We start from the raw sequence: 224717 nt of genomic DNA, 5'->3' as shown, positions 1-224717 counted from the left end.
TCAGAATCAACGAGCGGTTCGACGCGAACTGCAGCGTCGGCTTTGCATCCGAAGATTTTTTCGAATGGATGCAGGTTCGCGAGCAACCCTAATTACCCTATCCAATACCGTACGGCTCGAGGACCTCAGCTTTTCACGACAGCGGACCGTACTGAGCTTTCCAAGCCTTCAGGCCGGAGTGATTGCCACCTTTCGTTTCGATGACTTCACCGTTTCCAGGGGGAACGTGTCGCTTACCCTCAACCTATGAACTACTGAAGGCCATCTGAATCCATCTGGTTTCTGTCGGAAATCTCCACCAAGAACCTGATACACCTAGGGGCAACCTGGGGGCATATCTGAAACTTATCTGCCTGAAAACACAGCGCTAGAGCCCAGTCAAAATGTTTTTGGGGGCCCGGATAGTCGCTAGGCGCCGCTATTCATGCCGTCCGCAATCTGGAAAGTCGGCTCAGGGTTCGGCTGTTGAGTCGGACAAACAGGACGGTGTCGCCGACCGACGCAGGGGCCGCTTTTGCCAAGCGACCGGAGCAATCCGAAAGCAGGTCCGTCCAGTCCAGCTACTGCATCAGGAAACACTAACTACTCAATGGCACCTTGCTCTTGTGAGTATTCGCCTGAAAAGGATTCGAAGCCGTGGCTCGAGCGCTGCGTTTGATGATCAGGCTAAACAGTGCATTCTTGCCGCGCTCCTGCTTGAGCAGAAACTGGGCGTGGCCAAAGAATGTGAGGTTTTCCCGCGCTCGTGAGCACGCCACATTCAAACGTTGACGGTCGAGCAGGAAGCGGATGCCCCCCTGAGTACGAACAGTTGAATACAACACGATATCCGCTTCGCTTCCCTGGAAACTGTCCACCGTATCGATCTTTACCTCAAACACGTCGTCGATAAGCGGCAAGCTTTTTCTAAGCGCTGCGAAATCTTTATTGATTACGCGTTTCTGGGCTCCATAGGGTGTGATGATTGCCACGGATTTAGTCGTTACGCTATGGGTGCCTTCCGCTCGGCGCGATGCCAGTTTATGCGCCGACGCTTTCAGGAAATCGACTATCGCTTTGGACTCCGCCTCATTGAACAGGCTGGTGCCTTCGTTTTCTTCCTTGCCATGAGGGACGTCCACCCAGCGCATGCAGTGTTCTGCGTCGAGAAAATCCTTACGTTCGTGCACCTTCCCGTTGTGCAGCCCCCTCACGTCATTGGCGGTGTAGAACAGGTCCGCTACCAGATCGCCGATGGGTTCGACCATGCGAAACTGTTCCACAAGTCTGCCGGAACAGGCCGCTGGCAGGTTTTCATAAAGCTGCTCGAAAAAGCTGGTCTTGAGAAATGTTTCCTCAAGAAACGGCAAGACCGTCTTTGCCTCGGCCTCTTGCAAGGCGCGGCCGATGCTCGGGGGGAGCTGGAAATGATCCCCGATAATGATTGCTTTACGGCTGCGCATAAGTGGAATCAAGAGTTCGGGAACCGTTGCCCTGCCTCCTTCGTCGACGATGCAGATGTCGAATGCAAGTCGATCCATACCGTAACGTCGCGATGACAATCCTACGCAGGTAGCACCGATCAGGCCGTGATCCTGGACAACGAGCTCAGCCAGTTCATCATCGAACTGTGAACGTCCCCGGTCTGAAGGATGATAGATACGGTCCATCCAGGTTTCGATCCAATCGGCTTTTTCGGGGTTCTCGAGGCTCGCCAGACTGTAGTCCTGCTGACGCTCGCGCAGGTACTCCATCAAAACGTTTTCGGTCATGCGCGGCCGAACTTCCACTTGCACCTTTTCTACATCGTTGCCAATGCGCAATACGTTGGAGCTGAAACCCGGGAACTGTTCAAGGAAGCGATCGAGAGCGTTATCCACCGCAGTATTCTGTTGCGAAACTACCAGAATCCTGGAGTCTGGTCTGGCGCAGAACAACTGGTGCAACAACTCGACGATGCAGGTGGTCTTGCCTGTACCCGGAGGCCCTTGTATCAGATACAAATTGGATTCGACGAGCGCCGCCTCGATCACCTTTTTTGCGGCCTTCGCTTTGTCAGCCCCCTGCCAATTGGGGTCCCGCCAGTTCAGGCCACTATTGACCCGTTCATTCCAGAATGGGTCGGGTTGTGGAACATAGCGGGCAGGCATCAGCAGAATTTGCTGCAGGTTTCGATTAATCAGGCGCCCACCCAGGAACCCCTGAAGCGCGATCTTCTGCCGCCCCAGATTTGCCAGCTCGCCCCGGTTGGGAAAGCGTATTCTGTGTTGCGACGGCTGCACATCGACGTAACCGCTATCGGAGCCTGGGCGCTTCATCCCTTTATGGAAGATTTCGTAACGTTTCGCAGCTCGGGCCTCTGGCACCCCATGCAACTCGGCGACCTGCAACCAGCGCTCTTCACCATCGGCACTCAGGCACAGCTGCTCCACGAACAACCGCGGCGTACTACGAGCCTTTTCAATCAATTTCTGCAGGCCATCGACCAGATTCGAACTGCTGGAACACTCCAGCGTTCGCTCTTCCACTTCAGTGACATCACTCAAGTTAAATACAGCATGCCCTGTTTCAGCCAACAGATAATCTGTAACTGCATTCCAACGCTCGAAGAACTGTCCAGCCTGCTTGCGTGCCTGACTGTCGCCGGCGAAAAATGACTGCTGACGACAAAAGGTCACGAAGGCTTCGAACTGCAGGACGTCGCAGAAGACGCTGTCCTTGAATCTCACGTCAATCAACCGCACCGGGCAAGGCAAAGCGTCCAGCTCAACGCTATCGAAACCGGTGCGCGTCACATTCACAATGTGCAACTGAGAGTCCTTGAAGCTGGCTTTGGCCTCGATCAGCCATGCCCCAAGTTGCAGGGAGACGATGAGTTCGCCATCAATCTCGACCGAGCCCCGCAACTGCCACTGTGCACTGCCACTTTCGCGTTCCAGCCCCTCAAGATCATACACAGCGCGGTCCGCGTGGATAAACACCGGTGCTGCACTCTGTTCGCCGTAGCGAAGCGACTCCGGGTGCTGAGTGACCGTCACTTGGCCTTTGCTCAGCAGTAAGTCGTAGTAATGAACGTACACTTCAATACGATCACCACGCGGGTAATTCTTTCCGGGGAAGCTCGACTCGCTGCGTGGCAAGAATGCGACGACACCGCCGTTTGCGGACTGCTGCTTGTCGACAGAACAGAAACCTGGATAACAACGCACGAGGTAGCCGTCGCCATATTGTGGCGATGTCTGCGCTCTTTCAATGAAAGCCGTGCATGGCACACTTTCCAGTATGTGTTCCGCGTGCAATGCCCCCCGAAAAACGCAGGCTTTGAAGAAATTCGGCCGCTTGACGTTACCTGACATCTGCACCGGCACCGCATCCTGATCGGGGTACTGCATCATCAGTGCGCGCTGTTGCGTATCGGTCCAAACGTCGGCCTGCTTCTCCGCACGCAGTTCGAGCTTTTGCCCGTAGGCGTTGAATGCATTATCAATCTCTGAGACCGATGCCAGAACGACCTTGCCGCCGTAAAACCAGTCGTCAGGTAACCGGGATTGTGGCTGTGCCATGTTCATCAGTTCAGTGAACTGTTGCTTTTGAGCGAGTTTGTCTAATGTCTGCAGATACCATTCGCAGTATGCGAAAAAACCTGCCAGGCGGTTCTGCGTATCTTGCAGGCGCCCATTGAGCAGGCGCAGTGCGTTGCGTCTGTAGGGACTGATTGATACGTCCGACAGATCGTTGGCCAGCCGTTGCGCCAGAATGTCGAACTCCTGGGCCGTGCCTTGCAGGCGCGCCCGAAACTTTTTGCAATAATCCTGGTTCTCGGCCTTGTACCGCAGCGCAGCACTTTCGTGGGCCCGAGCTTGCTCCATGGCGTTTGCCCAGCTGGTAGCCTGAAAATCACTTCGCGTCCGGGCATTGCGCTGCTTCAGTTCTTCATGGAGCTCACGTTCTTCATCGGTTTCACGATCCAGAAACCAGGCAACGGCACTCGCACCCAGAACGAACAACCCCGCAGCAACAAATTGGTACATAGGTCGTAGATCTCAAGGCTTGAGCGGAATGAGCGCCCGGTAGCTGTGCGCCAGTTGGTCCAGGGAGGCTGGCTCTTCAAGAATTTTGTCGAGAACACGCTCCCGTTCACGGTCGAGCGTCATCATCTGTTCATGCTCCATCTGGAGCCTGGCCATTGCCTGATCGTGCTCGTTGGCGTCTTTCTGCCGCAGGCGGTCAGTTTCAGACATCTTTTGTACGGCGTTCCAGGCCACCTGCTTGGTCTTCTCTTCGGCAGCGCTGACGCGCGCCTTGCTAGCTTCAATGGAAGCTTTGGTTACCGAGGTCTGCTTGCCCCAATCGGCGAGCTTGCCGGTCACAGAAATGGCGGCTTTGGCGATATCGGCCACTTGGTCGAGTTTTTTCATTGTGACCTTCTCGCTATCGCCTGCCTTTTCGGCAGTGTTCGTCTTTTGCGGTTTTGCCTTTTTCATGATGGGTCCTCACTCGTCCAACAGCGAAAGCGCTGCACTGAGCTGCGCATCAACCAACAGATAATAGGTGCGCTCCAGCTTCAACAATGGCACGCAATTGGGTGTCACCGCCAAACGCTCCCGAGACACGTGATCACCCAGACGCTTGATATGCCGTCCCAGGTTCTCCAGGTTCGTCACTCCGATGTGCAGCGTTACGTCACGAGCCTCCAAATGGTTGCGCAACGCGTTCATTTGCGCACTGAACTTCAGGTCACGCTCCTTGGCCTGTAAGCGAAATTGCTTCTCAAGTTCCTTGAACTCACGGCGAAGAGCTTCACCTTCGGCCTCCAGTGCCTGTGTTTTGCTTTTGGCTTGACGATAATCAGCGTAAGCCCCCAAAGCATCCAGAAATGCCAGCCCCGCCTCGACGAAAATCAACGGACTGGCGGCTTTACCCGTACGCGCCATCGTATACAGGGTGCGGCTGACGCCACTGGTACGTTTGACCCGTTCCGTGGTTTTGTCGTCCCAGTCAAACAAGGTCGCGAACACATCGACAGTAATCACGCTAATTCCGCCGCTTCTTCGGTCATGAGGTTGTGGGACAGGGTGAACGCGTCAGGGGTGCGCTGTAGATGACGGGCCAACTGCACCTCATCCATTGAGCACAAGAGTTGCAGGATTCTGGCGTCGGTTTCTACGCAGAGGCCAGGCGCAACGGTCAACGAATCAAGTTCACTTGGCAGGCCGTCACCAAGACACATGGGCAGCCTGGCATGTCTGGCGTCCTCGCTCTCCACAACGGCAGCCGTGGTGAAATGGCTCAAGGTGCCCGAACTGACCAATTCAAGCCGCTGAACACGCGTGGACGGTAGCTCGACCGTCCACGGGAAATTCGCTATTGGCTTGAACACATGAGCAATTTCGACCACGGGCAAGGTCAGCGACGGCAGTGCATCCGACTTGCCATGATGATTGGACGTCTTCAGGCGCAATTGCAGTTCCCCGGCCGCGTACTCGATCGGCACCTGCAGCCCGGCTTGCTCACCCTCATCCATGCCCAGCTCGAACGCCCAGTGTTCAAGCTCGCTCGTTATCAACTCGCAATCGGCTCCCCAGCAATACTCGAGCAACTGCTTCAGACCGTCTTGCTCCAACAGCCCTCTGAGGCGATTGGCATCATCAAAAAGCCTTGAGCGCCCTGCCCGACCTGTCCGACGAGGCACATTAGTGACAACGGTCGATGGGGCGTCATTCGCAGGTAATGTCTGTGGGTTTGTCGTACCGTCGTCGAACATCACAAAGTGCGCCGCGTGACGCGAAAGGGTGAAAGCGTCCAGCCAGACCGTGAGGCTGAAATCCTCAAGCAAGTGCTCCACTTGCACGATAGAGGTGCCCCGCGCCGTCAGCCACAGCAACGGGCCATTTTCACCCTCTTCTATTTGCACATACCGGTGGGCCTGCAGGTATGCCAGCTGATTAAGCAGCACGCTCTCGCTAAGCGCCGTTACCTCTATCAGTGCGGCGAGCGACAGCTCCTGTTCGATGGCTCTGAGCAAAAAACGCGATACACCGCCCATGCTGTCCAGCAGCCGGTGTGAGAGCGTCAGGCTGTACCGATCAAATGGCAGCAGAAAGGTTACGGGTTTGTCGATTTGAATCAAGGTCACAGTCCATTGAAGTACAGATTCTCCAAAAGCCCGAGGGCTCGACACGGGCGGGTGCCAGGTTATTGCTTGAAACAAGCCATTCCTGAAGCCGTGGACATTAGGTATGCCCCAATGACGCGTGACAGCCTTCGCGGACCATCACAGACTTTTCGATAGTGGCCCCATGCTATATCGTGCACCCTGTGTTTGGCGATGATCTGTGGCGGTTTTTTTCGCCGTGTCAGGGAAGATGAGCAATGCAAAGATTTTTACGCAACAAAGTACCTCCCTCCATTTTCCGCGAAGAGCAATTCAGGAAGTCCAGAGAGCAACTGCTGGATTTCTTCAGTCTGGACACTCAGGAGCGCTCTCAAACCCGTGTGCCCATGGAAGACCTGGAACTGAATCTGAACCAGGTCAGCCCTGTATATGATGCGCTGGGACAAATGTTTCGATGGAAATGCGCATTTTGCGAAAGCAAGGATCATCCACTTCCCTACCGATTCCGACCAACGTCGTCTGCAACCTCTACGATGGGAGGGATTGACTCGCATCTCTACTATGTCTGGCTCGCCAATGCCTGGGAAAATATCTATCCCATCTGTCTGAAGTGTATTCCGCGTCAGCCTTCGTTCTTTCCGGTCAAGGGCAAACGTGCTCCGATTCCGAACCTTGAGCAATTGCGCCAGTATGCCGATGACAATCTCGGTTCATGGCGCTTCTCCACATACCGCGAGACAGCCGTTTTGCTTGATCCGTGCGTTGATCAGCGTTTTGAAAAGCACTTTTTCCCCTCCGTTAATGGCGAGCTGCTGCCACTGTCTGAAGAGGGCGATATCACAATCGCCAATTTTCGCCTGGACCGTCCAGAATTGAATGAACTGCGGGAAGCCAGACTTCGGCAGTACCGTGAAGAACTATTGGCGTCTGGTGAACACCTGCCGCGATTACGCCAGGCTACCTTTCAGACCTATTTTGACTTTGCCGAACTTGAGTTCGGTGGCCTGTGGTACCTGCAATGCCGGCGAATTGCGCTGTACTTGTCACAAAGAGCTGGCCTGACAATGCCTACCGGCCGCTCCGGGGTGGCAAAGACACTGAAAACCCTGCTTTCAGTCGGGGACTATCAGCAGACGCGTGAACAATTGCAGGGGTGGATTAAAGAAACTGACTTCGGCCGTAAAACCTTGAACATACCGCCAACGGACTATGGCGTTCTGGGCACTGAGCCAGACCAGCAGAAGACACCTGTGCCGCTGGTTTACCCGTCCTTGCGTTCCATCGAACTTCAGCATTTCAAGGCAATCGAGCACCTCGAATTGAATCTCGGCACACTCAGCGCCGAATCGCAGTTGAGCAATGAAACTCTACAGCCAGCACTGCTGATACTGGGTGAAAACGCCACCGGAAAAAGTTCGATTCTCGAAGCGATTGCGCTTGCTCTGAGCCATCCAGATACACCTGCCACCTTGAACCTGACACCTGCCTCCTTTGTACTTTCTCCAGCCCAACTGGGCTCGGATGACGTGGCCTCTAAAACCCCGGCACAGGTACGTTTGAGTTTCGACGAGGGGCAAGCCAAAGTCTTGAGGATTGATGACAACGTCTTTCGACCAGATGGACCGGATGATGTACCGCCAGTGTTCGCTTATGGCGCCTTTCGCCAATACCAGAAAAGATCTCCTCCGGCTCATGAAGCCGATCATGCGATCATCAACCTGTTCGAAACGGATCGCCTACTGGCCAATCCGGAGCACTGGCTGCTCGGGCTGGAAGGCGAAGACTTCAATGACGTAGCCCGTGCATTGAAAATCATCATGTCTGTGGACGGCGACATAAAAGTCATCGAAAAAGCGCCCGACGGTAAATCTTGCCTGATCGTGACGGTCCCCGCCGGTGTAGTGACTAGGACACCGCTCAATGATTTGTCCTCAGGCTACAGAACCATCCTGGCAATGGTATGCGACATCATGCAACGGCTCATGGACCGTCGCGTCCATCCCCGTTTTCAAGGACTTGAGCATGCCCAGGCTGTGGTGTTAATCGACGAAGTCGAAGCGCACCTGCACCCGCGCTGGAAAATTCAGATCATGCATGTGTTGCGCAAGGCCTTGCCCAAGGTCACGTTCATCGCCACCAGCCATGACCCCCTATGTCTGCGCGGCATGCAGAAAGGAGAAGTCGTGGTCGTTCAACGTCGGTCCAAGGCTGGCGGGGCAAAGACTCAGTACGCCACGTGCATTGAGCAATTGAGTGATCTACCGGACTCCTCCCGGTTGACGATCGAGCAGTTGCTAACGTCCGATTTTTTCAATTTGATGTCAACTGACCAGCCGGAAATGGAGAAGCAATTGGCCAGCGTGGCCGATCTATTGAGCAAGCGCAAAAACAGAGAAGTGTTGACCGCCCAAGAACAGCGGGTCATGGCCTATTTCGAAGATGAGGTCAACGACGCGCTTCCCGTTGGCACCAGTGAGGCCCAGCGTGTCGTTCAGGAGGCTGTCGCCGAATTTCTTCAGCGGCGAAAGAAGGAGCCTTCCAGTGAGTGGGAAACGATACGTGTGGAAACCAAGACCAAAATACTGAATATCCTCAAGGACTTTTGAACCGTGCGCTTCGTTGACCGATCCCTCGTGAAAAAGCCCCTGGCGATGTTGCCGAGAAAGACCACAGTCAGTGCCGCGGATCAGGAACTCACTGATTTAACCGCCTATTTCAAAGAAAAAACGGCTGCACTTGAGACCTTGGCGCGCGCCAGAGCCACGCTGGCGGCCGATGATCCGGTTGTGATTGAAGCCGCAAAGGCAGTGGACTCCTTGAAAAAACCCCTTTTCAAGACCTATCGCAAAAACTCGGTCAAAACCCAGTTGTTAGCGCTGTTTCATGGCAAGTGCGCGTATTGCGAAACGTTCTACCCTGCCGTGGCCCCGGTTGACGTAGAGCATTACAGGCCGAAGGGGGGCGTAAATGATACTGACCATACGGGGTATTGGTGGCTGGCGATGGATTGGGAAAACCTGCTTCCCAGCTGCATCCATTGCAACCGACTGAACGAACACATCACACCGGTGCTCTCAACCCAATTGGTTGAACTGCGCAGTGACCACTTAGGCTTCAGCAAGCAACGCAGGGTCACTACAGGTAAAGGCAACCATTTTCCAATCCTGGGGCCGCGCGCGACACAGGACTCGAGGGACTGTTCAACGGAATACGCGTTGTTACTCAATCCCTGCCGGGATGATCCACAAGAGCATTTAGCCTTCCATGTCGACTGCGAAAAGCTCATTGGGTTGGTGTTACCAAAACCACACGATGGCGCGGGGCTACCTGAAGTTATTCCAACCCAAGATCTACTCCCGGAATTCAAAGCTGAAATTGATAAGGCGCTTGAAGACAAGCTCAGTCTTCGTGGCGCGGTATCGATCCATACCTACGGGCTGAACCGTTTGGGATTGGTCCAGGATCGCACGCGAGTACTGCGCCAACTCGCCTTTATGGAGGAGTCAGTAAAGGATCTTTGCGCGATGATTCTGAAACTCGAAGTGTGCAGGAATGCTCCGTGCGCGGATGAAAACAAGCGCATCATAAAACGAATGGAAGCATTGATAGACCGTACGGTGCGACATATGAAAGAGATGGCCAAGCCTCAAGCACCCTACTCGACGATGGTTCGCGAATATCTGGCTGGTTTCGAGAAGCGCCTCGTCTGATCAAAGCTTACCCGGCAGGCCGTCCATACGCTTTCAACGCAGGTGTTCGATCCTTGCTGGCAACGCAACACAGCTTTGTCATCTATCAAATTGATAGCACTCTAACTAAAAGTGCATTCTAGGCTCTGAATCGCCCCTGGTTTCGTAGAAACCTCCAAGACCAGCAAACCAATTACGCGGATGCAAATATTGGGTCGAACACGGCCGATCGGAGTTGCTGCTCTCGAGCGAGAGCGGATTAGCGTGTCCTTGATGAGCCCTGCAACCTACCTCCAGATCCAATGAGGAGTTACACCGAAAGCCAGTCACTGCCATACTGGAGTCCGTGAGAAATCGCCGCTCGCGAGCGCTCTCGCACCCTGTGTAACTGGGGGCAAAACTGGGGGCATCATTAGTTTTTTATGATCTGAAACTACCGTTCTAGAACCAAGTCAAAATGTTCTTTGGCGACCCTGACAGTCTTTAGGGTTCGCCTGACAGGCTGTCCGGCCGATCAACCCCACCTCCATGCTCACGTCCTTTCAGTGCATGTGGCCAAAGTACGACACCACACTCCACCGAGTTCGCGCTGCGCACTGGACCATTGCCCATGAGCATTTGGCAGTCACAGCGCCACGGCGTCGGGCATGGCGATACGGGTGCGCCGCTCATTCAGGGCAAATACCGTCATCGCCAGCGCCGCAATCGCGCCGGGGATGGCGAAGGCCATGAAATTCAGTTGCAGAGGCAGTTCGATCGCCATCAGCGCGCCGCCTAACAGCGGGCCGACAATCGCGCCATTGCGACCGATGCCGGACGCCCAGCCCAGGCCTGTGGCGCGAATCGACAAGCCGTAGAGCTGCGCAGCCCCCGCGTACAGCAGGATCTGCGTACCAATGGTGGTGGCACCCGCGACGAAGATCAGCAGGTACAGGACCGGCATCGGGCTGTTGATGCCCAGCAGGCTGATCGAAACCATGGCGGCGGCGAAGAAGCAGATCACAACTTTCACCAGGTTCAGGCGGTCGCCCAGACGGCCGCCGAGCAGCGCCCCGGCCATGCCGCCCAGGTTCAGCGCGATCAGGAACGACAGGCTCGATCCCAGGCTGTAACCGGCGCCGGCCATCAGCTTGGGCAGCCACGAACTCAATGCATAGACCATCAGCAGGCAACAGAAAAACGCGACCCAGATCATCGCCGTACGCACCGCCAGGCCATGGCGGAACAGCTCCACCACCGAGGCGCCTTTACCTTTGCTGTCGGCGATCACCAGCGCATCTTCGACCTCGATCCTGGTACCTGGCGACAACCGATTAAGCAGCGCGCGAGCCTTGTCTTGTTGGCCCTGGCGGATCAGGAAGCCGATGGATTCAGGCAGCCAGTAAACAATCAGTGGCAACAGCAGCAGCGGAATCACCGCCACAAAAAACATCGACTGCCAACCATAGGCCGGCAGCATGAAAATCCCAACGCTGGCGGCGAGCATGCCGCCCAGGGAATAGCCGCTGAACATGAAGGCCATCAGGGTGCTGCGGAATTTCTTCGGCGCGTATTCGTTGATCAGCGCCGCCGCATTGGGCATCAACCCGCCGCAGCCGAGCCCGGCGATAAAACGGCAAATACCGAACTCGGTTGGGCTGCTGGCAAAGCCATTGGCCACGGTGGCCAGACTGAACAGGGTGAAACAGAACACGATGCCTTTCTTGCGCCCGAAACGGTCCGCCAGGGTGCCGAAAATCAGCGCACCGAACATCATGCCGAACAGCGCATAGCTGCCCAGGGCGCCAGCCTGTAGCGGCGTCAGCCCCCACTCGCGCATGATTGACGGCAGGACCACGCCGTAAATAAACAAGTCATAGCCGTCAAAGATCAACAGCAAGGCACACAGGCTCACGATCAACCAGTGGAAGCGGTTGAATGGGGCATTATCGATAATCGAATGGACATCATGGCTACGCATGGCAGTGCTCTCTTTGTTGTTGTTGTGAGTCAGTGTCAGCAGATGGAAAAAGCCTTAGCCGAGGTCGCCGCCGCCCACCGGCAAGGTCACGCCGGTGATGTAGGAGGCCTCGTCGCAGGCCAGGAACAGAATCGCGCCAGCTTGTTCGTCGATGCTGCCGTAGCGTTTCATCGGGCTGCTGTCGAGGGTCTGGTCGACGATCTGCTGGTACCACACGCGCTCCTGCTCGCTCTGCGGCTGGCTGTTGCGCGGGATGCGCCGTGGCGGTGCCTCGGTCCCGCCGGGCGCGGTGGCGTTGACCCGAATCCCGCTGCCGGCAGTCTCCAGGGCCAGGCAGGCCGTCAAGGCATTCACGCCGCCCTTGGCCGCGCCATACGGCACACGATTGACCCCACGCGTAGCCACGGAAGACACGTTGACGATGGCGCCTTCGCCCTGCTCCAGCATGTAGGGCAGCACGCAATGGCAGCACCACAACGTAGGGAACAGCGAGCGGCGCACTTCGGCCTCGATTTCGGCCTCGGCGTAATGCTCGAAAGGCTTGGCCCAGATGGTCCCGCCGACGTTATTGACCAGCACGTCGATGCGACCGAAACGGGCCGTGGCGGCGGCCATCACCCGCGCGCACTCGCTGTATTGTTCCAGGTCGGCGGTCAGCAGCAGCGCTCGCTCATGCTGCAATTCATGCACAAGCTCGGAGCGATCCACCGCGACCAGCCAGGCGCCCTCCTCCAGCAAGCGCTCGGCGACACGCCGACCGATCCCTTGGGCAGCGCCGGTGACCAGCGCGACCTTGTTGTTAAACCGTTGAGTCATCGGGCAGTCCTCAGGCGGCATCGCACGTGGCGACCGCGTTAGGGGTGAATTTCTCGTAATGGAAGCTGGCCGGTGTCACGCCCTGCTGCTTGAAGTGCTCGCGCACCGCATCGACCATCGGCGGCGGGCCGCACAGGTACACGTCGACATCGCCGCCATTGAGGGCTTCGTCAGCCATGTGCTGAGTCACATAGCCCTGGCGCGGGTGAGTGGTGTGCGGATCAGCCACGCAGGTCACCAGGTTGAAGTTGGGCAAACGCGCGGTAAAAGCCTGCAACGCCTCGACCATCACCAGATCCTGATCCCGCGTTACGCCGTAGATCAACCGGATCGGGCGGGTTTCCTGGCGCTGCGCGAGCACTTCAAGCATCGACAGGAACGGCGCCAGGCCGGTACCACCGGCCAGTAACAGCAGCGGCCGCACCACCTCACGCAGGTAGAAACTCCCCAGCGGGCCGGTGATCGCCACGCTGTCGCCCGGCTGAGCGCGCTCGAGCCAGCTGCTCATCAACCCGCCGGGCACGTGCTTGATCAGGAAGCTGGCGCGCGTGTCGCCCGGGCGACTGCTGAAGGAGTAAGCGCGTGTCTGCCCACTGTCGGGCACGCTGATATTCACGTACTGGCCGGGCAGGAATACCGGCGCCTGGTCCAGCTCGAAACTCGCCTCCAGCGCGGCATCGGCATGTCGCGTGATGCCGGCCAGCGTCGCGGTAAAGTGCGTAGTGCCGGTCTTGCAGGCGCTGGACGGCACCGGCACGGCGATCACGCAGTCGGACTGCGGCACCATCTGGCAGGTCAGTACCTGGCGCGCCTGCGCTTCGTCGGCGCTCAGGGCGTCGTCGATATAATCGTCACCCAAGTCGTAGGCGCCGGTTTCACAGCGGCATTTGCAGGTGCCGCATACACCGTCCGAGCAGTCCATGGGCAGGTTGATGCGTTGGCGGAAGGCGGCATCGAGCACCTTTTCCCCCACCTTGCAGTCGATGAAGCGGGTCACCCCATCCTCGAAGTTCAGGGCGATGGCATACGTCATGGCGGTGTCCTCAGATGTGGTAGATGTCGATGACCTGGTGGATGTAGTCGTTTTTCAGCACCACCTTCTTGCGCGTGATCAGCGGCTGCTCGGCACGGATGTCGAGGCGATAGAAGGAGGTACCGAAATAACTGTCGGTGGTTTTGTAGCGGTGGCTGAGGGTGTGCCAGTTGAAGCGCAGGTCCACCTGCACGCCGTCGTCGGCCAGCACTTCGAGGTTGCACAGCATGTGCACGGTGCGCGGCTCGGGCGTGCTGGCGCTGGAGCGCTCGGTCTTGATGCGGAAGATACGGTCTTCCAGGCCGTCACGATTGGGGTAGTAGATCAGCGAGATTTCGCGCTGCGGGTCTTCGGTGAGGGTGTCGTGATCGTCCCAGGCGGGCATCCAGAACTCGGCCTTGGGCGAATAGCAGGCCAGCCAGTCATCCCATTGTCGGTCGTCGAGCAGGCGCGCTTCACGGTAGAGAAAATCCAGCAGGTGGTCACGGGCAAGGCTCATGGCTGCACCTCGCGGTCGCTGGCAATCAGCCCTTGCTGTTCGCGCTCGATCGCACGTTGCAGGCTTTGGGCCCAGTGCGCATGCTGGCGCACAAACAAGCCCTCGTCCTCGGTCTTGACCCCGCTGAGCTGCGGTTGCATGCCCATGGCCAAGGCATTTTCGTCCGCGCCTTCGACCCACTGCCTGGCGCCACGGCTCAAGTCATTCCACAGGGTGCTCGCGCCCTGGTAACCGGTCTGGCAGGCGCGGAATTCCTCGAGGTCATCCGGGGTGCCCATGCCGCTGACGTTGAAGAAGTCTTCGTACTGGCGAATCCGCGTGGCGCGCTCCTGGGCGTTTTCGCCGATGGGCGCCATGCAATAGATTGTCACTTCGGTTTTATCCACGGCGAGGGGGCGCACCACGCGGATCTGGGTCGAGAACTGGTCCATCAGGTACACATTGGGGTAGAGGCAGAGGTTGCGGGTCTGGTCGACGATAAAGTCGGCGCGCGCCTGGCCCAGGCGTTCGGCCAAGGCCTCGCGGTGAGCGTGCACCGGGCGCACTTCGGGGTTGAGCAGGCGCGTCCACAGCAGGATATGCCCGTGGTCGAAGGCGTAGACGCCGCCCAGGCTTTTCGACCAGCCATTGGCGTCGACGGTGCGCGTGCCTTCGGCTTCGTAGTTGCGCCGGCCCATGGTCGCCGAGTAGTTCCAGTGCACGGAGCTGACGTGGTAACCGTCGGCGCCATTTTCGATTTGCAGCTTCCAGTTGCCGTCATAGACATAGGATGAGCTGCCGCGCAGCACCTCCAGGCCCAAAGGAGCCTGGTCGACCATCTGGTCGATGATGACGCGGGTTTCGCCCAGGTAGTCGCTGAGTTCCGGCACCGCATCGCTGAGGCTGCCGAACAGGAAACCGCGGTAGTTTTCAAAGCGCGCCAGGCGCTTGAGGTCATGGGAGCCGTCGCAGTCGAAGCTGTCAGGATAGGCGCCGGTCTTCGCGTCCTTTACCTTGAGCAGCTTGCCGGCGTTGCTGAACGTCCAGCCATGGAAGGGGCAAGTGAATGAGCCCTTATTGCCTTGTTTGCGCCGGCACAGCATGGCGCCGCGATGCGCGCAGGCGTTGACCAGGCCATGCAGCGCGCCGTGTTTGTCACGGGTGATGACCACCGGCTGGCGGCCGATCCAGGTGGTGAAGTAATCGTTGATCTCCGGCACCTGGCTTTCATGGGCCAGGTAGATCCAGCCGCCTTCGAAGATGTGTTTCATCTCCAGGGCAAACAGGTCGGGGTCGGTAAAGATGTCGCGGCGGCAGCGGAACACCCCAGTGGCGGGATCTTCCTGTACAGACTCGCGCAATTGGCAGGCGAGTCGGTCGAGTGTACTGATCATGGGGCGGGCCCTCCGTTGTTCTTGTATCAGGCACCCTCACCGTACGTGTTCGCCCTGCGCGTCAATATCCGCTGCCTGCACATCGCTATCCGCCAGGCGCACGTCGCTTAACGATGGCGTTTCCAGGTCTGCGACGGCAGTTCGCCGAAACGTTTGCGATAGGCCTCGGAAAACCGCCCCAGGTGCATGAAGCCATGGTCCAAAGCCACCTCGGTCACGCTGCGCGTGCTGCTCAGTTGCAAGCGTGCATGCACCCGTTCGAGCTTGCAGCGGCGTACATAGTCGCGCGGTGACAGCCCCACCTGGCGCGCAAACAGGCTGTACAGCGAACGTTCGCTGACGTTGGCCACGGCCATCAACTGCTCGACGCTGATGTCATCGCCCAGGTGTTGCTGGATAAATTCGCGCACCGCTTCAAACCCACCGCCGTGGGCAGCCTGGGGGATCACCCGCAACACGTTGCTGCCCAGCAATGCCAGGAGCTTGTTGGCCAAGATGCGTTCGTACAGGCCCTGCATGTGGGGCTCGGCAGCGTTTTCTGCCTCATGACAGATCAGCCCGAGCAACGGCAGGAAGCCGCCCATTTCACTGAGCGCGTGGCGGGCCGTCGCGAAGCGGATACCCACCTGCGGCAGGCTCCAGTGCTGCTCCAGGCAGGCGTTTTCCAGCAGGCGCACCGGCAGTTTGATGATGAATTTCTCGCAGTCGGCGGAATAGGTCAGGTCTACCGGGTCGTCCGGGTTGATCAGCAGGATTTCCCCCGGCCCGAACACGTCATTCTCGCCACGGGAGCTGGAGCGGCAATGCCCGCTCAACAGGATCTGCAGGTGATAGATGGTCTCCAGCGCCACCGATGTGACCCGCACCGGTGCGCCGTAGCTGATGCGGCACAGGTCAAGGCTGGCGAAGGTGCGATGGCTGATACTCGCCCGGGGCCGGCCCTTGGGAGGCAGGCGAATGCAGTGGCTGCCCACGTGCTGGTTGACGTAGTCCGACACCGCGTAGGCATCGGCGCCCTGGAAAATCTGGCTGCGCTCACTCAATAGCACGGTCATGGTTGCGGCTCTTTTATAGTTATTGGGCTCAGGCTGACGCCTGGGTAGGGGGGCGTCCAATATGGATAAAGTCTGAAGGGATACCCTGGAGGTATTGTCGGGCGTTCTGCGCCAGGCTTTCAGCGCTGCGTCGGGGCGCGCAGGGCTTGAGGTGAGAATGTTGGCCTAAAACTTTGAAACAATACGCTTGGCCGGATTGGACGGGGACCTAGCGATACCCCCGCGCCTGAACATCGAACAACTCGGCATAGCGCCCACCCGCCACCATCAGCTGTTGATGGCTGCCCTCCTCCAGGATTCGCCCGCCGTCCAGCACGATGATGTGGTCGGCATTGCGCACGCTGGAGAATCGATGGGAAATCAACAACGTCATGCGGCCCTTGGCGTGCTCGCGAAAGTGCTCGAACACCGCCGCCTCGGCGCCGGCGTCCAGCGCAGCCGTCGGCTCGTCAAGAATCAGCAGATCCGCCTCCTGGCGCATATACGCGCGTGACAAGGCGACTTTCTGCCATTGCCCACCCGACAACTCCTGGCCACCAAGCCAGCGCCCTAACTGTGTGCCGTAGGCCCTGCTCAGGCGCTCGATGAATTCGGCGGCCACCCCCTGGGTGGCCGCCGTGCGCCAGCGCGCCTCATCATTCAGCGCATCGACGTCACCCACTCCAAGGTTCTCGCCGACGGTCATCTGGTAGCGGATGTAATCCTGGAAAATCACCCCAATGCGCTGGCGCAGTGTCTGTTCATCCCAGTCTTGCAAGTCGCTGCCATCCAGCAGAATGCGCCCCTCGTGCGGGGTATACAGGCGCGTGAGCAGTTTGATCAGGCTGGTTTTGCCCGAGCCATTCTCGCCCACCAGGGCCAGGCTTTGCCCAGGCGCCAAATGCAGGTTGATGTCAGTCAATGCCTGCCGCTCAGCGCCGGGGTAACTGAACCCTACGTGCTCGCAGCGCAGACCGTCGCCGGGACGCGCGCCCTGGGTAAGGCGGCCACTCGGCACGACCACAGGGGTTAGCAGGTACTCATAAAGGTCCGACAGAAACAGACTGTCGTCATACAGGCCGGCAATCGCGCTGAGGCTGGCGGTGATCGCGCTTTGCCCCTGCTTGAACAGCACGATGTACATGGTCATCTGTCCCAGGGTGGTCTGGCCGCGCACGGTGTCCAGCACCACCCAGGCGTAAGCCACATAAAACGCCGCGGTGCCCAGCAGTCCCAGGGCAAAGCCCCAGGCATCCCGACGGACCGTCAACTGGCGGTCCTCGGTGTACAAGCGCCGGGCGTTGTCGCGGTAGCGCTTGAGGAACAGCGGCGCCAGGCCGAACAGCTTGACCTCTTTGGCATGGGTCTCGTGGGACAGCAGCGATTCCAAGTAATTCTGCTGACGGGTCTCGGGCGCGCGCCGGTGGAACAGGCGAAACGCATTGCCCGAGAAATGCGTCTCGGCGAAGAACACCGGTAAGGCGCCGACCGCCAGAATCACCAGCGCCCACGGCGAAAAGTGCACTAACAGCACGGCAAAGCTGATCAGCGCGATCAGGTTCTGCACGAGCCCCAGGCCCTTGGTGACCAGGCTCAGCGGCCGTGTCGACGCGCCCTGACGCACGCGCACCAGCTTGTCGTGGAACTCGGCGTCTTCAAATTGCAGGAGTGAGAGGGTCTGGGCTTTCTCCAGAATCATCAGGTTGACCTTCACCCCCAACTGCACCCGCAGCAACGATTGCTGCATTGACAGCGCGCGCTGAGCGGCGGCCAGCAGCGCCAACACGCCCGCCTCGGCCAGCACGTACTGCATCACTGGCCACACGGGCGCCTGGCTGCCGGCTGCATGAATCTGCATCGCGTGCACCACGCCATCGACAATACGCTGGCCGATCCAGGCAGCCAGCGCAGGTAATAGACCGGCAACGATGGTGGCCAGCAGCAGGCCTATGAATAAGGGACGCGACGTCCCCCACACCAGCTTCAGTGCCCTGCGCGCCTGGATGGAAAACGCGCTCAATCGATTGAACAGCACCATGAATGGCATGGACTCCGTGTGGGGGCTGGGGTGAGATGGGCGGATTATGACAGGCGATGACGTTGCGCACATCCAACGGCGAGGCGACAGGGGCAAGTGGTGGAGCAAGGGGCAACCACGGCAGATTCTCGGCGCGCCGCAGCATGACTACACCCGCGCCTTGATCGCCGCCGCGCCGGCGCTCGCCAAGCGCCGCCAGCCACTTGCAACGGGACATGGGCATCGCCTACGTGCTGGTGTTGCGCAATGGCCGGGGGATCGAACTGAATCGCCCCTCATTTCGTAGATATTGAAAATCCACACCAGGCCGTAATCGCGGTTGCTCTGGAAGGAACTCCTCCCCCCATTCACAATTTTTGACTGACTCTGAACGTCACCCAAACCAGCTTGGTTTTCTGTCAGCAATCGTCATTCGCTATCGCTCACACACCCGGTACGGGTGGGGGCAAAAATAGGGGCATAACTTATTTTTTCTGCCTGAAACTACCTTTCCAGAGGTGAGTAAAAATCTTTTTTTGGCGATTCGGACAGTCTCCAGGCTCCCTCTGGCACGCTGTTCATCTGATCATTTCCGCCTTGGCCTGCCGTTCAATACTCAATGATATCCATGGCGGCAGTTTCCCCGCGATGCACCTGCGGCGCTGCCAAACACAAGGTATTGCGCCCCAGGCCCTTGGCTTCATACAGAGCGGCATCTGCCCGCGCAAGCAGGCTGGCCGTGGTGTCATCCGGGTTTGGCACCACGCAGCAGACTCCGATACTGATGCGCGCCGAGATGGTTGCCTCGCCAAACCGAGCCGGTGAATCAGCGACCGATGCGCGCAATTCGTCCAGAACCTTCACCGCGTCTTCGGGGCTGGTGCGGGGAAGTAACACCAGGAATTCCTCACCCCCATAACGACCAATACTGTCGGACTCACGAATTCGCTGGGTGAGATGATTGACGCAATGGCAAATCACCTCATCGCCCGCCAGGTGTCCATACACATCATTGATCTGCTTGAAATGGTCGATGTCGACCATCGCCACGGCCAGGTAGGCAGCGTCTCGGCGCGCGCGCTCCAACTCTTTGGAAAACTGTTCCAGCACGGCTCTGCGATTGAGAATACCGGTCAGCACGTCGCGTAACGCCAGGCGCTGGAATAACGACTCGCTGCGTTCTTTGGCCAGCAGCACCAGTCCGAGGGAGATCATCATCGCGGTGAACGTGCCGATACTGACGGAGATGGTTTGCTTGAGGTTGCTGACGTCATAGCGCATCTCGGCGGCTCCCCCGCCGATGATGGCGACCACCCGCATGCCAAGGCCGATCAGGCTGATACTTGATCCGATGATCAACAACATGCGCGCGCGCCCCTGAGCGGGTATGTAGCGGCGCGTCCAATAGATGATCAAGGCGCATTGCACCATCAACACCAGCGTGGCGGCGAGCATGCGCGGTTCCAAGGTGTCGATCAGGCTTGCCATCAAGGCAAGCATCAAGGCAGCAGGCGCAAATATCCGCCACCAGGAGACGCGCAACTCAACGATCCGAAAGATGCTGGCCCCATAAAAAGCCAGCGCCACCGCCAGCAATGTGTTGGCTGCCCCATAGGTCAACCACAACGGGGCGTGGCCGAACAAGGTGTATCCAATGTAAGCCAGGGCATGTGCCGCCAAACCAAAACCAATGGTCAGCAAACCGTCGCGCTGGTTGAACTGGCCGACCAATATCAGACAAAACGCCATGATCGTCGCCACTAAGGCGACGCAGGCAAAAAGCGTGGGGGTATGGGCAATCATGACGTCTCACCAGGCGCTGTCAGGAGCAGCTCTGGTGCAGTTTAGTTGAGTAGGCTGTCAGTTTGTCGGCCATCTGCGGCATTGTCTTCGCGCCTGTCAGGGCAGCGCTCAGATACTCAAGAGCTCGGCTACGGGCAGTCGATTGGTAGTCTTCATTTCTCGCAGGGACAGGTTCGAGCGAATACTCGAAACGCCAGGAAGCTTCCTGAGTACTTTTTCGACAAAGCGGCTGTAGCTGTCCAAGTCCCGTGCAACCACCTCAAGTAGAAAGTCCGCCTCGCCTGTTGTGTTATGGCAACTCAAAACCTGAGGTGCCGCCTGAATAATCTTTTCAAACGTTGCCGTGGCTTCTTCGCTGTGATCGGTGCAAGAGATCTGGACAAACGCCTTCAGGCCCAGCCCTAGTTTCTTTCGATTGAGAATGGCTTGGTATCCCTCGATAACCCCGCACTCTTCAAGCCGGCGTTGCTTGCGCCAGCAGGACGCTTCGCTGAGGGACAACTGCTCAGCCAGCTTGACGTTCGACAGCTTGCCGTCGCGCTGCAAACGTTCCGATATTGCAATGTCCGCCTTATCAAGCTGCTCAAGCATGAAATAACTCCTCAAATTAAGACTTAAAAATGAAGGTTAATTTCAATTTCCGGGTGACGTCAATTGCAACTTGAAGGGTAATTTCAAGGGGTTCATCCATAATGGAAATGCCTGGATCGTGACACCTCAACGTCACATCGCCCATCCAAACATAGGTCATTTGAATGAAAGCAGTCGTCTACGAAGCCTTTTCCAAGCCGCCGCGCCTGATGAACGTGGCAGACCCGTCCCCGGAACGTCATGGTGTGGTTATCCAGGTGCTTGGCACAGGGGTATGTCGCAGCGACTGGCATGGTTGGAAAGGTCATGACCCCGACATTGAGCTGCCCCATGTACCGGGTCATGAGCTGGCGGGCATCGTGGCCGAGGTGGGCAACGACGTCACGCAATGGAAGGTCGGCGACCGTGTGACCGTGCCGTTCGTGGGCGGGTGTGGTGCCTGCGCCGAGTGCAATAGCGGCAATCAGCAGGTATGCCACACGCAGTTCCAGCCAGGCTTTACTCATTGGGGTTCTTTTGCCGAATACGTCGGTATCCATCAGGCCGATCTGAACCTGGTCGCGTTGCCTGAGAGCATGGATTTCGCTACCGCTACAAGTCTGGGTTGTCGGTTCGCCACCTCGTTCCGCGCAGTCGTTGACCAAGGAAAAGTCAGCGCCGGTCAATGGGTCGCGGTTCACGGTTGCGGAGGCGTAGGCCTGTCTGCCGTGATGATCGCCCAAGCCATTGGCGCGAACGTGATCGCCATCGATATTTCCCAGGACAAACTCGACCTGGCACGCGCGCTCGGCGCTGTCGCCACGATCAATGCCCAGTGCGTGGCGGACGTCGCCGAAGCCGTGCTGGAAATTACTCAGGGCGGTGCCCACGTATCGCTGGACGCATTGGGCCACCCAACCACCTGCTTCAACTCCATCAACAACCTGCGCCGTCGCGGCAAGCACGTTCAGGTGGGGCTGATGCTCGCTGATCACGCCACGCCGGCAATCCCCATGAGCAAGGTCATCGCCCACGAACTTGAGATCTACGGGAGCCACGGCATGCAAGCGCACCGCTATGACGCCATGATCGAGATGATCACCTCCGGCAAGCTGGCGCCTGAAAAACTCGTGGGCAAGACCATCAGCCTGGAGCAGTCGATCGACGCATTGATCCATATGGACCGGTTTGAGACGGCGGGCGTCACCGTCATCACCGAGTTTTAATGCATGGCGCCACGTTGAGCCGCGCTGAATTCACTAAAAATCCAGCGTTCACATGGGTGATCGCGCCCGCTGAAAACACGCGGACACCCTCCCCCTTACTGACTCAGCGATAGACCGGAAAACGACGGCACAGCGCGACCACGTGTTCGCGCACACGCTGCCCGACCTTGTCGCTGTCGCCGTTTTCCAGTGCGTCCAGCACGTCGCACAACCAGCCAGCCACTTGCTTGCAAGTCTCCACGTCAAACCCGCGGGTGGTCACCGCCGGGGTGCCGATGCGAAGGCCGGAGGTCACAAACGGTGAGCGCGGGTCATTGGGCACCGCGTTTTTGTTGGTAGTGATGTAGGCACGGCTCAGCGCAGCGTCGGCGTCCTTGCCGGTGTAGGGTTTGTCGGACAGGTCGATCAGCATCATGTGGTTGTCGGTGCCGCCCGACACGATTTTGTACCCGCGCTGTTGCAACACTCCGGCCATGGCCCTGGCGTTGATCACCACGCGGGTCTGGTAGACGCTGAACTCCGGCGTAAGCGCCTCCTTGAATGCCACGGCCTTGGCCGCGATCTGGTGCATCAGCGGGCCGCCCTGCACGCCGGGAAACACCGCGGAGTCGAGCTTTTTGTAGAAGGCTTCATCCTGACCTTTGGACAAAATCAAACCGCCCCGTGGCCCGCGCAGGGTTTTGTGCGTGGTGCTGGTGACCACATGCGCATGGGGAAGTGGGTCCGGGTATTCGCCCGCAGCGACCAGCCCGGCGACATGGGCCATATCGACCCAGAAAATCGCCCCGACCTTGTCGGCAATGCTGCGCATGCGTGCCCAATCCTTGTAGCGCGAATACGCGGAAAAACCACCGATCAACATTTTGGGGCGCGCTTGCAGCGCGATTCGCTCCATCTCGTCATAGTCGAGAAAGCCGGTTTCCGGGTTCAGTCCGTAAGGCACGATGGTGTAGTGACGCCCCGAGAAATTGGCGGGGTTGCCGTGGGTTAAATGACCGCCCTGGGCCAGGTTCATGCCCATCACCGTATCGCCGGGGTTGATCAGTGCGAGGAAGACGGCCGCGTTGGCCTGGGCGCCCGCATGGGGTTGCACGTTGGCGTAGTCGCAGTTGAACAGGGCCTTGACCCGCTTGATGGCCAGCCGCTCGGCGACGTCGACGTAATCGCAGCCGCTGTAATAGCGCTTGCCGGGGTAGCCTTCGGCGTACTTGTTGGTGAGCACCGAGCTCTGGGTTTTCATCACCAGCGGGCTGGCATAGTTTTCCGAGGCTATCAGCTCGATATGGTCTTCCTGACGATGTTCTTCGTTCTGAATGGATTCATACAGCTCAGGGTCGAAAGCGTTCAGGGTCAGCGTCGAGTCGTACATGTGCAAAGTGTCCTTGGTCAAGAATTCAAACGGTCGGTGACAGCAGGCGCGTGGTGCGCACGGCGATGTCTTCGATCTGTGCGTCATTGCAGGTCAGCGGCGGCATCAGGCGCACGGTGGTGCCCCGTCTGACGGTGATCAGCAGACGTTGTCGCAACCGTTTCGGCCTGTGGGGCCGCCGTCTTTTCACGGCGCGGCAACTGCCCATTGAGCACGACGTAGGCTGCCAGGCCGATGACCAGGCCCCAGAACGCGCCGCCGATGCCCAGCACGGTGATATTGGCCGCGCAGGCCAGAAAGGTGATCAGCGACGCTTCCCGGGATTTCACGTCCGCCATGGCATTGGCCAGGCTCGCGCCGAGTGTGCCCAACAGCGCCAGCCCGGCCAGGGTGGTGATGAAGGTCGCCGGGAAGGCCATGAACACCGCGGCCAGGGTCACGCCGAAGATCCCCACCAGGATGTAGAAGATGCCCGCGGCCACGCCTGCGACCCAGCGCTTGGACGGGTCTTCGGAGGCTTCCTTGCCCGTGCAGATGGCGGCCGTGATGGCGGCGATGTTGAAGGCATGGGAACCGAACGGCGCCATCAGCAGAGAACCTAGCCCGGTCACGCTGAGGATCGGGTTGGCACTGGTGTTGAAGCCGTCACTGCGCAGCACCAGCATGCCCGGCATGTACTGCCCCGTGAGGGTGATCAGAAAAAGCGGCAGCGCGACGCTCAACAACGCATTGACCGAGAACTCGGGGCGTGTGAACACCGGAGTCGCGAACTCCAGCGCCAATCCCGTGAAGTCCACGCGCTCCTGCATCAGCAAAAAGCCAAGCCCCAACACCAGAATGCCGACCACCGCGTAGCGCGCACTCAAGCGCTTGAACAGAATGTAGGCGCCGATCAACACGCCGACCAATAGCGGGTCGACGCTCATGCTGGCGAACGCACCGATGCCAAACTGCAGCAGGATGCCGCCCAACAAGCCCGCTGCCACACCTGGCGGGATCAGCCGCACGGCTTTCTCAAAGTAACCGGACACGCCCAACAGCACGAACGCTGCCGCCGAAATCATGTAGGCGCCGATGGCCTCGGCGTAGGGCGTGGTCCCCAGGGCGACGATCAAAAACGCCGCCGCAGGCGTCGACCAGGCGGTGATGATCGGCTCGCGGCTCACCCAACTGAGAAACAGCCCGGTCACCCCTACCCCGATCGACACAGACCAAACCCACGACGCCGTCAACTCAGGGCTGAGCCCGGCGACCTTGGCGGCCTGAAACACCAGGATGAACGTGCCGCCGTAATTGACGATCACTGAAATCAACCCGGCAACCACCGGGTGCAGCAGGTCCCGCAGATGAACGGACGAGGGGGATTGAGTAGATGACATAGGTCTTGGCTCCTTGCTGGACGATGTATCCATCCGGTCGCTGTTAAGCGGTCATTTATAGCGTTTGAATGGCAGGTTTAACCCCTGCGCCTTAGCGCAACCGACCAGACCACTTGGCGTGCTCGGTCAAGCATGCTCTCGCGCAAACGCGCTCATGAACCCCCATAACGCCTCGAACGCCGGCACTGAAACGGCGTTGAAACCGTGGGATGGCGAGGGCCAGAGTCTACGGATAAACTGGCCTGCCACTACCTGCCATTTCATGGAATGAGAGCAGACCACATGGCAAAGACCTTCGAGCTTGAAACCCTGAAGATGCGCCTCAACGACGCCGAGTTTCAGCTGCTGGATCTGCACCAGCGGATCCAACGTGCATTACGTGCGCTGATCCTCGACGGCGCCCTCGGCCCCGGCTTGAAACTGCCCGCCACGCGGGTGCTGTCCAAGTCATTGGGGTGCGCCCGCGACACCGTTGAGAACGCCTATGTGCAGCTGCATCGGGACGGGTTTATCGTGCGCCGCGAAGGCGCCGGCAGTTACGTCTGCGACACGGTGGGCGTCGAATTGCGCGGTGCAGGCCGCCGACGCCTCAAGGCTCAGGAAACCAGGAGCAGCGTCGCCGCACCGGGCGCCGAACTCAGCCAGCGCGGGCGGATGATCTTCGACACCGGCGGCGTGCGCGATCAGCAAGTCATCAAGGCATTCGCCACCGGCCTGCCGGAAACCCGCAGCTTCCCGACGGATGTGTGGGAGCGTTTGCAGCGCCAGGTCATGAAGGACTATCGCGCCAGCGTGCTGCTGCATGGCGACCCACAAGGCGCCGAGCCCCTGCGCAAAGCAATTGCCACCTACCTGAACCTCGAACGCGGCGCCAAATGCTCACCCGACCAGGTGCTGGTGTTGAGCAGCACACGTCAGGCGTTGTACCTGTGCGCGCAATTGCTGGTGGACGCTGGCAAGCCGATCCTGCTGGAAAACCCCGGCTATTACGGCGCCCGCAAGGCTTTCCAAATTGCCGAAACCAAGGTGATGCCCATTGATGTCGATGAACACGGCATCCGCACCGACCTGCTTTATGCCGACCGCAGCGGCGCCAACTGTGTGTATGTCACGCCCTCTCACCAGTACCCCACCGGCGCGACCTTGCCCCTGGAGCGGCGACTTGAGTTGATCAATTGGGCGGCGCAAAAAGGCAAGTGGATCATCGAGGATGACTACGACAGCGAGTTCCATTACGACGGGCAACCCACGGCCTGCGTGCAGGGCCTGGACAAGTATCAGCGCACGCTCTACATCGGCACCTTCAGCAAGACCCTCTACCCCGGCCTGCGCATGGGGTACATGGTGCTGCCCTCTCAGCTGGTGAAGCCCTTTGCCTATGCCCGCAGCATGATGGACGGCCACACACCGCAAACACTGCAACTGACCCTAGCGCGTTTTATGGAAGACGGTCATTACAACGCCCATGTGCGGGCCATGCGCAAGCTGTATGCCGGACGCCGCTCGATCATGCACGACGCGATCGGCAAGTACCTGAGCACCGTGGTCACCGCCGAATTGCCGCCGGGCGGGTTGCAGATCCCCTGCCTGCTGAAAGCCGGATGGTCCGAGGAGAAAACCATCCGCCAGGCGGCTACTGCCGGCGTGCAACTGTCCGGCCTCAGCGGCTTGTACGCGGGCGAACCGAAGCAACAAGGCTGGCTGCTGGGCTACTCCTCCCTGACCGCGCATGAAATAGAAGCCGCCATGTTGCGCCTGGCCAGCGCCCTGAAAATCTAATGGCCCAGCGCGCAGTTCAGCAGCAGTTGCCGGGCTTGTGCGGCCATCCGCGCGCGCCGGGGCAAGCACCTCGGATGATCAGGCATGGACGTTCCTGTCGGGCGATCTGCTCGACCTGATCCAGTCGACCCTGTGCGTCACCGGATGCACGCCATAGTTGAGGGCTTGGACAAGTTGAACGCAGCGCCATGGGACAAATGCCCTCCTGACTTGAGGTCCAGGCCCAGGATCTTTTCCCCCGGTTCCAGCAAAAACAAAACCAGCATATTCCCCCGCCAACCATTAAAAAAAGCAGCCCTTTGGCACCGATAACATCGTTTCTCGGGGGCACCGCTTATCCCTATATTGATCCGCACTATCTGTGTGAACGACTCAACGTTCACCCCTCAGTGCGAGTAGTCTCAATGAACAAAAAACCTGACAGCGCAGGGCTTGATAATGCGGGCGCCGGGACACGGGCGGTCTGGGGTGGAGAGCAAGTCAGGCATCCCTATAACGCCACGCAGGCGCCTATTGTGCTCAGTGCGGCGTATGGTTACGACGATATCGACGTCTGGTACGACGTCGCCATGGGTAAAGCCCCGGGCTTTATCTATAGCCGCATGAGCAACCCGACGGTCGAGACCCTCGAAGCCAAGATTGGTGAGTTGGAGAAAGCCGAATCCGCAGTCGCATTCAGCAGTGGCATGGCGGCTATCAGCAGTGTGCTTTATACCTTCCTGGCCCAGGGTGACCGCGTGGTGTCGACCAAGGACAGTTACGGCGGCACCAACAAGATTTTCGAGGAGTTCCTGCCGCGCACGGGGGTGGAGGTGACCTTGTGCGAGACGTTCGATCACGAGGCGATCGAACGGGAAATCGCCAGAGGCTGTCAGGTGGTGTACCTGGAAACGCCGACCAATCCGTCCCTGAAGATCCTTGATATCCAACGCCTGGTTGCGGCGGCCAAACGCGTGGGCGCGCTAGTGGTAGCCGACAACACGTTTGCCACACCACTCAATCAGAACCCCTTGGCCCTGGGGGTCGATGTGGTCATTCACAGCGCGACCAAATTCCTCAGTGGTCATGGTGACGTATTGGGCGGCCTGGTCTGCGGCAGTGAAGCCCTGATGGCCAAGGTTCGGCATTACCGTGAAATCAACGGTGCCACCCTTGATCCATTCTCGGCATACATGATCATTCGCGGCATGAAAACCCTGGTGCTGCGCATGCGTCAGCAGCAACACAGCGCCCGTGCCCTGGCAGAATTTCTCTGCACAGAGCCGCTGGTGGCTTCGGTCAATTATCCCGGCCTGGCCGACCACCCGAACCACGCGGTGGCGTGTGCGCAGATGGGCGGTTTTGGCGCCATTGTCAGCTTCGTACTTGTTGGCGGCATGGACTCGGTCAAGCTGCTGCTGCCACGCCTGCGATTTGCCCACTGTGCGGGCAATCTCGGTGCGGTGGAAACCATTTACGGCCCTGCGCGCACCACCAGTCATGTGGAAAACACGCTGGAGGAGCGCCAGGCGCTGGGCATCTCGGAAGGATTAGTGCGGGTTTCGGTGGGTATCGAAGACACCGACGATCTGCTCGACGATTTAAAGCAGGCGTTCGCATTTGTCAGGGGTTTGCGCGATGAAAAAAGTCAGCAGCCCGCCTTCAGCGAGGGCGTGAACTGACCTTTCAAACCTCACGACAGGGCCGTCTGTGAGGCGTTTCATGAAGAGGAATAATAATAAAACTGTGTGGCGACGCTTCTATCTGCCCTCACTACTTTCATGAGAACAACCATGTCCATAACAGAAGAAAAAACCAACACGCGTGCCGGCTTCAAACAGGAAATGCAGACGCGCCACATTGTCATGCTGGCCTTGGGTGGCGTGATTGGCACCGGACTCTTTCTAACCTCCGGCTATACCGTTAACCAGGCAGGCCCGCTGGGTGCGGTGATCGCCTACATCATCGGCGCACTCATGGTGTACATGGTGATGATGTGCCTCGGCGAGCTCGCAGTGCAGATGCCGGAAACCGGCTCGTTCAGCACGTACGCGACCCGTTTTCTCGGCCCAGGCACCGGCTACACCGTGGCCTGGCTGTATTGGCTGACGTGGACGGTGGCCATTGGTTCGGAGTTCACCGCCGCCGGCATCCTGATGACGCGCTGGTTTCCTGACACGCCCGTGTGGATCTGGAGTGCATTGTTTGCCGGGGCGGTATTTTTTACCAACGTGGTCTCGGTCCGTTTGTTCGCCGAGACTGAGTTCTGGCTGTCCCTGATCAAGGTGGTGACGGTCGTGGTGTTCCTGATCATCGGCGGCGGCGCCATTCTCGGCCTGCTCAATATCGATCAGGCCCACAGTATCGGCCTCGGTAACTTCACACGCGAAGGCTTGTTCCCCACCGGTTTCATGTCGATTGCCATGACCTTGCTGGCGGTGTCGTTCGCGTTTTCAGGCACCGAACTGATCGGTATCGCCGCCGGTGAAACCAAGGACCCGCAACGCAATGTGCCACGGGCTATCCGCACCACCGTGCTGCGCCTGGCTATCTTTTTCGTCGGGACCATTTTCGTGCTGGCGACGTTGCTGCCGCGTGAGCAGGCCGGTCTGGTCGAAAGCCCCTTCGTCACCGTGTTCACCTACATCGGTATCCCCTACTCCGCCGACATCATGAACTTCGTGATCATCACCGCGCTGTTGTCGGCGGCCAACTCCGGGCTGTACGCCGCCTCACGGATGCTCTGGACCCTGAGCGACCAAGGGCACCTGCCCAAGCAGTTCTCCCACTTGACCCGCATGGGCACCCCATTGAACGCCATCGTACTGAGCATGGTCGGTGGCGGCGCATCCCTGCTCAGCAGCGTGTTTGCCGCCGACACGGTGTACCTGGCGCTGGTGTCGATTTCCGGGTTGGCGGTGGTGGTGGTGTGGATGAGCATCGCCGCGAGTCAAATTGCATTCCGCCGTCAGTTCGTGGCCAATGGCGGCGACGTGCGCGACCTCAAATTCAGGGTCCGGGGTTACCCGTGGGTGCCTTTGGGCGCACTGGTGTGCTGCAGCCTTGCTTGTGTGGGGATCGCGTTCGACCCGGAACAGCGCGTCGCGTTGTACTTCGGTTTGCCCTTCATCGCCTGGTGCTACTTCGTGTATTACATTACCCGTAACAGCCGCGAACGACGCTTGTCGCTCGCCACCACGGTTCAGCCGTCCCCCTAGACGGTGTGGGCAAGCGTGCTGAGTACCGCGTCAATAAGGTCCAGACCATGAAGCAAAAGCCGCTCCCTCCGTTGAACTGGCTGCGCGCGTTCGAGGTGTCCGCCCGGAGCCTGAACTTTACTCACGCCGCCGACGAACTGTGCCTGACCCAGGGCGCGGTCAGCCAGCAGATCCGCCAACTGGAAAGTCATCTGGGCGTGGCGCTGTTCAAGCGCCTGCCCCGGGGACTGGGGCTGACCGAAGAAGGCCAGGCCTATCTGCCGGTGGTGCAGGATGCGATTACACGGCTGGCGGTGGGCACGAACGAGATTTTTGGCCAGCACAAACGGCGGCCGATCAAGGTGCGTGGCAGCCTGGCGTTTTTCGTCCACTGGCTGGCGCCCAAGCTGGTGGACTTTCGTCAGGCTCACCCCCACCTCGATATCCGCTACATCAGCAATATCTGGATCAAGGAACTGGATGGCGAAGACGATATGGAAATTCGCTGGGGCCATGGTCAATGGCCTGGCCTCGTGTCTCAGCGGCTGACCTGGGACACCTTGTTCCCGGTCTGCTCACCCGCCCTGATGGCGCGATCACCGCTGACGGTGGCGAGCGACGTTGCGCGGCATACGTTGTTGCATGTGCTGGGTTACGAAGAGGGTTGGGGATACTGGCTGAAGATGGTCGGCGCGGACGACGTCGATTCGTCCCGTGGCATGCAGTTCGACACATTGATCTCGACGTTGCGCATGGCCGAACTTGGACAAGGGATTGCGCTGGCACGCTCCTCAATGGTTGACGAGATGCTCAAGGACGGGCGTTTGATCGAGCCCTTCGACCAGCGCATCGAAGCCAGCGAGTCGTTCTACCTGGTACGCGGCTCCGGGGCAGACCAGCACCCCGACGCCATGATGTTTTCTACCTGGCTGGTCGAGCAGGCCCATCGCTACAAATAAATGGCCGGAGCCAAACCATGCACTACATAAGCACTCGAAGTTCGACCGTGCAGGCCGACTTTGAAAAGGTCGTGTTGTCCGGCCTGGCCGACGACGGCGGACTGTTCGTACCCACCGACCTGCCGCTGTTCGAGCCTCAGGATATCGCCAACTGGTCAACCTTGCCCTACGACGAACTGGCGTATCGGATCATACGTCCGTTTGTTGGCGGGACCATCCCCGAAGCGGACCTCAAGCGCCTGCTCAAAGAAGCCAGCAGTCAGTTCAAGCACCGTGCGGTGGCGCCGCTGCATCAGGTCGATCGCAACGAATGGGTGCTTGAGCTGTTCCACGGTCCGACCCGCTCCTCGAAGGATTTCGCCGCGCAGTTGCAGGCGCAACTGGTGCAGTACTTTCTGCATAAGCACCCGCGACGCGCAGTGGTGCTCGGCGCCACCAACGGAGACACCGGACTCGCGGCGATCGAGGCGTTCAAACACAGTAACGACACCCACGTGGTGCTGCTATACCCGGAGTCCGCGGTCGCGCAGCATCAACTGCACGAGTTGCAGGGGGTTGCGCATCCCAATGTGCATACGTTCGCAGTCGCCGGTAGCTTTGACGACTGCCAGCAGCTCGCGAACCGCTTGTTCAGGCATTGGCCCAACCCGCGCCATGAGGCGATCAGCTTCAATTCCAGCAACTGGGTCAACGTGCTGGCGCAGCTCGTGTTTTATTTCTACGCCGTGCTGCAATTGGGCGCAGGTCAACGATCTGTCGGCTTCAGCGTGCCGGCGGCGAGTTTCGCCGAAGTCTACGCAGGCTACATCGCGCAAAAAATGGGCCTGCCGATTACCCAAATCATCGTCGCGACCAACAAAAATGACGCCCTGCATCAGTTGTTCCTCAAGAACCATTACAGCCGCCAGCGCGCTGACAAGACCCTGTCACCGGCCATGGACTTGTCGATTTTCTCCAACCTGGAACGTTTTCTCTGGGAGTTGTATGGACACGACGCTGCGGCAGTCAGTGCGCTGATGGCTGAATTCGAAGCCAGCGGCGAGATGACCATCGCCAACGACTGCTGGTTGCAGGCCCGGATGATCATCGACTCCTATGCGGTCAGCGATGAAGAAACCCTGGCCGAAATCGCCTCGCTCTACCGTGACACGGGCTACCTGATTGACCCCCACACGGCCACCGGAGTACTCGCCGCAAGGCTTTATCGGCGCAGCCTGGTCGCGCCAATGGTCACCCTCGGGGAAACTTCACCGGCCAAATCCGCTGCGCTGCTCAACGAACTGGGCATCACTGTGCCGGGGCAACACTGCCAGGCGACAGCGCACTTACACGCCCAGCGTTACCGGATAACGCCCGACGACGCCGGCCTCCTTTATCAACTGCTCGATACGCTGTGAACGACGGGAGGCAGGGGGCCACATGAAGCGCATTCTGGATCCGCTCGATGAGCGCATCATCGCCGAGTTGCGGCTCAATGCCCGGGCCGCCCACGCTGAGCTGGCGGCCAAGGTCAACCTGTCCCGCAACGCCGTGCGCCAACGGATCGAACGGCTGGAGCGTGACGGTGCAATTCTGGGCTATACGGTACTGACCGGCGACGGGCGCCAAGCCTCATCCCAGATCAACGCAGTGATTTTCGTCTATCGCTATGACCGCATGCGCGGCGAGGATGTCTTGCAGGCCCTGCGGGCAATTCCTGAAGTGATCCAGTGCGACGTCATGAGCGGCGAATTCGACCTGATGCTGCGCGTCGGCGCATCGAGCCCGCAGCGGGTGCATCAGGTCTGGACTCAAATCTCGGCCCTGGAGGGGGTGGAAAATACCGTGACGTCATTCGTTCTATCCTCCGTTGTCTAAACCGGTTTCGCGGTAAAAAAAAGCCAACGATCGTTGGCTTTTTTTGTTCCCCACGCAGCACCTACCCCTTGGTCAAAACGCCCATGAAATAGAGCAAATTGGCATATTTCACTGCCATGGTCGCGCCCCTAATCTTATGCCAGACCACTCATCACACAGATCAAGGGCATAAAAAAATGACTGAATATAAAATTGCGCTGGTGGGCTTCGGTGGCGTCAACCGAGCGTTGGCCCAGTTGATTGCCGAACGCAACGAAGACTGGAAAAACGCACTGGGTTTTACCCTGAAAATCGTCGGTGTCACCGACCTCTTCCTCGGCTCACTGATCAACCGCCAAGGGCTGGATGCCGCCTCACTGGCCGCGCTGCCGGTGACCAAGGGCGCCCTGGCAAACCTACCGGGGGGCGACGCGGTCGCGCGCACTGAAGCCGTGATCAAAGACTCCGGCGCAGACATCATTGCCGAAGCGACCTTCACCAACCCGGTGGACGGCGAACCTGCGACCACGTTCTGTCGCTGGGCCCTGGAAAACGGCCAGCACGTGGTGACCACCAACAAAGGACCGATTGCCCTGCACGGCGCGGCGTTGAAGGCCCTGGCTCAGCGCAACCACGTGGCGTTTGAATACGAAGGCTCGGTGATGAGTGGCACGCCTGTGATCCGCCTGGCCAGGCAATTGCTGGCCGGCAGCAGCATCAACAGCTTCGAAGGCATTCTCAACGGCACCTCCAATTTCGTCCTGACCCGCATGGAAAATGGCCTGGGCTTTACCGAAGCCGTCGAGCAGGCGCAGGCCCTGGGGTACGCCGAAGCCGACCCGACGGCGGATGTCGAAGGCCATGATGTACGTCTCAAGGTGGTGATCCTGGCCAACGAGCTGCTGGATGCATCACTCACCGTCAGCGATGTGCGCTGCAACGGTATCAGCGCCCTCACCCTTGAGGACATCGATCAGGCCCGCCAGAACAATGCACGCTGGAAACTCATTGGCGCCGCCACACGGCATGCCGATGGCTCGGTCAGTGCCAGCGTCGAACCGCGCCTGTTGGGCAACGATCATCCGCTCTCCAGCATCGGCGGCGCCACGAATGCAGTGTCGTTCAGCAGCGACCTGATTGGCACGGTGACGGTTTCGGGACCGGGTGCCGGTCGTACAGAAACAGCCTTTGCGCTGCTGTCGGACATCATCAGCCTTCATCAATCCGCTGCACAGGGTCGGGAGTAAGCCATGAACGTATCGAATTTGGCCCGTACGGTTGGGGCAGCACAAATACAGGTGCTCAATCCCTTTGACGGTGCGCTTGTCGGCACCGTAGCCGACGTGTGTGCGTCCCAGGTTCCGCACTTGCTGGAACAGGGTCGCCAGGGCGTTCGGGCCAGTGCGGGCTTGCCGCGTTATCGCAGGGCACAGATTCTCGAACAGACGGCCTTGAACATCGAACGCGATGCACCGGCATTTGCCCGACTGATCGTCGACGAAGCCGGCAAGACCCTCAAGCAGGCGCAAAAAGAGGTCAAGCGCTGCGTCAACACCCTCAAGCTGTCGGCCGAAGAAGCCCGGCGCAATGCCGGCGAGGTGATCCCTTTTGATGCCTATGAAGGTTCAGAATCGCGCCAGGGTTGGTTCTCCCGCGAGCCCCTTGGCTTGATCGTCGCCATCACGCCATACAACGATCCCTTGAACCTGGTGGCGCACAAGCTCGGCCCAGCCATCGCCGGCGGCAACGCGGTGATTCTCAAACCGTCGCAATTGGCGCCGTTGTCAGCCATGAAACTGGTGGCGTACCTGATCGACGCTGGCTTGCCCGAATCGGTGGTCACGGTTGCCACCGGTGGTGCCGAACTGGGCAAAGCCCTGGTCGCGGCGCGTGACGTGCGCATGATTTCCTTCACCGGAGGCTTTGTCACCGGTGAGCAGATCTCCCGCACCGCAGGCTTGAAGAAACTGGCAATGGACTTGGGCGGCAATGCGCCCGTAATCGTCATGGACGACTGCGACCTTGAGGCCGCAGTGGCGTGTTGCGTGTCCGGCGCCTTCTGGGCGGCAGGACAAAATTGCATCGGCACTCAGCGACTGCTGGTTCATGGGTCCGTTTATGCCGCGTTCCGCGAACGTTTTGTCAGCCAGGCCCAGGCCCTGTTGGTCGGCGACCCGTTGCTTGCCAGCACCGATATCGGCCCGATGATTACCCGGCAAGCGGCGCAGAATGCCGAGCGCGTGGTAGCCGACGCGTTGGCCCAAGGCGCAACCTTGCTGTGCGGGCACACACGACAGGATTCGTGTTACGCCGCCACCGTATTGGAAAACGTCGATCACGCCAGCGCACTCTGGCGCAACGAGGTCTTTGCGCCCGTGGTGGTATTGCAACGGGTTGAGTCCTTCGATGAGGCCATCGCGCTGGCCAACGAGCCTGACTACAGCCTGCACGCCGGTATCTTTACGAGCGACCTGGCGACGGCCTTGAGCGCCGCCCGCAGGATTGAGGCGGGAGGTGTGATGATCAACGACTCGTCCGACTATCGCTTTGATGCAATGCCCTTTGGCGGTTCCAAATACGGCAGCCTCGGCCGTGAGGGCGTGCGTTTCGCCTACGAGGAGATGACCCAACCCAAGGTGGTGTGCCTGAATATCCGGGCTTGATCGATCCAAGGTAGTCAGCAGTGGGAGCGGCTGCCTCCCATTGCCAACCGTCCCAGGCACTCACCGCTGACAGGCATTGATCGGCGGCACTCGCCGACGCCAGGGTTGCGCACGCTCCAACTGCGCAGCAAGGGCGAACAGCGTACTTTCCTCGCCAAAACGGCCCGCGAAGTGGGCGCCCATCGGCAGGCCGACGGCGCTCCAGTACAGCGGCACCGACATCGCCGGTTGCCCGCTGGCGTTGAACAACGCGGTAAACGGTGAGTAGCTGTGAAACTGCTCAATCAGTTCATCCAGGCTCAAGCGGTCGTCCTGCACATCCAGCTCGCCAATCGGTGCCGGCTCACGGGCCAGGGTCGGCGTGAGGATCAGGTCGTATTCCTGCATGAACATCGCCAACTGCCGGCCCAAGCCATGAATCCATTCCACCGCGCCCGCGTAATGTGCCCCGCTGACATCGCCCTTGCTGCGCAAAATGATCCGGGTGCGCGCCTCAAGCTCCTCGGGCTGCACCGCAAAGCCGCGCATCTGTCCCAGCACGTCGAGATAGTGACGGGTACTGGCGCCAATGATGGTGAAGACCTGATCGAGAAATTCCGGCAGTGACACCGGCAACTTCACCGGCTCAACCCGATGGCCCAGGGATTGGCACAATCTGGCGGCCTCCTGCACCGATGCCAACGCTTCGCTGGACGTCGGCCAAGGCCCGAGTTGCTCCACCAGTGCGATGCGCAGCGGCCTAGGGTCGCGCTGTAACGCCGAAACATAGGGCTGCACCTGCACCGGTGCGGCATAGGGTGCGCCGAGGTCGATCCCGGCCGTTGCATCCAACAAGGCGGCGCTGTCACGTACCGACAAGGTGATCCCATGGGGCGTGCCCATGCCGGCCCAGCCTTCGCCGACCATCGGCCCTGATGGCAACAACCCGCGACTGGGCTTGAGGCCAAACACCCCGCAGCAGGACGCCGGCACGCGCAAGGAGCCGCCGCCGTCGTTGCCATGGGCAAACGGGACGACACGCGCCGCCACCAAGGCGGCCGCGCCACCGCTGGAGCCGCCCGCACTGTGGCCGGTGTTCCAGGGGTTGCGTGTGGCGCCAAAGCGCGTGGACTCGGTGGAGTACGACGTGCCGAATTCGGGCGAGGTACTGGTGCCGGCAATCACGCAACCGGCACGGCGCAAACGGGTCACCAGTTCGGCTTCAAAATCTGCGCGAAACCCTCCCAGTGCCTGGGAACCGTTGGTCATCGCCGCGCCGTTGACCGGCGAAAACAAGTCTTTGATCAAAGTCGGTACGCCCGCGAATACGCCGTGGCCGGGCTGCACGGTGCGTGCAGCTTCACGGGCCGATGTGTACAGCCGTTCGGCCACGGCATTGAGCTGCGGCTCGACCCACTCAATCCGGTCAATCACCGCTTCAAGCAACTCGCCGGGGTGCACTTCGCCACGGCGGACCCACTCGGCCAGGCCGGTGGCATCCTCGCTGTCCAACAAATTCTGGATGTTCATGTTTATCTCCTTTTAGTTACGAATGACTTGACCGGAAGGCACCCGGAGCCCCTTTACGTCGGGCGTGCAGGCCTGCCAGCGCCCAGATCGCCGCCGAGGCAAAGCTGGCCAGCGCCAGCCACTGGATGGAGGTGCGCAGGTCACCGGCGTAGACACTGAGCAGCGCCACCACCAGCGGGCTGACAAATTGGCCGAAATACAGGCAAGCCGTGAACCCGCCCAGGCCGCGCCCGCGCGTCCGGGCACTCAGGGCATTCATCACCGGCGCCATCACGTTGGGCACCAGCAGCCCGGCGCCCAGGCCGTGAATCAGCACCGCCACCAGCACCGCGATGTAGCTTTGCCCGCGCATCAGCAGCCACAGCCCCAACCCCAGCAGAGCCAGCAACAGCGCGTTGCAACCGACGATGCCGAAGCGTCGACGCAGCAATGGCCAGGCCAGCGAACCGCCCAGGGTCGCGAGCAAACCCAAGCCCGCCGACAGCCCGATCAGCGTGCTAGAGGTCACTCCCAGGCCGACCAGCAGAATCGGGGCCTGGATCGGCACGATAAAACTCAGGACCATCCCGCTGAGAATCAGCAGATAACCCAGTACCAACGGCACCACGGCTACCCTGCCCGGCTCGGGTTCGTCGAGGGACTCCGGGCGGGTAGCCGGTTCCCACAGCACCTTCATCATCAGCGGCACCAACAGCAATGGCAGCAGGTACAGCAGGAACGGCAGGCGCCAGGAATGCTCGCCCAGCGCGCCGCCCACCACAAAGAACAGCGAGCCCACCAGGCCGATGGTTACTACCTGCCGATTGATGTAGCGCAGCCGTTCCTCACCGTGCCAATAGTCGGCAATCAAGGTGGCGCAACAGATCATCACGGCGGCTTCGGCGCAGCCGAACAACAGGCGCACGCCCACGATGGCCTGCAAGTTATCCAGCAGTGCCGGCAAGGCGCCGAGCACGGCGTATAACAAGGTCGCGATGACCAGCAACGCCTTGCGCCCGACCCGGTCGGCCAACCAGCCGGCCAACGGCGCGCACAGTGCAATCGCCAGCGCCGGCCCGGTGACCGCCAAGGGCACCAGCAAGTCGGCGCGCGGCTCCAGCGGACCAAACGTGGCGCCAAGCTTGGGCAGGATCGGCGCAACCATGACCGCGCCCATGATCGTCAGGCTGCTGCCGAGCATCAGCACCAACCCTTCACGACGACCGCTGGCTTGCCGGGGTGGTGCGTACTCAGAACGTGATGGATTCATGGCCAGCCCCTTAAAAGCTTTGAGAAATGCGCAGCGCCACGGTGTAACCCTCGGCACGGTTGCGCGCGTCGGTTTCCTTGTAGGCATGCAGCCAGACCGGTGGCAGGCCCGGCTTGAAGTAACTCACCGCCGGCCCCACTGCCAGCACCCGTGCCCGGTTGCCCGACTGCAACCCTGGCGCATCGTCATCGCTGAACTGGCGGTAGTAATAACCGCCCAGGCCCAACGTCCACGGGCCGATGTGCTGGCCCACGGCAAACTCGTGGCGGTACTCGACACCGTTTTTGTAATCGGTTGCGGGGTTGCGGGTGTTGACGTCGACTTCAAAGCTTGAGGAAACCTCGAAGCCACTGTCGGTGAGGTAGGTGGCGTTGACGATCGGCGAGAACGTCCAGTGATTGAGACCGGGGGAAACCAGACGGTTCTTGTCGTAGTCACCGGTAGGCGCCTGGATCTGCAATTGGGTGTTGATGAACAGATTCGGCGATGGGTTCCATTGCAGGATCACCGGCAGGAATTGCACATCGGCCAGTCGAAACGGATCAGCCTCCAGGCTCAGCGGCCCAATGGGGGTCGGCACCTTGACGGAAGCGTCCATCTTGAAAAACGGCACCACCACGCCAAACCCATAGTGGGCGCCGAGTACAGTGTGATCAGTCATGCGCATATAGGCGACGCCAATCGACAAGACGTCCAACGAGAAGTGGTTGTCGATCGAACGGCCGCTGCGGTCCTTCTGCACATTGGCCGAGTAGAACGCCGTACGCAGCCCGATGGTGCCGAACGGCGTGGCCGGTGGCATCATCCCCGCGCCGAAGTCATACACGCCGACCGCCGTGGTCGGCGCGCCGTTCTCGGTTGCCTGGACGCCGGCGCAGCAACCGAGCAGCCCCAGGGTGAACAACGTCTTGCGTGCAGCGCTTGCGTTATTGTTATTGCTCATCGAATGCCCCTCCCAGCAAGTGGTGTGGGTCATCCTAGGCAGCAGCGCCGTGGGCGGGTTATCCGTTTTCAGCAGAGTTGCGTACGGCGCAGGGTCTGTGAAGGGGTTTCACCAAACAGGGTGCGATAGTCACCGGAGAAGCGGCTCAAATGCCAGAACCCCCAGCGTGCCGCGACGTCCTGTACGTTCAGGGATTGGGTGCTCATTCGCAGTTCACGACGCACTGCATTGAGGCGCAACGCACGCAAATACGCCACCGGATTGATCCCCAGGGTTTCCTGGAAACAATATTGGAGTTTGCGCCGGCTGGCGCCGATGTGGTTACACAGGTCGAGGATCGACAACGGCTCGTCGAGGTGACTCAGCGCGTATTCCCGTGCGCGGTCGACCATCCTTTTGCGCGCGGTGGGGTTGAGCGGTGGCGCGTGATCCGGCGCAATCAGCTCAAGCACGTGCAGCATCACCGAATCCCGCAGGCCACGGCGGATCGAATCGTGGCCAAGCAACGCATCCCGCGCTTGCTCGGAGCCGGACAGTGCCTCGAACAGCGCCGCGAGTTCAGCCTGCACAGACGAGTCACCCAAGCGGTAACACTTGGGAAGATCGGTAATTCGAAAGTGGCTGCCCTGACGCTCCAGCACATGCTCAAGGACGTACTCGTCAATGGCCACACTGAGCAAATCCAGGTGTTGGGGAGTGTGCAACTCAGGAAGATGCTCACCGTGGGCGACCAACAGGCTTGGCTCATGGATCGGATGCCCCGAGCAATACACCGGGCCATCGGCACTCAAGGGGATGCTGAAGGTGATCGCGCCTTTCCACGCCATGCCACTTTTGATCATGGCCTGATTAGAGCGGTCGCGGGCCAATTGCATCCAGTCCGACCGGAACGCCACCAACTCCCCTTCAAAGGCCCCCGCAGACACTTGATCGTAGCGAACCTGCCAGCCGTGCATATTGCGAGCGTGCTCGTCGATATCGCGGGTCAGAAAACGTTGGAGCGCTGGCGCCCCTCGGGCAACCACCGCGGCCTCAGGCATCAGCACATTATTGTTGTTCATTGACCCAACCTTTTTCAGTTGCAAGGCTTACCGGTCAGGTACAAGGCAAGTTCCATTCCGAACTCAGGTGATGCGGCACATTTGTGCCGAAAACGGATAGCGATCGGTGCTGCGCGGGGCGAACACATTCACTTATTAACTAAATTTAGCCCATCAAGGCTTTATGTTTTTCAGCTCGTTGAGCAAACCCAGCAGTTGCTCCATTTTTTCCGCGCCAAACTGTTCCTCGATTTTCTGGTAGTTGCTTTCCATGCCTTCACTCATGGAAACGAAGCACTGCTGGCCGCGTTCGGTGAGGGCGACGAACACGCGGCGCTGATCCTGGCTGGACTTCTGCCGACGCACCAGGCCGTCACGCTCCAGGCGACTCAGCACGCCAGTCATGCTCGGTTTGAGAATGCATGCCTGCTGGGCGAGTTGATGGCTTTCAAGTTCCCCCTGCTGGCGCAGTATGCGAATGACGCGCCACTGTTGTTCAGTCAGTTCGTGCTGGTTCAGGGCGGGTCGGAAAAAAGCCATTGCGGCTTCACGGGCTTGCAGCAAGGTCAGGGTCAGCGAAGGTCGGGGGTTGGCCATATCGGCACCACTTGAGGGGGCGAGTCGGCAGCTTAGTGTCGCCGGCCTGTCCGTGCAAGCCGCGCGCAAGCCTGTGAAAAGTGCAATCGGTTCCGTGTAAAAGCCATTCTGTCACACCGCTGCGCTGGTCATGCTGATCCGTACAAGATCAACAAGATCAAGGCGCAGTTCCCCATGCCTGTCTCAACGCAGCCCCAATTGTCGCTGGCGGTACTCCCCCGGAGTGAGCTGTGCGTAGCGCTGGAAAAACCGACTGAAGTAGGCCGGGTCCTTGAAGCCGAGCTGGTAGCAGATCTCGTTGGCGGAGCTGCCCGTGAACATCAGCAGCCGCTTGGCCTCCTGCATGAGCCGCTCCAGGATCAGGCGCTTGGACGGCAGGTCGGCGATGCGCCGGCACACATCGTTGAGTCGCGCCTCGGTCACCCCGATGCCTTGCGCATACCGGGACAAGGGCCAGTGTTGCTGGTAGTGCGCTTCGATCAGCTCGTTGAAACGGTGGAAAATCCTCAAGTCTTCGTGCCGCGCAGGCGTGGCTTTCAGCGAGTGGGAGCACAGCCGCAGCAGGCTGATCATGATCAAGCGCGTCAGGCTGTCCAGGGCCGCACTGTGCCCTGGGCGCTGGGCCTCGACCTCTGCACTGAGTTCCTCGAACAGAAAATCCAATCGACGGACCTCATTCGCGTCATGCAGGCCCAACTGCGCCAGCGCCACGCACGCGGCCGGGAGTTGCGCGCCCGCCGGCGCCAGGCTGGGATCAGCATCGATCAGTTGCCAGACCAGTTGCTGGCGCACCGTCAACACATGCCCGTCACTGTCGGCCTCGGTCACAAAGGAGTGCGGCACCGTGGGCGGCGTGAGAAAGAACATCGGCCCCGACTCGACGTATTGCTGGTCGTCCAGATACACCCGCACCGTACCGCTTTTCACGTAGTGAACCTGGAAGAACCGGTCGTGCCGGTGGATCGGCATATTGCGCCCGAAGAAACCCGCGAGGTTGGCCAGCCGGTCGTAGTGGACCTGCGCGTCGCTGTAGCGCTGGTCGTACACCTGGCCAATGTTGATGTTGGGAATGGGTTGTCGGTCGGTCATCGCACGCTACTCATTTTTATTCTGATTGCCGGGGTGCTGCCACGCTCATCCTGCACCGATTTGGGCAGCGCAACCACCGCGAGAACAGTCTGCCACGCTTGACGATAGTTAACATCTTAATTATAACTGTTAACACATTAACAATATTCAGAGCCTCCCCATGGCTCTGCCAGGAGAAAGCATGAGCCATGCCTTGCATGACGTCGCGACCGGCACTCTTTTTGGTGTGGCGCTCAACTACCAAGGGCTGCTGAAACAGCGCCTCGCCGAATTCGAGCAGCCGCCATATCAGAAGCCGCCGGTCAAACCGGTGCTGTTTATCAAGACGCCCAATACGCGCAATCAGCACGGTGCAGCGGTGGTGCATCCAGGCCAGGGCGAGCGCCTGCAACCCGGCCCAGCCCTGGGCGTGGTGATGGGCAAGAGCGCCAGCCGCGTCAGCCAGGGCGACGCACTCGATTACGTCGCCGGATTCACCATCGTTAATGAATTCAGCCTGCCGGAAGACAGCTACTACCGCCCCGCCGTCAAAGCCAAATGCCGGGATGGCTTCTGTTCCGTCGGGCCCGAATTGATCCCTACCGCCCAAGTCACAGACCCGCACAGCCTGGCGATCACGCTGTACGTCAACGGCGAGATTCGCCAGCAAAACACCACGGCTAACTTCGTGCGCAACATTCCTTTGCTCATCGCCGAAATCAGCGAGTTCATGACCCTGCACGCTGGCGATGTGTTGATCACTGGCACTCCGGAAGGTCGCGTGGATGTGCTGCCGGGTGACACCGTCGAAGTCGAAATCAGTGGTTTGGGCCGCCTCGTTAACCACGTCGTGGCCGAGTAACAGGAGCTTCCATGAAACACGCCCGTATCCAGTTTGAAGGCGAAGTGCACCTCGCCCATGTCGAAGACCACAACGCCGTGCGCCTGGCCGATGGCCGCCTGCTGGCCGAACATCAAGTGCAATGGCTGCCACCGGCCACAGGCAGCATGTTTGCCCTGGGCCTGAACTATGCCGATCACGCCGCCGAGCTGGCGTTCAAGCCGCCGACCGAGCCGCTGGCCTTCATTAAGTCTCCAGGCACTTACACCGGTCACAACCAAGTGACATGGCGCCCGGACAACGTCGCCTACATGCACTACGAGTGCGAGCTGGTGGCCGTCATTGGCAAGCCCGCGCGCAACGTCAAGCGCGAAGACGCCCTGGACTACGTGGCGGGCTACACGGTGTGCAACGACTACGCGATTCGCGACTACCTGGAAAACTACTACCGCCCCAACCTGCGGGTGAAAAACCGCGACGCCACCACGCCTGTCGGCCCGTGGATCGTCGATGTGGCCGATGTGCCAGACCCAAGCAACCTGACCCTTCGCACGTGGATCAACGGTGAACTGCGCCAGGAAGGCAGTACCAGAGACATGATTTTCGACATCCCCTACCTGATCGAATACCTGTCCAGCTTCATGACCTTGCAGCCCGGCGACATGATCGCCACCGGCACGCCGGAAGGCCTGGCCGACGTGGTGCCCGGTGATGAAGTGATCGTGGAAGTCGAAGGCGTCGGCCGCCTGGTCAATCGAATTGTCAGCGAAGCGGCGTTCTTCAACGCCCGTAAAGAGGCTTGAGCAGCATGATCAAACATTGGATCAACGGCCGTGAGGTCGAAAGTAAAGACGTGTTCGTCAACTACAACCCAGCCACCGGTGAAGCCATCGGCGAAGTCGCCAGCGGCGGTGCCGAGGAAGTCGCGCAAGCTGTGGCCGCCGCCAAGGAAGCCTTTCCCAAATGGGCTGGCACACCGGCCAAAGAGCGTGCGCGCTTGATGCGCAAGCTGGGCGAACTGATTGAACAGAACGTGCCGCACCTGGCCGAACTGGAAACCCTCGACACCGGCCTGCCGATTCACCAGACCAAAAACGTGCTGATCCCCCGCGCCTCGCACAACTTCGATTTCTTCGCCGAAGTCTGCACACGCATGGACGGGCACAGCTACCCGGTCGATGACCAGATGCTCAATTACACCCTGTACCAGCCAGTGGGTGTATGCGCGCTGGTCTCGCCGTGGAACGTGCCGTTCATGACGGCTACCTGGAAGACCGCGCCGTGCCTGGCGCTGGGTAATACTGCCGTGCTGAAAATGTCTGAATTGTCGCCATTGACCGCTAACGAACTGGGGCGCCTGGCCGTCGAAGCCGGCATCCCCAACGGCGTCTTGAACGTGATCCAAGGCTATGGCGCAACGGCGGGTGATGCGTTGGTGCGTCACCCGGACGTGCGCGCGATTTCCTTCACCGGCGGCACCGCCACCGGCAAGAAAATCATGCAGACCGCCGGCCTGAAAAAGTACTCCATGGAACTGGGCGGCAAGTCGCCGGTGCTGATCTTTGAAGATGCCGACCTGGAACGCGCCCTCGATGCCGCCCTGTTCACGATCTTCTCCCTCAATGGCGAGCGCTGCACCGCCGGCAGCCGCATCTTTATCCAGGAAAGCGTCTATCCGCAGTTTGTCGCCGAGTTTGCTGCGCGCGCCAAACGCCTGATCGTCGGCGACCCGCAAGACCCGAAAACCCAGGTCGGCTCGATGATCACCCAGGCCCACTACGACAAGGTCACCGGCTACATCAAGATCGGCCTCGAAGAGGGCGCCACCCTCCTCGCCGGCGGCCTCGAACGTCCGGCCAACTTGCCGGCGCACTTGAGCAAAGGCCAGTTCATCCAACCGACGGTGTTCGCTGACGTGAACAACAACATGCGTATTGCCCAGGAAGAAATCTTCGGCCCGGTGGTGTGCCTCATTCCCTTCAAGGACGAAGCCGAAGCCCTCAAACTGGCCAACGAAACCGACTATGGCCTGGCGTCGTACATCTGGACCCAGGACATCGGCAAGGCGCATCGTCTGGCCTATGGCATCGAAGCCGGGATGGTGTTCATCAACAGCCAGAACGTGCGCGACCTGCGTCAGCCGTTCGGCGGCGTGAAGGGCTCCGGCACCGGCCGTGAAGGCGGCCAGTACAGCTTCGAAGTGTTCGCCGAGATCAAGAATGTATGCATCTCGATGGGCAGCCATCACATTCCACGCTGGGGCGTTTGAGTCACACCAGCCCCCTAAGACAACAACAATAATTTCAGGAGAATCATCATGGGCGAAGTCGTCCTGGCGGCGAAAATCTGCCACGTTCCCTCGATGTATTTATCGGAGCTGCCCGGCAAGCACCATGGCTGCCGTGAAGCAGCGATTGCCGGTCACAAAGAGATCGGCCGCCGCGCCCGCGAACTGGGCGCCGACACCGCCGTAGTGTTTGACGTGCACTGGCTGGTCAACAGCGCCTATCACGTCAACAGCGGTGAGCACTTCAAGGGCACCTACACCAGTAACGAGCTGCCGCACTTCATCAAGAACATGGACTACGAATACCCAGGCTGCCCGGAACTTGGCGAGTTGATCGCCGCCGAGGCCAATGCGGCCGACGTGCGTACCCTGGCCCACAACATCCCCAGCCTGGAGCTGGAATACGGCACCCTGGTACCGATGCGCTACATGCACATGGGCGTACCGGACGCGCAGAAATTCAATGTGGTATCGATTGCCGCCTGGTGTGCCTGGCATCGCCTGCAAGACAGCTTCACGTTCGGCGCCGCCGTGCGCCGGGCCATCGAGAAGAGCGACCGCAAAGTCGTGGTGCTGGCTTCCGGCTCACTGTCGCACCGGTTCTCCGACGACCGTAATGCCGAAGCCAATATCCATAACTGGACGCGCGAGTTCGACAAACAGGTCGATCTGCATGTGGTGGAGCTCTGGCGCCAAGGCCGCTGGAAAGAGTTCTGCGCGATGCTTCCGGACTACGCCGAACACTGCTTCGGCGAAGGCAAGATGCACGACACCGCGATGCTTCTCGGGTTGCTCGGCGGGCCGGATTACGACAAGCCCGCCGAAATCATCACCGCCCCGTTCGGCAGCTCCGGCACCGGGCAGATCAACGCCATTTTCCCCGTTTGACCGTATGGCCGCACGGTGTCCCCGCGCGGTCTGAAGGAGCCGTCCATGCCCCACTTCATCGCTGAATACACCGACAACATCGAGCAGCAGGCGGACTTGCCTGGCCTGTTTGAAAAAGTCCATGCCACCCTGGGCGACAGCGGTGTGTTCCCGCTGGGCGGCATCCGCAGCCGAGGCGTGCGCCTGGATACCTGGCGCATGGCCGACGGCAAGCACGACTACGCCTTCGTGCACATGACGCTCAAGGTCGGCCATGGCCGCGACCTGGCGACCCGTCAGCAAGTCGCCGAACACCTCTTCGAGGTGATCACCGCGCACTTTGCCGAGCTTCAGGCCCAACGCCTGCTGGCCCTGTCGTTTGAAATGATCGAGCTGCACGAGCAGCTCAACTTCAAGCAGAACAACGTGCACGCCTTCCTCAAGGCCCAGCTGGGCTAGCACGCCCTGCCCGTTCACTCCATCGGCCTTCTCAGACAAAAAGTATAAAACCATGAGCACAGCCAATCTCGCCGACAGCCTCGGCAGCGTCACCCGCGACCGCACCCACAGCACCATCACCTGGCGGCTGATGCCGCTGTTGTTGATCTGCTACCTCTTTGCCCACCTCGACCGCATCAACATCGGCTTCGCCAAGATGCAAATGAGCGCCGACCTGAATTTCAGCGACACGGTCTACGGCTTCGGCGCCGGTCTGTTCTTTGTCGCTTACGCGCTGTTCGGCGTACCGAGCAACATGGCCCTGGACCGTGTGGGTCCCAGGCGCTGGATCGCCACGTTGATGGTGGTGTGGGGCGCGCTGTCGACCTGCATGTTCATGGTCGACAGCGCCACGGGCTTCTATGTGCTGCGCTTTTTGCTCGGAGTGGCCGAGGCGGGTTTCTTCCCAGGCATCCTGGTCTTCCTCAACCGTTGGTACCCGGCTGGTCGGCGTGCGCAAGTCACCGCCTTGTTTGCGATTGCGGTGCCCATGGCCGGGGTGATTGGAGGGCCACTGTCGGGCGGCATTCTTGAGCACTTCCATGACCTGGGCAGCCTGCGCGGCTGGCAGTGGATGTTTGTCATCGAGGGCGCGCCGGTCATCCTGCTCGGGCTGGTGGTGCTCAAGTGCCTGCCGGACAGTTTCGAGACCGTTACCTGGCTGACGCCCGCGCAGAAGCAACAACTGCGCGAACAACTGACGAAGGAAGAACAGCGCAAATCGATCACCTCGTTCTCCGCGATTCTGCGTAACCCGCAAGTCTGGCTGTTGGTGGCGGTGTATTTCGCGGTGATGCTGGCGGTCAACACCCTGGCGTTCTGGATGCCAACACTGATCCACGGCGCCGGGGTCGGCAGCGACGGCAAGGTCGGACTGCTCAGTGCAGTGCCGTATCTGGCGGGTTGCTTTTTCATGATCGGCTGCGGGCGTTCGTCGGATCGCCAGCGTGAACGCCGCTGGCACCTGTGCGTGCCGTTGCTGATGGCGGCCGCCGGTATTGCCATCGTCGGGCTCGCTCCGGCCAACCCGACCCTGGTGCTGAGCGGCCTGATCCTCGCCGGCATGGGCGCCAGCGCGGCATTGCCGATGTTCTGGCAGTTACCTCCGGCGTTTCTCTCCAACACCACTCAGGCCGCCGGCATCGCCTTGATCAGTTCCTTCGGCAGCATCGCGTCTTTCTTTGCGCCCTATCTGATTGGCTGGATGCGCGACACCACCCACAGCGCCAGCCTGGCCCTTTACTCCCTGGCGCTGCTTATTGCACTCGGTGGCCTGCTGGTGCTGCGCACCCAGGCCGCCATCGTCAACCCTCACTGAGAGACCTTTGTCATGCTTGATCAACAGCTCATCCAGCAAGCCGCCGCCCGTCTTGACCAGGCCGAAAGGTCACGGGAACAGGTGCGCCAGTTTTCCCTGGAGCACCCGACGATCACGATCGAAGACGCCTACGCCATCCAGCGCGCCTGGGTCGCCCAAAAGATCAAGGACGGGCGCAAGCTGGTCGGCCACAAGATCGGCCTGACCTCCCGCGCCATGCAAGTGTCGTCCAACATCACCGAGCCGGATTACGGCGCGCTGCTCGATGACATGTTCTTCGATGAAGGCACCGACATCCCCTTCGAGCGCTTTATCGTGCCGAGGGTCGAGGTGGAGTTGGCGTTCATCCTGGGCAAACCGCTTAAAGGCCCGAATGTGACGGTGTTCGATGTGCTGGACGCCACCGAGTGGGTGATCCCGGCGCTGGAGATCATCGATGCGCGTATCCAACAGGTCGACCCGCACACCAACGCCACCCGCAAGGTGTTTGACACCATCTCCGACAATGCCGCCAACGCGGGCGTGGTCATGGGCGGACGCGCCGTGCGCCCCACTGAAATCGACCTGCGCAAAGTGCCGGCAGTGCTCTACCGCAATGGTGTGATCGAAGAATCCGGCGTATCGGCCGCCGTGCTCAATCACCCGGCCAAGGGCGTGGCCTGGCTCGCCAATAAACTCGCCGCGTATGACGTGACCCTGCAACCTGGGCAAATCATCCTCGGCGGTTCCTTCACCCGGCCGGTGGCGGCCAACCCTGGCGATACCTTTCATGTCGACTACGACATGCTTGGCTCGATTGCCTGCCGCTTCGTTTAACAGGAGATCGCTCGATGGACATGCCTATCAACACCTTCAAGCAACGCCTGCACAGCGGTGAGGCCCAGATCGGCCTGTGGTTGGGTTTATCCGATGCCTATTGCGCAGAACTGGCCGCCAACGCCGGGTTTGACTGGCTGCTGATCGACGGCGAACACGCGCCCAACGACCTGCGCGGCATGCTCGGCCAGCTCCAGGCCGTGGCGCCCTACCCCAGCCACCCGGTGATCCGCCCGGTCATCGGTGACACCGCGCTGATCAAACAAGTGCTCGATATCGGCGTACAAACCTTGCTGGTGCCCATGGTGGAAAGCGCAGCGCAGGCACGGGAACTGGTCAAGGCGATCCACTACCCGCCCAACGGCGTGCGCGGCGTCGGCAGCGCGCTGGCACGGGCATCGCGCTGGAACAGCATCCCCGATTACCTCGACAAAGCCGACGAGCAGATGTGCTTGCTGGTGCAGATCGAAAGCCGTGAAGGCCTGGCCAACCTGGATGCGATTGCGGCGGTAGAGGGCGTGGATGGTGTGTTTATCGGCCCGGCGGACCTGAGCGCCTCGATGGGTTTTCGCGGCAACCCCGGCCATCCTGACGTGCAGGCGGCGATTGAACACGCCATCGCCCGTATCCGCAGCGCCGGCAAGGCCGCCGGCATCCTCAGCGCCGACCAGGCCTTGGCGCGGCGTTACATCGAACTGGGCGCGGCGTTCGTCGCAGTGGGCGTCGACACCACCGTGCTGATGCGCGGATTGCAAAGCCTCGCGGCGGCCTTCAAAGATGCACCGGCGCCCACAAGCACTGCCGGTGCTATCTACTGATGCTGTGGTATTCGCGTTTGCTTTGGCTTTGCCGTCAAACACGCTGTCCGAACGCAGGATTGAATCCGTGGGCTAACCCGGCAGGACGCCGGGTTAGCCCTATCAACGCTTGAGCGTCTTCAGCTCATTGAGCAACGCCAGCAACGTCTGCAACTTCTCCTCACCAAAGCCCGCCTGCAAGCGCTGATAATTCGCCTCCATGCACTGACTCATCGAGGCAAAACACGCCTGACCTTTGTCGGCCAACCGCACCAGCACACGCCGCTGGTCCTGCTGCGCCTTGCGCCGTTCAACCATGCCAGCGGCCTCCATACGAACCAGCACACCGGTCATGCTCGGTTTGAGGATGCACGCAAGCTCCGCCAGACGATTAATCTCCAGCTCATCGTGCTGGCTCAGGATGCGAATGACCCGCCATTGCTGCTCGGTCAAACCGTGTTGGTTAAGCGAAGGACGAAAAAACCCCATGGCGGCTTCACGCGCTTGGAGCAAAGTAAGGGTCAGGGATTGGCGCGGTTTGGGCATGGGTGCAGGCGTCGCAATTAGTTAACAGATTAACAACATTCTAGCACCCGCGACTGATCACCGTGTGCCGCTTTACCGCCTGGCCGGCTCCAGGGTGGACAGTGGCAGCCAGGGTCAAGACCGACGGCACACAGAATCAAGACACCTACCGCTCGGAAGGCAGTTAATACACCCCAACAGGCACAGAGCTTCTTGTCGGCTCTGCAGTGAGTTCCCCTTCACTTTTCCAGGCTGCGCCATGATCAATATCGAAACGCCGACCTACTACTCGGCAACCAAAAAATACAACCTCAGTTTCCCAACCCTCGAACAGGACGTGGAAGCGGATGTGGTAGTGATTGGCGGCGGTTTCTCCGGCATCAACACCGCGCTGGAACTCGCTGAAAAAGGCATCACCAACATTGTGGTGCTCGAAGCGCGCTACCTGGGCTTTGGTGGCACGGGTCGCAACGGCGGGCAGATCATGGCGGGGATCGGCCATGACTTGGAGAAGATCAAGCAACAAGTGGGCGACGAAGGCCTGCGCCAGATTTTTGAAATCAGCGAACTGGGCGCCGGGATCATCAAGGACCGCATCGCCAAATATTCGATTGACGCCGACTTCTGCCACGGCTACGGCTATATGGGCTTCAACGCCCGCCAGGAAAAAACCCTGCGCGCCTGGGAGAAAGACTTCAAGTCGATCAATACCAAAGACGAAATCCGCTTTATGGCAGGGTCCGAGGTCAAGCAGATCATCGGGTCCGACGCCTATACCAGCGCGCTGCTGCACATGGGCGGCGGCCACGTGCATTCGCTCAACCTGCTGCTGGGCGAAGCCAAGGCACTGGCCGGCCATGGCGTGCGCATCTTCGAACACAGCCCGGCCCTGGACGTCAGTTATGGCGAGCGCATCACCGTGCGCACCGGCCGCGGCTCGGTCAAGGCGTCCAAGTTGCTGTGGGCCTGCGACAGTTTCCTCAACAAGCTCGAACCCGAACTGCACAAGACGACCGTTAACACCTACGCCTTTCAGTTGATGACCGAACCGTTGTCGGACGAGATGATCCATCGCATCAGCCCGATACGCGGCGCCTACAGCGATATTCGGCCGGTGATCGACTACTACCGCGTCACCAATGAAAACCGCCTGCTGTTCGGTGCCGCCACGCCGTTTGTCGAGCACATCCCGCAGGACCTCAAGGCCTGGAACCGCAACCTGATGCTGAAGATTTTCCCGTACCTCAAGGACGTGAAGATCGACCTGGCGTGGGGCGGGCCGATGGCGACCGGGGCCAACCTGTTTCCGCAGATCGGCACCCTCAATGGTCGCCCCAACGCCTTCTATGTGCAGGGTTACGCCGGCTTTGGCGTCACGCCCAGCCACATCATCTGCAAGGTCCTGGCCGAAGGCATGAGCGAGGGTTCATCGCGCTATGACCTGATCAGCTCGGTCAAGCATGCGCAGATCCTGGGCAAGGACCATATCCGCCCACTGCTGCTGACCGCCGGTAAAAGCCTTCATCAACTGTCGGGTTACTTCAACGGTCGCCGTTGATGCCCACCGTTTCATTCTCAGGAGAACTGCCATGCCCGTTACGACGCTCAAGAAAGACATCCAATTATCGGAACTCGATGCCTGGGGCACCGTCGCCGACCTTGGTTCCGAGATCCTCGAAGGTGAAGTCAACGCCTTCGGCAAAATGACCTTTGGCGCACCGACCGACCCGGTCTGCAGTGCCTATTTCGGCACCACCCAAGGCAAGTTCCGCATGGTCTATCCGTTTGCCGAACAGGCCACCGTGGTCACCGGCGAAGTGGTATTGACCGATGAAAGCACCGGCCAGAGCAGCCGTTACAAAGCCGGCGACAGCTGGTTCGTGACCAAGGGCACGCCGGTGCTGTGGGAGATTGTGAGCGAGAGCTTTGTGAAGCACTATTTCGCGGTTGTTTGATGGTTCTGCCTGCCGGCTTCGGTCGGCAGCATTTTCTCCGGCGCAGGTGACCGACCATGCACGCCATCCCCGCTCAGGAAGTCGCCGGCCATTGCCTGCAGGCTTTCACCCAGCTCGTCCCCGCCAGCCAGGCCGCGTTTTATTGTGTCGACCGCCAACTCCAAGCCCGCGATTTCCAACTGCAAGGCATGAGTGGCGAGATGCACCGCGACTACCTGGACAACTACCGGCAATTCGACCCGTTGCAGCCGCGCAATTGCCTGTCCACCGGGCTGGCCGTGGTGCCGCTGGGTTTGGCCATGGCCCGCCAACCCCAGCGTGACAGCCGCCGCTATCGCGACTTCCTGCAGCGCTACGGTGTAATCGATGTGGTGGAGATCGTTGCCCATCGCGCCGACCAACCCCAGGCGGCCATCTCGTTACTGCGCACTGCCGAACAAGGCGCCTTCACCCCCGACCAATTGGCGCAGCTCACTGCCTTGCAGGCCCTGCTGCAAATGGCAGTGGCCAATATGCAGCCCTGTGAGGATGCATTCGCCGCCTTCACGCCCAAGGAGCGCCAGATCGCGTGGTTATTGCGTCAAGGCGCGAGCAACAAGCAACTGGCCCTGGAACTGGACGTGGGCCTGCCCACCATCAAGACCCACCTGATCCACCTGTTCCGCAAGGCGGGCGTGAGCAGCCGCACCGAACTGGTGGCGGCGCTGTTTCTGTAGCGGGCTCAACCCTTCGGTTGATAGGCGCGCGCCCTGCTCCACCTCATGCTCCGGGTTGTCCATTCAACCCACCGGAGCCATGCAATGACCACCCCATCCGACTGGATCACCGTAGGCGCCCTCGCCGACGGTTTCGCCCCCGCAGCGTTCATCCTGCCCAACCTCGCCGACCTCAACGGCAAAACCTTCACCCTGCACTTTGCCAACGGCTGGCAGATCGAGCATCGCTTTGAAGCCGACGCGCTGCACTGGCACGCCGCCGACGGCCACTCCAGCGGTTCGGCCGCGTACCGCGCTACATCGGTGCGACCGGGGCTGTACCTGGTCGATTTCATCAAACACGAAGCCGGCCAGGCGTGGTCGATCAGCCTGGTGCTGGACACCGCCACGTCGTCGTTCACCGCCGTGATCGGCCGAATGCCGCGCCGCGAGCACACCGAAGAAGGCCTCTACAGCCGCGCCCTGGCCGGCAAAGCGTTGACCTCGGTTGAGGTGGATTTCCTGCACGGCAGCCTGGACCAACCCTGGCAACCCGGCCATTGCCCCCACGCGCCGACCCAGGAGCTGATCGGCTTGCGCAACCTGTACCGCTACAGCCCGAGCGAAGTCTACGAGCACATCTACCTGAACGATCAGTTCTACGCCTGGCAATGCATCAAGGGCGTGGAGCAAGGCCTGTGCGATACCGACCGCTGCCACTACTACAAGATCGCCGACCAGTTGTACCTGTTTGTCTGGCGCGAAAAGATCATCCCGACCTTGGGCCTGGTATTGATCGACCTGCAACAGCACCGCAGCGACGGCAAGATCTTCGGTTATGCCGACGCGTCCTTTGCTGAGCTGTCGAACTTTCCGGTCAGTTCCTACTGCCAGGTACTCAACCGCACGGAGTATCCCGATGCCTGATCCACGCACCGTCGTCATCACGGGCGCCGGCACCGGCATCGGCGCCGCCTGCGCCAGGCTGTACGCCGCCGAAGGGGCCAATCTGGTCCTGATCGGCCGGCGTCGCGAGCCGTTGGAGCAGGTGGCGGCCCAAACTGGCGGCCTGATCCTGGTCGGCGATGCGGCCTGCCCGGACACCTGGGAAGGCTTTATCGCGCAGATTCGCGCGCGCCATGGCCGCCTTGATGTATTGCTGGCGTGTGCCGGTGGGCATGGCGTGGGCAGTGCCAGCCAAACCAGCCCGGCCAGTTGGGAAGCCGCGTTGCGCAGTAACCTGGACAGCGCGTTTTACAGCGCCCGGGCTTGCCTGCCGCTGCTGATCGAAAGCGCCGGCAATATCGTGCTGCTCGGCTCCATCGCCTCCCTGGCCGCCGGGCCTGAAGTCTGCGGCTACACCACCGCCAAGCATGCGCTGCTCGGGCTTAACCGCTCGCTGGCACGGGACTACGGGCCGCGTGGGGTGCGGGTAAACGCGGTGTGCCCCGGCTGGGTTACCACGCCGATGGCCGATCAGGAAATGCAGCCGTTGATGGAGGCTTACGGCGACACGTTGCAGCAAGCCTATGTCCGCGTATGCGCCGACGTACCGTTGCGCCGCCCCGCCAGCGCCGACGAAATCGCCAAGGTGTGCCGCTTCCTCGCCAGCCCTGACGCCTCAATCATCACCGGCGCAAGCGTGGTCGCCGACGGCGGTTCGAGCATCGTGGATGTGCCGACGCTGGCCTATGCCCATATGGAGAACGCCCATGCCTGAAGATTTAAATTTCAGCGGCAAAACCGTGCTGGTCACCGGCGGCGCCCAAGGCATCGGCCAGGCCATTGTCGAGGCGTTTGCCTGGCGCGGCGCGCGCGTGATGATCGCCGACCTGCGCCTGGCGCAAGCCCAAGCGCTGGCCGAAGCGCTGCGCGTGCGAGGCTGTCAGGTCGAAGCCATGGAACTTGATCTGGCTGACGCCGCTGCCGTGTTCGACGGTATCAAGGCCATAGACCTGGACTGGGGCCGCCTGGATGTCCTGGTGCACAACGCTGGGTATTTCCCGCTGACACCCTTCGCGCAGATCACCCCCGCCGTCCTGGAACGCACCCTGGCGGTCAACCTCTGCGCATTGTTCTGGCTGACCCAGGCCGCCTTGCCCATGTTTCAGCGCCAGGGCGGTGGCTGTGTGTTGGTCACGTCATCGGTCACCGGGCCACGGGTTGCCTATCCGGGCCTCAGTCACTACGCGGCGTCCAAAGCCGGGGTCAACGGTTTTATCCGCAACGCAGCGCTGGAGTTGGCCTGCGACGGAGTGCGGGTCAATGGCGTCGAGCCAGGGATGATCGCCACGCCGGCCATGGGCAATCTGGGCGACGAACAAGTCAACGCCGACATCGCCAGCCGCGTTCCTCTGGGACGACTCGGCGCCCCGGAAGATATTGCCGCAGCCATGTTGTTTCTGGCGTCTGACCTGGCCGCCTACATCACTGGCCAGACCCTCGTGGTGGATGGCGGATCGACGTTACCTGAGGTGAAATAGCCTCTGGGCATCTGTAAACCGAATCAACTGCGGGAGGGGCTTGCCCCCTCCCACAGGTTGATCTAGCGCTCGGCCCTTTCGAGCATCGACAGTGAGTCACCGAACACCCGCGACAACGCCGCTAGGCGTTTGACATACCCCTGAGCCGTCGAATAAATCAACTCCACATGCAAGCTGTCGACAATCCCCAGATAGGCATCACAAAACACCTCAAGCGCCTCGGGCTCTACCCGGCTGTACCGACTGCGCGCTGCATGCTGAAAACCCTCGCGTATGCAGGCCAGATACCCCTCGAATCCCGCCGTGATCACACTGCGAATCCGCGCCGGCGGAAAGTACGCCGTACGCAACAGAAAGCGCAGATGCGCAGAGCCTTCATAGCGGCCGATCAAGCGCTCAAGGTGCAAATAACCCGGCATCCCCGTGTACCCGGCCTCGTCCTGAAAGCACCCAGCGATAGAGTGATGTTCATGATCCAGGGCAATCTGGAAGACCGTCTGAAACAGCGCATCCTTGCTCACAAAGTGCGCATACAACGACGCCTTGCGCATACCCGCCCCCACCGCGATATCGTTCAGCGACGAGGCGTCATACCCATGATCGGCAAAGTGTTCGACCGCCACCGCACAAATGTTACTGGCCGACAGGCTGAGCGCTTTCATTGATCGATGGACAACCTACGCCGCACCGACCGCTTGCTGCAGATGGGTCGAACGAAAGTCCTTGGGCGACAGCTCGAATTGCTTCTTGAACGAGCGACTAAAGTGAGCCGAATCGGTGAACCCCCACTTATAGGCAATCGAGGTAATCGACTCACTCTTGAGGAACGGGTTGGTCAGGTCATCCGCGCTACGCTTTAGCCGCGCCCGCTGGATGTAGCGGCAGACGCTGTCGTCCTGTTCTTCAAACAGGCGGTATAAGTGTCGCACCGAGATGTTCAGCCGATTGGCCAGGCCCACGGGGCTCAGGCCCGGTTGGGTCAGGGACTCATCAATGACTTTCTGCACATAGCTGCGCAGGTTGCTGCCGTGCAACGAGGCGGTGCTGTCACCTTGGGTGTCATGCGCGTCAAACGCCGAGCCCAGCAAGGAGACAAAGGCCGCCTGCAGTGCCTGCGCCTCTTCCTCTGAATCCTGGCCTTCCAGCCCTTCCCTGCACAGTTGGTCCATCAACACATGGAGCATCCGCCCACAGGCTTTACTCGACGAGATCTTGCCGAAGGTTTTCGAGGCGTTGCCCAGCTGTTTGCAGACTGCGTTGCGCGAAAGAGACAGGGATGCATGTTCAATCAGGCCGAAGGGGCTGATTTCGATTGAACCGGTGGAATCCATCAGCAGCATGTCACCGGGGGCCAACTGGATGACCTCGTCGTTCTGGGTGATCTGGCAATAGCCGCTGCGCTGGCTGACGAGGAAGCAATGCTGGTCAATGTCGTGATCGGCGTTGGGCCGTGGGCGCTTGATCAGGCCGGCATTGGTCCGCAGGGAGGCCAGTGAGAGGCAACCACGGGAGAGCGTGGATACTTCGCCGATGAACAGCGAACGGTTGAAGGCCAGTTCAGTGTCGAAATGGCCACAGGCCGCTCGCAAATCCTGAGTCCAGGTGTCCAATCCAGTGTGCGCAGATTGATAGGTGCTCATGGCAACTCCACAGTGGCTTCTTGTTTTTGTTGACCAATAGTTAACATGTTATCTATATAGGCGCAACAAGTACGTAGTACCGACTGTGGAAGCAGTATTGATGCCAAGTCGCCAAAAATCAGAGCGCGCCCAGCACCCGGTGTAACCCCGCCAGAACATCGAACAAAGCCCCTCGCTGCGCGCCGCTCAAGGCGATGTAGCGACGAAACGCTGGCATGCGGTTGACCACTTCGCTGCCGCCCATATGTTCAAGCCGAACGTGCCACTGCTGGCCGTCCAGTGCGATGCACAGGCGCTTGAAGTCGAGCGCCATCAACGCTTGATGCAGGGCTTTATCCTGCGTCAACGCAGCCTCAAGCCTGGGCAGCAAGTTCGGCGTACCAGCGCGTTGCCGACATGCCAGCCCCGTGCGCCGAATCGACCCGCGGTGGTGCAGCTCGAAGCGTGCATTGCCCTGCTCTGAGGCGGGCACGTTGACCATGAATTCAGTCATGACCAAGTGCATCAGCAATTGCGATTCGGTGCGCTCGCCAACCGCCACCTGCACGTCGCTATCGCCCAGGCCGAATACTGCGCTTGTCGGCCCCGTGGAGGTAAAACTCGCCAGGGCAAGGTTGCGTCGCAGGTACTCAAGCGTGACGCCGGGACGATAACCGGCCGGGGCACGTTTGGCACTGAACAGCTCAGACAGCTTTTGCAGCATGCTCGATATACCCAGGGTGAGGGTTGCCAGGCTCATGGGAAAACTCCTTGGCCAGCACGTCTTCTACCGACGCGGGCTTGAATGGATTGACCTTCTGCACCACCAGTGTCCAGAACAGCGCATAGCTCGCGGTGATCCCGAGCATCACGCCAAACGGCACATAGATGTCGGCGGGGTTCATGCCCGGTGGGGTGATGAACCACATGCCCAGCAAGATGCCGACGCTGGACAGGATCTGCGGCAACGGGAAAAACGGCGAGCGATAGGCCCGTGGCAGATCAGGGCGACGAATCCGCAGGATCACCACCGACAGCGTCACCAGCAGGTAGGAGAAACTCCACGCACACACCGCCGCCAGCACCAGGTGCATGATGTTATCGGTGTTGCCACCCAGCCACAGGGCATACAGGCACGGGATCAGCATCGCCACGAGGATGCACAGCAGCGGCGTCTTGAAGCGCGGGTGCAAGTAGGTGAACACCTTGGGCAACGCACCGTCCACCGCCATGCCATAGAGAATTCGCGGTACACCGGCCATCAACGTGTTGATGGTGGCGGCGCCCGCGAACAGAAAACCGATCCCCAGCCACAGCGGGCCTACCTGGCCCATGACCTGCTCGGCAAACTTGGGAATCGCCATCGGCGTGTCGAGCAGGTGCACGCCCGACGCGGCGTCCAGCAGCACGTTTTCGACCTGGCGCTTCATCGCCGCGCCATAGATAAACATGCAGGTTGCCACGCTCAGCAATCCAAGAATCATCGCCTTGGGCATGACCTTGGCCGAGTTGCGAAGGTCCGGGGCCAACGGTGTAACGAACTCGCAACCGACGAACATGAACATGGCCATGCCCACCAGCGACAGAATGGTGATCAGGTCGGTACCCACCAGCGACACACCAAACCACCCCTCCAACTGCACCGCCGGTGCGGCGATCAGGCCCATCACGCCAAACACCATCAACGTGGTCCACATGCCGAAGGTCAGGATGATCTCGGCCCGGCCAAAGGCACTGACGCCGAAAGCATTGAGAATGCCGAACACCACCACGAACCCGACCCCCAGCAACCAGGAGCCGCCGGCCGACTCCGCCAGGGTATTGAGGTGCTCGAAGTTCACCAGGGCCATGACCCCGGACAGAATGGTCTCGGCCGTGCCCGCGAACACGTGCACGATCAGGTACGCCGACAAAGTGCCGGTGATCGCGAAGAATCGACCCATGCCGCAATTGATGTAGTCGTAGACCGAACCGGTGGTCGGCAGGATCGAAGCCGCCTCGGCAAAGGTAGTCGCCTGGGCCAGCATCATCACCACTGCGATCAGCATGGCCACCGCAAAGGCGCTGCCGCCGATCCCGAAACCCATGGTCGCGGTAAGAATCACCGGGCTGGCCATGATCAGGCCAATGGTGCTGGCCAGCGCGGTTGGAAAGCCGACGCTGCCTCGTTTCAAATGCTGCGTGAGCCGGTCATTGATCGACATGGTGCGGATCCTCGAAAGCGGATTTCTTAGTGGATGCATCGAGCCCTACAGGGAGCCGGCGATAACGCCCTCCCCAACCAGTCCCTGATCAAAACGGCATCGAGCGAAATCACTGTGCGCCCATGACCTATCGAGCGTCTTGCCCATGTCTGCCGTCGCTTTTGTTGCTGCCTGCCACGGGCCAAGTAAACAGATAACTCAAATTGATCAGGTGTAACACCCATAAAATGTGGGAGGGGGCTTGCCCCCGATAGCGGTGGATCAGCCATCACATCAGTGACTGACACACTGTCATCGGGGGCAAGCCCCCTCCCACATTTGACCGACTGCGTCTGCCCGCTCGGTGAACGGCTCACCACCTATAGCGCCAGCCCTGCAACATTTCAGATCGGCTTACACTCACCCGCCCATCAGCATTGGCTGATCAACTGCTTAAGTACGGCCTTGAACGTTTCGACCTGGGCTTGGCTGAACTCGGCAAACACCTTTTCCTGCTGCTCCCGTGCAATCGCCCACAGATCTTCGGTTTGCTCGACACCGGCAGCGGTCAGATGCACGCCCTGCTCATCATCATCCACCAACCCCTTGCGCTTGAGGTTGGCCACCGCGTCATCGATCTCCCGCACCGGCATCGCGACTTCCCGCAGCAGGTCGCCGGGGCTCAGGCGGGCGTCGTTCTCCAGCACCATCAACATCCGCGCCTCGTTGGTGCGCAGGCCGGTGGACAGCTGTCGGGGTTGGTAGCTGGATTGATAGGCGCGCACCGCCTGGGTCATCAAGTAGTAGAGGTTGTGGCGCAGGCGCCCTTGGAAATGGCTGCTCGGCGGCTGGCTTTCGTCACGCTTGGTCATGCGGGTATGGGGCAAGACCATGGAATAGGCACCCTGATGGTAGAGCAGCGGCGCACGGCCAAAATCGTCGAAGGCCACCACCTTGCCGATCATGATCCAGTGATCGCCGCCGTCCACTTGTTGGTAGTTCTCGCAGTGAAAGCGCGCCGCACAATCGGCAAACACTGGCGCGCCACCCTCTCCCGGTTCGTATTCGATCTCAGCGAAGCGATCGTCCTTGGGCCGCGCAAAATTGTTCGACAGGTCGATCTGGTCCGCCGCCAGCACGTTGACGGCGAAATGGCTGGCCTGCTCGAACACCTCATGGCTGTTGGAGCGTTTGTCGATGCTCCACAGCACCAGCGGTGGGTCAAGGGACACCGAATTGAAGCTGTTGGCGGTAACGCCCACCTTGCGCCCGGAGGCGTCAGCGGCGGTGACCACGGTGACGCCCGTGGCGAAGTTGCCCAGGGCGCGGCGAAAGGCCCGTGGATCGAAGGTCGATTCAGACATGCAAGACTCCCGGACTGCGGCATGCGCAGCCCCTATTGTTGTTTTCAAAAACGGGTTCAGATCATGCTCGGATCGGGCTCCAGGCCCATCAGCTCACGCCCGAGGATCTGCGCACAGACGTCGTAGTCGGTGTAGGCATGGGCGCCGGTCATGTGCGAATCGCGGAACAGGCGCTGCATCTCGTTATGTTCAAACCAGGCATTGCCGCCAGCGGCTTCGAACAGGCGGTCCACCGCCTGGATGCACATCTTGGTGGCGTAGGCTTGGTTGGTGCGCCAGAACGCCAGGGTTTCGCGGCTTGGGTAGCGTTGCTGCTCACTGTGCTCGGCGTGTTCGGCCCAGGTCTTTTCCAGGAACGCTCGCGCGGCGCCCACCTGGTGCGTCGACTCGGCCAGCCGCATCAGCGCCGGGGTGGCGGCACCGACTGCGACACCGGTGTAGGCGCGTACTCGCGTTTTGGTCTTCTCGCGGAACACTTCCAGCATCCGCTCGGCGACGCCCAGGCTCACGGTGGAAAAACCGCTGGCGAAATAGGGTCGATACGGCGAGTAGAACACCTTGCTGTCAGGGTACAAGCCGAAGCCTGCGGACTTGCCTTCCATCATGTCCTTGGCCTTCTGGATGCGGTGCTCCGGCACCCTGGCCTTGTCGATGATCAAGGTCTTGGTGCCGCTGCCTTTCATGCCCGCCGCAAACCAGTCATCGCGGATCTGATAGTCACTGCGCGGCAGCACCGCAAAGCAGTAATCCTGAGTGCCCTCGGCATTGGGCCGACGGAACCCGACAATCGCCCATTCGGCGTGATCGCAGCCGCTGCTCCAACCCATCTCACCGCTGAACAGCACGCCACCCTCGACCTCTTCGGTGCGACCGAACGGCGCGATACTGCTGCTGGCCGTGGCATTCGGGTCCAAACCCCAGACTTCCTGCTGCAACTGGGCAGAAAACAGTGCCAGTTGATGGCTGTGCGTACACAGCAGGCTCATGGCCCAGGCCGTGCTGGCGCAGGCTCCGGCGAGCAACGCGATGCAGTCGGCAAACTGTGGCAGCGACAACTCCATGCCACCGAACGCCTTGGGCTGGAACGCACGGTGCAGGCCGATGCCTTTGAGCAGCGCAATATTCTCGGCGGGCACCTTGCGATCCTGCTCGGCCTGAAAGGCATTGGCGGCAATGGTCGGCAAGACGGACTTGAGGTCTTCGAGGAGCGGGTTTGGCTTTTTCATGGATGGCCCTGCTTATTATTGGATGTCCGGGCAACCCCAAAAAGCGAGGCGTTGCGCCGGATGCAGGGCCAGTATGGAGCGCAGTTTGCCGGCCGAACATGCACCTTCCAGAGTCAAGATTGTACTTTTCAAAGGCTTAGAATGATCCGTCGCGCACAGGCGTTGGCAGCCACAGACATGCCACTCGGCAGCCAGAGTCAAGCCCGTTCCGGCCACTGCAATTAACCTCGGGCTTTTCAATGTCTGCCACCAGGAAAAACCCATGAGCGATATTCCACTGCTGCCCCAGGTTGAAGCCTTCCTCCGTCGAAACCATACGTTGTTCATCGATGGTGGCTACGTCGAGAGCCATTCGAGCCAGCGGTTGGAGGTGATCAACCCGGCGACCGGCCAGGTCATCGCCGATGTCGCCGACGCCGACCCGGCCGACATCGACGCAGCCGTGGCGTCGGCGAGCCAAGGCTTCAAGCAGTGGTCGCAGGTCGCACCGGCGGTGCGCGGCAATGTACTGCTCAAGCTGGCCGACCTGCTGGAGCAACACCGCGAAGAACTGGCACAGATCGAAACCTGCCAGTCGGGGAAGATCATCCAGATTTCCCGTGCTTTCGAAGTCGACCAAGCCGCGCATTTTTTGCGTTATTACGCTGGATGGGCCACCAAGATCAGCGGCCAGACCATCACCCCGTCGCTGCCCTCCTTTGCCGGCGAGCGCTACACCGCGTTCACCCTGCGCGAGCCGGTCGGGGTGGTGGTCGGCATCGTGCCGTGGAACTTCTCGACCATGATCGCCATCTGGAAACTCGCCTCGGCGCTGGTGACCGGTTGCAGCATCATCATCAAGCCAAGCGAGTTCACGCCGCTGACCATCCTGCGCATCGCCGAGCTGGCGATTGACGCAGGCCTTCCCGCCGGTGCGCTGAACGTATTGACCGGTGGCGGCAGCGTAGGCAAAGGCCTGATCGAACACCCCGGCACCGACAAGGTGTCGTTCACCGGCTCCGTACCGACCGGGATTGCGGTGGGCCAGAGTGCCATGGGCGCCGGACTGACCCGGGCCACCCTTGAGCTGGGCGGGAAAAACTCGGCCGGGTTCCTGCGCGATGTGGACCTGGACAAGGCCGTCAACGGCATCATCGAAGCGGGCTTTTTGCACTCCGGGCAAATCTGCGCCGCCGCCGAACGCTTCTTTGTGCACCGTTCGCAGATCGAAGCAGTCATGGGCAAACTGGCCCAGCGCCTGAGCGCGCTGAACATCGGCTCGCCCCTGGATGAGCGCACCGAATTCGGCCCGGTCACCAACCGCCAGCACCAACTCAAACTCGGCGAGTTCTTCGCCAAAGCCCGCGCCGAAAACAACAGCATCATTCACGGGGGCAACCTGATCGACCGTCCTGGCTGTTACGTCGAACCGACGATCATCCTCGCCAACAGCGTCAACGACACCCTGCTCAACGAAGAGACCTTCGGCCCCATTGCCACGTTCTTGCCGTACGACAGCGAAGAAGAACTGCTGGCCTTGATGAACAACACACCCTACGGCTTGAGCGCCAGCCTCTGGACCAACGACTTGGGCAAGGCCCTGCGCATGGTGCCCGCCATCGAGGCCGGCACGGTGTGGGTGAACATGCACACGATGCTCGACCCGGCGGTGCCGTTTGGCGGCAACAAATCCTCGGGGATAGGTCGGGAGTTCGGCAGTGCGTTCATCGATGACTACACCGAGCTGAAGTCAGTGATGATTCGTTACTGAAAACTCTTTATTGGATCCACTGGATCATATCGACCGATAATCGCCCAACAAAATATCAATACAAGATTGACTCTCCATCCTACGGCCCATTTAATGGATCCATTAAATAAAAATAATCCGTTGCCTGGAGAGTCATCATGTACCCCAAGAACACGTGGTATGTCGCCTGCACCCCCGATGAAATCGCTCACAAGCCCCTGGGTCGTCAGATCTGCGGCGAAAAAATGGTGTTTTATCGTGGCCAGGAAGGCGCCGTGGTGGCGGTCGAGGACTTCTGCCCCCATCGCGGTGCGCCGCTGTCGCTGGGTTATGTCGAGAACGGCAACCTGGTCTGCGGCTACCACGGCCTTGTCATGGGCGGCGACGGCAAGACCGTGGAAATGCCCGGTCAGCGGGTACGCGGCTTTCCGTGCAACAAAACCTTTGCCGCGGTTGAACGCTACGGCTTCATTTGGGTGTGGCCCGGCGATCAGGCCCAGGCCGACCCGGCGCTGATCCACCACTTGGAATGGGCCGTGAGTGACCAATGGGCCTATGGCGGCGGGCTGTTTGACATCCAGTGCGACTACCGCCTGATGATCGACAACCTGATGGACCTGACCCACGAAACCTACGTGCACGCCTCCAGCATCGGCCAGAAGGAAATCGACGAAGCGCCGCCCGTGACCACGGTAGACGGCGATGAGGTCGTCACTGCCCGGCACATGGAAAACATCATGGCCCCGCCGTTCTGGCGCATGGCCCTGCGTGGCAACAACCTGGCCGACGATGTGCCGGTAGACCGCTGGCAGATCTGCCGCTTCACCCCGCCCAGCCATGTGCTGATCGAAGTCGGCGTGGCCCACGCCGGCAAGGGTGGCTATCACGCCGCCCCCGAGCATAAAGCTGCGAGCATTGTGGTCGACTTCATCACCCCGCAAACCGAGACCTCGATCTGGTACTTCTGGGGCATGGCGCGCAACTTCAATCCCCACGATGAGGCACTGACCGCAAGCATTCGCGAGGGCCAGGGCAAGATTTTCAGCGAAGACCTGGAAATGCTCGAACGCCAGCAACAGAACCTGCTGGCCCATCCGCAGCGCAACCTGCTCAAGTTGAATATCGACGCGGGGGGCGTGCAGTCACGCAAGATCCTGGAGCGACTGATTGCCAAGGAACGCGCCCTCGAACCGCAACTGATCGCCACCGCCACCGCCTGAACAGCACGACAACTTTGCGAGGACTGAACATGATCGATGTGGTGGTGGTATCCCGTAACAACGAAGCCCAGGACATTTGCAGCTATGAACTGGCCAGTGTCGATGGCCAGCCGCTGCCGGCCTTCAGTGCCGGCGCGCATATTGACGTGCACCTGCCCGATGGGGTGATCCGGCAATATTCCCTGTGCAATCACCCCGAAGAACGTCATCGCTACCTGATCGGCGTGCTCAAGGACCCGACCTCCCGGGGTGGCTCGCGCAGCTTGCACGAGCAGGTTCACGAGGGCGCACACCTGACCATCAGCGAACCCCGCAACCTATTTCCCTTAGTCCACGACGCGCGTCGCAGCCTGCTGTTTGCCGGTGGCATCGGCATCACTCCGATCCTGTGCATGGCCGAACGCCTGGCCCATGCGGGGGCCGACTTCGAACTGCATTACTGCGCCCGCGCCAGCGAGCGTGCGGCGTTTGTGCAGCGACTCAAGGCGTCGCCGTTTGCCGAGCGAGTGTTCCTGCATTTCGATGAGCAGCCGCACACGGCCTTGAATGCTGCCGAGGTGCTGGCGGCGCCCGCAGGCGACGTACACCTGTATGTCTGCGGCCCTGGCGGGTTCATGCAGCATGTACTCGACAGCGCACGCGCACAGGGCTGGCAGGAAGACAGCCTGCACCGCGAATACTTTAGCGCGGCACCGGTGGACAGCAGCCTCGACGGCGGCTTTTCGGTGAAGCTCGGCAGCAGCGGCCAGGTCTTCGAAATTCCCGCCGATAAGACCGTGGTCCAGGTCCTGGAAAGCCACGGTATCGAGATTGCGGTGTCCTGCGAGCAGGGGATTTGCGGCACCTGCCTGACCCGCGTGCTGGAAGGCATACCGGAGCACCGCGATCTGTTTCTCACCGAGCAGGAGCAGGCGCTGAATGATCAGTTCACGCCCTGCTGTTCGCGGGCGAAAACGCCCTTGCTGGTACTCGATATCTAACCGGGTTACGACGCGGGCAGGATCACCTTCATGCGCGCGTCGGCGGTGGCTGAACTGAAAATCTCGGCATAGCGCAGGGTCGCGTTGGCATGCTCGCGCATGATGGCTTCGGCCCGTGCGCCCTGGCGATTGACCAGGGCGTCGAAGACCGAGTGATGCTGCATGTGGGCATAGTTGAAGCGTCGGTACTCGCGGGCCATGTCCTCGCGATCCACCGCCAGCGCGGTCACCGAGGCGAACGGCAAGTGATCATTGCGCGCCAGGGCGTCGGCGATCGCCGGGTTGTGGCTGCCTTCGACGATGACCTGGTGAAAGCGCATGTTCAGGTCGTGATAGACCTCAAGGTCATCCTCGGTCACGTAGCCCTTTTCGAACAGTTGATCGCCCTCGACCAGGCAGCGCTCCAGCGCGGCGCGGGCCTCGTTGGATAACCCAAGCTCCGCGGTTTGACGCGCGGCCAGGCCTTCGAGCACGCCGCGCACTTCAACCGCGCCGGCAATGTCGCTGGGGCTGACCGAACGCACCTGATAGCCGCGCCCGCCAAACGGCACCAGCAGTCCTTCTTGTTCGAGGGTACGAAAGGCCATGCGCACGGGCATGCGCGACACGCCGAACAACTGCGCCGTGGGAATTTCCATCAGCCGCTCGCCCGCCGCCAACTCCCCGCTGGCAATCATCTTGCGCAGTGCAACCAGCACCAATTGACCGGGCTTACTCATCCAGGCAACTTCCAGAAAACGTGGGTCGCCATAGTACCGCAAGCCTCTGCCGCCGTCAGACGAATGCCAGTGCCGCCCGCGCCCCGTCTATCGCGCCCAAGTGCTGGGCCAGCCTTGATGGCAGGTAATCAAAAAAGAACCCCGCGCTTTGCAGCTTGGCGGCGCGCAACGGATCCCCTTCGGGCAATGCCCTGGACACCCGTGCCGCCCGCGCCCAGGCAAAGGCCAGCAGCGCAACGCCACACAGCTGGAGGAAATCCGGCGCAGCGCGATACGGGTATTCGCTGTCTTCCAGGGAGCGTTCACGGATGGCACTCACCACCGTGTCCAAGGTATCGCATAGGCTGCCAAGTGCCCGGGAGAAGGCCGCGCATTCGACGAACTCGCTGCCCTGCCCGGCCTCTGCACGCAACTCGCCCAGCAGCAGGCCGAACACCCGACCGTCATCCCCAAGCACCTTGCGCAGCAACAGGTCATTGGCCTGGATCTCATTGCTGCCCTCGTAGATCATCGCGATGCGACTGTCGCGCAGGGTTTGCTCGATGGCGAACTCGGCGACGTAACCGTAACCGCCGAAGACCTGCAAGGCATTGCTGGCCTGGCGGAAGCCCTGTTCAGTGAAAAACGCCTTGATGATAGGGGTCAGCAACGGCGCCAATGGGTCGTCCCGATCCAGCAGGTGCGCCGCCCAGTAACCGATAGCGCGCATGCCCTCGCTGGTGGTGCGCAGCTCCAGCAATACACGCCGCATGGCCGGGTGATAGCAGATCGGATCGGCCGCCTGGGCCGCCACTTCTTCAGGCCTGATCGGTGCGCGCATCTGCACACGTTCGGCGGCGTATTGGCGGGCGTTCTGCCACGCCGCCTCGGCATGCCCCAGGCCTTGCAGGCCCACGTGCAGGCGCGCCGAATTCATCATCACAAACATCGCCGCCAGGCCGCGATTGGCCTCGCCGATCAGCCAGGCCTGGGCAGCTTCGAACGTCAGCGAACAGGTGGCGCTGCCCTTGATGCCCATCTTGTGCTCAAGGCCGTCACAGCGCACGCCATTGACGTGGCCGTCGTCCAATCGCTTGGGCACCAGAAACAGGGAAATACCGCGACTGCCGGGCGGCGCATCGGGCAGGCGCGCCAGCACCAGGTGCAGGATGTTGGCCGTGAGGTCGTGCTCGCCACCGGAGATAAACAGCTTGCTGCCGCTCAGGCGATAACTGCCATCCGCCTGGGGTTCGGCGCGACAGCGCAGCAAGCCGACGTCGCTGCCGGCCTGGGGCTCGGTCAGGCACATGGTGGGCAAGGCCTGGCCGCTGACGATTTCAGGCAAGTAGCGCGCCTGCAACCACTGCTCGGCGTGGGTCTTGAGGCACAGGTAGGCGCCATGGGCGATGCCGGTGTACATGGCCCAGGCGTGGTTGCTGGCGTAGAGCATTTCTTGCAACGCCGCGTCGAGCAATTGCGGCAAGCCCTGCCCGCCCAATGCCTCGGCGCACGCAAGCCCTGGCCAGCCACCGTCCACATAGGCCTGGTAAGCCTCGACAAAACCATCCGGGGTGCTGACCTGCCCCGCCTGCCAACGGCAGCCCTGACGATCACCTTGACTGTTCAGCGGCGCCAGCACGCCCTGACTGAAGCGTGCAGCCTCCTCCAGCACCTGCATCGCCAGGGACAGGTCCAAGGCCTGCCATGCAGAGGGCGCCTGCAGCCAATGCTCCAGGACAAATTGCATATCGCGCAGGGGCGCCTCATAGCTCCACATCGGGACACCTCATCATCGAATAAAACGTGTGTGTTCAAGCGCGCCAGTCAGGGTTCTCGATCAGCAGCGCCATGCCCTGCCCGCCGCCCACGCACGCAGCGGCAATGCCGTAGCGCAGGTTGTGCTGACGCAGTTGCCGGGCCAGGCTCATGACCAGGCGCAGACCGCTGGCAGCCAAAGGATGCCCCAGCGCAAGGGAGCCGCCCTGGACGTTGAGCCGAGTGCTGTCCAGCTCCAGCTCCTGGGCCACAGCGAGTACCTGGGCCGACTGCGCTTCGTTGATCTCGAAACGGCCGATATCGCTCAGGTTCAACCCGCTGCGGTGCAGCAACAGACGAATCGCCGGTGCCGGGCCGATGCCCATGAATCCGGGGGCCACACCGACCACCGCGCTGGCCACCAACCGGGCCAGGGCCGGGCGCGTGCAGTCTGAGGCGCGTCCCACCAACGCGGCCGCCGCACCATCGACCACCGCACAACTATTACCGGCGGTCTGCACCCCATCCGCATGCACGGCGCGCAAACGCGCGAGTGCCTCAAGGTCAGTGGGCCGTGGGTGACTGTCCTCGGTCACCGCAGCGGCGCGACGTGCCAGGGTGAGGCGTCGGGGTTGATAACCGTCAAGTTCGAACACCTGGTTATCGACGCTGACGATCTCTTGCGCCCAGGCCCCCTCACGCTGCGCCTGCAACGCACGCTGATGACTGTCACAGGCATACCGGTCCACCGCCTCGCGGCTCAGGCCATAACGGCGCGCCAGGTTATCGGCGGTGGCGATCATGTCCAGGCCGGGAGCCGGGTCGTACAGTGCCTCCCACAGAAAATCCTTGAATTGCACCTCGCCTCCCAGGCGAAACCCGCCCCGGTGGGTGTAAGCAGCAATCGGATTGCGCGACATGGATTCAGCCGCCACGCACAGGGCCAGTTGCACCTCGTCGCGCAGTTGTTCAGCGGCCTGACGCAACAGCTCGAAACCGGTTGCGCAGATGCGCTGCACCCCCAGCGCCGGGACCGATTGCGCCACACCGCTGTACAACCCGATGTGCCGTGGCAGCAAGTAGGCATCGAAGCTGGCCTGGGCCATGGAACCCGCCAACACGCTGTCCACCGCCTGCGGATCGATATCCGCCCGGGCCAGCACTTCACGGCCGACCTTGATCCCCAGGTCGATGGGCGAGACCTGGGACAGCGCACCACCGAGGTCGACCCACGGCGTGCGCACCGCCTCGAAAATCGCCGCGTCGGCAAACGCCGAATACTGCCCTGCGCCGCTCAAGGCTTGGGCTCGGCGCGCAGGATGGTGGGGTCTTCACCGCGATACAACGCCTCGACCTTGGCCGCGCGCCACTGCAGTACCGCCCGCTGGTTGATCGAACCTTTATCGGTGATTTCCCCACGGTCGATGGACGCGGGTTCGTCGAGCACGGCAATCCATTCCAGGCGACTGGCATTACCGGTGGCGTCGCGATTAAGGCGTTGCAACCAATCGCCGAACCATTGGCGCACCGGCTCGCTGGCCAATACCTGGGCGTCGCTGGCGTCGGCGCTCAAACCCGCCAAACGGCGGCATTCGTAGGCTCTGGGGAACACCAGCGCCCCCAGGCATTCGCGGTCCGGCGCGGCAATGACCAGGTCTTGCACGTAGGGCGAGCCTTCCAGTACCGCGCGATTGCGCAACGGGCCAACGCTGACAAACACCCCGGAAGACAGCTTGAAGTCTTCGGCAATGCGCCCGTCGAACATCAGCCCCAATTGCGGCTGGTGGGGATCGGCGAGTTTGATCGCGTCTCCGGAACAGTAGAAACCCTGGTCATCGAACACCTCGGCGGTTTGCTCGGGCGCGCGCCAGTAACCCGGCATGATGTGCGGCCCGCGAAAGCGCCCTTCGAACTTGCCATCCACCGGCACCAGTCGCACTTCGCATCCCGGCGCGGGCAAGCCGATATAACCGGCCATGGACAACGGCCCAGTGGTGAACGTGCAGGACGGCGCGGCTTCGGTCATGCCCAGCCCGGCCATCATGCGGATGCGTTCACCGCAATGCAGCTCGGCCACGCGGTCGAGGCGATCCCAGATGCTCTGTGACAGGCCCGCAGCGGCAAAGAAGAACAGTGTCATCCGCGCAAAAAAGCGCTCGCGCAACTCGGCATCCTGCTCCAGGGCGCTGACCAGTTCTTCCCAGCCCTTGGGGACAGTCAGGTAGGCCGTCGGCGAAATTTCCTTGAGGTTGCGCAGGGTCTCGGCAAAGCCCTGAACCGTGGGTTTGCCGTCGTCGAGGTAAAAAGTGCCGCCGTTATAGAGCACGATGCCGACGTTGTGGCTGCCGCCAAAGGTGTGATTCCACGGTAGCCAGTCCACCAGCACCGGCGGTTCCTCGCCGAACACCGGAAAGGTCTGCAACAGCATTTGCTGGTTGGCGCAGAGCATGCGTTGAGTGGTGATCACCGCCTTGGGCAGTTTGGTCGAGCCCGAAGTGAAGAGGAACTTGGCAATGCTGTCCGGGCCCGTGGCGTCAAACGCCGCTTCAGCCTCGGCGCCACTCGGCGTTTTAAGCAGGCTGTCGAAGCTCACCCGAGTGCGCCCAGGCACTTCACCGCGCACACTGATCAACGGCGTTTCGGCGGGCAACACCGCCTCGATTGCGCGCTGGTAGACGGCCGCATCGCTGACGAACACCAGCCCCGGTTGCAGCAGGCCACACACATGCCGCAGCTTGGCGAAATCCTGGGACAGCAGCGAATACGCGGGCGATACCGGGCAATACGGAATACCGGCATACATGGCGCCCAGCGCCACCTGCAAATGCTCGATATCGTTGCCCGACAACAATGCCAGTGGCTTGTCCGCCGACAGTCCGTAACTCAACAGGCCTTGGGCAATAGAGCGCACGCTGTCGAGCATCTCCCTGTAGCTCACGCGGCGCCAGTCACCACCGCCCTGGCGTGCGGCGATAAACGTCTGCTCGGGGCGCACCCGGGCCCAATGCACAAGGCGATCGAGCAAGCGCGCAGGCAACTCGGCCAACGGCTCCAGGGAACGCATATGCAGCACGCCCTGCTCTTCGGTGACCTGCACCGGTGCGTGGCCGATGGACACTTCGCGGTATCGCGACGCGGACTGGGGTTGCGGTCTGAATTCGGAACTCACAAGGACGTCCTCCATCAAGGCGAATCAACGCCGCCTTGTTATTGTTATGTCGCAGCGCCTGCTCAGATCGGGTAGTGCCGTGGCCCGTTCTGCAAGGTCACCCAGCGCAGTTGCGTGAAGTGTTCAATGGAGGCCTTGCCGCCAAAACTGCCGTAGCCGCTGGACTTGACCCCACCGAAGGGCATCTGCGCTTCGTCGTGCACGGTCGGGCCGTTGATATGGCAAATGCCCGATTCGACCCGCTGTGCCAGGGCCAGGGCACGGCCAGTGTCACGGCTGAAAATCGCCGCCGACAGGCCGAACTCCGAATCGTTGGCCAGGCGCAGCAAGGCTTCATCGCCGTCACCGCGCAACAGCACCGCCACCGGACCGAAGGACTCTTCGCGGTACAAACGCATGTCTTCGGTAACGCCATCGATCAGCGTCGGTTGCAGGATGCTGCCGTCCAGTTGCCCTCCGGCCACCAGCCGCGCGCCTTTGCCCAGCGCATCGTCGATCAGGGCCTTTATGCGCGTACCGGCGCTGGCGTCCACCAGGGAACCCAGTACCGAGTCCGCCGCCGTGGGATCACCGGCGCGCAGGGTCGCGACCTTGGCCGCCAGCTTGGCGACAAAGGCATCGGCGACCTTGGCGTCGACAATCAGGCGCTCGGTGGACATGCAGATCTGCCCCTGGTTGAAGTAAGCGCCAAAGGCTGCTGCCGATACGGCGGCGTCCAGGTCGGCGTCGTCCAGCACCAGCAACGGCGCCTTGCCGCCCAGTTCCAGCAAGGCCGGCTTGAGGTGACGGGCCGAGAGTTCACCGACGATCCGCCCGACATGGGTTGAGCCGGTGAAGTTGACCCGACGCACCGCCGGGTTGGCGATCAGCCGTTCGACAATTGCCGCCGCATCCGCCGGGGCGTTGCTGATGACGTTGACCACGCCATCGCCCAGGCCGGCGTCCTGCAGCACCTGGCCAATCAGGCGGTGCACTGCCGGGCTCAGTTCCGAGGCTTTGAGCACTACGGTATTGCCGCAGGCGAGCGGCATGGCAATGGCGCGGGTAGCGAGGATCACCGGAGCATTCCACGGCGCGATGCCCAGCACCACGCCGCAGGGCTGACGCAGGGCCATGGCGAAGCTGCCAGGCACATCGGAAGGGATCACGTCGCCGGTGATCTGGGTAGTCATCGAAGCCGCTTCGCGCAGGATATTGGCCGCCAGGCGCACGTTAAAGCCATACCAGTTGGCCATGGCGCCGGTCTCGCCGGCGGCCGCGATAAATTCGTCGCTGCGCGCCTGCAACTGCTCGGCAGCCTTGAGCAGCCGGGTACGGCGTTCGTTGGGCGCCAGCGCCGCCCACGCGGGGAACGCAGTTTGGGCAGCGGCCACGGCGGCGTCAGCATCTTCCAGAGTGGCAGCGGCGACCCGCGAGACCACTTCACCGGTCACCGGGTTGCGACGCTCAAAGGTTCGACCGTCGCGCGCGGGGCACGACTGGCCGCCGATCAACAGGGGCACGTCCAGCATGGTGATTCCTCTTTATTGTCTTTATCGGGAATACGTTCAAGCAGGGTAAAACGGTGCGGCCCGCAGGCCGCATCCTTCAGCGTTTATACGCCTGCAGACCAGGCTTGATGCTCTTGTCGTCGAGGAATTGCTTCATGCCCTGCTCGCGACCGCCTTCGGTGTCGAGCAGGCGCGATTGGTCGAGCTTGGCGTAAAGGTAATCCTCGTTCTGCTCCCACGTCAGCTCGCGGCAACGCTTGAAGCCATGCTTGGCGGCACGCAGCACCACCGGGTTTTTCTCCAGCAGGTTGCGCGCCAGGTCAATGGTGACTTCACGCAGTTGCGCCAGCGGCACGCTTTCGTTAACCAGGCCCATTTCAGCGGCTTTCTGCCCGCCGAAGGTCTTGCCGGTCATGATGTAGTACAGCGATTGGCGATGGCCCACGGTGTCGGCCATGGCCTTGCTGACCAGGTTTCCAGGCGGGATGCCCCAGTTGATTTCCGAGAGGCCGAAGGTGGCTTCGTCGGCGCAGATCGCCAAGTCGCACGCTACCAGAGGGCTGAAGCCGCCGCCGAAGCACCAGCCGTTGACCATGGCGATGGTCGGCTTGGCGTACATGCGCAGCAGTTTCCATTGCCATTGGGAGGCTTCACGGCGGATTTTTTCCTGGAGGATTTCCGGGCCGGCGTCCACTTCGCGGAAGTATTCCTTGAGGTCCATGCCGGCGGTCCAGGCCTCACCGGCTCCGGTCAGCACCAGCACACCGGCGGCGGGATCCTGTTCCAGGGTTTCCAGCACGTCGATCATTTCCCGGTTCAGGGTCGGGCTCATGGCGTTGCGCTTTTCGGGGCGATTGAGAATGACCCACGCGATGCCTTCCTCAATCTCAACCTTGACGGTGGTCCAGCGGCCTTCGTAATTGCTCATGGCGGTGTGCTCTTGTTCTGGGTTTGAAGATGATTCGAAATTAAACCGCAAATATAGTTATGTCAATTAACTATTAATCCGAATAACCAATATTTAACGACTGTGAAAAACCGTCGTAGCCACAGCGCGCCAACCCCGGCAAACTAGATAGCCTTGTTAACCGCTACCTTCTGAGGATTGCACTGCTAATGGCCAAGCCTTCCAACATCGCCACCAGCCAGGCCCTGCCCGACCATGACGAGGTACAGCCGCCGCTGGATTCAGCCCTGGACGATCTGATCGGTTATGCCATGCGCCGCGCCCAGCTCAAGCTGTTCCAGAACCTGATCGGCCGACTGTCCGACCACGACCTGCGCCCCGCACAGTTCTCGGCCCTGGCGATCATCGAGCAAAACCCCGGCCTGATGCAGGCCGACCTCGCCCGCGCCCTGGCCATCGAACCGCCCCAGGTCGTGCCGTTGCTGAACAAGCTGGAAAGCCGCGCCCTCGCCGTGCGCGTGCGCTGCAAACCCGACAAGCGCTCTTATGGGATTTTCCTGAGCAAACCGGGCGAAATCCTGCTCAAGTCCCTCAAGGACATTGCCGCGCAGAGCGACCTGGACGCCACCGCAGCCCTGGACGTCGAGGAACGTGCAGAGCTGCTGCGTTTGCTCAAGAAGGTGTATCAGGACTGATCCCGCGATCTACCACAGCGCCACGGTGTAGAGCACCAGGAAGCGGGTCTGGTTTTCATCGCGAAAGGCCGCGCCGCCTGGGAAGTCGTTGCGGTAGATCGACTTGCGTGCCATCAGCCCGACGTTCTTCAGCGGGCCGCTTTGGATCACGTAACCCAACTCCATCTGGAACTCGCGCTCCTTGCGGTCCTCGGCATTGAACGCCGCCAACTCGATGTTATCGCCGCGCACATAACGCAGCCGGCCCTTCAGGCCCGGCATGCCGGATGCGGCAAAGTCATAGTCGTAAATGGCCTGCCAGGTGCGCTCCTTGGCGTTGAGAAAATCCGAACTCATGGTCAGTTCGCTCATGCCCATCAGCTCCGTGCCGGAGATATAGGGCGTGGCAGTGTCGCCGCTGGAATGCATGTAACCCAGGCTGACGCGGTGCCCACCCAGGCGGTAGGCAAACAGCGCCGAGAGGTTACGGTTATCCACGTCCCCAGCCTTGGCACTGCCGTCCTCGCGGCTGAAGAAACTGCGCAGGTCGCTGGTGAATACCCCATCGCCCACCGGCAGGTTGTGCAGCAACGCCAGGGTGTCCTGCTGGTAAAGGTCCGCCACTTGGGAGTGATAGACGCGCAGGCTGAGGTCTTTATTGACTTGGTAATCCCCGCCGACATACGCCAGGTGTGAGGTGGTCGCCGTCGCATTGAACCGCCGGTTGGGTGATGCGATGGTCATGGCCTGGTAGTCAGTGGAATCACGCTTGTTGATACGGTCGATATAGCCCGTGTTCAGGGTCAGCCCGTCGATGTCCTTGGAGCTCAAGGTGGTGCCGCGAAAGGTCTGGGGCAGCAGGCGGGACGGGCTGGCGAAGGCGAATGGCAGGAAGATTGACACGTCACCGGCCTTCACCGTGGTTTGTGCAAACCGCAATTTGGCGGTGGGCGCCAGGCGTGAGTATTCATCGGCGGCACGCTTGTCGCTGGCCGACACCGGCAATAGCTCGGTGCCGCTGCGGTCCGGCGACGAGTCGAGTTTGACCCCCATCAGCCCACGCACATCCAGGCCAAAGCCTACGACGCCAGGGGTGTACCCAGACTCCAGGTTGAGCATGAACGCCTGGGCCCATTCTCGCGCGGCGGTCTTGGCGCCGTCGTCCTTGTAGTCACGGTCCAGGTAGTAATTGCGCAGCGTCAGGGTGCCGTGGCTGTCGTCGATGAACCCCGCCGCCCACAGTGGAGTGGGCAGGATGCTGAACATCAGCAGTGCACTGATCAGGCGTGGAGTGCTGTTCGACACACAGCAGGCCGCCGCGACGGCGTCCGTGGGGAGTTTTGGCATGTTCGATGTCCATTTTTTGTTGTTGTTTTTGGGGGTGGCACAGGCGTGGCCCAGTGGGCTTCGCGGACAGAGAATGGAAACAGCTGGAGCCCTTCGTCAACCGCCACTGACCGATAATCGAACATTAATAAACCTATCTATTTTCATATTTTCGACTGACGTTAATCTCAAACACCTGCGTTAGACGGCTTGCGTCATGATTTTAGACTGGGGCCCGGCACCCTTCTTTTTATAGTTATATTTGTTATCTTAATTTCCAGCAGCCGGTCAGGCTCGCCACCACAACAAAAACAACAACGAGGTTTGCCCATGAACAGTTCATCGCGTCGTTCGACGCTGACGATCGCTTTGTGTTTTATCGTTGCGCTGATCGAGGGTTTCGATCTACAGGCGGCCGGCACCACCGCTGCCGGGCTGCGCAACAGTTTTGCCCTTGACCCGAAAATGCTCGGCTGGGTATTCAGCGTCGGGATCATCGGCCTGCTGCCGGGAGCGTTTTTTGGCGGATGGATCGCCGACCGTATCGGCCGCAAGAAAATCCTGGTGATCGCAGTGCTGCTGTTTGGGCTGTTCTCCTTGAGCACGGCATTTGTACAGAGCTATTCAAGCCTGTTGCTGGTGCGTTTTCTCACCGGCCTGGGCCTGGGCGCCGCGTTGCCCAACCTGATTGCGCTGTGTGCCGAAGCGGTGAGCGAGCGCAATCGCGGCACCGCCATCAGTGTCATGTACTGCGGTGTACCGCTGGGGGGTGCATTGGCCGCCGTGGTGGCGATGTTTTCCAGTGAACACTGGCAGACCACCTTTATCATCGGCGGCCTGGCGCCGCTGCTGGCCGTGCCATTGATGATCCTGCTGCTGCCCGAATCCAACGTCTTTCGCCAACAGGTCGACCACACGCCAGGTGCCCGCCCATCCACGGGCCAGGCGCTGTTCGGCGAGGGTCGCGCCCGCACCACCCTGGCGCTGTGGCTCAGTTACTTCTTCACGCTGACCGTGATGTACATGTTGCTTAACTGGCTGCCTTCATTGTTGCTGGAACAAGGTTTCAGCAAACCCCAGGCGGGCATGGTGCAGATGCTCTTTAATATCGGCGGCGCCCTCGGTTCACTGCTCGGTGGCGTGCTGCTGGACCGTTGCAACGCGCTCAAAGTGGTGCTGTTTGTGTACGCCGGGTTGCTGGCGGCGCTGGCCGGTGTCGGCCTGTCGGTGGGCATCGTGCCCATGGCCGTCGCGGGTTTCGCTGCCGGGTTGTTCGTGATGGCTGCGCAATTGGTGCTGTATGCCAGCGCCCCGCCCTCCTACCCCACGGCAGTGCGCGCCACCGGCGTGGGTGCGGCCGTGGCCATCGGCCGTCTGGGCTCGGTGGCCGGGCCGCTGGCGGCCGGGCAACTCCTTGCGGCAGGCGCCGGTACCGCCGGCGTGCTGCTGGCGACCTCTCCCGGCGTGGTGATCGCCGCACTGACCATCATCAGCGTGATGGTGCGTGCGGCGCCACTGAACCTGCCCGGCACCTCCACGTCTAGAACTGGTGCAGCCAGTTAAGCACCAGCTTATTGCCCTGGGTGCGGTTCTGCGCCTCCTGCTCAAAGTACGCGTTCACCGACAGGACATTCTCCTTGTTGAACGCGTACACCAGGCCCGGGCCAATGGCCCAGACCTTTTCCCGCCGACCGCTCACCGCATGCCCCTCTACCTCGGTGTCGGTGATCTGCTTCAACCAATAGCCATTCAAGCCCACGCTCAACTGCTGGTCGATTGCGTATTGCAACGTCAGGTTGGCATGCAGCGCCTGCCCCGCCTGGGTGTCGGAGACATCGCCAAAACTGGCCGATGGTTGGTCATTCTTGCCATTCCACAGGTACATGAAGCGCCCGCTCGCCGACCACTTCGGGTTGAACCAGTAGGTCGCCGCGTAATACGGGTTGAATGACCAGAAGTTGCTGCCAGGGTTGATCGAGCGCTTGCGATCGTAGGCACCTACCGGGATCGCCACATCGACTTCGACCCGCTGGGTCAACAGCGGGCTGCCATCGGCGCGGTTCAGGGTCGGCAGTTGCAGGAAGGGGCCGACGACCACGTCGCCAAAGCCTGCCCGCGAACTCAGTGCCGCGTTATTCAAACCATCGTCCACATCCACATGGGCCAGGGACGTGTTGATCACGGTGAATCCGGGCATCGCACCATTGGCCAGGGGTTGGCCGACGTAGATGATCTGCGTGGTCGGCGCCACCACTTCCACGTCCTGCTTGGGCAGCGCCAGCTTGTTGCCGTTGGCGTCATTGAAGCGGCTGGCGCGCGAGTACGTCAGGTATTCCTCCAGGTACCAACCGGGTCCGGCAGGCGCTGGCGAGCCATCGTAGAAACTGGTGCTGCCCAGGTTGAGTCCGGGCAGGTCGTAAGCGTGTGCAGTGGATGACAGTGCGACAAATGTTGAGGCCGCAACGGTCCGCAAGATTGGCTTGAGCATCTTGTATGTCCTGTATTTTTGTTGTTGTTCAAGACCCCCGGCGCGGTGGATCCGCCCCGGGGTTTAACGCGGTTGCAGCGCCTACACGTAGGTGGCCGCCAACCCGCCGTCCACCGGCAGATTGACCCCATTGATCCATCGCGCAGCGTCCGAACAGAGGAAGGCAATCACCGACGCCACCTCATCGGCCAGGGCGGGACGCGTCATGCGCTGGCTATCCTGGGCCACCCGTTCCGGGCCGAGCATGCTGACGAAATCCCCCAGAATCGGGGTGAACACCGGCCCCGGCGCGACGCAGTTGATGCGTACCGAATGATCGCGAAACCACCCTTGGGATTGCTGCAGGCTCCAGACAATCAGCGCCTCTTTGAAATACTGATAACAGGTGCCCTGGTCCACCGGATTGGCGGCCAGCCACTGCTGCCCGGCCCTGAAACTTTCGGTCGCCGCCAGCGCTTTGTGCAGCGCCAACCGCTGCGGCCACTGCGCACCGAGTACCGAAGCGACATTGACGATGCTGCCGCCCGCTGGCATGCGCGGCAGCAGCGCTTGAGTCAGATGGCGCAGGCCCAGGTAATTGACCTCGGCCACCGTTTGCATCGGCGCCGTACCGGGCACGCCGGCAATGTTGCACAGGGCATCGACCTGCTGCGGCAGGCGCGCCACCAGCGCATCGATGCTGGTGGGATCGCTCAAGTCGGCATGGAAAAAGCCATCAAGCGTCAACTGCGGTTCATGGCGATCGACGCCGATCACCGTGGCGCCCTGGAAGCGCGCCAATCGCGCGACTTCCGCACCTATGCCCGACGCCACGCCGGTCACGATCAAGGTTTTACGGTACAGGTTCATGGTCAAGCCCTCTTATTGTTGTATAGGCATGCGCGAGCCGGGGCTCAGAAGGGATAGGTCGGCGGCGTGTTTTTTACGGTGACCCATTGCCACTGTGTGTACTCGTCCCAGTCGGCCGGCCCACCCACACTGCCGCCATTGCCCGAGGCGCCGCGCCCGCCGAAGGGGTTGATGCATTCGTCCGCCACGGTCTGGTCGTTGATGTGCAGCAGGCCGCAATCAAGTCGTTCGCCAATGGCCATGGCGCGCCCCACCGAGGGTGAAATGATCGCCGCCGAAAGCCCGTACTCGGTGCGGTTGGCCAATTCGATGGCCTCCTCGTCCGTGGCAAAACTGACCACCGTGGCCACTGGGCCGAACACTTCGTCCTCAAAGGCGCGCATGCCCGGACGTACGCCACTGAGCACGGTGGGCTGGTAGAACAACCGGTCGTATTCGCCGCCCGCTTCCAACCGCGCGCCGGCTTGCAGGCTGTCGCTGACTATCTCGTGCACGCGCTGCAATTGGCGTTGATTGATCAATGGGCCGAGCGCGGCCTCACCCCGGGCGGCGTTGCCCACGGTGAGCGCCCGGGCCTTTTCCACCAACTTGCGCGTCAGGCTGGCGGCGATGGATTCATGGACCAGAATCAACCCGGTCGCCATACAGATTTGCCCTTGATGCAGCCAGGCGCCCCAGGCGGCATTGCTTGCGGCCAGGTCGAGGTTGGCGTCTTCGAGAATAATCAACGGGTTCTTGCCGCCCAGTTCCAGCGCGACTTTTTTCAGGTGCCGACCGGCCACCTCGGCGACTTTGCGCCCCGCCGCCGTGGAGCCCGTAAACGCGATCATCCGCACATTGGGGTCGCGGCACAGCGCCTCACCGGCCGCCGCGTCGCCGGGCAACACGTGCAGCAGGCCCTTGGGCAAGCCTGCTTCTTCGAAGAGTCGGGCAATGAGAAAACCACCGCTGACCGGCGTCTGCGGGTCAGGCTTGAGCACCACCGCATTGCCCGCCGCCAATGCCGGCGCCACCGAGCGCAGTGACAGTATCAGCGGGAAATTGAACGGTGAAATTACCCCAACCACGCCATGGGGCTGGCGCCGAGCATAGGACAATCGCCCCGCCGCACTGGGCAGCACCACTCCGTGGGGTTGAGACAACAAGCCCGCCGCCTGATGCAGCAGCACAATCGCCTCGCGCACTTCGTGTTCGCCCTTGAACAACGCGCCCCCGGTTTCCCGCGCGACGTACAGCGCCAGTTCGGCGAAAGACTGCTCGGCGACGTCGGCCGCCTTGCGAAACACCTCGGCGCGCTCCCGTGGACCGAGTGCGGCCCACGCCGGTTGGGCCAGGGCCGCGCTGCGACTGGCCAGGGCGACATCGGCCGGGCTGGCCATGGCGCAGCGCAGCAGCGGCTCGCCGGTGGCGGGTTCGATCACGGGGCTCACGGATCCCGAAGCGGGTATCCAATCGCCGTTAAACAGGCATTCGGACTCAAGGGCCCGCTGTAACAGGTGGGTGGTTTCAGACACTGACATGGCAACTCCCGGTTCTTGTAATTGTCATCGCCTGCACAAGTGCAAACGCCGCATTTGGCCTTGAGCAAAGGCTGTGCCGCTTGCACGTGCTGACGCAGACATAAACCGCCGAGGGCTCTGGACCGGGGCCTGACACGTGCCGCCCATTGACCACTCGCCCATCGGCCGCAAAAACCAGGGGCCTGGCACTTGTTCAATTGATAAGGTTATGTTTAGTAACTATCTGAGCAGTTACTCATATCGTTCATTCGCTTTGCAGGGGCATAACAATGACTAACCCCCACAGCGCGCCAGCCACCGCGCCCTATCATCCGCGCGGCGACAGTCGCCACCTCAGCGACAGCAGCTCGCCGACGCCTGCGGAACTGACCGACTGCCTGTTTTTCTCTCCCGAAGACGGGCGGATCTGGCTCAACGACCAACGCATGCTGCTGCTGCACAGTTCCTCGTTCGGCGCCCTGCGCAGGGAAGTCATCGAGCGTCTGGGGCTGGAGCAGGCGCGCGGTCTGTTCACCCGTACCGGCTATGCCTCCGGAGCGCGGGATGCCCGGCTGATCCGCGAGCGCTGGCCAAACGCTGATGCCGCTGCGGTGTTTCGTGCCGGGACGCACCTGCACACCCTGGAAGGCATGACCAAGGTCGAGCCGCTGCATTTCAAGTTCGACGCCGACTCGGGCTTTTATGAAGGCGAGTTTCTCTGGCACCACTCCTGCGAGGCCGATGAGCATGTGGGCGCCTACGGCATCGGCCAGGACCCTGTGTGCTGGACGGAGACCGGCTACGCCATCGGTTTTGTCAGTGGCCTGTTCGGGCAACTGGTGATCTTTCGCGAAGTAGAGTGCCGAGGCATGGGCCACAGCAGTTGCCGGGTGATCGGCAAGACCGCTGAACAATGGGGTGATGTTGAGCAGGACTTGCGCTACCTGAACGTGTCCTCGACCGTCACCCACACCGCCGACGCCTGTGAGCGCCACAGCCCGGTAGACCGCCTTGCCAGCACCAGCGCGCCCCGACCTTTGGTGGGCGCCAGTGCGGCGTTCAACGCAGCAATGCAGGCCCTGCAACGCGTCGCGCAGACGCCCGCCACCGTGCTGATCAGCGGGGAGTCCGGCGTGGGCAAGGAAATGTTTGCGCGCCAGTTACATCAACTCAGCCGTCGCCACGACAGCCCGTTTGTGGCGCTCAATTGCGCGGCCATCCCGGACAACCTGATCGAGGCTGAACTCTTCGGGGTTGAACGTGGCGCGTACACCGGCGCCACCCACTCACGGCCCGGGCGTTTTGAACGGGCCCAGGGCGGCACGTTGTTTCTGGATGAAATCACCAGCCTCAGCCTGGCCGGGCAAAGCAAACTGCTGCGGGCGTTGCAGGAGCGCGAGATCGAACGCGTCGGAGGCATACGCGGCATCACGGTGGATGTGCGGGTAGTGGCCGCCACCAATATCGATCTGCGCAAAGCGGTGGCTGACGGCACCTTTCGCGAAGACCTGTTCTACCGGCTGAATGTCTACCCCATCGCCCTGCCGCCGTTGCGTGAACGCCGCGATGATATCCCGCTGTTGATCAACGCGTTCCTCACCCGCTTCTGCCAGGAGTACGCCCGTACACCCGTGGGCCTGACCATGCGCGCCCTTAAAGTCCTGCTGCGCTACGACTTCGCAGGGAACGTGCGCGAACTGCAAAACCTGATCGAACGCGGCCTGATCGCCAGCGACGAAGGCCAGGCCATCGACTTGGTGCACCTGTTTCGCAACGAGCCACTGCCGGCGGATCCGTACGGCCTGGACGACCATGGCAGCCTGTCAAACACCGCACCTTTGCAGCGACCAGCACTGCTGGACACTCTTGGGCAGTTGGACCAGGGGTTTTCCATCGAGGGCCTTGAATCACGCCTGATCACCGAAGCGCTGCAACAGAACGCCGGCAACCTCGCCGCCGCCGCCAGACTCGTGGGGCTTAGCCGTGCTCAGTTTGCCTATCGGTTGAAGAAGCACCAGCGGCAACAGCCTTGAAGGGATTGCCTGAAAATGAGTGCTTTAAATGTTTTATCCAATTAAGTATTTTGCACGGATACCGAGCCCCCTTTGAATCGTGACCAGGAGCACCCGTGACCGGACTGCGTGAACGTCAGAAAGCCGAACGCCGACAAGCCATCAGCAAGGCGGCCATCGAACTGTTTGAGCGCCAGGGTTTCCAGAACACCACCATCGAACAGATCGCCAGCCAGGCTGGCGTATCGGCGCCCACGGTGTTCAAGTACTTCGGCAACAAACAGGAAATCATCCTGGAAATCCTGCACCACGCCGATCAACGCGCGATCACCGACACTCGCCGCCTGATCCAGGAAATCGAAGATCCGGTTGACGCGCTGTGCCACCTTGAGCGGCTGCTGACCGGCTACGCCCTGGAAGTCATGCACCCCAGCCTGTGGCGTGAATTGCTGCCACTGATCCTGTTCGGCGGCACCAACGAACTCCCCGCCGGCTATCGCGCGATGAACGACGCGCTCAGGGCTGAGATCAGCCAACTGCTGCGCGAGCTGCAACTGGCCGGCAAGCTACGCCCGCAACTGGACGTGGAAATGGCTGCGTTTTTACTGAACGATTACTCACACCTGCAACTGTTCAGACTGGTGAATCAGGAACACCCGGATATAGAAGCGCACTCCACGCAGGTCAGACGTATTACGGAGCTGGTGTTTTATGGCATGCAGGCCTGACTGAGGGGTTGCCCCATGAGTATGGTTATCTGCACGATTCTTACAGGCTGACGCCTCACTCTGTGGTGAGCGGGCTTGTCCCGCGCTGGGGTGCGCAACGGCCTTAGAGCCGGCCGGATTTTTGTCTGATGTCCTCGGGTAACCTTGTGGGAGGGGGCTTGCTCCCTCCCACAGTTTGATCTCCATAGATCAGACAGATAGGTCTCAGTCTGCTTTTGCTCTGCTTTTGCTCTGCTTTTGCTCTGCTTTTGCTCTGCTTTTGCTCTGCTTTTGCCCTGCTTTTGCCCTGCTTTTGCCCTGCTTTTGCTCTGCTTTTGCTCTGCTTTTGATCCGGCCCTTACATCCTCTTCGCTGACGAAGTCAGCGGTCTTTTGATCTGCGCTTTTGATCTTGATCTTGGGCGCCCCATCAAACACGCTGGCCGAACGCAGGCTTGAATCCGTGGGTAACCCGGCAGGACGCCGGGTTAGCCGCGCTGGGCCATGGATGGCCCATCGCGGCGGCCCACGGATTCAAGCCGGAGTGAGGGCACACCGAGCCTAGGCGAGGTGCCGAGTGTTGGGGCGAAGCGTTTTTGGTTACTTTTTGCGCTCTTCAAAAAGTGACCCGCTGTAAAAGCGGAACCCATAGCCGCCGTTACCCAAATAACGGATATGTACACCGACAAACCGCCATCGCGCTCGAACTCGGTACCCCCGGACAGAGCCCGCACATCACTGGACCAAACGCCCTCAGTAAAACCGATAACACCGAACCACCACCTGATCAGCACTGGGGTAATGCACCAACCCAATAAAACTCGCACGCCCAAGCCAATCCAACCGCCCCTTCGGCACCTGAAACACCGGCGTGCAGGTACACCGATACTCCGTCTCGGGAATCGGCCACTGCCCCTCACGCTCCAACTGACGCCCATACTCCGTCATGTTCAGAACCCCCCGATTACGCAGATTAATCAGCTCTCCCTGATCAGTCCTGAGGCTATAGCGAGCGTCCAGTTGACCCAGCCCATCCGGGCGCAGCACAAACAAATCCTCGCCGCCCGCCAGCACCTGACCGCGAATACCTACCCCCTCGAAATCACCCCCCACAATCGGGTAGTTGCAGCGCAAACCGTCAACACTGTCGCCCAGCATCACCCCACGCCCTATGGCCACGCGCAACGTCAGCACGCGCTGCAAATTAGGCGCAACGTCCATCAAGTCCAAATGCTCACTCATGGCACAACTCCAAACCCGGCGCGCATGCACCGGGTCGCAGGGGATCAGCGGTTGGTCTTGATGTTGGTCCAGGTGCGCGTACGGATTCGCTCGATCGCAGGCGGAATCGGCTCCAGGGCAAACAACGTCTTACGCACTTGCTCCGGCACATACATGTTGGGGTTGTCGCGGATATTGGCGTCTACCAGTGCAGTGGCGTCCTTGTTCGGGTTGGGGTAGCCGATCTTGTTGCTGATGCGGGCAATCACTTCCGGACGCAGGATGTAATTGATGAACGCATGGGCCTCGGCCACGTCGGGGGCATTGGCCGGGATCATCATCACGTCCGACCACATCGGCGCGCCTTCCTTGGGCAAGGCCATCTCGACCTTGACGCCCTTGCCGGCGGCATCCGCCAATTGCTTGGCCAGCGCGACGCCACCGGACCAGCCCACGCCGACGCAGATATCACCGTTGGCCAGGTCCATGCCGTAGCGCGATGAGTTGAAATAGGTGATGTAGGGACGGATTTTCATCATCGCCGCCTGGGCCTGCGCATAGTCCTCGCGCTTCTGGCTGTTGGGGTCCAGGCCCTTGTAGTGCAAGGCGATGGGCACGATTTCGTTGCCTGCGTCGAGGAAACCCACGCCGCAAGTGGCGAGTTTGGCGAGGTTTTCTTCCTTGAAGATGATGTCCCAGGTGTCAATCTTTACGTCGGGCCCCAGGGCCTTGCGCACCTTATCGACGTTGTAGCCGATCAGCGTGGTGCCCCACAGGTAAGGTGCGGCGTAGCGATTGCCAGTGTCACCCACTGCTTCCAGGGACTGCATGAATTGCGGGTCCAGGTGCTCCCAGTTCGGCAACTGCTTGCGGTCCAGGGGCTGGACGGCACCGGCGGTGATCAGGTGCCCCAGGTTGGCAGTGCCGGGGAAGACCACGTCGTACCCGGAGTTGCCCGTCAGCAGCTTGGACTCCATGGTTTCGGCGCTGTCGAACACGTCATAAATCGGGCGAATACCGGTTTCTTCCTGGAAGCTCTTGAGCACTTCCGGCGGCAGGTATTCGATCCAGTTGTAGATCCGTACGGTCCGTTCTTCCGCCAGGCAAAAGCCACTGATCAGAAGGGAGGCGACAGTGCCCAGCAAGGTGTGACGCAAAAACCTGTTCATGATTAAACACTCCAGCGCGGCCACGATGGCTCGCGGCACTTAGTAGCGATAGGTGAAATACAATTCCAGCGCGCTGAACCTCTGGTCATCGCCAAAGACTTGCTTGGCAGCGGCCAGTGGCTTGACCCAGTTGTAGGACAGCGATGTATAGAACGACGGCGTGGGCGTCCAGTCGAGGAAAACCACGCTCTCATCGGCAAAACGCCGGTCACTGACCGCCGCGCCCAGGTAGTTCTTCTCGTCCAGCCAGAACTGATAGTGAATCGTGCCGAGGGTCACGGTGTCGCTGAGGTGGGTCTTGAGCGAGAACTGCTGGACCTTTTCGTTGCTGTTGAACAGCAGGTAGTTACCGACCACGTCGCCGATAAGCCACGTGCTCCAGTCGACAAAGCCTTTGCTCAGCGGGTCCCAGGCTTTCTGGCGGTTGTCGGTGAGGTTGTCGTCACCGGAAAAACTCGCGTAGCGGTAGCCGATGATCGGTGTCAGCGGCAGCGTGCTGAAGGCATAGTCGGCCTGGCCATACCAAGCGTTGGCATCGTAGTCGGCACCCTCGCCGCTGCCGCGCTCAATGGCGTATTCGGCGTTCAGCGTCAGTGCCTGCACACCGGGCACCTTGGCGTTGAGCGCCCTGATGTTGTAGACCTGCATTCCGTCACGAAGACGCGGGAATGTGCTGCCTCTGGGCCCCAGGGCATGGACCTTCATGGCCATCGCCCCCAGGGTCACCTGGTCATCGACGTTGTAATCGAGGTTGACGCCAGTCATGCGGAAGTCGCCCAAATCGTCATCGGTGCGCAAGGTGAATGCCTGGGATTTGAGTGCGCCATGGTTCCAGGCCAGGACCGCCGAATCCTTGAACGCGGTTCGAGGGCCCAGCCAGTAGGCGGCGTCCTTGTACTGGTCGAGGTTGCCGTCCATGACGATGAACCCGGTGCCGATCATGTAGTTCTGGCGGCCTGCGGTGAAGGTCCACTCGCCGGCCCGAAAACCAGCGTAGAGCTCTTCAAACGCGGCTTTACCGTCGGAACTGCGGGTGAAGCCGCCCGCATCGCCATCGCCGAACGTGCTGGCAGCCACCAGGGAGCCGCCCGCCAGCAGGCTGAAATCGGGCTGCAGCGCGTAGTCGAGTTTGACGCCGGGCTTGATGTAGAGCTCTTGCCAGTTGATGTTCGCGCCGCCGTTTTTACCGCTGCGTGCATCAACCTGGCCACTGCCAAAGTTAACGCCACGGGTAAACAGCGTCCCACCACCCGCCGTGAAGTTGACTTCGCCCTTGAGATTGCCGTCCTCAAAGGTGTAGCCCGCCAACGCGACGTGGGTGGTCAGGGGTAAGCCGACCGCTAAGAGCGCTCGTGAGAAACGCTTGGTGAAAACCATAAGAAGCTCCTGTGGAATTATTGTTGTTACAGGGCAGTCAATGGCGACGCAGCGCGCCGCCAACACCTGGCCGGGGCCAGGTGAATAGAACGCAAGACTCTTATTGTTGGGCGTGTGTCAGGGATTCAGGTGGGCCGCAATGGCACGCAGCATCCGCACGCTGTCGGCATCGAACGGACCGACCGCTTCCGTCAGGGACGATTGCTTGACGATCACCACGCCGGACGGCTTGTCGATGAACAGGTACTGGCCGTGAATTCCGCCGGCCATCAGTGCCTGGCTGTGATCGTTGAACACGTACCACTGGCTGCGATAGGACGCACCCGGCGTCCAGCTGGAAAACTCGTCATTTTGCGCGTAGATCGCCGGATCGGAACCGGCAGCGATCCGGGAGACGGTCGCAGGGGACAGCAGTTCAAGCCCTTCGTGGCGTCCATTGTTGGCCAGCAGCCGACCGAAACGCGCCATGTCCCTCAAGGTGGCGCTGAAGCCTGCGCCCGCCACATTGCGTCCCCAGGCGTCGGCCATGAAGTAGCCGTCACGGTCACAACCCAGACGCTCCCAAATCGTCTCCAGCATCTGACTGCAAGCCTTGCCCGACGCACGTTCCATAACCCATGCCAAGGCTTCGGTGGTCGCGGTCACATAATGGAAAAATCCGCCATGGCTGCCGCGTTTCTTGAGAGATGGCAAGTACTGGTACAGGGATGCGAATTGCGCGTAAGCCGCCGGAGCCGGTTGAAAGCCGCAGGCATAACCGTACTGCGAACTCTCTGAGTTGGGATCGTCGTAGACCTCGCTGTAGTCGATGCCCACCGCCATGTCGAACAACTGGCGCACCGTGGCATCGCCAAACGCACTGCCGGCCAACTCGGGGACGTAATACGCAGCGAGCAACTCAGGTCTGAGCACGCCCTCGGTGACCAGTTGCTCACCCAACGTCCCAATCAACGACTTGGTCACCGAGAACATGATGTGTCGATCACCGGCGCGCTGTCCGTTGAAGTAACGCTCGAACAACACCGTATCGCCCTGCATCACCAGGAAGCCGTCGGTCTGGCTGGCCACAAGGTGATCGATAACGCTGATGCTCAGCCCGCATTCGCTGTTGAAATACAGCGAATCCAAGGCTGTCGGGGCAACCTTGAGCGGGCTGGCAGGTGCTGCGCCCGCCTGCACGTCGATGGTGGGACGCAGTCGTGCGAGGTTGCGAAACCCCCATTGACTGAAGGGCGAACGCATCCAGTTGTCCCACGTAACGCGGCGTTCGGGCTCTGACGGGAAGCCCTGCATGAGTAAAGGTGCGAGGCGAGGCTTGGACAACGCCTCGTCAGTCTGGACATACAGGCTGGCCAATGACGGCGTGATTTTCTGACCCATGGTGTAACCCTGGAAATGACTCTGCATGCGAGCAGATGCGAAGCAATAATTAACCGGCAAATATTCTTTAGTCAATAAAAGATTTAACCGATCAAAAGCTTTCCAGACCAGGGGCCGCCGATCACCTTGCCGTCAGTAGAAGTACGCCACGCGAAACTGCAGCGAATTATCGATCTTCACGCCCTCGCGCACCGAGGTGTCATGCATGAGCTGCCCCATCACCTGCACTTGCTTGCCCAGCATCGTGGCGACAGTGAAACCGAGCGTGCCGTTACTGCGGCTGGTGGCGAGGGTTTCATGGTCAAGCGTCTGGCGCGCGCCCCAGTTATGTCGATACGAAATCGCGGCGTAAGTATCCGGGGTGAAGTTGTAGCGTAAATGGTTGTGCAACTGGAATAGCGGCGCTTTTTCGGCGTCGGTGGCGCGCTGCTTGTCGTAGAACTCCGTTTCGGCGATCACGTCCCAGGTGATTTTATCGGTGAGTCCCTTGATGTAGCCGACTTGAAAGTCCAAGGCCCAGCGGTTATCGCTCAACGCAAAACCCTGGTTTTTATCGCTGCCGGTGGGTGCCGTGACGAACACTGACCAGCCCAGGTGTTCATTTCTGGCAAGGTCTGCGATGGTCCATACCGTTCCACCGAAGGTGATATCCCCCAGCCCAGAGTTTTTGCTGTCGGTGGCGCCGATCTTCTGATAACCGAAGGGGATCACAATCTGTGGATCCCAGGTCAAGCCTGTGTTGAAGAACTCGGTGAAGTGGATCAATCGCAACACGCCGACAGTCAGGTCGAGGTCGAGGTTGTCGGCGACTTTCTTGCCGCCGGAATACACCTTGTCCCCTCGCGGATTCTGCTGGTACAGCACCACCACATCGGTGCCTTGGGGCAGCGCGGTGTAGTCGCCGGGGTCGGGTTTGACATCGGCCTGGGCCAAGGGCGCCAGACTGGCAAACAATGCGCTGAACGTCAGAGTGCTAAGTATTTTCATGGCGGGTCCCGTTATTTTTATTGGAGGCAGAGCTTCGCCATGACGACTCCGTGGGGAGTCGCCAGGCTTAGGTGAAACGGATTGGAATCAGTGCGCGGTGGTGTGTCCGCCAGCCTTGAGATCGGCTTGCAGATCCTGGGTACGCTTGACGAGGTATTGACGGATCAATTCCATGTCTTCGCGCTGAAGAATGTCGGAAAAATTCGGCATCCCTCCATTGATCAGCGCCCCGCTGAGAAAGGCGGGAAACGCCGCGTGCTTGTTGTCATCCAGGTACCGCAGGTCTGGCACCACACCGCCGCTGATAGCATTGAGGCCATGGCAACCGGCACACAATCCATTGAACAGCCCGCGCGCCTGGGTCAGTTGCTCGGGGGTTGCAGTGAGTGCCTGATGGGTCGTCGGCATGACGGGTGCAGCTTTCGGCGCAGGCAGTTCCCCGTGCGCGCCCAGTTTGAAAGCGATCACCCGCGACTCTGCTCGCACCTTGCCTTTGTTGGTCAATGGGCCGGTCAGCAAAGGAATGATGCCGCCCCACCCCACAGAGAACGCCACATATTGCTCGCCATTGACGGTGTAGGTGACGGGCCCGGCCATTACTCCTGAATTGGCTCGATGCTCCCATAGCGGCTTGCCGGTGTCGGCGCGGTAGGCGACGACGCGCCCATCGGCGGTGCCCTGGAACACCAGGTTACCCGCCGTGGCCAACGTGCCGCCGTTGCCGGCGCTGATGTACGGTTGCTTCCAGGCGGCTTTCTGTTTTACCGGGTCCCAGGCGATCAGTTCGCCGCTCCAGGCGTCGCGGATTTTATTCAGGATTTTCGGGTCCTCAGGCAGGTCCGGCACATCCAGGCCGAAGTTCACCACGGACTTGTTCGATAAGAACATCGGCGCCTTGGCCGCTTTCAGTTCGGCCAGGGTGTATTGGGCCGGGATGTAGACGTAACCGGTCTTGGGGCTGAACGACATCGGGTGCCAGTTGTGCCCGCCGAGGAAACTCGGCTGCACTACTTTCGGCTCCTTGGAATAGTCGGCCGCGCCGGTGAGGATCGGACGCCCGGTTTTCAGGTCGATACCGCTGGCCCAGTTGACCGGGACGAAATTCTTCGCCGAGAGCAATTGCCCGTTGGTGCGATCGAGGACATAGAAAAACCCGTTCTTCGGCGCCTGCATGATCACTTTGCGCAGGCTGCCGCCGATCTTGATATCGGCCAGGATCATGTGTTGGGTCGCCGTGAAGTCCCACTGGTCCTGCGGCGTGATCTGGTAGTGCCACACGTATTCGCCGGTGTCTGGGCGCAGTGCCAGAATCGACGACACGTACAGGTTGTCACCTTTGCCATTGGTGCGGAACTGGTAGTTCCAGGGTGAGCCATTGCCGGTGCCCACATAGAGAAGATCAAGCTGCGCATCGTAGGCCATGGAGTCCCAGACCGTGCCGCCACCGCCCCACTTCACCCAGCCGTCGCCGTCCCAGGTTTTCATGGCCTTGGCCATGGCGGGGTTTTCCGCTGGCAGCTTGGGGTCACCCGGCACCGTATAGAAGCGCCACACCTGTTTACCGGTGTCGGCATCGTAGGCCGTAACGTAACCGCGCACGCCGAACTCGGCGCCGCCATTGCCGATCAGCACCTTGCCCTTGACGATGCGGGGCGCGCCGGTAATCGAATAGCTTTTTGTGCGATCGATAATGGTATCGACGCTCCACACCGGCTGACCATTAGCCGCATCCAGGGCGATCAAGCGTCCATCGAAACTGCCCACATAGACTTTACCCTGCCACACCGCAACGCCCCGGTTGACCGGCCCACAACACCCCTGGCTAAGGTTTTCGGCGGGCACTTTCGGGTCGTATTTCCACAGCAACTCACCGGTGGCGGCATTGATGGCATACACGATGCTGAAGGCGCCGGTGGTGTACATCACACCATCGACCACCAGCGGCGTGGCCTCGGTGCCGCTGTCGATATCCAGCTTGGTCGTCCACGCCAAGCCCAGCTGTGCGACATTGCCGGCATTGACGCTGTCCAGTGGGCTGTAACGCTGCTCGTCATAGGTGCGACCGTGGCTCATCCAATTGCCGGGCTCCTGGTCGGCCGTGATGATTCGCTGGCCATCGACCTGCGCCGGGCCCGCCCACACAACAGAGCAGAACGTAGCCATCAGTAAGGGAATGCCTGGCAACAGGCTGCGTGATCTCATTATTATTTTTCTCCAGCGATAAGCGGCTCGGTGTCACCCCCAGCCCAGGCAAGCTTATTAGAGGACTTGGCGCGCTGCGCGACTTGACTGACGCTGCCAAAGCGCTTGGCATTCTCTGCCAGGCGCGCACTTACGTAGCGTGCTGGCGAAAATCCCGAGGGGCGTGCTGAAAATGACGCTTGAACGCGCGGCTGAAATGCGCGGCGTCGACAAAACCCCATTTAAAGGCGATCTGAGTGATGGATTCATGGCGCAGATCCTGGCAGCGCAGATCCTGGGCCACCCGCTCCAGGCGGCGCTGCTGAATGTAGCGAGAGATGCTTTCGTGGCGCTGCTCGAACAACCGATAGAGCTGGCGGACAGAGACGTTCAACTGCCGCGCCAGATAGTCAGGGCCTAATTCAGCCTCTTGCAGGGAAGACTCAACCAGGCGGGTGGCCAAGCCATACAGATCATCATGACCCACGCAGGCAAAGGCGGGCTGCCCGTCGGTGCGTTCATCCAGGCCAGCGACAGCCAACCGGATTAATGCATGTTCCAGCGCGGGCCCATCGCTCCTGCCGCCGGAGTCACGGCTCAACGCAACGTCACTCAACGAACGCACCAGAGCGCGAATCATGTGAGTGGCGACACTGTTGCGCGCGAGCTTGCCAAACAGCGGTTGCGGGCCAAGCTGATGGCTGACTTCCTGGCGTGACAGGTGAATCGAGATATTCTGCACCAGCCCTCGCGGCTCTATGTCGAAGGCCTGGGCCGAGTCCACCAGGGCGATGTCTTCAGGCCCTAACTCAATCACCTGATTTTGCCCGCGGATGCGCTGGTGGCCGCTGCTCTGAAGAATGAGAAAACAGTGACGATCGTCATCGCCGTCACCCGAGGTGCGATGGCGGCTGATCAATCCTGCATTGGTGCGGATATGGGCCAACTCCAGGCCGCACACATCCTGAGCGTGGACGCTGCCGATAAACAGCGTGTGCTGTTCGGACAGGGCTGTGCTGAAATTACCGCACACCGCACGCAAGTCGCGGTTCCAGTTGGCGAACGCCTCACGAGTGCTCAACAAGGCAGGCATATCCTCGCTCCCACAGGTTATTTATAGTTATACCGTTAACATATTATCTATTTTTTCCGGGTGCAAGCAGGCTGGGTTTGATGTGGGTGAGCAACCGGCCGTTCCAAGACCGTCGCTCTATTGCTTTTGACCTCAAATCACCCGTCACACACACTGCCCGGGTACTAAAATCAAGGCTCAAACAGGAGTGGTGGTTATGCGCAATTTTTCAATTCAACGCCTCGACCATGTGGTTCTGCGGGTGCAGGACATCGAGCGCAGCCTGGCTTTCTATACCTCGGTGCTGGGATGTGAGGTCAAAAAGCGCCGGGAAGACCTGGGCCTGATTCACCTGAGCGCTGGGGCATCCATGATCGACTTGGTGGACGTGAATGGCTCCATCGGACGCCAAGGCGGGAAGCCGGCGGGCAAGCAAGGGCACAACGTCGATCACGTTTGCCTGCGGGTCGAGCCGTTCGATGAACAGGCCATTCTCGGCCACTTGGCTGACGCGGGTATATCCGCTGAAAAAGCCGAGATGCGCTATGGCGCAGAGGGCACAGGCTGGTCGCTCTATTTCCATGACCCGGACGGTAATCAAATCGAGTTGAAGGGCCCGGCTGTGCAGCCTTGATGCACGCTCGGCCCCGCCGCCCCCGTGACACAACATCATAAAAATAGATGATCTTAAAAAATCACATAATGACAATATCTAATAATTAGCTTATTCCAAAAAAGACTTTCCCTCGGGTTTTTTATAGGAATATCTTCACTTCACAGACCGACCCCATACCTGGCGGAGGACGTACCCCCGACCACCAGGAGCCTGCTATCAGGCTAAATGGACCGATCTCGACATGCCAGACCTCACCTCCCCGCTGCCCCTCAAGAACTTTCACCTGTCACTGCTGACCAGTTCCCTGCTGCTCGCCACTGCGCCCTCCTTCGCCGAAGCCGCGACGGAAGATGCCCAACTCGGCACCGTCACCGTGATCTCCACCGGCCTGCGTGGCCAGGAGCGCACCGTGGCCGACAGCCCGGCGCCGATCGATGTGATCAACAGCGAGCAACTGCTCAAGACCGGTCGCGCCGAATTGTCCGAAGCGATTGCCAAATTGCTGCCGTCGTTCAACTTCGGCACCAATATCGCCGGCTACAACTCGGTGACTCGCCCACTGAGTAACCGCAGCCTCGGCCCGGCCTACACGCTGGTGCTGGTCAACGGCAAACGTCGCCACAACGGCGCCACCGGTCAGCGCGGGTCCATCGACAACAGCGGCGCGAATGCGGTGGATATCGACCTGATCCCGGTCAGCTCGGTGGACCATATTGAAGTGCTCAAAGACAGCGCTGCCGCCCAGTACGGTTCCGATGCGGTGGCCGGGGTGATCAACATCATCCTCAAGACCGGCAACAGCGGCGGGCACCTGGAAACCAGTTACGGCCAGTTATTCTCCGGCCAGGGCGAAACCATCAAGGTGGCCGGCGACCAGGGTTTCAAGCTGGGCGACGGCGGCTTTTTCCACCTCTCCGCCGATGCACGCAAACGCGGCGAAGCCTCCTGGAACGACAAGGCCGACGGCAGCGTGAGGGCCTTCAACGATCCGGCCAAGGAAGCCGCCTGGGACCGTGTGGCAATCAAGAACGGCGACCCGGACCTCAAGGCCTTCAACCTCGCCTACAACGCCGAACTGCCCCTGGAAGACCTGACCCTCTACTCGTTCTCCACCTACGGCGAGCGTGATGCCGAGGCGGCCAACTACTTCCGCCTGCCCACCGGCCGCGCCGCCGTGCCCGAGGTGTTCCCGGACGGTTACTACCCCTTGAACAACATCAAGGACCGCGACTACCAGCTACTGTTCGGCGGCAAGGGCCAAGCGGCCGAGTGGAACTGGGACCTGAGCACCACCTACGGGCGCAACAATGTCCACCACTCCAGCGACCTCAACATCAACCCGTCCCTGGGCACCGCCTCACCGACCAAATTCGACAACCTGGCCACCTTCCGCTTTGAGCAGTGGGTCAACAACCTGGACTTCACTCGCCGCTACGACAGTTTGTTTAATCTGACTTCGCCGGTGCAGGTGTCGGCCGGCCTGGAACATCGCTGGGAACACTTCAGCACGTTCGCCGGCGACCCCGAGGCTTATATCACCGGGACGTACCCGGCGGCATCGGGCGCTCAGGCGGCGGTGACGATTCGCCCGGAAGATGAAGTCAGCCTGATCCGCAACAACTACGCCGGCTACCTGGATTTAGGCTTTGACCTGACCGAGCGCTGGTTTCTCGACGTCGCCGGGCGTGTCGAACATTACGACGACGACTCAGGCAACACCTTCGGCCTGAAAGTTAACTCGCGCTACGAACTCACCGACAGCGTGGCCGTGCGCGGCACCGTCGGCACCGGTTTCCGTGCGCCATCCCTGACCCAGATCGGCTACACCGTGGCCGACAACCGAGTCGCCGTAGATGTGAACGGCAACGTGGTGCCTGCCGTCACCCGCCTGACCCCGTCGGGCAGCAACCTGGCCAAAGCCTTGGGTGGCGATGACCTCAAGCCGGAGAAATCACGCAACCTAGGGCTGGGCTTGACCTGGCAACCGGCACCGCGCACCAGCATCACCGCTGACGCGTACCTGATCGACATCGACGACCGTATCGCCTTGACCAGCAACATCTACGACCAAGGCAATGGCGTGATCAACGGCATCCTCACCGCCCAAGGCGTGCCCTCCGGCACTTGGGTCAACTACTACACCAACGCTTTCGATACCCGCACCCGTGGCCTGGACGTGGTCGCCGACCACACCACGCCGCTGGATGCCTGGGGTGATGTGCGCTGGAGCCTGGGTTTCAACTGGAACAAAACCACTATCGAAGGCAACCGCGATACCCCGAGTGCGCTGGCCAACTCCGGCGTCACCCTGGTAGGCCGCGACCGCGAAGGCGACCTGACCGAAGCATCGCCCAAGACCAAATGGATCCTGGGCGCCAACTGGAAGGTCGAGGACCTGGCAGTGAACCTGCAAACCAGCCGCTACGGCGCGGTCAAGACCTTGGCGGTCAACCCCACGGGCGACCGCAGCTTCGGCGCCAAATGGATCACCGACCTCGACGTCAGCTACACCTTCGTCGACCAGATCACCGTGAGCATCGGCGGCACCAACATCTTCGACGTGCGCCCAGACCGGCACGCCGTCTACAGCAACCTGGGCCTGGCGCCCTACGGCAACCCGCCGTTCTACCCCGGCGGCGGCTACTGGTACACCAAGCTGGCCTACGACTTCTAAGCCAATCGCCATACGAGGGCATCCCATTGAACACCTCCAACTTGATGAGCCGTCTATTGGCCCCGTGCGCCCTGGCGCTTAGCCTGGCCGCCTGCTCGCCTTCGGGCAGTGACGCCCAGGCCGGCAAGACCCTGAACATCGCCTTTTTTGGCGACAACACCACCCTGGTCAGCGTCGACCCGTTCCAGGTCTATTGGCTGGAACACCGCGTGCTGCTGCGCAATGTCGCGGAGTCCCTTACCGACCAAGACCCGGAGACCGGCAAGATCATTCCCTGGCTGGCCAAAAGCTGGGAAGTCAGTGACGACGCGCTCACCTATACCTTCCACTTGCGCGACAACGTCACCTTCAGCAACGGCGAGCGCTTCAATGCGGTGGCGGTCAAAACCGCCTTCGACAGCAACAAGGCGTTAGCCACCGAGTTGCCGGCCACCTTTGGCGCCACCTACCTGGCGGGGTTCGACCACGCCGAAGTGGTGGATGACCTGACCGTCAAACTGGTACTGGCCAAGCCCAACGCCGGCTTCCTGCAAGCCACGTCCACCACCAACCTGTCGATCCTCGCGCCGGCCTCTTACACACTCAGCGCCAAAGAGCGCTCGTTGGGCAAGATCATCGGCACCGGGCCGTTCGTGCTGGCCAGCTACACCCCGGAAGTCGGCGCGCACCTGACCAAGCGCAAGGGTTACGCCTGGGCTTCGGCGAATATGAAGAACCAGGGCGAAGCGCACCTCGATGCGGTGGACATCAGCTACATCCCCGAGGAAAGCGTGCGCAACGGCCTGTTCCTGCAAGGCAAAGCCGACATCCTGTGGCCGCGCAACCCGTTCTCCGAGGTGGACCTGAAGCTGTTCCAGTCCAAGGGCGCCACCATCCAGAGCCGTTCGCTGCCGGGGCCGGCCCTGAACCTGTATCCCAACACCCGTGATGGGCGTGCACTGAGCGACAAGCAAGTCCGCCTGGCCCTGCAAAAGGCCATCGACCGCAAGAGCTACGCCAGCACCGTCTACAACGCCGAATTTCCGGTGGTGGACGGCATCTACGACGTCACCACGCCTTATTTCAAGAGCCAGGGTGCCAAGTTGGCCTACGACCCGGCAGGCGCGGAGCAGCTGCTGGACCAGGCCGGCTGGGCCAAGGGCGCGGACGGCTACCGCCAGAAAAACGGCAAGCGCCTGAGCCTGAGCTACAACATCACCCCATCCGAAACCGCCGGTGACGTGCTGCTCCAGGACCAACTGCGCAAGGTCGGTATCGAGGTCAAACTCAACGTGGTCACCCGTGCCGAATGGGTCGCCAACAACTCGGCCGGCAACTATGACCTGACCAGCACCTACATGACCCGCGCCGACCCGATCATCCTGCAAACCATCCTCGACCCACGCACCGCCAACAGCTCGACCCTGGCCACCAACCTCTACGAACCGACGGTGCTGAACGCTGCCAAAGGCCTGTTCGATGCAGGCATCACCGCCACCCAAAGCCAACAACGCGCAGCGGCCTACGGCAACCTGCAAGACCTGCTGGTGGATGAAGGCTCGGCGTTCCCGGTGTATGAGCGCGTGTGGCAGGCCGCAACGTCGGCCAAGGTGAAAAACTTCCGCTGGACCGCCGAAGGTTTTGCGCTGCTGGGTGATATCGAGGTCGCCGCGCCATGAGTCGTTACCTGATTGGCCGGGTCGGCCAGGCGCTGCTGGTGCTTTGGGGGGCCTACAGCATCACCTACTTCATCCTCTATCTGCTGCCCGGCGACACCTTGTCGATCATGCTCAGTGCGTCCGGCATGGAAGCCGACGCGCTGTCGGTGGAAGACCTGGCCAAGGCGCGGGCCTATTACGGATTGGATAAAGGTCTGTTTGAGCAATACATCGACCTGCTGCTGGGCGCGCTGCGCGGTGACTTTGGGCAGTCATTGTCACTCAACCGCCCGGTGGCCGAGTTGCTCGCCGAGCGCCTGCCACAGACGCTGTCCCTGGCGGGGCTGGCGATTGTGCTGTCGCTGCTCGGCGGCATTGGCTTGGCGTACCTCACCGCGTATATCCGTTGGCAACCCCTGAAAAAAGCACTGGCGCGCCTGCCGTCCCTGGGCTTCTCGGTGCCGGTGTTCTGGATGGGTTTGTTGCTGATCCAGGTGTTTGCGTTTGGCCTGGGTTGGTTTCCCGCGACCGGCACTCGAGGCTTCGAAAGCTTGGTGTTACCGGCGATCACCCTGGCGATCCCAAGTGCAGCGGTGTACGCCCAAGTGCTGCAACGCAGCTTCCAGGGCGTGTGGAAAGAGGCCTATATCGTCACCGCCTACGCCAAGGGCCTGAGCCGGGGCCAGGTGCAGGCACGCCATGGGTTCAGGAATGCCGCGCTGCCCATCCTCACCCTGATCGGCCTACAGGTGGGCAATACCGTGTCCGGCGCGGTGCTGGTGGAAACCATCTTCGCCCGTTCCGGCATCGGCCGTCTGGCCCAGGAAGCCGTACTGCGCCAGGACATTCCGGTGGTGTTGGCCATCGTTGCAGTGTCGGCGGCAGCCTTCGTCCTCGTGAACCTGCTGGTGGACTTGCTGTACCCCTGGCTCGACCCGCGCATTTCCCACACGCCAAAGGTGTCCTAGACCATGACGACGCTCACCCAGAAACGCGTGCGCAGCGAAACCCTCTGGCACCGCCGCAGCCACTTGCAACGCGCCACGTCCACCCTGCTGCCCTTGCTGCGCCGGCCGGGGTTCAGCCTGGCCGTGGCAGTGTTGGTGTTCTCGCTGGTCGCCGCCCTGGCGCCGCACCTGCTGAGCAGCTTCGACCCCTACGCCACCGCGCCGCTCGCCAAACTCACGGCGCCCAACTTGACCCATTGGTTCGGCACCGATGAACTGGGCCGTGACCTGTTTACCCGCGTGGTCTACGGCGCGCGCCTGTCGGTGCTGGCGGCCTCGCTGGCGGTGGGGATCGCGCTGGTAGGCGGACTCGGGCTGGGCATTTTGTCCGGGTTTGCCGGTGGCCGTATCGATGCGGTGATCATGCGCGTGGTCGATGTACTGCTGGCTCTGCCTGGACTGCTGCTGGCCCTGGCGATCGTCACGGCTATTGGTTTCGGCACCGTACCGGTGGCCATCGCGGTGGGCATCGGCATTATTCCGGGCTTTGCCCGTACAACCCGCGCCGAAGTACTGCGGGTGAAAACCCTGCCCTATGTCGAAGCCGCACGGCTGGGCGGTGCCAGTTGGGGCCGCACGTTGTTGCGGCACATTCTGCCCAACGCCTGGGGCCCGGTAGCGGTACTGGCAACGTTGGACTTCGGCGCAGCCATCCTCGCCACCGCAGGCTTGAGTTTTCTCGGTTTCGGCGCCGCACCACCGGCGGCGGAATGGGGCACCTTGATCGCCAACGGCCGGCACTTTCTGATCACCGCACCTTGGGTGTCGTTGCTGCCCGGCCTGTTCCTGGTGGCCGTGGTGTTCAGCCTCAACCATATCGCCCGCACCTTCGAGGAGATCCAGCGATGAGCCCGTTTTTGGTCGATGTACGCCAACTCAGTGTCGATTACCGCTCCAGCGGTCAGGTCAATCCAGCGGTGCGTTCGCTGTCGTTTTCCCTCGCCCAAGGCGAAACCGTGGCGATTGTCGGCGAGTCCGGCTCGGGCAAGTCCACCCTGGCCAACGCCATCCTTGGCCTGCTGCCAGACAACGCGCAAATCAGCGCCGGTCAACTGTGGGTGGATGGCAATAACTTGACCCACGCCAGCGAACGCCAGAAACGCAACCTGCGCGGCCGCACCATTGGCCTGGTGCCCCAGGACCCGATGGTCAGCCTCAACCCTACCCTGCGCGTCGGCCAACAGATCGCCGAGGCGTTGATCCTGGCCAAGGGCAAGCGCTACCCCGGCGTCGATGCGGATATTGTCGAGTTGCTGCAACAGGTGGGGATCGACAAACCGGTGCTGCGCGCCCGCCAATATCCCCATGAACTCTCCGGTGGCATGCGCCAGCGCGTGCTGATCGCCATCGCCCTGGCCGGTAATCCGCGCCTGATCATTGCCGACGAGCCCACCAGCGCGCTCGACGTCACCGTGCAGCGCAAGATCCTCGATCACCTGCAACGGCTGGTCAGGGAGCGCGGCATTTCGCTATTGATCATCACCCATGACCTCGGCGTGGCCACCGACCGCGCCGACCGCATTCTGGTGATGCAGCACGGCGAGGTGGTCGAACAAGGCCCGCCCCAGCAGATCCTTTCCCGCCCCAGCCACGACTACACCCGCGCACTGATTGCCGCCGCGCCTGCCTTCGCCAAGCGCCGCGATCCGTTGATCAATCTCGATCTGGGGCGCCAGCCGATCCTCAGCCTGCACAACGTCGGCAAGACGTTTGCCCTACCCAAGGTCAAGGGCGAAGCCTCGACCTTCCTGGCCCTGGAAGGTCTCAACCTTGAGGTGTACCCCGGCCAGACCCTGGCCATCGTCGGCGAGTCCGGTTCGGGCAAGAGCACCGCGCTGCGCATCGCCCTCGGGCTGGAGAAGCCGAGCCAGGGCCGGGTCTGGTTCGAACAACAGGACGTTACAGACCTCAGCTGGCGCGACTTCCGCCCGTTGCGCCAACGCCTGCAACTGGTGCAGCAGAATCCCTTCGCTGCGCTGGACCCACGCTTCACCGTGTTCGACAGCATCGTGGAGCCGCTGGTGTCGTTTGGCTTGCTCAAGGGTGCCGCCCTGGAACAGGCGGCGCGGGAGCTGATCAGCCGCGTGCACCTGCCGGTGAGCTTTCTGGACCGTCTGCCCCGTGAACTGTCCGGCGGCCAGTGCCAACGCGTCGCCATCGCCCGCGCCCTGGCGTTGAAACCCGACCTGCTGTTGCTGGATGAACCGGTCAGCGCCCTGGACGTGTCGGTGCAGGCACGCATTCTTGACCTGCTGCAAGAGCTGCAACGGGAGATGGGCATTGCGTATGTGCTGGTGTCCCACGACTTGTCAGTGGTGGCCAACTTCGCCCATGAGGTGCTGGTGCTGCGCAATGGTCGCGTGGTTGAACAAGGCTCGGTGGCGCAAATCTTCAACCAGCCGGCCACCGAGTACACCCGCGAACTGATTGCGGCCATCCCTGGCCGGCAAGTCGCGGCAAGCGCCGCCTGAGGTTTACTGCGCCGAGCAATCACGCGCCACGATGCCCTTTTCCTGGGCATACGCGGCGGACTTGGCTTCGATCAACGGACGCAAGGTGGCGCGGTCGGCTTGCAGCCAGTCGGTCACCAGCACCCACTTTTGCCCATCCCATTGCTGCACTCGGGCCGAACCGCCGCCTTCGTGGTCCGCGCAGGACAATGTCAACGGCGCCAACAGCCCGTCGAAGCCCATGGCCTTGAGGCGTGCCGCATCGATATTCAGGTGCTCGAACGCCCAGCGGGTTTCCTCACCGTTCAGTGCGCGGTTGCCGAATTTGGCCTGACCGGTGCGCAGCGCTTCGACAGCAATCGCGGCGTTGATCAGGCCGATGTTGTAGTAGACCTTGCCGAAGTAGCTGGTGTCCTTGAGGTTGCTCTTGCCGGGATCGAGGATGAACTGCTTGAGCTTTTTATGGATTTCGAAACCGTCGCCACCGGGGAACGGCGCCAGCGCCTGGTAGCCTTTGGCGGCGGTGCCGGCGGGAATCACATCGGCTTCAGAGCCTGCCCACACATCACCAATCAGACGGTCCACGGGAACGCCAAAACGCACGGCGGTCTTGATCGCCACCGGTGTCGAAACACCCCAAGTGCGCAGGAATACCCAGTCCGGGTTGATCTGGCGCACTTGCCGCCATTGAGTGGACTGCTCGTTACCTGGGTCTGCTACGGGAATCTGGATGTTCTCGAAACCGTACTTTTGTGCCAGCAACTGCATGGCCGCCTGGGTTTCGCGACCGTAGGCAGAGTCGTGATAGACAGTGACGATCTTCTTGCCCTTGAGCTTGTCCAGCCCACCTTCGCGCTGGGCAATGTAATTGATGCCCACCGAGGCCTGGCCGTAGTAGTTGAGCAACAGCGGAAACGCGTAAGGGAACACGCGGCCATCGGTGGATTCGGTACGCCCGCCGGCGCCATCGATCAAGGGGATGTGATCGACGGCAGCACGGTCCATCAGCGCATAGGAGGCAGGGGTGCTGTGGGTAAAGAAGAACCCGGTGGGCGCACCGTCCAGGCCGCCTTTGTAGCGTTCGTAGCATTCGATGATGCGGTCGGTCTTCCACTCGGTCTCGCATTCCTGCCAGACCAGCTTCACGCCGTTCACCCCGCCTTCGACTTCGTTGATATAGCGAAAGTAATCAATTTCCCCGGCCCACCACGGAATACCGCTGGAGGCATAGGCGCCAACTCGGTAGGTGGCCAGCGGGATGAACTGTTGATCGTTGGCGGCCTGGGCGATGGTCGACAATGGCCCGCCCAAGGCGCCGAGTGCCAGCAGGCTGGCGATGACTGTGCGTTGCAAGACGTTGTGCATGGGTGTGGTTTCTTATGAAAGGTGAGGTTTCCCCTCCCGTTGTCGGGTCAGCGCCAATCGGGTCACAACACAATTCATGCCAAGCGCATAAGCCTTCCTATTCAAGGAGTTGCGCTGTACCGGTCACCCCGCACGGCTCGGATAATCGAACACTTTATTGAACCGCTGTTGCGCCACCAACACCGCGTTCGGTCGCCAGGCCTGCGGCAAAATAGCGCGTTTTACTTCATGCCTGAACTGCGGCTAAATACGCGCCCCTTTGCGTCGATGGCTTTATGGCTATGTTCAAACGCATCAGCCCCTGGATCGCCTGCCTGGCCCTGTTGCTCAACATGCTGGCCATGCCGTTGAGCCGCGCCCTGCAAACGCCGGATATTGGCCTGATGCTGTGGGGTGGATTCTGCTCGGGCGGCGCCTCCCAAGCCCTGCCACCAGGCTTTGACAAGCTGATCGACCCGCTCAAATCTGCGCCTTCGACTGCCGCCATGAAGCATGGCGACTGCTGCTGCGGGCATGCCGGCCTGGCCGCGCTGCCGTCCAACTATTACCGGCATTGGCTGCCGCGCTATGCGCCGGATGTCGCCCTCGCTGATCCGCTGTTACCCACGTTGCATCCCAGGGTTCGCTGGCCGAGCCTGAGCCCGCGCGCCTCCCCTGTTGCCTGACTGCCCCGAAACCCTGTGTTTTCTGCCGCCCCTTGAGGGTGGCTGAACGTCCTTGAAGTCTTTTGGTCATCAGGAAGCGTGCTCATGCCTGCTCCATTTACTCTGTCCCGCGCACAGCGTATCGCTGTGCCCTCCTCACTCTGGCCGCTGCTCTCAGTGTTTGCACTCACGCCACTGGCCCATGCAACCGAAAGTTCGGCCCTCACCCTTGGCACCGTCAGCATCCAAGGCAGCACCAACGCCAGCGGCCCGCTGAACACCGCCAGCGTGCTCAGTTCGGTCGACATCCTCGGTGCCGACATCCTGGAGAAAATGCCGGTCAACTACAGCTGGGAGCTGTTCAGCCGTGCGCCAGGGGTCATGCTCACCGAATTCAACCAAGGCACCACCTCCGGCAAGATCTCCTTTCGCGGTTTCAACGGCGAAGGTGAAGTGAACGCGGTGAAGCTGCTGATCGATGGGATCCCCAGCAACAGCAACGACGGCAACATGCCGTTCATGGACATGATTTTCCCCATGGAGCTGGACAGTATCGAAGTGGTACGTGGTACCAGCGACGCGCGCTACGGCCTCAACAACATTGCCGGCAACGTCAACATGCTGACCCGCACAGGAGGCGACTACACCAAGGCGCGAATCCGCTACGGCAGCTACAACACCCGCGAGACGCAACTCGCCAAAGGCTTCGAAGGCAGCAACTGGACGCAGAATTACTTCTTCGCCTACCAGAAAGCCGATGGCTACCGGGATCATGCCCAGGCGGATAAATTCTCGATGTCCGGCAAATGGTTCTACACCCCGGACGACAGCAGCTACCGTGTCGGCCTGATCGCTCGCCATTACGAAACCGAGGCGCAAGAGCCGGGATATTTGAGTGAAGACGACGCCCGCCACCACCCCACCATGACCAACCGCTACAACGCCACCGACAAAGGCACGCGGCGGATGAACCAACTCAGTGTGCACTTCGATACCGAACTGGCCGAAACATTGGCCTGGGCGGCAAAAACCTACCTCAACACCTTCGACGACCGACGCTGGACGCAATACTGGCGCACCAGCTCCCAGCAGGAGCGCGACGCCTACGAAACCCAGTACGGCGCCCTCACCTCCCTGACCTGGCGGCCCGAGGTAAGCGGGCTCTACGCCTTCGCCCTGGAAGGCGGCGCGGACGTCCAGCAGCAACAGAACACCAGTGAACGCTACCGGACCCAGAACCGCACACGCCTGGCGCAAACCCGCGACCAGCAGTTCGACTTTGATACCTACGGGGCTTACATCCAGGCTGAGATCAAACCGTTTGAATCGCTGAAAATCATCCCGGCCTACCGCGTCGATAAAATCCACGGCGACTTCAGCAACCAAATGACCGGCATGGATTACGCCATCAACGACTATGGGCTGATCAAACAACCCAAGCTCAGCGTGGTGTACTCGCCGTGGGACGTGGCCAGCGTGTACGCCAACTGGGGCCGTACCTTCCAGGTCGGCACCGGCGCCGCTGCCTACAAGATACCGCCACGGGATACCGACCTCGCGCCGTCGATCAACGAAGGCTGGGAAACCGGTATCAAGTTCACCCCTGCCGACTGGATCGACGGCCGCGTCGCCTATTGGCAGCAGGAAGCCAGCGGCGAAGTCAGCCGCCGGCTCAATGATCCGAGTGGCGAATCGGATAACGTCGGCGAAACCCGCCGCTGGGGTTACGACGCGCAGTTGAACCTGCACCCGAACGACCGCACCGACATCTGGATGGCCTACGCCTGGCAGTACTCGAAAATCCTCCAGCCCAGCGCCACCCTGCCCAACAGCAAAGGCCAGGAAATCGACCACATCCCCCATCACCTCTACAACGCAGGCATAAACTACAAAGCCACCCCCGCGCTGCAACTGACCGCGTGGATGAACGGCCAGACCCACTATTACCTGGAGCGCGAAAACACCAAGGGGACTTACGGCGGTTACGTGTTGATGAACCTGGGTGCGACGTACCAGGTGACTGAATCCGTCAGTGTCGACCTGCAACTGAAAAACCTCACCAACCGCTACTACGAATACGTCTGGTACGACCCGGACGGCGCGAAGGCGTCACTGCACTCACCCGGCGACGGGCGTGCGCTCTATACCGGCGTCACCTTGGACTTCTGAAAGACAACCCCTTGTTATCAAACATAAAATAAGTCACTGATTTTAAAGGGTTAACTATTTCCCTAAACGAGCCTGTTTTTGTGATGAGCGTGGCCTCTCACATTTGGATAGGGAGAGGTCGTCAAATCCCCGTGGGTTCCGGGTCCGTCACAGGAGCACTCTCCCAGCCACCACAAAAAAATGCCTACCCCCGCCAAGGGATAGGCATTTTTTCCTCCCATCGTTACTGCTTAGCGTGCTTGACCTGCACCTCAGGCATCGCCGAAGAGTGGTGATTAAGAATTTTCCACTGGCCCCCCACCTGCTCATAAACGAAGGTGTAGCGCGCCTGCACATGGCTGACCTGCCCCTTCGCGTCGGTCAGGGTGAAGGTGTAGACCCCGCTGTCCATGGCTACGTTAGTGCCCAGTTGGCGGATTTCACGGTAGTTGATCTGGCCTACCGGCTTGAGTGCCAGGAAGTGATCGAAGTAGTCCTTGATCTGATCCGGCGTAGTGCGCACTTGGTTGGACACGGTGGGCTGCAGCACCGCGCCCGGCGCATACAGGTCGACCACCGAGGTGACGTTGCCGGTCTGCAAAGCGCTGTTCCAACGGTCAAACAAACCGGCAATCTCCCGGTCCTTCACATTGGCCGGCGCCTGGGCCACCTCACGGTAGACATACGGCGACGTTTCGGCGGCCTGAACAAACGGAACGCTCAAGGCAAACATCAGGGCGATTGCTGCGGACTTGAATTGCATTGGGATACTCCAGTGGTGTTCGTTGAGCCCACTTTGCCAAGCCGACCGTGGCGCGCCATCGGCCAACCGGAGTCATTTACCTATGCCATTTGGCAGATAGCGCCCAAGGTGTTTAACCATGTTTAATAGAAGCCCCGCACGCCCGCAGCACTGGAGCATCACCCATGCATAACCCGCCCCATGACCCCGGCAGCGCCTTGGCCATGCGCGCGCATTTCCGGCAATCGGAAAGCCGCACGGCGCGGCTGCGGCTGTTAGTGGATACCGGGCAGGAGCTGAGCCAACTGGCCCCCGATGCCATGCGCGAACGCGTGCTCGCGCGGGCTTGCGCGTTTCTTGCGATGGACCATGGCCTGCTGCAGGAATGGGCCGCCGACGGAGCTGTTCGCACCACGGCGAGCCATGGCAGCCCGGCACGCCTGACCAGCCTGGCCGCCCTCGCTGACCGCGATCTGCGCGCACCTCGCTGGAAGGAGCAGCCTCACAGCGTGCTGCAAGTGCCGTTGCGTGGCAGTGACGGCAAAGCGTTTGGCCTGCTGGTGTTGGGCAATAGTGTCAGCCTGCGGGCACCGGAGCACGAAGACAGCGAATCCCTGCAACTGCTCGCCACCCTGCTGGCCACTCACCTGGAAAACGATCGCCTGCTGACCACCCTCAAAACCCGCGACAAGACGCTGTCCGACCTGGTCAACCGGCTGTTTCGCGCCCAGGAAGACGAACGCAAGCGCGTGGCCTACGACCTGCACGACGGCCTGGCACAGACCCTCGCGGGTTTGCACCAACGGCTGCAAGGGTTTGCCGGCCGCTGCCCCGTACTGCCGGACGCACTCGCCGCCGACTTGCAGGCGATTCTCACCCTGGCCCAGCACTCCGTCGGTGAAGGCCGTCAACTCATCGCAGGTCTGCGCCCCACCGTGCTGGATGATTTCGGCCTGTTCAAAGCCCTCGACAAAGAAGCCGACCGCCTGCGCGACGCTGGCATCAACGTGGTGTGGCTCGCCCACTGTGAAACGCGATTGCCCAGCCAGGTGGAAATCGCCCTGTTCCGGATCGGCCAGGAAGCCATCAACAATATCCTCAAGCATGCGCATGCCAGCCGGGTGAACCTGACGCTGGCCTTGCACGACGGACAGGCTTCCCTGCGCATGGACGACAACGGCAAAGGCTTCACTTCGGCCCCCTCACGCGATGACGCCCAGCATCTTGGCCTCGCGACCATGCAGGAGCGTGCCAGCCTGCTGGGCGGCAGCTTCACCTGCGTCAGCGCAGTCGACTGCGGTACCCAACTGCACGCCCGCGTGCCAGCCCACTTGCCTGGAATTCCTCAATGACCGACGTCCTGCGTCTCGTGCTGGCAGACGACCATGAAGTCACGCGCACCGGTTTCGTCTCTCTGCTGGCCGGCCTCGCGCAGTTCGAGGTGGTCGGTCAAGCCAGCGATGGCCTGCAAGCAGTGGAGCTGTGTGAGCAACTGCTGCCGGATATCGTCATCCTCGACATCCGCATGCCTGGGCTCAACGGCTTGGGCGCCGCTCGGTTGCTGCAAGAGCGCCTGCCGGCGGTGAAAGTGGTGATGTTCACCATGGACGACAGCCCCGAATACCTGGAAGCGGCGATGAATGCCGGTGCGGTCGGCTACTTGCTCAAGGACGCCAGCCGTGCCGAGGTGATCCAGGCCCTGCAAAAAGTCGGGGCTGGCGGCGAAGCGCTCAACACAGCGGTCAGCACGCGGCTATTGCGCCGCATGACCGAACGCCAGGCCAGCGGCGCGGCCCCCACCGAAAACCTCACCCCACGCGAGCGCCAGGTCCTTGGCCTGGTGGCCAACGGCATGAGCAACCGCGCCATCGGCGAGCAGCTCGGGATCACCACTGGCACCGCCAAGGCCCATGTGGAACGCGTGATCGGCAAGCTCGGCGCAGCCGATCGCACCCAAGCCGCCGTACGCGGCATCGCCTTGGGCCTGGTGACGTCACCATGAAGCGGCGTTGGGCCGACCTGCCACTGCGGGGCAAGGCGCTGGTGGTGATCTCGCTGCCGCTGGTGGTGCTGTTGCTGTCGCTGGTGCTGATCTACACCACCGAACGCCAGACCGCCCGCGCCGAAGAGGACGTGCGCCGGGTGCTGCGCGTGCAAGGCGATATCCAGGCTGTGCACACCCTGCTCGCAGAGGCCGCCGCCAGTGTGCGCGGCTACCTGCTCACTCGCCGTGAAGACTTCCTGCCCAGCTACCTCAACGCCAGGCCGCAGATCGAGTCCGCCCTACGCCGGCTTGACCACAACGTGCGTGATCAACGGGTACGCGAGCAACTCAGCGCCATCAAGCCGCTGATCGATGGCAAGGTCGACGGGCTTGAAGAGATGCTCAAGGACCGCGACGCCACGCCGCAATCGATCAGTGCCATCCTGATCAGCAACAAACACATCCTCGATGCGTTGCGCCAACACATCAGCACCATGCTCACCCTTGAGGCGTCGTTGCTGGCCGAGCGCAGCGCGGCGGCGGCCGAAACCCGTCAGCGTTTGTTGCTGTCCACCTGGCTGGCGGCGATTTGCGGCTTGTTTGGCGCCATCGTCGCCGTGCTGTTCCTGTCCAAAGGCATTGTGGCGCGGGTCCAGAATGTGCAGCGCAACGCCCAACGCCTGGCCCTTGGTTCGCCGCTGCTGCCGCAACCGCCGGAGCACGATGAAATCGGCCAATTGGGCACCAGCCTGGTAGAAGCCGGGTTGCTGCTGGCCGAGCGCGAGCGCGCATTGCGTGACAACGAAGAACGCTTGCGGCTGATCATCGATGGGGTCAAGGACTACGGGATCTTCGCCCTCGACACCGCGGGCTATGTCACCAGTTGGAACAACGGCGCCGAGCGGATCAAGGGCTACACCGAACAGGAAATCATCGGCCAGCATTTCTCGGTGTTCTACTTGCCCGAGGAATGCCCTCAGCACCCGGACATGGCGCTGCGCGAAGCCACCCGCAACGGCGATTACACCGAAGAAGGCTGGCGTTGCCGCCAGGACGGCACGCGGTTCTGGGCCAGCGTGGTGATCACCGCGCAGTACGACGGCACGGGCGCCTTGCGCGGTTTTTCGAAGATCACCCGCGACATCACCGACCGCCGCGCGGCCGAGATCGCTCTGCGTAAGGCCCGTGAGGAAGCCGAACGTGCCAGCCGCGCCAAAAGCGAGTTTCTGTCGCGCATGAGCCACGAACTGCGCACCCCGCTCAACTCGATCCTGGGCTTTGCACAACTGCTGGACATGGACGCGCCCAAGGCGCAAAAGGCCGACGTCGGGCATATCCTGCGGGCCGGCCAGCACTTGCTGACACTGATCAACGAAGTGCTGGACATCGCCAAGATCGAGGCGGGAAGCCTGGCGTTGAATATCGCGCCGATCCCTTTGGCGGAGGCGTTGCAAGAGGCGCTGTCGCTGGTGTCGCCGATGGCCGCCGAGGCGGGCATTCGGTTACAGCCATTGCCCGCCTTGGCGGCGGATGTGGGCATCGTGGCCGACCGGCAACGCCTGACCCAGGTGCTGCTGAACCTGCTGTCCAATGCGATCAAATACAACCAGCGCGATGGCGACGTCAGCATCGAAGTCAGCGTTGATGGGCCGCGTATCGCCGTGTCGGTGTGTGATACCGGCAACGGCATCGCGGCGGATCACCTGGGGCAACTGTTCAAACCGTTCGAACGCCTGGGCGCCGACCCCAATGTGGAAGGCAGCGGCCTGGGCCTGGCCCTGAGTAAAAGCCTGCTGGAAAACATGGACGGCCACCTCAACGTGCAAAGCCAGGCCGGCATTGGCTCACGCTTCACGCTGGAGCTACCGTTTGCGCGCGTAGCGGCATTCCAGCGCAGTACCACGCCCGTTATCGACACCCAGTTGCCGCGCCCTGTCCCCGCCGCCTGCACTTTCCTGGGCAAGGTGTTGTGCATCGAAGACAATCTCTCCAGCCTGGCGCTGATCGAAACCCTGCTGCAACGCCGACCGGGGATAAAACTGCTGTCCAGCATGCAAGGCCAACTGGGCCTGGACCTGGCCGCGCAGCACGCGCCACAGTTGATTCTGCTGGATGTCTGCCTGCCGGACCTCGACGGATTGAAGGTGCTGCAACGCTTGCGCCATTCACCGATCACCCGTGACACACCGGTACTGATGATCACCGCCGACGCCAGCGACCTTACCCGCCAGGCTCTGCAAGACGCCGGCGCAACCGCCGTGTTGAATAAACCGATCAACGTGCCCGCGTTTCTCGCCCACCTCGACCAGTCTTTCCCGGAGCCCGCGTGAACCTCGACCTGCGCATTCTAATCATCGACGACCAACGCCCGAACCTCGACCTGGTGGAGCAACTGCTGGCGCGCGAAGGGCTCACCAACGTGCTGAGCAGCACCCAGCCGCTGCGCACCCTGGAGCTGTTCAACAGTTTCGAACCGGACTTGGTGATTCTTGACCTGCACATGCCGGAATTCGACGGTTTTGCAGTGCTGGAACAACTCAACCGGCGTATCCCCCAGGGCGAATACCTGCCGATCCTGGTACTCACCGCCGACGCGACCCGCGACACCCGCCTGCGCGCCCTGGCCCTGGGCGCCCGGGACTTCATCAGCAAACCCCTGGACGCGCTGGAAACCATGCTGCGGGTGTGGAACCTGCTGGAAACCCGGGTGCTCTACAAAACCTTGCGCACCCTGGTACCCGCGCAGCACATCGAGTTGTTGCAACGGCGTGAATCAACGGGCAATCTGCCCGCCGCCGGGGAGGACTCGGCTTAACTTCCCCCTCGGCTCATGCACCTCAAGGACGATCCGCACATGGCGGCTTCAAACAAATGGCTGATGTCGTCAGTCGCGTATTACCTGGATTTCTTCACCGTTCCCCTGTTTATCGGCCTGGCGCTCTGCCTGGCGCCACTTGATCCGCTGCAACTGCTCGCGGGCTTCATGGCCTGGACGCTGGTGGAGTATTCGGCACACCGCTTTCTGTTCCACTCGCTGTATCGCCACGAGCACTGGACCCACCATGTGGATGTGCTGGCCTATATCGGTGTGTCGAGCTGGAAAACCAGCTCCACCTTTGCGGCATTGCTGCTATTGGCCTGGTACGCCGGTTTGACCTCGGCGTTTGTCGGCGCGGTGACGGGCTACTTCTATTACATCTCGGCGCACTACGTGATGCACCGCCCGGCGCATTGGGCCTATCGGTTTATTCCGGGGCTGGTGGCCAACCACGACCTGCATCATCGCAAAGGCATCGAGAAGAACTTCGGCGTGTCTTCACCGCTGTGGGACCATGTGTTTCGCACCTATATCCGCGCAGAGCGTGCCTGAAGCGCCTCTGAGCGATTGTTTTTATTACGAATAAATCTAGCGTCCCGTACACCGGCATTTCCAACCTTATCTACGCTCAAGCCCGTGCCAGGAGGCGCATTGAAGAGTCCATGACGGACCCACTGTCTCCTGGCGTCTGATGCCTAGGAGATACCGATGAGAATGGAAACCCATCGCCCCCGGCCCGGGTTCGGCTGTGCGCTGTTTGGCGCGTTGCTGAGCCCCCTGGTCGTCGCGGCCCCCACGTTGTCTACGCAAATACCCTTCGATGTCACGGCGACCCCGCCCTTCTCTCTCGATAGCCTGCAAGCCAACTTCGATGAAATGTCGTGGCAGACGTTCATTGCGCTGAACTGGCCGGTCCTGGCCGATGGCAAGCCCAATACCGGCGTGCAGATCGGCCAGCAGGACGCGGCCACGGTGTGGGAAAGCTACAAGGAGAGCTACCAAATCTTCCTGCCCCAAGGGCAGAAACCAGCGGCCTGGCAGGCGCCGGCCAGTGTACCGGCGGCCTGTGAAGGCAAGGGGTCGGGGCGCTTGTTGCAGCAAATGGGCAAGGTCCCGGATGTGCTGGACGAGTTTATTCAGCCGTTTCAAAGCGGCCCGTTGGTGGACCAGAGCGGCGTGTACACGCGCAATGAAATCGTGGTTAACCAATCGATGTTCGACGGCATCGTCAACAATGGCCTGTACAGCATCCAGGGTCAGCAGGCATTTTTTGCCGCCAGTGCGACCAATGCGGTGGCATTCAGTTGCGGCAACCCGGCCACCAGTGAAGTGGGTTCGTTGATGGTCAAGGCCTCGTGGAAGGTGCTGGACGGCAACGACAACCCCAGCCGTTTCCACACCGTCGATGCCCTGGTGTATACGCCAGGCAACAGCGACCCGAGCAAAGGGCCGGTGGTGGCCGAGTCCTGCGTTGCCGAGCCGGTGGGTCTGGTGGGGCTGCATATCGTGCATAAGACCACCAGTGCGCCGCAGTGGGTGTGGTCGACCTTCGAGCACGTTGACAATGTCCCGGAAAAAACCACGCCGCCTGCCGAGCGCAAAGGCCCGTACCTGTTCTACAACGCCAGCAGCCATGCCGAGGTCAACCAACCGCCGCCACGGCCCTGGAACCCGGCGGTAAAGGCCACGCCATCGCAGATCGTGCGCGAGATCCCTTTGACCGATGAAACCAAGGCGCTCAACAGCACTTACCAGAACCTGCTGCGTACGGTTAACCCCAGCAGCGTCTGGGCCAATTACCAGTTGATCAGCACCCAGTGGCCTACCCTCAGCGGCCAGCCACCGTGCCAGATCTCGGCCACCAAACCGTTGGGCAATCCAGCGCCTTCGTTCCTCGCCAATGCAACGCTGGAGACCTATATCCAGGGCACGGTGCCCCAGGCGTCCTCCAGTTGTATCGCCTGTCACGGCAATGCCGCCACCCACGTGACGCAATCACCGCGCACCAGTTTCGCCGACTTCACTTACCTGCTCGAACGCGCTCAATCCACCGGTGTGACAAGGAGTCAGCCATGAGTACCGACTTGGACAATTTTACCGGCCTGAGCGTGGTGCTCACCGGCATCAATCAGGAACTGCTGGCGCCGTCGGTAGACCCCATCGGCCTGCCCACCCTGTTTCTGAATTTCGTTGGCCCTCGCGTGGGCCAAGACGTGCTCAGCGCCCTGCTCGCCCAATACGCCGCGCTGGCGAGCGAGCAGCAGACGCCGCAGCAAATCGGCAACGCAATCCTGATGCAGAACGGCCAACCCGCCGCCACGCAAACCGCCCAAGCGGCGCGCGCGATCATGAAACTGTGGATGCTCGGCGTGTGGTATCAGCCGTACACCCAAGGCGCGTTCCCGGTGAACGAGCAAACCGTGGTCAGTGCCGAGGCCTACACCCAGAGCTGGGCGTGGAACATCGCCCAGGCCCATCCGATGGGCTACAGCGAGTTCTTCTTCGGTTACTGGAACAGCCCACCACCGAGCCTGGAAGACTTCACCGGGGTTACCGCCAGCCCACAGCCTGGAGCATCGTCATGAGTACCGAACAAGCAGACGTAGTGATCGTCGGTGCTGGCCTGGCGGGCAGCATCATTGCCTATCAATTGGGCTTGGCGGGGGTGAAGGTGCTGGTGCTGGAATCCGGCCCGGAAGTCCCGGCCAACCGAAACCAGTACCTGGAGCGTTTCTACACCGCCACACTGAAGACCCCCGAGTCCCCCTATCCGCCGGTGAGCACCCTCAGTCCGACGCGCAACCCGGCCGAACAGAACGCACCGCGCGCGACCATCGCTGACCTGCTCGATGACCACTGGAAAAATCCCGAGGTCAGTTACCTGGTGCAAAAAGGCCCGTTGCCGTTCACCAGCACCTATGAGCGCGTCGGCGGCGGCACTACCTGGCATTGGGTCGCCACGTGCCTGCGCATGCTGCCGAATGATTTTAAGATGAAGACGCTGTACGGCGTGGGCGTGGACTGGCCGATCAGCTACAACGACCTGCAAAGCGCTTATTGCCGCGCCGAAGCAGAAATAGGCGTGGCGGCCAACGTCGCCGACCAGGCCTACCTGGGCATCACGTTCCCAACCAACTATGAATACCCGATGACCAGCATTCCGCTGTCGTTGGTGGATGGCAGCTTCGTCAGCGCGGTGCAGGGCCAATCGTTCCAAGGACTGCCGCTGGTGGTGAGCCCCACCCCAGCCGGGCGCAACTCGCAGCCGTATGCCGGGCGACGGGTGTGCGCAGGCAATACCAACTGCACGCCGATCTGCCCGATCCAGGCCAAGTACGACGCCACGGTGACCCTGAACAATGCGCTCAACACCGGCAATGTGCGGGTGCTGTACAAGACCGTGGCGAGCAAGGTCACGGTGGCAGCGGACAAGACTGTCAGCGGCATTGAGTTCATTCAGTATCAGTTGGGCGATGGGCCGGCCACCGGCACTGGCGTCGCGATCGGGCAGCGCTACGTGATCGCCGCCCATGCCATCGAAACGCCAAAACTGCTGCTCAACTCCACTAGCAGCGCCTGGCCCCAGGGCGTGGCCAACAGCAGTGGCCAGGTCGGTCGTAGCCTGGCGGACCACCCGATCTACCTGGCGTGGGGCTTGATGCCCGAAGGCAAGACGGTGTTCCCGTACCGTGGCCCGGTGTCCACCGCCGGCATCGAAAGCCTGCGCGACGGCGCCTTTCGCAGCCAGCGCGCGGCCTGGCGGATCGAGATAGGCAACGAGGGTTTCAACTGGCCGATCGGCGACCCGTACACCACGGTGGCCGACCTGATCGATGGCACCAACGTCAGCCGCACCAACCCACTGCCAAAGTCCACGGACGCGTCCCAGGTGCTGTTCGGCACGGCACTGGTGCAACAGCTGAACAACCTGCTCACCCGGCAGTTTCGGGTGGGGTTTCTGGTGGAACAAGTCGAGGACGATCCGAACAAGGCCAACTGCTACATCGTGCCGTCCAGTCAGTACAAAGACCGTCTGGGCATCCCGCGACCGGAAATCCATTACAACCTGTCGGACTACACCAAGGAAGGCTTCAAACAGGCGCGGATTCTTGCCAGCCACGTCATCACTGAGCTGCTGGGCGCCACCGAACTGACCACCAATATCAAGCCCGGGTTGTTTGAATACCAGGGCGAGTCGTACTCCTTCCAGGGCGCCGGGCACTTGATGGGCACCTACCGCATGGGCGCCGACCCGGCCACCTCGGTGGTCGACAAATACCAGCGCAGTTGGGACCACAACAACCTGTTCCTGGTGGGCGACGGCGTATTCCCCACCACCGGCACCTCCAACCCGAGCCTGACCATTGCCGCGCTGTCGATCCAGGCCGGCGACACCCTGTGCAACGACCTCAAAGCCGTCACCGTGCAGGTGCAAGCCAACCAGCCATGGCAAGGCACTGGCGTGCAGATCAGCGGCCCAAGCCCGCGTGTGGTGCGGTATGTCAGCGGCCAGTGGCTGGCCAGCCCGGTCGGCGGCATGGTTGATGGCAATGGCAGTCCGGGGTTGATCGCCAAAGCGGGCTACACCCTGCCGGGCGCAAATGAAGGCGCGCTGGTTGGGCGTGTGGGCAGCAGCGGGACACCGTTTCTGGTGGGGGATCTGGCCGAGATTCCGCCGGGGCAGACGGGGGAATTGCAGCTGTGTATCAACGATGATCTGGAGGGGCGCTATGGCATTGGTTTGGGGGATAACCAGGGAGCGCTGACGGTGCAGATCGGGTTCGGTACAGCGTAGGGCCCACGGCCAAAAACCGTCCGGTCGTTTTGACTGGACGGTTTCACCCGTCCATACGCCCACCTCAATGCAATACCTGACACCCCAACCGCCACACCCTCATCAGTGCTTGTTGCGAACCACGCAACAGTCCTTTGTCATCACGCCCATTGATAGCACCCTAACGAAACCCCCATCCTAGAGGGCTAATCTCGCGCTTATATCATTCGCAATGATAGTTACCTTTGCTTCATTCGATTCGTGACATACCACCCCGCCGCGCATGATCCGCCCATCTCAAATACATTGGCGGATGCACCTCATGGAACAGTCACTCAAACATTTGCGCTTCCCCCTGGCGATTTTGGCCGTGGTGGTGATGAGCGCGTGCGGCAAGACCCCGGAACAAGCGGCCGCCATGCCAGCCGCCAAAGTCAGCGTGGCCAAGGTGCTGGAACAACCGGTGAACGAGTGGGATGAATTCACCGGCCGTTTGGAAGCACCGGAAACTGTGCAGATCCGTCCACGGGTTTCTGGCCAGATTGACCAAGTCGCTTTCACCGAAGGCGCTTTGGTCAAGAAAGGCGACCTGCTGTTCCAGATCGACCCGCGTCCGTTCCAGGCTGAAGTGCGCCGCCTTGAAGCCCAGTTGCAACAGACCCGCGCCGCCGCCACTCGCAGTGACAACGAAGCCCAACGCGGCGAGCGCCTGCGCCAGAGCAATGCGATCTCCGCCGAACTGGCCGACTCGCGCACCACCGCCGCCCAGGAAGCCCGCGCCGCCGTCGCCGGGATCCAGGCGCAGTTGGACCTGGCCAAGCTGAACCTGAGCTTTACCCGCGTAACCTCGCCAATCAGCGGCCGCGTCAGCCGTGCCGACATCACCGCCGGCAACCTGGTGACCGCTGACGTCACTGCGCTGACCAGCGTGGTTTCCACCGACAAGGTCTACGCCTACTTCGACGCCGATGAGCGCGTTTACCTCAAGTACACCGAGCTGGCTCGCCAAGGCCGCCGTGGCGCTACGACCCCGGTTTACCTGGGCCTGTCGAATGAAACCGGCAACCCGCACCTGGGCCAGATGAACTTCGTCGACAACCAGGTCAACCCGGCCACCGGCACCATTCGTGGGCGCGCCGTGTTCGACAACAGCAAGGGCGAATACACCCCTGGCCTGTACGCACGCCTGAAGCTGGTGGGCAGCGGCACCTACTCCGCCGTGCTGATCAACGATGAAGCCGTGGGCACCGATCTGGGCAAGAAATTCGTACTGGTGATGGACGGCGACAAACCGGCTTATCGCGCCGTGGAACTGGGGCCGAAGATCGAAGGTTTGCGCATCGTACGCAGCGGCCTGAACAAGGACGACACCATCATCGTCAAGGGCCTGCAGCGTGCACGCCCCGGCTCGCCGGTCGCCCCGGAAACCATCCCGATGGCCAGCAAAGAAACCCTCGCCGCCTTGGCCCAACAACGACAAGCGCTTGAAGCCAGCAACCTGGAACAAGTGGCGCCGGATAAAGCCGCGCCCAAACTTGCCAGCGTCGCGACTCCACGCGGTTAAGGGATACGACTCAAGATGAATTTTTCCAAGTTCTTCATTTCGCGGCCGATCTTCGCAGCGGTGCTGTCGCTGCTGATTCTGATCGCCGGCGCGATTTCGCTGTTCCAACTGCCGATCAGCGAGTACCCGGAAGTGGTACCGCCGACCGTGGTGGTGCGCGCCAACTTCCCCGGCGCCAACCCCAAGGTCATTGGCGAAACCGTGGCCGCGCCGCTGGAGCAGGCCATCACCGGCGTCGAGAACATGCTGTACATGTCCTCGCAATCGACTGCTGACGGCAAGCTGACCCTGACCATCACCTTCGCCCTGGGCACCGACCTGGACAACGCGCAGGTGCAGGTACAAAACCGCGTGACGCGGACTCAGCCAAAACTGCCTGAGGAAGTGACGCGTATCGGTATCACCGTGGACAAGGCCTCCCCCGACCTGACCATGGTGGTGCACATCACCTCGCCGGATCAGCGCTACAACATGCTCTACCTGTCCAACTACGCGATCCTGAATATCAAGGATGAGCTCGCGCGGCTCGGCGGCGTGGGCGATGTGCAGTTGTTCGGCATGGGCGACTACTCGTTGCGTGTATGGCTGGACCCGAACAAGACCGCCTCGCGCAACCTGACCGCCACCGATGTGGTGACGGCGATTCGCGAGCAGAACCGCCAAGTCGCCGCCGGTGCCTTGGGCGCGCAGCCTTCACCTAACGACACCAGCTTCCAGCTGTCGGTCAACACCCAGGGGCGCCTGGTCACCGAAGAAGAGTTCGAGAACATCGTGATTCGCGCCGGCGATAACGGTGAAATCACGCGCCTCAAGGACATTGCACGGGTCGAGCTGGGCTCCAGCCAATATGCCCTGCGCTCGTTGATCGATAATCAGCCAGCGGTGGCGATCCCAATCTTCCAGCGTCCTGGCTCTAACGCCATCGACATCTCCAATGATGTGCGCGCCAAGATGGCGGAGCTGAAAAAAAGCTTCCCCGAAGGCATGGACTACCGCATCGCCTATGACCCGACGGTGTTCGTGCGCGGCTCCATCGAGGCGGTGGTTCACACGCTGTTCGAAGCACTGATCCTGGTCGTGCTGGTGGTGATCCTGTTCCTGCAGACCTGGCGCGCCTCGATCATTCCGTTGGTGGCGGTGCCGGTCTCGCTGATCGGTACGTTTGCGGTGATGCACCTGTTTGGGTTCTCGCTTAACGCACTGTCGTTGTTCGGATTGGTATTGGCGATTGGTATCGTGGTGGACGACGCCATCGTGGTGGTGGAAAACGTCGAACGTAATATCGAGTTGGGGCTTGAGCCCTTCCCCGCCACTGAAAAAGCCATGAGCGAAGTGACCGGTCCGATCATCGCGACGGCGCTGGTGCTTTGCGCGGTATTCGTGCCAGCAGCCTTTATCAGCGGCTTGACCGGGCAGTTCTACAAGCAGTTCGCGTTGACCATTGCGATCTCGACAGTGATCTCCGCGTTCAACTCGCTGACCCTGTCCCCTGCACTGGCAGCGGTGTTGCTCAAGGGCCACAACGCGCCGAAAGATGGCTTCTCCAGGTTCCTCGACAAGCTGTTGGGTGGCTGGTTGTTCCGTCCATTCAACCGCTTCTTCGAAAAAGCCAGCCACGGCTATGTCGGCACCGTCCGCCGGGTGATTCGCGGCAGCGGCATCGCACTGTTCCTGTACGCAGGCCTGATGGTCCTTACCTGGCTGGGCTTTGCCCACACACCGACCGGCTTCGTACCGGCCCAGGACAAGCAATACCTGGTGGCCTTCGCCCAGTTGCCCGACGCCGCCAGCCTGGACCGCACTGAAAACGTGATCAAGCGCATGTCTGACATCGCCTTGAAACAGCCCGGCGTGGAAAGCGCTATCGCCTTCCCGGGCCTGTCGATCAACGGGTTCACCAACAGCCCGAACAGCGGCATCGTGTTCGTGACCTTGAAGCCGTTCGATGAGCGCAAAGACCCGAGCATGTCCGCCGGTGCGATTGCCGGCGCGTTGAACGGCAAGTACAGCGACATCCAGGAAGCCTACATGGCGATCTTCCCGCCGCCACCGGTACAGGGCCTCGGCACTATCGGCGGGTTCCGTCTGCAGATCGAAGACCGTGGCAACCTGGGCTATGACGAACTGTACAAAGAAGTGCAGAACGTCATCACCAAGAGCCATGGCGTGCCGGAACTGTTCGGCCTGTTCACCAGCTACACGGTCAACGTGCCCCAGGTCGATGCCGCCATCGACCGCGAAAAGGCAAAGACCCACGGCGTGGCGATCAGCGACATCTTCGACACCCTGCAGATCTACTTGGGCTCGTTGTATGCCAACGACTTCAACCGCTTCGGCCGTACCTATCAGGTCAACGTGCAGGCGGAGCAGCAGTTCCGCAATGATTCGGACCAGATTGGCCAACTGAAAGTGCGTAACAACAAGGGCGAGATGATCCCGCTGGCAACCTTCATCAAGGTCAGCGACACCTCGGGCCCGGACCGCGTGATGCACTACAACGGCTTTATCACCGCTGAAATCAACGGCAACGCCGCACCGGGCTACAGCTCCGGCCAGGCAGAAGCGGCGATTGAAAAACTGTTGAAGGATGAACTGCCCAACGGCATGACCTATGAGTGGACTGACCTGACTTATCAGCAAATCCTCTCGGGCAACACCGCGCTGTTTGTGTTCCCGCTCTGCGTACTGCTGGCGTTCCTGGTACTGGCTGCTCAATACGAGAGTTGGAGCCTGCCACTGGCGGTGATCCTGATCGTACCGATGACGCTGCTGTCGGCCATTACCGGGGTGATCATCTCGGGTGGCGACAACAACATCTTCACTCAGATTGGCTTGATTGTACTGGTGGGCCTGGCGTGTAAGAACGCGATTCTGATCGTCGAGTTCGCCAAGGACAAACAAGCCGAGGGCCTCGACCCGCTGGCCGCGGTGCTGGAAGCCTGCCGCCTGCGTCTGCGGCCGATTCTGATGACCTCGTTCGCCTTCATCATGGGTGTGGTGCCACTGGTGTTGTCCAGCGGTGCCGGTGCCGAGATGCGTCATGCCATGGGCGTGGCGGTGTTCTCCGGGATGATCGGTGTGACCTTCTTCGGTCTGTTGCTGACGCCAGTGTTCTACGTACTGATCCGTCGTTATGTGGAGCGCAGCGAAGCGCGCAAAGCGGCCAAGGCCTTGAAGCTGGAGACACAGCAATGAGTGTGAAAGTATTCCTGCCGAGCTTGCTGGTACTGGCGCTGAGCGCCTGTGCCGTGGGCCCGGACTACAAGACCCAGACCCCGGAGGCGGCGAACATTACCGCCGCCGCGGACGCCAAGCAGTATGACCACGCCAAGTTCGAAGGCATCTGGTGGCAGCAGTTCGAAGACCCGACGCTTAACCAGTTGGTGACTCAATCGCTGCAAGGTAACCGCGATTTGCGTGTAGCGTTTGCCCGCCTGCGCGCTGCTCGTGCAATCCGCGATGACGCCAGCAACGACGCCATGCCGACGATTACCAGCCGCGTCAGCAGCGACCAGGGCAAGGGCCAGATCCCGGGCCAGACCACCCGCCGGGTCAAGACCGAGCGTTACGACCTGGGCCTGGACATGGCCTGGGAACTGGACCTGTTCGGCCGCATCCAGCGCAACCTGGAAGCCACCGACGCCGACCAGCAGGCCGCCGAAGCCGATCTATACCAGTTGCAAGTCACCCTGATTGCCGAACTGGTGGACGCCTACGGTCAACTGCGCGGCGCACAACTGCGTGAAAAGATCGCCCTGGACAATCTGAAGAACCAGCAGGACTCGCGCACCATCACCGTCAGCCTGCGCGACGCCGGTGTGGGTGACCAACTCGACGTGGAACGCGCCGACGCACGCCTCGCAGCCGTTGAAGCCAGCGTGCCGCAACTGCAAGCCGAACAAGTGCGCGAACGTAACCGCATCGCCACCCTCCTCGGCCAGCGTCCGGACAAGTTGAGCGTGGACCTGGGCCCGAAAGACCTGCCGGCGATTGCCAAGGCGTTGCCGATCGGTGATCCAGGCCAACTGCTGCAACGTCGCCCGGACATTCTCAGCGCCGAACGCAAACTGGCCGCCGCCACCGCACGTATCGGCGTGGCCAAGGCCGACCTGTTCCCACGGGTCAGCCTCAGCGGCTTCCTCGGCTTTACCGCCGGGCGCGGTTCACAGATCGGTTCGTCCGCCGCGAATGCCTGGGCCCTCGGCCCGAGCATCACCTGGGCCGCGTTCGACCTGGGCAGCGTGCGCGCCCGTTTGCGTGGCGCAGACGCCGAAGCCGATGGCGCCCTGGCGACCTATGAGCAGCAAGTGTTGCTGGCACTGGAAGAATCCGAAAACGCCTTCAGTGACTACAGCAAGCGTCAGCAACGCCTGATCTCACTGATCCGTCAAAGCGAATCCAGCCGCGCCGCCGCCGACCTCGCTGCCATCCGCTACCGCGAAGGCACCGTGGACTTCCTCGTCCTCCTCGACGCCCAACGCGAACGCCTCGCCGCGGAGGACTCCCAGGCCCAGGCCGAAGTGGACCTGTATCGCGGGATCGTGGCGATCTACAAGGCACTCGGAGGTGGATGGAAGCCAGATACCGTTGTAGCAACGGCGAAGTGATGTAAAGAGCTCCTTTGGTTGGTCGCATCCAACCAATTTTTAGCCCCGTGGCCTGTTTGGTCATGGGGCTTTTTTTTGGTCGGATACTTTTCAGGCGTGTGCATTGGGACGTGCCCCCCACACTCCCCAGTGATATCGGTCAGAACATTCTCCATTCACATCGCAAACTAACGTTGGCCGATTCATGGTCGACAAGGAATGGAATGCTTAATACAAACAGCAGATTGATATGCGTATGGTCGTTACGAATGCATTCAGTGTTGATGACGAAACATGGAGGAAGGAAAAATGCAAACCAAGCAATGAACGATCTTGCCTACTTTGTTGCCTCTGCGAACTATAGTTCCTCCGTAGGTGAGCGTGCGTATGCGATGACAAAAGGGAGCGGCGCCAACAAAACTCTCTCCATGCCGCTCCCGATTCTCGCTCAACGCCCAACGACATCCAAGATACCGCTATAACTCTCAGAAACACTCAAACATAAAGCGGACACATGTAACGACAACCCCATTAACAATGCAAACGACGGCGCAACATACCTTTTCATACATTCACCCTCTTAAACTCAACTTCATAAATTAATGATCAACATTTCCGCATGCAATACATGCATTAAAACGACCTCACTCTTTCAGCTACCCATACGTTCTCCTCATAGCAGGCGCAGTTTTTTTTGCATTGAGTGCTTATGCCGCGACACCTGAGTAGGAGTCCGCGAATACATCGGTGAGAACCGCGCCACCACTGTGCATGAATTATAAATCCATGTAAGCCGGACACTTCCCCAAAAGCCGTAGGATCGCACTGTCAGACGTCGACGAAGGATATAGCTAGCTACTTCTTAGTCCTTTATACCCCGGGCACAAATTCGAATAATCTCATTCAACATCAAATTCCGGTAATGCCCAGGATTCGACCCCGCCCACTTACGAAACGCCTCATAAAATGAGCTCGCAACCGCAACCTTGCAGTAATCTCGACAAATATGATCTGCGGTTCCGCCACCCACACAATCGCCCGTTCTTTGCGCATAGGGCCTTGGGGCCTTCGGTTTCCAGCCAGGTGCCAGCAGGCAGTCAGAGATACGCTTTAGGAAGTTGCCCTCACGCTACCTTGCAGTATCTGTCAGACCATTCTGAAATTACAGCGCTGACTAAGGTTGGCCGGTCCAAGGTCGATAAGGGATGGAGTGCTTAATACAAACAGGAGATTGATATGGGAATGCTCGTTACGAATGCCGCAGCCACGCTATCGAAGCAAACTGATGCTCGCGTAGTCAGAAATCCGACGATGGTGACAAATGCGTTCACTGTGAATGAAGAGACCAAGGCGGCGGAGACGTTAAAACTCAAAAACGCCGAGAAAACGGCTGACCTGAAGGCATTCCTGAAAAACTAAGACATGACATCGATCAGCACCCAGGAGCTGAAAATCGTTGGTAGGAAACTCTATGAGAGCGATCTGATAGATGGAAACATATTTAGTATGTTCATTTCCGGCGATGGCGCATTCGATGAAAATGGGCACCAGACAAAACAGGACGTTAAGTTCAATGCTATAGCGCTATTCAATGAGAAATATGAAGATCAACTGGCATATTTCAGTACCGACCGCTACTCGAAACCCGAAGATGTCACCTATATTCTTGGTGGAATGAAAAGTGCAAATCAAGTGATCAATGCCCTGGCCTATTTTGTAAACTCTGAAAATAACAACCTGTCGGTAGATGAGCGTGCCTGAGCCACGACTCGTAGAATTGCAGTGCAATCAACCGCGCATGAATTATCAATCCAAGTAAGCCGGGCACTTCCTAAAAATTCGAAGGATCACGTTGTCGGACGCAAACGCAAGACACAGCCAGTTATTTCTTAGTCCCTTGCGCCCCGAATTTAAACCCGAGTGACTTCATTCAAAATCAAACTCCGATAATGCCCAGGATTGGACCCCGCCCACTTCCGAAACGCCTTATAAAACGAGCTCGTGTCCGCAAACCCTAACCGCGCGGCAATCTCGGCGAAGCTGATCTGCGGTTCCGCCAGCCACACTATCGCCAGTTCTTTGCGCACGCTGTCCTTGAGGCCTTGGTAGGTTTGCCCTTCTTCCGCCAGACGGCGGCGCAGGGTTGAGGCGGAGATGCATAAGGTGGCCGCAAGGCCTTCGGTTTCCGGCCAGGTGTCGGGGGGCATTTGGCGCAGGTCGTGTTTGATCCGTGTGGCGAGGCTGTCGGGGTCGCGGTATTTGACCAGGATGTTGGCCGGCGCGTGGGCGAGGAAGCGCTTGAGTTCTTCAGGGCTGCGCTTGATGGGCAAGTCGAGGCAGTCGGCGGAAAAGATCATACGGGTGCGCGGTCGGTCGAAGCGCAGGTTGTCGGAAAACATCACTTGGTAGTCGTCGTAAAAGTCTGGCTGTAGGCAGCGCAACTCAATAGCCAGGATGGGAATGCGCCGTCCCGCCAGCCAGCAGGCGACGCCGTGCACGATCATCCAATAGGTGAAATAGGTGAACGCGCGCTGCGGCTTAGGCTCGGGCTCGTGCAGGACAATCTCTGCCAGGCTCTGTTGGCGCACCAACTGGGCGGGCATGCGTTCCAGCATCAGCGAGAGGAACCCCAAACCGGTTTCCAGGCTGGTAGCAAGCGTTGGTTGCGCCACGCAGGCATGGCACAAAAACGCCAGGCTGCCGGACTTGAGCTTGCGCGGGTCCATGCCGAAGAATTCATCGTCCATGCGCCGTGCCAGCAAACGCCACAGCCGCGCATAAGCGGTAGCCGAAATGCGCGCGGTCGGCAGTTCGAGCAACCCAGGGTCAATCCCGACTTTGCGCAAGACTTCAATCGTGGCCGCACCGGTTGCACAGCTCTGCAACAAGGCCTCGCGCACGAGGTGGATGGAGATGGTGTCTTTTTCCAACATTGGCGCCGCCGTGCCCTGTGTGGCGTGAAGTGCGGCCATCTTAGGCAGTCGCGCGGCAAAAGAGTAGGCACCGAGGTATTGGTCTCGGGTATTCTGCGCCGGGATTTTTACCGACAGGGAGTGGAATCGATGAGTTGCTGGGAAGTACTTGGGCTGCCGTCCGACGCCGATGCTCGCAGTATCAAGCGCCAATACGCGGTGTTGCTCAAACAGCATCGCCCGGATGAAGACCCTGTCGGCTTCCAGCGCCTGCGCGAGGCCTATGAGCACGCGCTGCAATGGAGCCGTTATGAAGCGCCCGTCGAAGTGCCGCAAGCGCTCCCGGTCGACACAGTGCAGCCCGCTACGACCGAGCCCGACACGCGCTTGGACCAGGCGCAAGCCTTGGTGGACGACGCCACACCGGCCAATCTTGCGCGTCTCTATGAGCAAGCCCAGCACATTGGATGCGCCGAGGCTTTTGAGGCCCTGCTGCTGCAACGCTGCCTGAATGGCACGGAACCCGCGATTGCGGCCTGGGCCGTCACTCATCTGCACTGGCTCACGCCCTGGCAACGGGAAACACCCGTGCGACTGCCCGACTATCGTCTGGCTGCCTTGTTGGAGCAGATGTTTACCGACGTCGAGCACACGCTCACCGAATTACTCAATCAACAACAGGTCGAGGCCTTCACGGCGGCCTTGATCGAGTTGCATAACACCGAATGGCTCAAGCCCCTGGCGCGCCATGCGCGGCTCAATGACGTACTCGCGCGCACGCTGCTGGCCAGCACCTTCTGGTCCGAGCCGCTGTTCGAAACCCTGTGCACCGAGCAGGCCTGGTCCGATCAGTACCTGGAAAACCACTGCCCCGAGCCTGAGTGGTCGGCGTTAAAGGAACGCAATGTACTGGAGCGTTTCAGTGCACAGGTCTACCACCAGGCCAGCCTGGACAGCCGTGACCCCAAGGCGCGCGCGGCCAGGTTGCTGTTCGGCGACATGACGCTGGAACAACGCCAACGCCTCTCCCGGCGCTTCGGCGAATCCGACTGGAACGCCTGCCGCACCCTCAGCGAAACCCTGCTCAACCAGTACCCGGCCCTGTGTGCGCACATGCCCGGTGAGGACCCCTACTTCTGGCGCGACTGGGAACGCATCAGCCGCCCCTGGCCGATGTTTGTGGCGTTGCTGGGCATGGCCGTCGGCTGGGCGATCCACGACCAGCAAATGACCGACCACACCCTGATGGAATCCCTCGGCATGGCCCCTACCTGGGCCTTCCTGATTGCCATACCGGCCCTGCTCATCCTCGCGATCTGGCGTCCGGCCACCGACGGTTTTGGTGAAATCGATGAGCGGCTTGCCGTGCACCTGTCGCCCTGGCTGAGCTTTCGCCGGCCGCCACCGTTGGTGATCCGCGAGATTCTGCCGTGCTGGGTGCTTGGCCTGTTGATCTGGATGATCCTCGGCAACTACGCGTTGGCGGGCTATGTGTTGACGTTGCAGGGCCTGGGCCTGGCGCAGCGCGTGCTTGGTCGGCCGGGATTACGTGCAGCACTGAGGTGGCGCTGGCCGGCGCGACCGTCGACGCGCCAATGGGCCATCGGCCTGGGCCTCGGTGCCCTGCTGCTGAGCGCCGCGCAGATGTACGAAAACAATCAACGTATCCACCGTGATGAGGGCTTGCAGCCGTTCTTGATGAGCCGTTGCAGCGGACTCAAAGCTGGCGCGCCGGGGTGTACACCATGAACCGCATCACCTTTGCTGCCCTCTGCACCTTCGTACCCCTGGCGCTGAGCACCGTGGGCCTGCTGACGAATACCGATATGCTCGCCCCGCTGAAAACCTGGGCCAACCGCCCGGCAGCGCTTGAGCACCAGCAAGCCCAGGCGCTGCGTCCGGTGATCGACTGCCTCAACCGAGTCGACAGCAATTGGCGAGTGGCGTACTTCAACTACCGCAGCCGCAGCCCCCGCGCCAACGACCCGAATCTGGCGTTCATCGAGCGTTTCCCCGAGCTGTATCAGCGCACACAAGGCCCGCAATTGAGCCTGCTGGACTACGACGCCAAACGCCCGGACCTGTGCCTGCTGACGTCCTCGCAAAGAAGCGCACTGCAAAAATACTTGCCGCAGATCGCCGCGCTTCGCAACGACTATATGGACCACCTGCTGCAGGTCTATTCATCGGTGAAAGCGTTCGACTTCTACCCCAGCGCAACCGTCCCTGGCCTCGCCCCTGCGCAGCGGGCGATCAGCGATGCGCAGTTCTTCCCTGTGGCGGAAAAATTCCTCACGGTCTCATCCGAACTGCGCGCCGCCGTGGACGTAGCCGACCGCCGGATACGCCTGCAACAACTGCAGCACTTGCAGGTACGTGACGAACACCAGATGGCGCTTATCGCCGGCCTGATCCTGCAGACCCGCGACACGATGCACAGCCTTGACCCACGATCCCCCAAGCAATTGGCGGACGCATTGAGCGACATACAGCAGACCTGGGATTACGCCCAGCGGTACCTGCGCCCCAACCTACCGACCTCCGAAGCCAAGGCCCAACAGTTGTGGCAGCGGATTAAACAACCCGGTTACGACTACCTTGGCGCGCTCCAAGCACTTGCCCAGCATTCCAGCGAAACCCCCGATCCAGACCGGCTAAACGCTGATTACTTTGAAACACAGCGCCGCTTTGACTTGCTGGTGGACGCCTATAACCAGGCCGTCGGACAGGACTACTGAGCGGCCTTCTCCTGGTCGTTCAGCCACTGTTCAGCAAACGTCAATATTTCCTGTTTAGCAATGAGTATCATTATGTTACAACTTAGGCTCCTATCTAGTTACGCTCTGGTGCCGAATGCTTGTCCCCTTTCTCATCATGCTGCGCGAAGGCATTGAAGCAGCATTGATCGTTGGCATCATCGCCAGTTACCTGCAACAGACTGGCCGCGGCCAATGGATGCCGGCGGTGTGGATCGGGGTGTTCCTCGCCGCCGCGTTGGCTTTGTTGGTGGGCGGTGGCCTGGAGCTGGTCAGCGCCGAATTCCCGCAAAAACAACAGGAACTGTTCGAAGGCATCGTCGGCTTGGTCGCCGTGGGTATTCTCAGCTCCATGGTGTTCTGGATGCGCAAGGTCGCGCGCTCCATCAAACATTCCCTGCATGCCTCCCTTGATCAGGCGCTGACCGGTTCCAAACACCAGGTCACGGCCCTGATCCTCATGGTGTTCTTCGCCGTGGCCCGGGAAGGCCTGGAAACCGTGTTTTTCCTGCTGGCGGTGTTCCAGCAAAGCGAAGGCCCGGGCGCGCCGATTGGCGCCTTGCTCGGCCTGGTCCTGGCGATCATCGTGGGTTTCCTGATCTACACCGGCAGCATGCGCCTCAACCTCGGCGCGTTTTTCCGCTGGACCGGCCTGTTCATCCTGGTGGTCGCCGCCGGCATTCTGGCTAATTCGGTGCAGGCCCTGCACGAAGCAGGCGTGTGGAACCACCTGCAAACGGTGCTGTTCGACTTCAGCGCCGCATTGCCGATGGACAGCCCTCTGGGTTCGGTGCTCGCCGGCATGTTCGGCTACCAGGAAGCGCCGACCGTCAGCACCCTGGGTGCCTACCTGATCTACCTGGTGGTCGCGCTGGTGATGTTCTTCCTGCCTGCCGCACCGGCCAAACCCACCAACATGCCCTCTTCCGTTTCCAGCCAGTAAGGACCGTCTCTTGTCCAACCCAACGCCTCAACCCGCCTCGCCACCCCGCGCACTGCGCTGGGCGGTGGCCGGCTCGGTGGTCGTGATGATCGCCGCCGGTGGCCTGTTCTATTACGCATCGCAATTGGCCGCCGCCAAGCGCCAGACCAACAGCAATGAGATCGCTGTAACGATTCATGGCCACGCCTGCGAGCCCAACGCGTTGACGGTTCCGGCCGGGCGCGCGAGCTTTCGTATCATCAACCGCTCCGACCGCGCGGTGGAATGGGAAATCCTCGACGGCGTGCTGGTGGTCGAAGAGCGGGAAAACATTGCCCCCGGTCTGAGCCAGGTGATCAACGCCAACCTGCTGCCGGGCGACTATGCGATCACCTGCGGCCTATTGAGCAATCCCCGTGGCACCCTGCATGTGACGCCAACGGCAGCCTCCGATGCCCAGGCCAAGGCCAAGCCGTCGATGGTGGCGTTTATCGGCCCGCTGTCGGAATTCCGCGTGTACTTGAGCGGCCAGGGCACCGCGCTGGTCAAGGCTGCGACCGCCTTGCAACAAGCAATCGACGCCGGTGACCTGGCGCAGGCCCAGGCCCTGTATGCGCCGGCCCGTGAGGCTTACCAACGACTGGCGCCGGCGTCCCAACGCCTGGCAGAGCTGGACAACGCGATCAACGCCCGCGCCGATTACTTCGAGAAACGCGAACAGGACCCGGCCTTCAGCGGCTTCCATCGCCTCGAATACAGCCTGTTCCAGCAACGCAGCCTCGACGGCCTGGCCCCGGTGGCGCAGCGCTTGGTGACCGATGTCACCACGCTTAAGCAGCAACTGCTGGCTCAATCGCTGCCACCGGAGCAACTGGTGAGTATCGTGGTGCGCAACCTCAACAGTCTGGCCGATGTGCGCGCCATCAGCGGTGAGGAAGAGCGCTACAGCCACCTAGACCTGAACGGTTTCGCCGCCAATCTGCAAGTGGCGCACAAAGTGGTCGAGTTGATGCGTCCACTGTTGACCAAGTCCGCTGCCGACCTGTTGCCTGACATCGACAACGCCCTCGCCGCGTTCGATGCCGAGCTCGCGGGGTTCAAGGTCAATGACAGTTACAGCACGTACGACAGCGTGACGGCCGATCAGCGCAAGCAGATCGCCGACAAGGCCAAGGCTCTGGCCGATGCACTCGATGGAATCGACCCCGCCCTTGGCCTTTCCGGCCTGCAGTGAAGACGACCGAATTTTATGAGTGACTCAGAACAGTTTTCAGCCCAACGTCGCCGTGTCCTCTTGGGCATGGCCGCCACCGGCGCGGCCATCGCCGGCAGCACCCTGACCTGCCCGGCCATGGCGGCCGCCGCCGAGCAAGTCACTACCGCACCGCGCAGTGACAAGACCCAGGACCACCACAATTTTTTCGGCAAGCACCAAAGCGGTATCGTCACCCCGCGCCCGGCCTGCGGCATGCTGGTGGCGTTCGACGTATTGGCCAGCGACCGTGAAGACCTGGAGCGCCTGTTCCGCACTTTGAACGAACGCATCAGCTTTCTGATGACCGGCGGCACCGTGCCCCAGGTCGACCCGAAGCTGCCGCCCACCGATTCCGGGATCCTTGGGCCGGTGGTCACACCGGACAACCTGACCATCACCGTGTCTGTCGGCGAATCGCTGTTTGATGAACGCTTCGGCCTGGGCGCCGCCAAACCGAAGCGTCTGAGCCGCATGGTCGGTTTTCCCAACGATGCGCTGGAGCCGGCGCAGTGCCACGGCGACCTGAGCCTGCAATTCAGCTCTAACACACCGGACACCAATATCCATGCCCTGCGCGACATCGTGAAGAACCTGCCCGACCTGTTGCTGGTGCGCTGGAAACAGGAAGGCAGCGTGCCGCCACAGGCGCCGGCCAAACCCGGCGAGCCGGCGCAGAGCGCGCGTAACTTCCTGGGTTTCCGTGATGGTTCGGCCAACCCGAATTCCAACGACAACAAGGCGATGGACCAGATTGTGTGGGTCCAACCCGGCAGCGACGAACCGGCCTGGGCCGCCAATGGCAGTTACCAGGCGGTGCGCATCATCCGCAACTTCGTCGAGCGCTGGGACCGCACGCCCCTGCAGGAGCAAGAAAGCATCATTGGCCGCGTCAAGACCACCGGTGCGCCCATGGATGGCCAGAAAGAATCCCAGGTGCCCGACTACAGCAAGGACCCGGAAGGCAAGCTGACCAAGCTCGATGCCCATATCCGCCTGGCCAACCCGCGTACCCCGCAGACGCAGGCCAACCTGATCCTGCGTCGGCCGTTCAACTACTCCAACGGCGTCAATAAAAACGGTCAGCTGGACATGGGGCTGTTGTTCATCTGCTACCAGGCTGACCTGGAGAAAGGCTTTATCAGCGTGCAGACCCGACTCAACGGCGAGCCCCTGGAGGAATACCTCAAGCCCGTCGGCGGCGGGTATTTCTTCACCTTGCCGGGAGTCACCGGGCCCAAGGATTTCATCGGTCGCACGCTGCTTGCCGCCACGCACCCTCAAACCACTGCCAACACCTGAAACCAACCCCCACAGCGGAAACCGCCCTATGAAGAAGTCGACCCTCGCGTTGTCGTTGTTAGTGACCCTCTCACCCCTGGCCGCCTTCGCCGCCACCACGGCGCCGCTGGATCTGGTAGGGCCGGTGTCGGACTACAAGATCTACGTCACCGAAGAAATCGGTGAATTGGTCACCCAAACCAAAGCGTTTACCGACGCCATCAACCAGGGCGACCTGGCTACCGCCAAGAAGCTCTACGCGCCGACCCGCGTGCATTATGAGTCCATCGAGCCGATCGCCGAGCTGTTCAGCGATCTGGATGCGTCCATCGACTCCCGTGTCGACGACCATGAAAAAGGCGTGACTGCCGAAGACTTCACCGGCTTCCACCGCATCGAATACGCGCTGTTCTCGCAGAACTCAACCAAGGGCCTGGAAGCGTTGACGGCCAAGCTCAACACCGACGTCAACGACCTCAAGACCCGGGTCGACGGCCTGACCTTCCCGCCGGAAAAAGTCGTGGGCGGCGCCGCAGCCCTTCTGGAAGAGGTCGCCGCAACCAAGATCTCCGGCGAAGAGGACCGCTACAGCCACACCGACCTGTATGACTTCCAGGGCAACATCGACGGTGCGAAGAAAATCGTCGACCTGTTCCGTGGCCAGATCGACAAACAGGACAAGGCCTTCCTGGCCAAGGTCGACAAGAACTTCGCCACCGTGGACAAGGTTCTGGCCAAGTACAAGACCAAGGACGGCGGTTTCGAGACCTACGATAAGGTCAAGGACAACGACCGCAAGGCGTTGGTAGGCCCGGTGAACACGCTGGCTGAAGATCTGTCGACGCTACGCGGCAAGCTGGGCTTGAACTGATCAAGACCTGACGCCTTGTCCCGCGCTCCGGCGCGGGGCATCACCGGCTCGGCGCTGCTCGCCTGGCCCCCCGCAACCATCATGTACGTACGCAATTTTTCTTCAGCCGTGAGCAGATGCGGCGCAGTCTTGCCCCATTTCGTCGCTCCCCCCGCCAGCAGCACCGGCAGTTTTACCAGGCCCTTCGTCGCGGCATGGATCATCTGCGGATAACCATCCAGCGGGTTTAACGCGGCATTGGCAAACAGGCCGGAGTGTTTGATGAAGTCAAACGCGCGCTCGCTGAAACTGGCCGCGACTTTAGCCGTATTCGCCGTAGCGGCCGCGGGTCTGAACCGCGTGGCAAGTCGCTGCACCGGGTTGGGCAGCAAGGCCTTGGCCGAACGCAGCAGGCCACTCGCCTGACCGCCGGCGCCGATGGCCACGCCGATCATATCCACGGTCAAATTGCCCAGGCCCTGGGCGATATCGCCACGCTTGAACGCCTGGTACGCACCGAGGAATGGCACAAACCCCAATAGAAACTCGTGCTCGCGGGCCCGGGCTTCCCGGCGTTTTTCAAGTGGTAACGGATCACGCGCGCGCTGCAAGAGAGCCTCGGCGGGCTCGTAGAAATTGTCCTGAGCGATTCTGCCGGCAATGGCCGCGATCTTGCGCGAGCCATAAGTGTTGGGCACGAAGCTTTGCAGCGTGTGGTTGGCAGGCAACTCGCCTGGCGCAATCGCTCCCCCCAGCGGTTCAACGATAACCGACGACGCCATCGCCTCCGGCCGTGGCGCAGAGCCGGTCGTGTAGGCAGCAAGATCGAAGGGCATCTGTGTGCCACGGACTATCGGCACATACACCGAACCATGGGGCGCGCTGATGCGCTGCTTGCGAATCACGCCGTGTAGCTCGATGGCGTCGGGCAGGTCTGTACGCTTGATCAGCTCGCCGCTGGCGAAGACCTCGTAATAGGCCACCGTCTGGTCATGCTCCACACGCATCAGGGTTGCGTGGCGACCGCGCTGCGCATCTTTGCGGGCCTGGGTCTCCTCGACCTGAACGACGCCAGTTTCGCCACGCAGGGTGAACAATTCGACCTTGCCCAGCTCGATCAACGTGCGCTCGGCAAGGGGTAACTGGGCAAACATCAACTTGAGCTTCGTGGCATAGGCGCCCTGGAGCTGTTTGAGGTGACGGTTGACGGTGCTTTTGAGTAACGGTTCAAGCTCGGGCAGATGACGAACGCGTCGATCCAGTAACTCCAGGGCGCCCTCCGCCACCTGCGGCGCGCGGTCTGGCTGATAGGGCGTTTGCGCAGACGTCGGCGGTGCTAGCAAATGCTTGCTGAGCACCCACTTTCCCGGTGTGAGGTCGCCGGTCATGTAGGTTTCCAACAGCGAACGGCTGCGCGGTTCGGTGACCGGTGCGTTGCGGCGATCTTTGCCGTTGGCCAGTTCCAGGCTCATGCGCTCAAGCTCAGACGCCGTGCTGTCGGGGAATACTCGCAGCAACTCCCGGATGGCCAGCGCCTTGCGCGTCGGCAGTTCCACGCTGGCGCTGGCGAAGGCCTCAGCCGTCTCTTCTTGCTGCTTGAACAGTGCCCGCGACGCCTCCTGGAGGTCGTGTTGCGAATACTCGCCGTCACTGCGCAGCCTGACGGCGCCGTTCAACACGCCCCAGTCAGCGAGGATTTTCAGCGCATTGAGTTGCATCAATTCTGCTTGTGCCTCACTGGTGGGCACCAGGGTCGTCAGTGCACGGACCTGGTGTTCACTCATCATCCGTGACGTGCCCGGCGCAGCATGATCGGCCAGCGTGCAGCCCAGGCGTAGCTCCATCCAGGCCAGAGTGCCGATACGCAACGTGTCCGGCACTTCCTTGACCAGCATTTCCGGCGCCGCTTGCGCCAGGTATACCGGGGTGACCAGCGCCGCCAGGTCGGGCGTCAGCTTTTTATATTGCTGCAGGTGCTGCTCGATATCGCGCCGCACCTCGCTCAACGAACGGCCCATATTCGCCGGTTGATAGATCGAATAACCACCGATGTGCCCAGGTTTGACGTCGTCCAGGTTGATCCGCGCGACTTTAGTCAGTGTGGCCTTATCAGCCTCGCTCAACGTGTCGGGGGAATATGGCCCGGTGTAGTCACCCACTGCGGGCGCCGGCGGCAGCGACAGCCGTAACCAGCGGATGACATTGCGAGTCTCGGCCACGGTGCGTGGCGACCCCAGCCCCTTCAATTCGAGGAGCTGGCGTGCGTCAACCCGTGGCGTCGAGTACACGGCATTCCCCAGTGGTTCGGTCAGTGGGGTCAACGCCGCAAGCTCATCACGCAACGTGTCTACGTCGTTGACGTAATGGGTCAGATTCACCCAGCCCCCCACCGGGCTCAAGCGTTCAAGGCGGCCTTCAGATACTCGAAAGGGCTTACCGTCCCAATCGAACCGCTCGCGCTGCAGCAGGGCGAGCATTTGCGGGCGAGACACAAATGCCTGCAAACGCTCCATCGCCGCTTGGCTGCGCGCGAGCAGTGGCGATGTGTGGGGAACGTCCCAGGCCTCGGCGGACCAGTCGGTGCGTGCGCCGTCCGGCAGGTCTTCAAGCCCGGCTTCAAGGCGCTCGGCCAGCGCGTCCCGTTCCACCAGTTCAGGACTCAGGCGCGGCGCCTGGGCAAGGTTGGCGACGTTTGCCGGGGCGGCCCATAGGCGCGGCTGCTGGACCGTGGGCTTGGCACTGTCCTCTCCGACTACGGGAGCCTGCACAGCATATTGAAGGGGCGAGCCGGTGCTCGACAGTGGCGTCAACATATTCAATCCTCTCTGCGCTAGGCCGTGGAATACGGCTTCGTCTGGAGAGGCAATCTAAGGAAAGCTGAAACGCGCTGAATGTAAGCCGAGTCTTGCCGCCTTACGCGTTGCGTTGCGGCGGATTACAGGATCCGGTAAAGCAGTCGCTCGATCCGCACGCGGCTCACCCGACGCAGAAACTTGCCGACCGCCGGGGGGTAATCCACCAGTGTCTGCAACTGCGCGTACCCGTCGATGCGGGTGGTGTGCTGGAAAATCTGCTCAAGCTCGGTCCGCCGTGGTTCCAACCATTGCCCCTGGGGATCGTCGATCAACAAGGCGTTTTCCAAGTCGAGACGGAACGCCCGAGGGTTTAGGTTGTTGCCAGTGAGCAAGGTGTAACGCTGGTCGATCCACATGCCTTTGAGGTGGTAGGTGTTGTCGCCATCGCGCCATAGGTGCAGGTTCAATTGGCCGCTGTCGATCATCGGCTGGTGGCGCTTGGCAAAGCGACGCAGGCTGATTTCGTACAGGTATGGCAGTGCCGCGATGACCTTGAAAGGCTCGCTGGGTGGGATGTAGAAGTCGTTGGCGGTCTTGTCACCGACGATGATGTCGATCTTCACGCCACGCGCCAGGGCACGGTTGATCTCGCGCGTGACCGCCAATGGCAGGTTGAAGTACGGCGTGCAAATGGTCAGTTGCTGCTGGGCGCTGGCGATCAACTCCAGGATCACCCGGCTCAGCGGGTTGTTCTTGCCGACGCCGAGCAACGGGCTGACTGACAGGTGGCCATTGGGCAACTGCCCGGCCGTGGTGTCGTAGGTCGCGTGCTTGAGGCGGCTGCGCAGGTCGCCGATGTCGTTGCGCAGGCTGCGGGTGGTGGGCGGGTTGGGCAGGTCGAGGCGGTGCACCGCTTTGGACGCTACCAGGCCGTGTTCCACCAAGTGCTGCATCGAATCGGCCAGGGGCTTGCTGTGGATCAGGTGATAACGGTCAAACCGGTATTTGTCGAACTTGTGCAGGTACACATTGTTCAGGCTGGCGCCGCTGTACAACACGCTGTCATCGATCACAAAGCCCTTGAGGTGCAACACGCCAAACAGCTCGCGGGTTTGTACCGGAACGCCGTACACCGGCACTTCGCTGGCATGGCTCTGTGTCATGGCCTGGTACCAGGCGCTGTTGCCGGGCTGTTTGCCCGCACCAATCAACCCGCGTTGGGCGCGCAACCAGTCGACCACCACCACGATGTCCAGCTCCGGCCGTGCAGCCTTGGCGGCGTGCAAGGCGTCGTAGATCTCCTGCCCTGCCTCGTCCTGCTGCAAGTACAGCGCCACGATGTAGATACGCCGGGTGGCCTGGGAGATTTTTTCCAGCAGGCAGCGGCGGTACGCATCCGCACCGGACAGCACATCGAGCGCGTCGGGAGTGAGGGGGAAACCACGCAGTTTGGGCAACAGGGAGCGTTTGAAGAACGACGGCATAGGGCTCGCAATGGGTCGAATCCGAAGAGGCCCCGAGCTTACACCATGGGGTTGCTCAGGTCTCGTTGCCTCGTAGGAAAAAGCCCATTGACCATGAAGAACGATCGTTCTACTGTGTGCGACATGAACGACATTACTGGCAATGAAACCCGCGACATTATCCTCGACGTCACCGAGAAGTTGATCTATCGCCACGGCATCGCCGCCACCGGCATGGACTTTCTGGTGAAAACCGCTGGCGTCTCGCGCAAGAGTATTTACCGCTACTTCGCCAATAAAGACGAGTTGGTGATCGCGGCCCTGCAACGCCGCGATGAACGCTGGATGCACTGGCTGCGTGGCGAAGTGGAACGCGTCGACGGCAGCGGCGAACGCCTGCTCGCGCTGTTTGACGCGCTCAGGACGTGGTTCGGCTCGGCGGATTTTCGCGGCTGTGCCTTCATCAACACCAGCGGTGAAACCGGCGATCCGCACAGCCCGGTGCGCCTGCTGGCCAAAGCGCATAAACAGAAACTGTTCGAGTACGCACTTGAACTGTGCCAAGCCCATGGCACCTGCGATCCCGAACGGCAGGCAGCACACCTGCTGATCCTGATCGATGGCGCCATTACCGTTGCCCTGGTCATGGGCGATACAACCGCTGCTGATAACGCGCAATGCATGGCGCGAACGTTATTAGGGCTTTGAATGCACTGGCCGAGCCACTTTGTCTAAACAGGAGCGTTGAAATGTCATCCACCCCAGAAACACGCCCGCCGCTGCCGCCATTCACCCGCGAATCAGCGATTGAAAAAGTCCGCCTGGCCGAAGACGGTTGGAACTCCCGCGACCCACAACGTGTGTCCCTGGCTTACACCCTGGACACCCAGTGGCGTAACCGCGCCGAATTCATCCATGGCCGCGAAGAAGCCAAAGGCTTTCTCACGCGCAAATGGGCCAAGGAGCTGGATTATCGGCTGATCAAGGAATTGTGGGCCTTCACCGACAACCGCATTGCCGTGCGGTATGCCTATGAATGGCATGACGATTCCGGCAACTGGTTCCGCTCTTACGGCAATGAGAATTGGGAGTTCGACGAAAACGGCCTGATGGCCAACCGTTTTGCCTGTATCAACGACAGGCCGATCATGGAAAGCGAGCGGCTGTTCCATTGGCCGCTGGGCCGACGCCCGGATGAGCATCCGGGGTTGTCCGATCTCGGCCTGTAAAACCTGGTGCGGTTCAAATGTGAGAGGGGGCAAGCCCCCTCCCTACGCTGAGCGCCTCAGTCCTGATTAAGGCCGACCCGATACAACGCACCATCATCCTCATCCGTCAGCACATACAAAAAGCCATCCGGGCCCTGCCGCACATCGCGAATACGCGCCTTCAAACCTCCCAGCAAACGCTCCTCGTGGATGACCTTGTCGCCCTCAAACTGCAACCGAATCAGCTCCTGGCTGGCCAGCGCGCCGATGAACACGTTGTGCTGCCACGCCTTGAATCGGTCACTGTCGTAGAACGCCATGCCGCTGATGCCCGGTGACTTTTCCCACACATGATGGGGCGCCACGGTGCCTTCCGCCGTCTTGCCTTTGGCCTCCGGAATCGGCGTCAGGGAGTAGTTGATGCCGTGCGTCGCCAGGGGCCAGCCATAGTTTTTGCCACGTTCGACGATGTTGATCTCGTCACCACCACGGGGGCCGTGCTCGTTTTCCCAGATCGTGCCGCTCCAGGGGTTCAGTGCCAGGCCCTGTGGGTTGCGTTGGCCGTAGGACCAGATTTCGGGGCGTACGCCCGGCTGACCAACAAAGGGGTTGTCATCCGGCACGCGGCCGTCGGGGTAGATCCGTACGACCTTGCCTTGCAGCTTGTCCAGGTCCTGGGCAGTGGGTCGGTCGTTGTTTTCGCCCAAGGTCACGAACAGGTACCCATCCTGGTCGAAGGCCAGGCGCGAGCCAAAGTGATTGCCGGTGGAGAGCTTCGGCTCCTGGCGCAGGATGACTTTAAAATCGATCAGGCCGCTGAGGTCCGCCGCCAAACGTCCACGTCCCACCACAGTGCCGGCCGTGCCGCCTTTGCCACCGCCTTCGGCGTATGACAAATAGACCGTGCGGTCCTCTTTGAAATCGGGCGACAGCACCACATCGAGTAAACCGCCCTGCCCCTTGGCCCACACCTCAGGCACGCCGCTCAGCGGAGCCGAGAGCTTGCCATCCGGGCTGACAACGCGCAGGTGGCCAGGGCGTTCGGTAACCAGGAAACCTTGCTGGTCCGGCAGAAACGCCACGGCCCATGGGTGGTCCAGGCCTTTGACGATCGAGGTGACAGTGAGGCTGCCTTGTTCACTGGGGAACTGCTGCGAATCGGCGGCGTAGACCGTCGTCAGGGTCGTCGCGCACATAACGGCTAACAGGGTTTTGCGTATAAACATAAGACGAGTCCTTACCGGCGATTGCCGTTGGCATCAAACGTGGGGGCTTTAGTGTCGGTGGCCGGGCGGCTGGGCGCGGCCTCACGCTGGGGGTAACGGTTGCCGATGCCGCCGTTTTCCAGGGTCGGCGGGCGTGTGGCCGGCACGGTCTGGATACCGCGAATCGCCGGCGCATTGGGCTGCGTGCCCTGCATGCTGTTGGGGTTGGCCCGGTGAATGGGGCCATTGGTGTTGTTGCCGCCAGGCAGGTTCTGCGCTTGAGCGGTGGCTGCAAGTGCCAGGCTCAGCGCCAGCACTGCAAGATGACGCACGCGGGTGATCATGACAAAGCCTCTCTGGGACGAGGAGTACCTGCTTTCGATACCACGCTACGCCTGGGGTTCGGCTTTGGTAACTAAATACTTCCTCATCAGGTGTAACACGATCTGTCCGCGCATCCATCCAGGGAAACTTTTTTAACCGCCCGCGAGTCACCCGAACACAGTCTCTTCTCAAGGAATCGCACTTATGCCACGGGCCATCTGGAAAGGCGCCATCAGCTTCGGTTTGGTTCATATCCCTGTATCGCTGGTCTCCGCCACGTCCGCACAGGGTGTGGATTTCGACTGGTTGGACAAGCGCAGCATGGACCCGGTGGGCTACAAGCGCATCAACAAAACCACCGGCAAGGAAGTGACCAAGGAGCACATCGTCAAAGGCGTAGCATTTGAGAAGGGACGTTATGTGGTGCTCAGCGAAGAGGAGATTCGCTCGGCCCACCCCAAGTCCACTCAGACCATCGAAATCATCGCCTTTGTCGCCAGCGACCAGATCCCCTTGCAGAACATCGACACGCCCTACTTCCTGGCGCCGGACAAACGCGGCGGCAAGGTCTACGCGCTGCTGCGGGAAACCCTCAAGAAAACCCGCAAGGTCGCCCTGGCCAATGTGGTGCTGCACACCAAGCAGCACCTGGCGGCATTGATGCCCCTGGAGTCCGCACTGGTGCTGGTGATGCTGCGCTGGCCCGCCGAGGTGCGCAGCCTGGATGAATTGGAACTGGGCAGCGACGTAACCAAACCCTCCCTGGCCAAAGGTGAACTGGACATGGCCAAGCGCTTGGTGGAGGACATGAGCGCCGACTGGCAACCGGATGCCTACCGCGACAGCTTTCAGGAAAAAATCATGGCGCTGGTGGCGAAGAAGGCCAAGGCCGGCAAGATTGAAGATGTGGAATCCAAGGAAGGCAGCGAAGAGCGCAAGTCGGCCGATGTGCTCGACCTGACCGAACTGCTCAAGCGCAGCCTGGCGGGTAAGCCTGCGGCGAAAAAAACCGCCAAGAAAAAGGCCTCTTGAGCCTGGCATTACTGGGAGAACGCCATGGCAAAGCCGCTGAGTGAATACAATCGCAAGCGCGATTTCGAGATCACCGCAGAACCTTCCGGCAAGGCGACCACGGGCAAACGAAAGACGTCGGCACTGTCGTTCGTGATCCAGAAGCACGACGCACGCAACCTGCACTATGACTTTCGCCTGGAACTCGATGGCGTGCTCAAAAGCTGGGCCGTGCCCAAGGGCCCAAGCCTCGACCCCAGCCAGAAGCGCTTGGCGGTTCACGTGGAAGACCACCCGCTGGGCTACGGCAGTTTCGAAGGCAGCATCCCGGCCGGTCAATACGGCGCCGGTGATGTGATTGTCTGGGACCGTGGGGTCTGGCAACCCCATGACGACCCACACAAGGCTTACGCCGCCGGCAAACTCAAATTCACGCTGGTAGGTGAAAAACTCTCGGGCGATTGGGCGCTGGTGCGCACTCGCTTGAAAGGCAGCGGTGACAAGGAACAGTGGCTGCTGATCAAAGAGCAAGACCAACAGGCGCGCCCTGCCGCCGACTACGACATCGTGCAGGCTGAGCCTAAAAGCGTGCTCAGTGATGCCTCCATCGCCCCCACCAAGGCCCAGCCGAAAGCCAAGAAAGCAGCCGCTGCACTGCCCGAGCAATTCACACCGCAACTGGCAACCCTGATAGACCGCGCGCCCGACGGGGACTGGCAGTATGAAATCAAGTTTGATGGCTACCGCATGCTGGCGCGGATTCGCGAGGGCGAAGTCCGCCTGTTTACCCGTAACGGCCATGACTGGACCGAGCGCCTGCCGCGGCAGGTCAAGGCCCTGCACGCCCTCAAGCTCAAGGACAGTTGGCTGGATGGCGAAGTGGTCAGCCTCAACCCTGAAGGTTTACCGGACTTCCAGGCCCTGCAAAATGCCTTTGACAGCGGCCGTAGCCTGGACCTCGTCTATTACCTGTTCGATGCGCCGTTTCTGGATGGCTCAGATCAGCGCCAGGCCCCCGTAGAGGATCGCCGGGCCATGCTCAAGGCCGCGCTGTCTGGAAGCAAAAGTAAGTTACTGCGGTTTTCTGAAGCCTTCACCGCCCATCATCAGGACATTTTACAGAGCGCCTGCAACCTGGCCCTGGAAGGCGTGATCGGCAAACGCATGGGCAGCCCCTACACGTCCGCTCGCAGTACTGACTGGATCAAGCTCAAATGCCGTTTGCGCCAGGAGTTTGTGATTGTCGGACATACCCGTCCCCAGGGTTCGCGCAGCGGTTTTGGCGCATTGCTGCTGGCGGTGAATGACGACAGCGGGCTGAGGTACGCCGGTCGCGTCGGCACCGGTTTTGATCAAGCGTCGTTGGAGGCTATCTACACGCAGCTCAAAGCGCGGGCGCGCAAAACCTCGCCTTTGCACAAACCCCTGACCAGTGCCCAGGCGCGAGGCGTGCAGTGGGTGGAGCCGACGCTGGTGGGGGAAGTACAGTTTGCCCAGTGGACCCGTGACGGTGTGGTTCGCCACGCCACTTTTATGGGCCTGCGCAGCGATAAACCGACCGCGCAGATCGTGCACGAACAGCCTCAGGTGGCTGAATCCATGAAAGCCCCGCAAGCCAAGACCGTGTTGAAGATCACCCACCCTGAGCGAGTGATCGATCCACTAAGCGGCACGCAAAAGCAGCAATTAGCGCAGTTCTACGAAAGTATCAGCGAATGGGTCCTGCCCTTCCTGCGCCATCGGCCGGTGTCCTTGCTCAGGGCTCCGGAAGGCATCGAGGGCGAGCAGTTCTTCCAGAAGCACTCGGAACGCCTGGCGATTCCCCATATCAAGCAATTGGACGCCGCGCTGGACCCAGGCCACGCACGGCTGATGGAGATCGACAGCGTCCAGGCACTAGTCGGCGCTGTGCAAATGGGCACCGTCGAATTTCATACCTGGGGCGCCACCTCAGACAAGATCGAAACCCCTGACCTGTTTGTGCTCGACCTCGACCCGGATCCCGCGTTGCCCTGGAAAAGCATGCTGGAAGCGGCACAACTCACCTTGTCGGTACTGGACGAACTGGGCCTCGCTGCGTTCGTCAAAACCAGCGGCGGCAAAGGCCTGCACTTGGTAGTGCCGCTGGCGCGACGGGACGGTTGGGAGCCGGTAAAAGCCTTCGCCAAAGCCATTGCCCAGTTTATGACCGCGCAACTGCCGGAACGCTTTACCGCCACCTCCGGGCCGAAAAACCGTGTGGGCAAGATCTTTATCGATTACCTGCGCAATGCACGGGGCGCGAGCACCGTGGCCGCCTACTCGGTACGGGCTCGGCCAGGGCTGCCGGTGTCGGTGCCGGTCAGTCGTAAGGAATTGCAGGGGTTGCGTGGCGCGCAGCAGTGGACGGTGGCCAATCTGCACCAACGCTTACAGGGACTGAAGGAGGATCCGTGGGAGGGTTATGCCCATCGGCAGAAGATCAGCAAGAAAATGTGGGACAAACTGGGCGCCCAGCCACCGCAGTGAGGGCGCCCTGGCCGGGCGTTAGATGAGCACGAAGATCAGCGCCAAGGCCGCGAAAATCGCCCATTTTTCCAGGTAGTAACGGGTGCGGTTGCGTTTCTTCAGCTCTTTGCCGCGCAGGCGGATCTTGTACAGACGCGTAAACGCTCGGTTCAGTCCGCCGGTCTTGTCGCCAGCGTCGTTGGGCGAACCCGCCGCCGCCATCACTGTGCGGCTGAACCAGCGATTGAACGCCGCAGCCCAGCGGTATTTCATCGGCCGCTCGACATCGCAGAACAGGATGATGCGGTTCTGCTGCGTGGTGTTTTCGGCGTAGTGAATATAGGTCTCGTCGAACATCACCGGTTCACCGTCACGCCAGTAGTAGCTCTCACCGTCCACGTTGATGTAGCAGCCAGGATCATTCGGGGTATCCAGGCCCAAGTGATAGCGGTAAGAGCCGGCGTAGGGGTCGCGATGGCGTACCAGTTTGGAACCCGGCGGCAGCTCGGCGAACATCGCGGCCTTGATCGAGCCGATGCTCTGCACCAGCTCGGTGGTGCGCGGGCAGAGCTTCATTGCGGAAGGATGGCTGTCGCCGTACCACTTGAGGTAGAAACGCTTCCAGCCCGACTTGAAAAACGAGTTGAAGCCCACGTCGTTGTACTGGTCGGAGCGCTTGATTGCCCCTGCCCTCATGAGGTTCTGGCCTTCCTGGCGAATCTCTTCCCAATGCTCCTGCAACGGGCTTAGATCAGGGAAGTCGCTGGGCGAGAGAAACGGTCGACCGGGGAGTTTGGAGAACAGGTATAGAAAACAGTTGATGGGTGCCAGGAAGGTTGAATGGTCACTGAGCTGGCGACCCAGTTTGTGTCGCACCCGACCACGCAGGTGTACATACGCAATGGAGGCGACATAGAGAACAACAATGATGAGCTTCAAGGGATTTCGTCACACGTCAGTAGAGAACAGGCTGCTCCTGCGTGCCCACGACGGCCGAGGATGAATAGCAGCACCTGAAATCACAATTCACAGACAGGCAACATGAGCGGCTTGATGACAAGCGGTTACATGGCCATTGGCAGTTATTTAGCCATATTCTGTAACGAAAAGTTAACTAAGAATTGTGAAAAGCTGTCTACTTAGGCAGGGTTCGCACCTGCACAACTACAAGGAATGGTTATGTCGCCCACTTTAGATCCGGATCATCAGGCCCTTCAGGGCGCCTGGGAGCAAACGTCACTTGAGGACAGCGGTGTCCTGAACCCGGTAGACGCTCACACTGCGCCCGGTGCCATCACCACCATTTCAGGCGACCGCTTCGAAGTGAAAACCGTGCAGGGCGACCTGTTGCTGGCCGGCCGATTCTCCCTGGACAGCAGCACTACGCCAAAAAGCATTACGTGGGTCGATTCCATGGGCGATGACGCCGGCAAGCCGTTGCCTGCCAGCTACCGCCTTGATGGCGACGAATTTGTATTTATCGCGGCCGATGAAGGGATGCCCAGGCCCACCGTCTTCAGCACCGGCCCCGGTCAGACCATGCGCAGTTTCGTGCGGCGCGCTTGATCAATGCGCCGTCCGAACCTGCGACATGCTTTTCACACAGCCTTCACTTTCGGCGCGATAGGGTAAAGCCTACCTACTCCAGTGAATCCCTTGGCCCGCCTCTTTAAGCGGGCTTTTTTTTGCGTGGACAAACCGTATCAGGCAGGCCTTTTAGTGGCGATCAAGGTAAAGCACAGCGGCAATTGCGCCGCTTGGTGCTCGTATTGATCGTAGAGTTTTTCACGATTGGAATGCGCGTATTCCTGCAAGTGACTGATCTGCAAGTCTGCGCAAATCGCGGCGCTCACCACATCGCCCAACGTGTGCACGTACCAATAGGAAGTCGGTCCGACTACCTCACCCTGACCTTCATAGACAATCGACTCCTGCAGCACAAAGGGTTCGCGCTGAAAGTATGAGCTGGCAGGTAGCAGCGGGTTCTGCGCCCTGGGGTCGAACACTTCCAGGAACGGATGGGTTTCGTACATCACCAGCGAACCGCCGGGCTTCAGCGTGCTGGCGACATGGCGCATGAACAACGCCACATCCGGCATCCAGCCGAGCACGCCGATGGTGACCAGGGCGATATCAAAGCGCTCGTGTAACCGCTGCGGCAACTGGTGGATATCGCTTTCGATAAATTCAGGAGCATGAGGCGACACATCGGCAAGCTCACGCGCTTGCCGGAGAAACGCGGCGGACTGGTCCACCCCCACCACCGAGCGTGCGCCGAGGGCGAACAGCGACAGGCTTTCTCGACCGTTGTTGCAGCCCAGTTGCACCACGTCCTTGCCGGCGACACCCAGGTCCTGCAGAACCCCTGTAATGGTTGGGTCCAGGCAGGAAAAATCGGCGTTACCAACACCGGTCAGCAATGCGCTCCAGGTGTCGGTGGTTTTATGCAGGCCGGCAGATTGGTCCCAGGCGTCCTTGTTGCTGGCAATCGCCTGTTGAGCTGAGGGCATGTCCATTGCGTCTCCAGATAAGTCTTACGGCGGGGCACCGAAGATAAGCCACATGCCGGCGTATTGAAACTCCAGGCAACTGCGGAAACTTAACGCTCACCGCGCAGGTCATTAACGCAATGAGTGTTCAGCCGTTGAACGCCCCCTCTGCGAAGCCGTCATCGTGGCCAATCACTCCGACCTGCGAAATGCCTTGTCCCTGGACAGCCTGAACTTCTTTCTGGCGGATGTGCGCGACGGCCTCGGCCCGTACCTGGCCATCTACCTGCTGGCCGTGCACAAGTGGGACCCGGCCAGCATCGGCGTGGTCATGACCCTGGCGGGCATCGCCGCGCTGCTCACCCAGGGCCCGGCGGGCGCACTGATCGACCGCACGCGCAGCAAACGCGCCGTGGTTGCGCTTGCCGCCATCCTGGTGACCGCCAGCTGCCTGGTGCTGCCCTTCGTCAGCTCCTTCAGCCTGGTGGCGTTGACCCAAGCTGCCAGCGCCGTCGCCGCGTCCGCGTTCGCCCCGGCGATTTCCGCTATTTCCCTGGGGATCACCGGCCCGCGGGCATTTACCCGCCGCACCGGGCGCAATGAAACCTTCAATCACGCCGGCAACGCCGTGGCCGCGCTGCTCGCCGGTGGATTGGCCTACCTGTTCGGACCGGTGGTGGTGTTCTACCTGATGGCGTTTATGGCGGTGGCCAGTGTGGTCGCGGTCAGTTGCGTGTCAGCCAAGGCCATCGACCATGAAGTGGCCCGCGGCTTCGACCCTGCCCACGCCACCGATCATGAACAGCCGTCGGGCCTGAAGGTATTACTGGCCAACCGTCCGCTGCTGCTGTTTGCCATTTGCTGCGCCTTGTTCCACCTGGCCAACGCCGCCATGCTGCCGTTGGTCAGCCAGAAGCTGTCCCAGATCAACCTGCAGATGGCCACCCCGCTGACCTCGGCCTGTATCGTCGCCGCGCAATTGGTGATGGTACCGATGGCCTGGCTGGTAGGGGTCAAGGCTGACGTGTGGGGACGCAAGCCGCTGCTGATATTCGGTTTCATGATTCTGCCGCTGCGTGGCGTGCTCTACACCGTGTCCAGCGATCCCTATTGGCTGGTGGCTGTGCAAATGCTCGACGGCATCGGCGCAGGGATCTTCGGCGCGCTGTTCCCGGTGATCGTCAAAGACCTGACCCAGGGTACCGGGCGTTTCAATGTCAGCCTGGGTGCGCTGTCCACCGTGTTTGGCTTGGGCGCGGCACTGAGCAACAGCCTGGCGGGGTTCGTGGTGCAACAGGCGGGCTATAACGCGGCCTTCTTAACCCTGGCGGGCGTGGCGGGCGCTGCGTTGGTGCTGTTGTGGGTGGCGATGCCGGAGACGTTGGAGAAACCGCTCTATGCGCCCCATGTGCCTGCAGCATGATAGAAGCGACATAGAAAACCCGGCACATGGCCGGGTTCCTTTCTCTACACATATTCAGTTGTCGGGATGTTCGCTGGCGACCGAATCGGCAGCATCGACATCGGACATGTCCTCTTCTAGAGGTGCATCATCGTCCGGCGGCAGAGGGATATTGTCCTCATCATTTCTCGGGTCGTGGCCTGTCTCGTTGTCTGTGCCACGTGTTACGGCCTGCTGTGAAAGATTGCCGGGGGCGTTCTCATTGATGTCCATGCTGGCTCTCCGTTCTTACGCTCGGGATATCCGCGCTTAAAGATGTGAGGCGGCAGATCCTGGCAAGTGCCAAGCATTAGACGAATGGCGAAAAAATACAGGCATCGTGTGCGGGCCTTTTAGCTACCACCTGTGCACGCACTGATTACCGATAGCCGTCCGGACTCGTCTTCCTCAGGTTTTCACAAATATCACGCAGGACATCTGCAAGTGGAGGTTGGAGCAGAAAGGACTTCATTTCCGAGACTGCCGCTTTGTATGAAGGATCAGCGTTGACCCTCCGGAACTCGGACTTTCTCTCTTCGCTGAAGGTGGGATCACTGACCAGTCCTTCTAGGGTCAAGCCACGCTCGGGATTTCGCTCGTCGCATATCTCAAGTGCAGCGATGAAGCTGACGGCGACCTTTTCTTCGCGTATCGGGTGAGTTGCTGTAGCTGCCTCGACTGCAGTGGCAGCGGATAGAAGCCCCCACAACGCTGCGCTTTTTCCTGAGAACACTTATTTACTCCTGATTTGGGCAACTGAAACTGCCTCTCACTTATGGACCGTATGAGTCGTTCATTTGTCCAGATTCAGTAGTTCGTGCATCCGCTCGCCAATTATTCCTCGCAGCCAGGCAGCATGAAACTCCATCTCTTTCAGGGAAGTACCCTCAGCAAATTGGTATTCGAACACCTTGTCCTTCGGCCCCCGATACACAACGCTGAAATGACCATCGCGGTCATACGAAGCGACTACGTAGGGGCAGATGTAAATAATGTCGCTAAACGGCACGCGCACTTGGGTGGGTTTACGTGCGCGACGGATGACAGTGAGGGTAAGCAGTTGCTGGTTTTCGTCGAACGTAAAGGCCTGCACCCTAGGCTCAGAGAAAATCCACGCGAAGACCAATCCCATAACGACGACAGAGCCGAGCAGGAACAGGATGAGCGACGACGTTGTAAAACTCGACTCATCGCCGGACGGCACATCCTGCATCGCACCGAGCCCGATAACGAGCAAGATCGCCAGCCCGAAGGCAGGCAATAACATAATCACCGCAGCGCAAAAGCCCAAAATGGCCGAACCCGTGCTGCCAATGATCGGTAAGTCCGGACCACCCTGCCAAATAGATGGGTGGGCGGCGGGATTTTCAGTGCGTGGTGCGGCGGGTGGTGCGGCGACGTGGTGAGGTGGACTTGGACGATTCATTAGGCAGGCTCAAGGGTGCTGTATAGACGGTACCACTACTGCCACTTCTCTAACCCGCAGAGCGTATTGATTCAACGGGTATGAAGGCAGGGCTACAGAAGCTGTTTCATGAACTCCTGAGTCGGAACATCAAGCCCCATGCTCTCAGCGAACACCACCTTAATCCCATCATTGGCAATTAGCAGCATCTCGCAGTGCATACCAATGGCAGTCGTCAAATGGTTGAAATTACGCAGTTGTTCCACATACTTGTCTTTATAGGATTGCAGCCGATGAGAGGCCAGGTCTCTGAGACTCGGGTCAGTTTCTTGAGCTAAAGCGCCCTCTTCTGCTAACAGACGTCGCTTAGTCAACCCCACTTGTAAGTTGGACATCCGAAAGCGCGTGTATGTGCGTATGACGCTTATGGCGCGAGATGTGAACTCGATTGCCGCGTCTTTTTTCGTCTCAGCACCCGACCAATCGGCAGATTGCATCTCCAGCAAATCCGCTGTTAGCGCCTTCTCGGCATCTTCACCGCGCGCCAAGAAGCTAGACAGGTCTAATGCCGGCTCAGCGTCAAAAGCAAGTAGGTGCGAGGCGACTAATGATGACGCTTTAGCCACATTGTCACGGCCCTGATATGCGCTCCATCCAGAACCGGCTATTCCACATCCAAAAACAATCAGCAAAAGCGCGACGGTAATTTTTCTCATGGATCCCTCCAAATCATCCAGAAAGGCTATCACGGCGAGTTTCAAAAGCGGAATTGAGCCAATGGGCATCATGACAATGACTAGAGCGCGGGGCTTCTTGAGCGCGCGCAGTAAAGCCTAGGGCGCTCAGAACATCTTTCCTGTAATGCGTTGCTGGTGGAGGCCAGGTCCAGCACACTAAGTCCGCGCTTTTCAGTTGAAGGAGTAGGTTCAAATGACAGCTCTACCAGGCTCGATCCCGCTTGTTATCCTGGACGTTCAAGATGCGATTGATAGACCAAACTGGGATGGAAAAAGTAATCCTGAATACTTGGCAGTGATCCAGCGCCTTCTAGGCCACTGGCGATCAAACGGCTGGCCAGTTATTCATGTGAAGCACGATGAGCGCACTTCTACATCCAGCTATTTCGTCGACGGCCCGTGGAATGGCATCAAGAAAGAGGTCGCCCCGATACAGGGAGAAGCCGTCATCATCAAACAGGAAAACTGCGCCTTTATTGGCACCGAATTGGATGCCACTCTCACACAGATGCAAGTAAAACGGTTGGTGCTGACGGGCGTTGTTATTCACAACAGTATGGACGCCACCGTCCGTGCGGGGAAAGCGCTCGGATACAGCATCATCTTACCGTCAGATGCAACGACCGCCGTGCCCGTTGTTGGGGCGAATGGAAAGTCTTGGGACGCGACAACCGTTCATGAACTGACCCTAGCAATACTCAATGATGAATACGCCGACGTAATGTCATCGGACGAAGTGATCGCACAATTCACGCTATGAACTATGAAGGTACCCAGTGCCGCAGAAGCATTTGACACGCATCAATCGCCAGCTATTTCGACAGGCGTAAGCATGTCCTTTGGGTACCGAAAATACCTAGGGCATATCGCAATTGGAGTGACCTTTATCTTTTCCCCCACGCTGCTCCAAGCCAAACACCGGAGCAGACGATCATTCCAGCGTCTGCCAGTAATAGGGATGGCAACTTGCGCTTCATTGCGTGATCCCTCACAACAGAGTCGAACCCCTAACATACCGCCCTGTCCAGGCATCCAGCGTGGGTGGCATTCCAGTGAAAGTAACCGACAGGTTTGAACAGGCAGGCACTGCGCTTAAAAAGTTATTTTATGAGGGGGTGCATCCACTTTGATCGTTGGCTCGTAGATTCAATACCCTCACCCGGAGGGCATAAGAGCCAAGGAGATACATCATGCACGCTTTTTTCAAAAAACTTGCTGCAACAGCCTGCTTCGCGATTCTCTCCGTAACTGCAACGCTCAGCTTTGGTGCCGACCCCGTAATGGTCGGAGGTGCAGCTATGTACCCGACCAAAACCATCGTTGAGAACGCGGTCAACTCGAAGGACCACACGACACTGGTAGCCGCTGTCAAAGCTGCCGGCCTGGTTGATACGCTCAATAGCAAAGGTCCGTTCACCGTGTTCGCCCCCACAAACGAAGCCTTTGCAAAGCTGCCAGCGGGCACCGTCGATACTCTGGTCAAGCCTGAGCACAAAGCCGACTTAACTAAAATTCTGACCTACCACGTCGTGCCGGGCACTCACACATCGGCACAGCTGATGGCCGAAGCCAAAAAGAACGGCGGCACCGTTGTGTTGAAAACAGTTCAAGGTGAGTCGCTGAATATCAAGCTGCATGACGGCAAGCTTTGGGTGGTGGATGCCAAAGGCGGTAAGGCTGGTATCAGCATCGCAGACGTAATGCAGTCCAACGGCGTAATCCATGTTGTGGACTCAGTGTTGATGCCTTAAGAGCTCTTTAAGCCCGGCAGACGCAAAGTTTGCCGGGTATTGGCAACCTGCATAGACACTTCAGTTAATCCGAATTCAAGGTATGGAAATTTCGCCGGGTGGCGCTGGGTGAGAGCCTAGGTAAATCCCGGCATGATGAGGGTGAACCGTGTGCCCGACCTGCATCACGATCATGTCGCCAAGCTGCGGCCGTCTAAGTGAACGAACCTGCCAGCAGTCCCAGGCACCGTGAACAAACGAACGCTTGAGCAGCGGCGTCTGTCCGTTCGGCATGATCGTCCAAAGGTCACCGGCCTGTTGAGGCACCCTGTAGCGTCAGGCACACTGGCGCGGACTCATCGCCCAAAAAGGAATTTACGATGCCGTTTTCACCGGAGGAAAGAGCCGCTTTGCTCGCGCTCAAAGGCGTAGGACCAACCGTCATTACTCGGCTTGAGCAAATGGGTATCGAATCGCTCGCCGAACTCCGCAAATCAAATGTTAGTGACATCCTGGCTCAAGCATCCGCGGCATTAGGCTCGACTTGCTGGAAGAATAGCCCTCAAGCCAGAGCTGCCATCACCGCAGCAGTGGAGCTTGCAAAGCGCTCTACAGAGCAAATCCCGGCCCGGTAGGCACGTTCGATTGACTCCCAGTCGGGTTGCTTTTGGTCATGGAGAATCCCCTACCATCTGATGGGTCTGTGCATGGGCATGGAGCAAGCGTTGGGGCAGACCGGAAGCCTTTGCAGCGTCCACAGCATCGGCAATTGCCTTGTCGAGCAGGCGCAGCAGACAGTCCATGCGCTCGTCTCCGCGGGGCATGATTGAACAAAATGTCTTCTTAGCCAAAAACGAAAAAGCCCAGCAGTCGCGCTGGGCTCAGATATGAAAACTCAGTAAAAATATGAGCCGTGCTACTTAATCCTTGCAACGCGTTTGCGGCGACTCCGTACTTGCGAGCCTTTTTGGCAATGCAAACGGCAGGTTAGGGACAGAGGTAAGCTCGACTACGCCAAACATGCACATAAGCACCGCATTCCCATCCGCGTTTGGTGCGCTGCTGAGTCCAACCAGGGCCTCATAGTCTTTCCCGGGCTCTAGAGTGAATACTTTCGCCTGGCCTGGGCAAACAGCGTAAGTGCTGCCGTAGCTGCCGGCGGACGCACCCAATGTTGCTATCTGAAAGGGTGCATCCGTTTTAACGCGGTACTCAGCCACAATCTCGGTGTATAAGCCTTCGGCCATCCGAACAGATCCGATGTACTGCTGAAGCTTGGGTGAAACCCTTCCCGGCATTCCAAGACTGGCGGGCTTAAGTGGGTACTGGGGGTAGTTAATGCTCGGCTGCCCTTCCTCTGAGAAGCGGCCAGCTTCAGCCATTTTGTGGCGAGTATCCGGGGCGCAGCTGCCCGTCACACTATCGCCAAACACATTAGAATTGGTGATCACACGAACGCGAGCCGTATTATCGGCCTGAGGTGGATCGACATAGGGAACAGAGGGGAACCCCCCACAACCAGCAAGGGCGATAGACGAAGAAAACAGGAGCAACCAGGTATTACGCATGTACTACATCCTTGAACTTACCTAAGCGCCATCGTGTGCGAATCAGACTAAAAACTCTAGACATTAATCCTCAGTAAAAACCTGACAACGCGCTTTATATTTCCTTGCTTGCCCGGTTTGTCCCGCCTCTTGGGCATCTAAAGTATCTGCGCTGCGACGGCAATAACAGTTTGCGTTTTTGAATCAGCTCAGGCATCACTCCCTGCTCAGAGCGGAAGATGTGGCGGGGTCGAAAAAGAAAGGACCTTAGTGACGGCTAAAGCCTCAAAAGTCTGCATGAAATTGATAGACCGAACGATCGGAAGGCTAACTAGTCCAACGCTTACCGGATCAGATAACGCAGCGTCCGCAGTTCGGCCATCACCCTATCTCTCGGTATCACCACCCGACAGACCTCTCTGAATTCCAGTTTCCAGGATTGACCCTTTTGGGTACGGCTTCGGCCAAGAGGCTCTAATGGAAAATTTAATACCCTATAAAATTCATTATCTACACGATGGGAAGCCGGAGCACTTCTATACGAATGCAACGGCGTTCAGCGAAAGCGATGCGATTCGCATGGCCACAAGACACGCTGGTGAGGGCCCTGAATATTGGATACCGATAGGTCTGTCTCGGGACTCAATATTAAAAATTGCCGACAAGCTGGGTATTACGAAGGTCCGTTGGAATAAAGCCGGGTAAAACCACGGGCGCCGCCGCAGTTCTAACTCGCAAAGGTCGCGAATAAAAAACCCGGCGCGGTGGCCGGGCTTAGTTGGATGATCTCCAGCGCAAGGTCGGCTGTTGAATAAGCCCGAACCGCCCTTGGATGAGATTGAAAAAGAGACGAAGACGGCCCACGTCTGTCGCGGGGTCGCCTGGGGGGAAGTGGTGGAGCGCACTAAAACGGGTGCAGACCGCTTGGTTTTGTGGAATGCCCCTGCCATGCCACCCCTTAAAATCGTCGGTGAATACGCAGAGCGTCAGAAAAAGGGAAAGCCACAGGGCCTTGAGACGCCTTTTATTTTCCTGCCGTCATGGACTCCAGAGCCCCCTAACTCGAACGTTACCTGCAAAGGCATTAATAGGGGCCCGGCGCCGAAAGTTCTTAATACCCGTCGTCCTCTGCCATACAACTGTCGTCACACATATGCGACAATGCGCGCCAAATTCCAACACACATCCCCATTTTTTTGCTCAGCGACCGGGTTTCGCGCCTTGATGTCGCTGTTGATGCATGCCTGACGGCGCCTGCTGCCATGCTCGCAACCCATTGATAGGTAAAGTAATTGATCTCCACAGCTAACATCACCATGCGGTATGAAGCGCATTCTGATGATTACTGGTGATCAGCGTTTACTGGGCCAAGTCGTCATGAGTAATCAACGATAAAGTACCGAAATGCACCCGTTGGTCCCAAGATTGGTCCCAACGGGCAAATTTCAGCCCATTCCGAAACTGCATAACCCTTCCCCGGCGGCCTGCCGACTGAACACAAACCACCAAATAGCCCCACTACTCTTGAGACATCTCACATCGCAGCATTCGGTCAAAAGCGGACCTTCGCGATGACTTCTCCAATCCTGAAACCCACGAAAGTCAGTTGCTGACCACAGGTATTGCCTCAATCAGTTGGATCGCCCTACGGCCGTTAAGCTAGCCCAGATGCGCAGCGCTTCACGGCGCGAGCTTACCAACAACCACCGACTGCCAGAGCCTCCTAGGCGGATAGCCAGCGTCCACTTCTCTTCTTGTCGGCTGACCAGCGTATCGCGTACCCCGCCGCCCTACACCACGGCGCGCAGCACTTCTTCGTGAATTCCGTTGTGCATGATTAACCGTGCCTCCTGACTCGGTCGGTAAAGTCGCTCACCTGCGCGGGCGTCAGGCAATTCAACTTACCGAAGGTCACTAGATGCTGGATCATCGCTTCTTGACTGCCGGGTTCCTGAGCGACCATGCGCCGGCAGGTCTTGTCCAAGATCAACCGCGCCATCTGCGGGTTCTCAATCATCGATGCGTCGAAGGCCAGCGCGATGGCAGTGGCCAACTCGCCCAGGTCCGGGTCTTTCCGTTGCAGCGCCCTTAGCGCATTCATCTGCCGGGCGGTAATGGGTAGCGACACGTCTCTCGTCCTTAGCGGTCATGCTCAGCCATGATCAGCGATAATGGTAGACCAGACTCCCGGGATGTGGTTTCCGCCAATCGCAAAAAAGCCCGCCGGAGCGGGCCTTGTTTTGGTGGGCCATTGATCATAAGCGGCGTTATTTGCATTCAACGTTCAAACTTTCTGTCGCCAAATGGCTTAATCGATCCAAAGCGGACATCGAAGCATGCTATGCCCTGGCAGATCTTCGCTTAAAAAATGCCCTATTTTATATATATTTAACGCAATACATCCTTATGAATGCACTTTCGAATTTAATGCATTCACTTGGAGCCATAAACAAAGTCAATTTAAATTATAAATAGGAGTCATGCACTTGAATTACAAAGCAAAAATTTAAAACCACACCCAGCGGGGTTAAATGAACATTAAAGTAATAGGAATCTTTCCAGATACAGATAATATCCCAAGTCTGCTTGGTCTGCCAATTGAGAGTTCGTCGGAAATACTATGGACGCATTACGTAGCATCAAGCTTTCCACGCGATTAATCTCTGCATTTGTAGTATGCGCAATTATCACCATGGGAGTAGGTGGCTTAGGGGCCTCGGGTATAAAATCACTCAAATCAACAATAAACGAAATCGTTAGCAATAACCTTGTTTCGGTTTATAACACATCAAATGCGCGCGCACTTGCTTATTCGTATTCCAGGGCTCTACATGCTGCCCTGCTATATAAATACTCTAAAGCAGAGTCGATTAAATTTGACTCCGCAGTGCAATCCATGTCCGACAATCAAAAGGAGATTGAACGGCTTTTCAAGGACTACCGCCAGACACCTCTCGCCGATGACGAGCGTGTGGCAGGTGATAAGTTCGAAAAGTACTGGCCAGCCTATGTGCAGGGGGCGAATAAAGTGATCGCACTGGCGACGGCGGGCGACCTTGATGGGGCTACGCAGCTTTTACAGCAACAAGTTTCGCCCGCCTTCAAGGCTAGTTCTGATGAGTTGCAAGTCATGGTCGCATCCAACTATCGCCAAAGCGGTGAGGCTTCTGAAGGGGCAGCAGCCGTTACTACGAGCGCATACTGGACGTTGGGAATAGGGGTCATGATAGCTTTCCTAGCTGCCATCACTTTGGGGATGATCATCACACGCTCGATCACGAGGCCGCTCTCCATTGCTGTACGCAGCGCCGAAGAAGTGGCGGAGGGTGACCTTTCTAAACATATCGAAATAAGTGGGCAAGATGAGGTCGGTTTACTGCTGAACGCGCTGAACAAAATGCAGAACAACCTCCGAACTACGGTAAAAGAGATTGGCAGCGCTGCTGACCAACTGGCCTCTGCATCTGAAGAGCTAAACGCCGTCACGGAAGAAAGCTCACTAGGCCTAACGCGTCAGAATGATGAGATTCAACAGGCGGCAACGGCGGTGAACGAAATGACTGCGGCTGTGGATGAAGTTGCCCGAAATGCGGCAGGTGCCGCTGACGCCTCTGAGCAAACCAGTCTGAGTGCTGTGCAAGGGCGTGATCAAGTGCGCAGGGCGGTTAATTCTGTAGGATTGATGGCGGATGAGATTTCAAACTCAACTGGCAAAGTTGAGATACTTGCAACCCGCGTCAGAGAGATCACGAAAGTACTTGAGGTGATTAGGGCCATTGCGGAGCAGACCAACCTCCTGGCCCTGAACGCAGCGATCGAGGCAGCCAGGGCAGGTGAGCAGGGTCGTGGGTTCGCTGTTGTGGCGGATGAGGTGCGCGCGCTTGCCCATCGGACCCAGGCGTCGACAGCTGACATCGAGTCGATGATGCAGCAGGTTCGGTCGGGAGCCGATGAAGCCGTCCTCGCGATGAATAAAAGTAGAGAGCTTGCAGCAGATACGCGGGCGCAGTCCATTGAGGCTGGCCAGGCTCTTGACCGCATCACCGAGGGTGTTTCAATCATCAATGAAAAGAACCTCGTGATCGCCAGTGCTGCTGAAGAGCAGGCTCAGGTTGCACGTGAGGTTGATCGTAATCTAGTCAACATTCAGGATCTTTCCACGCAAACAGCGGCCGGAGCACATCAAACAAATGCTTCGAGTACCGAACTGTCGCGACTGGCGGCGTCGTTTGGCGCGCTGATCGCCCGATTTAAAGTTTGAGCGATACGGTTGCTGCCCGTCCGTGATATCAGCGGCGATCCGCGAATTTCGAAGGCTAAGCACCTGAGACTTATTGGTGTATACACAAAAGGCTCCCACACCAGATACCGGTGTAGGAGCTTTTTTTTACATAAGTTGCGTTATGTCGATCTAGGCAATACCTAAATTTTTACTCGCTCAAAATTTCACAGAGGCGCTTCTCAAGCGCCCCTCTGAACAAGATTCGTAGATTGTCTGCATCAAGATTGGAAATAGTCTCTTCTAGTCGAAGCTTAAAAATCAGGTCATGCGTGCGAATTTCACGCCTCCGTGCTTCAAGTGAGGTGGGTGCGTGCGCAATCCCGGCGAGTAAATGAACCGACGCACTCATTACGCGATGACGATCGTTTCTAGCGCCAAACATGACTTCCTACCCAAGCTCTCAAACGATTGAAGGCGGGCTAAAGAATTTGGCCCCTCCCCTAGGGAGTCATGGGTATAACGGTAGGTTCATAAAAAAACAATCGGGCTCTAGATCGCGATCCTAAAACCGCACAAAAATGTGGCGCAAGTCGCATAGTGGTCACATGGGCCATTTTTTTGGAAGCCAAAAACCACAAAACCCGACTTTCTCTAGAAATATCATGGTTGACGTTTTCAGAATGTGGCGGTGAAGGAAAGATTCGAACCTGCAACAAGTCAATCAGCTAAACAATTCACGCGGTGTCCGCGCAATGACTGCTTCCAGCCAAATGCGGTCAATCGACAGACCAGAACAACTCCAGCCTTGAATAGTCATTTCGTGATCTGCTTGCCATCTCGAATGTAGCAGTCATGTCGTAGTCACCGGCCTCCACAACAAGCTCAACCAAGTCGTGCTGTAGGTCTTCCTTCAAATAATCGATCAAATTACAGGCGGCTAGGACAGAGCAGTCTGTCGGTGCGTCCTTAGTGTAACCTCCAAGAGCACGCTGAAAAAAACTAGCCAAGTCGTTCGCTGCCTGTTCAGTTATTTCGGAATACTTATTCAGACCAACGTTATACAAAGCATTCCGCATGTCTCCCTTCAGGCAGCAATGCGCTCGCTTGTAGGCATATTGGTAGCTGAACAACAAACCTCCTTCAGGATAAACGAGGTGAGATAAGTCCGCCGACTCCTCAAGGAAGGCTACCGTCCGATGTTAGAGCATTTTTTCTACCTTGAAACTTTGACTGTCCGGATTGCTGAGTGCACATAAGCACGGCTTGAGGAGCAGGATACACTGCCGGCCAGAATGGACGGTGGCGAGAGGCAGCAAATGGCCGACAGCAGTCGCTTGCCGATGTCCGCTTTTGGCCGATTGCTGCCTTCACGAGCGGCAGCTATGGGTCGATATCTGCCGGTGGCGACTGGCAGTCATCGGCCAATAGCTGCCTGTCGGGACCGGCTGAAATCGACCCGAAGCGGCTGTTGATGAATTCTGTCGTCCAAAAACGGACACCAAGAATGTCTACGAAAACCAGGGCGATTCAAATTGCCTTGAGCGGCTGAGAGCTACTCGGAACCTAAGAGCTTTCTAACCTCGGCGATGATCAAATCGATATCGAATGGCTTTGCCAATACTGCATCAAACAGATCCGATCTCTGCATACCGATGTGTGCCTGAGCACCGCTCATCAAGATGATAGGCAAGTCTTTAGCGGAAGGAAGTGCTCGCACAGTTGTAGCGAACTCTAGGCCGTCCATGACTGGCATCATAAAATCTGTAATGATCAATGCAGGCCGTTCTCTTTCGAGCACGTCCAGCCCTTTTCGGCCGTTGCTGGCGGTTACCACCATGAACCCCTCATCCTCCAGCGCGAAACTGAGAATGTCAGCGATCAAATACTCGTCGTCGACGACCAGGATGGTGGTCATTTCAGTTCAACCCACGCAAAAGCTTAAGAAATCGAACCTGGAGGTGTCTCAGTGGGGACTGACGGTTCATGTCTTGAAGCCTTTGTCAGGAAAACATCTTTATCATGGATGACTACCTCAAAGCGCGAGGGATCATAAGAGCTGTCTCGTACTTTAAGAATGGAAAGCGTCCTGCTTAGTTCAGAGTGATTCTCAGAGAAACGCATAAGCATCAGGTTGTCGACGATGCTGGACAGGTCAGAGTTTGGCGCGCTTACCTCGGAGCCAAATAGATCACGCATCTCCCAGGATGCAAACACGGTTACGCCCCTCGATCGCAGCTCATTCATGAGCGCACTGAAGAAGTCAGTAATTCGTGCCGGATTTGTGGAGACTCGCGTCATACCGCTAAGGCTATCTATGAACAGGCGCTTGATACTCTTTTCTTCAACGATACTCAGCAGTCGTGCGCCCAGCCCATCCAGCAGGCCTTCAGTGGTGGGCTGCCAGGCAATGCTCAAGGCGCCGCTATCCTCCATACCCTTGATATCGATACCCAGTGATTGGCCTTTGAGTCGCAACCGTTGTGGGCTTTCGTAAAAGCCAAAATGCAGCCCTGGAGCATCGACGGTCGACTCTGCAAGGAATTTGAGACCCAGAGTCGTTTTACCAATGCCGGAGGGGCCCATGACCAGAGACACACTGGAACTGTAAAGGCCTCCACCCAATATGCCGTCCAGCGAACCAATGCCACTAGGAATACGCGTCATGTCTGCGCTGTCAGGGGCGGACGGGTGGCTGTAAAGACTTTCGAGTCGAGGGTAAACCACCAATCCTTCGTCGGTAATCTCACACTCATGAAGGCCTGTCATTGCTCCACTGCCGCGAGTTTTACGCAGTTGAATACGACGTACCGAGCGAGTGCCAAATAGCTCTTCGCCCATTTCAATTACGCCATCAACCATGGTGTGCTCAGGGCTGCCGTCGTCGAGACGGGAGCTGGTGAGAAATAGCACAGTGCAACCCGCGAAAGCAGCGTGCCCTTGCAACTCAGAAATGAATTTCTTGGTGTCGATGTGCGAGTCGGCTTTTGAGCGAGCATTGAGCAGGCCATCTACCACCATCACTGTGGCTTTTTGGCGACTTATCTCGCGCCGAAGCAGTTTCACAACCTCGTCCAGTCCTTCGTTTTCTAGGGTGTCAAACGCGCTGACAAACTGAATTTCGGCGCCCACTTTGGAAGAGTCGAAAAAGCTCAGAGTAGAAAGAAACTGAAAAAGACGGTCGTGTGACTCGGCCAGCAGTGTGGCGACCAGAACCCGGCCTCCATTATTCGCATGATGGAAGCCAAGTTGATTGGCTAGGATCGTTTTGCCAGACCCTGGCCGCCCTTGGATTATGTATGAAGCGCCCTTGACCAGCCCTCCCTTGAGCAGAGCGTCTAGCCCTTCGATTCCACTTTGGAGGCGTTTTAGCTTTTCCACGATGCGACCCTGATCTGAAAAACAGGCTGTTTAAGCCGAGTGAGGCGGAATGCTAACGCCATTTTCGCTCTGGGGCCATTCTCGCCTAAAGCATGGTGGTCTAAGAAAGTGACATGCCCAATTTTTGCCGCCTTTACCTCGGACTTCGTTACTCTAAAGTCAAGGCGGAATCAACGTTGCTAGCCAGATGCCCCTCTAATCTTGCAGTAATTCAATTGCAGTAACCAACCCCGAGCGCTTGCATTCAAAATGCAGGGGGAACCTGAATCGCCCAGGTTTTTTTAAATAGTGTGCGACCGATTCTGGCCGAGAGCGAACAATCATAACTTTGGAGCTGGTTACTAAACACCTGCTGCTACGCTGTTGACTCCAACAGAGGAACGCCGATGCCAAACTCAGATCTACTCCCCTCCCTGCTCTCGAAGCTATACGAAAACCAATTAGCCCTTGAAGCCTCCATCATGGAGCTATCGAACTGGGTTGAGCAGCGTGGCTCCGCCGAGGTCGCAGAAAATATCCGAGGAGCGCTGCACACCATCGACGACAACGAAGAGTTCATCAAATTGACGCTCGCAGTTCTCATGGCACCGGAGTGATCGCTACTTGCAGGCCACTGACCAGAGCTGGTCCAGCTTGGTGGTGTAGCTCTGGCTCATCATCTCGCGCCGCATGCCCCAATCGGGGTTCGTAGGCACGCTGGCAGACCGTAGCGTTCCCCTTCCCCACCTGCCATTGATCTGGTCCAGTACGGTCATCACTCTGGTCGCCTCGGTGGGCTGAGACACCGCGAATAGATCATCCGTGTATTCACCTTGCTGGCACAGATTGAGCAACATCACCTCGGCCTTGCTGTAGTTGAAGCCTGGACGGTAGATATGGTCGAGCGCATCAACCGCCGCCTTGGTGAGTAATCGCACATCGTCGGTTGGATAAGGCATGTCCACCACAACCCCGTTCGCGTACTTCGCCTCGTCCGGATTGAACATGCCGGTGCGGATGCAGACCCGGACTTTCTTGCAGAGCGAGCTCTGTGCCCGGAGCTTTTCCGAGGCTCGCATCATGTAGGTGGCCACCGCCTCTTTGATCGGCGCAAGCTCGGTAAGGCGCTTTCCAAACATGCGGCTGCAGCAAATTTCCTGCTTGGGTGGGTCGGGCTCATCCAATTCGAGGCAAGAGGTGCCTGCCAGTTCCCGCGCGGTCTTCTCGATCACCACGCTGAATTTCTTGCGGAGCGTCCAGGGGTCGGACCTGGCCAAGTCCATCGCGGACTTGATGCCTAGAGCGTCCAGATGGAGCTTCATTTTTCGGCCAACACCCCAGACCTCGGCTACATCGGTATTGCGCAGCACCCAGTCCCGCTTAATCGGATCGGTAATGTTCACCACACCGCCCGTCTGCGCTTGTAGCCGCTTGGCGGTGTGGTTTGCAAGCTTTGCGAGCGTCTTGGTGTTCGCGATTCCCACGCCGACGGGGATACCGGTGCACCGCAGCACCTGGGCGCGGATCTGCCGGCCGAGAGCGTCGAGCCCGCCAATTCCTGTGAGGTCGGCGAATGCTTCGTCGATGCTGTAGATCTCGACGGCGGGCACCATCGATTCAATAAGCGTCATCACGCGCTCGCTCATATCGCCGTAGAGCGCATAGTTCGAGGAAAACGGGATGATTCCGTGTTGCCTGAGCTTGTGCTTGATCTGGAAATACGGCTCGCCCATCTTGATGAAGGGCTTGGCGTCGTAGCTTCGAGCAATAACGCAGCCGTCGTTATTGCTCAGCACGACAATCGGCGTTTTGGCGAGATCTGGACGGAACACACGCTCGCAACTGGCATAGAAACTGTTGCAGTCGATCAGGGCGAAGACTGGCGAGTTAGACATGGCTGCGGACTGTGCTCGTGATCACACCCCAGATCGATAGCTCGTCGCCTTCCAACACATAGCGCGCCGGGTACTTAGGGTTTTCGGACAGTAAGATCACTTCCTTTCCGCGCTTGCAGAGGCGCTTGCACATGGGGTCGTTGTTTAGGAGCGCCACTACTATGTGGCCGTGCGCAGGCTCAATTGAGCGATCCACCACCGCCAGATCACCCTCGAATATCCCAGCGCCCTGCATGCTCTCACCTGTGATCATCACCAGGTAAACATGGGGCGCCCTGATGTTAAGCACTTCATCCAGAGAAATATGCTGCTCAATGTGATCGGCCGCAGGCGATGGAAAACCAGCCGGTACATGAAACGAGCAAAGAGGCAGTTTTGCGCCTCCTTCAGCTATTGGACCCAGGATGTTGAAGCTCATGGCGGTGCCTTATGCGGATACTGTACGAATATACAGTTAACTTTGTAAGCGGCTTGCGGTCAATTTCTCTATGGGGGATTTCGACAGGCGGAGGCGTATCTATGTGCGGTCGATTCGTGCAGTACGAGGGAATGGCGATCTACATAGAGGAATTGAGCCCTCAGATCGAATTGTTCAGTGGCTACGATGCACAGCCGATCAATCGGTTTAACGTGGCGTCCACGACGCGTGTGCATCTGCTGCACAGCAAAGAGGATGGGTTGCACATTGACGCTGTGCAATGGGGGTGGGCGCCGTTCTGGGCGAAAGGAAAGCGCCCTGATCCGATAAATGCTCGGGTCGAAACCGTGACCACTGGCAAGTTCTTCAAACAGCTTTGGCCAACTGGCCGCGCGATTGTACCCAGCGAAGGCTGGTATGAATGGGTTAAAGACCCGGACGACCCGAAAAAGAAACAGCCCTACTTCATCCGACTGAAAAGCAGAAAGCCGATGTTCTTTGGAGCCTTGGCCCAAGTAAACCCTGGCCTTGAACCGCATGAGGGCGACGGCTTCGTCATCATCACTGCTGCCAGTGACCAAGGCATGGTGGACATACATGACCGTCGGCCACTGGTACTTGCCCCGAAACACGCCAATGAATGGCTTGATCCAGATCTTTCACCGGCACGCGCAGAGGAAATCGCGAAAGAGTTCTGTCAGCCGACCGAAGAGTTTGAGTGGTTTCAGGTTGGGAGGGCTGTTGGCAATGTCAGGAACCAGGGATCGGAGCTTATCGAGCCGTATCCATCAACTGAAAAACCACATGACGAACACGACGGCTGAGACCCAGCCGAGGGTGAGCAGGAATGAAATGCCTGCAAGCCGCTTATCCATTGTGCCCTGTCCATATCCAATGATATCGGAGAGTTCTGCTGTGCGTTCTGCCTGTAATCGCTCGCAGATAGCATGGCACGTCCCGGACGTGGCGCTACCAAAACGGGCCAAATTCAGCGGACACAGTGCACACGAATTTACTTAGCGCGCAATTATTTAGCGCCTCTATCACTCCAATGCATTCTTTTGCGTTCCTCGTTTCTGCCTTAAGCCTGCAAGCTGTAAATGGAATTCACTGTGCCGCATGAAAAGGCTGCCTTTGTTCGTGATCAGCAAAATGACGTGGAAATGCCACGCCACCAAATCCGGCCTTCGGAGGCCTATATGAAATTGAGATCCTTAAGTATCGCGCGAAGAGCCTTCGTCTGTTTTGGCCTAATCACATTCCTGCTAATCAGCTTGGCAGGCTTCTCTTATCTTCAAATTGATCGGCTGCGTGCTACAGAGCAGGACATTGAGCAAAACTCCCTCCCAAGTATCCAAGTCATTGACGACATCCAGATCGCCCTCCTTCACGCCCGCCTTGAAAGTATCCGCATGCTCTCAAGTACCACGAGAGATGTGCATGATTTCTCACTGTCAAAGGTCGAAGAATCTATGCAGACACTTCAGGTAAAAACTGATTTTTATCGTGCACACTTAATGTCTGGTGAGCAGGACGAAATCCAGTTCGCGAAGGCTAACCAGGCTATGCATGCGTACATCGAAGGTCTCAAAAAAGTAATCGCTTTAGATTCATCCGAACATGATCAGGCTGTCATTTTTGCCAACACAGAGCAGGCAAATAGAGCCAACACCTATCAAGAGCAGTTGACGCTTCTGCGAGACCAAAATACACGCCAAGCCGAGGTATCTGGGGTCGACGCGACCGACGTATATAACCATAGCGTCAAAGTTTTGATAGCGGTGCTAATCGTGGCATTTATCTTAACTATAGCGCTGGCGATTTTGTTCACTAATAGCATCACTATTCCAATCAGCTCATCACTAAAATTGGCGGAGAATATCGCTGCTGGCGACCTTACTCATGATCTTGAAGTAACAGGTTCAGATGAAGCTTCGCGCTTGATGCATGCATTGAATCTGATGCAGAAAAATTTGCGACACACAATTCTAGAAATCTCGGGAGCTTCATCCCAACTGAGCACTGCTGCCGTCGAAATGACGTCGATCACTGAAAGCGCTGATCGCACACTTCAGCAGCAGAACAGTGAGATAGAGCAAGCTGCTACCGCAGTAACTGAAATGAGTGCGGCGGTTGAAGAGGTTGCACGAAACGCCAACTCCACGTCTGAAGCAGCGATGCAGTCGAGCATGGCTGCAGATCTCGGCAATCAAAAAGTCACTGAAACCTTGACGGCGATGCGTGGCTTGACGGGTTTGGTTGAAGAGTCATCAGATCAGGTAAGAGAACTTGCAGGCCAAGCGCAAGACATTAGCAAAGTTCTGAGTGTGATTAGGGCGATTGCTGAGCAAACCAACTTGCTAGCTTTGAACGCCGCAATTGAAGCGGCTCGTGCAGGAGAACAGGGTCGCGGTTTCGCAGTAGTCGCAGATGAAGTTCGAGCGCTGGCGCACCGAACGCAAACATCGACGCAAGAAATTGAACAGATGATATCCACGATTCAAGCAGGCTCATCTGCCGCGGTCGAATCAATGAAAAAAAGCACATCCGAGGTTTATAGCACGCGAGATACTGCGGAACAGGCGGGCCAGTCGCTGCGTCAAATCATTGATTCCGTGCTCGAAATTAACGATAGGAATATCCAGATTGCAACCGCTTCTGAGGAACAGGCTCACGTGGCGCGGGATGTCGATCGCAGCCTGATAAGCATCCGCGACCTTGCAGTGCAGAGCAGTGAAGGCACTCGGCAAACGCTTACAGCCAGCAACGAACTTTCTCGTCTGGCCGTCAACCTAAACGATTTAGTTCTTCGATTCAGAACATAGGAAATGGGTCAGCCAACTCTAGCTTTTTTGCCCAATCTCTCATAAGCCAATACGGCACGCCCAGCTAAACACAGCATAGGTGGAATATGGTTAGCCCTGAAGTCACCTTGCACTCTATGCTGAGTTTAGATGAACGATCAGCTTTAGCTGAAATTGAGGCGATCTCCAGCATTTTAAAACTCGTAACACGCCTTACGGGAATGCGATTTGCTGGGATCGCGAAGTTCACCGAAACAGACTGGGTGGTCTGCTCAGCTCACGACCCGTTGCATATGGGGATAGAGGCTGGTGACACGCTAGAGCTGGAAATCACGCTCTGCAGCGAGCTCAGGAGAGACCCTAAGGCACTATTTATTCCTAAAATCAGCGAAGACGGCAGATACTCCAGTCGTGCAGTGGTTAAACGGTATGCGATAGAAAGTTATGCTGGTGTTCCTATCTTCCTTCCCGATGGTAAGCTATATGGTGCTCTATGCGCCCTAGATTCGCGCTCGATACTATTTGAAGATCCGGACTTGGAAGAAACTTTAGCTTTATTTGCAACGTTGATAGGGTGCGTTTTTTTCACTAACCCGCTGCTGAATGAGTCCGAATAACACGGCTTATCTCATGCGAACTATTCAACTTCAATGAGATTGGTTTATAGCTCGGACGTAATCTTGGCATGCTCGTAATGCTATCAACCCATTATCACCTTCATCGGTTATGGCGATAATTCTTTGAGCATGCGCTTGGTCAAGTTGGGCTCGACGGGTTGCATGAACCACGCTGAAGGCGCCGGGGGCGGAAGGCACGTCGCAGCCACTGGGTGGATCCTCGAGGAGGACTGACAGCCGGACATCAGCAGTGGCAAGGCGATCGCGCATGCGAGCCTGATCACGTTGGGCATCGGATAATTCCTTCGTGTGTAGTTGGTCCTGGCTAGCGAGCTGGCGCTCCGTGGCTAGGCGCTTGTCCTGCTGCGTTCTGGCCTGGGCGGCCGCGGCATTACTGATCGCCGCCAGGTCATCCTTGTGCAAGCCTGCCTGCTCGGCGAGTTTCTTGCCCATTCGCCAGTCCTGGACCTGCCAGGTGACGCCGGCGGCGCTGGCCATTAGCACCAGGATCAGCAGCACCAGCCCGGCCAGCTTCTGCACGGGCGTCATCACGGCACATCCTTGAAGAAGAGGTGGTGCCCGAGGCGCAGCGTCTGCTTGGCCTTCGCCGCCCAGACCGGCGCCTTGGGCATCGTGGTTGCGTAGTAGTGCGTGGCGCCGCCAGTTGGATCCGGTACCGAGCCAGACATAACTTGATCAGCAGCACGCTGTGCCTGTGCGAACTGCGCAGCCGGGATCGGTTTGGCGCCGCTGAGGTAGGCATAGTTCGGGTCGTTCTGGTTCCAGCAGCTGAACTGCCAAGGCTTCAGACATACGCCCGCGTAGCCCTCCCCCCACCAAGAATTGTCCTTGCCGTCGAGCACGCGGTTGCGGATGGTCCAGGCCACGGCGACTTGGCCGTCTGGCCCTTCGCCGCGGGCCTCGCCCCACAACGTGCGAGCCAGGATGTCCCGGTCTTTTTCGGAAGTGGTCATACTTTTCTCCAGGCAATAAAAAACCCGCTCAAGGCGGGCGGGGTGTTCAGGCAGGCTTTAGATCTCAGCTTCTTCCGCCGGGGCTTGCTCGACGATATCGGTAGAAGCCTGAATTGTTGGCGGTGGTGACGGCGCCGCATCTAGGACAAGGATGTGCAGGGTTATCATGTGTTTCAGATCGTAAGGGACGCCGTCCTTGGTCACTGCCACAGTTAGCAGCCCGTCGGCAAACTCGATTTCAACGTCTGCTCGTGAGTCGATCTGGTTGACCGTGTAGCCCCAGCCGTCGTCTACCGGCGGGAAAGGAACCATGCCGAGGCAGCCGACAATCTGATAAACACCCTTCGACAATCTCGCCGATGTAACAGCGGTATCGCCCTGGGTTACAAAGTCATAGGTGGCGCCCGTTGCGCCAAGGATGTTGATTGCTGCTCTTGCCATGGTCAGACCGCCTTCAGGGTGCCGTCAGCAGCACGGGTTGTGTTTGCCGTTGTGTAAATCTGGACATATGGCTGCCAGATATTTGCACGCTTTCGTCGGATCCATGTGCGGTCAGAGTCGTGACTGACGAGAATCATCGACATAGATGAGGCATCGGAACCCAAAAAGGCGATCCCTTCGCCATAGTCTGAGCTACTCGGGATGTTCGCTGTTTGCCCCACCCCCCAAAAAAACATCCTGGTGGATGCGATCAGGTTCAAATCAGGATCATATCCATTTGAAGTAGCCCCAAGGCCGCTATACCCCACAGTCACAACCCTTCCCGCCGTCGTATCAGTTTTGCTGGTAACGAGGTCTGCCGTCACTGCGTTGCCAAGTGAGCTTCGCCCCGTGCCCCCTTTGGCCACTGGCAAAACTACTGGAAGCGAACCACCTTCAGCGCCGAGGGATGCAAACAACTCCAGTGTCATTGCATTAATCTTCATGCTCGCAGTGCGAGGTGGATCACCACCAATGCCCTGTGGTGGAGTACCGAGAATAATTTCTTGCCTAGCCATAGAATACCTATTGAATAATTTTGGCGATCATCACAGTTATACCGGTAAAAACCGTATTACCAGCGTTCGCGACAAGCGCAATCTTTAAAAGTCTTGACGGGTAATCCCACATAGCTCCGATTTGCCTTGCCCCTGAACCAGAACTTCCGGCAACTGCGGCCATTATGAAATTATTTATTAGGAAATATTCATCCTCCTGCATATTAAATGGCGCACTAAAATATGTAACCGAAAGCCCCTGACCTGTCTGTCCAGCACCGGTATAAGTCCATGAGTTGCTGGACCGAACAAAAAGAGCAGCGGGAGATCCAGAGTCATATATCAACGCTTTCTCAGCATTCCAAATTCGACCGCCGTATATGGCCGTGGGCTGAGCGACAAAATTAGCAACAAACCATCTACCCGAAGGCTGTATGGTGTATCTGTCATAGCGCCTTACCCTGAACCCAGTCCAATTTCCTGGGCTTCCGTAAATCTCCAAGTTACTCATACCGATAACGCCATTGGCGCTATCTGGTCGAATAAAAACCAGCGGCTGCTCCTGGGTCGTTATTGGGGCAGGAAACATAGTAGAGGATGAATAACCGTCTGATTCATTTGGAGCGTAGCGCCCCTTATAAACCGTAGACATTCGAAAAAACTCGGAGTCAATGACAACACGATTATCATCTCCTGCCGTGAATAGTAAACCGTAAGTTTCAGCCATCACTTAAACCTCACTACTACCAGTCTTTGCTGGACACCAGTTCTTGAGGAGTTACCGTAGGGGTCACCTCGGATAGTTTTCCAAACTCTTACTACGCCGTTTAGAACTTCGGGCTCGACCTGAGCTGAATTCGCAGCGTCGACAGGCCCGACAGGGGTCGGAAATGCTGCTGCGTTCTGAGGCGTGATCCCAGCAATGGCTATATCAATGAACTTAGCGGTACCCCAAGTTGAAGGCGAAATAACAGCGCTGTATACGACCCTCATTGTAAGTGAAGCTGCGTTCAACTCTGGAGCGCCGGTTGCGCTCCAGGTCGCCATTCCAAACTCATCCATTACGAAAGCCTCCCGACCATGGTGCGGCGCACGTCACTACCGTCGTAAACCGCGAGACCATCGTTGTTGAGAAGAGAGGATCCGCCAGTGCCAGCACTACGCAGCGTGAATGTCCCGGCCTTGACGTTGATCTCCAACAGAGGTCGGCCTTTCGAATCGACCGCTTCAGATCTGAGATTCATACCCAGAATGATTTCTTGGATGAAGGCCTTGCTGATAATTGCTTGATTGAGGACTACCTGGTTGTTCTGCACCACGAACATCGGCACCAACTGACCGCTCACTTCATCGACCACAGCGAACCGCTGCGCGAATATGAGGAACTCCGCCTGCTCTCCATCCGACCCGAACGCAAACCCCGAGGCGACTTTTTTCCCGCCAGTTATTGTCTCCGCCTTGAAAGTCACCATCGACGAAACCTTCCCGTCAGTGGTCGCCTGGGCCCTGCTGACCACCTGAATTGCCGCAGAGTTATTGCCGGCTGTGGTCTTGAGGGTTCTGATTTCCTCAGCAGTCGCTGCCTTATCAGTGGCCACGGTGTTCTGCACGGTCGTGATGCTGGCCGCGTTATCTCGAACTTTTGCTTCGACGATGTCTGTGCGCTGTGACTGGGCAAAGTCCCGCTCAGCAATTGCAGACATAAGCGACCAAGCGCCAGCGGACGAAGTGCTGTCACCGGCGCTCCCCTCCTCCGAACCTGCTGATTCGGATTTCACCAGCGCATAGACACCTTCCAGGCGCTCGGCGGTCGCAGTGACTTTCCCGTCGACGTCTTCGATAGCGGTCTTGTTCTTGCTGATCTCCAAGGCCATAGCTGCATTTGTTTCGGCGATGGTGCCTAGGTTGAACCAGTAGTTTGCGTTCGGCGGCGTCGTATTGACTGGGACCGCGGTGGTCGCTTGGAATAGCTGCTGACCCACGCGAACCATGTCGCCCTTTACATAAGTTTTGCTCGGCACGTATTCCAGCGCGTCGACCACTTCAGATATCAGATCTTCCAGTTCCTGCTTGGCCTTCTCAAGTCGATCATTGACCGACCCAGGGCCATCACCAGTAATAAGGTCGATCTCCTCACGCAAGCTCTGGTACAGCGCCCCCTTGCCGATCTTCTCAGCGAAGTACTTGTCGTATTCGGCCTGGTCGGAACTGGCCCGACCATTCACAGCCCCAGGGATAGGCCAGAAAGGCCCCACGTTACCGGTGCGATCCACGAGGCGGGCCCAGAAATATAGGCTCGCCCCTGCCAGGAGGCTGTGCATCTCGTGAGCGGCTTGCGGGTAGCTGAAGTCGCTCAACTTCATCGCGGTAGTCAGGTCAGCCGACTGGCTGTACCAGAGCTCTGTCCGCTGAGTGTCCTCCGAGCCAGGTTGGAAGCCCCACTGAATCCCAATGCCATAGACCAAGCTGGTGGTGCGCAGGAACGCCACCGCCGGCGGCAGGCCGACCTTCCCTTCCAGGTTGGTCAGGTCGGAGCTCTTCCAGATCGATGAGATCTCAAAGGCACTTACGGATCGCACCCGGGCCAGATAGGCGCCCGAGTAAATGCCGGTGACATCCACACTTGTCGCGCCCGTGCGCTGCAGCTTGATCCAGTTACCGCTGTCCTTACGCCACTCCACTTCATACGCGACCGCGCCAGCCACAGCTGGCCACGAGATGTTCATGGTGCTGATCGCCAGGCCCTGGTCCACCGAGTAGTTCGACGTGATGGTGACGCTCGCCGGCGCCGGAACGACAGTGATCGGCACAACGCTGATTGGCCGCTCTTCCAACCGGGCCCCGGTGTCGATGTGATCGAACTTGCTCGGATCGTACTGAACGGCCGAAATTTCAAACACGCCCGGCTCTGGCCGCGCCACGCTGACCACGCGATAAAGCGGGATAGCCAGGTCGTCAGCATCCAGCGCCCACACCAGTTCGCGCTCTGGCGTAACGGAGTAAGCCACCGTGACGGTGACCTGCCGGCCGCTGACCAGTTGCACGGTGCGGCCCTCGCACTTGCCGTCGGGCAGGTTGAGGATCAATCGATCGCCAGGCTTGGCCTGGGTGTCGCGATCCAGGGTGATGACCTTGCCATTCACCGCTGAGATGCGCCCGCCCACAGGGCGCCCCGCCAGCAGTTCGTCAGCAACCGGAATCACGTAGCCCGGGAACGGGATCCGTCCATCAAGCCCGACCTTGAAAGTGACGGCCCGATCTTTGGAGTTGGTGAGGAGCGCCCACTTACCCCGGCGCTGGGCCTCCGACTCTCGGGTGCAACCAATGGCGCTGATCTCCAGCGGATTGTCGCCGTAGCGCCGCTGCAGCTTCGGATCGGTCACCGGTGTTACGTCGGTGTCATAGTTATTGAGCGGGTTGTCGTAGCTAATCAGCGCCCGGCTGTAGCGCGTGCGCTCCGATGCGCTCGAATAGGTGAACTTGCCGTCGATGACGTTCGCCCGGGTGTAGGCAAAGTCGAAGTCGGTAGCGCGCGGCATATCCGAAAGAGTGAAGACTTGACCTTGGGCCCAGTAGGTCATGCCCCTGTAAATCGCCGAGATATCACGCAGCAGAGACCAGGCATCGGCCTTGCTCTGCAGGTTCAAGTTGCAGATGAAGCGAGGCTCTTGGCCGCCCTTTCCGTCCGGCACCAGCTGGTCGCAGTACTGCGATATCCGGTAGAGCTCCCACTTATCCACCATCCACGGCTTGATACGACGGCCAAGGCCGAAACGGTCGTTCGTGGTGATACCGAGCGTCGCCCATGTCGGGTTGTTGGTATACGCCTCTTTGAAGGTGCCATCCCATATACCCGTGTAAGTCCGGGTCGCAGGGTCGTAGTTGCTCGGAACCTGCCATTTTCGAGCTTTGCTGAATACGGTTACGGCCGGAATGCTTCGGAACTGCTCAGCAGAAAACTCAATGAAGAGCAGCGCGGTGTTCGGGTAGCGAATCTTCGCGTCGATTACCTCGGTGAAGCCGGCAATCTGCATGGTGTCGGAGATTTTGTTGTTGTTCTGGTTCGCGGTCAGACGAGTCATCCGCAGTAGCCAACCTGAACTCGCCCTCGGCAAATCGATGCGGCGCGTACGCTCGTAAACGCTTGTAGTCTTTCCGGACACGGCCTCATTCAGCACTTCCTGGTAGGCACCGCCGTCAGTTGCCAACTCGACCTTGTAGCCAATCGTGTACCCGTTGATGTTTCCGCCCGAGTCGATCGACTGAAGTGCCGGCCAGGCAAAGCGCACGCGCACAGCAGAAAGCTGAGTGTTGGTGATGGCTCGAACCCATGGCGTGCCACTGCGCAACTCCGTACCGATCGTTGTTTCGTTCGCGATCGACGGGATGCCTTGGATATAGGTTTGGTTTACCGCCCCGGTGCGCCACTCCCATTTAACGTTCGGGAAGTTCATGTTGCCTTGGGGGTCTTGAAGCGGGGTGTTATCGAGGAAGATATCGCGCGCAGTAGGTGTGCCTTCGAACTCTCCCTCGCCTACGGCGATCAGCATCTTTGCCATAGCGACAGAGCGCAGACTATCCGGCACTTCAGTAGGTGTTTTGGGCTTATCCGATCCGCCCTTAGCGCCATAAACGTCGATTTTGTGTGCTGCGCCCATGCTTTTCTCCAGGCAATAAAAAACCGCCTGATGGGCGGCTGTGGTGCTGCAAGTGACAGTTACATGCGATCTTCTGCGTAGATCTCAGCGCTGATAATCGCGCCGCCCCACCGGCGCTCGCCAATGCAAAGCGGTACCGGGTTACCGGAGGCCGTAGTGTTCTTAGCGCTGCCGAAGGCGTAGCCAGGCGTGTTCTCTGGCGCGGCGCTGGTCTTCAGTCCGCCGGCCTGGGGACTGAGCATCTGGATAACACCGCCGGCGACAAGGCCAATGCCCGCCCCAATGAGCGGAGTGCCGAAAGGGGTTGCCGAAAAGATCACACCCACAACAATCAGGATAGCGCCGACGATAGTTTGGAGAATGCCACTGCGCTTGCTGCCTACCACCACGGGGGCAATCCGGATATCGCCAGCACCGCTATAGTTCAGCTCCTTTTCACCAATGTTGCGCTTGTCACGAAACACCGCGAACTCAAGCCCACGCGACTTGGCGTTAGACAAAAACCGCTCGAACCCAGGGATCTGCACGCATAGTGCCTTGATTGCCTCGGCCGGCGATTTTACCGCGAGCCTGTAGGACTTACCGAACTGACGAAGTTGCCCGTGAAGGCGAATCGTTGTCATAGGTTGGTAGTTGATCGCCGATGCCTGCATCACTTTCTCCGGACAATAAAAAGCCGCCCGGAGGCGGCTTCAAAGATTTCTTGGTTCAGTTGTAATCGACATAGGGACCAATGTAGAACCCGGCCATGTCGCCGCTGATACGGTAGAGGCTTTCTTTGCCAGGCTGCACCGTCGCTGCGATGGTGCGTATCGCAGCGCCTGCGCACAAGCCTGAGCCCGCCAGACCAGCACCTAGATTTGGCGATCCGGGCGGCAAGTAAAAGGTAGCGCGCTGCCCGGTACCTATTTTTGCAGCTCTTCGACCGTCGACGTATACGACAATGTCGCAGCCAGAGCCGACGGCTCCCGAATCACGGACAACTGTGATCTTTCCGCTTTCACCGGCTGGCTTGGATTGGAAGGCGTAAAGCTCGTCGGACGGTACCGGCTCTGCATCCCGCACCGAGATCGCCGACGAGGCACACCCCGCCAACATCACCACAGCTACCGCAGCTATCAAAATCCGCATGTCGTTCCCTCTTTGGTTTGGCGGGACTGTAGCACTGAGGGGGAGATGCAAAAAGCCCAGCGCGGGGCTGGGCTGCCAGATCTGCCATCGACTTTCTCGGAAACCTGCTACTTCAAAATCTCATACCAGATCTGGGCATTAACCAGCATTCTGACGGCGTTAACTTTATCGATCGCATACTGCGGGGCTGTCTCCCAAGGTAGCGAACTGACTGTAAAAACAAGCAGCGGCTCCCCCGTGCCGCGCTCAAGAACAAGTCGAGCTTTAATCGATGTGAACTCAGGCTTGGCATTCAACGTATCGCGCATATTCAGGCGCTGCATTGGCGGAAGCTGACTCCAGGCAACAAACTCTTTAATCGGCTCCAGCCCAGCTGGAAATGTGTCGCGATGTAAGGTATTACCAAACGTCTTTAAAATTTGCCCCATGTCATCGGTGAAGTCGAGCCATTGATTGTTATCGGCTATCCGTGCGGGCAGCATTCTATTCCGAAAATTGGGATTAGAACTCAGCATGCCTGACTCACCATCAAAGCGACTGTACTGAATGTCCGTTCGATTGAACTCATAAAAGCGCAGGGTTGCGTACTTGTCGAAAGTCGACACAGCTGAGCAGCCAGACAACAGGAAAATGGGAATAGTGAGCGAGATCGCTACGAGCAATTTACGCATGGGCATCCTTGCGATTTAGACGGATAGAAGAATTTGGAACTCAACCACTGTACCCCGGACCTGGCCGGGCATCCAAGTCAGTGAGGGGGTAATGCAAAAGCCTGGCACGGTTCCTATTTCCCCAAAAACTAAGGACGAGGATCACGCTTGGCTGGAGTGGGAAATGTCACACCGCGCTTTTCCAGCATAGATATCACTGTGTTCTTCCATCGCTGAGCTTCGGAGTCCGGGGGCACTATTATGATTTGAACGCCCTTGGCTAGGCCATTTAGATCGTAGTTGTAACCATGTTCAAGCAGCCAGGCTACGACTTCAAAGTGCGAGCTCACTACAGCTGCATCTGCTGCTGATCCCCCAAAAGCATCATGATCGTTAATATCTGCGCCAGCAGCGACAAGTAACTTTACGTTTTCCAGTCGGCCCTCGCTGGCCGCGAGGTTTAGGGGTCGATCTGTCATGTCTGTCTGAGAATCGCCCTTTGCGTCTCCCCCATAGCGAAGCATCAGGGCTAAGCCCTCTAGGCTGTTACCGCCCGACATGAGCCACATTGGGGAAATCCCTTTGAATTTCTCGGTCGCAAAATTAGGGTCGGCTCCTGCTTTAAGTAACGCCTCTGTACCCTGCCAGTTTCTTGCTTTTATCGCCCACATGAGCGGCGTAGTACCATCGGTACCTACGCTATTTACATCAGCACCTTGGGAGGCGAATTCAGCGACGTCTTGAGTGCGCCCCTCCATCGCCGCATTAATCATTGCCGTGACTTTAGCGTCGTTATAGACCTGATTTACGGTGTTCCCAGCGAGACGCGTGTTTGACTGACAGGCCGTCAGACTCAAAACCAACACCAAAAGCGCTGGCAATGAAAATCCTTTTTTACTCATCAAGGCGTCCTTCTCCTGAACGTCGCAATCACTATTTTTTGAGAAACCAAGCGGCTACTGAGCGGCCGGCAGCTGAAAATTACTTGAATTGTAAACAAAGGCAAGTGGCCATCGCCGATCAAAAACTGACCCCTCCGTTGACCTGGCCAGGTACCCAGTGAGGATGGAATCCCAGTGGCTAAGCACCTATATTTCGAGAGTTGCGTTTAGCCTTTTGAAACGGCGGATCTAATCAACAAGTGATCTCACCATCAAAACACTCAAGTAATTAGTGTGAGGCCGCCAGTCGTGCTCACCAGCAATCTCATAACCCCAGCGCCTGTACATTGAAATCAACCCCTCAGCCGGAACTGCGGTATCCAATGCCATACGCTTTCCCCCTCTCAATCTCGCAGCCTCAAGCACATGCTCATGCAAAGCCAACCCTATCCCGAAACCTTTATAAGCGGGTGCCACTGCAAACTGGCCAATGCTCCATGTGTGAACATCCCGATATAGCGCAACAGTTGAATCAGGCTGAGGCGGCCGCAAAGTAATCGTCCCAGCTATTTGCCCCTCTATTTCAGCGACAAAACCATAACCAGAGGCTAGCCGCTGCGCTGTGTCACTGACAGTCTGATGGGTCCCCCAATATCGAAGCCCTAGCGCGGCATGAGGCGCATACGCCGTATGCACCAACTCCGTGAGAAGCTCCAAGCTGTCTTCAGGCTGGAAGTGGCGAACGAGGATCTTGCTCATTGGGCACCTGCTACCACTACAGATGCCATATTGATCTTCATGATCTGATCCTTCACGGCCAAATCAAAATCCTAGCATACTGGCCTGGCCAGGCATCCAGCGTGGATGGAATGCCAGTGGCGGTTGATCCGGAAGCGATAGTAGCCTCCGGCAACTCAAAGTCGGCCAGGAGGCCATATGTCCTCGCTCTTGTTCTATACGGATGAAAACGAAGCGATTGTAGCCACGGATACGCTTTTACATTATTCCGTAGATACGCCCCCAGGCTACGTGAGTAAAGCTATCGCCATCCCGCACATGCGTATGGTCATCGCAGCGACAGGCTCCGCACTGCTTTTCAGCCGCTGGGTCGGCCTTGTGAATAACCAAGGTTTTGCCCTCGATGTAGACGCGGTCGATGCTCATGCGCCCCAAGAGCTTAAGGCCCTCTGGAGCGAATTGAATCGACATGCTCCCGCCCTCAAGAACCAATCTGCAACGATCTATCACTTCGGGATTTCCGACGACTCTGGAAAAATCCATGGATTCGCTTACCGTTCCGTGTCGGACTTTAAATCCGAGGCTTTAGATTATGGCCTTGGCGTAAAACCAGAGCTTATGGATAAAGCGGGGATAGACTGGAGCTCGTTCCCAACGTGTGCACCCGAGATAATGCGTGCGCAGTCGCGGCAGGAAGAAGGAAAGACCAAAGATCGCGTCTACATTGGCGGCTCAGTCCACGTCACTCACCTGACAGAGGGCGGCTTCTCGATTTACTCCATGGGCAAACTGGCTTGAGCATCCTTGTGCCTGAGGATCAGGCGCGTTCGGTCATACCAAGGGCCGCCGTAGACGATGATCTCGGACGGTCTGCCGTACAGGTGGTGCAACAGGAACGGGCCGGGGCCGAATGCGCCAGACTCTTCGCCGCATAGCGCTGTATCGGTGCCGAGATAGATCCCTGCATGGTTCGGGTGAGCCGTGCGGCCTACCTGCATTACCAACAGATCACCGCGTTGCGGTCGGTCGACGCGTACAAAACCGGCGGCTTCGTAGTGCTGCTCGTATAGGCTGGCGTTCTCTGCGCGCTCCCACCAGCCATCGACGCGCTGGAAGGCTTCAAACTCCAAACCCCATTCGCGTGCAAACCAATCAGCGCAGACTTGCCAGCAATCCCAGGCCCCATGCACGAACGGGCGATTGAGCAGCGGCGTGCTGCCCGTAGGCGTGATCGTCCTTAAATCCCCCTCCGGCCACGACAGAATGTGCCATGGCAAGGCCGTGGCCTCGCATATGGCCAAGTCGTGAGGTGACGGCCTGCTGGTGGCGTCCGGGTGTGAATGGACAATGCCGATCACATCGCCCATGTCTTCCGCCGTAGCGTAGTCCTCTGGGTCGAGGCGGAACTCTTCGTTAGGCTCCGTGGCGATGTTCCGGCACGGGAAGTACTTCTGCGCTCGTCCGACGGCAATCAACAGGCCGCAGCATTCGCGCGGGTACTCGGCCGCCGCATGCGACTGGATGGCCGCAATGATGTGCTTGCGCATGGTCAACTCCGGGCAATCAGGGAGACGGCAGGGAATCCACCGAAGGACAGTTCGTTGTTCTCGCCGAAGCGCAGCTTGCAGGACGACAGGCAGCCCTTGCACTGATCCTTCGACGGATCGTCTGTTGGGTTGTCCTCGTCATCGAACATGGCCGCGCCGGTGTAGCCACAGTCCGGCCCCCGGTAACCGTTGGTCATGGCCCAGTGGCAGAACGTGGTCATTTGCCGCCCGGGAAGCCCGTGGTTATCGATCTCGCCAGGGGAGGAAAGCTCCCAGACCACTGCCTCGCCGTCCTCACTGGTTTTCTGGTCGATGTACCAGATCTCCAGCGCCTCCTGGGTCGGATCCGCAGTTCGGTTGCCGTCAGGGTAGTTCGCCGCGTCCAGGTACTGTGCCAACGTCTCACGGACCGTCAGCTTGAACTTGAGCATGTCTTCGAAGGCCAGGCAAAGCGCAGTGACACGCCCGTTGACGTTGCCGGCGGCGAAGGTCGGTCGAGAGGCGGTGCCATCGCTGCTAGAAGAGATCCCCTCAATCTGAACCGGCCATGCCGCATACTCCTGGCCCTGCCAGATAATCGACTTGGCGGGCAGATCCTCTTCAGAGCCTTCGTAGGCAAGCAATTCCTCTGGCGTGTGCGGGATAGCGTGACCGTGGAAGCGCAGGTAATCGGCGCCGTATTCGGTACCATCAATTTCGAACAGGCGAATCTCGCCGCCGGGCTCCAGTTTCTGGATGTCCGTGATCAGTGCCATGGGCTGTTATCTCAAGGGTGAAAGGTTTGCTGGAAAGTGGCGGTGATCGCGTAGACCTGGCCGCCGCGATGCACCGGCTTGTAGCCGTTGCACCTGTATAGGCCAAGCTCACCCAGGGGCGGCTCCCAGAGGAAGCCCTTCGCCCCTTTGTGCCGGTCAAGGAACGCCATGATGTCCTTGATACGCCCCTTCAAACCGGTGAAGGTCACCGGCCAGGACTGCGACCGGTTGTTGAGGCCATCCTCGACCGACTGCTCGTAGCCATCGCCAAACTTCTTGGAGCGAACGCGCTGGGCTATATCACCCTCTGCGCCCTTCTCCGTCGCCCAAGTGAAACGTTCGATAGCCATCAGCGCCCCTTGATTGCTTTGTTGATGACGCCACCCTGGCCCATGTCTTTGTTGCGCATCTGCTGGTATTTCTGCTCAACGAACGCGGCCAGCTCCTTGCCGAACAGGTCATAGCCGGGTGCGTCGGCGGTGGACGATGCATTGCCGTCGCCATCGATGTGCACCTCGACATTGATCTGCGTTGAGCCGGATCCACCGCCGCCCATGGACATGACCCCAAGCTTGCCGCTCGACGTCCGGGTCAGGGGCATGATTGCCTCTTCCCCTGCCTCACCCATAACGCCGGTCTTGCCGCTGGCCATGCCAAACGCCGTGGGCTTGCTGACGATGGAGTTAGTGAACGCACCGCCGTCGGCAAACATCTGCACACCGCCCGACCATGCGCCGCCCAAAGCCTGGGGAAAGTAAGTGCTGGAGTAGCCAGCCGAGGACGCGCCGAGGTTCGACGATGTAGCGCCAGCGGAACCGGCAGCCATGCCATTACCGCCGCCAGCAGCGGTACCACCGAAGTAGCTGGCCGCTGCGCCAACCAAGCTGCCCAGCAAGGCCGAACTCGCCTGACGGGTCGCGATACGCGCCATATCCGCCAAAATCGACTTGGTGAAGTCCGCAAAGGAAAGCTTCCCAGTCATGGCGAAGTTGACGATCGAGTCCTCCATGGAGCTGAAGGCGTTGCCGAATAGGCTTTTGGTCTGGCCAGCGATGTTCTGCGCCGAGTCCAGGTAGTTGTCCCATGCCGCAGTCGCCCCCTTCGTCCAATCGCCCTGCGCATTCTCCACATCCGCATAGTCCTGCCGGATCTGGTCCGTCGCGGCATTATTCGCATCTGCGAGCGCCTGCGACTTCCGCTTAAACTCCTCCTCCGACATGTTGCGCGACGGATCGGACTTCTGGTTGGCAAGCTCCAGCGACTGCTGAGCAAAACGGTCCTGCTGGCTATTCAGCTCGCCGCTGAGCGCGTTCTGTCGATCGCCCTGCCCTACGCCGAGCACTGCGCGCTGGCCTGCGAGTTCCAAGGCTCTCTGTTGCTGCCCCAGCGCCTGCACGTATGTACTGATCGCCCGCTCTTGCTTTGCCAGGCGCCCGGTCTCATTGGTTGCGAGCACTTCAAGCTGACTGTCAGCGTCCTTCTGCGCCTTGACGATGCCTGCGCGCGCGTCGGCGATCTTCTGGTCCAGTTGGATGCTTTGCGCAGCCGACGTGGACTTTTTGCCCTTGGCCGCTTCCAGTGCGGCAATCTCAGCCTCGTATGCTGCCGTGGTTTGGTCGAGCTGATTGCCGATCAGAGCCTGGCGCCGCAGCAGATAGTCTTCCTCAGACAGCAGGCCTGCCTTCTGCGCCGCTTCCAGTTCCTTCTGGTAGTTTTTGTAGGTGTCGGTAATGGCCGCCAGTTCGTTCTTGGCGTCGTTGAATCTAGTCAGGTCGACCTGCGTGCCGGCGGTTTTGGGATCCTTGAACTTGTCGCTGATGTTGGAGATGTTTTTGTCGACCGTAGCCTGGACCAGGCGCGGGTCGTTCGGCGAAACCTTGCGGATGTCGTCGAGCTGTTTTTTGTAATCCTTGAGTGCCTCGGTGCGCTTCTGCTCATTCGTCCAGGATGACTTGGTGAGCGCGTCAATCTTCTGCATCGACGTAACAGCAGCCTGCTGAGCCTTTGAACGCTCGCCTTCCTGCTTCGCAATATCAGCCTCTGCGTCGCGCTGGTCCTCCAGCATATTCAGTTGATTGGTGTAGTAATCAACCATCACCTGCTTGTTTTGAAAGAGGCCGATATCGCCGGATTGCGCGCTTGCCAGGTTGCGGCGAGCCTGCTCAATATCGGAACCAATATCTGTACGGCCGATGTTCTTGAGGTTGTCGGCGGCGCGCGCTACAGCGTTGTAACCCTTCTCCCAAAAACTGAGGTTTTCCAGTATCTTCGGTGTGCGCTCATTGATCGCGTCAGCGTATTGCTCGGTCGCCAGCTTCACTGCGCCGGCGTGGTCGCCCTGCTCCTCAAGTGCGGTGATCTGCGAGTAAACCGAGGCTGTCAGGTAGTGGTACTGCTCGTTCAGTGCTGCTGAGGCCTTCACAGGGTCATCAGCCAGCTTCACGAACTCGGCCACCGTATCGCTGACCGCCTTGCCCGTGGCTTCCTGCATCGACACTGCGGCCTGAGTGATACCGGTGAAGCTCTCGCTGGCGATCTTGCCGTTGTCTGCCAGAATCGCCAAGACCGACGCTGCCTGTCCTGTAGTGCCCACGGTTGCGCTGACCTGCCGCGCCATGTCGCCCAGTTGCCCGGCGCTGACACCGGCGTAGTTACCGGTGAGGATCAGTGACTTGTTGTAGTTGTCCTGTTCTTCGCTGCCTTTGTAGTACGCGTATGCAAGACCGCCAACAGCAGCCGTTGCAAGCGCCAAAGGCCCTAAAATCGCGAGCAGCCCAGCAGCGCCCGCCCCGGCACCAGCGCCCAACTGAGCCACGGCACGCACGCCGCTACCCCAGTCACCCGACGACAACGCATTACCGAGCTGAACAACGTTCTCCTGGGCCTGACGTGTGCCGAGACGCAGTTTGTCGAATCCTGTGGTGGTCTTTTCGAGCTTGGCGTAATCCTTGTCGATTTTACCCAGGGCGCTGTTGTACTGGTCCTGGCTGATTCGCCCGGCATCCAGGTGCTTGCCAAGTTGCTCGACCTGGGTATCCAGCTTGGCCAGTGCAGCCCGAGCCGGGTCGATGGCACCCAGCAGGCTGTTCAGGGCCTTCTGTTCATCCAGGGCGGACTTGGCCAGGGCGATTTGCTGCTTGTCCAACTGAGCGGAGATCTTCGCCGCCTCGGCCTCGCCATAGGCGCCGGTCTTGGTCAGCTTGGCGAGAGCGTCACGCTGCTTTGCCAGGTCCTGGGTGGTTTTGGCACTGGTGGAAAGCGATTTCTCCAGCGCCTGCATTTCGTTCATCAGCGAAACAGCGGACTGCTCGGCCCGGCCGCCGGCCTTCGCCATCTCATCCAGGCTCGTTTTCGCCTGGATTGCATCGGCCGAGTCGATCTTGACGCCGAGTTCTGCAATGTTCATCGACTCACCTTGAATAAGTGCCCGTGGTTACGGGCTGTTTTCCCTTTCCTCCGCCATAACGCGCAGGGCTTCGCCTTCCAGCACCTGAAGGTCAGGGAAGATTTCAGCGAGTTTCTTTTTCTTGATGCCGAGGAACCCGGCCACGTCGCGGATGCAGCTATAGTCGAGGCCGATCGCACCGCCGGCGCCTGCTCTCCACTGGGTCGACATGCGGTTGAAAAGCAGGAAGGCCGGCCAGTTGCAGGGCCAGACCTCCACTTCCTCAACCAGATCTCCAGGGGCAAGGCCGAACATCCCGATAATCGCGTCGGGCACGCTCGGCGAGTACATGGCGCGGGCGGCGTCGGTCAGTTTCCCAGGCGGGCCTGGCTGTATGCGCCCTCATGAGCCTTAACGACAGCCTCGGCGGCGCCCTGGCAGGACTTTACGAAGGCGACGATGTTGTCGTCGTTGTATTCGTCATCGAAGCCCCAGCCGACTACCAGGTCCTTGATCTGCTGAGTTTGCTGCTCGGTATCCACGGCTACAATTTCCGACCATGACGGTTTATCGCCCAATGCGGCCTGTGCCTTCTTACGCTTGTCGTTCCATTCATCGAACAGCGCGGCAAGCTCGGCGCGATCCCGATACTTGAAGGTGAACTCGACCTTCTCGGGCGCGCTGCCAACGATCGGAATCAGCACCGGCGCATTGAACGTAGCGCTCTGCGCAATACGAATCTTGGCCATGGGTTACACCGCCGCAGTCAGGTAACGGGTCGGCTCCGACTGCAGGGCCAAGCTGACGGTACGGGTCAGCAGGTTGTTACGGGACACCGCCGGCTGCTTGGAGAACGACGTGTAGGTGCCGTACAGCAGGGTGTCGTTACCGGGCAGGTTCAGCCGCGCTGCTTCGATCTGCTTGCCGGCGTCTGCCTTCAGCAGCACCCCGTTGAACGCCTGGGCGGGGTCATCGGCAATGGTGAGCACCATACTTGCCGCTGATTTGTCGGTGGGGATCTGCTTGCCCTGGTCATCCTCGAGGAACACCACATCCAGGTAGTTCTGTTCGCCGCCGGAGAAGGCCACGTCGGAGATTTGCGGGATCTGCACCCAGGTCAGCACCTTGCGCATCGTGCCCGCGCCGCCAGCGACCGGATAGACCTGCGTGTCGGTAGTGTCGATGCCTTCCAGGGTAATCGCCGTTGCCGTGGCTGCCTTCACGCGCACCACCTTGCTATCCAGCTTGCTCCAGCCAGACGTCAACAGAACAATATCGCCGGCAGCGATGGTGCCACCTACAACGGTGGCAACGGCCTCGGCAGCGTTGCTAATGGCAGTGAATGCCAGTGCGGTCGCATAGGTTGCGGCGTGCTGGAAGGTGCCGCCGTTGGGGAGTTTGTAGCCCATGGGGTATTTCCTCTTTGCAGATGTGAAAAACCCGCTCAATGGCGGGTCTCTGGGTTTGCCCAATGGGCGGGATCAGTTGGTGTCGGCTCGGTACAAGAACGAGACTGGAACGGTATAAGTTGAATCGCCTGTGATGCCGGGCCCTGGGTCAACTGGCGACATGGTCACCACGGTGACCGCACCCTTCGTATCCCTGGCGTATAGCGGGAACAGATCAACCAGTTCGGTGGTGATTGGGTTGGTCTTGGTCTTGCCGGTGCCCGCCGGCGCGATGATGCTGACCTGAAACACGCCGGTGAACAGCCGGTGATCACCGCCGAGCGTGTTGCTCGCGGTGTCGCCCGGGATCGTGAAAGCCCGCAGATAAGTCTCGCCCGCCGCCGGCGTGTAGGCCGTGTTCTCGAAGACGATCTTCAGCTTCTCCGACCTGGCAGCGTTCCAGGCGATGAGCTTGGCCTCGTAGATCGAGGCGATGATTGCGTGACTCATACCTGGTTGTTCCTGATGGCCTCCAGCACGATCTGCTGAAAGCGAGCCACGGTTACCCGGACCATTCCGCCGGGGGCCTGTGTCGAATGGCCGAACTCCAGCGGAATCGCGTAGGGCAAATTGTTAATGATGTAGGCCATCTGGCCGGCGGTGAAGTCGCTCATTGCGGCCACCAGTGCTGCGGTGGTTTCTGCGCCGCTCGGGTCGACCTCGTCGAAGGTGACACTCTCGACAACGCCCAGCGAGATGTGCCAGTTCGCGCGGAACCGGCCGCCGACGTAGCCCTCTTGCGCCTTGAGGTCCATGCCGTCGTTGAGCTTGCGGCCCTTCTTCAGCCGCCCGCCCTTCGTGAGGTTCGCCGGGTCGCTGCGCAGCGCGCTGTTGTGGTCGTCGACAGCCTTGTTGTACTGCGTCGCCACAGCATTCTGCGCCCAGATCTCCGGGTTACCCACGGGAGACATGCGAATCAGGCTGCTGCCTACCTCGATGATGATCTCGCGAACGCTGGCGTCGATGGCTTCACTGGTCTGTGCCGCGAACTCGGCCAGGCTCAGGGCGAAGCTGCCGGACTGGCCAGCGCCTGCGCGGCTCATGACCGCACCTGCAGTTCATATAGGATCGGCGTGCCGGCCGGGTTGATCTCTTTCAGCGGAGGCACGATTGACCAGGTGCGGCCCTGGGCCACGACTTTGTCGAGCAGGCCCGGCATCCAGGTCAAACCCTGCGCAGCGATCTTGAGCTTCTTGTCGCCCTGCTTAATGAGGCTGTTGTTCTGGAATTCTTGGCCGGTGAAGTCGAGCAGGATGCCTTGCGCGACTTGCTCTACGGGCACGCCAGGAGCTTCGCCGCCTGTCTCCGGGTCGTACTCTCCCGGCTCAGTCTTGCTAATAGTCACAGGCTGGCCGAACTCTGTGATCATCTCCAGAGCCATCACGGCCATTTCGTCGTAGAAGGCCATGGTGGCTCCAGATATGAAAAACCCAGCGCGATGGCTGGGCTTCGATTTACTCGGTTTTTCCTGAAAGGTAGTCTGAAGCCGCTTTCGTCCGCTTCGTACGCTCCTCTAGGAGCTTGTCTGCAAGAAGAGCAGCTGCTGTCGCCGCTTGATAAGGCGATTCGTTACCGTCGACTACTACGGATAGCGCAGCAGCAGCAAATCTGTCCAATGCGGCGGTATCACTATTAAACAACTTGGCAGTCATAAATCACTCCTCCATAAGCGAGGCAAAAAACTACCACTACGCACGTACCGCAAACAAACCCCGCCTAAGAAGGTAATCAGAAAACTGCGTAGCGCTCGGGCGATCAGGCGCCGCCGGCAGCAGTCGGCCGCTGGTGTTCGGAATAGTCGCGTACTCGCGAGTCACCGCGCCTTCGACACGCTCCAGCGTTACCGCGCCTTTGCGCTTGTCGATCGGGTCTATGTCGTCCTGATGAATCTCAGCAGCCAGGGCCATTTGGCCGTATTGGATACGCGCGGGCAGGTAGTTGTTCGGCTTGATCTCATGATCCAGCAGCACTTCCCGGCGCGGCCAGGATAGACCCTGCTCGCTACTGGTCTTGCGCCCCTTCCAGGTCATGCCATCCATCGCCAGGGCGGCCCGGCGCAGCAGCGCTTCCTGCTCGGGAACGCCTGCGGGGATGACCGTGCCGAACTTCACGGCATACAGGGCCAGATCCTCGGCGCTCGCGTAGCTTTCGGCGTCAGGCTTGCCGGTGCCGTCCTCGATGATGAGTGTCATGCGTTAACTCGCTGGAATGGTTTGAAGATTGGCCGCCGAATCACCAACAGCCAGCAGTATTACTACTTGGGCAGCTCAGCGACGAGCTTTTCCAGGGATTCTTTCGAAGCGTTGGCCCGGTACTGGACATTGGCTTCATCGAGTTTGGCTTTCAGCACCTCGATTTGAGTGGCCTCATCCGCCGGCGGTGTGGTGGCGGCCTTCTTCAGCGCTTCAACCTCGCCGCGCAGTGCGTCGACAGTCAAGGCAAGGCCGTCACGCTCAGTAGTCAGGTCATCTACTGAGGCATGGATAGTTCCCAGCACTTCGAACAGGCGCAACGCCAGTTCACCAGCCTCTGGACAGTGGATTTCGCCAGCCTCAAGGCCACCAATCAGGATCTCGATCGATCCATGTTCAGCCCGCAAAGTCGCGATGACTTTTTCCAGTTCGGCCTGGTTGGCACCGCCAACAATCTGCACCCGCTTGGCTTCCTTCACCGACACGTCAATGCCGGCTGCTTCGTACGCATTGACCACGCTCGGCCAATCGCCAATCACCAGCACGCTGGTCACGCCGGCTTCGGGCTTATCGAAGTGTTCCGGATTGCGGTAACGCTTCTCCGGGTCGAAGCCGCTCAGCTGGTTGCTGTAAGTCAGTTCCATGTGTTTCTCCAAGGCGGCCATCGCTGACCGCGCGTTGAGTTTTTGGCCTAGCCGCCAGTTGCTGGAGGCGTTGCAGTCAAAGTGATCATCACGCCGGCGGTTACCTTGTTGCTGCCCGCGTGCTTGACCCAGTTGGCAGCGGAACCGACCGCGGCCAGGGTTGGGTTAGAACCGCCAGTGGTGGCTTTCCAGCTGTAACCCAGCACATCGATGTTCACGGTACCTTCAGCGCGGTAGCCGATGCTCAGGTTCTCTTCGTCGTTCACTTCGTATGAACGGAAGCCCGGGGCCTGGGATTCGGTAATAGTTACGGCGTTTGGCAGCAGACCGAAGATCACGTCCGCAGGTGCGGTGTCAGTCACAAGTACAGGCTTGCCCAGGGTGCCAGGCAGGCCGCCGTAGATCACGACGCCAGCTTCTTCGTAGATCTTGTTGGTGATGGCTTCATCAACGATGTCGAAGTAGGCGCTGGAGTGCATGACCCACAGTGCGATCCGACCGAACTTATCGCCGAATTTGCGCATGCCGCGAGTCAGCGTCTTCTTGCCGTCGGTTTCGATGTTGGCCGAAACCACCATGTCAGCGTTGGAGCCGATGGCCGCGCGCAGACCAGCAGTTGCGTACTGGATGAAGCCTTCCAGGGTCGCGTCAGCAACGTCGGCGCCGACGATCTGAGAGAACTCCTCGACCGGACGACCGCGGCGCTTGAACGCCTCTTCGGTGGTCTGGTACGGGCCGTACTTCCAGGGAGCCTTGACGCCTACAGCTTCGCCGGCGCTGATCTTCTTGGCGGTAACCTTGCCGTCAGAGTTGACGTCACGGTGTTCCAGCGATCCGTTCAGCTTGTAGAGAGCACGCTTGCGGAAGTCGCCTTCGATCAGTTCGTTGTCCAGCACCATCGCGCCGTTGGACGATGCATTGAACACATCCAGGTTGTCCTGGACACGCTCCAGGTATGCGGTTTGCGCCTCATCGTTGTAGATGATCAGGTCGCTATTTACGGTTGTAGCCATGGGTCAATCCCCTTACTTGGGCAATTGCAGATATGCGGTTTGGCCGTGCTTGCGCTGGAAGTCGCGCTTCTGCTCGGAGGTCATTTCGGAGCGCTTGAATGCAGCCTTGCCGCCACCCCCGCCCGGGGCAAATGTCCCTGAAGCCCTTGGCCACAGATGAGGTGCGCTTTCGCGCAGAGATTCCGCCCATTCGAGCGGAGTCAGAGGGGTCTTGCCGTCTTTACCGAGGATGACCTGGCCGGATTCATCAACGGCGACTGCATCGCCATCTTCGTTAAGGGTGAACACGCCTTTGGCGCGCAGGATGATGTCGTCTGTCGCTTCAGGGAGCGCACCAGCCTTCAGTGCTGCGCCGCGTACCGAGTCGCCCAGGACTTTGCCCTGGAACTTTGCAGCGAAGGACTCAGCTTTCTCGGCACGCTCGCTGATGGTCTTCAGCTGCTTGTCGTAGTCACCGCGCAGACGCTCAGTGCGGCGGTTGAAGACCTCGTCCACTTTGCCCTCGGTCAGCAGCTTGGTTTCTTCGTCCTGGCCCGCGCGACTAAGCAGGCCTTTGACGGCGTCGATGTCGATGCCTTCAAACTGAGTTTCGAACTGGGTGAGCTTGCCGGAGGTTTCCTTCAGCTTACCCAACAACTCCGAGTTCTTGGTTTTCAAACCCGAAACGGATGCTTCAACGGCAGTCGCGATAGCGGCCTTGATTGCCGGGTTTTCCAGGTCGATTTCGTTTTCTTCTGCCACTTTGATGCACCCCTTGGGTTTAGTCCGCCCGCTTTGCAGGCAATAAAAAACCGCCCGGAGGCGGCTGGTTGAATGTGTTCGGTTAAATCCCGGCCCTCTCAAATGCCAGCGGCTCTAGTCCCTTCATCTGCGCCAGAGTTAGCGGTGCGAAGTTGCGATCAAGCTGCAGCTCGGCGAAGCGCTCGACGGTCAGCCCTCCCTGCCGGAACAGCTTGGCCCGGACAGGCCCGATGGCGACATCCTGGAAAGACGCCGGCTGCTGCTGAAGCCAGTGGTAGTAATCGAGGTCGGCACTCACCTGCTGGCCGCCGTCTGCGCCAACCGAAGCCCGCGTAGCGCCCTTGGCGAACATCACGCTGAGCTTGGTCAACAGGATGATGGTGGTCCGGCAGTTCGGGTGGAACGGCGGCCTTGGGCCGGAATCCACCGGAAACTTGCGTTTGTCCATCGAGCGGCACAACTGGCTGGTCTTGCTATCCAGCGTGGCCACCATCTGGATCTCTTGCACGATGTCCGTGTTGGCCTTGGCCACCTCCATACGGGCCTGGGACGACACATGCTGAATCGCGGTGTGCACGACCGTGCTGGCATTGCGGTTGGTGGCGGCGAGGATGCCGTCCTTGTACCCGGCAGCCTTGGTACCGCGAATGTTGCGGATGATCTGGAAATTCGTCTGCCCTTCGAAGAAGCCTTGCCGAATGGTGCCGGTGACGCGCTCACGCTCTGCGCCAGTCCACCCTTTGATGAAGGCCTTGAGCAGCTTCCCGCCGCCGGTACCGCGCACACTGAGCGGGTTCGTCAGCACTGCGGTGCGGATCGCTGCAGCCGTCGGCGCAACCACATCCAGTGAGAGTCCAACCGGCGCCGATCTGGCAAGGCTGGTTGCCTCAAACTCGGCCTCGTAATTGGCGATGTCCACCAGGTCGAGGTTCAGTTGCGCGCTGTAGCGATCGAAGATGCCCAGCAGCAGACTATCCACTTCCTTCAGCAGCGCTTCGAGGCGTTTGACACTGTACTCAGTCAGGTCCGACTGGGTCAGCCGGTCGCGAATTGAGCGGTCAATCTCCTTGAGAAAGGGAGCGAACTTGCCGACCTCCCCAGCCTTGAGCTTTTCGAGAAAGACCGCGTGCCGGATCGTGGCATCAAGTACTGCCGGATTTACCGCCATTTGGTTTGTCCTCGTCGTCCAGGTCCAGGCCGTCGCCCTGCTCTTCCAGCTCGCCATCGATTTGCAGGTCTGTTCGCTCTGGCGCAATCAGCCCAAGCTTGCGTAGGTACGCCCGAAGATCCGCCTTCGCGAAGCCGCCGTTCTGCCACAAGCCAACCAACGCTGTGATCATCTGCGGATCCGCCGTTAGCTCGACGAATTCCTGATTAACCTGGTAGGCGACCTTCTTGTCAGCAACGCCCATGTAGGCGCAGCACCACATGATGGCTCGCGTGTATGCCTCGCTGACGTTTGCCACACAACCAGCGAGCACCGATGTGGATGCCGACTGATCGCCGCGCGACTCGGTAGCTGTCTTGGTGGCAAGTGACGCCACAACCATCCGTGCGCCCAGTTCAATCATCATCTGGTTCTTATCGGCCATCGCCTCTTTGACCAGCGTATTGGGTAAGGGCTGCGCGTAACCGAACTGGCCGCCAGCTGGCAGCATCATCGGTGCCCGGGAGCCTACATAAACACCGTTCTTCTCCATCCAGTCGCGCCACTGCTCATCCAAACCAGAGATCCACGGCTGAGCCTGGCCACACCAGAAGACGCTGTCTTCGTAGTCGGCGCTGTTCCGGTAATGACCCAGGTTGATCATGGCGATGTCGTACAGCGGCGACTCGTCGATGCTTGGGTCGTTGTTCTGTGCCCCGACGAAGGTGAACGGGATCTCTTTGAAGCGCCCAGTGACACCTTCAGGCCTGAATTCTTCGATGACCTCCAGTGGGCCGCCACCCTTTGGTCCGGACCGCCGCCAAACCCGGCAAACAAAGCCGTCTTCCTCCAGCGCCAGTTCGCGGTACTGCTCAGCTGTCTTGTAGCCAAACCCTTCCGGTATCTCCGGCGACTCGCGCAGCACCACCAGCGTCAGCACGCTGTGGCCGTTCACCATACCCGTGCGCCAGTTGATGATGTCCTCTGCGCAATAGGAAAGGATCACAGAGTGACCGCCGATGCCGTCGTCTTGGTGATAGTCGACGTACAACCCGTGGCGCCCAGCCTCAAGCACCTTCTCCAGCGTGCCTTGGGAGTGCTGGTAAATGCTGACACCGGAGCCGTTTGCATTGTCCTGCAGGTATTCCAGCTTCTTCGGTACCGCGAGGGTCGGATCTTTATGGAAGGCCAGACCCAGCAGCCCGTTTCGGGTGTGCCCAGTGGCGTTCTTGAACACCGCCCGCTCGCGGTAAGCCCTGTTCCGGTCTACGTTCTCCGGCGACTTGTCGTGCGCGTTGATGTAAGGCAGCCGATCGACCACCCGGTGCTGGCCGGCGCAGACGTCACGAACGGTCGCCCAGCGGTCCAGCACTGCAGTGTATTCCGCCCGCTTGAAGGAGACGTCATTGCTCATCGGGCGTATCCCATTTTGATAGCGGTGACCGGTTTGATGATCGGATACTCGCGGTGGATGAAGTAGCCACCGGCGTCGTTCGCGTGATCGATGCCTGCGGTTTTATCTGGCTCCCCGTTCGCGCCCCACACCTGTTGCTCCAGGCCATCGGCGTAGGTTGGGCAGGTGAACGGGTTGATCAGGTAGCGGCGCTCGCCCTGCGCATTGCAGAAGACGGCGTTCATTGCGTTGATTCGATCCTTCACCGGCGGGTTTGCAGCTGGAGCGATGACCGCGAACCCGGCCTGCTTGAGCATGGCAAGGTCGGTGATGCTGGCGTTCACGGACTTGCGTGAATCGCCCGAGGCGTCCGGGTAGATCCTGATTTCGCAGGTCTTCTTGAAATCGTTGCCGTCGTGCCGCCAGTAGCGTTCTTTGATCCGGCGGATCATGTCGGGCGTGTCGTAGCCGTCGATCAGCTCATCTACTGCCCTGGGCAAACCCTCGTCGCGTTTGACGTGGGTAATCGCCGCCATCTTACCGACGTTGAAATCCATCCCGATGAACAGGGGCTCGCCGGGCTGCACGGTGTCGAAGCACCCGTTGAGCTTGCGGTCGTAGGCCGTGTAGATCGTGCCGGACGTCAGGTTGACGAACTGGCCTTTGAGGTACGCCATGATCAGCTGCGGCGGATACGACTCCATCAGGGAGGCGATGTAGTCATCCGGCAGATTGAGCTCGTTGTCGAAGGTGCTGGCCTGCACCAGGCCGTACATCTCCTTGAGCGACGGCTTGTCGCGGAGCTGCTTCACGAACTGCAGGAAGACGAACTTGAAGCCTTCCGGCGTCGTGGTGACATCCACCCCGTTCTTCAGCCCGGGCAGGTTGTAGCGCATCCGGGCGATGATCTTGCGCCAGGCCTGCTGTGCCTTGATGGCCGTCAGCACGTCCAGCTCATCCACCAGAGCGTGACCGATCTTGAAGCCAACGATGGTCTGAGGCTTCTCCATAGACCTGCAAATCACAGTGCCGCGGCACTGCCGGCCGCTGTAGATGTGAACCTCGTGGTTCGCCTGGTTGATCTTGGTCTTCAGCCCCCAGTCATAAGCCACTTCATCCATGGTCGGATAGAAGATGTCCCGGATCTGCGGGTAGGTCGGCGCGAAGTACCCAGCGTTGACGCCGGGCCACTCCATGAAGTGCTTGCTGAGTGCCGAGCAGCCCACCCATGTTTTCCCCGAGCCGAAACCGGCAACGAAAGCACGAAACTTGTGGGGCAGCGTGAGGAACTGAGCCTGCGGAACATTAAGGCTCGGCATTCGGTTTCCTCGCATCCACCACATCGACCTGAATCCGAGTCGGAATTACCGGTTCGTCGCCCGCCTCCTCCTTCCGTGCTCGATTGACGTAGATGTCGCCGGTTTCTTTCGCCGCCTGCTCGAGGATCTGCATGGCCAGGCCGATGTTCTTCATCGACTCGGCCCTCTCCACGAAGCGGTTCATGGCACGAAGGCGGAAGGCACGATTGGCGATCGGGATGTCAGCTGTCTCTTCGCGGAATCGCTTACGGGTGTCGTGGAAAAGGGTCACCCACTTCTTTGCCAGGTCTCGGCCGGCACGCTTGGTCGGGTCTTGCGCCTCGCACTGCTGACGGGTCACCTCAATGCCGAATTCCTCTCGGACAGCCGCTGCAACCTGGGAAGGTGTGTCGAAGCACGCCAAGGCCTGAACCATGAAGCCTTTCACCTCACTGTTCAGGGCTGCCATAGGGTAAATTCCGTCTTAGGTCTGTCAGGGGTCAGGCCGATCTGAGCAGACAGGTTCCGCAGGCCCTCGCAATGTTCAATTTCCCTACCTCGGCAGGATTGTGTGCAGCATCAGATGTGCGCCCACGACTTGCGGCGAACCACATCAAGGGCCGTTCTCTTATGGATGCCGTAGAGCTCAGCAAGAGTTTCAACATCAACGCCTGATGTTGAGTGAAGCGCTCGCATTTCCAGCACCTCACCCTCTTTCAGTTTGGCTTGTCCGTTAGATTCGCCCTTTGCCGTCTGCAACCCATGCTCATAGGAGTGGTGTTGATTGTCCGAAGACGTAACCCATTCCAAGTTGAAGACGGCTGCGTTTCCCCTGTCGGCGTCAATATGATTAACCTCAGCGCCATGAAACGGCGGCTCACCCAGAAATGCGATCGCTACGAGCCGATGAACAAGCTCAGTGCGTTTGCCTCCCGGGTAGCAGAGATCGACACTCAGGTATGGTCGAGCCTTACTGCGGCCAGGTGTCTTTAAGATTGTGCCTGCCTTCGCGCACGTCCTGGTCGTGAGGCGCTTGATTCGACCCAGGTTGCTTACCGCGTAGTCCGGGTAGTTTTGAATCGTCTTCCACTGCTCTTCCACTACACAGCCCTCATCAAGCAGGTACCGCAAGCACTCGCTATAGAGGCCCGGTTAACGGATGGTGGTTTTTTGGCCGCTTCGACCATTCGCGCAACATCGCTATCTGGCGCGCCAACGCCATATCGCTCAACGATGGCAACGAACTCGTTGACGTCGTGGCCGCGCATCTCAAGCTTGGGCGCGCCTTCCTTTGTGAAGGCTGACTGGCCGTACTTATCGTTGGCGTGAGCGATGTGATAGAGCTCATGCTCAACCAAGGCGCAGAAGTCGGTATCGCTGCACTGGGCGCAGTAGTCAGCAGCCAAGGTGATGATGAAGGCCGGCACATCGCCGAACCAATCACGCATCTGTTGCTCCATCCGGGCTTTCTGCCAGCCACCAGCGCGGAACGCTACCTGCTCGGCCTGGCCCAGGACCGTCCTACCCTGTTTCTCGAAGCTCGACGATGCCCACATGATCCGGATGTCTGCATCCAGTAGGTGAGCATGGTCTTCGTTGTGGATGGTGCCGGTGTCGGCGAGTATCTCGGCTTGGAGCCATTCCCACACTTCGGGGGCAGGCATCAGGCAGGTGCCGAAATCCGAAAGATCGGATAGCTCGACCAATGACGCAGGAGGACGCGGCCGATTCATACCAGAAGAACCTTCTCAATTCAGAGTTCGCCCCCAAAAGAGGGGCAGATTGCCCGCCTATTCGCGAGCCAGCCCGGCCTAATGAGCTCTCATTAACCAACGAGGCTCGAAGGATGAAAAACACAATTTACTTAGTGCTTGCAGTAGCAGTCGTCATTTTCATGATCGCACCGGAATGTGTGAAGCCCGGGATCGTTGCTTGCCTGCTCAGTAAGCCCTGAAGTTTGCAATCTCGGCTGGGTAGGTTCGTTCGATCGCCTCCCAGTCGGGTTGCTTGGTTGTCATCGCTTTCTCTATCTATTTTTTAAATTCGGGACATCACGTACTTGAATTGATCTCAGATAGAAATCAACAATCAGCTCGACGCCGACAAACTAGTGACGCCAAGTGTTTGTCAGGTTATTGATTCATAAATCATTGAGAGAAAAACCATGATTCCAGAAGTCGGTATTTTTAGCTTTTTGATCGCAGCCGCTTTCGTCGTGCTCTATCTGTTCGCGCGACAGGTGCGCCGCGGTGTGGCTTATGCGAACCGCACCGAGGCCCCAAGGGAGCGGGCTGGGATTTACTGTGTAGTCGTTGCACTCATGGGCTTCATAGTCGGCAGCCTCTATCAACCGTTGCATGAACGCGGCGCAGCCTGCATTGAAGCCTCGCAACCCGTGGTGCAATGCGTGTTGTTTCAAACCCGCTAAATCAGTTCTATAGCGTGCCGCACTCATCTGCGGCACACCTACCCTTCCCCGCTATCCAGCAGCACATCAATCAGCTTCTGCTCACCCAGGCGCATGGCACCCAGGCATTGAAGGTCGTCACACTTGGGGCCGAGACCGAACACGGTCACCTCTCCCTTCGCGCCGATAAGCGTCAAGGCGCCCACCGTGCACTCGGGATGCTCACCGGCGTCGAGGTCATCGGCAATCTTGCGCAGGGTCTTGGCGGCATCGCGCCAGTCTTCCCGCTTGAACTCCAAAACCTTGATGGTCATTCGGTCACCATCTGATGAGTTTGTGCGTGGGTGTGACCGTGGAGCAGGCTCACGATCAGCCCCTGGGGCAGCCCGGCTTCCTTGGCGGCGTCAACGGCATCAGCAATGGCCTTGTCGAGAGCATTCACAGCTGCGTTGATGTCCGGGCTCATCGGGAGTACGTGCCGCAGGCGGGTTACGTTACTCATGATGCCTCCAGGGTCAGCACAGTGATCTCACCCCATACAGGATGAATGTCGACTGTCTCGCCGTCGGACGCCTTTAAAGGCTGGTCGGCGACAACTGCGATACCCGCCTTTGTGTCGCACCAGATCACGTGGGTAACTGGCTGGCCGTCGATGATCACTTCCCGCCGGCCCCGACCATCATCCCAGTAGTGGACGTGCTCGCCTGATTGGTCGCTCATGGCGAAACCTCATACTGGAACGCCCGATCAGCAGGCATGGTCGTGACAAACCGGCACCGGTGAGAATCGAACTCTTCCTGGGTCGCAATGGTGCGCTCATACCGGGAGTTGGTCTTACAGGTGAACCGCTCGCGATGAACGACCACACCCTCACGCAGGAACTCGACCTCAGCCGATCCCAGTAGCTTGGTTACGATTACTTTCATTGGGTTATCCCGCGCCACGATTTGGCGCATTCGAAAACGTGGCGCGGCTTATTGAGTTACCCGGTTGAGGGCTTCATCCGCTTTGTCGGCAGCCTGGGCCGCAGTCGTTGCTGCCTTGGTCGCCTTGTCGGCAGCAGTGCCGGTTTGGCGGGTCAGCTCTTCCAGGCGCTTATCGCGCTCGCCCATTGCGGTGTCATAGGCTTTGCGGATGTCGGTCACCTGGTTGCTCTGGTTCTCGGCAAGAGACCAGTAGGCAGCCTGGTAGCCGAGAACGGCGCCACCACCCACTAGCACGACGGCAATCGCCCACACTTCGGCCCGGCGCCACCAGCGGCGGGCGATAAATTCCAATGCGCATCTGTCCATCAGGCGATACCTCCCAGCTTGGTACGCAGGCGAGTGATCTCGTCGCTCTGCTGCGTCACGCGGTCAGTGAGTTGAGCGACCTGGCTGGTCAGCGCTTCGATCTTGCCTTCCATACGCCCCACCGCAGCAGCCAGGTCGTTCCGCTCTTTTGCGAATTGATCAGCGCGCGCCTCAGCTTCTTTGCGGGCGGCACGCTCCTGGTTCAGGAGCTCATTGAGCCGGCGCAAAGTGCCGATGTCGGCGTTATCCATGGCCCGGTCGGTCGCATCCTTCGATAGAAATTTGCGCAGCCATAGCAGGCCGCCCAGTACAACGGTGGCGCTACCGCCCAGCCAGGTAGCTGTGCCTGGGCCGAGGTCAGTAGGATCCATCGTCACTCCATGAAGAAAATGGCCTTGGCCAGAAATAGGTCAGCCCCAGCAGCACTCCCAGCTCGGAGCAATGGGTGTGGTGGAGCCGAAAACGAAAAGGCCCCGCACAATGGCAAGGCCCTGAATAAGTGCGCGGCCTACGCCGCGCGGTATTGCTTGAAAGTCTGCGTTTACGCAGATCCGGATCTCTTCAGCGCGGCTTAGGCAACTGTGCCGTCAGCGTTGAGATAGTCCCAAGTGACATTGATCTTGCGGCTGTAGTCATTGCCCAACAGAAGATAAATCCCAAGCCCTGCCGGAACCATGAAAGGCTCGGTCCGGCTCGTCGCAGTGAATGCGATAGTTTTGCTGTTATCGAAGGTATCCGCTGGCGGTGTCGCACTCACCACCACAGTGTAAGCGCCGTTAAAATTCACGGTACGCAGAATCAATCCATGTACATTTTGTTCGGGGCCTACAAGCTTATGCGGGCCAAAGGCACCGTTAACGCTTGCGTTTACAAATGTCTTGCCGATGGTTTGGATGTCCATTTTTTCACCTATTGAGTCGAATGATTTGTCGCGGAGGATTCCGCTTTCATGTCGCTCAAAGGCGATTGCTCGAGGATCTTGTCCTTCACATGATTCAACGTCCCACATCGGGAACATTTGATCTGGAGCTCTGTAAACCCACCCGTACGGGCGAGAAGTCTTTTGCAGTTACCGCATCTGAATTCTTTCAACATCTGCAAATTCCTTTTGCTGAATCGCCCTTCCATGGGGCAATAAAAAACCCGACGCGATGGCCGGGCTCGTCGACATGAAACTTGTCAGTTATCGGGATGTTCGCTCGCCACTGAATCGGCAGCGTCAACGTCCGACATATCCTCTTCGAGGGAGGGATCGTCATTCTGAGGCGGCAGGATCTCGCGCTCGCCACGACGAGGGTCGTAACCCGCTTCGTTGTCCGTGCCGCGTGTCACTTCCTGCTGCGAAATATTGCCTGGGGCACTCTTATTAATGTCCATGCTGTCTCTCCGTTCAAACGCTCGAAACAACAGCGCATAAACAGAGTAGTCGGCAGGTCAAAGCGCTTGCCTAGCACTGGACGAACGGTGGAAAGCAAAAAGCCCCGCTGTAGGCGGGGCTTAGTGAAAACTTTAGTTAATTGAGGCTTGAGGGACAGGGGCCTCGTCGATGCTAATGCAGTGCTCAATGTCAGTTATTTTCTCCAGCGCAAGCTCGGCCGTTGAATAAGCCCCGAACATTCGGCCCTGATAAAAAACAACCCACGCAAACTGAATATCCGCGTTGCCAGCCTGCCCTACAACCAACTTCTTGAACCGTTCCGCCAAGTCGTCGACATGCATCTGTGCCATGCCACGCAAAACCATGACGCTCTCCCAGTTTATAGTCGGAAGCTCTATTTTCGACCCTGCACAAACTGAGCGCAATAAAAAGCCCGACATATAAGCCGGGCTTTGAAGTGTAAACCCCTAACGCGCAAGATCGATAGGATGGATAAATACTCTCTCATTTTCTCATTCGTTGCAATGGCTATTTACTACGCCGCACAACTTTCGATTAAGCCCTCTGAGTCGAGCAGCTCCTGAGCGGCAGAGAGCGCCTCGTTCACTTGGTCATCCAGCGTCTTGCGGATAACTGAGCGCCACCGGTACCGAGTTGATTCTGGCTTCCCATCGTTATCCCAGTTGGTGATGTCGTACCAGGCTGCCGGCAGTACTGCGGCAGAGCGCTTGCCCTCGGCACCGGCAACCTGCGGAATAGCCCAGGTCAGCACGGCGCACTCCCTGAAGCGCTTCGGCGCCGGCGTCTTCACAGAGTTCAGCAGCTCCAGTATCGCACCGTGCTTACGCTCCTCGTGCGTAGAGTACTTCGCCACCAGTGCCCGCCAGTGCGCCGGGTTCAACGCCTTATGTAGCCGACCGAACACCCAGCAGTCCTGCAGAAATGCTGCCTCCTTGCCAACGATCTCCCCTTTCTGCTTGGCGCACTGCACCTTGGGCTCAAAGTCGCAGCCGCCGGCGGAAGTGATGGTCTCGGCCGCGAGGGCTCGAACTACTGCTGAAACAACGTTGCGATAGGTCATGCGGCCTTCTCCTTTAGCTTTCTGGTCTTCGCTCGATATTCGGCCTTGATGGCCTTGATCTCTTCCACGGTGTACTTGCAAGCCGGGTGCAGCCCCTCCAGCCATACCACCTTCTCAGCGCCGATGCGCTGCACCAGGCGGATGCGGTACTCCACGGTGTTGCCGGATAGGTTGCGATTGCACTTCACACACTGGCGGTGGATGTTCAGCGGCTCGAAGCGCAGCTCTGGACAGGCGCCGACTGATCGGTAGTGCCCAGCATCCCACCGGCTGCCGGTCATGAGGTCGTTGTCGTTGGGCGTCGAGTCGCAGCTGATGCAGGGTAAGTTCGCGTCACGCAGGCGCACGTACTCGTTTACCGCGGCCTGGGCTTCGCGCAGGTGATCCGCCCTACTCTTCAGCTTCTCCTTGCGGACCTTAATCTGCCGGCGCCCTACTTCTGCCAGGGCCTTCCCGGCGATAGCTCGCCCCTTCTCGGACTTGCCGTATGCGATCGCGCACTCGATCTCCCCGCACACAACCTGCGATTCTCTGGAGCGCGTGAACATTACTCGGCACTCTGGGCAGCGCTTGCGCCGCGGTAGACCGGATTGAAGTGGGGTTTTTCGCTGTAGTGGGGTGCGATTCATGCTGCCTCCTTGAATGCTTCGAACTCGGCCATCTCGGTCAGTCGCTCTTCCGTGAGGGTTGGCCAGTCGCGCAGCACCAGGTACGCGCAGCACTGACGCCAGAAGTCTTGGAATGTCTCCTCCCCCATCGAGTCGTAGGAAAGGCTTCGGGGTGTCTTGCGGGTGAGCTGGCCCAGACCTGGAATGTCGAACAGCTCCTCGTCGCAGTACACGCCCGACTCCAGCTGCAGGGCCTTGATTGCGTCGTGGGATTGCTTGCCGGAGAACCGGTCAATGTTCTGACTCAGAACCCGGCCCAGGCCGTGAACCAATCCGTTGAACCGCGGGTTGCGCGGCTGCTTGAGGTCGGCGCGGATCTTCGTATTGATCCGGAAATCTCGCTCGCGAAGGATCGACCGGTCAGCATCGGAGGACGGCACGAACGCGGCGACCTCCTTGCCGGTGGCGGGATCTACCAGGCGGCGCAGAACCAGGTAAACGGGCATTGGGCGCGGCTTCGCTGACTTGGTCATTGTGCTGCCCTCTTCGCTTCCAGTTCCTGGGCCTGCTTGATCAGTAGCGCCCGGCGATCCGCCAACTCATTGGCCGCTTCAATCCGCATTTCGGTTTTTCGTTCGGCGCTGGCCCTGCGCATCTCCAGCATCGAGTTTTTGACCAGTTCCAGCTTCTGGCGCAGCACTGGCGCAGGCTGGGTGACGGCGCCGGTGAGCAAACCGGCAATGGCGCGGCCATCTTCGGTAACTGGAACAATGCTCAGGTCTGCCAGGTACTTCTGGCCGTGCTCACGAGGAATGCGTTTCAGCTCCAAAGCCTTGGTGACGGCCTGGATGCGGCGGTTAGCGTCAAAGCCCACGGACACATGCCAGTTGACCGGTTTCGCATCCTCGCGGGCCTGGCTCACGAATCGCTGGTAGGCGTCGATGAAGGCCATGCGCGCGCCGACCTTGTCCCCGCCATCCAGAATGGGTTTGGCAGCGGCTAGGGCCAGCTGGATTTCGTCGGTCAGCACCACGGTTTCGAATTCGTCGTTCGTGGCCATGGCGATGGCCCAAGCTTCGTCCCTCCCTGGGCGGCCGTCGGAGGCCTGAACACGCTGCAGGATGTCAGCCATAGCCAGCTTGCCCTTCACTTCAAAACGGCATGCTTTCAGCGCCGCCTTGACGACGGGCACCGGGTAGGCACAGAGGTCTTCGGCCATCATCGCGGCGGTACCGGGGTTCATTTCCTGACCCATGGCCTCGGCCGTTGCGCAGATGGCGGCGGCAAGACCGGCGACCTGTTGGTCGTTCATTTCAGAGGTATTCATTGCGGTCACCTGCTTGGCGTTTGGCCAGAACCATCTGGGCTGCCTGCTCGGCTGCGGAGAGGTTTGCCTCGGTCCTTTCCATCTGGCGGGCGGTTGTGCCGTTGACACGCTGCCCTGTCACCCACTGGGTGTGGTAGCTCTCGGCGTTGGCCAGCAGTTCGTTGACGCTGTGGCACTTGCGCAGCACAGCGGCGTCGCTGGTTTTCAGGAAGTGGGCGGCAACGTGGTGGGCGACATCGGCGCCGAGGCGATCAACCAGTTGGCCGAGCTGGCCGCCAACCTTTGCGTTCCAAACCGGCCAGGTGCTGTAGCGCTTGCGGTATGCCATGGCGTAATTCGCCCAGACCTTGAAGGTTTTGCAGGTCTGGTCTTTGGGGCCAGGCATGTCGGCGGGAATCTCAACCCGTGGAGCGTCGGTACGATCAACCACCAGCACCAAGCCGCGGGACTGAGCCGGCTTGCCGGTGGCGTCCTGCAAGTCCTGACTGGTGTCCTGACTGGTACCCTGATGATTGGTATCCTGATTTGTCGGAGATTTATCCGACCCTTGCTCGGATTTTTTTCCGACCTTGCTCGGAGATTTATCCGAGGTAGATCGGATATTTTTCCGACCCTTGTTGTTTGGCGGGGTCGGATATTTTTCCGACCCGTCGAGCTTCTGGTTCCACTCGACGGCCTTCTCGGTAAGGCGAAAAAGCGTGATGTTCGAAGTGCAGGAAAGCTCAATCAAACCGGCCTCTTCCAGGGCCTTCAGCATGCGGTAAGCGGTGTCCGGCTTATCAGTGAGAAGCGGCAGTTCCTCAATGATCTTGGCCTTGCTGAGCGCGAAGAAGATCCCGTCATCGGTCTTGATTGGCTTGGTCCAGCTCGGGCAGCCGTAGACGAAGGCGAACAGCAGGGCCTGTTGAGAATTCAGCCCCCACTCCAGCGCCTTCACCTGGTTAATCGTGACGGTGTATTGCATGTCAGACCGCCGGGAAAAAGATATACGAGCAAATGCGCGCCACGTTTTCAGATTGCGCAAAACGTGGCGCGAGATTGGTAGAGCTATTGATATGTGGCTGGGTTTCCATATAATCGGCCTCACAACGTGTTATCGAATTAGCCGACCTCGACCGTCGGCTTTTTTGTGCCTGTAATTCAGCGCCGAAGCGCCAACCTCCCCGCCCTACTCCCCGTTTCGCCTTTTCAAAACCCACTGGATAAAACTCCAGCGACTTCAGGTTTCTTACGTTGCAGACCGGCCGGGCTGATACTGGCTACATGGATTGGCGGATAGGGGATCTCGCTTAGGCAGCCATCTCGGCCCACGGAAACGACGGGCACAGGGATTCTTTTTTGAAAGCACCTCCAGTCAACGCCTCAGCTCGCTTGGCAACCACTGGAGACATGCCGTGTTTTTCACGAACCCAGCCGGAAACGGTACTTTGATCAACCTTGAGCTTTTCGGCGGTGACCTCCTGGGTGCCGAAGAAGGCTACGAGGTCCTTATAAATAGTGTTCATGCTGCCCCTCCATACGGGAATACCCATATACTAGTTTATAGGAATGCCGATTTGCAAGGATATGGGAGCACCCGTAATACTCTCCGGATGGAATTCAAAGACCGTTTAAAGACAGCACGCCGACATGCCAAGCTCAATCAGGGCGAATTGGCTGTAAGAGCAGGAATCACACAGACCTCTATCTCTGACCTTGAGCGTGGAAAATCAAAAGCCACCGCTCACGTCGTTAAGATAGCTGACGCCTGCGGAGTGAGCGCCAAATGGCTTTCCGACGAGATCGGACCAATGCTGGTGCATGGGTACCCATCCAGTTCTGGTGAGTCGAACATCTCCCCCGCCGCCCAGCCAACAAAGTCATTCCGGTACCCGGTAGTCAGCTGGGTTGCCGCCGGCGCCTGGGCGGAAGCCGTGGAGCCCTATCCGACTGGAATCTCGGACACCTACGAGTTTTCGGAGTACGACTCCAAAGGCCCTGCGTTCTGGCTGACAGTCAAAGGTGACTCGATGACAGCGCCCGCCGGCCAGAGCATTACCGAGGGCACGCTGATCCTTGTGGACACTGAGGCTGAGGTTGCACCAGGTAAGCTGGTGGTGGCCAAGCTCCCAGATAGCAATGAAGCGACATTCAAGAAGCTGGTCAGCGATGGCGGTCGGCTGTTCCTGAAGCCACTGAACCCAAGCTACCCAATCGAAGCGGTAGACGAGAGCTGCCGAATCGTGGGCGTGGTTGTGCAGGCGCTGCAGAAGTTTTACTGATGCGTTCCAGGAGGCCCCATGTCCCTCACGAAACCTAATCAACAATTGCGCCGCGACCTCAAGGCGATAGCCTCAAACCTTGAGCAGTCGTGTATCGACTTGGGTAGATTGGCAAGCCGACTCAGCGATGCCGATGCCATAGCCCTGATGGGGCTGGTAGGTACGCTTTACGAAGAAGCGGACAGGTTGGTGGGTTACGCTGACGAGGTGAAGGACGGCCGAATAAGTCGGACTGCGGAACAGCGTTAATGACTGCATGGCGAGAGCAGAGCTTCTGGAGCAAGTTTTGGGTCTGGGCTTGGTTGGCGTTGCTCATGGTGCTTCCTTTCATTTCCGACGCGGCGGGTCCTAGTTGTTGGGGCTCATCAGGTCGCAAGCGAGTCTTCAGCCCTGGCTTCGTTGTGCTCTGCACCATCGTGGCGGTGGTTGAGCTGATAGCGCTGAACCACTTCTATGGTGTAAGAGGCTGAGGCTGGTCGGAGCGCGCATCTAGTCTGTCCGATATATCTGCTGAGCGACCTTTAGGAGTTATCGTGGTACTCAAGAAAACGGAGCAGGAGCTCCGGCTGGTTGCAGTGCCGTTATGTGCAGGAATTGCATGCGCTACCGCACGAGGCATGACCCAAGGCTGGAATGAGTCAATGTTGTTCTCTGGGTTTCTGTTCGGAGCCGTCGTTGGGGTTGTATTTGGCATTCCGTTACTGCTGCGCAGTCATGCAAACGGTGCAAGCTCCAATGGCCGTAATCTTCTCAACTCCCTGATACAAACACTGGCAGCCTGGCTGCTAGCTGGAGCGTCACTTAAATACCTTCCTTTGGCGATTGGCTTTGGCATCGCTCTTTGGCTGCTTTTTTCCGCCACAGTCTACGGAATTGAAAGGTTATACGATGGTAGCGACGAAACCCAAAAAGTAACGCGCGGCTGGGTGTTTTCCGTTCCCCTGTCAGGGGCGCTAACACTAGGAGGGGCTGCAGCGCTCTTCCTTCCCGGAACAGACGACAGCGCACCGGCATTCATCCTGATGTTTATGATCGGGGGGCTGCTGAGCATGCTAGTCGGATGGCCGGTTCTGTGGCTTACCGAGCGTTATCTGCAGTCACCACTGCGTTACATCGTCGGAGGCATGATCACCGGTCTGTTGATTTGGGTATTCTGCGCCCTACCCAACCTAGTTGATGCAGTCACAACATCACCCGCGAAACCATTTGTGTGGCCGATGAGCTTCAGCCACGGTGCAATGGTTTTCGTTTTTATTGGCACTGTGGCAGGGAGTCTATGCACGGCAATCAATAGCTGCTATGGATTCCTTCGTCGCCGCGACTTGTGAAAAGGCATATAGCATGACCCTAGCTGACGTTGATCATGGTGATTGCTGGAGCTTCCGACGCGGGCTGGAAGGACGGAAGCTCATCCAATCGTAAGCGGGTCTTCAGCCCTGGATTCCTTGTGCTGTGCGTTTTCGTGGCTGTGTTCGAGCTGATAGCGCTGAACCAATTCTATGCAGGCGTGGACTAAACGCGTTTAGGCGATCCGCCTTGTAACTGAAAATGGACTTTATGAAAAAAATACTTCTCGCCTTTTGTATCAGCTTGCTTCTCTCGGGTTGCGCAACAGATACCGCTGTCCCCGTACCGGAGGGGCTGTGGTACGCAGATAGCGAAGACCCTGGCCCGGGATATCACGTGTATGTTTATTTTAAAGATGCCAATAGCTTCATATGGTGGCGCACTAACGAACCCCAAGCAGTAGTCTTTAAGCGATGGGCCTATTACACCAATGACCACCCCGGCGTTGATAACCCCGTTTTATTCACGCGCAAAGGTGATTGGCTAAAAGGTGAGCGGCAGATTGTCAATCAAAATAGCGAGGGGGTTCTGCAACTCACGATTACACAAACATTTACTGGACACTTCAGCGGTGACAGTTTGGAAATGGAGCAAAAAGGTCATTCCGTTTGGGCGGATGGAACTCCGGAGCCCTTAGAGACCGTACGATGGTCAATGAAGCGGCTCAGCGCTCAATAGCAATAGAGTTAATTTAATCTCGCGGGTGGTCTAAACCTGGCAAAACCAACCCCCTGTTGAACGCATGACAGCCCTTGAAAGTCGCGCGAACAACCCGTAAAAAAAAAAGGATTCTCAATGCGATGTACCCTCATTTTGCTCGCGCTTGCCCTTACTGGTTGCGCCAACACGCCTCCCTCGTTATCCGAGAGCGCAAAGGCCACTTTAGATGCGCCAATGCCAATATCTGACGCGCAGCGAGTTTGGGAATGTGCTGGAACGAGCAACGTCATCAAAGGCCACGAATTTGTCCTTAAATTGCAAGGCAGACCTGCAGATTGGGGCGGGGAAAACTGGGCGCTCCGGGAACGAGCCAAGCGCATGGGATGCAGTCAAGCAGAGATGGATGCGCGTGACATGGGTAAATTTTCAAGCCCACCTGTTTCTCCTCGTCCTAAGTAAAGTCAACAAGCCCGGTCCATCGCCGGGCTTCTTGTATCTGCCCATTGACACTAGGGCTCCTCTGCTACACCCAATCTCTAGTACCCGCTTAAGGCTAACTCCTCAGCCGAATCCATGTGGGCATATGTTGTTACAACCATTCGCCTGTACGCAGTGCCCCTAAAGAACTTCAAACTTTCACTCTAGTCTTAATGGTAGGCGTGCTTTAACCGTGAGCGCCTGCTGACAACCCATAGAGGTTCACAAAATGAAAATCACACTGCCCGCCCTATTTTTTGGCGCCCTCATTTCGCAAGGAGCACTAGCTGCCGGGGATGGCACAGCCGCTCTTGGAGGCGGCGTTGGTGGTGCACTTGGCAATATCGTAGGTCAGCATCTCGGCGGCTCAACGGGTGCGGCGGTAGGTGCAGGCGTAGGTGGTGCAGCCGGCAGTGCTGTCGGCGCTCAAAGAGGCAACAGAGCGGAAGCCGCATTAGGTGGCGGTATAGGGTCGGCTGGCGGCTCACTCATTGGTAATCGCCTCGGCGGCACAACGGGTTCGACTATCGGTGCAGGTCTCGGCGGCGCGGCGGGTGGCGCGCTAGGAAACAACCTGGCGGATGATGAGAGCGGTCATCGATCGGATGGTAAGAAGCACAAAGGCAACAACAAGCATAAACACAAAAACAAGCATCGTTAGTTTCTGACTTTGTTACATCGAAGCCCGGCCAAGCGCCGGGCCTCTTGTTTCTGGCGAGCCCCCTACCCGGCTATGGTGGCGCGCTCTGATCGCAATGGACGCAACGAAGCATGGACTCAAGGAAGACCCTAGCGATCGCCCTACTGGCATCGGTCAGCACTCAGGCCGTATCAGGTGACGACGTCAACCCTATCGTTGCCGCGATATTTATCACAATCTCCTCGCCAACCATTTTAATTGGATTAACCACATCTCTCACGACCGATCCGCCAAAAATCTTCAAGTCAGCCAAGACCGACGCTTGGGCATTCATCGGTTCGGACGGAGAGATTCGCGGTGCTGAGTTTGAGCAGGCGTCCAGGTACTACCAGTCGACCTATCCTTCTCCGCTCATGTCAGACATGCAACTGGCCCAGTCGATAGCAACTTCATTCTGATACCGATCTTCACTCTGGCTTCGAGCCCGAGCTTCCTGTTTCTGCGTTTTTGAGTTATGCGACCCTCCTCCATCGGAAATTCATGCTCTTGGCATGCACGAAAAAATCACGCTGCCTCAACGGTTTTATGACAAAGCCTGAACTAGAGTGATGTCTAAATGAGATCACTACTCCTAGCTTGATGTCTTGCCCAAGGGTGTGTTTAGCCGATTTTCGGGCGAATTTGAGCTCCAGGATTCTTGGTCGATAAGCTGGAATAACAGCAGTGCCTACTTTTATAAGAGAGATAAAAATGAACGTAAGGACTATGAACCTTGCTCCAAGGTCTGCCACCTTCTTCTCGCTCATTGTCCTGATAGTTTTTGCTCTGGGCATTGTCGCGGTACTTCAAATGGGCAAGCTTCGAGAATCGGAGCAGGATGTTGAAACTAATTGGATGGCGAGCGTCCGAGAGATCGGCAAGATGCAGGCAGGTATCTTGCGCCTGCGCCTCGAAAGTATCCGCATCACCGTGACCACCGACGAACAACAACGCCAAACCCGCATCGCCTCGTTGAGCGGCTACCGCAGCACTCTGCATAACACCATCAGCAATTACGAGCCATTGGTTACCGGGCAGGCAGAACGTGACCTCTACCAGCCGGTGGTAGGCGATGTTCAGCAGTATTTGCAGCTGTTGGATGAGTTAGAGCCGTTGCTGCGAAGTGGTGACAACGCCGCAGCCATTACCCTGATCAATACCCGCATCAGCCCGATGACCAATGCTATGCAGGACAAGCTTACAAAGCTCTCGGACTTTAACGACGAGGGCGCCAAGCGAGCAGGACTGGATGCCGCCTCGACTTACAGCAACGGCGTTTCGCTAGTGATCGGCCTGCTGGCGGTGACCGTAATACTGACCGTAGTGTTAGCTACAGTGCTGACCCGCAGTATCACCTCGCCCATCAGCGATGCCCTTGCCGTGGCTGAGCGCATCGCTGGCAGTGATCTATCCAGTGAGGTCAGGGTCAGTGGTCGCGATGAAGCAGGCCGCCTGCTAGCCGCCCTGGGAAAAATGCAGAGCAACCTGCGGGATACCATCGCCAGCATAGCCGACTCCGCCACACAACTGGCATCGGCCTCTGAAGAAATGACCGCAGTGACCGAAGACGCCAGTCGCGGGCTGGTTCGGCAGAATGATGAGGTCAATCAGGCCGCCACCGCGGTGACCGAAATGAGTGCTGCGGTGGATGAGGTGGCACGGAACGCTGACGCCGCCGCCCAATCTTCCCGCGAATCCATGGAATTCACACGCTCGGGTATCGAGAACGTGGCTCAGACCCTCAAAGCCATCGAAAGTCTCGCAAGCAACGTGTCGAGTACTGGGGACCAGGTTAAAGCCCTGTCCGGCAGAGCGCAGGACATTAGCAAGGTAGTCGAGGTGATTCGTGCGATCGCCGAACAGACAAACCTGTTAGCGCTGAACGCAGCCATTGAAGCCGCCCGCGCCGGCGAGCAGGGCCGTGGCTTTGCGGTGGTTGCCGATGAAGTACGGGCCCTGGCCCATCGCACCCAGCAGTCGACCCAAGAAATCGAACAGATGATCAGCGCGATTCAGGTCGACTCGACCCAGGCGGTGGGCGCTATGAACGTCAGCGCTCAGATGGCCAGTAGCTCAATCTCGGTGGCGCAGAACGCTGACCTGTCGCTCAAGCAGATCGCCGATGCTATTACCCAGATCAACGAACGAAACCTACTGATCGCCACCGCCTCCGAAGAGCAGGCACAGGTGGCCCGCGAGGCCGACCAAAACCTGACCAGCATCCGCGAACTGTCGATCCAGAGCTCGGCGGGCGCAAGTCAAACCGCAAGCGCCTGCGGTGAGATGGCAAACCTGGCGATTGAACTGAATCGCCTGGTGGCGCGCTTCAAGGTCTGACATAAGTCATTGTCTTGTACTGAGCTTGCCACATCGCATCAATTGAACTGGCGTTCTGCTTTTGCGACATCCTTTTCACATGGCGTTTACAGGACTAGGGCCAAACTCCCCCTATTGCCTTGAAGAGTTCCCTTTTGGCCCGCATATAAGCGGGCCTTTTTTCCGCGGCTATGCTTTCCACGACCTTCAGTTGATAACGTGCATTGAACTAGCACGAAGCCCCCCTAGCCAAAGCCAAAAAGTAACTTAGCCCAGCGCCGGGTTTCTTGTTTCTGGGCTTTCACGACCTTTTCACAGTTGAGCGCCTAAGATCATCCCAGCTCCTAGAGAGCATCCCTTTAAGCCCGCTAATCCCCATCGCGGGCTTTTCTTTGCCTGCGATTTGGAGGGCCGAAACTCGCCCTCCCCAACTTACCCAACGACGGCTATACACGCCCACCGTCAAAATGACACGATAACGCCTCGCCTTCGTAAGTAGGAATACAGGATGTTCAGTCACGTAACCGTTGGGACAAACGATCTTGATAAGGCCTCTACCTTCTATGACGCGGTGCTGATCCCCCTGGGGCTCTGTCGTAGGCCTGTAACGCCTGATGGCGGGCCACCTTCGGCATGCTGGATTAAGCCAAATAGCGTCCTCCCTCGCTTTTATGTGTACAGCCCTTATGACCGCAATGAAGCCGGAGCAGGGAATGGCAGCATGGTGGCTTTCACCGCACCATCTCCAAATGCGGTAGACAGCGCCTATGCAGCTGGGCTTATTGCGGGCGGATCTGATGAAGGTGAACCTGGCCAACGTCCCCACTATGGTGACGGTTACTACGGTGCGTACCTACGTGATCCAGATGGCAACAAGGTACATATCGCTCATCGTGGTGATTTGGACTTGGCGGGGTAGCCGCTGCTCACCGTATTCGCTTAAAGCCCGCCCACCGCGGGCTTTTTCATTCCTGCAAGAAAGCACCCATCATAAAATATGCATTTATGCATTAAACTTCTTACTGCCCTCTTGCCAATACATGACAGCATCAATACTGTTTATGCATACAGTATTCGCAAGGAGCTACACATGAACCAGGAACCCTACCCCGCACCAAAACCGAGAAATTCCTACGAGCTTGTTGGCCGCCGCCTGCAAGGCTTGATCGCCTCTCCCCGGGTCCAAAGGATTCAGTTGGTCGAGGTTTCCAGGCGCGACGATGAAAGCCCTGAAGCCTGGCACCAGGTCATTCAAGACATTGGCGATACCGCCGGAATAAGGATTGAGCACCTAGATGACGGTGCCGTCAGGATCGGCTGGCGCGAGTACTGCGACTCTTAAAACAGCCCGCCGTTGAGCGGGCTTTTCATCGCCTCCAACAATATTATGGGAATACCCGTTGACGAAAAATATGGGATTACCTATATTTGCTCCATCGCAGCAACTTACGAGGGGCTGCGAAGGGCCTCAAAGCCTACCGCTCTTTAGCGACACCCCTTTGCCGGATCACCACCGGCCCAGATTCAAAGGCAGCGATGAACCGGCCTCAACGGTTCAGAGGGTTGGCAACTGACCCGGGCGTGCAGCGTAAAGCGCCAAGAACAGTTATCCAGCGGGGGAACAAGCCGAAAGGCCCGCGGCTGGAAGAACAATTTGGAACTAACGAGGATTTCTCGGTAGTTCGATTCGACCCCGGCCTGTCGCCAGTAGCGAGGCCGGCGGTTTCACCGATAGTCCTTGGCAACAGGGCCTAACGGGAAACCAAACCGGGAGTCACGACGATGGAAGCAACAATCATCAACGGCGCATGGAAGGGTCACCTCGGACGTGGCCTGGCGCCGCGAGAGCTTCAGTTTCTGCTTTGGATTGCCCAGGGCTTCACCTCGAAAGAGATCGCCCGGGAAGCAGGCATTGAGGCCGGCACCGTCAAGAAGCGCCTGACCAATGCGATGTTCAAGCTGGGCGTGACGAAACGCACGGCCTTGGTGGCTGAGGCCATGAAGCGCCAGATTATCACGCCGGTGTGCTTTGTACTGGCGGCGCTGATCGCCATGCACTCAATGATCAGTGACGACTCGCTGCGTCGTGATCGCCGGGCGCCGGAAAGACGGATGGCTCAGGCTCGGATGGTGCGCCGGGCGGAATGTCCTAGGCTGACCGCTTAACAGAAACAGCCACGACAGCCTTTCGTTAACTGTCTGGTCAGCTGCGTGCCGGCCAGTTCCGGCACCTGCGGCCTTTCAAACATCAATGATGACAAGTGTCCCGTAGCTTCCAGACAAAACTGCATGCGGAACACCAGCTTCAGCCAGATAAATTTGTCCCTCTCCCACGCGCACGCACTCACCATCGACTTCCAGCAATAACTGTCCGGAGATGACTAGCAAGCCCTCGGTGTAGTCATGCACCTCTGCTTCAACGGACATTTCATTCATGCGCAGGACTTTGATATTGGAGCCGCCTACCCGTCCTAGAACGGTGGACTTCCAAGCTTGAGGCAAGGCCTTCGAGGTCAAATCAAGATCCACCAGGGACATAGAAAACTCCTTATTTCGAACTTCCCTACTTATACCCCTCCTCACCTCTACCCGTCAGCACTCACCCCGCGCCCATCGGCAACCAGCGGGAGGCATGAGTGTTGACGAATACAGGTGAACCAACGAACGGAGAGAGTCATGGCCAAGAAGGTTGGCGTAAAAACCAGGAGCGCCCAAATCGGCGTTCGAATCAGCCCCCGCGTTAAGTACATGCTCGACGTGATGGGTCGCATCCAGCGCAGAACCATGAGTGGAGTTATCGAATCGGCTCTTTTGGCTTATGCCAAGTACGACGAAAAACGCTTAGCCGACCAGACATGGTCAACGGATGAAAGCGAACGATTGCTCAACCTTTACCTAGTAGCGCCTCACCTTCTGTCATTCGACGAAGAGATTGAGGCCAAGCGGCTAATCGCAGCCAAAGCCACCGCCTAACCCCAAGCAATGGAGGACGCCAATCGTCAATACGCTCTGGGTCGAGATCGATGCCAGCAAGCGCCGGTAACGGTGGGCGGCACCCGGCTCCGGTTGCGGTCAGCTTAGGCTGACTGTGCGATGAGAGCCTTCTAACGATGTCGGACGCCAACCCCGCAGGTGCGAGACACCTAGCATAAGGTATGCGTTCTCACTTCTTGGGGAGGTAGTACGAGCACATATCTGGAAGCTTAGATACGACGACAGAGTTGCTCATATTGAACGCCAACGATTGGATTTTTGCTTTGGAAGCTGGATCAGATTTGACTCGGCGAACTTCTGCTCTAAGCGACTCGGTCGTCTCCGGATCGCTATTTAAAGCGTTCTCAACGCTGCTATTCGAATCTGGATTGGCCTTGACGCAAAGGCTTTCAATGGCCAGCAAATTGACGGCGTTTTCGGTGTCGTCCTCTGCTGCGCTTGCCAAGGTACTTGCGACCGAAGAAACGCTCAATAGCAGAAGCGCTGCAGAAATTCGCTTTAAAAACATCATTGATCTCCCTGAAAAAACTGAAATTTATCATAGCGCTATTGATTGACGATTTTCCAGTTATCCCCCGCATAGACACCTCCCCACCCACTACCAACAACCTTACCGGTCAGGTGCCCGACAGGCCTATTTATGCCGGGATTCAAAGACGGCCACTTCAAATACGTCGCTTACACCGACTAACCCACGCAGCCGCCTCGGAGGCGACCATGAGCGCAGTATTGAAATTATGCCAAGAGCGATTCGACGCTCAGTTGCCTCCAGATGTCAGCGACGCGAATCCGGAACAGGAGTGGCTGGAACATTCGGCGGAACAGCTGGTTTGCGGCATGGACATCAAGTGGAAGCGCCGCCACGGCCAGCCGCAGGTTGTTACGTTTGACCGGTTCTGCACCTATCTGCAAGGCATCCTGAATCAGCGCCAGATCGACGGCCTGGACGAGCGCGACTCACTTGCTCGGCTGTTCCTGTCCTCAATACTTGGCAGCCAAGCGGATTCACGCGGCCACGCCGCGGAAATGATGGGCGAACAGCGCCCCATCGAAGCCGCGGAACGGATCGCTATGGACTTGCTGAGGCCCTACGCCTCCGACGCCGTTGCAGCAGAGCGGGAAGAGGCAGAAGACGACGTGGATGCGGACCTATGAGCGCGCATGTAGATATAACTGCTGCGTTGCTTGCCCTTGACCCTTCGGACACAACGCCCCTCGCCGAGTCGCAGGTAGAGGGATTGATCGTTCGCCACTTCACCGAAGGCACCATCAATGCTGAAGAGTTTCATCATTACAGTGCGTGGCTACTGAGAGCCAGTCGGAAGAGGCTGGCTCGGCTGGTTAGATAGGCCGTCAGATTACGTCGAGCGCCCTTCGTTACGACTTTGTTGTTTTCTTACGTTTTTCCCAGTTAAACGTTCGTATTGGTGGTGAATAAACCACACGACCAAAAGCAGGCCAGACAAGGCAATAACGAACAGCAACAGCTCTAATGCGGGACCTTCGTGTGAAAACATTTTTCGTTCCTCGTCCTGAAGTAGCGTGACCCGAAAACGGTCACTACCGAAATTATTCGTAACAATTCATACATTTTCAGGGTAGACGCCGAGGATCTAGGTGGCAACCCCCAATCCTCACAGAACCATTGATCTAGACACGTCACTCGTCGAAAAAACCGTTCACGAGCACGACAGCGCCAGCGATACACACGCAAGGAGAAGATCATGACTACTGCACCAGTCCAATCGCTAATCGAAGAGCAACTCAACGAAATCGAGAGTCGAATCGCCATCCTGGGCTTTGGCCTTCCTTTCAATGAACTGATTGGCCGCAAGCGTGAAGACCTGGTAAGGGATCTTCCGCAGCGGCTGGCGCCGACAATGAAGGGCGGTCGCATCGCAGTGAGAGTTCGGCCTTGACTCCCCACCAGCGCACCAGGCGCATTCTCATCTGGCGTGGCGCTTTCCCTGCCCTAGCCCTTTTCACCTTGCTGATGTTGCTCAGCGCACTCGCTGATCGAATCACTCAATAACCAACACCTTCAATCGCTGCGAGCATCGCGGCAAGGATTCCCCATGTCCGCAGTAATGAAGCAGGACGACAACACGCCTGCGATGTCGGAGGCCGCGCTCGTTGAAGTGCTGAGCAGCAGCCTCTACCCCGGCGCCGAAAAGAACTCAGTCGTGATGGTCTTGGCCTACTGCCAGGCCGCGCACCTAGACCCAATGCTGAAGCCGGTCCACATCGTTCCTATCTGGAACTCGAAGACGAAAAAGATGCAGGACACAGTGATGCCTGGCATCGGCCTGTACCGCATCCAGGCGGCGCGTACCGGCCAGTACGCCGGGATCAGCGAACCAGAATATGGCCCCCCAGTGACTGCGAAGTTGAGCGGTGTAGAAGTCACGTATCCCGAATGGTGCCGCGTGACGGTCAAGCGGCAGATGAGCAACGGCCTGGTGGCCGAATACACAGCCAACGAGCGCTGGATCGAAAACTACGCAACAGCCAGTAAGGACACTGCGGCGCCCAACGCCATGTGGAAGCGCCGAGCATTTGCCCAGCTCGCCAAATGCGCCGAGGCCCAGGCACTGCGCAAAGCTTTCCCTGAAGTTGGATCAGCGCCAACGGCCGACGAGATGGAAGGTAAAGCCTTCGAGGAGCCGGCACGCGATGTCAGCCCACGACAGCAAGCCCAACCTGAGCCGGAAGCGCTGCCCGCCTACTCCGACGAACTGCTGACCGAGAACATCGTGAAGTGGCAGCCACTTATCGACTCGAACCGCACCAGCCCTGAACACCTCATTGCGACCATCAGCAGCAAGTACACGCTGAGCCCGGCGCAGATTGAAAAAATCACCAACCTCAAAGCCCTCGATGGAGAGTCAGCATGAAAATTCATAACGTAGCTCAAGGCTCCGCCGAGTGGCTTGCCCTCCGCGCCCAGTTCCGCACCGCCTCCGAAGCCCCAGCAATGATGGGCGCCTCGAAGTATCAATCCCGCACCGACCTGCTTGCTGCCAAAAAGACCGGCATCACACCGGACGTCACACCCTCTCAGCAGTTCATCTTCGATAAAGGCCATGCAACCGAAGCCATGGCTCGCCCGCTGGCCGAAGCACTGATCGGCGAAGAGCTGTATCCGATCGTTGGCACCAAGGGCAACCTGCTCGCGTCCATGGACGGCGCCACAATGCTCGGCGAGACCCTGTTCGAGCACAAGCTTTGGAATGAGTCGGTTGTGGCCCAAGTTAAGGCTGGTGAGCTGACTCCGCACTACTACTGGCAGCTTGAGCAGCAACTGCTGGTGAGCGGTGCTGAGCGGGTCATCTTTGTTTGCTCGGACGGCACCGCGGAGAACTTCGTGCACATGGAGTACCGGCCCGTCGCCGGCCGTGCGGCCCAGTTGATCGAAGGCTGGAAACAGTTCGAGGCAGACCTGGCCAGCTTCGAAATGACCAACGCGCCTTCAATCGTTGTCGGCAAGGCGCCTGATGAGCTGCCAGCCCTGCGCATCGAGCTGACCGGCATGGTCACCGCCAGCAACCTGAAGGTGTTCGAAGACTCGGCGCTGGCTGTCATCGACTCGGTGAAAACCACACTCTCTACGGACCAGGACTTCGCCGACGCCAAGAAGGCGGTCAAGTGGTGTGGCGATGTTGAAGAGGCTGTAGCGGTCGCCAAGAAACAGGCCCTGTCGCAGACCCAAAGCATCGACGAGCTGTTTTCGTCGCTGGATCGCATCAGTGCGCATGCCCGCGAGACCCGCCTGAAGGTCGACAAGCTGGTGAAGGCTCAAGAGCTGTTGGTGAAGACCAACATCAAGCAAAAAGCCGAACTGGCACTGGCGGATCACATTGCCGCAATCAACAAGACCCTTGGCAAAGTCACGCTGCCTCATGTCGTTTCGGATTTCGCCGGCGCCATGAAGAATAAGCGCACCATCGCCAGCCTCCAGGACGCAGTTGATACCGAACTGGCCCGGGCGAAGATCGATGCAAGCCAGGCAGCCGACAGCATTCGTTTGAACCTGACCAGTCTGGCGGAGCTCGCTGTTGATCACGCCTTCCTGTTTAGCGATGTTCAGCAGCTGGTAACCAAAGCCAACGATGACCTGGTGACGCTGATCAAATTCCGAATCTCCGAACACCAGAAGGCGGAGCAACAAAAGGCCGACGCGAAGCGTATCGCCGAAGAGCAAGAAGCCCATCGCCTGGCAGCTATCAAGCCAGAGCCAGTCGTGGATAAGGTCGCGACACCGGAGCCCGTCCGCACCGCACCAGTTCAGACTTCAGCACCCATGACCCAGGTCGCAAAGCAAGTAACTACCCAAGCGGTCGAGCCGGTAGCGCTTCAGGCCAACGTGACGGACTTCGAGGCACTGGTGAAGGCCGTAGCAGATGGTCAGGCGCCGATCACACTGCTTCTGGTCAACTGGGATGCGCTCGACGCAATGGTCGCAGCGCAGGGTTCAAACTTCAGCATGGCCGGGGTGACACTCGGCAAGGCGGCAGCATGATCAGCAACCACCTCAGCATGATCGAGGAACTGCGCCCAGCCTCTGATGAACTGGCGGCCCAGGTCTCCGAGTTTGTAGCGGCCGGCGGCGAAATCGAAGAGATCGAGCCTGCCCCGCGACCGACGCCCGTCGTATATGTACCCGCGGAGCCGCCCGCGCAAAAACCGTTTGTTCGGCGCAAAGCTGAGGCAGATGCCCTGCCCCTCGACAAGGACGACATCCGCACCCAGGCCCGCCTGAAGCTGGTAGAGCAGATACGCCAGCTAGGTATCACGCACACCCAGACCGAAGTCGCCGCAGCCTTGGGCGTTAGTCGGCGGCTTATCTACAACCACGCCTCGCGGTACGACATCACGTTCAAGGCACCAACCCGAGGCGGTGCGCGCAATCTGGTGCACAACGTAGTTGATAAGGAGCGGGATGCGAAGTTCGCCGAGCGGATCAGGGCATTTATGGAGCTTGGCATCAGCCGGCGCCAGTGCTGCGGGAAGCTGGCAATCGGCAGCAAGGCCTTTGAGCGGATTATCGCCGCCCACGGCATCGACTATCCCAAAGCGCGTCAGGGCAAGACCTCATGCGCCGCATAGCCCGCACCCAGCAACGCAAACGTCAAACATGGCTCGCACTGCCGGCCAGCGGAATCGAAGAGGTAGGCCATGGCCAAATCAGTACAGGAACGGTCGGCCAAGGCTGCCAGGAAGCGTGTGGCGGCGGCCGAAGAGGAATTGAGGCTCAGGGTTCGCCCCGGCACGCGCCAGGCACTGGCCGACCTGATGGAGTGGTCAGGCATTACTGAGCAGGGCGAGGCCATGACGCTGATGATCCATCACCTGCATGCGCTGGGCGCCAAAGCAGCGATGCCACTGCTGGAGATTCCGGGCCACGAAATCGAGGTATCGCCAATCGTGGCGCAGAAGTTGGATCAGGCCTATCGGCGGGAAGCTTTGCGGATATGCCAGGACGACTGATTATTTTTGGTTGGTTCTTAGATGGTCAAGATACGTGGCAGCCTCGGTTTTCTCTGTAGTCCCAGGCGGACCGTTCTCACTCATGATCCTGGAGTGTGCATCCTCGAAAACCTTTGAAGACGCCGTGCTCATCTGATTATTTTTCAGCAGTGCGATCAGCAGGCTTTCAACTGCGTCTATCTGAGCTTGTTGCAGACTCATAGCTTCTCCTTGATCCGGCTCCATGCCGGTCACCCGTAATACCCCAACCCAAACCAAATTGCCACCACCGGCCACCGGAGGGCGGCGCTTACCCGAGGTAAACGAAATGCCTGTACGCCATAGCGTCATCCACAAGATCGACAAGAAGCCTGACGGCAGCCCGGCCGTTCTGTTCCTCGGCGCCTCCGAGCAGGTGGAAAGCCAGGCCCGAGACGACCTGATGAGCCAGCTCAACGAAAGCTACAACGCAACTGCCGGTAAGGGCTGGGGGTTCTTCCATCAAGAGTCAGGCGCTTACCCACTCAGCGGCTGGCTCAGCAAGTACCTGGCCGGCGTAACCGATTTCCTGGCCTTCAGCACCACCGCCGTCGAGCACCTGACCAAGCTGATGGAAGAGTCGAACCTCACCACCGGTGGGCACGCCCTCTTCTGCCACTACCAGCAAGGCCTGACCGATTACCTGGTCATCGCGCTGGTGCAGGAAACCGAAGCGGTCACCATGACCGAAGAACTGGCCCTGATGACAGTTAATCGCCTGGACCTGGACCATATCCGCCTGGCCGCGCGCATAAACATCAGCGAATGGCAGACCAACAACCAGTCGAAGCAGTACATCTCGTATCTGAAGGGCAAGCAGGGCCGAAAGCTCAACGACTATTTCCGCGACTTCATCGGCTTTCAGGAAGGGATCGACGGCCCGAGCGAAACTCGCACTCTGCTGAAGGCGTTCAGTGACTTCGTGGAAAGCGAGGACATGGCCGAAGAATCGGCCCGCGAGAAGACGCACACCCTGGTCGGCTACTCAATGGCCCAGGCCAAGCTGGGCGAGCCCATCACTCTCGACGAACTGTCGGGCCTGATCGACGAAGACCGGCCGAAGAACTTCTACGACTTTATCAAGGCGAAGGACTACGGGCTTTCCGAGACCCTGCCGCCGGACAAGAAGACGCTCAACAAATTCCGGCGCTTCACCGGCAGGGCTGAAGGTATGTCGATCAGCTTCGAAGCGCACCTTCTGGGCGAAAAGATCGAGTTCGACGAAGCCGGCGGCACGCTAACGCTGCGCAACCTGCCAACGCAACTGGTTGATCAGCTCAAGCGCGCATCAGTCTGAGATCGAAGGTCGCGCCGAACTCTTGAGGGAGTGCGGCACTTACCAGAAGAGCTTTTGAAGGTACTCGGAAGTATACGGTGATCCTCCGGGCCGTTTATTCTTTCTAACTTTCATATTGTTAGCGAGGATAGTTCTTTTCATCGCAGCCTTCACAGCCCTTTCCGGCACTAGCTCAATGCCATCCGCTGCAGGCTCCGACTTCGCCGATTGGGGCCAATGATGAAGCTTGGGTACGTTTAGCTAGTGCCACTCTTATCCCTGATCCAGCTCTATGTCGGCCGCATTTATTATACCTCTCAGCGAACCTCGCCAGACCGTTGATACACTTTAAGGCCTGAACACCATAAAAAACGAAATATCAAAACAGAATGCAACCTTCCACACTCGAACCTATGACTCTGAAAAACCAATTTCCCGATTGAGCTCATCAATCCTGACCTTATAAGCTGCTAAATTCGCTATCCCCATATGCTGAATCCAATAGTCCTCCTGAACAATTTCTTCTAGAACACTCTTAACAGCATCCTTATCTTCATCATCCAAATTTTTGAGGTCTTCCATGCAACTCATCATGTTGCGCATTGAGGAAATAACGCAAATATGCGAGATAACCACAATTTCAGAGCCAATATCTTTTACTGGAAAGTCCTTCAACGCTTCATAGACACTAGCAAATGTAAATAAATTTCGCCCCGACATACGACTTCTCACACTAGGTAATGGAAAATTCTGACCAGCCACGTAACAAAACAACTTACTGTCTTTTAGCGCCCGATCAAGCAAAGTACGATACATATGACAAAGAGAAATACTATCTTTAATCTTATTAAGATTAGCCTTAACCATTTGACGTTGACTAATGGCAAAGGCACCCCAAATAGAAACAATTGACCCGATAGCTTGCACCCAACTAGCAAGCTCACTGCTAGATGGCTTAAAAAGAGCAACTGTGAATATTACTGCAATGACCCACGCGGCATTAGAAATAGAGAGCAAGGGTTTGAATAATTCCTTTCCATAATCGTTCAGCATTTTCCAATCTCATATTTGACATTTATTAAAAATGGTACCTCCATGGCCCAACTCAAGTCCGCACAGCAGAAGAAACACCTATTCGATTTAAAAACCTAACACGGACTTGGGCGCCGGCTAGCTACCATGACTGGAAGGTCAGAGCATGATACCCTTGAACACCATCCTTCTATGGTGATCAAGATAACGGCATTGCTCGGGGTGGAATCTACCAACGTTTTTGTTTGGATCGATGTTCCAAGCTTCCATAACTTTTTCAGCTCCAGGCGCCGTCAGAAAATCACCATTATCGCTGAAGGAAATCCATCCGCGATCAAATAGCTTGTCAATGTGAGGAGCCAACATTAAGCCGTTGTTACCATCCAACCGCTCGTCATTTGCGCAGTCTTTCCATGGTTTTATGTGACTGGCAATTAGAAAGCTCCGGTCACTAACACCCGTCAGACGACACTGCGATTCGATCGCTAAAGCCCGCTGCCGGAAGATGCCCTGCCCTCGGCGAGATCGAATCAATTGCTCCTTTTCTGTCTCTGGGATGTCAACAGCATTCTGAATTTTGTTTTCTGCTATGTCCGCCTCGATTGATAGCTTCAGGTCGCGTATGTTTTGGAGTACATCAGGGCTGTTTTGCTCGGCTATGTCGAGAACCAGCCCCCCTAACCCTGGCGAAATCTCCGCTAGGTAGCAGCCCTGGTTTCCATTCCCGTTGGCTTGTAGGGGAGAGCTCTTCTTGGGCAACAGCGGTTGGATACGATCAATATGAGCTTTTGGAGAAACCGGAAACAACAATGAGGTCCACTCGATGGGGACCAGCCATCCGCGATTAGCCCAGTTGGCTCCTGTTAAACCAAACGCTTCGGGCTTTGCAGCCTCTGAATAGTGCTGTCTGGCAACTCCAACAGCTTTGATCTGCCCATCAGCGTAAGAAACAACAACGTCACCCGGTTTTACCTGGATCAAATTATCGTATGTTCTGTTGCGGGCCCCGTTCTTGTTGGCCTTGGGTGACCAGATATAGCCGCCTTCAAACTCAGATTTGAAAGTCTGCTTGTGGTTTACCCACCAGAAGCGCTGAATTGCGCTTGATGAACTAGCTGACACGCGCAGAAACACAGCAGTTTCATTTGCTCGGTCAATCGACTCACATTCCCATCCAGCAGCGATCCATAGGTGAGCCCAAGTGTGGCTATCTTCTGTACGCGAGTTCGCCCACCAAGCGTCATGATTCCGTGCACTGGGCGGCAGGCCATTGACTAGCGCATCGATCTGACCGAATGGCAGTTCGACAGAGTCCTGGGCCTGGGCTTTCAGATAGTCTGCTAAGGGCGCGTATTTACTCACTGCTCACCTCCTTGTTTGAAGGTGGGAGCATATTGACATCACCTACCAACCGCAACAGCCTCAGCCCGCCGCCAATGGCAGCGCTGGCACCGGCCAACGCCCCCTGACGCTCCGAAGAGCGCCAAGCACGCGCCGCCTAACCCCTTATCAGGTTGTGTTGTTTTGCTGCGAACGTTGAAAGGTTTGGTACGTCACCTGTTGCCCGATTGGTTGCAATCCAAATCCGTGTCGCCTCCAACTCGAGGCTCTGTTTATTTGCATCCAGCTCAGCCAGAAGAGTTCCAGATATCCGATACCGGCCACATCCGTCGCAGTTCCAATCCTGATAATCGCCAAGTGGAGCAATGTCCTCAGCCGGTTCATTGCAAATTCGACATGCCATTTTCTGCACTCCTTGTGAATGACCATTCAACTCTAGCTGATCCCTCACCACACGCCACCGCCCGGGCATGGCCCGGCAAGGACTCACCATGCCTACAGAAAAAAAACTAGCTGATCCTTTTGGACCGCACGGCCGTACCTTTCACATTCACCTGAGCGTGCGCGGGGCAATTCGCGACTTCACCAAGCGCCAGCTCAAAGGTATGTTCCGCGTGGATGGCCGTGAATGCACCGCCGACGAGGCGAAGGATCATCTGCTCGAAGCGCTAGCCCTCGGCAAGGAAGTACTGCCATTCGGGCCGCCGTGTGAAGGCTTTGACTTCGCTAGCAAGGGCTGTCCCGGACACGAAAACCCGCCGCCGGTTATGAATGCCCATGATCTGGTAACGATGGAGGCTTAATGAGCGACTGGGCGAGGATGTGATCAGAGGACCAAGGCGTTGAGTTACTAGCCCAGAGGAAGGGAGTTGTTTAACTCGCAGCTAACTACTTCGGCCCACTGAATCACTGCCCACAGCTTGAAGGGCGCGCTCCAATGACTTGATAGAGCGCCAGCCGGCAATGCACCTCAATAACAAATATCTGAAATGCGTGCGCGACATGTCATTTCTAGCACAACTCTCGATTTCGTCCAGGATCGATTTCAAGTAAACCCCTCCCCCTTCAAAGTCAGCCGCTATAGCGGCAAGGACGAAGTCATGCCTGAAGAAATCAAATTGATCCAGCCAGCCCCGGTCGTGCGCGATGAATACGGGATGTTTGCTCATCCCGATATGCCCGACTTCGACGAGGGCGACGGTGATAAGTGCAAGGCCTGGGTAGCCGCACAGCGCTTGCAGGTGAAGATGGTGAGCCTCGAATACCACAGCGACGAAGCGGTATCTGAGCGCTATTTCGAAGCCGGCCACCCGGACTGCAGCTACTGGGAGCCGGATCGGCCTGATGGCGAAGGCTGGTTCTGCCTGGCCATTCACGACACCGACGACGGTCCTGTCTGCTGGTGGGCGCGCCGAGAGGTTACACCATGATCGCCCCCCTCTGGTTCGCCTACGTCTTCATCTACAAGGGGCCGAGGCCATGAACGATGCACCGAAAAGCATGGGCTTCATGGACCATGGCAAGACGAATTGCGGCCTTCTAGTGATGAGTCGGTGGGACGAACCTGATCGCGATGGAAACGCGAAAGACCTGCAGCGCTTCGTAAAAGACGTTAAGCGCACCGGCCTAAGCCACTCCTGCATTGAGCGCTTCGAGGGCGACCATTTCCCTGAATGGGTTGGTGAGTTGCACTGCGACGACCCGCAATGTCAGTGCCGGCGCTATCTCCGCACCCAGCAAGCCTAACCGCAATCCCCCTACATGCCTGCCGGTGAGCATCAAGGCTGTTTCTTGCCCTTCGCCCATCCACACACCATCAGTACCAAGCCGGATATCCAGAGGGCCGGCGCAGTTATCGCGAGACCGCAGACTGCCAATGGGAGCCCAGTCAAAAACAGCGGGTTTCTAAACGCCTTATCCATTTCGCGTCACCTTTAAGAATTCATTTCATTAAATCACAAGTGCCTGCCGGTGAGTGGCGGGCGCAAGCCTGGACAATAATTATGACCATCACCGCCCCGGTCATCCGGTACCACGGCGCCAAGTTCCGGCTTGCGCCGTGGGTGTTGCAACACTTCCCACCCCACACCTGCTACGTAGAGTCGTTCGGCGGCGCCGCTGGCGTGCTGATGCAAAAGCCTCGGTCGTATGCCGAGGTGTACAACGACCTCGATGGTGACATCGTGAATCTGTTCAGGGTTTTGCAGGATCAAGACTCGCGATCGAAACTTGTCGAGCGCCTGGTATTCACGCCCTACTCCCGCGAAGAGTTCGAACTATCCTGGGAGCCGAGCGCCGAGCCGATCGAGCGTGCAAGGCGGACCATCATCAGGGCGCAAATGGGGTTCGGCTCCGCCGGTGCGACCAAGGGCGTGACCGGCTTCCGCATCGACACCAAACGCCAATACGGCACAGCCCAGTCACTCTGGGCCTCCTATCCGGAGCAACTTGCCGAGGTTGGCCAGAGGCTGAGCGGCGTGCTGATCGAAAACCGGCCCGCGATCGAGGTCATCAAGGCGCACGATGGCCCACTGACACTTCATTACGTCGACCCGCCTTATGTGCATGACACCAGGTACAAAGGCGCATCGAGCGGCCGGTACTACAAACACGAGATGGATGATGCCGCACACCGCGAGCTACTCGGAGTTCTGCTCGAGCTAGAAGGAATGGTCGTGCTGTCGGGATACCCGAGTGACCTGTACGCGGAGCTTCTACCCGGCTGGGCCAGCTACAGCACATCCGCCCGCATCAGCGCCGGGCGCGGCACGGCCAACCGAACTGAATGCATCTGGTTGAACCCCGCCTGTGTCGATCGCGTAAGCCAGATCGGCCTGGACCTCTGCGAAAGAGCATAACCCTAACCCACCTTCTGCCGCCCAGCGCTGCAAGGACACCACATGTTCGCAATCAAACTCACCCTGATCCTGCTGGGCGCTTTGCTGTACCTGGTCGCAACCGGCGCCTGGTTCATTTGGATCGGACCCGACCTGGTTGGCACCAGCACCACAGAGTCGCTGCTCCACACATTCGCCGGCACCTGCGCCTGGCTGCTGATCACCTTCGGCCTGGCAGTTCACATCATCAAGACAGCGCGGCCCACGGCGGGCGGCGGGAGGTAGGTATGGCAGCAGTAGAACAACTAAACGACGGGATCACTGGCGACAAGGTGCCCGAGGCGCAGATGGCCGAGATCCTGGGCACCACCCTTGCGGCCCTGCGCTCCAAACGTGCCAGAAAGCAGATACCTGAAGGTGTCTGGAACACTCATTGCGGCAGGATCATCTACAGCATCAGGAGATATTACGAATGGCTCGAAAGCCAATGGGTTTGCCCGCAGGAATGGACCTCCACCACGGATCGATCCGCATCCGCTTTATGTGGAACGGCAGCCGGCGGAGTGAAACGCTCCCCTATCCCCCGACACAGAAAGGAATCAAGTCTGCCTCACAGGTTGTTGATCAAGTAAAAGGCCTGATTAAGCTGGGGCTGCTCGACGACGATAAGTACGCCGAGCTTTTCCCCAGTTCCAGCAACGTCGCTGGGGGGAAGATCAACTTCGGCGAGTATGCCCAGCTCTGGCTAGACAGTCGTGAGGTGGTCGGTGGAACGAAGGCGAACTACAAGGGTGCACTGAACCGGTACTGGATGCCCGGCCTGGCCCTGGTGCGAATCGACCTGATCACCACTACGCTGCTCCGCCGGGTAATGGCAGCCAGCGAATGGAAGTCCCCCGGGGTGAAGCGCAACGCGATCTCAAAGCTGTCGACCATCCTGAACTCAGCAATGTCCGAAGAGCTTATCCCGAAGAACCCCGCGGCGATCCTGGAGTTACCCAAGCGCAGCAAGAAGGAAATTGACCCGTTCACTTTGGAAGAGGCAAACCTGATCATCGCCAAGATGTACGAGCACGATCACTGGCCCAGCACGATTTATGCGGCTTTTTTTGAGTTTGTGTTTTTTACAGGAATGCGCCTGTCCGAGGCCCTGGCAATGCGCTGGGATGCGGTAGACGAAGAGAAAAGGACGGCCCACGTATGTCGTGGGATCGCCCTGGGGGAAGTGGTAGAGCGTACAAAAACGGGTGGAGACCGCTTTGTTTTGCTGAATGAACGCGCCATGCATGCGCTGAAATTCGCAAGGGAATACGCAGAGCGTCGGAAAAAAGGTAAAGGGAGGGTGCTGGAAACGCCTTTCATTTTCCCGCCGTCAAAGAACTCGGAGTACGTGAAACAGACATCTGACCTGCACAAGCAGTGGATTCCGACCCTGAAGGCTCTGAATATCCGTCGTCGCCCGCCATACAACTGTCGTCACACCTATGCGACAATATGCATTATGTCTGGCATGAACCCCGCCTTCATCTCCCAGCAGCTCGGCCATAGTGTGCAGATGCTGCTCTCGACTTATGCGCGTTGGATCAACTCAAGCTCGGACTGGAGCGAAATGCAAAAGCTCCAGATTGGTCCCAAATTGGTCCCAGTTCAAATAAGCGCACCCTAAGCTATTGATAGGTAAAGTAATTGATCTCCACAGCTAACATCACCATGCAGTTCGGCGCCAAGCCGCTCTTCGAGAACGTCTCGGTCAAGTTCGGCGCCGGCAACCGGTATGGTTTGATCGGTGCCAACGGTTGCGGCAAGTCGACCTTCATGAAAATCCTCGGCGGCGACCTCGATCCGTCGGGCGGCCAGGTCATGCTGGAGCCTAACGTTCGCCTGGGTAAATTGCGCCAGGACCAGTTCGCCTACGAAGAATTCACCGTGCTCGACACCGTGATCATGGGCCACGAGGAGCTGTGGAAGGTCAAGGCCGAGCGCGACCGTATCTACTCGCTGCCGGAAATGAGCGAAGACGACGGCATGGCGGTGGCCGAGCTGGAAACCGAGTTCGCCGAGATGGACGGCTACACCGCCGAATCCCGTGCCGGCGAGCTGCTGCTGGGCCTGGGCATTCCTCTGGAACAACACTTCGGCCCGATGAGCGAAGTGTCCCCTGGCTGGAAACTGCGTGTATTGCTGGCCCAGGCGCTGTTCTCCGATCCTGAAGTGCTGTTGCTCGACGAACCGACCAACCACTTGGACATCAACACCATCCGCTGGCTGGAAAACATCCTGACCCAGCGTAACAGCCTGATGATCATCATCTCTCACGACCGTCACTTCCTGAACAGCGTGTGCACCCACATGGCTGACCTGGACTACGGCGAGCTGCGCCTGTTCCCGGGCAACTACGACGAGTACATGACCGTGGCGACCCAGTCCCGCGAGCAGCTGCTGTCGGACAACGCCAAGAAGAAGGCGCAGATCTCTGAGCTGCAATCCTTCGTCAGCCGCTTCTCGGCCAACGCCTCCAAAGCCAAGCAAGCGACTTCCCGCGCCAAGGCGATCGACAAGATCCAACTCGCTGAGGTCAAGCCTTCGAGCCGGGTGAGCCCGTTCATCCGTTTCGATCAGAACAAGAAACTTCACCGCCAGGCTGTAATGGTCGAAAAAATGGCCAAGGGTTTCGACGGCAAGCCGCTGTTCAAGGATTTCAGCTTCCAGGTTGAAGCGGGAGAGCGTGTTGCGATCATCGGTCCGAACGGTATCGGCAAGACCACCCTGCTGCGCACCCTGGTCAACGAGTTGACCCCGGACGCAGGCTCCATCAAGTGGACCGACGCTGCGGAATTGGGTTACTACGCCCAGGATCACGCTCACGACTTCGAAGACGACGTGACGCTGTTCGACTGGATGGGTCAGTGGACTCAGGGCGAGCAGATGATTCGCGGCACTTTGGGCCGCATGCTGTTCTCCAACGACGAGATCCTCAAGTCGGTCAAGGTAATCTCCGGTGGTGAGCAAGGTCGCATGCTGTTCGGCAAGTTGATCCTGCAAAAGCCGAACGTGCTGATCATGGACGAACCGACCAACCACTTGGACATGGAATCCATCGAAGCGCTGAACCTGGCGCTGGAAAACTACCCGGGCACGCTGATCTTCGTCAGCCACGACCGTGAGTTCGTATCGTCCCTGGCCACCCGCATCATCGAGTTGAGCGCTGACGGCGTGATCGACTTCAGCGGTACTTATGACGACTACCTGCGTAGCCAAGGCGTCGTGTTCTAAATAACGCCCGCTGCACCCAAGAGCCCCGTCCACTGTGACGGGGCTTTTTGCATGTTGTGGCAAGCGGGCCTGTTCGTCAGACCAAGTAGTTAGGCTGCTTCCTTTTACCCCGGGCCCTTGCCATGATGCCCTCACCGCCCGCCCGCGAACGAGTGCCCATGTCTACCGCCACCCCCTCCTCCCTGTCGGTCACCCTGCAGATCGTCTCGATCGTCTTCTATACCTTCATTGCCTTCATCTGCATCGGCCTGCCGATTGCGGTAATCCCAGGCTACGTGCACGAACAATTGGGGTTCAGCGCGGTGGTGGCCGGGATCACTATCGGTTCGCAGTACCTGGCGACCCTGCTTAGCCGCCCCATGGCCGGGCGGATGTCGGACAGCGTTGGTACCAAACGAGCGATTGTGCTGGGGTTGGCGGGCATTCTCGTGAGCGGTGTGCTGACGTTCTTCGCGACGTTGCTGGAAAGTACGCCCAACGTAAGCCTGGGCATTCTGATCGTCGCCCGGCTGCTGTTGGGCGTGGCCCAAGGTCTGATCGGCGTGGGCACCATCAGTTGGTGCATGGGCCAGGTCGGCGCCGAGCATACGGCGCGGTCGATTTCCTGGAACGGCATTGCGTCCTACGGTGCCATCGCCATCGGTGCGCCGCTGGGGGTGGTGATGGTGGCCGAGTATGGCTACAACAGCCTGGGGATCGCCCTGACCGTACTCGCAGCGCTGGGCCTGATGCTGATCCGCAACAAACCGTCGGTGCCGGTGGTGCGCGGCGAGCGCCTGCCATTCTGGGCGGTGTTCGGGCGTATCGCGCCGTTTGGGGTCAGCTTGTGCCTGTCGTCGATTGGCTACGGCACGCTCACTACCTTTATCACCC

225 protein-coding genes and 6 pseudogenes (2 of these 231 only partly in view) are annotated in these 224717 nt (G+C 59.2%); 106 read left to right on the top strand and 125 right to left on the bottom strand.

Annotated features, from left to right (window positions below):
- Positions 1-92: the end of a DUF5710 domain-containing protein gene (locus tag ACEN2T_RS01410; protein ID WP_034103424.1), read on the top strand. Its footprint begins 586 nt before the window's first position; only the last 92 of its 678 coding nucleotides appear in the window; its start codon lies off the left edge, out of view; its stop codon occupies positions 90-92.
- 41 nt (positions 93-133) lie between these two features.
- On the opposite strand, the pseudogene ACEN2T_RS01405 reads toward ACEN2T_RS01410, so the two are convergent.
- Positions 134-235, bottom strand: a pseudogene (locus ACEN2T_RS01405) (transcriptional regulator); the annotation flags it as partial.
- 185 nt (positions 236-420) lie between these two features.
- Between ACEN2T_RS01405 and ACEN2T_RS01400 the strand changes: the two are divergent.
- Entirely contained in the window at positions 421-582 is a 162-nt protein-coding gene (locus tag ACEN2T_RS01400) for a LysR family transcriptional regulator (protein WP_371919204.1), read from the top strand.
- On the opposite strand, the gene ACEN2T_RS01395 is transcribed toward ACEN2T_RS01400, so the two are convergent.
- From ACEN2T_RS01395 to ACEN2T_RS01380, 4 genes are read right to left on the bottom strand one after another with little or no spacing between them, the layout of a single operon-like run.
- A complete protein-coding gene (locus tag ACEN2T_RS01395; RefSeq protein ID WP_153388178.1) occupies positions 579-4010 on the bottom strand; it encodes an AAA domain-containing protein in 3432 nt (1143 codons plus the stop codon). The genes ACEN2T_RS01400 and ACEN2T_RS01395 overlap by 4 nt on opposite strands.
- Positions 4011-4022: 12 nt before the next feature.
- Positions 4023-4463, bottom strand: coding sequence for a hypothetical protein (locus ACEN2T_RS01390; protein WP_029612456.1), 441 nt, complete (start codon positions 4461-4463; stop codon positions 4023-4025).
- A 9-nt stretch (positions 4464-4472) separates the two neighbouring features.
- The gene (locus tag ACEN2T_RS01385; RefSeq protein WP_034103430.1) at positions 4473-5012 is read right to left on the bottom strand and encodes a hypothetical protein; all 540 of its coding nucleotides are present in this window, start codon (positions 5010-5012) and stop codon (positions 4473-4475) included.
- Positions 5009-6109 carry a hypothetical protein gene (locus tag ACEN2T_RS01380; RefSeq protein WP_034103432.1) on the bottom strand — a complete coding sequence of 367 codons (1101 nt, stop codon included), beginning with the start codon at positions 6107-6109 and terminating at the stop codon, positions 5009-5011. Before ACEN2T_RS01380 ends, ACEN2T_RS01385 begins: the two co-directional genes overlap by 4 nt.
- 242 nt (positions 6110-6351) lie before the next feature.
- Between ACEN2T_RS01380 and ACEN2T_RS01375 the strand changes: the two genes are divergently transcribed.
- Positions 6352-8700 (top strand): AAA family ATPase, encoded by a 2349-nt coding sequence (locus ACEN2T_RS01375; RefSeq protein WP_442116155.1) that lies wholly within the window; start codon positions 6352-6354, stop codon positions 8698-8700.
- 3 nt (positions 8701-8703) lie between these two features.
- Positions 8704-9804 (top strand): endonuclease, encoded by a 1101-nt coding sequence (locus tag ACEN2T_RS01370; protein ID WP_442116154.1) that lies wholly within the window; start codon positions 8704-8706, stop codon positions 9802-9804.
- A gap of 604 nt (positions 9805-10408) precedes the next feature.
- Here the strand turns inward: ACEN2T_RS01370 and ACEN2T_RS01365 are convergent.
- From ACEN2T_RS01365 to ACEN2T_RS01325, 9 genes are all read right to left on the bottom strand, one after another.
- Positions 10409-11743, bottom strand: coding sequence for an MFS transporter (locus ACEN2T_RS01365; protein WP_442116153.1), 1335 nt, complete (start codon positions 11741-11743; stop codon positions 10409-10411).
- Positions 11744-11797: 54 nt separating this feature from the next.
- Complete coding sequence (locus tag ACEN2T_RS01360) at positions 11798-12559, bottom strand: 1,6-dihydroxycyclohexa-2,4-diene-1-carboxylate dehydrogenase (RefSeq protein WP_095184814.1); 762 nt, start codon at positions 12557-12559, stop codon at positions 11798-11800.
- 10 nt (positions 12560-12569) lie between these two features.
- Positions 12570-13592 carry a benzoate 1,2-dioxygenase electron transfer component BenC gene (gene benC, locus ACEN2T_RS01355; RefSeq protein WP_099602451.1) on the bottom strand — a complete coding sequence of 341 codons (1023 nt, stop codon included), beginning with the start codon at positions 13590-13592 and terminating at the stop codon, positions 12570-12572.
- Positions 13593-13602: 10 nt separating this feature from the next.
- Positions 13603-14091 (bottom strand): benzoate 1,2-dioxygenase small subunit, encoded by a 489-nt coding sequence (benB, locus tag ACEN2T_RS01350; RefSeq protein ID WP_095184815.1) that lies wholly within the window; start codon positions 14089-14091, stop codon positions 13603-13605.
- Entirely contained in the window at positions 14088-15464 is a 1377-nt protein-coding gene (locus tag ACEN2T_RS01345) for a Rieske 2Fe-2S domain-containing protein (RefSeq protein WP_122753279.1), read from the bottom strand. The genes benB and ACEN2T_RS01345 overlap by 4 nt, the downstream gene beginning before the upstream one ends.
- 107 nt (positions 15465-15571) lie before the next feature.
- Positions 15572-16519, bottom strand: coding sequence for an AraC family transcriptional regulator (locus ACEN2T_RS01340; protein ID WP_095184817.1), 948 nt, complete (start codon positions 16517-16519; stop codon positions 15572-15574).
- Positions 16520-16727: 208 nt separating this feature from the next.
- Entirely contained in the window at positions 16728-18536 is a 1809-nt protein-coding gene (locus tag ACEN2T_RS01335; protein WP_442116280.1) for an ABC transporter ATP-binding protein, read from the bottom strand.
- A 588-nt stretch (positions 18537-19124) separates the two neighbouring features.
- The gene (locus ACEN2T_RS01330) at positions 19125-20318 is read right to left on the bottom strand and encodes a GGDEF domain-containing protein (RefSeq protein ID WP_122753264.1); all 1194 of its coding nucleotides are present in this window, start codon (positions 20316-20318) and stop codon (positions 19125-19127) included.
- Positions 20319-20426: 108 nt separating this feature from the next.
- Positions 20427-20909, bottom strand: coding sequence for an Lrp/AsnC family transcriptional regulator (locus ACEN2T_RS01325; protein WP_032891412.1), 483 nt, complete (start codon positions 20907-20909; stop codon positions 20427-20429).
- A 164-nt stretch (positions 20910-21073) separates the two neighbouring features.
- Here ACEN2T_RS01325 and ACEN2T_RS01320 point away from each other — a divergent pair, with 164 nt between their 5' ends.
- On the top strand, positions 21074-22114 hold the full coding sequence (locus tag ACEN2T_RS01320; RefSeq protein ID WP_442116152.1) for a zinc-dependent alcohol dehydrogenase family protein: 1041 nt from the start codon (positions 21074-21076) through the stop codon (positions 22112-22114).
- Positions 22115-22217: 103 nt separating this feature from the next.
- On the opposite strand, the gene glyA is transcribed toward ACEN2T_RS01320, so the two are convergent.
- Both glyA and ACEN2T_RS01310 read right to left on the bottom strand, forming a co-directional pair.
- A complete protein-coding gene (gene glyA, locus ACEN2T_RS01315) occupies positions 22218-23483 on the bottom strand; it encodes a serine hydroxymethyltransferase (RefSeq protein WP_442116151.1) in 1266 nt (421 codons plus the stop codon).
- 83 nt (positions 23484-23566) lie between these two features.
- Positions 23567-24862 (bottom strand): benzoate/H(+) symporter BenE family transporter, encoded by a 1296-nt coding sequence (locus ACEN2T_RS01310; RefSeq protein ID WP_442116150.1) that lies wholly within the window; start codon positions 24860-24862, stop codon positions 23567-23569.
- Positions 24863-25144: 282 nt separating this feature from the next.
- On the opposite strand from ACEN2T_RS01310, the gene pdxR reads away from it, so the two are divergent.
- Positions 25145-26641 (top strand): MocR-like pyridoxine biosynthesis transcription factor PdxR, encoded by a 1497-nt coding sequence (gene pdxR, locus ACEN2T_RS01305; RefSeq protein WP_442116149.1) that lies wholly within the window; start codon positions 25145-25147, stop codon positions 26639-26641.
- 137 nt (positions 26642-26778) lie between these two features.
- On the opposite strand, the gene ACEN2T_RS01300 is transcribed toward pdxR, so the two are convergent.
- Entirely contained in the window at positions 26779-26907 is a 129-nt protein-coding gene (locus ACEN2T_RS01300; RefSeq protein WP_442116148.1) for a hypothetical protein, read from the bottom strand.
- A 138-nt stretch (positions 26908-27045) separates the two neighbouring features.
- On the opposite strand from ACEN2T_RS01300, the gene ACEN2T_RS01295 reads away from it, so the two are divergent.
- From ACEN2T_RS01295 to ACEN2T_RS01265, 7 genes are all read left to right on the top strand, one after another.
- Positions 27046-28302 (top strand): cystathionine gamma-synthase family protein, encoded by a 1257-nt coding sequence (locus ACEN2T_RS01295; protein ID WP_442116147.1) that lies wholly within the window; start codon positions 27046-27048, stop codon positions 28300-28302.
- 111 nt (positions 28303-28413) lie between these two features.
- A complete protein-coding gene (locus tag ACEN2T_RS01290) occupies positions 28414-29838 on the top strand; it encodes an amino acid permease (RefSeq protein ID WP_032891407.1) in 1425 nt (474 codons plus the stop codon).
- A 47-nt stretch (positions 29839-29885) separates the two neighbouring features.
- Positions 29886-30776: a LysR substrate-binding domain-containing protein gene (locus ACEN2T_RS01285; RefSeq protein ID WP_442116146.1), complete on the top strand. Its 891-nt coding sequence runs from the start codon at positions 29886-29888 to the stop codon at positions 30774-30776.
- 17 nt (positions 30777-30793) lie between these two features.
- Positions 30794-32173 (top strand): threonine synthase, encoded by a 1380-nt coding sequence (gene thrC, locus ACEN2T_RS01280; RefSeq protein WP_442116145.1) that lies wholly within the window; start codon positions 30794-30796, stop codon positions 32171-32173.
- A gap of 22 nt (positions 32174-32195) precedes the next feature.
- Complete coding sequence (locus tag ACEN2T_RS01275; RefSeq protein WP_401379533.1) at positions 32196-32633, top strand: Lrp/AsnC family transcriptional regulator; 438 nt, start codon at positions 32196-32198, stop codon at positions 32631-32633.
- Positions 32634-32809: 176 nt separating this feature from the next.
- Positions 32810-33859 carry a homoserine dehydrogenase gene (locus ACEN2T_RS01270; RefSeq protein WP_122681046.1) on the top strand — a complete coding sequence of 350 codons (1050 nt, stop codon included), beginning with the start codon at positions 32810-32812 and terminating at the stop codon, positions 33857-33859.
- 3 nt (positions 33860-33862) lie between these two features.
- Positions 33863-35275, top strand: coding sequence for an aldehyde dehydrogenase family protein (locus ACEN2T_RS01265; RefSeq protein WP_442116144.1), 1413 nt, complete (start codon positions 33863-33865; stop codon positions 35273-35275).
- 60 nt (positions 35276-35335) lie between these two features.
- Here the strand turns inward: ACEN2T_RS01265 and ACEN2T_RS01260 are convergent, their stop codons facing one another.
- The 6 genes from ACEN2T_RS01260 to hpaA all read right to left on the bottom strand — a co-directional run bounded on the left by ACEN2T_RS01260 (position 35336) and on the right by hpaA (position 41702).
- Positions 35336-36784: an amidase gene (locus ACEN2T_RS01260; protein ID WP_442116143.1), complete on the bottom strand. Its 1449-nt coding sequence runs from the start codon at positions 36782-36784 to the stop codon at positions 35336-35338.
- Between the two features lie 16 nt (positions 36785-36800).
- A complete protein-coding gene (locus ACEN2T_RS01255) occupies positions 36801-38033 on the bottom strand; it encodes an MFS transporter (protein ID WP_442116142.1) in 1233 nt (410 codons plus the stop codon).
- A 10-nt stretch (positions 38034-38043) separates the two neighbouring features.
- A complete protein-coding gene (locus ACEN2T_RS01250) occupies positions 38044-38976 on the bottom strand; it encodes a SphA family protein (protein ID WP_442116141.1) in 933 nt (310 codons plus the stop codon).
- A 68-nt stretch (positions 38977-39044) separates the two neighbouring features.
- The gene (locus tag ACEN2T_RS01245) at positions 39045-40037 is read right to left on the bottom strand and encodes a helix-turn-helix domain-containing protein (RefSeq protein WP_122753254.1); all 993 of its coding nucleotides are present in this window, start codon (positions 40035-40037) and stop codon (positions 39045-39047) included.
- Positions 40038-40190: 153 nt separating this feature from the next.
- Complete coding sequence (hpaR, locus tag ACEN2T_RS01240) at positions 40191-40613, bottom strand: homoprotocatechuate degradation operon regulator HpaR (RefSeq protein ID WP_032891392.1); 423 nt, start codon at positions 40611-40613, stop codon at positions 40191-40193.
- Between the two features lie 183 nt (positions 40614-40796).
- Entirely contained in the window at positions 40797-41702 is a 906-nt protein-coding gene (gene hpaA / locus ACEN2T_RS01235) for a 4-hydroxyphenylacetate catabolism regulatory protein HpaA (protein ID WP_260366907.1), read from the bottom strand.
- A 181-nt stretch (positions 41703-41883) separates the two neighbouring features.
- On the opposite strand from hpaA, the gene ACEN2T_RS01230 reads away from it, so the two are divergent.
- Genes ACEN2T_RS01230 through hpaI form a run of 8 tightly spaced genes read left to right on the top strand, consistent with a single transcriptional unit; the run spans position 41884 to position 49126 of the window.
- The gene (locus ACEN2T_RS01230; RefSeq protein ID WP_181640027.1) at positions 41884-42543 is read left to right on the top strand and encodes a fumarylacetoacetate hydrolase family protein; all 660 of its coding nucleotides are present in this window, start codon (positions 41884-41886) and stop codon (positions 42541-42543) included.
- A gap of 11 nt (positions 42544-42554) precedes the next feature.
- On the top strand, positions 42555-43325 hold the full coding sequence (locus ACEN2T_RS01225; protein ID WP_122681050.1) for a fumarylacetoacetate hydrolase family protein: 771 nt from the start codon (positions 42555-42557) through the stop codon (positions 43323-43325).
- Between the two features lie 5 nt (positions 43326-43330).
- Positions 43331-44791: a 5-carboxymethyl-2-hydroxymuconate semialdehyde dehydrogenase gene (gene hpaE, locus ACEN2T_RS01220; protein WP_032891388.1), complete on the top strand. Its 1461-nt coding sequence runs from the start codon at positions 43331-43333 to the stop codon at positions 44789-44791.
- A gap of 48 nt (positions 44792-44839) precedes the next feature.
- Positions 44840-45697, top strand: a complete 858-nt coding sequence (hpaD, locus tag ACEN2T_RS01215) for a 3,4-dihydroxyphenylacetate 2,3-dioxygenase (protein ID WP_032891387.1) — start codon at positions 44840-44842, stop codon at positions 45695-45697.
- Between the two features lie 45 nt (positions 45698-45742).
- Positions 45743-46135, top strand: a complete 393-nt coding sequence (locus ACEN2T_RS01210) for a 5-carboxymethyl-2-hydroxymuconate Delta-isomerase (RefSeq protein WP_099602413.1) — start codon at positions 45743-45745, stop codon at positions 46133-46135.
- Positions 46136-46187: 52 nt separating this feature from the next.
- Entirely contained in the window at positions 46188-47492 is a 1305-nt protein-coding gene (locus ACEN2T_RS01205) for an MFS transporter (RefSeq protein ID WP_442116140.1), read from the top strand.
- A gap of 12 nt (positions 47493-47504) precedes the next feature.
- Positions 47505-48308 carry a 2-oxo-hept-4-ene-1,7-dioate hydratase gene (hpaH, locus tag ACEN2T_RS01200; protein WP_032891384.1) on the top strand — a complete coding sequence of 268 codons (804 nt, stop codon included), beginning with the start codon at positions 47505-47507 and terminating at the stop codon, positions 48306-48308.
- A gap of 14 nt (positions 48309-48322) precedes the next feature.
- Entirely contained in the window at positions 48323-49126 is an 804-nt protein-coding gene (gene hpaI, locus ACEN2T_RS01195; protein ID WP_099602411.1) for a 4-hydroxy-2-oxoheptanedioate aldolase, read from the top strand.
- Between the two features lie 102 nt (positions 49127-49228).
- Here the strand turns inward: hpaI and hpaR (ACEN2T_RS01190) are convergent, their stop codons facing one another.
- Positions 49229-49651 (bottom strand): homoprotocatechuate degradation operon regulator HpaR, encoded by a 423-nt coding sequence (hpaR, locus tag ACEN2T_RS01190; RefSeq protein WP_032891381.1) that lies wholly within the window; start codon positions 49649-49651, stop codon positions 49229-49231.
- 238 nt (positions 49652-49889) lie between these two features.
- Here hpaR (ACEN2T_RS01190) and ACEN2T_RS01185 point away from each other — a divergent pair, with 238 nt between their 5' ends.
- The 6 genes from ACEN2T_RS01185 to ACEN2T_RS01160 all read left to right on the top strand — a co-directional run bounded on the left by ACEN2T_RS01185 (position 49890) and on the right by ACEN2T_RS01160 (position 54763).
- Positions 49890-51188 carry an NAD(P)/FAD-dependent oxidoreductase gene (locus ACEN2T_RS01185; RefSeq protein ID WP_122822583.1) on the top strand — a complete coding sequence of 433 codons (1299 nt, stop codon included), beginning with the start codon at positions 49890-49892 and terminating at the stop codon, positions 51186-51188.
- Between the two features lie 31 nt (positions 51189-51219).
- On the top strand, positions 51220-51585 hold the full coding sequence (locus ACEN2T_RS01180) for a cupin domain-containing protein (RefSeq protein WP_442116139.1): 366 nt from the start codon (positions 51220-51222) through the stop codon (positions 51583-51585).
- A gap of 56 nt (positions 51586-51641) precedes the next feature.
- On the top strand, positions 51642-52301 hold the full coding sequence (locus tag ACEN2T_RS01175) for a helix-turn-helix transcriptional regulator (protein ID WP_032891377.1): 660 nt from the start codon (positions 51642-51644) through the stop codon (positions 52299-52301).
- Between the two features lie 84 nt (positions 52302-52385).
- A complete protein-coding gene (locus ACEN2T_RS01170; protein WP_099602408.1) occupies positions 52386-53207 on the top strand; it encodes a molybdenum cofactor biosynthesis F family protein in 822 nt (273 codons plus the stop codon).
- Positions 53200-54000 carry an SDR family NAD(P)-dependent oxidoreductase gene (locus ACEN2T_RS01165; RefSeq protein ID WP_032891372.1) on the top strand — a complete coding sequence of 267 codons (801 nt, stop codon included), beginning with the start codon at positions 53200-53202 and terminating at the stop codon, positions 53998-54000. The genes ACEN2T_RS01170 and ACEN2T_RS01165 overlap by 8 nt, the downstream gene beginning before the upstream one ends.
- Positions 53993-54763, top strand: a complete 771-nt coding sequence (locus ACEN2T_RS01160; RefSeq protein ID WP_181640032.1) for an SDR family oxidoreductase — start codon at positions 53993-53995, stop codon at positions 54761-54763. The genes ACEN2T_RS01165 and ACEN2T_RS01160 overlap by 8 nt, the downstream gene beginning before the upstream one ends.
- A gap of 62 nt (positions 54764-54825) precedes the next feature.
- On the opposite strand, the gene ACEN2T_RS01155 is transcribed toward ACEN2T_RS01160, so the two are convergent.
- From ACEN2T_RS01155 to ACEN2T_RS01130, 6 genes are all read right to left on the bottom strand, one after another.
- Positions 54826-55425 (bottom strand): TetR/AcrR family transcriptional regulator, encoded by a 600-nt coding sequence (locus ACEN2T_RS01155; RefSeq protein ID WP_122681058.1) that lies wholly within the window; start codon positions 55423-55425, stop codon positions 54826-54828.
- 15 nt (positions 55426-55440) lie between these two features.
- Complete coding sequence (gene feaR, locus ACEN2T_RS01150) at positions 55441-56403, bottom strand: transcriptional regulator FeaR (protein ID WP_122753246.1); 963 nt, start codon at positions 56401-56403, stop codon at positions 55441-55443.
- 118 nt (positions 56404-56521) lie between these two features.
- The gene (locus ACEN2T_RS01145; RefSeq protein ID WP_442116138.1) at positions 56522-57142 is read right to left on the bottom strand and encodes a DUF3156 family protein; all 621 of its coding nucleotides are present in this window, start codon (positions 57140-57142) and stop codon (positions 56522-56524) included.
- Positions 57087-58586: an APC family permease gene (locus tag ACEN2T_RS01140; protein WP_122681059.1), complete on the bottom strand. Its 1500-nt coding sequence runs from the start codon at positions 58584-58586 to the stop codon at positions 57087-57089. The genes ACEN2T_RS01145 and ACEN2T_RS01140 overlap by 56 nt, the downstream gene beginning before the upstream one ends.
- Positions 58587-58996: 410 nt before the next feature.
- Positions 58997-59929, bottom strand: coding sequence for a p-hydroxyphenylacetate 3-hydroxylase reductase component (locus tag ACEN2T_RS01135; protein ID WP_032891366.1), 933 nt, complete (start codon positions 59927-59929; stop codon positions 58997-58999).
- 56 nt (positions 59930-59985) lie between these two features.
- The gene (locus ACEN2T_RS01130) at positions 59986-61155 is read right to left on the bottom strand and encodes a p-hydroxyphenylacetate 3-hydroxylase oxygenase component (protein ID WP_442116137.1); all 1170 of its coding nucleotides are present in this window, start codon (positions 61153-61155) and stop codon (positions 59986-59988) included.
- Positions 61156-61417: 262 nt separating this feature from the next.
- On the opposite strand from ACEN2T_RS01130, the gene ACEN2T_RS01125 reads away from it, so the two are divergent.
- The 3 genes from ACEN2T_RS01125 to ACEN2T_RS01115 all read left to right on the top strand — a co-directional run bounded on the left by ACEN2T_RS01125 (position 61418) and on the right by ACEN2T_RS01115 (position 65084).
- Positions 61418-62905: an aldehyde dehydrogenase family protein gene (locus ACEN2T_RS01125; protein ID WP_442116136.1), complete on the top strand. Its 1488-nt coding sequence runs from the start codon at positions 61418-61420 to the stop codon at positions 62903-62905.
- 137 nt (positions 62906-63042) lie between these two features.
- Positions 63043-64104 carry an aromatic ring-hydroxylating oxygenase subunit alpha gene (locus ACEN2T_RS01120; protein ID WP_099602400.1) on the top strand — a complete coding sequence of 354 codons (1062 nt, stop codon included), beginning with the start codon at positions 63043-63045 and terminating at the stop codon, positions 64102-64104.
- Positions 64105-64133: 29 nt separating this feature from the next.
- Entirely contained in the window at positions 64134-65084 is a 951-nt protein-coding gene (locus ACEN2T_RS01115) for a PDR/VanB family oxidoreductase (protein WP_442116135.1), read from the top strand.
- A 5-nt stretch (positions 65085-65089) separates the two neighbouring features.
- Here the strand turns inward: ACEN2T_RS01115 and ACEN2T_RS01110 are convergent, their stop codons facing one another.
- From ACEN2T_RS01110 to ACEN2T_RS01085, 6 genes are all read right to left on the bottom strand, one after another.
- On the bottom strand, positions 65090-65803 hold the full coding sequence (locus ACEN2T_RS01110) for a GntR family transcriptional regulator (RefSeq protein ID WP_095184855.1): 714 nt from the start codon (positions 65801-65803) through the stop codon (positions 65090-65092).
- A 55-nt stretch (positions 65804-65858) separates the two neighbouring features.
- A complete protein-coding gene (locus tag ACEN2T_RS01105; RefSeq protein ID WP_442116134.1) occupies positions 65859-67559 on the bottom strand; it encodes an acyl-CoA dehydrogenase family protein in 1701 nt (566 codons plus the stop codon).
- 34 nt (positions 67560-67593) lie between these two features.
- Entirely contained in the window at positions 67594-68835 is a 1242-nt protein-coding gene (locus tag ACEN2T_RS01100; RefSeq protein ID WP_442116133.1) for a thiolase family protein, read from the bottom strand.
- Positions 68832-70706, bottom strand: coding sequence for a feruloyl-CoA synthase (locus tag ACEN2T_RS01095; RefSeq protein WP_442116132.1), 1875 nt, complete (start codon positions 70704-70706; stop codon positions 68832-68834). Before ACEN2T_RS01095 ends, ACEN2T_RS01100 begins: the two co-directional genes overlap by 4 nt.
- 62 nt (positions 70707-70768) lie before the next feature.
- Positions 70769-72217, bottom strand: coding sequence for an aldehyde dehydrogenase (locus ACEN2T_RS01090; protein WP_032891356.1), 1449 nt, complete (start codon positions 72215-72217; stop codon positions 70769-70771).
- A gap of 76 nt (positions 72218-72293) precedes the next feature.
- Positions 72294-73124 (bottom strand): p-hydroxycinnamoyl CoA hydratase/lyase, encoded by an 831-nt coding sequence (locus tag ACEN2T_RS01085; RefSeq protein ID WP_032891354.1) that lies wholly within the window; start codon positions 73122-73124, stop codon positions 72294-72296.
- A gap of 188 nt (positions 73125-73312) precedes the next feature.
- On the opposite strand from ACEN2T_RS01085, the gene ACEN2T_RS01080 reads away from it, so the two are divergent.
- Entirely contained in the window at positions 73313-73798 is a 486-nt protein-coding gene (locus ACEN2T_RS01080; protein ID WP_032891352.1) for a MarR family winged helix-turn-helix transcriptional regulator, read from the top strand.
- A 9-nt stretch (positions 73799-73807) separates the two neighbouring features.
- On the opposite strand, the gene ACEN2T_RS01075 is transcribed toward ACEN2T_RS01080, so the two are convergent.
- On the bottom strand, positions 73808-75124 hold the full coding sequence (locus tag ACEN2T_RS01075) for an OprD family porin (protein WP_181643915.1): 1317 nt from the start codon (positions 75122-75124) through the stop codon (positions 73808-73810).
- A 309-nt stretch (positions 75125-75433) separates the two neighbouring features.
- On the opposite strand from ACEN2T_RS01075, the gene mhpT reads away from it, so the two are divergent.
- The gene (gene mhpT, locus ACEN2T_RS01070; RefSeq protein ID WP_032891349.1) at positions 75434-76666 is read left to right on the top strand and encodes a 3-(3-hydroxy-phenyl)propionate transporter MhpT; all 1233 of its coding nucleotides are present in this window, start codon (positions 75434-75436) and stop codon (positions 76664-76666) included.
- Here the strand turns inward: mhpT and ACEN2T_RS01065 are convergent.
- From ACEN2T_RS01065 to ACEN2T_RS01055, 3 genes are all read right to left on the bottom strand, one after another.
- Positions 76644-77591, bottom strand: a complete 948-nt coding sequence (locus ACEN2T_RS01065) for a SphA family protein (protein WP_032891347.1) — start codon at positions 77589-77591, stop codon at positions 76644-76646. The genes mhpT and ACEN2T_RS01065 overlap by 23 nt on opposite strands.
- 81 nt (positions 77592-77672) lie before the next feature.
- The gene (locus ACEN2T_RS01060; protein ID WP_442116131.1) at positions 77673-78440 is read right to left on the bottom strand and encodes a coniferyl-alcohol dehydrogenase; all 768 of its coding nucleotides are present in this window, start codon (positions 78438-78440) and stop codon (positions 77673-77675) included.
- Between the two features lie 44 nt (positions 78441-78484).
- On the bottom strand, positions 78485-79960 hold the full coding sequence (locus ACEN2T_RS01055; protein ID WP_122753237.1) for a benzaldehyde dehydrogenase: 1476 nt from the start codon (positions 79958-79960) through the stop codon (positions 78485-78487).
- A 269-nt stretch (positions 79961-80229) separates the two neighbouring features.
- On the opposite strand from ACEN2T_RS01055, the gene ACEN2T_RS01050 reads away from it, so the two are divergent.
- Together ACEN2T_RS01050 and ACEN2T_RS01045 are read left to right on the top strand one after the other, a co-directional pair.
- Complete coding sequence (locus ACEN2T_RS01050) at positions 80230-81972, top strand: sigma 54-interacting transcriptional regulator (RefSeq protein ID WP_442116130.1); 1743 nt, start codon at positions 80230-80232, stop codon at positions 81970-81972.
- Between the two features lie 95 nt (positions 81973-82067).
- Positions 82068-82679 carry a TetR/AcrR family transcriptional regulator gene (locus ACEN2T_RS01045; RefSeq protein WP_032891341.1) on the top strand — a complete coding sequence of 204 codons (612 nt, stop codon included), beginning with the start codon at positions 82068-82070 and terminating at the stop codon, positions 82677-82679.
- Between the two features lie 731 nt (positions 82680-83410).
- Here the strand turns inward: ACEN2T_RS01045 and ACEN2T_RS01040 are convergent.
- The 7 genes from ACEN2T_RS01040 to feaR (ACEN2T_RS01010) all read right to left on the bottom strand — a co-directional run bounded on the left by ACEN2T_RS01040 (position 83411) and on the right by feaR (ACEN2T_RS01010) (position 92065).
- Complete coding sequence (locus tag ACEN2T_RS01040) at positions 83411-83899, bottom strand: DUF3237 domain-containing protein (protein WP_032891339.1); 489 nt, start codon at positions 83897-83899, stop codon at positions 83411-83413.
- A 44-nt stretch (positions 83900-83943) separates the two neighbouring features.
- On the bottom strand, positions 83944-85047 hold the full coding sequence (locus tag ACEN2T_RS01035) for a polyamine ABC transporter substrate-binding protein (RefSeq protein WP_122753234.1): 1104 nt from the start codon (positions 85045-85047) through the stop codon (positions 83944-83946).
- A 39-nt stretch (positions 85048-85086) separates the two neighbouring features.
- On the bottom strand, positions 85087-86424 hold the full coding sequence (locus tag ACEN2T_RS01030) for a hypothetical protein (protein WP_099602390.1): 1338 nt from the start codon (positions 86422-86424) through the stop codon (positions 85087-85089).
- Between the two features lie 117 nt (positions 86425-86541).
- Entirely contained in the window at positions 86542-87804 is a 1263-nt protein-coding gene (locus ACEN2T_RS01025; RefSeq protein WP_099602628.1) for a serine hydrolase domain-containing protein, read from the bottom strand.
- A gap of 132 nt (positions 87805-87936) precedes the next feature.
- A complete protein-coding gene (locus tag ACEN2T_RS01020) occupies positions 87937-88791 on the bottom strand; it encodes a transporter (RefSeq protein WP_095184865.1) in 855 nt (284 codons plus the stop codon).
- A gap of 87 nt (positions 88792-88878) precedes the next feature.
- The gene (locus tag ACEN2T_RS01015; protein ID WP_442116129.1) at positions 88879-90993 is read right to left on the bottom strand and encodes a PQQ-dependent dehydrogenase, methanol/ethanol family; all 2115 of its coding nucleotides are present in this window, start codon (positions 90991-90993) and stop codon (positions 88879-88881) included.
- A gap of 130 nt (positions 90994-91123) precedes the next feature.
- Positions 91124-92065, bottom strand: a complete 942-nt coding sequence (gene feaR, locus ACEN2T_RS01010; protein WP_442116128.1) for a transcriptional regulator FeaR — start codon at positions 92063-92065, stop codon at positions 91124-91126.
- A 196-nt stretch (positions 92066-92261) separates the two neighbouring features.
- Here feaR (ACEN2T_RS01010) and ACEN2T_RS01005 point away from each other — a divergent pair, with 196 nt between their 5' ends.
- The 6 genes from ACEN2T_RS01005 to ACEN2T_RS00980 all read left to right on the top strand — a co-directional run bounded on the left by ACEN2T_RS01005 (position 92262) and on the right by ACEN2T_RS00980 (position 100449).
- Entirely contained in the window at positions 92262-92678 is a 417-nt protein-coding gene (locus ACEN2T_RS01005; RefSeq protein ID WP_122757255.1) for a VOC family protein, read from the top strand.
- Positions 92679-92901: 223 nt separating this feature from the next.
- Complete coding sequence (locus ACEN2T_RS01000) at positions 92902-95334, top strand: TonB-dependent receptor plug domain-containing protein (RefSeq protein ID WP_095184868.1); 2433 nt, start codon at positions 92902-92904, stop codon at positions 95332-95334.
- Between the two features lie 44 nt (positions 95335-95378).
- A complete protein-coding gene (locus tag ACEN2T_RS00995) occupies positions 95379-96992 on the top strand; it encodes an ABC transporter substrate-binding protein (protein WP_122681690.1) in 1614 nt (537 codons plus the stop codon).
- Positions 96989-97939, top strand: coding sequence for an ABC transporter permease (locus ACEN2T_RS00990; protein WP_032891316.1), 951 nt, complete (start codon positions 96989-96991; stop codon positions 97937-97939). The genes ACEN2T_RS00995 and ACEN2T_RS00990 overlap by 4 nt, the downstream gene beginning before the upstream one ends.
- Positions 97940-97942: 3 nt before the next feature.
- Positions 97943-98827 carry an ABC transporter permease gene (locus ACEN2T_RS00985; protein ID WP_442116127.1) on the top strand — a complete coding sequence of 295 codons (885 nt, stop codon included), beginning with the start codon at positions 97943-97945 and terminating at the stop codon, positions 98825-98827.
- On the top strand, positions 98824-100449 hold the full coding sequence (locus tag ACEN2T_RS00980; protein ID WP_442116126.1) for a dipeptide ABC transporter ATP-binding protein: 1626 nt from the start codon (positions 98824-98826) through the stop codon (positions 100447-100449). Before ACEN2T_RS00985 ends, ACEN2T_RS00980 begins: the two co-directional genes overlap by 4 nt.
- 3 nt (positions 100450-100452) lie before the next feature.
- Here the strand turns inward: ACEN2T_RS00980 and ACEN2T_RS00975 are convergent, their stop codons facing one another.
- Entirely contained in the window at positions 100453-101793 is a 1341-nt protein-coding gene (locus ACEN2T_RS00975; protein WP_095184870.1) for an ABC transporter substrate-binding protein, read from the bottom strand.
- A 275-nt stretch (positions 101794-102068) separates the two neighbouring features.
- On the opposite strand from ACEN2T_RS00975, the gene ACEN2T_RS00970 reads away from it, so the two are divergent.
- Complete coding sequence (locus ACEN2T_RS00970) at positions 102069-102458, top strand: DUF2946 family protein (protein WP_122753223.1); 390 nt, start codon at positions 102069-102071, stop codon at positions 102456-102458.
- Positions 102459-102542: 84 nt separating this feature from the next.
- On the top strand, positions 102543-104606 hold the full coding sequence (locus ACEN2T_RS00965; RefSeq protein WP_442116125.1) for a TonB-dependent receptor: 2064 nt from the start codon (positions 102543-102545) through the stop codon (positions 104604-104606).
- A 223-nt stretch (positions 104607-104829) separates the two neighbouring features.
- Here the strand turns inward: ACEN2T_RS00965 and ACEN2T_RS00960 are convergent, their stop codons facing one another.
- Positions 104830-105348: an SgcJ/EcaC family oxidoreductase gene (locus ACEN2T_RS00960; protein WP_442116124.1), complete on the bottom strand. Its 519-nt coding sequence runs from the start codon at positions 105346-105348 to the stop codon at positions 104830-104832.
- Between the two features lie 164 nt (positions 105349-105512).
- Between ACEN2T_RS00960 and ACEN2T_RS00955 the strand changes: the two genes are divergently transcribed.
- From ACEN2T_RS00955 to ACEN2T_RS00905, 11 genes are all read left to right on the top strand, one after another.
- Positions 105513-106679: a sensor histidine kinase gene (locus ACEN2T_RS00955; RefSeq protein ID WP_442116123.1), complete on the top strand. Its 1167-nt coding sequence runs from the start codon at positions 105513-105515 to the stop codon at positions 106677-106679.
- The gene (locus ACEN2T_RS00950) at positions 106676-107329 is read left to right on the top strand and encodes a response regulator (RefSeq protein ID WP_032891304.1); all 654 of its coding nucleotides are present in this window, start codon (positions 106676-106678) and stop codon (positions 107327-107329) included. The genes ACEN2T_RS00955 and ACEN2T_RS00950 overlap by 4 nt, the downstream gene beginning before the upstream one ends.
- Complete coding sequence (locus tag ACEN2T_RS00945; protein WP_442116122.1) at positions 107326-109641, top strand: ATP-binding protein; 2316 nt, start codon at positions 107326-107328, stop codon at positions 109639-109641. The genes ACEN2T_RS00950 and ACEN2T_RS00945 overlap by 4 nt, the downstream gene beginning before the upstream one ends.
- The gene (locus ACEN2T_RS00940) at positions 109638-110126 is read left to right on the top strand and encodes a response regulator (protein ID WP_095184877.1); all 489 of its coding nucleotides are present in this window, start codon (positions 109638-109640) and stop codon (positions 110124-110126) included. Before ACEN2T_RS00945 ends, ACEN2T_RS00940 begins: the two co-directional genes overlap by 4 nt.
- 39 nt (positions 110127-110165) lie before the next feature.
- On the top strand, positions 110166-110681 hold the full coding sequence (locus tag ACEN2T_RS00935; RefSeq protein WP_099602380.1) for a sterol desaturase family protein: 516 nt from the start codon (positions 110166-110168) through the stop codon (positions 110679-110681).
- 156 nt (positions 110682-110837) lie between these two features.
- A complete protein-coding gene (locus tag ACEN2T_RS00930) occupies positions 110838-112205 on the top strand; it encodes a cytochrome C (RefSeq protein WP_442116121.1) in 1368 nt (455 codons plus the stop codon).
- Positions 112202-112714 carry a sorbitol dehydrogenase gene (locus tag ACEN2T_RS00925; RefSeq protein ID WP_032891299.1) on the top strand — a complete coding sequence of 171 codons (513 nt, stop codon included), beginning with the start codon at positions 112202-112204 and terminating at the stop codon, positions 112712-112714. The genes ACEN2T_RS00930 and ACEN2T_RS00925 overlap by 4 nt, the downstream gene beginning before the upstream one ends.
- Entirely contained in the window at positions 112711-114924 is a 2214-nt protein-coding gene (locus ACEN2T_RS00920) for a GMC family oxidoreductase (RefSeq protein WP_442116120.1), read from the top strand. The genes ACEN2T_RS00925 and ACEN2T_RS00920 overlap by 4 nt, the downstream gene beginning before the upstream one ends.
- A gap of 301 nt (positions 114925-115225) precedes the next feature.
- Positions 115226-116467, top strand: coding sequence for a multidrug efflux RND transporter periplasmic adaptor subunit MexE (gene mexE, locus ACEN2T_RS00915; RefSeq protein WP_032891296.1), 1242 nt, complete (start codon positions 115226-115228; stop codon positions 116465-116467).
- Between the two features lie 15 nt (positions 116468-116482).
- Positions 116483-119662, top strand: a complete 3180-nt coding sequence (locus ACEN2T_RS00910) for an efflux RND transporter permease subunit (RefSeq protein WP_032891294.1) — start codon at positions 116483-116485, stop codon at positions 119660-119662.
- On the top strand, positions 119659-121074 hold the full coding sequence (locus ACEN2T_RS00905; protein WP_095184880.1) for an efflux transporter outer membrane subunit: 1416 nt from the start codon (positions 119659-119661) through the stop codon (positions 121072-121074). The genes ACEN2T_RS00910 and ACEN2T_RS00905 overlap by 4 nt, the downstream gene beginning before the upstream one ends.
- An 841-nt stretch (positions 121075-121915) precedes the next feature.
- Here ACEN2T_RS00905 and ACEN2T_RS00900 read toward each other — a convergent pair.
- A pseudogene (locus ACEN2T_RS00900) lies at positions 121916-122106 on the bottom strand (hypothetical protein); the annotation flags it as partial.
- A gap of 183 nt (positions 122107-122289) precedes the next feature.
- Here ACEN2T_RS00900 and ACEN2T_RS00895 point away from each other — a divergent pair.
- Positions 122290-122472 (top strand): hypothetical protein, encoded by a 183-nt coding sequence (locus tag ACEN2T_RS00895; protein WP_442116119.1) that lies wholly within the window; start codon positions 122290-122292, stop codon positions 122470-122472.
- 3 nt (positions 122473-122475) lie between these two features.
- Complete coding sequence (locus ACEN2T_RS00890) at positions 122476-122814, top strand: hypothetical protein (protein WP_442116118.1); 339 nt, start codon at positions 122476-122478, stop codon at positions 122812-122814.
- A gap of 149 nt (positions 122815-122963) precedes the next feature.
- Here the strand turns inward: ACEN2T_RS00890 and ACEN2T_RS00885 are convergent, their stop codons facing one another.
- Positions 122964-123986, bottom strand: a complete 1023-nt coding sequence (locus ACEN2T_RS00885; RefSeq protein WP_442116279.1) for an AraC family transcriptional regulator — start codon at positions 123984-123986, stop codon at positions 122964-122966.
- Positions 123987-124115: 129 nt separating this feature from the next.
- On the opposite strand from ACEN2T_RS00885, the gene ACEN2T_RS00880 reads away from it, so the two are divergent.
- From ACEN2T_RS00880 to efeO (ACEN2T_RS00855), 6 genes are all read left to right on the top strand, one after another.
- The gene (locus ACEN2T_RS00880) at positions 124116-125714 is read left to right on the top strand and encodes a J domain-containing protein (protein WP_260368121.1); all 1599 of its coding nucleotides are present in this window, start codon (positions 124116-124118) and stop codon (positions 125712-125714) included.
- On the top strand, positions 125711-126703 hold the full coding sequence (locus ACEN2T_RS00875) for a hypothetical protein (protein ID WP_339481055.1): 993 nt from the start codon (positions 125711-125713) through the stop codon (positions 126701-126703). Before ACEN2T_RS00880 ends, ACEN2T_RS00875 begins: the two co-directional genes overlap by 4 nt.
- A 115-nt stretch (positions 126704-126818) precedes the next feature.
- Complete coding sequence (efeU, locus tag ACEN2T_RS00870; protein ID WP_095184885.1) at positions 126819-127664, top strand: iron uptake transporter permease EfeU; 846 nt, start codon at positions 126819-126821, stop codon at positions 127662-127664.
- Positions 127665-127674: 10 nt separating this feature from the next.
- Positions 127675-128877 carry an iron uptake system protein EfeO gene (gene efeO, locus ACEN2T_RS00865; protein WP_442116117.1) on the top strand — a complete coding sequence of 401 codons (1203 nt, stop codon included), beginning with the start codon at positions 127675-127677 and terminating at the stop codon, positions 128875-128877.
- A gap of 15 nt (positions 128878-128892) precedes the next feature.
- Positions 128893-130197, top strand: coding sequence for an iron uptake transporter deferrochelatase/peroxidase subunit (gene efeB, locus ACEN2T_RS00860; RefSeq protein ID WP_442116116.1), 1305 nt, complete (start codon positions 128893-128895; stop codon positions 130195-130197).
- Between the two features lie 28 nt (positions 130198-130225).
- Positions 130226-131047, top strand: a complete 822-nt coding sequence (gene efeO, locus ACEN2T_RS00855) for an iron uptake system protein EfeO (RefSeq protein ID WP_095184888.1) — start codon at positions 130226-130228, stop codon at positions 131045-131047.
- On the opposite strand, the gene ACEN2T_RS00850 is transcribed toward efeO (ACEN2T_RS00855), so the two are convergent.
- Both ACEN2T_RS00850 and pssA read right to left on the bottom strand, forming a co-directional pair.
- Entirely contained in the window at positions 130945-133839 is a 2895-nt protein-coding gene (locus tag ACEN2T_RS00850) for a hypothetical protein (protein WP_442116115.1), read from the bottom strand. The genes efeO (ACEN2T_RS00855) and ACEN2T_RS00850 overlap by 103 nt on opposite strands.
- Positions 133840-133961: 122 nt before the next feature.
- Positions 133962-135305, bottom strand: coding sequence for a CDP-diacylglycerol--serine O-phosphatidyltransferase (pssA, locus tag ACEN2T_RS00845; protein ID WP_032891275.1), 1344 nt, complete (start codon positions 135303-135305; stop codon positions 133962-133964).
- 123 nt (positions 135306-135428) lie between these two features.
- On the opposite strand from pssA, the gene ACEN2T_RS00840 reads away from it, so the two are divergent.
- The gene (locus tag ACEN2T_RS00840; RefSeq protein ID WP_095185029.1) at positions 135429-135992 is read left to right on the top strand and encodes a TetR/AcrR family transcriptional regulator; all 564 of its coding nucleotides are present in this window, start codon (positions 135429-135431) and stop codon (positions 135990-135992) included.
- A gap of 41 nt (positions 135993-136033) precedes the next feature.
- Positions 136034-136513 (top strand): nuclear transport factor 2 family protein, encoded by a 480-nt coding sequence (locus ACEN2T_RS00835; protein ID WP_442116114.1) that lies wholly within the window; start codon positions 136034-136036, stop codon positions 136511-136513.
- Between the two features lie 56 nt (positions 136514-136569).
- On the opposite strand, the gene ACEN2T_RS00830 is transcribed toward ACEN2T_RS00835, so the two are convergent.
- Both ACEN2T_RS00830 and ACEN2T_RS00825 read right to left on the bottom strand, forming a co-directional pair.
- Positions 136570-137718 carry a PQQ-dependent sugar dehydrogenase gene (locus ACEN2T_RS00830; protein WP_032891272.1) on the bottom strand — a complete coding sequence of 383 codons (1149 nt, stop codon included), beginning with the start codon at positions 137716-137718 and terminating at the stop codon, positions 136570-136572.
- A gap of 11 nt (positions 137719-137729) precedes the next feature.
- The gene (locus ACEN2T_RS00825; RefSeq protein ID WP_442116113.1) at positions 137730-138041 is read right to left on the bottom strand and encodes a hypothetical protein; all 312 of its coding nucleotides are present in this window, start codon (positions 138039-138041) and stop codon (positions 137730-137732) included.
- Positions 138042-138225: 184 nt separating this feature from the next.
- Here ACEN2T_RS00825 and ku point away from each other — a divergent pair, with 184 nt between their 5' ends.
- Together ku and ligD are read left to right on the top strand one after the other, a co-directional pair.
- Complete coding sequence (ku, locus tag ACEN2T_RS00820) at positions 138226-139053, top strand: non-homologous end joining protein Ku (protein ID WP_032891268.1); 828 nt, start codon at positions 138226-138228, stop codon at positions 139051-139053.
- Between the two features lie 24 nt (positions 139054-139077).
- Positions 139078-141540, top strand: coding sequence for a DNA ligase D (gene ligD / locus ACEN2T_RS00815; RefSeq protein ID WP_442116112.1), 2463 nt, complete (start codon positions 139078-139080; stop codon positions 141538-141540).
- Positions 141541-141558: 18 nt separating this feature from the next.
- Here the strand turns inward: ligD and lpxO are convergent, their stop codons facing one another.
- Complete coding sequence (lpxO, locus tag ACEN2T_RS00810; protein ID WP_032891264.1) at positions 141559-142458, bottom strand: lipid A hydroxylase LpxO; 900 nt, start codon at positions 142456-142458, stop codon at positions 141559-141561.
- A 240-nt stretch (positions 142459-142698) separates the two neighbouring features.
- Between lpxO and ACEN2T_RS00805 the strand changes: the two genes are divergently transcribed.
- Complete coding sequence (locus ACEN2T_RS00805) at positions 142699-143085, top strand: TIGR03067 domain-containing protein (RefSeq protein WP_095184893.1); 387 nt, start codon at positions 142699-142701, stop codon at positions 143083-143085.
- A 137-nt stretch (positions 143086-143222) separates the two neighbouring features.
- On the opposite strand, the gene ACEN2T_RS00800 is transcribed toward ACEN2T_RS00805, so the two are convergent.
- On the bottom strand, positions 143223-144035 hold the full coding sequence (locus tag ACEN2T_RS00800; RefSeq protein WP_442116111.1) for a class I SAM-dependent methyltransferase: 813 nt from the start codon (positions 144033-144035) through the stop codon (positions 143223-143225).
- 157 nt (positions 144036-144192) lie between these two features.
- Between ACEN2T_RS00800 and ACEN2T_RS00795 the strand changes: the two genes are divergently transcribed.
- Positions 144193-145431, top strand: a complete 1239-nt coding sequence (locus ACEN2T_RS00795) for an MFS transporter (protein WP_442116110.1) — start codon at positions 144193-144195, stop codon at positions 145429-145431.
- A 54-nt stretch (positions 145432-145485) separates the two neighbouring features.
- Here the strand turns inward: ACEN2T_RS00795 and ACEN2T_RS00790 are convergent, their stop codons facing one another.
- The 4 genes from ACEN2T_RS00790 to ACEN2T_RS00775 all read right to left on the bottom strand — a co-directional run bounded on the left by ACEN2T_RS00790 (position 145486) and on the right by ACEN2T_RS00775 (position 147570).
- Entirely contained in the window at positions 145486-145683 is a 198-nt protein-coding gene (locus ACEN2T_RS00790; RefSeq protein WP_095184895.1) for a hypothetical protein, read from the bottom strand.
- A gap of 145 nt (positions 145684-145828) precedes the next feature.
- The gene (locus ACEN2T_RS00785; protein WP_032891258.1) at positions 145829-146182 is read right to left on the bottom strand and encodes a hypothetical protein; all 354 of its coding nucleotides are present in this window, start codon (positions 146180-146182) and stop codon (positions 145829-145831) included.
- Between the two features lie 60 nt (positions 146183-146242).
- Complete coding sequence (locus tag ACEN2T_RS00780; protein WP_442116109.1) at positions 146243-146875, bottom strand: hypothetical protein; 633 nt, start codon at positions 146873-146875, stop codon at positions 146243-146245.
- 92 nt (positions 146876-146967) lie between these two features.
- A complete protein-coding gene (locus ACEN2T_RS00775) occupies positions 146968-147570 on the bottom strand; it encodes a hypothetical protein (protein ID WP_442116108.1) in 603 nt (200 codons plus the stop codon).
- A 214-nt stretch (positions 147571-147784) separates the two neighbouring features.
- On the opposite strand from ACEN2T_RS00775, the gene ACEN2T_RS00770 reads away from it, so the two are divergent.
- Entirely contained in the window at positions 147785-148351 is a 567-nt protein-coding gene (locus ACEN2T_RS00770; protein ID WP_181643944.1) for an isochorismatase family protein, read from the top strand.
- A gap of 430 nt (positions 148352-148781) precedes the next feature.
- Positions 148782-149342, top strand: a complete 561-nt coding sequence (locus ACEN2T_RS00765; protein ID WP_099602359.1) for a fasciclin domain-containing protein — start codon at positions 148782-148784, stop codon at positions 149340-149342.
- Positions 149343-149432: 90 nt separating this feature from the next.
- Here the strand turns inward: ACEN2T_RS00765 and ACEN2T_RS00760 are convergent.
- Positions 149433-149633: pseudogene (locus ACEN2T_RS00760) on the bottom strand (phage tail protein); the annotation flags it as partial.
- 68 nt (positions 149634-149701) lie between these two features.
- Between ACEN2T_RS00760 and ACEN2T_RS00755 the strand changes: the two are divergent.
- Positions 149702-149956 carry a Pathogenicity locus gene (locus ACEN2T_RS00755; protein WP_032891253.1) on the top strand — a complete coding sequence of 85 codons (255 nt, stop codon included), beginning with the start codon at positions 149702-149704 and terminating at the stop codon, positions 149954-149956.
- Positions 149957-149992: 36 nt separating this feature from the next.
- Here the strand turns inward: ACEN2T_RS00755 and ACEN2T_RS00750 are convergent, their stop codons facing one another.
- The gene (locus ACEN2T_RS00750) at positions 149993-150124 is read right to left on the bottom strand and encodes a hypothetical protein (protein WP_256583473.1); all 132 of its coding nucleotides are present in this window, start codon (positions 150122-150124) and stop codon (positions 149993-149995) included.
- 117 nt (positions 150125-150241) lie between these two features.
- Positions 150242-150889, bottom strand: a complete 648-nt coding sequence (locus ACEN2T_RS00745; RefSeq protein WP_442116107.1) for a hypothetical protein — start codon at positions 150887-150889, stop codon at positions 150242-150244.
- Positions 150890-151345: 456 nt separating this feature from the next.
- Between ACEN2T_RS00745 and ACEN2T_RS00740 the strand changes: the two genes are divergently transcribed.
- On the top strand, positions 151346-151573 hold the full coding sequence (locus ACEN2T_RS00740) for a DUF6555 family protein (RefSeq protein WP_032891251.1): 228 nt from the start codon (positions 151346-151348) through the stop codon (positions 151571-151573).
- Between the two features lie 926 nt (positions 151574-152499).
- On the opposite strand, the pseudogene ACEN2T_RS00735 reads toward ACEN2T_RS00740, so the two are convergent.
- Both ACEN2T_RS00735 and ACEN2T_RS00730 read right to left on the bottom strand, forming a co-directional pair.
- A pseudogene (locus tag ACEN2T_RS00735) lies at positions 152500-152703 on the bottom strand (hypothetical protein).
- Positions 152704-152705: 2 nt separating this feature from the next.
- Positions 152706-152996: a hypothetical protein gene (locus ACEN2T_RS00730; protein WP_032891250.1), complete on the bottom strand. Its 291-nt coding sequence runs from the start codon at positions 152994-152996 to the stop codon at positions 152706-152708.
- A gap of 492 nt (positions 152997-153488) precedes the next feature.
- On the opposite strand from ACEN2T_RS00730, the pseudogene ACEN2T_RS00725 reads away from it, so the two are divergent.
- Positions 153489-154274: pseudogene (locus tag ACEN2T_RS00725) on the top strand (MCP four helix bundle domain-containing protein); the annotation flags it as partial.
- Positions 154266-155129 (top strand): methyl-accepting chemotaxis protein, encoded by an 864-nt coding sequence (locus tag ACEN2T_RS00720; RefSeq protein WP_442116278.1) that lies wholly within the window; start codon positions 154266-154268, stop codon positions 155127-155129. The pseudogene ACEN2T_RS00725 and the gene ACEN2T_RS00720, both read left to right, overlap by 9 nt.
- Positions 155130-155866: 737 nt before the next feature.
- Here the strand turns inward: ACEN2T_RS00720 and ACEN2T_RS00715 are convergent.
- The 3 genes from ACEN2T_RS00715 to ACEN2T_RS00705 form a co-directional block, all read right to left on the bottom strand.
- On the bottom strand, positions 155867-156220 hold the full coding sequence (locus ACEN2T_RS00715) for a hypothetical protein (RefSeq protein ID WP_442116106.1): 354 nt from the start codon (positions 156218-156220) through the stop codon (positions 155867-155869).
- Positions 156221-156642: 422 nt separating this feature from the next.
- Positions 156643-157005: a response regulator gene (locus ACEN2T_RS00710; protein WP_442116105.1), complete on the bottom strand. Its 363-nt coding sequence runs from the start codon at positions 157003-157005 to the stop codon at positions 156643-156645.
- 23 nt (positions 157006-157028) lie between these two features.
- On the bottom strand, positions 157029-158471 hold the full coding sequence (locus ACEN2T_RS00705) for an ATPase domain-containing protein (RefSeq protein ID WP_163033261.1): 1443 nt from the start codon (positions 158469-158471) through the stop codon (positions 157029-157031).
- A 383-nt stretch (positions 158472-158854) separates the two neighbouring features.
- Between ACEN2T_RS00705 and ACEN2T_RS00700 the strand changes: the two genes are divergently transcribed.
- The gene (locus ACEN2T_RS00700) at positions 158855-159064 is read left to right on the top strand and encodes a hypothetical protein (protein ID WP_095184905.1); all 210 of its coding nucleotides are present in this window, start codon (positions 158855-158857) and stop codon (positions 159062-159064) included.
- A 3-nt stretch (positions 159065-159067) separates the two neighbouring features.
- Here the strand turns inward: ACEN2T_RS00700 and umuC are convergent, their stop codons facing one another.
- Together umuC and ACEN2T_RS00690 are read right to left on the bottom strand one after the other, a co-directional pair.
- Positions 159068-160342: a translesion error-prone DNA polymerase V subunit UmuC gene (gene umuC / locus ACEN2T_RS00695; RefSeq protein ID WP_442116104.1), complete on the bottom strand. Its 1275-nt coding sequence runs from the start codon at positions 160340-160342 to the stop codon at positions 159068-159070.
- Complete coding sequence (locus ACEN2T_RS00690) at positions 160335-160760, bottom strand: LexA family protein (RefSeq protein ID WP_032891241.1); 426 nt, start codon at positions 160758-160760, stop codon at positions 160335-160337. The genes umuC and ACEN2T_RS00690 overlap by 8 nt, the downstream gene beginning before the upstream one ends.
- Before the next feature lie 101 nt (positions 160761-160861).
- Here ACEN2T_RS00690 and ACEN2T_RS00685 point away from each other — a divergent pair, with 101 nt between their 5' ends.
- From ACEN2T_RS00685 to ACEN2T_RS00675, 3 genes are all read left to right on the top strand, one after another.
- Positions 160862-161584: an SOS response-associated peptidase family protein gene (locus ACEN2T_RS00685; RefSeq protein ID WP_442116103.1), complete on the top strand. Its 723-nt coding sequence runs from the start codon at positions 160862-160864 to the stop codon at positions 161582-161584.
- A gap of 375 nt (positions 161585-161959) precedes the next feature.
- On the top strand, positions 161960-163585 hold the full coding sequence (locus ACEN2T_RS00680; protein ID WP_442116277.1) for a methyl-accepting chemotaxis protein: 1626 nt from the start codon (positions 161960-161962) through the stop codon (positions 163583-163585).
- An 86-nt stretch (positions 163586-163671) separates the two neighbouring features.
- Positions 163672-164181, top strand: a complete 510-nt coding sequence (locus ACEN2T_RS00675) for a GAF domain-containing protein (RefSeq protein ID WP_442116102.1) — start codon at positions 163672-163674, stop codon at positions 164179-164181.
- A gap of 30 nt (positions 164182-164211) precedes the next feature.
- Here the strand turns inward: ACEN2T_RS00675 and ACEN2T_RS00670 are convergent, their stop codons facing one another.
- The 11 genes from ACEN2T_RS00670 to ACEN2T_RS00620 all read right to left on the bottom strand — a co-directional run bounded on the left by ACEN2T_RS00670 (position 164212) and on the right by ACEN2T_RS00620 (position 174211).
- Positions 164212-164730, bottom strand: coding sequence for a lysis protein (locus ACEN2T_RS00670; protein WP_442116101.1), 519 nt, complete (start codon positions 164728-164730; stop codon positions 164212-164214).
- Positions 164730-165155 (bottom strand): cell wall hydrolase, encoded by a 426-nt coding sequence (locus ACEN2T_RS00665; protein WP_442116100.1) that lies wholly within the window; start codon positions 165153-165155, stop codon positions 164730-164732. Before ACEN2T_RS00665 ends, ACEN2T_RS00670 begins: the two co-directional genes overlap by 1 nt.
- Positions 165156-165212: 57 nt before the next feature.
- The gene (locus ACEN2T_RS00660) at positions 165213-165596 is read right to left on the bottom strand and encodes a phage tail protein (RefSeq protein WP_442116099.1); all 384 of its coding nucleotides are present in this window, start codon (positions 165594-165596) and stop codon (positions 165213-165215) included.
- Between the two features lie 2 nt (positions 165597-165598).
- A complete protein-coding gene (locus ACEN2T_RS00655; protein ID WP_442116098.1) occupies positions 165599-166081 on the bottom strand; it encodes a hypothetical protein in 483 nt (160 codons plus the stop codon).
- A 79-nt stretch (positions 166082-166160) separates the two neighbouring features.
- A complete protein-coding gene (locus ACEN2T_RS00650; protein WP_442116097.1) occupies positions 166161-166859 on the bottom strand; it encodes a hypothetical protein in 699 nt (232 codons plus the stop codon).
- Positions 166860-167193: 334 nt separating this feature from the next.
- Complete coding sequence (locus ACEN2T_RS00645) at positions 167194-170790, bottom strand: host specificity protein J (protein WP_442116096.1); 3597 nt, start codon at positions 170788-170790, stop codon at positions 167194-167196.
- A 59-nt stretch (positions 170791-170849) separates the two neighbouring features.
- On the bottom strand, positions 170850-171443 hold the full coding sequence (locus ACEN2T_RS00640) for a tail assembly protein (RefSeq protein ID WP_427584142.1): 594 nt from the start codon (positions 171441-171443) through the stop codon (positions 170850-170852).
- Between the two features lie 55 nt (positions 171444-171498).
- A complete protein-coding gene (locus tag ACEN2T_RS00635) occupies positions 171499-171921 on the bottom strand; it encodes a hypothetical protein (protein WP_427584143.1) in 423 nt (140 codons plus the stop codon).
- Between the two features lie 107 nt (positions 171922-172028).
- Positions 172029-172592: a hypothetical protein gene (locus ACEN2T_RS00630; protein WP_122757220.1), complete on the bottom strand. Its 564-nt coding sequence runs from the start codon at positions 172590-172592 to the stop codon at positions 172029-172031.
- Between the two features lie 128 nt (positions 172593-172720).
- Positions 172721-173473, bottom strand: coding sequence for an ankyrin repeat domain-containing protein (locus ACEN2T_RS00625; RefSeq protein WP_442116095.1), 753 nt, complete (start codon positions 173471-173473; stop codon positions 172721-172723).
- Between the two features lie 228 nt (positions 173474-173701).
- Complete coding sequence (locus ACEN2T_RS00620; protein WP_442116094.1) at positions 173702-174211, bottom strand: GNAT family N-acetyltransferase; 510 nt, start codon at positions 174209-174211, stop codon at positions 173702-173704.
- A gap of 177 nt (positions 174212-174388) precedes the next feature.
- Here ACEN2T_RS00620 and ACEN2T_RS00615 point away from each other — a divergent pair, with 177 nt between their 5' ends.
- Positions 174389-174988, top strand: a complete 600-nt coding sequence (locus ACEN2T_RS00615) for a hypothetical protein (protein WP_442116093.1) — start codon at positions 174389-174391, stop codon at positions 174986-174988.
- On the opposite strand, the gene ACEN2T_RS00610 is transcribed toward ACEN2T_RS00615, so the two are convergent.
- From ACEN2T_RS00610 to ACEN2T_RS00420, 39 genes and pseudogenes are all read right to left on the bottom strand, one after another.
- A complete protein-coding gene (locus tag ACEN2T_RS00610; protein ID WP_442116092.1) occupies positions 174964-175737 on the bottom strand; it encodes a C40 family peptidase in 774 nt (257 codons plus the stop codon). The genes ACEN2T_RS00615 and ACEN2T_RS00610 overlap by 25 nt on opposite strands.
- A 2-nt stretch (positions 175738-175739) precedes the next feature.
- Positions 175740-176492, bottom strand: a complete 753-nt coding sequence (locus tag ACEN2T_RS00605; RefSeq protein WP_442116091.1) for a phage minor tail protein L — start codon at positions 176490-176492, stop codon at positions 175740-175742.
- Between the two features lie 11 nt (positions 176493-176503).
- Positions 176504-176842 (bottom strand): phage tail protein, encoded by a 339-nt coding sequence (locus tag ACEN2T_RS00600; RefSeq protein ID WP_442116090.1) that lies wholly within the window; start codon positions 176840-176842, stop codon positions 176504-176506.
- Positions 176842-179898, bottom strand: a complete 3057-nt coding sequence (locus tag ACEN2T_RS00595) for a phage tail tape measure protein (protein WP_442116089.1) — start codon at positions 179896-179898, stop codon at positions 176842-176844. Before ACEN2T_RS00595 ends, ACEN2T_RS00600 begins: the two co-directional genes overlap by 1 nt.
- Positions 179899-179925: 27 nt before the next feature.
- The gene (locus ACEN2T_RS00590; RefSeq protein ID WP_012724063.1) at positions 179926-180228 is read right to left on the bottom strand and encodes a DUF1799 domain-containing protein; all 303 of its coding nucleotides are present in this window, start codon (positions 180226-180228) and stop codon (positions 179926-179928) included.
- Positions 180229-180245: 17 nt separating this feature from the next.
- A complete protein-coding gene (locus ACEN2T_RS00585) occupies positions 180246-180626 on the bottom strand; it encodes a phage tail assembly chaperone (RefSeq protein WP_442116088.1) in 381 nt (126 codons plus the stop codon).
- Between the two features lie 3 nt (positions 180627-180629).
- Complete coding sequence (locus ACEN2T_RS00580) at positions 180630-181286, bottom strand: phage tail protein (protein WP_442116087.1); 657 nt, start codon at positions 181284-181286, stop codon at positions 180630-180632.
- A 72-nt stretch (positions 181287-181358) separates the two neighbouring features.
- Positions 181359-181775: a phage tail terminator-like protein gene (locus tag ACEN2T_RS00575; protein WP_442116086.1), complete on the bottom strand. Its 417-nt coding sequence runs from the start codon at positions 181773-181775 to the stop codon at positions 181359-181361.
- Positions 181772-182368, bottom strand: a complete 597-nt coding sequence (locus ACEN2T_RS00570) for a hypothetical protein (RefSeq protein WP_442116085.1) — start codon at positions 182366-182368, stop codon at positions 181772-181774. The genes ACEN2T_RS00575 and ACEN2T_RS00570 overlap by 4 nt, the downstream gene beginning before the upstream one ends.
- On the bottom strand, positions 182365-182733 hold the full coding sequence (locus ACEN2T_RS00565; RefSeq protein ID WP_442116084.1) for a hypothetical protein: 369 nt from the start codon (positions 182731-182733) through the stop codon (positions 182365-182367). Before ACEN2T_RS00565 ends, ACEN2T_RS00570 begins: the two co-directional genes overlap by 4 nt.
- A gap of 46 nt (positions 182734-182779) precedes the next feature.
- Positions 182780-182977, bottom strand: a complete 198-nt coding sequence (locus ACEN2T_RS00560) for a hypothetical protein (RefSeq protein ID WP_442116083.1) — start codon at positions 182975-182977, stop codon at positions 182780-182782.
- A 36-nt stretch (positions 182978-183013) separates the two neighbouring features.
- The gene (locus ACEN2T_RS00555; protein ID WP_442116082.1) at positions 183014-183517 is read right to left on the bottom strand and encodes a DnaT-like ssDNA-binding protein; all 504 of its coding nucleotides are present in this window, start codon (positions 183515-183517) and stop codon (positions 183014-183016) included.
- Between the two features lie 62 nt (positions 183518-183579).
- Entirely contained in the window at positions 183580-184161 is a 582-nt protein-coding gene (locus ACEN2T_RS00550) for a hypothetical protein (RefSeq protein WP_442116081.1), read from the bottom strand.
- Between the two features lie 47 nt (positions 184162-184208).
- On the bottom strand, positions 184209-185174 hold the full coding sequence (locus tag ACEN2T_RS00545; RefSeq protein ID WP_311903502.1) for a major capsid protein: 966 nt from the start codon (positions 185172-185174) through the stop codon (positions 184209-184211).
- Between the two features lie 12 nt (positions 185175-185186).
- On the bottom strand, positions 185187-185915 hold the full coding sequence (locus tag ACEN2T_RS00540) for a hypothetical protein (RefSeq protein ID WP_093546469.1): 729 nt from the start codon (positions 185913-185915) through the stop codon (positions 185187-185189).
- Between the two features lie 82 nt (positions 185916-185997).
- Positions 185998-187083: a minor capsid protein gene (locus ACEN2T_RS00535; RefSeq protein WP_442116080.1), complete on the bottom strand. Its 1086-nt coding sequence runs from the start codon at positions 187081-187083 to the stop codon at positions 185998-186000.
- Positions 187058-188476 carry a DUF4055 domain-containing protein gene (locus tag ACEN2T_RS00530; protein ID WP_181640080.1) on the bottom strand — a complete coding sequence of 473 codons (1419 nt, stop codon included), beginning with the start codon at positions 188474-188476 and terminating at the stop codon, positions 187058-187060. The genes ACEN2T_RS00535 and ACEN2T_RS00530 overlap by 26 nt, the downstream gene beginning before the upstream one ends.
- The gene (locus ACEN2T_RS00525; RefSeq protein WP_442116079.1) at positions 188473-189774 is read right to left on the bottom strand and encodes a terminase large subunit domain-containing protein; all 1302 of its coding nucleotides are present in this window, start codon (positions 189772-189774) and stop codon (positions 188473-188475) included. The genes ACEN2T_RS00530 and ACEN2T_RS00525 overlap by 4 nt, the downstream gene beginning before the upstream one ends.
- Entirely contained in the window at positions 189761-190222 is a 462-nt protein-coding gene (locus ACEN2T_RS00520) for a DUF2280 domain-containing protein (RefSeq protein WP_442116078.1), read from the bottom strand. Before ACEN2T_RS00520 ends, ACEN2T_RS00525 begins: the two co-directional genes overlap by 14 nt.
- A 31-nt stretch (positions 190223-190253) precedes the next feature.
- Positions 190254-190334 (bottom strand): annotated as a pseudogene (locus tag ACEN2T_RS00515) (putative metallopeptidase); the annotation flags it as partial.
- A complete protein-coding gene (locus tag ACEN2T_RS00510) occupies positions 190333-190854 on the bottom strand; it encodes an HNH endonuclease (RefSeq protein ID WP_427584162.1) in 522 nt (173 codons plus the stop codon). The gene ACEN2T_RS00510 and the pseudogene ACEN2T_RS00515, both read right to left, overlap by 2 nt.
- Complete coding sequence (locus ACEN2T_RS00505; protein WP_442116077.1) at positions 190854-191486, bottom strand: putative metallopeptidase; 633 nt, start codon at positions 191484-191486, stop codon at positions 190854-190856. The genes ACEN2T_RS00510 and ACEN2T_RS00505 overlap by 1 nt, the downstream gene beginning before the upstream one ends.
- A 407-nt stretch (positions 191487-191893) precedes the next feature.
- Complete coding sequence (locus ACEN2T_RS00500) at positions 191894-192208, bottom strand: hypothetical protein (RefSeq protein WP_260367137.1); 315 nt, start codon at positions 192206-192208, stop codon at positions 191894-191896.
- 11 nt (positions 192209-192219) lie between these two features.
- The gene (locus tag ACEN2T_RS00495) at positions 192220-192474 is read right to left on the bottom strand and encodes a hypothetical protein (protein WP_260367139.1); all 255 of its coding nucleotides are present in this window, start codon (positions 192472-192474) and stop codon (positions 192220-192222) included.
- The gene (locus ACEN2T_RS00490; protein WP_442116076.1) at positions 192471-192662 is read right to left on the bottom strand and encodes a hypothetical protein; all 192 of its coding nucleotides are present in this window, start codon (positions 192660-192662) and stop codon (positions 192471-192473) included. The genes ACEN2T_RS00495 and ACEN2T_RS00490 overlap by 4 nt, the downstream gene beginning before the upstream one ends.
- Complete coding sequence (locus ACEN2T_RS00485) at positions 192659-192880, bottom strand: hypothetical protein (RefSeq protein ID WP_442116075.1); 222 nt, start codon at positions 192878-192880, stop codon at positions 192659-192661. The genes ACEN2T_RS00490 and ACEN2T_RS00485 overlap by 4 nt, the downstream gene beginning before the upstream one ends.
- The gene (locus ACEN2T_RS00480) at positions 192877-193086 is read right to left on the bottom strand and encodes a hypothetical protein (RefSeq protein WP_442116074.1); all 210 of its coding nucleotides are present in this window, start codon (positions 193084-193086) and stop codon (positions 192877-192879) included. The genes ACEN2T_RS00485 and ACEN2T_RS00480 overlap by 4 nt, the downstream gene beginning before the upstream one ends.
- 48 nt (positions 193087-193134) lie before the next feature.
- Positions 193135-193452 carry a hypothetical protein gene (locus ACEN2T_RS00475; protein WP_442116073.1) on the bottom strand — a complete coding sequence of 106 codons (318 nt, stop codon included), beginning with the start codon at positions 193450-193452 and terminating at the stop codon, positions 193135-193137.
- Entirely contained in the window at positions 193452-193823 is a 372-nt protein-coding gene (locus tag ACEN2T_RS00470; RefSeq protein ID WP_122763720.1) for a chemotaxis protein, read from the bottom strand. The genes ACEN2T_RS00475 and ACEN2T_RS00470 overlap by 1 nt, the downstream gene beginning before the upstream one ends.
- Before the next feature lie 200 nt (positions 193824-194023).
- A complete protein-coding gene (locus ACEN2T_RS00465) occupies positions 194024-194353 on the bottom strand; it encodes a hypothetical protein (protein WP_442116072.1) in 330 nt (109 codons plus the stop codon).
- An 8-nt stretch (positions 194354-194361) separates the two neighbouring features.
- Entirely contained in the window at positions 194362-194547 is a 186-nt protein-coding gene (locus ACEN2T_RS00460) for a zinc finger domain-containing protein (RefSeq protein WP_442116071.1), read from the bottom strand.
- Positions 194548-194631: 84 nt separating this feature from the next.
- Complete coding sequence (locus tag ACEN2T_RS00455; RefSeq protein WP_099602853.1) at positions 194632-194829, bottom strand: hypothetical protein; 198 nt, start codon at positions 194827-194829, stop codon at positions 194632-194634.
- A gap of 132 nt (positions 194830-194961) precedes the next feature.
- Positions 194962-195195, bottom strand: coding sequence for a hypothetical protein (locus tag ACEN2T_RS00450; RefSeq protein ID WP_099602852.1), 234 nt, complete (start codon positions 195193-195195; stop codon positions 194962-194964).
- A 170-nt stretch (positions 195196-195365) separates the two neighbouring features.
- Positions 195366-195911 carry a hypothetical protein gene (locus tag ACEN2T_RS00445; protein WP_442116070.1) on the bottom strand — a complete coding sequence of 182 codons (546 nt, stop codon included), beginning with the start codon at positions 195909-195911 and terminating at the stop codon, positions 195366-195368.
- The gene (locus ACEN2T_RS00440; RefSeq protein ID WP_442116069.1) at positions 195908-196540 is read right to left on the bottom strand and encodes a recombination protein NinG; all 633 of its coding nucleotides are present in this window, start codon (positions 196538-196540) and stop codon (positions 195908-195910) included. The genes ACEN2T_RS00445 and ACEN2T_RS00440 overlap by 4 nt, the downstream gene beginning before the upstream one ends.
- The gene (locus ACEN2T_RS00435) at positions 196537-197052 is read right to left on the bottom strand and encodes a hypothetical protein (protein WP_122681624.1); all 516 of its coding nucleotides are present in this window, start codon (positions 197050-197052) and stop codon (positions 196537-196539) included. Before ACEN2T_RS00435 ends, ACEN2T_RS00440 begins: the two co-directional genes overlap by 4 nt.
- Positions 197049-197846, bottom strand: a complete 798-nt coding sequence (locus ACEN2T_RS00430; RefSeq protein WP_442116068.1) for a hypothetical protein — start codon at positions 197844-197846, stop codon at positions 197049-197051. The genes ACEN2T_RS00435 and ACEN2T_RS00430 overlap by 4 nt, the downstream gene beginning before the upstream one ends.
- Positions 197833-198810 carry a phage replication protein gene (locus tag ACEN2T_RS00425; protein WP_442116067.1) on the bottom strand — a complete coding sequence of 326 codons (978 nt, stop codon included), beginning with the start codon at positions 198808-198810 and terminating at the stop codon, positions 197833-197835. The genes ACEN2T_RS00430 and ACEN2T_RS00425 overlap by 14 nt, the downstream gene beginning before the upstream one ends.
- Before the next feature lie 325 nt (positions 198811-199135).
- A complete protein-coding gene (locus tag ACEN2T_RS00420; protein ID WP_003218319.1) occupies positions 199136-199351 on the bottom strand; it encodes a YdaS family helix-turn-helix protein in 216 nt (71 codons plus the stop codon).
- 87 nt (positions 199352-199438) lie between these two features.
- On the opposite strand from ACEN2T_RS00420, the gene ACEN2T_RS00415 reads away from it, so the two are divergent.
- The 11 genes from ACEN2T_RS00415 to ACEN2T_RS00365 all read left to right on the top strand — a co-directional run bounded on the left by ACEN2T_RS00415 (position 199439) and on the right by ACEN2T_RS00365 (position 207752).
- On the top strand, positions 199439-200107 hold the full coding sequence (locus ACEN2T_RS00415) for a helix-turn-helix domain-containing protein (RefSeq protein ID WP_442116066.1): 669 nt from the start codon (positions 199439-199441) through the stop codon (positions 200105-200107).
- A gap of 18 nt (positions 200108-200125) precedes the next feature.
- Positions 200126-200356 (top strand): hypothetical protein, encoded by a 231-nt coding sequence (locus ACEN2T_RS00410; RefSeq protein WP_442116065.1) that lies wholly within the window; start codon positions 200126-200128, stop codon positions 200354-200356.
- Positions 200356-200577 (top strand): hypothetical protein, encoded by a 222-nt coding sequence (locus ACEN2T_RS00405; protein WP_442116064.1) that lies wholly within the window; start codon positions 200356-200358, stop codon positions 200575-200577. The genes ACEN2T_RS00410 and ACEN2T_RS00405 overlap by 1 nt, the downstream gene beginning before the upstream one ends.
- Before the next feature lie 63 nt (positions 200578-200640).
- Positions 200641-201435, top strand: coding sequence for a hypothetical protein (locus tag ACEN2T_RS00400; protein ID WP_442116063.1), 795 nt, complete (start codon positions 200641-200643; stop codon positions 201433-201435).
- Between the two features lie 220 nt (positions 201436-201655).
- Positions 201656-202132, top strand: coding sequence for a membrane lipoprotein lipid attachment site-containing protein (locus ACEN2T_RS00395; RefSeq protein ID WP_442116062.1), 477 nt, complete (start codon positions 201656-201658; stop codon positions 202130-202132).
- A 688-nt stretch (positions 202133-202820) separates the two neighbouring features.
- Positions 202821-203252 (top strand): hypothetical protein, encoded by a 432-nt coding sequence (locus ACEN2T_RS00390; protein ID WP_442116061.1) that lies wholly within the window; start codon positions 202821-202823, stop codon positions 203250-203252.
- A gap of 110 nt (positions 203253-203362) precedes the next feature.
- The gene (locus tag ACEN2T_RS00385; protein WP_442116060.1) at positions 203363-203689 is read left to right on the top strand and encodes a DUF2388 domain-containing protein; all 327 of its coding nucleotides are present in this window, start codon (positions 203363-203365) and stop codon (positions 203687-203689) included.
- 292 nt (positions 203690-203981) lie between these two features.
- Positions 203982-205607, top strand: a complete 1626-nt coding sequence (locus ACEN2T_RS00380) for a methyl-accepting chemotaxis protein (RefSeq protein ID WP_442116059.1) — start codon at positions 203982-203984, stop codon at positions 205605-205607.
- Between the two features lie 487 nt (positions 205608-206094).
- Positions 206095-206505, top strand: a complete 411-nt coding sequence (locus ACEN2T_RS00375; protein WP_442116058.1) for a VOC family protein — start codon at positions 206095-206097, stop codon at positions 206503-206505.
- Between the two features lie 171 nt (positions 206506-206676).
- Positions 206677-206928, top strand: coding sequence for a DUF1654 domain-containing protein (locus ACEN2T_RS00370; RefSeq protein ID WP_099601550.1), 252 nt, complete (start codon positions 206677-206679; stop codon positions 206926-206928).
- A gap of 440 nt (positions 206929-207368) precedes the next feature.
- On the top strand, positions 207369-207752 hold the full coding sequence (locus ACEN2T_RS00365; protein WP_442116057.1) for a response regulator transcription factor: 384 nt from the start codon (positions 207369-207371) through the stop codon (positions 207750-207752).
- A 75-nt stretch (positions 207753-207827) separates the two neighbouring features.
- On the opposite strand, the gene ACEN2T_RS00360 is transcribed toward ACEN2T_RS00365, so the two are convergent.
- Entirely contained in the window at positions 207828-208124 is a 297-nt protein-coding gene (locus ACEN2T_RS00360; protein WP_442116056.1) for a cupin domain-containing protein, read from the bottom strand.
- Between the two features lie 138 nt (positions 208125-208262).
- Here ACEN2T_RS00360 and ACEN2T_RS00355 point away from each other — a divergent pair, with 138 nt between their 5' ends.
- From ACEN2T_RS00355 to ACEN2T_RS00320, 8 genes are all read left to right on the top strand, one after another.
- Positions 208263-208559 carry a hypothetical protein gene (locus ACEN2T_RS00355; RefSeq protein WP_095184961.1) on the top strand — a complete coding sequence of 99 codons (297 nt, stop codon included), beginning with the start codon at positions 208263-208265 and terminating at the stop codon, positions 208557-208559.
- 257 nt (positions 208560-208816) lie between these two features.
- Positions 208817-209137 (top strand): hypothetical protein, encoded by a 321-nt coding sequence (locus ACEN2T_RS00350; protein ID WP_158234794.1) that lies wholly within the window; start codon positions 208817-208819, stop codon positions 209135-209137.
- A gap of 160 nt (positions 209138-209297) precedes the next feature.
- A complete protein-coding gene (locus tag ACEN2T_RS00345; protein ID WP_401379769.1) occupies positions 209298-209735 on the top strand; it encodes a hypothetical protein in 438 nt (145 codons plus the stop codon).
- Between the two features lie 569 nt (positions 209736-210304).
- Positions 210305-210499, top strand: coding sequence for a hypothetical protein (locus ACEN2T_RS00340; RefSeq protein WP_179179101.1), 195 nt, complete (start codon positions 210305-210307; stop codon positions 210497-210499).
- Positions 210500-210667: 168 nt separating this feature from the next.
- Positions 210668-211474, top strand: coding sequence for a phage recombination protein Bet (gene bet / locus ACEN2T_RS00335; protein ID WP_442116276.1), 807 nt, complete (start codon positions 210668-210670; stop codon positions 211472-211474).
- Complete coding sequence (locus tag ACEN2T_RS00330) at positions 211471-213099, top strand: YqaJ viral recombinase family protein (protein ID WP_442116055.1); 1629 nt, start codon at positions 211471-211473, stop codon at positions 213097-213099. The genes bet and ACEN2T_RS00330 overlap by 4 nt, the downstream gene beginning before the upstream one ends.
- On the top strand, positions 213096-213686 hold the full coding sequence (locus tag ACEN2T_RS00325; protein WP_442116054.1) for a hypothetical protein: 591 nt from the start codon (positions 213096-213098) through the stop codon (positions 213684-213686). Before ACEN2T_RS00330 ends, ACEN2T_RS00325 begins: the two co-directional genes overlap by 4 nt.
- A gap of 69 nt (positions 213687-213755) precedes the next feature.
- Entirely contained in the window at positions 213756-214067 is a 312-nt protein-coding gene (locus ACEN2T_RS00320) for a hypothetical protein (protein WP_442116053.1), read from the top strand.
- Here ACEN2T_RS00320 and ACEN2T_RS00315 read toward each other — a convergent pair whose 3' ends face one another.
- Positions 214068-214268, bottom strand: a complete 201-nt coding sequence (locus ACEN2T_RS00315; protein ID WP_442116052.1) for a hypothetical protein — start codon at positions 214266-214268, stop codon at positions 214068-214070.
- Between the two features lie 106 nt (positions 214269-214374).
- Between ACEN2T_RS00315 and yejK the strand changes: the two genes are divergently transcribed.
- A complete protein-coding gene (yejK, locus tag ACEN2T_RS00310; RefSeq protein WP_442116051.1) occupies positions 214375-215382 on the top strand; it encodes a nucleoid-associated protein YejK in 1008 nt (335 codons plus the stop codon).
- 390 nt (positions 215383-215772) lie between these two features.
- On the opposite strand, the gene ACEN2T_RS00305 is transcribed toward yejK, so the two are convergent.
- Positions 215773-216414, bottom strand: coding sequence for a hypothetical protein (locus ACEN2T_RS00305; protein ID WP_442116050.1), 642 nt, complete (start codon positions 216412-216414; stop codon positions 215773-215775).
- A 138-nt stretch (positions 216415-216552) separates the two neighbouring features.
- Positions 216553-217755 (bottom strand): HNH endonuclease, encoded by a 1203-nt coding sequence (locus ACEN2T_RS00300; RefSeq protein ID WP_442116049.1) that lies wholly within the window; start codon positions 217753-217755, stop codon positions 216553-216555.
- 470 nt (positions 217756-218225) lie between these two features.
- Here ACEN2T_RS00300 and ACEN2T_RS00295 point away from each other — a divergent pair, with 470 nt between their 5' ends.
- The 8 genes from ACEN2T_RS00295 to ACEN2T_RS00260 form a co-directional block, all read left to right on the top strand.
- Complete coding sequence (locus ACEN2T_RS00295; RefSeq protein WP_181640101.1) at positions 218226-218537, top strand: hypothetical protein; 312 nt, start codon at positions 218226-218228, stop codon at positions 218535-218537.
- A 297-nt stretch (positions 218538-218834) separates the two neighbouring features.
- Positions 218835-219164 (top strand): hypothetical protein, encoded by a 330-nt coding sequence (locus ACEN2T_RS00290; RefSeq protein ID WP_442116048.1) that lies wholly within the window; start codon positions 218835-218837, stop codon positions 219162-219164.
- 49 nt (positions 219165-219213) lie between these two features.
- Positions 219214-219480: a hypothetical protein gene (locus tag ACEN2T_RS00285; protein WP_179179115.1), complete on the top strand. Its 267-nt coding sequence runs from the start codon at positions 219214-219216 to the stop codon at positions 219478-219480.
- Between the two features lie 257 nt (positions 219481-219737).
- The gene (locus ACEN2T_RS00280; RefSeq protein WP_442116047.1) at positions 219738-220592 is read left to right on the top strand and encodes a DNA adenine methylase; all 855 of its coding nucleotides are present in this window, start codon (positions 219738-219740) and stop codon (positions 220590-220592) included.
- 42 nt (positions 220593-220634) lie between these two features.
- Positions 220635-220856 (top strand): hypothetical protein, encoded by a 222-nt coding sequence (locus ACEN2T_RS00275; RefSeq protein WP_442116046.1) that lies wholly within the window; start codon positions 220635-220637, stop codon positions 220854-220856.
- Between the two features lie 187 nt (positions 220857-221043).
- Positions 221044-222237: a tyrosine-type recombinase/integrase gene (locus ACEN2T_RS00270; protein WP_099602841.1), complete on the top strand. Its 1194-nt coding sequence runs from the start codon at positions 221044-221046 to the stop codon at positions 222235-222237.
- Between the two features lie 20 nt (positions 222238-222257).
- The gene (locus tag ACEN2T_RS00265) at positions 222258-223844 is read left to right on the top strand and encodes an ABC-F family ATPase (RefSeq protein ID WP_081797888.1); all 1587 of its coding nucleotides are present in this window, start codon (positions 222258-222260) and stop codon (positions 223842-223844) included.
- A gap of 158 nt (positions 223845-224002) precedes the next feature.
- Positions 224003-224717, top strand: the 5' portion of a protein-coding gene (locus tag ACEN2T_RS00260) for an MFS transporter (protein ID WP_442116045.1). The gene runs 461 nt beyond the window's last position; the window shows 715 of its 1176 coding nt (coding positions 1-715); it begins with the start codon at positions 224003-224005; its stop codon lies beyond the right edge, outside the window.

Source organism: Pseudomonas sp. W22_MBD1_FP4 (assembly GCF_052113765.1).
Classification (GTDB): Bacteria; Pseudomonadota; Gammaproteobacteria; order Pseudomonadales; family Pseudomonadaceae; genus Aquipseudomonas; species Aquipseudomonas sivasensis.
This window is presented reverse-complemented; position numbering and strand designations above follow the sequence as displayed.

Bases quoted from the DNA above. Each gene is read 5' to 3' on its own strand.
- ACEN2T_RS00575 (WP_442116086.1), bottom strand. From the start codon at position 181,775: ATGAGTCACGCAATCATCGCCTCGATCTACGAGGCCAAGCTCATCGCC.
- ACEN2T_RS01210 (WP_099602413.1), top strand. From the start codon at position 45,743: ATGCCCCACTTCATCGCTGAATACACCGACAACATCGAGCAGCAGGCG.
- ACEN2T_RS01115 (WP_442116135.1), top strand. From the start codon at position 64,134: ATGATCGATGTGGTGGTGGTATCCCGTAACAACGAAGCCCAGGACATT.
- ACEN2T_RS00700 (WP_095184905.1), top strand. From the start codon at position 158,855: ATGCCAAACTCAGATCTACTCCCCTCCCTGCTCTCGAAGCTATACGAA.
- ACEN2T_RS00355 (WP_095184961.1), top strand. From the start codon at position 208,263: ATGGCCAAGAAGGTTGGCGTAAAAACCAGGAGCGCCCAAATCGGCGTT.
- ACEN2T_RS00370 (WP_099601550.1), top strand. From the start codon at position 206,677: ATGAACCAGGAACCCTACCCCGCACCAAAACCGAGAAATTCCTACGAG.
- ACEN2T_RS01035 (WP_122753234.1), bottom strand. From the start codon at position 85,047: ATGAACAGGTTTTTGCGTCACACCTTGCTGGGCACTGTCGCCTCCCTT.
- umuC (WP_442116104.1), bottom strand. From the start codon at position 160,342: ATGTCTAACTCGCCAGTCTTCGCCCTGATCGACTGCAACAGTTTCTAT.
- ACEN2T_RS01275 (WP_401379533.1), top strand. From the start codon at position 32,196: ATGAAGCGCATTCTGGATCCGCTCGATGAGCGCATCATCGCCGAGTTG.
- ACEN2T_RS00440 (WP_442116069.1), bottom strand. From the start codon at position 196,540: ATGAATCGCACCCCACTACAGCGAAAAACCCCACTTCAATCCGGTCTA.
- ACEN2T_RS01330 (WP_122753264.1), bottom strand. From the start codon at position 20,318: ATGATTGCCCATACCCCCACGCTTTTTGCCTGCGTCGCCTTAGTGGCG.
- ACEN2T_RS01105 (WP_442116134.1), bottom strand. From the start codon at position 67,559: ATGTGGAGCTATGAGGCGCCCCTGCGCGATATGCAATTTGTCCTGGAG.
- ACEN2T_RS00305 (WP_442116050.1), bottom strand. From the start codon at position 216,414: ATGCTGAACGATTATGGAAAGGAATTATTCAAACCCTTGCTCTCTATT.
- ACEN2T_RS00475 (WP_442116073.1), bottom strand. From the start codon at position 193,452: ATGGACAGATGCGCATTGGAATTTATCGCCCGCCGCTGGTGGCGCCGG.
- ACEN2T_RS00625 (WP_442116095.1), bottom strand. From the start codon at position 173,473: ATGAGTAAAAAAGGATTTTCATTGCCAGCGCTTTTGGTGTTGGTTTTG.
- ACEN2T_RS00690 (WP_032891241.1), bottom strand. From the start codon at position 160,760: ATGAGCTTCAACATCCTGGGTCCAATAGCTGAAGGAGGCGCAAAACTG.
- hpaI (WP_099602411.1), top strand. From the start codon at position 48,323: ATGGACATGCCTATCAACACCTTCAAGCAACGCCTGCACAGCGGTGAG.
- mexE (WP_032891296.1), top strand. From the start codon at position 115,226: ATGGAACAGTCACTCAAACATTTGCGCTTCCCCCTGGCGATTTTGGCC.
- ACEN2T_RS00495 (WP_260367139.1), bottom strand. From the start codon at position 192,474: ATGACCATCAAGGTTTTGGAGTTCAAGCGGGAAGACTGGCGCGATGCC.
- ACEN2T_RS01340 (WP_095184817.1), bottom strand. From the start codon at position 16,519: ATGACCGTGCTATTGAGTGAGCGCAGCCAGATTTTCCAGGGCGCCGAT.
- ACEN2T_RS00295 (WP_181640101.1), top strand. From the start codon at position 218,226: ATGCCTACAGAAAAAAAACTAGCTGATCCTTTTGGACCGCACGGCCGT.
- ACEN2T_RS00885 (WP_442116279.1), bottom strand. From the start codon at position 123,986: ATGTTGGAAAAAGACACCATCTCCATCCACCTCGTGCGCGAGGCCTTG.
- ACEN2T_RS01085 (WP_032891354.1), bottom strand. From the start codon at position 73,124: ATGAGCAATTACGAAGGCCGCTGGACCACCGTCAAGGTTGAGATTGAG.
- ACEN2T_RS00410 (WP_442116065.1), top strand. From the start codon at position 200,126: ATGTCCCTCACGAAACCTAATCAACAATTGCGCCGCGACCTCAAGGCG.
- ACEN2T_RS00445 (WP_442116070.1), bottom strand. From the start codon at position 195,911: ATGACCTATCGCAACGTTGTTTCAGCAGTAGTTCGAGCCCTCGCGGCC.
- ACEN2T_RS01260 (WP_442116143.1), bottom strand. From the start codon at position 36,784: ATGAACATCCAGAATTTGTTGGACAGCGAGGATGCCACCGGCCTGGCC.
- ACEN2T_RS00590 (WP_012724063.1), bottom strand. From the start codon at position 180,228: ATGTACTCGCCGAGCGTGCCCGACGCGATTATCGGGATGTTCGGCCTT.
- ACEN2T_RS00740 (WP_032891251.1), top strand. From the start codon at position 151,346: ATGGAAAATTTAATACCCTATAAAATTCATTATCTACACGATGGGAAG.
- ACEN2T_RS00985 (WP_442116127.1), top strand. From the start codon at position 97,943: ATGACGACGCTCACCCAGAAACGCGTGCGCAGCGAAACCCTCTGGCAC.
- efeO (WP_095184888.1), top strand. From the start codon at position 130,226: ATGAAGAAGTCGACCCTCGCGTTGTCGTTGTTAGTGACCCTCTCACCC.
- ACEN2T_RS00470 (WP_122763720.1), bottom strand. From the start codon at position 193,823: ATGGATCCTACTGACCTCGGCCCAGGCACAGCTACCTGGCTGGGCGGT.
- ACEN2T_RS01310 (WP_442116150.1), bottom strand. From the start codon at position 24,862: ATGTCATCTACTCAATCCCCCTCGTCCGTTCATCTGCGGGACCTGCTG.
- ACEN2T_RS00360 (WP_442116056.1), bottom strand. From the start codon at position 208,124: ATGTCCCTGGTGGATCTTGATTTGACCTCGAAGGCCTTGCCTCAAGCT.
- ACEN2T_RS00270 (WP_099602841.1), top strand. From the start codon at position 221,044: ATGGCTCGAAAGCCAATGGGTTTGCCCGCAGGAATGGACCTCCACCAC.
- hpaH (WP_032891384.1), top strand. From the start codon at position 47,505: ATGCTTGATCAACAGCTCATCCAGCAAGCCGCCGCCCGTCTTGACCAG.
- ACEN2T_RS01000 (WP_095184868.1), top strand. From the start codon at position 92,902: ATGCCAGACCTCACCTCCCCGCTGCCCCTCAAGAACTTTCACCTGTCA.
- ACEN2T_RS01255 (WP_442116142.1), bottom strand. From the start codon at position 38,033: ATGAATCCATCACGTTCTGAGTACGCACCACCCCGGCAAGCCAGCGGT.
- ACEN2T_RS01265 (WP_442116144.1), top strand. From the start codon at position 33,863: ATGAACGTATCGAATTTGGCCCGTACGGTTGGGGCAGCACAAATACAG.
- ACEN2T_RS00315 (WP_442116052.1), bottom strand. From the start codon at position 214,268: ATGAGTCTGCAACAAGCTCAGATAGACGCAGTTGAAAGCCTGCTGATC.
- ACEN2T_RS00850 (WP_442116115.1), bottom strand. From the start codon at position 133,839: ATGTTGACGCCACTGTCGAGCACCGGCTCGCCCCTTCAATATGCTGTG.
- ACEN2T_RS00655 (WP_442116098.1), bottom strand. From the start codon at position 166,081: ATGAAGATTAATGCAATGACACTGGAGTTGTTTGCATCCCTCGGCGCT.
- ACEN2T_RS00990 (WP_032891316.1), top strand. From the start codon at position 96,989: ATGAGTCGTTACCTGATTGGCCGGGTCGGCCAGGCGCTGCTGGTGCTT.
- ACEN2T_RS01075 (WP_181643915.1), bottom strand. From the start codon at position 75,124: ATGCCAAAACTCCCCACGGACGCCGTCGCGGCGGCCTGCTGTGTGTCG.
- ku (WP_032891268.1), top strand. From the start codon at position 138,226: ATGCCACGGGCCATCTGGAAAGGCGCCATCAGCTTCGGTTTGGTTCAT.
- ACEN2T_RS00975 (WP_095184870.1), bottom strand. From the start codon at position 101,793: ATGCACAACGTCTTGCAACGCACAGTCATCGCCAGCCTGCTGGCACTC.
- ACEN2T_RS01005 (WP_122757255.1), top strand. From the start codon at position 92,262: ATGCGCAATTTTTCAATTCAACGCCTCGACCATGTGGTTCTGCGGGTG.
- ACEN2T_RS00585 (WP_442116088.1), bottom strand. From the start codon at position 180,626: ATGGCCAAGATTCGTATTGCGCAGAGCGCTACGTTCAATGCGCCGGTG.
- glyA (WP_442116151.1), bottom strand. From the start codon at position 23,483: ATGTACGACTCGACGCTGACCCTGAACGCTTTCGACCCTGAGCTGTAT.
- ACEN2T_RS00320 (WP_442116053.1), top strand. From the start codon at position 213,756: ATGGCCAAATCAGTACAGGAACGGTCGGCCAAGGCTGCCAGGAAGCGT.
- hpaR (WP_032891381.1), bottom strand. From the start codon at position 49,651: ATGCCCAAACCGCGCCAATCCCTGACCCTTACTTTGCTCCAAGCGCGT.
- ACEN2T_RS01365 (WP_442116153.1), bottom strand. From the start codon at position 11,743: ATGCGTAGCCATGATGTCCATTCGATTATCGATAATGCCCCATTCAAC.
- ACEN2T_RS00800 (WP_442116111.1), bottom strand. From the start codon at position 144,035: ATGGACATGCCCTCAGCTCAACAGGCGATTGCCAGCAACAAGGACGCC.
- ACEN2T_RS00560 (WP_442116083.1), bottom strand. From the start codon at position 182,977: ATGACTGCCAAGTTGTTTAATAGTGATACCGCCGCATTGGACAGATTT.
- ACEN2T_RS00490 (WP_442116076.1), bottom strand. From the start codon at position 192,662: ATGAGTAACGTAACCCGCCTGCGGCACGTACTCCCGATGAGCCCGGAC.
- ACEN2T_RS00825 (WP_442116113.1), bottom strand. From the start codon at position 138,041: ATGATCACCCGCGTGCGTCATCTTGCAGTGCTGGCGCTGAGCCTGGCA.
- ACEN2T_RS01135 (WP_032891366.1), bottom strand. From the start codon at position 59,929: ATGTCTGAATCGACCTTCGATCCACGGGCCTTTCGCCGCGCCCTGGGC.
- ACEN2T_RS01205 (WP_442116140.1), top strand. From the start codon at position 46,188: ATGAGCACAGCCAATCTCGCCGACAGCCTCGGCAGCGTCACCCGCGAC.
- ACEN2T_RS01270 (WP_122681046.1), top strand. From the start codon at position 32,810: ATGACTGAATATAAAATTGCGCTGGTGGGCTTCGGTGGCGTCAACCGA.
- ACEN2T_RS00905 (WP_095184880.1), top strand. From the start codon at position 119,659: ATGAGTGTGAAAGTATTCCTGCCGAGCTTGCTGGTACTGGCGCTGAGC.
- ACEN2T_RS01165 (WP_032891372.1), top strand. From the start codon at position 53,200: ATGCCTGATCCACGCACCGTCGTCATCACGGGCGCCGGCACCGGCATC.
- ACEN2T_RS00925 (WP_032891299.1), top strand. From the start codon at position 112,202: ATGAGTACCGACTTGGACAATTTTACCGGCCTGAGCGTGGTGCTCACC.
- ACEN2T_RS01125 (WP_442116136.1), top strand. From the start codon at position 61,418: ATGAGCGATATTCCACTGCTGCCCCAGGTTGAAGCCTTCCTCCGTCGA.
- ACEN2T_RS00535 (WP_442116080.1), bottom strand. From the start codon at position 187,083: ATGGCGGTAAATCCGGCAGTACTTGATGCCACGATCCGGCACGCGGTC.
- ACEN2T_RS01130 (WP_442116137.1), bottom strand. From the start codon at position 61,155: ATGAAAAAGCCAAACCCGCTCCTCGAAGACCTCAAGTCCGTCTTGCCG.
- ACEN2T_RS00635 (WP_427584143.1), bottom strand. From the start codon at position 171,921: ATGCGGATTTTGATAGCTGCGGTAGCTGTGGTGATGTTGGCGGGGTGT.
- ACEN2T_RS00395 (WP_442116062.1), top strand. From the start codon at position 201,656: ATGGACTTTATGAAAAAAATACTTCTCGCCTTTTGTATCAGCTTGCTT.
- ACEN2T_RS00920 (WP_442116120.1), top strand. From the start codon at position 112,711: ATGAGTACCGAACAAGCAGACGTAGTGATCGTCGGTGCTGGCCTGGCG.
- ACEN2T_RS00555 (WP_442116082.1), bottom strand. From the start codon at position 183,517: ATGACACTCATCATCGAGGACGGCACCGGCAAGCCTGACGCCGAAAGC.
- ACEN2T_RS00935 (WP_099602380.1), top strand. From the start codon at position 110,166: ATGGCGGCTTCAAACAAATGGCTGATGTCGTCAGTCGCGTATTACCTG.
- ACEN2T_RS01110 (WP_095184855.1), bottom strand. From the start codon at position 65,803: ATGAGTAAGCCCGGTCAATTGGTGCTGGTTGCACTGCGCAAGATGATT.
- ACEN2T_RS01345 (WP_122753279.1), bottom strand. From the start codon at position 15,464: ATGATCAGTACACTCGACCGACTCGCCTGCCAATTGCGCGAGTCTGTA.
- ACEN2T_RS00415 (WP_442116066.1), top strand. From the start codon at position 199,439: ATGGAATTCAAAGACCGTTTAAAGACAGCACGCCGACATGCCAAGCTC.
- ACEN2T_RS00435 (WP_122681624.1), bottom strand. From the start codon at position 197,052: ATGACCAAGTCAGCGAAGCCGCGCCCAATGCCCGTTTACCTGGTTCTG.
- ACEN2T_RS00545 (WP_311903502.1), bottom strand. From the start codon at position 185,174: ATGGCTACAACCGTAAATAGCGACCTGATCATCTACAACGATGAGGCG.
- ACEN2T_RS00710 (WP_442116105.1), bottom strand. From the start codon at position 157,005: ATGACCACCATCCTGGTCGTCGACGACGAGTATTTGATCGCTGACATT.
- ACEN2T_RS01335 (WP_442116280.1), bottom strand. From the start codon at position 18,536: ATGGTGCTGTTCAATCGATTGAGCGCGTTTTCCATCCAGGCGCGCAGG.
- ACEN2T_RS01285 (WP_442116146.1), top strand. From the start codon at position 29,886: ATGAAGCAAAAGCCGCTCCCTCCGTTGAACTGGCTGCGCGCGTTCGAG.
- benB (WP_095184815.1), bottom strand. From the start codon at position 14,091: ATGAGCCTTGCCCGTGACCACCTGCTGGATTTTCTCTACCGTGAAGCG.
- ACEN2T_RS00365 (WP_442116057.1), top strand. From the start codon at position 207,369: ATGGAAGCAACAATCATCAACGGCGCATGGAAGGGTCACCTCGGACGT.
- ACEN2T_RS01145 (WP_442116138.1), bottom strand. From the start codon at position 57,142: ATGAGCCTGGCAACCCTCACCCTGGGTATATCGAGCATGCTGCAAAAG.
- feaR (WP_122753246.1), bottom strand. From the start codon at position 56,403: ATGAGCACCTATCAATCTGCGCACACTGGATTGGACACCTGGACTCAG.
- ACEN2T_RS01300 (WP_442116148.1), bottom strand. From the start codon at position 26,907: ATGCTGGTTTTGTTTTTGCTGGAACCGGGGGAAAAGATCCTGGGCCTG.
- ACEN2T_RS01120 (WP_099602400.1), top strand. From the start codon at position 63,043: ATGTACCCCAAGAACACGTGGTATGTCGCCTGCACCCCCGATGAAATC.
- ACEN2T_RS00565 (WP_442116084.1), bottom strand. From the start codon at position 182,733: ATGGCCTTCTACGACGAAATGGCCGTGATGGCTCTGGAGATGATCACA.
- ACEN2T_RS00720 (WP_442116278.1), top strand. From the start codon at position 154,266: ATGCAGAACAACCTCCGAACTACGGTAAAAGAGATTGGCAGCGCTGCT.
- ligD (WP_442116112.1), top strand. From the start codon at position 139,078: ATGGCAAAGCCGCTGAGTGAATACAATCGCAAGCGCGATTTCGAGATC.
- ACEN2T_RS00390 (WP_442116061.1), top strand. From the start codon at position 202,821: ATGAAAATCACACTGCCCGCCCTATTTTTTGGCGCCCTCATTTCGCAA.
- ACEN2T_RS01050 (WP_442116130.1), top strand. From the start codon at position 80,230: ATGACTAACCCCCACAGCGCGCCAGCCACCGCGCCCTATCATCCGCGC.
- ACEN2T_RS00605 (WP_442116091.1), bottom strand. From the start codon at position 176,492: ATGGCACTGATCACGGACATCCAGAAACTGGAGCCCGGCGGCGAGATT.
- ACEN2T_RS01185 (WP_122822583.1), top strand. From the start codon at position 49,890: ATGATCAATATCGAAACGCCGACCTACTACTCGGCAACCAAAAAATAC.
- ACEN2T_RS00765 (WP_099602359.1), top strand. From the start codon at position 148,782: ATGCACGCTTTTTTCAAAAAACTTGCTGCAACAGCCTGCTTCGCGATT.
- hpaR (WP_032891392.1), bottom strand. From the start codon at position 40,613: ATGGCCAACCCCCGACCTTCGCTGACCCTGACCTTGCTGCAAGCCCGT.
- ACEN2T_RS00480 (WP_442116074.1), bottom strand. From the start codon at position 193,086: ATGAAAGTAATCGTAACCAAGCTACTGGGATCGGCTGAGGTCGAGTTC.
- ACEN2T_RS00325 (WP_442116054.1), top strand. From the start codon at position 213,096: ATGATCAGCAACCACCTCAGCATGATCGAGGAACTGCGCCCAGCCTCT.
- ACEN2T_RS00610 (WP_442116092.1), bottom strand. From the start codon at position 175,737: ATGCGCAAGCACATCATTGCGGCCATCCAGTCGCATGCGGCGGCCGAG.
- bet (WP_442116276.1), top strand. From the start codon at position 210,668: ATGAAGCAGGACGACAACACGCCTGCGATGTCGGAGGCCGCGCTCGTT.
- ACEN2T_RS00640 (WP_427584142.1), bottom strand. From the start codon at position 171,443: ATGCAGGCATCGGCGATCAACTACCAACCTATGACAACGATTCGCCTT.
- ACEN2T_RS00595 (WP_442116089.1), bottom strand. From the start codon at position 179,898: ATGAACATTGCAGAACTCGGCGTCAAGATCGACTCGGCCGATGCAATC.
- ACEN2T_RS00755 (WP_032891253.1), top strand. From the start codon at position 149,702: ATGCCGTTTTCACCGGAGGAAAGAGCCGCTTTGCTCGCGCTCAAAGGC.
- ACEN2T_RS00685 (WP_442116103.1), top strand. From the start codon at position 160,862: ATGTGCGGTCGATTCGTGCAGTACGAGGGAATGGCGATCTACATAGAG.
- ACEN2T_RS00680 (WP_442116277.1), top strand. From the start codon at position 161,960: ATGAAATTGAGATCCTTAAGTATCGCGCGAAGAGCCTTCGTCTGTTTT.
- ACEN2T_RS00580 (WP_442116087.1), bottom strand. From the start codon at position 181,286: ATGGGCTACAAACTCCCCAACGGCGGCACCTTCCAGCACGCCGCAACC.
- ACEN2T_RS00805 (WP_095184893.1), top strand. From the start codon at position 142,699: ATGTCGCCCACTTTAGATCCGGATCATCAGGCCCTTCAGGGCGCCTGG.
- ACEN2T_RS00965 (WP_442116125.1), top strand. From the start codon at position 102,543: ATGCCTGCTCCATTTACTCTGTCCCGCGCACAGCGTATCGCTGTGCCC.
- ACEN2T_RS00405 (WP_442116064.1), top strand. From the start codon at position 200,356: ATGACTGCATGGCGAGAGCAGAGCTTCTGGAGCAAGTTTTGGGTCTGG.
- ACEN2T_RS00275 (WP_442116046.1), top strand. From the start codon at position 220,635: ATGTTCGCAATCAAACTCACCCTGATCCTGCTGGGCGCTTTGCTGTAC.
- ACEN2T_RS00930 (WP_442116121.1), top strand. From the start codon at position 110,838: ATGAGAATGGAAACCCATCGCCCCCGGCCCGGGTTCGGCTGTGCGCTG.
- ACEN2T_RS00775 (WP_442116108.1), bottom strand. From the start codon at position 147,570: ATGAGAAAAATTACCGTCGCGCTTTTGCTGATTGTTTTTGGATGTGGA.
- ACEN2T_RS01375 (WP_442116155.1), top strand. From the start codon at position 6,352: ATGCAAAGATTTTTACGCAACAAAGTACCTCCCTCCATTTTCCGCGAA.
- hpaE (WP_032891388.1), top strand. From the start codon at position 43,331: ATGATCAAACATTGGATCAACGGCCGTGAGGTCGAAAGTAAAGACGTG.
- ACEN2T_RS00330 (WP_442116055.1), top strand. From the start codon at position 211,471: ATGAAAATTCATAACGTAGCTCAAGGCTCCGCCGAGTGGCTTGCCCTC.
- ACEN2T_RS00660 (WP_442116099.1), bottom strand. From the start codon at position 165,596: ATGGCAAGAGCAGCAATCAACATCCTTGGCGCAACGGGCGCCACCTAT.
- ACEN2T_RS00790 (WP_095184895.1), bottom strand. From the start codon at position 145,683: ATGGACATCAATGAGAACGCCCCCGGCAATCTTTCACAGCAGGCCGTA.
- ACEN2T_RS00380 (WP_442116059.1), top strand. From the start codon at position 203,982: ATGAACGTAAGGACTATGAACCTTGCTCCAAGGTCTGCCACCTTCTTC.
- efeU (WP_095184885.1), top strand. From the start codon at position 126,819: ATGCTTGTCCCCTTTCTCATCATGCTGCGCGAAGGCATTGAAGCAGCA.
- ACEN2T_RS01250 (WP_442116141.1), bottom strand. From the start codon at position 38,976: ATGAGCAATAACAATAACGCAAGCGCTGCACGCAAGACGTTGTTCACC.
- ACEN2T_RS00530 (WP_181640080.1), bottom strand. From the start codon at position 188,476: ATGAGCAATGACGTCTCCTTCAAGCGGGCGGAATACACTGCAGTGCTG.
- ACEN2T_RS00910 (WP_032891294.1), top strand. From the start codon at position 116,483: ATGAATTTTTCCAAGTTCTTCATTTCGCGGCCGATCTTCGCAGCGGTG.
- ACEN2T_RS00500 (WP_260367137.1), bottom strand. From the start codon at position 192,208: ATGAGTGCGGCACGCTATAGAACTGATTTAGCGGGTTTGAAACAACAC.
- ACEN2T_RS00375 (WP_442116058.1), top strand. From the start codon at position 206,095: ATGTTCAGTCACGTAACCGTTGGGACAAACGATCTTGATAAGGCCTCT.
- ACEN2T_RS00520 (WP_442116078.1), bottom strand. From the start codon at position 190,222: ATGGCAGCCCTGAACAGTGAGGTGAAAGGCTTCATGGTTCAGGCCTTG.
- ACEN2T_RS01295 (WP_442116147.1), top strand. From the start codon at position 27,046: ATGAACAAAAAACCTGACAGCGCAGGGCTTGATAATGCGGGCGCCGGG.
- ACEN2T_RS00425 (WP_442116067.1), bottom strand. From the start codon at position 198,810: ATGCAATACACCGTCACGATTAACCAGGTGAAGGCGCTGGAGTGGGGG.
- ACEN2T_RS01175 (WP_032891377.1), top strand. From the start codon at position 51,642: ATGCACGCCATCCCCGCTCAGGAAGTCGCCGGCCATTGCCTGCAGGCT.
- ACEN2T_RS01090 (WP_032891356.1), bottom strand. From the start codon at position 72,217: ATGCTGGACGTGCCCCTGTTGATCGGCGGCCAGTCGTGCCCCGCGCGC.
- ACEN2T_RS01140 (WP_122681059.1), bottom strand. From the start codon at position 58,586: ATGTCGATCAATGACCGGCTCACGCAGCATTTGAAACGAGGCAGCGTC.
- ACEN2T_RS00280 (WP_442116047.1), top strand. From the start codon at position 219,738: ATGACCATCACCGCCCCGGTCATCCGGTACCACGGCGCCAAGTTCCGG.
- ACEN2T_RS00840 (WP_095185029.1), top strand. From the start codon at position 135,429: ATGAACGACATTACTGGCAATGAAACCCGCGACATTATCCTCGACGTC.
- ACEN2T_RS01060 (WP_442116131.1), bottom strand. From the start codon at position 78,440: ATGAACCTGTACCGTAAAACCTTGATCGTGACCGGCGTGGCGTCGGGC.
- ACEN2T_RS00285 (WP_179179115.1), top strand. From the start codon at position 219,214: ATGAACGATGCACCGAAAAGCATGGGCTTCATGGACCATGGCAAGACG.
- ACEN2T_RS00780 (WP_442116109.1), bottom strand. From the start codon at position 146,875: ATGAATCGTCCAAGTCCACCTCACCACGTCGCCGCACCACCCGCCGCA.
- ACEN2T_RS01290 (WP_032891407.1), top strand. From the start codon at position 28,414: ATGTCCATAACAGAAGAAAAAACCAACACGCGTGCCGGCTTCAAACAG.
- ACEN2T_RS00455 (WP_099602853.1), bottom strand. From the start codon at position 194,829: ATGGACATTAATAAGAGTGCCCCAGGCAATATTTCGCAGCAGGAAGTG.
- ACEN2T_RS00835 (WP_442116114.1), top strand. From the start codon at position 136,034: ATGTCATCCACCCCAGAAACACGCCCGCCGCTGCCGCCATTCACCCGC.
- hpaD (WP_032891387.1), top strand. From the start codon at position 44,840: ATGGGCGAAGTCGTCCTGGCGGCGAAAATCTGCCACGTTCCCTCGATG.
- ACEN2T_RS00970 (WP_122753223.1), top strand. From the start codon at position 102,069: ATGGCTATGTTCAAACGCATCAGCCCCTGGATCGCCTGCCTGGCCCTG.
- ACEN2T_RS00945 (WP_442116122.1), top strand. From the start codon at position 107,326: ATGAAGCGGCGTTGGGCCGACCTGCCACTGCGGGGCAAGGCGCTGGTG.
- ACEN2T_RS01080 (WP_032891352.1), top strand. From the start codon at position 73,313: ATGGCCAAGCCTTCCAACATCGCCACCAGCCAGGCCCTGCCCGACCAT.
- ACEN2T_RS00980 (WP_442116126.1), top strand. From the start codon at position 98,824: ATGAGCCCGTTTTTGGTCGATGTACGCCAACTCAGTGTCGATTACCGC.
- efeB (WP_442116116.1), top strand. From the start codon at position 128,893: ATGAGTGACTCAGAACAGTTTTCAGCCCAACGTCGCCGTGTCCTCTTG.
- ACEN2T_RS00420 (WP_003218319.1), bottom strand. From the start codon at position 199,351: ATGAACACTATTTATAAGGACCTCGTAGCCTTCTTCGGCACCCAGGAG.
- ACEN2T_RS01180 (WP_442116139.1), top strand. From the start codon at position 51,220: ATGCCCGTTACGACGCTCAAGAAAGACATCCAATTATCGGAACTCGAT.
- ACEN2T_RS00570 (WP_442116085.1), bottom strand. From the start codon at position 182,368: ATGAGCCGCGCAGGCGCTGGCCAGTCCGGCAGCTTCGCCCTGAGCCTG.
- ACEN2T_RS00505 (WP_442116077.1), bottom strand. From the start codon at position 191,486: ATGAATCGGCCGCGTCCTCCTGCGTCATTGGTCGAGCTATCCGATCTT.
- ACEN2T_RS01040 (WP_032891339.1), bottom strand. From the start codon at position 83,899: ATGAGTGAGCATTTGGACTTGATGGACGTTGCGCCTAATTTGCAGCGC.
- ACEN2T_RS00875 (WP_339481055.1), top strand. From the start codon at position 125,711: ATGAACCGCATCACCTTTGCTGCCCTCTGCACCTTCGTACCCCTGGCG.
- ACEN2T_RS00345 (WP_401379769.1), top strand. From the start codon at position 209,298: ATGAGCGCAGTATTGAAATTATGCCAAGAGCGATTCGACGCTCAGTTG.
- ACEN2T_RS01065 (WP_032891347.1), bottom strand. From the start codon at position 77,591: ATGCTCAAGCCAATCTTGCGGACCGTTGCGGCCTCAACATTTGTCGCA.
- ACEN2T_RS01055 (WP_122753237.1), bottom strand. From the start codon at position 79,960: ATGTCAGTGTCTGAAACCACCCACCTGTTACAGCGGGCCCTTGAGTCC.
- benC (WP_099602451.1), bottom strand. From the start codon at position 13,592: ATGACGTATGCCATCGCCCTGAACTTCGAGGATGGGGTGACCCGCTTC.
- ACEN2T_RS00950 (WP_032891304.1), top strand. From the start codon at position 106,676: ATGACCGACGTCCTGCGTCTCGTGCTGGCAGACGACCATGAAGTCACG.
- ACEN2T_RS00650 (WP_442116097.1), bottom strand. From the start codon at position 166,859: ATGGCTGAAACTTACGGTTTACTATTCACGGCAGGAGATGATAATCGT.
- ACEN2T_RS00665 (WP_442116100.1), bottom strand. From the start codon at position 165,155: ATGACCACTTCCGAAAAAGACCGGGACATCCTGGCTCGCACGTTGTGG.
- ACEN2T_RS01360 (WP_095184814.1), bottom strand. From the start codon at position 12,559: ATGACTCAACGGTTTAACAACAAGGTCGCGCTGGTCACCGGCGCTGCC.
- ACEN2T_RS01395 (WP_153388178.1), bottom strand. From the start codon at position 4,010: ATGTACCAATTTGTTGCTGCGGGGTTGTTCGTTCTGGGTGCGAGTGCC.
- ACEN2T_RS01245 (WP_122753254.1), bottom strand. From the start codon at position 40,037: ATGAACAACAATAATGTGCTGATGCCTGAGGCCGCGGTGGTTGCCCGA.
- feaR (WP_442116128.1), bottom strand. From the start codon at position 92,065: ATGCCTGCCTTGTTGAGCACTCGTGAGGCGTTCGCCAACTGGAACCGC.
- ACEN2T_RS00750 (WP_256583473.1), bottom strand. From the start codon at position 150,124: ATGGACTGTCTGCTGCGCCTGCTCGACAAGGCAATTGCCGATGCTGTG.
- ACEN2T_RS00600 (WP_442116090.1), bottom strand. From the start codon at position 176,842: ATGGCTATCGAACGTTTCACTTGGGCGACGGAGAAGGGCGCAGAGGGT.
- ACEN2T_RS01230 (WP_181640027.1), top strand. From the start codon at position 41,884: ATGAGCCATGCCTTGCATGACGTCGCGACCGGCACTCTTTTTGGTGTG.
- ACEN2T_RS01225 (WP_122681050.1), top strand. From the start codon at position 42,555: ATGAAACACGCCCGTATCCAGTTTGAAGGCGAAGTGCACCTCGCCCAT.
- ACEN2T_RS00960 (WP_442116124.1), bottom strand. From the start codon at position 105,348: ATGCAATTCAAGTCCGCAGCAATCGCCCTGATGTTTGCCTTGAGCGTT.
- ACEN2T_RS00615 (WP_442116093.1), top strand. From the start codon at position 174,389: ATGTCCTCGCTCTTGTTCTATACGGATGAAAACGAAGCGATTGTAGCC.
- ACEN2T_RS00880 (WP_260368121.1), top strand. From the start codon at position 124,116: ATGAGTTGCTGGGAAGTACTTGGGCTGCCGTCCGACGCCGATGCTCGC.
- ACEN2T_RS00670 (WP_442116101.1), bottom strand. From the start codon at position 164,730: ATGACGCCCGTGCAGAAGCTGGCCGGGCTGGTGCTGCTGATCCTGGTG.
- ACEN2T_RS00890 (WP_442116118.1), top strand. From the start codon at position 122,476: ATGACATCGATCAGCACCCAGGAGCTGAAAATCGTTGGTAGGAAACTC.
- ACEN2T_RS00525 (WP_442116079.1), bottom strand. From the start codon at position 189,774: ATGCCGAGCCTTAATGTTCCGCAGGCTCAGTTCCTCACGCTGCCCCAC.
- ACEN2T_RS00430 (WP_442116068.1), bottom strand. From the start codon at position 197,846: ATGAATACCTCTGAAATGAACGACCAACAGGTCGCCGGTCTTGCCGCC.
- ACEN2T_RS01320 (WP_442116152.1), top strand. From the start codon at position 21,074: ATGAAAGCAGTCGTCTACGAAGCCTTTTCCAAGCCGCCGCGCCTGATG.
- ACEN2T_RS00745 (WP_442116107.1), bottom strand. From the start codon at position 150,889: ATGCGTAATACCTGGTTGCTCCTGTTTTCTTCGTCTATCGCCCTTGCT.
- ACEN2T_RS00550 (WP_442116081.1), bottom strand. From the start codon at position 184,161: ATGGAACTGACTTACAGCAACCAGCTGAGCGGCTTCGACCCGGAGAAG.
- ACEN2T_RS00485 (WP_442116075.1), bottom strand. From the start codon at position 192,880: ATGAGCGACCAATCAGGCGAGCACGTCCACTACTGGGATGATGGTCGG.
- ACEN2T_RS01390 (WP_029612456.1), bottom strand. From the start codon at position 4,463: ATGAAAAAGGCAAAACCGCAAAAGACGAACACTGCCGAAAAGGCAGGC.
- ACEN2T_RS01020 (WP_095184865.1), bottom strand. From the start codon at position 88,791: ATGAAAATACTTAGCACTCTGACGTTCAGCGCATTGTTTGCCAGTCTG.
- ACEN2T_RS01155 (WP_122681058.1), bottom strand. From the start codon at position 55,425: ATGAAAGCGCTCAGCCTGTCGGCCAGTAACATTTGTGCGGTGGCGGTC.
- ACEN2T_RS00630 (WP_122757220.1), bottom strand. From the start codon at position 172,592: ATGCGTAAATTGCTCGTAGCGATCTCGCTCACTATTCCCATTTTCCTG.
- ACEN2T_RS01160 (WP_181640032.1), top strand. From the start codon at position 53,993: ATGCCTGAAGATTTAAATTTCAGCGGCAAAACCGTGCTGGTCACCGGC.
- ACEN2T_RS00340 (WP_179179101.1), top strand. From the start codon at position 210,305: ATGACTACTGCACCAGTCCAATCGCTAATCGAAGAGCAACTCAACGAA.
- ACEN2T_RS00450 (WP_099602852.1), bottom strand. From the start codon at position 195,195: ATGGTTTTGCGTGGCATGGCACAGATGCATGTCGACGACTTGGCGGAA.
- ACEN2T_RS00830 (WP_032891272.1), bottom strand. From the start codon at position 137,718: ATGTTTATACGCAAAACCCTGTTAGCCGTTATGTGCGCGACGACCCTG.
- ACEN2T_RS00675 (WP_442116102.1), top strand. From the start codon at position 163,672: ATGGTTAGCCCTGAAGTCACCTTGCACTCTATGCTGAGTTTAGATGAA.
- pdxR (WP_442116149.1), top strand. From the start codon at position 25,145: ATGGCAAAGACCTTCGAGCTTGAAACCCTGAAGATGCGCCTCAACGAC.
- ACEN2T_RS00645 (WP_442116096.1), bottom strand. From the start codon at position 170,790: ATGGGCGCAGCACACAAAATCGACGTTTATGGCGCTAAGGGCGGATCG.
- ACEN2T_RS00770 (WP_181643944.1), top strand. From the start codon at position 147,785: ATGACAGCTCTACCAGGCTCGATCCCGCTTGTTATCCTGGACGTTCAA.
- ACEN2T_RS00995 (WP_122681690.1), top strand. From the start codon at position 95,379: ATGAGCCGTCTATTGGCCCCGTGCGCCCTGGCGCTTAGCCTGGCCGCC.
- ACEN2T_RS01025 (WP_099602628.1), bottom strand. From the start codon at position 87,804: ATGGGTCAGAAAATCACGCCGTCATTGGCCAGCCTGTATGTCCAGACT.
- yejK (WP_442116051.1), top strand. From the start codon at position 214,375: ATGCCTGTACGCCATAGCGTCATCCACAAGATCGACAAGAAGCCTGAC.
- mhpT (WP_032891349.1), top strand. From the start codon at position 75,434: ATGAACAGTTCATCGCGTCGTTCGACGCTGACGATCGCTTTGTGTTTT.
- ACEN2T_RS01170 (WP_099602408.1), top strand. From the start codon at position 52,386: ATGACCACCCCATCCGACTGGATCACCGTAGGCGCCCTCGCCGACGGT.
- ACEN2T_RS00955 (WP_442116123.1), top strand. From the start codon at position 105,513: ATGCATAACCCGCCCCATGACCCCGGCAGCGCCTTGGCCATGCGCGCG.
- ACEN2T_RS00460 (WP_442116071.1), bottom strand. From the start codon at position 194,547: ATGTTGAAAGAATTCAGATGCGGTAACTGCAAAAGACTTCTCGCCCGT.
- ACEN2T_RS01015 (WP_442116129.1), bottom strand. From the start codon at position 90,993: ATGAGATCACGCAGCCTGTTGCCAGGCATTCCCTTACTGATGGCTACG.
- thrC (WP_442116145.1), top strand. From the start codon at position 30,794: ATGCACTACATAAGCACTCGAAGTTCGACCGTGCAGGCCGACTTTGAA.
- ACEN2T_RS00465 (WP_442116072.1), bottom strand. From the start codon at position 194,353: ATGGACATCCAAACCATCGGCAAGACATTTGTAAACGCAAGCGTTAAC.
- ACEN2T_RS00620 (WP_442116094.1), bottom strand. From the start codon at position 174,211: ATGAGCAAGATCCTCGTTCGCCACTTCCAGCCTGAAGACAGCTTGGAG.
- hpaA (WP_260366907.1), bottom strand. From the start codon at position 41,702: ATGACCGACCGACAACCCATTCCCAACATCAACATTGGCCAGGTGTAC.
- ACEN2T_RS00385 (WP_442116060.1), top strand. From the start codon at position 203,363: ATGGACTCAAGGAAGACCCTAGCGATCGCCCTACTGGCATCGGTCAGC.
- ACEN2T_RS01325 (WP_032891412.1), bottom strand. From the start codon at position 20,909: ATGCTTGAGCAGCTTGATAAGGCGGACATTGCAATATCGGAACGTTTG.
- ACEN2T_RS00290 (WP_442116048.1), top strand. From the start codon at position 218,835: ATGCCTGAAGAAATCAAATTGATCCAGCCAGCCCCGGTCGTGCGCGAT.
- ACEN2T_RS00895 (WP_442116119.1), top strand. From the start codon at position 122,290: ATGGGAATGCTCGTTACGAATGCCGCAGCCACGCTATCGAAGCAAACT.
- pssA (WP_032891275.1), bottom strand. From the start codon at position 135,305: ATGCCGTCGTTCTTCAAACGCTCCCTGTTGCCCAAACTGCGTGGTTTC.
- ACEN2T_RS01030 (WP_099602390.1), bottom strand. From the start codon at position 86,424: ATGGTTTTCACCAAGCGTTTCTCACGAGCGCTCTTAGCGGTCGGCTTA.